This window comes from Bradyrhizobium betae (assembly GCF_008932115.1).
GTDB lineage: Bacteria > Pseudomonadota > Alphaproteobacteria > Rhizobiales > Xanthobacteraceae > Bradyrhizobium > Bradyrhizobium betae.
Map to the genome: position 1 here is coordinate 4,905,318 of NZ_CP044543.1, position 226,990 is coordinate 5,132,307.

Sequence of the window (226,990 nt, forward strand, 5' to 3'; positions counted from 1 at the left end):
GTCTGCTGGAGCTGCGGCACGACGGCGCGCGCGGCGGCGCCCAAAAGGCCGAAGGCCGCCTCGGATTCCACTGCGAGCTGAATGTCGGCGAGCCGCAACGTCTGCTGCGCCTGGTCGAGCATCGGCCGGCCCCAGATGTGCACGGTGGCCTCCGCGCCGAGACCGAGCCAGCTCTTCTTCTCCTTCGCGCGCACCAGCAGCGAGATCAGCAGCCGCTCGCCCGACGGGACCACGTTGACGCTCTTCACGGTGACGTCGACCGGGCCGGAGCCGTCCTCGGGATAGGTGTGGCCGACCATCTGTGCCGCGATCAGCTTGTTGATCTCGGTGAAGGGCACGTCGATCGGCACGCCGATGTTCACGCCGGTGCCGGTCGGCGGCACGATCGAGATTTTTTCGGGGAACGGACAGTCCGGCTTGGTCGGCGTCGAGGTCACGCGCGTCTCGAGCTCGAGTCCGAGCAGCAGCGTCACGTTCTGCGCGTCGACGCGCGGCTGCGCCGCGATGGCGCGGACCGGCTTCATCTCCAGCCAGAGCGGCGGCAGCGCGGCGGAGGCGCCGGAGCCCTGCAGCGGAATGGAGCGGCAGGCCTTGGCCCATTGCAGCTTTGCATTGTCGCGCAGCGAGGGATCGTTGCGGATGCGCTCGGAGACGACGTTGATCTGCTCGCCGACGTTCTTGTCGATCAGCGGCTTCACCTGCGCCGGCACGTTGACCTTGGCGCCGGCGACGTTGAGGTTGGTGTCGCCGAGATTGACCTGCGCCCCGAGATTGGGCTCGAGATGCCAGTTCGCCGCGAGCTTCGGGCGCGAGGTGACGATGACGTTGCCCCTGATCTCGGCGCTGGCGTTCAAATTCTTGATGTTGACCGCGCCGATCCGTTTCGCCGCGTCACCGCCGAGCACGCTGCCGAGGGCGTCGCCGAGCGCGCCGGTGGCTTTCGACGACAGCGAACCCGTCACGTTCAGCTTGCCGTTGAGCGGCGTCGAGATCGTCAGCACGTCCTTGTCGCCGGCGGCCGACATCGGCCCGCGCACGGCGGACCAGCCGATGTCGGCATTCTCCAGGATCTGCGAGATTGGATTATCGGCCTTGCCGGCGAAATTGCGCGGCGCGGCTTTCTCCGCCTGGTCGCGGATCGCCGACAGCGCAATCGCGACCGGCGCGACCACGATCGAGCTCTTCGCGACCGGGGGCAGTGGCGGCAATTGCGCGACCGGCGGCGCTGAATTCGTCGCGCGCGGCGACAGCCAGTCCATCGCCTTCAGGCTGACGAAAAACGACACCGCGAGCACCGCCACGGCGATCAGAACAGTCTTCAGATTCAACGCGAGTCGCATCACTCCCCCAGGCCGCCCCGGGCGAAGTCTACAGGGCAGGCAAGGAGGGCGCTAGAGCGCACCGATGGGGTAGAATTGCGGCGAACAGGTTAACGGCTGCGAACGCGCCGTTGCGGTGCGTTGGTTCGCGCGGGTCAGCCGCGCCGGGGACGGCGGACCGCTCTCACATTCCCGCGACTGCCGCCGCCGCAGAACAGGCGGTCACCGCCGTCGGATTCCAATCCTGAAACCATCGTGCCGGCGGGCAGGTCGAGTTGCTCGAGCACCTTGCCGGTCTCAGGATCGATCCGGCGCAGATCGCTTTCCTCGCCCTCCCAGGTGCCGTGCCAGAGCTCGCCGTCAACCCAGGTCACGCCGGTGACGAAGCGCTTGCTTTCGATGGTGCGGAGAACCCTTCCTGTTCCGGGATCGACCTGGTGGATCTTGCGCTCGCGATATTGGCCGACCCAGAGCGACCCCTCGGCCCAGGCCAGTCCGGAATCGCCGCCGCCGCCCGGCGCCGGAATCGTGGAGAGCACCTTGCCGGTCGCCGCATCGATCTTCTGGATGCGGTCCTCGGCGATCTGGAACAGGTGCCTGCCGTCGAACGCCGTTCCCGCATGCGCGGCAACGTCGATGGAGCGGTCGATCTTGCCGCTGTCCGGATCGACGGCGTTCAATCTATCTCCGGATGCGAACCAGACATGTGTGCCGTCATAGGTGACGCCATGCGCGGCCTCGACGCCCGCAAACGGCCCGTATTCCCTGACGATCTCGGCGGCTGAACGCTTCATGTGCCTGGTCCCTGTGATGTGCCCTACCTTACGTCTTCAGCAGCGGTCCGGGGAGTAACAAGCCTGTCGGGAAACCGGGGACGGGCGGGGTCATCCAGCGCCGCGCGCGGCCTTGTCCGAACGATTGCACCTTGTTCGCGCGTGCCAGCTCGTCGAGCGCCCGCTGCACCGTGCGCGCGCTGCTGCCGAGCGCCAGCGCGAGCGCCGAGCTCGACCACGGCTCGCCATCGGAGAGAAAGGCGAGGACGGTCGCGTGCTTCTCCTCGACCGGCCGTGCCAGCACGAACACCTCCTGCGTCCTCCGCGGTGCCAGCGCAAAGCCCTGCCTGGTCGCGCTGATCGCGGCGAGAGGCCTAAGCTTGGCGCGGAGGCGGCCGATCTCGACGCGCAAGCGGGCGCGATGCGATTCATCCACGTGCCTGGCCTGAAACGCCCCAGTGATCAGCGCCTCGCGCGAGACATCCGCCGGCCATGCCTGCGCGAGGATGCGGGCGAGCGCGAACAGCACCGGCCGCGTTCCGAGCGGGACGACCGTGATCCGTCTGCGAACGGCGTTGTGGAACGTGTCCACGACGAGCGCCCCGGAGGCCGCCAGCTCCTCGACCTCTTCGAGCCGCAGCGGCCGTGCCTCGCCGCGCGCGATCAAGCGTGCCGCGGGCGTGTCGAGAACGAGCCTCGTGCTTTCGACTTCGGCCGTGAGCGCGGCGATGCCGGCCTGCCGTGCGGCGCGCTCCGCGCGGCCGAGCGCCGCGCGCGCATCTTTCGTCGTGAGCCGCCTGATGGCGATGCCCGCGCGCACGAGCTCGCGGACGACTTGCGACGCCGGCGGAAGCGGGCAGGTGACCAGCTCGGCCAGCGTGCGCTCGGCCTCGTCGAGGCGCCCGATGAGGAGGAGACGGCGTGCCTCGATGTGGCCGGCATGAGCCGCATTGGCGAGGTCGCCGTGCTGGCCGAGCGTGGCTCGCGCCGCGGCGAGCGTCTTCGCCGGCCAGCTCAGGTCGCGCGAGACCAGCGCGATCTCGGCTTCGGCCACGACGCATCTGGCGCGCGCCACCGCCTCGCGCGGACCGAAGGCGCGCGCGGCGCTGCGCAGCAGCGTCTTCGCTTTCGGAAGATCGCCGAGCTGCGCCATCGCGATGCCGCGCAGCGCCAGCGACGGCGCGTCGTTGCGCAGCGCAACGCGGTTCAGCGCGCCGAGCGGATCGCCGGCCTCGAGCGCGCGCGCGGCGGCCGTGATCAGCGACTCCATGACAATCCCGCCACACTTGTTACTCCCACCGCGCAACCGCGCGGTGTCAGTAGTCGTTGGCAGGACGTCAGCCAAGAGGTTTGGAGAGCCATGATGACATCAGTTGAAAACGCAGGAACCAACGCCGCCATGCAAACACCGCCGGTGGTGTCGCCGCAGGACTGGGAGGCAGCCCGTCAGCAACTGCTCGTGAAGGAAAAGGCGCAGACCCGCGCCCGCGACGCGCTCGCCGCCGAGCGCCGGCGCATGCCATGGATGGCAGTCGCCAAAACCTATGCGTTCGAGGGGCCCGGCGGCAAGGTCGGTCTGGCCGATCTGTTCCAGGGCCGGCGGCAGCTGATCGTCTACCGTGCCTTCTTCGAGTCCGGCGTGTTCGGCTGGCCCGATCACGCCTGCCGCGGCTGCTCCATGGTGGCCGACCAGGTCGCCGATGTCGCTCACCTGAACGCGCGCGACACCACGCTGGTGTTCGCCTCGCGCGCGCCGCAGGCCGACATCATCAGGTTGAAGCAGCGGATGGGCTGGACCATGCCGTGGGTCACCATCACCGACAGTTTCGACGCCGATTTCGGTGTCGACGAATGGCACGGCACCAACGTGTTCTATCGCGACGGCACGGGCATTTTCCGTACCTATTTCGTCAAGAGCCGCGGCGACGAGCAGATGGGCGGCACCTGGAACTACCTCGACATCACGCCGCTCGGCCGGCAGGAAGTCTGGGAGGATTCGCCGAAAGGCTATCCGCAGACGCCGACCTATAAATGGTGGAACTGGCACGACAGCTACACGGACGGTGCAGCGCCCGACAAGAGATGGGTGGAGGTCACCGACGCCGGCGAGAAGGCGTTCCGCCAGGAGGCCGCGGAAGGACGTGACTAATCCCGCCAGCCTTGCCAGATGGCTCGGCCTCGCGGCCACGCCGACCTTTGCGATCATGGCCGTGCTGACGGCCGTGATCGGCAGCACTCCGACGGACATGCTGTGCGCCGCCGGGCGCGGGTTTTCGCTCGGCGGGATGGTGCCGATGTATCTGCTGATGAGTGCGTTTCATTCGGCGGCATGGTTGAGGTTGATTGCGGGGTGGAGAGGCGGGAGTGTCGGGTGAGGGGCTATCTCGTGCCCGCCTCGTCCCTTCGAGACGCGCGCCGGAGCGCGCTCCCCAGGATGAGGCTAACTGGCATCGGCGGCGTGGCGCAGGCGCTGCAGATATATTGGCAGCCGCACACGCCGCCCTCATCTTGAGGAGCCCGCCGCAGGCGGGTGTCGCGAAGGATGACCACGCGCAAGACGAAAACGGCCCCGATCTCGCCTGGACCGTTCGTATCTCAATCCTGTTCGTCGCGTTACCGCGTCGCGGCGCCGAGATCCGCTCTGCGCTCCGTCATCGGCAGCACGATCACCTTGGTGCCGACGTTGACGCGGGAGTAGAGGTCGGTGACGTCGTCGTTGGTGAGGCGGATGCAGCCGGACGAGACGTGCTTGCCGATCGTATCCGGCGCGTTGGTGCCGTGGATGCGGTAGATGGTGCCGCCGAGATACATGGCGCGGGCCCCTAACGGATTGCCGGGGCCGCCGGCCATGTGGCGCGGCAGATAGGGCTGGCGGGCGATCATTTCCGGCGGCGGCGTCCAATCCGGCCACTCGGCCTTCCTGGTGACCGACTGAGTGCCGGACCAAGTGAAGCCGTCGCGGCCGACGCCGATGCCATAGCGCACGGCCTGGCCGCCTCCGAGCACATAATAGAGATAGGTGTTGGGCGTATCGATGATGATGGTGCCGGGCGCCTCGCGCGTCGCGTAGCTCACGGTCTGGCGGCGGAAGCGGGCCGGCATCTCGACCGCATCCTGATCCTCGGACGGCGCGGCCTGATAAGGCGTCGCCTGATAGGGCTGGTAAGGCTGGATCGGCTGCGGCGCGGCCACCGGCGGCAGCGGCTGGAAGAACGGGAAGAGCTGAACGGGCGCGGCGTTCACCGGGCCGGCGAATGCGATCGCGGTGGCAGCAACTGCGCCCAAAGCAACGGCGCGCGAATAATTCCCGAACGTGCCCAGCTTGAACATTTGGTCGCCCCTGTTTGCGCGGTGTTTCTTGGTCACCCCGGCACCGTTTCGGTGCTCCGTTGCCTAGATCACTAACGGCAAAAAGTTTCGGGACGTTTGCGCGGAGAAGCGAAAACGGTTTCGTCGCGGAAAGGATTGTTTCATGACAGTTTCGTGGCCGCAGGGGTCCGTTAACGAACAAAACAACCGGCCGACACTTCTGTGACGTCACACGCCTGAAATATCCTTCGTTGATGGTCCTAAGCCGAGAATCATCAAACTCTCGGGATGTTCCGATGCGGGTATTAATCGCGACTGACGCCTGGCATCCGCAGGTCAACGGCGTGGTGCGGACGCTGACCTCGCTGGCGAACGCGGCCAAGGCCCTCGATGTCGAGATCGAATTTTTGACGCCGGAAGGCTTTCCGTCGTGGCCGCTGCCGACCTATCCGGGCCTGCGCATCGCGCTGCCGAGCGGAAAGGAGATCGCGCGGCGGATCGAGAAGGCCGCGCCGGACGCGCTGCACATTGCGACCGAGGGTCCGATCGGCTGGGCCGCGCGCGCCTATTGCCGTCGCAACCGGCTCGCCTTCACCACCTCCTATACGACGCGCTTTCCGGAATACGTCTCGGTGCGGACCGGCATCCCCGCAAGCGTCGGCTATGCCGTGCTGCGCCACTTCCACGATGCCGCTGCGATGACGATGGTGGCGACGCCCTCGCTGCGGCAGGAGCTGTCCGAGCGCGGCTTCAAGCGGCTCGGGTTCTGGACGCGCGGCGTCAACACCGAGCTGTTCCATCCCGATCATCCCGCCAAGCTCGACCTGCCGGGTCCGATCTTCATGACCATGGGCCGCGTGGCGGTGGAGAAGAATCTCGAAGCGTTCCTCTCGCTCGATCTGCCCGGCACCAAGGTCGTCGTCGGCGATGGTCCGCAGAAGGCCGCGCTCGAAAAGAAATATCCGGATGCCGTCTTCCTCGGCGAGAAGAAGGGCGCGGATCTCACGTCGCATCTCGCCGCCGCCGACGTCTTCGTCTTCCCGAGCCTGACCGACACGTTCGGCGTGGTGCAGCTCGAGGCGCTCGCCTGCGGCACGCCCGTTGCGGCGTTTCCGGTCACGGGACCCAAGGACGTCATCGCCGATCACCCGATCGGCGCGATCGACCATGATCTGCGCACGGCGTGCCTGCGCGCACTCACCATGTCGCGCGAGACCTGCCGCAACTTCGCGCTGGAACGGTCCTGGGAGAACAGCGCGCGCCAGTTCGTCGGCAACCTCACCTCACTCCAGCCCAGCCGCGTTCTGCGCGCCTCGCCCCGCATGGCGCGGCGGCCAGTGCGCGGTTGATCCCATACGTCTTGAACCACAGCGAGAACCACATCGATGGCTAAGATCATGAACCTTGACGGCACCCAGCAGCTCGACCTCACCCGCGGCACCGTCGAGCAGGCCTATGACCGCTGGGCGCCGGTCTACGACCTGGTGTTCGGCGGCGTGTTCGCCAAGGGCCGGCAGGCGGCGATCGCGGCCACCAACAAGATCGGCGGCCGCGTGCTCGAGGTCGGCGTCGGCACCGGCATCTCGCTGCCGCTCTACGCGCCGCATGTGCGCATCTTCGGCACCGACATCTCGGAAGCGATGCTGGACAAGGCGCGCCAGCGCGTCACCGAGGGCAAGCTGAAGAACGTCGAGGGCCTCGCGGTGATGGACGCCGAGAAGCTCGAATTCCCCGACAATTCCTTCGACGTCGTGATGGCGCAATATGTCGTCACCGCCGTACCGAATCCGGAAGTCGCGCTCGACGAATTCGCCCGCGTGCTGCGCCCCGGCGGCGAGCTGATCATCCTGACCCGCGTCAGTGCCGATGCCGGCGTCCGCCGCTTCATCGAGCAGAAGCTCCAGCCGGTGGTGCGTCCGCTCGGCTTCCGCACCGCCGAGTTCGCCTGGTCGCGTTATGCCAAGTGGCTCTCCGGTGCGAAGGGCATCGAGCTCGCCGAGCGCCGCCTGATTCCGCCGCTCGGCCATTTCTCGCTGGTGCGTTTCCGCAAGGTCGACGTCGCCAAGGCCGCGTGAGCGCTGTTTGCTCCTCATGGTGAGGAGGCGCGCAAGCGCCGTCTCGAACCATGAAGGCCCGCTGCTGCACCTCGGCCTTCATCCTTCGAGACGCGCGCAAGAGCGCGCTCCTCAGGATGAGGGGGAGAGAGTAACCCGTGCGTCATCGCGCCGCTGCACATTGTCATATGACAAAATGATGATGTCACACGGCCTACATCGAATCCCTGTAATCCCGTACCCGAAAGCATTTTGGGGGAGAGCATGATCAAGAATTATCTCGAGCAGCTGCGGATCCAGCGCTGGGACGACCATCGCTACTATCACCACAGCCGCATCAATCAGAGCCTGCACTTCATCAGCGCGCTGAGCTTCCTCTTCGCCTATGTCTGGCTGTTCATCGATCCGGTGGTCTCCGGACTGGTGGGCTGGCTGGTCTCGATGACCTCGCGCCAGGCCGGTCATTTCTTCTTCGAGCCGCACGGCTACGACCACGTCAACCAGGCCACGCACGAGCACAAGGAAGAGATCAAGGTCGGCTACAACCTTCAGCGCAAGGTCGTGCTGATGTCGATCTGGGCGCTGTCGCCGCTGGTGCTGTTCGTCGATCCCACGCTGTTCGGCCTGTTCACGCCCTGGGCGAGCGCGACCGATTTCATGCGGCAGGTCGCCAAGATCTGGCTCGTGGTGGGCGGCGGCGGTCTTCTGTTCCGCACCGTGCATCTGTTCTTCATCCGCGACGTCGAGACCGGCCTCGTCTGGATGACCAAGATCCTGACCGACCCCTTCCACGATCTGATGCTCTATCGCAATGCGCCGCTGGCGCTGATGCGCGGCGAGCTGATGGATCCCGGCCTGCATCTCAACCCCGAGCACACGCTGGGCTTCATCGACGAGCCCACGCTCGAGGAGCAGCACGCCTGAGCGCGCCGCGTACACGAAACACTCCGATGTCTGATGGTTGCGTCATGCCCGGCCTCGTGCCGGGCATCCACGTCTTGGGGGTTTTTCCTTCACCTCTCCCCGCGTGCGGGGAGAGGTCGAATTTGCGCTTGGCGCAAATTCGGGTGAGGGGGGCTCTCCGCGGGGGTGCTGTCAGCGGATCGTCCGCAAATTCTCACCGCGCGCGCGGAGAGTCCCCCTCACCCCAACCCTCTCCCCGCAAGCGGGGCGAGGGAGAAGGGCGGGCAGTGATCGGGGTTGAGAGTGAGAAAGCTTCAGCGCCCGAAGCGCTTGGCGAGCATCTCTTTCAGGATCTGCCGCTTGATTTGCTTGTTGGTGAGCACGCCGTCGTGCCACCAGAAGCCGTCGGCCTTCATCTTCCCGGCAGCGCGGACGAAACGCTCGGCGACTTCGGTGAAGTCGGCGTCGGTGTAGTTCAGGCTGAAGATCAGCCGGCCGGTGCCGACCCAGCTCAACGACAGGCCCTCGGCGCGCAGGTAATATTGCAGCATCCAGTTGTAGCGGGACGGCGTGTTGTATTTCACCGTCCAGATCGACGAGAAGTTCGCGAACCGCACCGGCAGGCCGGCGTCCGTCATCATCTGGTTGAGCTTTTGCGCGCGGCCGTTCCAGCTCGCGTCCAGCCCGTCATAGATGGCGCGGAAGTTCGGGCTGGCGAGCCGGCTCAGGAATTCGTCCATCGCCGTCATGACGTAGGGATGCGAGTTGAAGGTGCCGCGGGCGAAGCAGATGTCGGCGGGGCGGTCGTCATTGAAGCGGCGCATCAGTTCCTTCTTGCCGCAAACCACGCCGACCGGAAGGCCGCCGGCGAGGCTCTTGCCGTAGGTCACCATGTCGGCCTTGACGCCAAAGTATTCCTGGGCGCCACCGGCGGCGAGACGGAAGCCGACGAAGACCTCGTCGAAGATCAGCACGATGCCGCGCTCGGTGCAGACGTCGCGCAACTTCTTCAGCCAGTCGGTGTACGCCGCGCGATCGAAATTTCCGCCGCGGGAGCTGTCGACCAGCGAGGAATCGCCGGGGGCGTTGCCGTTGGGATGCAGGCCCTGCAGCGGATTGACCAGCACGCAGGCGATGTCCTTGCGCGTGCGCAGCACATGCAGGGTCTTCTCGGACATCTCGGCGAGGGTGTAGGTCTCGTGCGCAGGGATAGGATTGCCGACACCGGGCTGCACGTCGCCCCACCAGCCGTGATAGGCCCCGGCAAAGCGGACAAGATGCGAGCGCCTGGTGTGGTAGCGCGCGAGCCGCACGGCCTGCATCACGGCTTCGGTGCCGGACATGTGGAACGAGACCTCGTCGAGGCCCGAGATCTGGCAGAGCCGGGTCACGTTCTCGAGGATGGAGGGATGGTAAGGGCCGAGCACCGGGCCGAGCGCGTGCGCCCGCTTCTCGGCGCCCTCGATGCACTCCTTGTAGAAGTCATTGCCGAAGATGTTGACGCCGTAGGACCCCGTGAGATCGTAGGACGTGTTGCCGTCGACATCCGTGACGGTGACGCCGCTGGACGATTCCATGAAGGTCGAGGTGCCCAGATGCTCGCGGACGAGACGCGAGAACTGGAACGGCACGCGGTAGGTCTCGGTGAAGTGCAGGTCGGAGATCTTTTCCGCCGCTTCCTTCGTCATCGCGCGACCCTTGGGGTAGCGTTCGGCGTAGAGCTTGGCGAGGCGGAAGAAGCCGTCCTTGCGCTGCGCCGCGATGTTCGCAGGCGCGCCGTCGCAGGCGAAGTAGGCGTCGCCTTCGAACTCGTAGAACGGGAGCAGCTTGGCCACCCGGCGCGACATCTTGGAGTGTCCGGCGAGCGAGCGGTGCTTGGCGCGGGAGAGTGCGATGCGCGCTTTGATCTTCGGAAGGACGGCGGCAGCGGACGCTGCGGCGGCCACGGAAAATGAGAGAATCGGGAGTGTCGTTTCCATGACAACAAGCGCTAATACTGCGAGCTGACAGATTCATGACAGTCAAAGCCCTCATCGCCTCTTTCACCCAGCAGGAAGACCTCAACTTCCTGTTGACCAACCGCATCCCCCGCGCCGCGCTGACCCGCTTCATGGGCTGGTTCTCGAAGATCGAGAACCCGCTCATTCGGGACGGCTCGATCGCGCTGTGGAAGCTGTTCTCCGACCTCGATCTGTCGGAGGCGCGAAAGACCCATTTCAAGAGCCTGCACGACTGCTTCACCCGGGAGCTCAAGCCGGGCCTGCGGCCCTTTGATCCGGACCCTTCCGTCGTAGCCAGCCCCTCGGACGGCATCGTCGGCGCCCATGGCCGGATCGCGGACACCGAGTTGTTCCAGGTCAAGGGAGCGCCCTATTCGCTGCTCGACCTGCTCGGCGATTCCGCGCTGGTCGACCAGCATCGCAACGGAAGCTTCGTCACGCTGCGGCTGACCTCGAGCATGTATCACCGCTTCCATGCGCCCTTTGACGCGCATATCGAGCGCGTCACGCTGATCCATGGCGACGTCTGGAACGTCAACCCGATCGCGCTGAAGCGCGTCGAGCGCCTGTTCTGCAAGAACGAGCGCGCGGTCATCCGCGCGCATCTCAGTTCGGGTGAAGCCGTGACGCTGGTACCGGTCGCCGCGATCCTGGTCGCAAGCATCCGCCTGCACTTCCTCGACATGGTGCTGAACGCGCAGACGCGGGGGCCGGTCAACTTCCCGTGCGATGTCAGCGTGAGCAAGGGCGAGGAGCTCGGCTGGTTCGAGCACGGCTCCACCATCATCATCCTTGCGCCCGGCGATTTTTCGTTCTGCGACGGCATCGCCGAAGGCACCCGCATTCGGGCGGGTCAAGCGCTGCTCCGAAAAGACTAGCCTTCAATCCGCCGTCCCCGCCGCCTATATCGTCTGCGGGGACGAATTGACGATACGGATCTGGTGATGGCGCGGGCGCCGGTGATGGCGGCGGGTGGTATTGTGCTGCGGCGTGGCGAGCCGCCGCTGATCGCGGTGGTGCGCCAGCGCAAGCGCAACGAATGGGTCTTGCCCAAGGGCAAGCTCGACGACGGCGAGACGCCGAAGCAGGCCGCGCACCGCGAGGTGCTGGAAGAGACCGGCCACGAGGTCGCCATCCACGAATTCCTCGGCACGCTGGTCTACCAGTCGGGCGGGCGCTCCAAGGTCGTGCATTTCTGGCGGATGGAGGCCGATGGGGGCCCGGTCCGCAAGCTGATGAACGACATCAAGGCGGTGGACTGGCTGACGCTGGACGATGCGCTCGCGCGGCTGTCGCGCGAATACGAGCGCGCCTTCCTGACCCAGATCGGCCCGATCGCGCTTGCGGCGGCGGGGCTGGTGTCGTCGTCCGAGCCGACACCACCGCTCGCGGCCGACGACGTCGAGACCCTGACCCCGGCCGAAGCCGACTCCGTCGATGAGCTGCGGCATGGCCTGCTGCAGAAGGTGAAGGCCTGGTTGCGCGGCGAGGCGTGAGATTTTTTCGCGCCGCTCGTTGATGAGGGAGCATCCGCGAGTTGGTCCGTTGCGAGAGCGCATGCTCCCTCCAGATCGTCATTGCGAGCGCAGCGAAGCAATCCAGAATCTTCCCGCGGAGGGGCTCTGGATTGCTTCGTTGCGCTCGCAATGACGGAGGAGAGAGCGGTGCTTCTCCGGCGCTGCCGTGCGGACGCGTCGACAGTCAACGCCGCTCCTTCTCCTTCGGAGCGGGCGCCGGTTTGCGCGGGGCTGCGGGACGCTGCGCGGCAGGGAGGCGCTGCTGCAATCCGCCAGGGCGCTGTAGGCCGGGCGCTTGAGTCGCCGGCGGCTGGCCGGGCTGCATGCCGGTACGCGGCAGTTGCGGCTGCGGGCTGGGCTGCGGTGTCACGCCAGCTGGGGACGGCACGACGCCTCCAGGCTGAATCTGCCCACCGCGCTGCGGCTGGGCTTGCGGCGCGGCGTTCGGCAGGGTGCCTTGCCCGGGACGCGTTGGAGGTCCCGCACCTTGCTGCTGTCCCTGTTGCAGCTGGCCCTGACCCGCGCGCGGGCCACCCGGCTGCACCGCGCCGCCTTGTCCCTGGCCCTGCCGCTGCGGCGGCTGCGCGCCCTGGCGTCCCGGCGAGCCCGGCTGCTGCTGACCCGGACGGTTGTTCTGACCGGGCTGGCCGTTCGGCCGCGGCTGCTGCTGACCTGGCGATGCATTCGGCGGCAATTGTTGCTGCTGCGGCTGGAGCGGACGCGGGATGCGGCTGCTCGCGCCGGGATTGGCGCGGCGGAAGTCGCGCTGCTCGGTGACGATCTGCCGGCCCGTGGTCTGCGCCAGATGCACCTGGCTGACGAAGCCGCGGTCGCGCGCGATCTGCTGAGCGGGGATCGTGATCGGCACGGCCGCGAAGCGCATGCCGCCGCCGGGGCCGCCGGCGCCGGGCCGGATCGCAAAGCCGCTCGATGCCTGCGTCAGCGCGCCGAGCCGCGTGCCGCTGGTGCGCTCGTCGATGTCGATGTGACCGACCCGCCCGTCCGCGTCGGGGTAGAGCTTGATGTTGACGTTGCTGGTGCGGTTTGCGGCTGCGCCTTCCGGCACGTCGACGACGCCGGTGGTGCCGCGGATGCCGAGCGTTGCCGTCGGCGTGGTGATCTTCATGTTGCCGGTCCTGGCCACCGCCGCGGCGACGAACGCGACCGTGCCCTTGCCGATATCGAAGACGCCTGCGTTCTGCTTGCCGCCGTCCTCGTAGACGTAATTGTCGATGGTGATCTTCGAGCTGGCCGAGAGGTTGAATGTCGTCGCGTCGTTGAAGGTGATGCCGAGCGAGGAGTTCGACGAGGTCTGCACGACGTCGTTGAGATAGATGTCGTCGCGCACGCGCAGCGGATAGGAGTTCCTGTCGCGGATCACGGTCGCGATTCCGGCGACGGTCGCGACGTTGCCGATCGGCTCGACGGCGGCGGGTTGCGCGTCGGTGGCCGGTGCCGGCGAGGCCGATGGCGCCGGCGAGGGGGCGGGCGTCGGTTGTGCTTGCGGCTGGGCCTGAGCAAGCTCGATCGCATCGGCTGCGAGCGCCACGCGGGCGCCGGCCGGCGGCAATGCCAGCAGTACGAGCGCGAACACGAAGCGGCGCCAAGCCACCAATGAAGTCACGAGGATGTCCCGGTGAGAACGCGAGGCGAGATCCGCCGATATCAGCCGGGGTCAGCTGAATGGCGGATGAACATGTGTCGCACGGGAGGGGCGAACGTTCAAACGGCGCCAGGTGCTGGCTTCAGCCTGGTTTGTCTCCACGCCGTCATGGCCGGGCTTGACCCGGCCATCCACGTCTTGACGCGCGACATTAAGAACGTGGATGCCCGGGACAAGCCCGGGCATGACGATGAGTGTGCATATGTTGGGGATGACAGCTTCACTGTCAGCTGACGCGCTTCCAGATCTGGCCGCCGCAGAACATGCCGCCGAAGGCGCAGCCCTGCACACGCATCGCGTTCGCGCCCTTCATCGCGATCGTCGAGTCGTAGTTGCGGCCGGAGTCGGGATCGTGGATGCGGCCGCTCCACTTCGAGCCCTCGGGCTTCATGTTGATCAGGATACGTTCGTTGGTCTTCTCGGCATAGCCGCAAAGGTTGGCGCCGCACTGCTCGACGCGGACATTGCCCTTGTTCTCTTCGGTCGCCCAGATGCCGATCGGCGTATTGGCAACCGCCACGGGCGCGGCGGCAACCGGAGCCGGGGCCGGCGCGGGAGCAACCGCGACGGGAGCGGGCGCAGCCACGGGCGCGGGCTGTGTCGCCGCGTCAACGGACGGAGCGGCGGCAACCGTCGTCGCCGGAGCAGCGGGAGCAGCCGCAGGCGCGGTCGCCTGCACCGGAGCCTGCTGCACCGGCTGCTGCTGCACCGGAGCCGGCGCGGGTTGCGCGGTCGTGGTCGCCGGAGCCGGCGTCGTGTCGATGTCATCGTCCTTGGAGCCGCCAAGGCCCTTGAGGTTGATGTTGTTCAGCTTGATCGGCTTGTCGGACAGGCCCGGCGCGACGATGGTGACGCAATTGAGCGAAGCGCAGTTGCGCGGCGTCTCGATGCGGATGTGCTGGCCTTCGATCTGGAACGAGATCGTATTGCCGGCATGGGCTGCGGCGGTCGAAGCGAGGAAGAGCGCGGTGGCGGCGATGGTGAGCTTGTTCATGACAACCTCCGAAAATGGCGCGGGCCCGATATGGACTGGTGTCGCCGGTGGATGAAGCGTGGTTCGACCCTACGCCCGGCCGGTCAGGCCTTCCGTGATGGACGTCACGAGAGACTGTCGTCCTTGGGTGAGGCAGCGCACATTCGGCCGCCGTGCATCCCGCGTAGTCTCGTCGCGACACAGAGGGGAGGGGTCGATGACGCGGCTTGTGACTTCGCTTGGCATGGTGATCGCACTGATGGCGAGTGCGCCCGCGGCCCAGGCCGGTTCCTACGCCTTCTCGATCGGCGGCCACCGGTTCCATGTCGAGGCGCCGCGCAATTGCCGGTCCAGTTCCTGTGTTTCGATTTCCGGTCGCAGCCTGCGGACGACGGAAGATGTCGGGACGGCGCCGGCACTTGCGCCGGTCGTGCAGGCGCCGCAGCCGATCGCTCCGATCAGGCCGGCGCCAGTGGCTGTGGTTCCGCCACCGGCCCCGCCCGCGCCCGTTCTTGCCGCTACGACTTCGCAGCCCGTCGTGGCTCCGCCGGCGCCAAGACTCGAGGCACCGCAGACTGTTGCGCTCGCCCCGCCGCGTCTGGAGCCGCCGGTCGTTGCCCCGCAGCCCGAGATCAAGCAGGGCACGACGATCGCACAGCGCGGCGACGAGGAGCCGGCCTATTCTCCGCTCGGCGAATGGGAGAGCACCGGTGCCAAGGGCACGGTCCGCATCGAACGCTGTGGACCTGCGCTTTGCGGCTTCGTGCTCACCGAAGCATCGAACCGGGGCGAGAGCGTGCTCGTCAACATGAAGCCGAAGACGCACGACGTCTGGACCGGCAGCATCTATAGCCGCTCCAGCGGCAGTACCTATTACGGCAGGATGACGCTGACGGCCTCCGGCAAGCTCCGCGTCGAAGCCTGTGCGATCGGCTACTTCTGGTGCACCGGCAACGACTGGACGCGGGTCGAGGAGCACCGGGAGCAGTTGATCACGACCTCGCGGCAATGGAGTGGCGCGCGGTCGTAGGTCCGCGCAGCTTCCCTCTCCCCTTGTGGGAGAGGGTGGCTCGCCGCGATAGCGGCGAGACGGGTGAGGGGTCTCTCTCCTTACCAACAGTGATGCGAGTGGATAGAACCCCTCATCCGGCGCTTCGCGCCACCTTCTCCCACAAGGGGAGAAGGGAAGAGAACCCGCTAGACCATGCCGAGCACGATGGCGCCGACAAACGCCATGGCGAGGTACGCGGTGACAACGCTCAGTCTCCCGGCGAACGTCATGACGTTGCTCCTGGGGTGGCCCGCTCCACGCGCACCGCTTTGCGCGAGGCTTATGGTTAACAGAAAGTCTCGATCCGAAAAAGTCAGGCTTGCTGTCACTCAGCGCGGGCAGGGTTCGAGCGCGCGCGAGCCGGTATGGTTAAAGAACACTGAAATCAACCTGTTGAAGAGTCTTTAAGTAAATTCACCGAACGTGCGTGCATGACGCGCGGAGTTCGTTTGTATCTCGTCGGCTCCATCGTCCTTGTTTCGCTTGCGGGTTGCGGTCGCGGTTTTTTCCAGGCCGAGCGCGAACCGTGGCGGGCCGAGGCCGAAGCGGCGTGCCTGAAATCTGGCGCGGTCAAGGAAAGCCCTGATATCGTCCGCATCGAGCCGATCTCAGGTCCAGGCATGTGCGGCGCCGAGTATCCGCTGAAGGTCGCCGCCCTCGGCGAAGGCTCCAGCAGCTATGGCTTTGCCGACGAGGAGTTGCGCCCGCCCGGGAGCGTCGGCAACCAGCCGCGCTGGCCGGTGACGCAGCCGCGCTCGAACTATCCGCAGAGCCAGAATTATCCGCAACGCTCGAACTATCCCGAGAGCGCGGTGCGCCAGCCCTCCGGCTATGGCGCGCCATCCGGCCCGGTGTCGCTGAGCGCACCCGGCGTGGCGCCGCAGGAAGACGAGATCGACCTGCCGCCCGAGGGCACCGATGCCGCGGGCGCCGCGCGCTATATGAATTCGCCGAGCTATCCGGCGCGATCGGCGGCACCCTATTCGCAGCCGCCCGCGCAACAACCATTGCCGCGTCTCGGTCCCGCGCAGGGCAATCCCGTCGCCGCCGTCGGCCCGGTTGTGATCAAGCCGACCGCGACGCTGGCCTGTCCGATCGTATCCGAGCTCGACCGCTGGCTCGCCGACACCGTGCAGCCCTCGGCGATGCGCTGGTTCGGCGTCCGCGTCGCCGAGATCAAGCAGATCTCCGCCTATTCCTGCCGCGGCATGAACGGCAACTCGCACGCCCACATCTCCGAGCACGCCTTCGGCAATGCGCTCGACATCGCGGCCTTCGTGCTCGCCGACGGCCGCCGCGTCACCGTGAAGGATGGCTGGCGCGGCGTGCCGGAAGAGCAGGGATTCCTGCGCGACGTGCAGTCGGGCGCGTGCGTGCATTTCACCACGGTGCTGGCGCCGGGCTCCAACGTCTATCACTACGATCACATCCACGTCGATTTGATGCGCCGCGCCAGCCGCCGCCTGATCTGCCAGCCTGCCGCGGTCTCCGGCGAAGAGGTTGCCGGGCGGGCCCAGCAGCGCAATCCTTACGCGGGCCGTCGCGATCCCTATGTCACCGGCTCGCTCGGTTCGCGCAAGAGCACGACGCGCAAGCAGGAAGACGACGAATACAACGACGATTGAGATGACAACCGACATCGTCCGTTATCTCACCCACCCGCAGGTACAGATCGACCCGGATGTGCCCGTGCCGCAATGGGGCCTGAGCCCGGTCGGACGCGCGCGGACCGAGACGATGGCGCAGGCGCCCTGGCTTGCGAACACCACGCAGATCATCTCCAGCGGCGAGCGCAAGGCGATCGAGACCGCCGGGATCATCGCGGGCGCGCTGGGAATCATGATCGAAATCCGCGAGGCCATGCATGAGAACGACCGCTCGGCGACCGGCTTCCTGAAGCCGGTCGAATTCGAGCAGGTCGCCGACCGGTTCTTCGCACAGCCGCATCTCAGCGTCCGCGGCTGGGAGCGCGCGGTGGACGCGCAGGCGCGCATCGTGCGCGAGGCCGAGGCGGTGCTGGCGCGCAATCGTCCCGGCGATGTTCTCTTCGTCGGCCACGGTGCCGTCGGCACGCTGCTGTTCTGCCATGTTGCCGGGTATCCGATCGATCGCGTCCACGATCAGCCGGCTGGAGGCGGTCATTGCTTTGCGCTTGTAAGACAGGACAGGCGCATTCTGCATGCGTGGTGCAGAATGGAAGAGATCCCCTCCTGATATGACGGATGGCCCGGATTGCGAGGCTCAGCTGCGTTCACATCGCCTTGGCGAGTACGAACAGCCGGAAATCCTCGAGCGCCGCGTGCCGATGCGGGGCAACTTCGCGCCGGTAAGTCTCGGTGTCGACGATCGAGCGGAAGGTGGCGAAATCGCCGTATTCATTGATCGCCGCTTCGTCCCAGCGTTCGCCCGGCGAGCCGACGAGGCTCGTTACGACCGGCCCGGAAAATATCGGCGCGAGCGGCTTACCGGCCGCGAGACGCCGGAATGCCGGCCGATAGCGTTCGTGAAAGGCTTCGCGGCCCGAGCAGGGCGCAGCGTCGAATCCGTCCTCGTAACGCGCATGCGTGCGGTAGCGCAGCAGATTGAGCATATAAACCGGCTGGCCGGGTGGAATCGCGCGCTCGGCGGCGTCAAGGGCTTGCAGGGTGATTTCGATGAGGTTCATGGACTTCCCGCGTTTCTAGCGCCGCAGAACGCGCGCTGACGCTTCTTGTCTAGCCGTTCAGGAACGGCTCTTGTAGTGACCCTTTAGCCATGACTATGTGGACTGCATGTCCACAACGACTTTACCTCCCGACATCTCGCGTCTCCTCGCCTTCGTCCGTGTCGTCGAGGCGGGCTCCTTCGCCGAAGCCGCGCGGCGGGCGGGGACGACCACCTCGGCGATGTCCAAGGCGGTCGCCCGCTTCGAAAAGGCTCGCGGGTTGCGGCTTTTGCATCGCTCCACCCATTCGTTGGCGCTGACTGAAGAGGGCGACAGGCTGATGGCGGCGGGACGCGCGTTGGTCGAAAGTCTCGCCCGTGTCCAATCCGAGCTCGGCGAAGTCGCGCGCGACGATGGTGGACGGGTGCGCGTGACCGCCCCCGCCTCGTTCGCGCGTGCCTGCATCCTGCCGCGACTGCCCGCGTTCCTGAGGGAACGGCCGGAAATCGAGATCGAGGTCAAATTCCGCAACGAGATTCTCGATCTCGCGGCGGAAGGCGTCGACGTCGCGATCCGCTCAGGGCCCCTCGACCGCGCGCCCGGCCATCAGGCGCGGCGGCTTTGCACGTTTTCCTGGATCGCTTGCGCCTCGCCTGTCTATCTGAAGGCGCGCGGCGTGCCAGCGACTCCATACGAGCTTTCCGCGCACGACCACGTCGGCTTCCGGAATCCCGCGAGCGGTCAGATCCTGACCTGGCGCTTCGCCGACCCGCGTGGCAAGGCACCCGTTCGCGTCACGCCCAAGCCCAAGCACATTTGCGACGACGCGCACGCTTCGCTCGCTCTGATCGCGAATGGGTTTGGGATCGGCTGGGGACCAGCGTGGCTCGTCGACGAAGACCTTCGCAGCGGCAGGCTGGTCGAAGTGCTTGCGCCCTGGCGTGCGTCTCGGGAACCCCTATGGATGCTGCGCACCTCCGACCGCCGCCCGCCTCTGCGCACGCAGCGCGTCATGTCCTTCCTCACCACGCTTGCCGCCGCGTTCAGCGACAAGGCGGTGTGAAGCATCGGAAAGTCATGTCGAGGTCGGTTTCGCCGGTGCCGGGACCAGCCCCATGCAGCGCTGCACCTCGCCGGGGACGTTGTAGGTTCGCATGATGTGGCGGCTGTCGCGCAAGCCGGATGACTCCCGTTGCACCACGAACATCCAGAGCGCCTGGCCGGCTTCCATCACCAGCTTGCGCCTCGCCGGCTGCATCGAAGCAGGCAGCTCCGCGGCAGCGTGAACGGCGTCGAACTCGCGCAAGCGCGTCAGCGCCTGTTCGAGCGTGCGGCCCATCCGTCCAAGCGCGGAGGCCTGTTCCTGAACGATCTCGTAATGGAGGATATCGACCGGCGGGCGAAGATCACGGGACATGAGCCCAAATATAATGCTGAGACTTCTACAGGCGCAACTCGGCCGTCATTGCGAGGAGCAAGGCGACAAGCAATCCAGAGTCTTTCCGCGGAGGGATTCTGGAGTGCGTCGCTGCGCTCGCAATGACGGCGAGAGTTTATTCTGCGCGGCTACTTCGTCCGATACGCCGCCAGAAACATCCGCGTCGCGCTGTCGACCACCTCGGTCATGCGTTCTTCCGACGGGGCGGGCGCGGCCTGGAACACGAAGGGCAGGAAGAGCGAGGCCTTGCACAGTTCCATGAACTGCGAGGCGGCCAGATCGCAATCGTCGATGGTGAGATCGCCGGAGGCGACATGGGCTTTGAGATAGTCGGACAGACGGTTGATGGTCTTGTCCAGCACGCGTCCGTAATAGCGGCGGCCGACGTCGGGCATGCGCTCGGCGATCGCCATGACGGTACGGATCGCCGATCCGCCGCCGGGCCGGCAGAGCAGGTGGATGTAGGCCTGGCCAAAATCCGTCAGCGTCGTTTCGGCATCGCGGGCGTGGTCGAAATTGAACACGACCTGGCCGTAATCGAGCGCCTCCTGCTCGAGGATGGCTTCGAACAGCGCGCATTTGTCGGCGAAGTAAACGTAGAGCGTGCCCTTGGAGACGGCGGCCGCGCGCGCGATCTCGCCCATGCTGGCGCCGTCAAAACCGAGATCCATGAACACTTTGCGAGCCCCATCCAGGATCTGGCGGCGCTTGGAGCTGTCCTCCTCTTGGAGGACGTGCAGATGTTCGCGGCCGGCTACAACCATTGGTTCAGGGTCTCGGCAGGTTTTTGGGTCGGGGTCGGGAGCGTGAAACCTGAATAAAGGATTCGGCTCCTTAGGGTCCACGCGGGAATATTATCTATATTGACCGAACCGTTCGGTCAATGGTATTTGGGATCAGCGAGGGGGAATTGGCCGCAGGACGGCCGTCCTTGATCGCTCTTTATATTGGGGAGGCCTTTATGGCCGTATCGAGAGACCAGGCTGCGCGCGTCCTTCGCCAAGAAGCGGTGGAGACGACGCCCGAGCAGGCGGGCAGTGACGTGACGACCGAGAAATCTGCCGCCCTTGCCGAGCAGTTGCGCTCTCATGTGGCCGAGGAAACCAAGCGCCGCGGCGAGGCGCTGGAGAAGCCCGTGACCGACAAGCCGGCCCCCAATGCAGCCGCGCCCGGCGCGCCTGCCGCTGCAGCCGGCAAGTCCAGCAAGCGCAAATTCGTCATGATGGGCATCGGCCTCGTGCTGGCGCTCGCGGCAGCCGGCTATGCCGGCTACTACACGCTGGTCGGCCGCTTTTATGTCTCTACCGACGATGCCTATGTCCGCGCCAACAACACCATGCTCGGCGCGCGCGTCGCCGGCCACATCTCCTCGATCCTCGCCGGCGACAACACGACGGTGCGCGCGGGCGACATCGTCCTGCGCATCGACGACGGCGACTACAAGATCGCCGTCGATGCCGCCACGACGAAGATCGCGACCCAGCAGGCCACCATCGATCGCATCGGCCGACAGGTCGCCGCGCTCGACAGCCAGGTCGCGCAGGCCAAGGCGCAGCTCGTTTCGGCCGAGGCGGGCCTCAAGCGCGCCGATCTCGATTATGAGCGCCAGCAGGCGCTGAGCAACAAGGGTTTTGCCTCGCGCGCCGTGTTCGAAAGCTCGGAGGCCGGGCGCGACCAGGGCGCTGCCGCGGTCAAGGCCGCGCAGGCCGCCTATGACGTCGCCGTCAGCAATGTCGACGTCGCCAAGGCACAGCAGGCCGAAGCGCAGGCACAGCTCGCCGAGCTCAAGACCTCGCTCGCCAAGGCCGAGCGCGATCTTGCCTTCACCGCCGTGCGCGCGCCGGTCGACGGCGTCTTCTCCAACCGCCTCGTCAGTGCCGGCGACTTCGTCGCGGTCGGTCAGCGTCTCGGCAATGTCGTGCCGCTCGACAACGTCTATATCGACGCCAATTTCAAGGAAACGCAGCTCAAGCGCATCCGTCCCGGCCAGCCCGTGACGATCAAGGTCGATGCCTACGGCATGCGCAAGTTCTCCGGCGTCGTCGACAGCATCGCGGCGGGCTCGGGCTCGGTGTTCACGCTGCTGCCGCCCGACAACGCCACGGGCAACTTCACCAAGATCGTGCAGCGCGTGCCGGTCCGCATCCGCGTGCCGAAGTCGGTCGCCAGGCAGAACCTGCTGCGTGCGGGCATGTCGGTCTATGCGACGGTCGACACCAACAAGGGCGCGGCGGACGCCGACAGCGAGATCGATCTCGACGATCCCACCATGGTCCATCCTCAATAAGCGCGCTCTCGAGCGCCGCGAGGTCAGACCATGGCGAACGCCACCACCGCATCACCTGACATGATGGCGAACCCCGCTTCGGAGCGCATTGCGCCGAAGCGGCTGTTCGCCTTCATCATCATGGTGTTCGGGATGTTCATGTCGATCCTGGACATCCAGATCGTCTCGGCATCCCTCAGCGAAATCCAGGCCGGACTGTCGGCCAGCTCCAGCGAAGTCGCCTGGGTCCAGACCGCCTATCTGATCGCCGAAGTCATCGCGATCCCGCTGTCGGGGTTCCTGTCGCGCGCCTTCGGCACGCGGCTGCTGTTCGCGATCTCGGCGGCGGGCTTCACGGTTTCGAGCCTGCTTTGCGGCTTTGCCACCACCATCGAGGAGATGATCCTCTGGCGCGCGCTGCAGGGATTTCTGGGCGCCGGCATGATTCCGACGGTGTTCGCCTCGGCCTACACCGTGTTCCCGCGCTCCAAATTCCACATCGTCGGTCCCATCATCGGCCTCGTTGCGACCCTCGCGCCGACCATCGGGCCGACGGTCGGCGGCTACATCACCGACCTGATGTCGTGGAACTGGCTGTTCTTCATCAACGTCGTGCCCGGCATCGGCATCACCATCGGCGTGTGGGCTCTGGTCGATTTCGACGAGCCGCATTTCGAGCTGCTCGACCGTTTCGACTGGTGGGGCCTGACGTTCATGGCCGGCTTCCTCGGCACGCTGGAATATGTGCTGGAGGAAGGTCCGCTCCATGAATGGATGCAGGACACGTCCGTTGCGATCTGTGCGTGGATCTGCGCGATCTCTGCGATCGCCTTCTTCTGGCGCGTGTTCACGGCGGCCGAGCCGATCGTCAATTTGCGCACCTTCTCCAACCGCAATTTTGCGATCGGCTGCGTGCTGCAGTTCTGCATCGGCATCGGTCTCTACGGCCTGACCTACATCTATCCGCGCTACCTCGCCGAGGTGCGCGGCTACAGCGCGCTGATGATCGGCGAGACCATGTTCGTCTCGGGCATCACCATGTTCCTGGTCGCGCCGCTGGTCGGCCGGCTGATGGTCAAGGTCGACATGCGCTACATGATCGCGTTCGGTCTGATCGTGTTTGCTATCGGCTCCTACCAGATGACCTGGATCACCCGGGACTACGATTTCTACGAGCTGCTGATCCCGCAGATCCTGCGCGGCGTCGGCATGATGTTCGCGATGGTGCCGACCAACAACATCGCGCTCGGCACGCTGGCGCCTGACAGGGTGAAGAACGCGAGCGGCCTGTTCAATCTGATGCGCAATCTCGGCGGCGCCGTGGGTCTTGCCGTCATCAACACCGTGCTCAACGACCGTACTGATCTGCACATCACCCGCCTCCAGGAGCGCGTCACCTGGGGCAATGCGACCGCGACCGAAACCCTGACCATGCTGCAGCAGAAGTTCCAGGGGCTCGGCGATGCCTCGCTGATGGCAATGAAGCAGCTCAGCCAGATCGTGCACCGGCAGGCCGTGGTGATGGGCTTTGGCGATGCGTTCTTCGTGCTGACGGTGTTCTATCTCGGCCTCAACCTGCTGGTGACGCTGCTGAACAAGCCGGCCTCGCTGACCGGCGGCGGCGACGCGCACTAGCTCCACGATCGGTGTCGTCGCCCGCGAAAGCGGGCGATCCAGTATTCCAGAGGAGCTTGTTATTGAATCGAGAAGCCGCGGCGTACTGGATTCCCCGCCTTCGCGGGGAATGACAGTGGGGTGTGAGGCGGCGCACGTACCAAATTGCAACACTCGTCCGTGATCTCGCGGGAGCCCCGTTGCAAACCGAAAACGACACATCTATAAAGCGCACCTCATTCATTCGAACCGGGGAGAGATTTGCATGATTTCGTCGCATTCGCAGATCGTCCGCCCGCGCTCGATGATGTTCTGGCTCGGTATCTGCTCGACCTCCTAGAGGTCCACTCCGCCAGCTTCGATTGGGCTCCAAGTCCCGATCGCTCCGCTTCCCAAGCTAAAATCAGTCTCAAGTGACGCCGTTTCGGCCCTCGTGGCCGGCCTGCGTCCATCGTTGGAGCCGGCCCGCGCCAGAAGCGGCCGGATGATGCCATGACCGCTCTGTCAAAAAAGCCCGCGGCGATACGCGTGGTGCTTCCCTTCGCGTTCAGGCACTGGCTGAAGCAGCCGGGGCGGACGCTCGTCATCGTGGTCAGCCTGCTGGGCGCGACCGCCGCCGACCTGTTCATGCCGGTCTTCTCCGGACATCTGATCGACGCGCTGACGCGCGGGCCGTCCGATCCGGATGCGCGCCATGCGGCTCTGGTCGCGTTCGGCGCCATCGTGGCGCTGGGCGCGGCGTCGATGGTGCTGCGGCTCGCAGGACTGCAGGCGATCGTGCCGTTCACGCTGAAGATCATGGCGGAGGTCGCGCAGGACGCCTTCATGCGCGTGCAGCGCTTCTCGACCGACTGGCACGCCAATTCGTTCGCCGGCTCCACCGTGCGCAAGATCACGCGCGGCATGTGGGCGCTCGACCTGCTCAACGACACCATCCTGCTGGCGCTGCTGCCCTCGCTGGTCGTGCTGATCGGATCGGTGATCCTGCTCGGCGCGCATTGGGCCTCGCTCGGCGGCGTGATCGCGCTCGGCGCGCTCGCCTATGTCACGATGACGGTGCTGTTCTCGACGCGCTACATCGCGCCGGCCGCGCGAATCTCCAATGCCTGGGACACCAAGGTCGGCGGCACGCTGGCGGATGCGCTGACCTGCAACGCCGTGGTGAAATCCTTCGGCGCCGAAATGCGCGAGGATTCGCGGCTCGCGCGCGTCATCAATCGCTGGCGCGTGCGGGTGCGGCGGACGTGGTTTCGCTACAACTACACCGCCGTGGCGCAGCTCTCGATGCTGTTGTGCCTGCGGGGGTCCGTGATCGGTGGCGCGGTGCTGCTGTGGATGTCCGGGCACGCTTCGCCCGGCGACGTCACTTACGTGCTGACGAGCTATTACGTCATTCACGCCTATCTGCGCGACGTCGGCATGCACTTCAACAACCTCCAGCGCTCGGTCAACGACATGGAGGAACTGGTGGCGATCCATGACGAGCCGATCGGGATTGCCGATGCGGCTGGCGCGCGGCCGATCACCATCGAGGGCGGCCAGATCGTGTTCGACGACGTCACGTTCCATTATGGCGGCCACCGCGCGCCGCTCTACGATGGGCTCTCGCAGACGATCCGCGCCGGCGAACGGGTCGGCCTCGTCGGCCGCTCCGGCTCCGGCAAGACCACCTTCGTCAAGCTGGTGCAGCGGCTCTACGACGTCTCCGGCGGCCGCGTGCTGATCGACGGGCAGGACATCGCGCTGGCGACGCAGCAATCGCTGCGCAGCCAGATCGCGATCGTGCAGCAGGACCCGATCCTGTTTCACCGCACGCTTGCCGAGAACATCGCCTATGGCCGGCCTGGCGCTAGCCTGGAGGCCATCGAGCAGGCGGCGCGGCTGGCCAACGCGCACGACTTCATCCTGCGCCTGCCGAAGGGCTACGGCACCCTCGTCGGCGAGCGCGGCGTGAAATTGTCGGGCGGCGAACGGCAGCGCGTCGCGCTGGCGCGCGCCTTCCTAGCGGACACGCCTGTGCTGATCCTGGACGAGGCAACCTCGAGCCTCGATTCGGAATCGGAGGCGCTGATCCAGCAGGCGATGGAGCGGCTGATGAAGGGCCGCACCTCGATCGTGATCGCGCACCGGCTGTCAACGGTGCGCGGCCTCGACCGGATCCTGGTGTTCGACCGCGGCGAGATCGTCGAGCAAGGCACGCATGCCGTGCTCGCGGGCAGGCCCGGGGGAATCTATCGCAGCCTGTTCGAGCGCCAGGTCGTGGAGCTCGGACGCATCGCAGCGGCGGAATGAGGCGCGCGGCGGCGGGACGAAAGTCCCGTCGCTATCTCGCCGGAAATGGAATGAGATGAAGGACCTGACACGCGGCTCCATCGTGGGCCACATCCTGCAGATGTCGCCGCCGATCATGGCCGGCATGATCTCGATCATGATCTGCCAGCTGGTCGACCTCTACTTCGTTTCGGGGCTCGGCGATGCAGCCGTCGCAGGTGTCGCCGCGGCCGGCAATGCCGGCTTTCTCGTCAACGGACTGCTGCAGGTGCTCGGCGTCGGCACGGTGGCGCTGATGGCGCATGCCGTGGGACGCAAGGACCGCGGCGATGCCAATCTGGTCTTCAACCAGTCGGTCACGCTGTCGGTGCTGTTCGGTCTGCTGACCCTGGTCGCGGGAACGGCGCTGTCGCGCCCTTACATGCGTTCGGTCGCCGCGGACCAGGCGACGATCGAGGCGGGAACCACTTATCTGTTATGGTTCATGCCGGCGCTCGCGCTCGAATTCGTCATGCAGGTGACTGCATCCGCGCTGCGGGCGACCGGTATCGTGCGCCCCGCCATGCTGGTGCGGGTGCTGGCGGTCGTCATCAACATCGCGCTGGCGCCGGTGCTGATCTCGGGCTGGGGGACCGGCTACGCGCTGGGCATCGCCGGCGCGGGGCTGGCGAGCTCGATCGCGGTCGGCATCGGCACCCTGATGCTGCTCGGCTATTTCCGCAAGGTCGAGCGCTATGTCGCCTTCAATCCGGCGCAGTGGCGGCCGCAGCCGCGTCATCTGATGCGCATCCTCAATGTCGGCCTGCCGGCCGGCGGCGAGTTCGCGATGATGTTCATGTTCATGGCGGTGGTCTATTACGTGCTGAGCGATTTCGGCGCGGCGGCGCAGGCCGGGTTCGGCATCGGGCAACGGGTGCTCGGGTTGATCCATATGCCGGCGCTCGCGGTTGCGCTCGCGGCCGGGCCGATCGCCGGCCAGAATGTCGGCGCCGGCAACGGCACGCGGGTGCGCGACACCTTCGTCAAGACGGCGCTGATCACCACCGCCGTGATGATCGCGTTCATGATCCCGGCGCAGCTGAAGCCGGAACTGCTGCTCGCCGGGTTCTCGAACGACCAGGAGACGATGGCGATCGCCTACCTGTTCCTGCGGATCATCTCGCTCAACATGGTGGCGCAGGGCCTGATCTTCACCTGCTCCAGCATGTTCCAGGGCCTCGGCAACACCAGGCCGGTGCTGCTGAGCTCTGCAACCCGCGTGTTCACCTATTCGCTGCCGGCGATCTGGCTCTCGACGCGGCCGGGCTTCCGCATCGAGTATGTCTGGTATCTTTCGATCGCGGCGACCACGCTCCAGGCGGTGTTGAGCCTGTGGCTGCTGCGCCGCGAGTTCAGCAAGCGCCTCGGCGTGCCCAAGGCGAAGTCTGCGGAGCAAGCGAGCTCCGGGCCGATCGCCCGTGAACCTGCGTAACGACCCGCTTGTTCCATCCCTGCGGCTCCGGCTAACTTGCCGCGCCGTGGAGATGGGGTCGCGGAAGGACCGAATGACCGAAGTGACGAACGAGCAGCAGCCGCTGTCCTTGTTGCAGGCGATCTGGGAGGCGCGCTACCGCACGCCGGCCCGCTTCGTCGCGTTGATCGCGCTGTTGCTGCCGTGGACCACCACCGGGCTGACATTTGCGCTGATCCCCTGGCTGATCGCCTTTGCCTTTCTCGATCTGCGCGCGTTTCCGCGCTCGCTGCTGCGCCCGGTCTGCCTGCTGCCGATCGCGCTGGTCGTGCTCGCCGCTCTCGGGACGCTCTGGTCCGAGGCCCCCTGGCCGGAGCGAATCCATGCGATCGGGCCGGCGGCGAAGCTGTTGGTGATTCCGCTCCTGATCTACCAGTTCGAGCGCTGGCCCTACGGCAATTGGGTGTTTTCGGCGTTCCTGGCGTCCTGCGCGCTGCTGATGCTGTACTCCTTCGCCGTTGCGATCGACCCCGGCCTCTCGCTCAAACCCTATCTGTCGCGTGGGCCCTACAAGGTCGAGAGCGGGATCGCCGTGCGCAACTATATCGACCAGAGCCAGGAGTTCGCGCTGTGCGCGATCGCGCTGCTTTATCCGGCCGTGACGCTGTTTCGCCAAGGCCGCGTTCGGATCGCCGCGCTATTCGTGTTGCTTGCGATCGGCTTCCTCGCCAACATGATGTTCGTCGTGGTCTCGCGCACGGCCCTGGTGACGCTGCCGCTCCTGCTCGTGGTGTTCGCCCTGCTGCATCTGCGCCGGCGTGCGGCCCTGGTTGCCGTCGGCGCGATGGTGCTGGCGGCCGTCCTGCTCTGGACCGTCTCGCCGCATCTGCGCGCGACGATCGGCAAATTTCAGGGCGACTACGAGATGAGCGTGCAGGAGAAGAAGGTCAGCGGGATGGGCTCGCGGCTGGAGTACTGGCGCAAATCCCTGGGGTTCATCGCGGACGCGCCGCTGACCGGTCACGGCACCGGGGCGATCCGCGGCTTGTTCGCCAGCGTCGCCGTCGATGCGGAGGTCGATCCGCTGCGCGGCGAGATCGTCAGCAACCCGCACAACCAGACGCTCAGCGTTGCCGTGCAGTGGGGTGCCGTCGGCGTGCTGGTCCTCTACGCGTTGTGGTTCGCTCATCTTTTGATGTTTCGCGGCGAGGGACTGGCTTGCTGGATCGGCATGCTCGTCGTGGTGCAGAACATGCTGTCCTCGCTATTGAACACGCATTTGTTCGATTTCACCGCGGGCTGGATTTACGTGCTCGGTGTCGGTGTTGCCGGCGGCATGGCCCTTGGCGAAAAGCGCGGCCGGTCGGCCGCGACGACTGACGGCGTGCGTCTGCGCCAGACTCCCGGTGGCAGCCCGAAGTGACGCTTGAACGCCCGGCTGAACGCCGCCTCGGATTCGTAGCCGGTCTGACAGGCGATCGACTTGATCGGCGTCGTCCCTGACGTCAGGGCGTGGGCGGCCAGCCGCAGGCGCCAGTGCACGAGGTATTGCATCGGCGGCTGATCGAGAAAGTGCTTGAAGCGCTCGGCCAGCACGGTGCGCGAGACGCCGATGCGGCGTGCCAGGTTCTCGACGGTCCAGTCGTGGAACGGCATGGCATGCAAGTGCCTCAGGCCCGCGCCTGCGACCTGGTCGTTGATGGCGGCGAACCATCCGATTTCGTTCGCGGGCAGCCCCTGCATGTGCTTGCGCAGGATCTCGACGAACATCAACTCGGTCAGGCGATGCAATTGGCTGCGCGACCCCGGCCGCCGCGTGCTCGCTTCGCCTGCGGTGTGGCGGATGGTGCTGGCCAGCCATTCATCGGCAGGGCCTTCCGGACTGACCTGCAGCCATCTCGGCAGATGATGCAGCACGGGGTGGAACAGCAATTCGTCGCACTGAAGAAACCCGCAGATGATCCTGGTGCAGGGACCGGCGCCGCCATGCTCGAGGACGACAATGTCTGTCCAGGGCGGGCGCGGCAGCAGGCCGCCGACCTGCATGGGCACGATGGGCTCGCGTCCGCGCAGCCGATGACTGTCGCCATAGGGAAGCACGACGACATCGCCCTCGCGCAACTGCACCGATGCGTGCCCGTCCAGCTCCATCCAGCAGCTGCCCGATGCGATGATGTGGAAAGGGATGATCCGGTCGGTGCGCAGCGGCAAGAGCCTCGCAAGCTGGCCTGCTTCCGGCGTCGTGATCGCCCACGGCTCGCGAAACTCGGCGCGGAAAAGCACGGTGCCGGCAAGATGCATGCTGCCCAGCACCTCGGAGAGAAGGTCAGCCGGCGTTTCGGGCAAGACTTGCGGGGTCCTGGTCATGTTCGGCCGATCCACAGAGACATAGGATGAAACCTCGCAAAACAATTGAAGAGGTAAGCAACTTGAATAACGAGGCACGTGATCTGGTCGTCGTCATCACGCATGGCATCGACCACGAATTGTCGTCCGTTGGCGTGACCATCGCGCTCGGCGGGATGACGGCCGGCCTGAAGGTCTCGATCTTTCTGACCAGCGCCGGTGTCGACATCGTGCGGCACGGCGCCGCCGATCTCACGCAGGTCAAGCCGCTCGATGGCCTTGCCGCCATGCTGCGCGATTTCATGAACAGGGGCGGCAAGCTCTGGGCCTGCACGCCCTGCGTCAAGAGCCGCGGTTACGCACAAGAGGACCTGCTGGATGGCGTTGTCATTTCCGGTGCGAGCGTGATGCACGAACTGATCAAGGGCGGTGCCGCCACGCTGAGCTTCTGAGCCGGAATCAATAAGAATGTTTCCGGCTCGCCGCATCCTCCGATCGGGGGATGCGGCTCTGCCGGCGGCACCCGTCAGTGGGGCGCGAAACCGCTGAAACTGTTCCAGACCAGGCCGAGGCCCGACAGGAACAACAGGCCGAGCACGACATCGCCAAAATGCTTGTCGCTCAACGCATGATAGACGCGCGCGCCGGTCCACGCGCCGATTAGCGTGCCCGGAAAGGCGATCAGCGCGAGCCAGACCACCTTGAACGCGACGAGGCCCGACGCCGTCTGCACGATCAGCGCGGTCGCGAGCACCGTGAAATTGAACAGCTGGAAGATGCCGCGCCGCTCATGCTTGTTCCAGCCGCGGATGTTGGCCCAGAGGATCGGCAGCGGTCCCGAGAGTCCGGCAAGGCCGCCGAGAATGCCGCCGGCAAAGCCGATCGCGCCGTCCGCGATCCGGCCGCCGAACTTGATGGCGAGCGGCTTCTTGTTCAGATAGAGCGCGCTCGAAAAGATCAGCAGCAGGACGCCGACGCTCAGTTTGAACACCTTCGGATCGGCGGAGGCGACCATCATGGTCCCCAAGGGAACGCCGATCAGTCCTCCGATCAGGAACGGCCACACCAGCGAGAGATCGAAACTCTTCCACATCGACGGCAGCGTCGAGGTCTGCGCGATCACCGAGCAGATCAGCACCAGCGGCACCGCCAGCGACGGCGGCAGGACATAGAGCCAGATACCGAGCGCCATCAGCGCCGTGCCGAAGCCCGCCAGGCCCGAGACGAAGCCGCCGGCCAATGCGCCGAACAGCAGCAGCGCGTAGGTGCTCGTTTCCAACAGATCGTCCTTGTCGCAATGGGCGATCCCGAACTGTTGATCGCTACCGTCCGCATAGCACGGCTGCGACCCTGGAGGTCAATTTCAAAACCGCACGCAAGCGTGATCCCCCGAGGCGGGCGTTCGCGGAAGACGGGCCTACATGATGATCGTACTTCAAGCTGGGCCCGCCCGACGCCATCCTGCGTTCCGATTGGCCCGTCCCCGAACCAGACGATGGAGACCATCATGACCCGCACGAAGACCGCCGTCGCGGCTGCGCTGCTATCGGCGGCGGCGTTGATGCCGACAATGGCGCAGGCGCAGTTCTCCGAGCCTGCGGCCTATCAGGCCGCTCATCCCGACCGCGACGTGCTCAATGGCGGCCAGCTCACGCCTGCGGGACGCGCGGCTCGTGGCGAGACGGTGGCACCGAGCGAGGCCTATGCGGCCTATCCGTCAGCCGCTGCGCCGGTCGTGCGCTCCCGCCATCGCCGTCATCACCAGTGATCTAGACGATCTGCCTGGTGTCGACGGGCCTCTGCAGCGCGCCGACGAGGATGCGCAGGGCTTCGGTCAATTCGGCCCTGTTGCGCGCGGCGCCGAGCGAGACGCGCGCTGCATGCGGCGGCGTTCCGTCGACGGTGAACGCATCGCCGGCGACGACGGCCAGTCCATTCCGCAGCAGATGCGCCGCGACGTCGGGGCGCCCCTCCGGTAGCCGCAGCCATAAATGGTGAGCCGCAGGCTTGGCCAGGAACTGAAGGCCCTTCAGTGTGCGTTGCGCGAGCTGCTGGCGGCCAACAGCCTCGTTGCGAATGGCGGCGATGATGCGATCGGCGATGCCGATCTCGATCCAATGCGTGACCAGTGCGACCATCAGCGGCGCCGGCATCTGTACGGTCGCCTGCAGATAGCTGCGCATCTCCTGCTGCGCGGCGCTGTTGGGCGTCAGGAGATAGGCAACGCGCAGCGCAGGCGCGATGCATTTTGACAGCGTGGTCGCGAGATAGGACCGCTCCGGAATGAGATTGGCGATCGGTGAGGCCGAACGATCGAGCAGTCCGTAGGCGTCATCCTCGACCAGAATCGTATCGGCATCGCGGATGATCTTTGCGATCGCGCCGCGGCGCTCGGCGGACAGCGTCGCGGTGGTCGGATTGTGCAGCGTCGGAATCAGGTAGACGGCTTTCGGGCTATGCGTGCGGCACGCCCTCGCGAGCGCATCGGGCAGGATGCCGCCGTCGTCCATCGCGACGCCGACGAGCTTGACACCGAGCCGCGCGGCGGCGGCCTTGATGCCCGGGAAGGTCAGCGCTTCCGTCAGCACGATGTCGCCGGGCCGGGCGAGATCAGCGAGCAGGTTGAACAGGATCGTCTGCGTGCCGGGAAAGATCACGAGCTGGTCGGCATGTGCGTGCGGCACGCGGCCGCGCAGCCAGCGCGCCGCGACCTCGCGCTCGTGCGCGCTGCCGCCGGGCGGCTGGTAGTTGAGATGCGCCGTCAGGCCCGATTGCGCGCGGATGGCTTCCATCCCGGCGATGATGCGTTCGTCGAGCTGCGCCTCCAACGGATGCGGCGGCACGTTCATCGAGAGGTCGATCGCGACGGGATGCGGCAGGTCGACCGCGCGGCGTGCGCTGGTTTCCGACACGAACGAGCCCTGTCCGACGCGGGCCTCCAGAATGCCGCGGCGCCTCGCCTCGGTGTAGGCGCGCGTCACGGTGGTGAGGTCGATGCCGAGCACCTTGGCGAGCGCGCGCTGGGTCGGAAGTTGCTGGCCGCGCACCAGCCGGCCGGATGCGATGTCGGCTTCCATGGCATCGACGATGCGTTGGTAGCGCGGCCCTGATAGCTCCGAGATTGTAGGAATCCAGTCCATGCAATTTAGACCCATATCCTTTGAATGTATGGATACAAGATATTATTGTATGGATTGTCGAAAAGGAAGAGGTGCTGTGATGGCAACCGGTTCAGTCTCGCTCTCGAAGGCGATGTGGCGCGGCTTTTTGGGCAAGTGCCCGAATTGCGGCGAGGGACATATGTTCGGCCGCTTCCTGAAGGTGGCCGACGCTTGTGACCATTGCGGCGAGGAGCTTTTCCACCAGCGCGCCGATGACTTCCCGGCCTATCTCGTGATGGTCGTGGTCGGTCATCTCGTGGTGCCGGCGATCCTCGCGGTCGAGACGGCCTATGCGCCGGCAATCTGGCTGCAACTGGCGGTGTGGCTACCGGTGACGCTGTTCGCTTCGCTCGCGCTGCTGCAACCGACCAAAGGCGCCATCGTCGGCCTGCAATGGCAGATCGGCATGCACGGCTTCGAGGCGGCCAAGCTGCGGCGGGACGCCGGTCAGCTTGCACCGGTCTTCGTGAAGGCGGACACGCGCGCGGCCTGATTGGTAGCCGTCATTCCGGGGCTCGCGAAGCGAGAGCCCGGAATCCATCGCTCCACCGTCTCCGTCGCCCGATGGATTCTCAGATGCGCAATTGCGCATCATAGTTCGTGCTGCGCACGCCCCGGAATGACACCTGTGAAAATGGTGAGGGGTCCGATGCGGTCAGCATCGAACCCCTCGTCACTTTCTTAAGACGCGTTTTCTTCACGCGAACCGGAAGACCACTTCGCTCGAAAACGCTTTAGAATATCAGCCGGCCTGTAAGCCGGGTTCTGTAAGGCACCGTCCGCTTGCGCGCACGATACGTGACGGCCATTCCTCTGGGACCATGTTTGCACATGGCCTCGAGCAACCTACCCGGACGGCGGGCCTGACATCGCCCCGCGGCGTTATCGCTTTCGCGAACAGCCCGCTACGCCGTCCCTATTCGGTTTTGCTCCCGGTGGGGTTTACCATGCCGGTCCCGTTGCCGGAGCCGCGGTGCGCTCTTACCGCACCTTTTCACCCTTACTTCCTCCGAGGAGGGAGCGGTTCGTTCTCTGTGGCACTTTCCCTGGGGTTGCCCCCGCCGGACGTTATCCGGCACCGTATGTCAAGGGAGCCCGGACTTTCCTCCCCGGCGGCCTTTCGACCGTTGCCGGAGCGGCCGTCCGGCCGACTGACTGGTAACGCATGGGGCATTTGTGACGGTTTCGTCAAGTTGATATCGCCGCGCGCGCTTTGCCCGGAATAATTTATCCTGAAGATGTCGTTTGGAGGCGAGCTCGTTCGACTGGATGTTGGCGACACAACCGAACAACGGGAGTTAAGCGATGCAATATCTGCTGATGATCTACCAGAACGAGGTCGAGTACGCGAAGAACGACGCGGCGACCAGCCAGAAGATGCTGGCCGAATACCAGACCTTCACGCAAGGCATCGTCCAGAGCGGCAATTTCAAGGCCGGCGACCGCTTGCAGCCGACCACGACCGCGACGACCGTGCGCGTGCGCGACGGCAAGACGCTCACGACCGACGGCCCGTTCGCGGAGACGCGCGAGCAGCTCGGCGGCTATTATCTGGTCGAGGCCAAGGACCTGAACGCCGCGATCGAGATTGCCGCGCGCATTCCGAGTGCGCGCATCGGGTCGATCGAGGTGCGGCCGATCTGGGTCTACGACAAGTGACGGCCGAACCGTATATCGACGCATGAACCCGGGCGAGATCGACAACATATTCCGCGACGAGGCGGGGCGGGCGCTGGCCACGCTGATCCGCCTCGTCGGTGATTTCGATCTCGCCGAGGATGCGCTGCAGGACGCCTTTGCCGTTGCGCTGGAGCGCTGGACGGCGTGCGAACTGCCTGACAATCCGCGCGCCTGGCTGGTCAATGTCGCCAGGCACAAGGCGATCGATCGGGTTCGCCGCCAGACCGTCTTCCGCGGCAAGGCGCAGCAGCTCGTGCACGAGCTCGAGCTGAACGCGCAAGCCGCCGACGAGCCGCCGGCGATGCTCGACGACGACATGCTGCGCCTGATCTTCACCTGCTGCCATCCTGCGTTTTCGCCCGAGGTTCAGGTCGCACTGACGCTGCGCACCGTCTGCGGGCTCTCGACCGCGCAGGTCGCGCGCGCCTTCCTCGTCAGCGAGGAGGCGATGGCACAGCGCCTCGTTCGCGCCAAGCAGAAGATCAGGCTCGCCGGTATCCCCTATGAAGTGCCCGAACGCGACGCGCTGGCGCCGCGGCTCGATGGCGTGCTCGCCGTGGTCTATCTGGTCTTCACCGAAGGCTATGTCGCAACCTCGGGCGCGGATCTGATGCGGCCCGATCTCGCGGCCGAGGCGATCCGGCTCGGCCGCTTGCTCGACCTGCTGATGCCCGGTCGTGCCGGCATCAAGGGCCTGCTGGCCCTCATGCTGCTGCACGATGCGCGCCGCGCCGGGCGCGCGAATTCGGCCGGCGATATCGTGCTGCTCGAGGAACAGGACCGTACGCTCTGGGATCGGGCGCAAATCGAGGACGGCCTGCGTCTGGTCGATGATGCGCTTGGCACGTCCGGCCGGCCGCAAGTCTATGCCGTGCAGGCCGCGATCGCCGCGCTGCATGCGCGCGCGCCGAGCTTTGAGCAGACCGACTGGCCGCAGATCGCCGGGCTGTACGAAGTGCTGCTGCGCATCAACCCGTCGCCGGTGATCGAGCTCAATCACGCAGCGGCCGTCTCGATGGTCGACGGGCCTGCGCGCGCGCTCGACCTCGTCGATGCGATCACCGCGCGCGGCGGGCTGAATGGCTATGAGCTGCTGCCCGCAGTGCGTGCGGATCTGCTGCGGCGGCTGGGCCGGAAGCAGGACGCGCGCGAGGCATATGTCGCGGCGACGGAGGCGACGCAGCTGGAGCCGTTGCGGCGGCTGTATGCGCGAAGGATGCGGGAGATGGAGTAGGCCTCTCGTGCCCCGGACGCAGCGCAGCGCTTCTTCAGCGATGCGCTGCAGAGCCGGGGCCCATCTCACCGTCGCGGATCTTGTCGCCGACTGGGTCCCGGCTCGCGCTTCGCGCGTCCGGGACACGAGAATGGCGCAAGCCCCGGGATCACTTCGATGCGACGACGGTCCCCTCCGCCGGCAAGCTCGCCAGCAGCGCCTGCAATGTCGACAGCGTCGAATGATCCGCGACGCCGTCCAGCCGCGCGGGGCGGAAGTGCCGTTGAAATGCGGTGACAACTTCCATCGTCGCGGCGTCGTATTTGCCGGAGAGCGGCACGCCATATCCGTATCTGGCCAGCGCCTGCTGCAGGCTCAGCACCTCGTCGCTGATGGTGCCGAGCATCAGGCTCTCGCCGCGCACGACGGGCGCGGGCGTCACCCAGTGGCCGACGCCGGAATTCGCCAGCGAATGCCATGGGAATTTTTCGCCGGGGTCCTTCTTGCGCGCGGGTGCGACGTCGGAATGGCCGAGTACCCGGTGCGCCGGCACCTTGCGGCGAAGCATGATGCCGCGGCACAGCGCGATCACGGCGGCGATCTGGCGCAGCGGATATTCCGGATAGCCCCAATCATGGCCGCGATTGACGATCTCGATGCCGATCGAGCAGGAATTGATGTCGTCCTCGCCGGCCCAGGACGAGACGCCGGCGTGCCAGGCGCGCCTGGCCTCGGGCACGCATTGCACGATGCGGCCGTCCTCCAGCACGACGTAATGTGCCGACACTTCAGTGCCCGCCGTGCACAGCCGCGCCAGCGCGCCCTCGACGTCGGGCATGCCGGTGTAGTGCAGCACGATCATGTCCGCCTGCCGTCCCTTGTTGCGCTCGCCATGGTTGGGCGAGGGGATGATGTCGGAGACAATCGAGGAATCCGGTTCGAACGTCCGCATGTTCGCCGCGGCCTTGGGAACCGGGAGAACGCGTTGACGCTTCGAATCAGATCCAGACGGTGTGGACGAACCGGACGACATAGACAGCTCAAGTCGGAATGGGAGAGTGGGCCAAGCCCTTCTCTTTACTATTCCTTTACCCTCCCTTGGGCGCAATCGCGCGGCGCGGTTAACAGGTGCATTTTGAGCGGGTGTGTGGATGAGGCATCACCGCCGCCTTACCTTTTCGACTTGTAACCGGCCGATCAACGCTTTCTTAACGCTAAGGGCCGTTACTGAGGGATGAAGAGCCGACCCGCGTCCGGAGGCGGCCAAAGCGTATTTTGGCTCGAAATCCCATGGCTGCCCGACAAATTCCACTGGGAACACTGGGTTTGCCGCTCAGGGCGACCGGGCTCGGATACCGTGCTGCACAGGGGTTGGGTCGTGGAACCGCCGCGACGCGGAATTATTCGAGGCGTAATGGGCTCGCTCGCCCCAGATTTTGCATGGACGCTCGGCGGGCTTGGCGCATGAGCTCGGCTCCGCACATCCCCGTTCTCGGCCGCGAGGCGATCGACCATCTCGCGCCGCGCGAGGGCGGACTCTATATCGACGCCACCTTCGGCGCCGGCGGCTACAGCCGCGCCATTCTCGACGTGCCGGGAACCCGCGTGATCGCGATCGACCGCGATCGTACGGCGATCGCAGGCGGCGCCGAGCTGGTCGAGCGCTCCGCCGGCCGGCTGACGTTGGTCGAGGACCGCTTCTCCAATCTGGCCGAGGTCTGCGCGGCGCAGGGCGTCGAGGCCGTCGACGGCGTCGTGATGGATGTCGGGGTGTCCTCGATGCAGCTCGACCAGGCCGGTCGCGGCTTCTCGTTCCGCCTCGATGGTCCGCTCGACATGCGGATGGGGCAGACGGGACCGACCGCGGCCGACGTTGTCGCCCGCGCCTCCGAAGGCGATATTGCCGACATCATCTATCTCTTCGGCGAGGAACGGCATTCGCGCCGCATCGCTCGTGCCGTCGTCGCGGACCGGCAGGACACGCCGTTCACGACCACGCGCGCGCTCGCCGATCTCGTCGGCCGGGTGGTGCGCTCCAAGCCCGGCGACATTCATCCGGCGACGCGGACGTTCCAGGCCCTGCGCATCTTCGTCAACGAAGAGCTCGAAGAGCTTCAGGCCGCGCTGGCTGCCGCCGAGCGCGTGCTCAGGCCGGGTGGCCGGCTCGTCGTAGTCTCGTTCCATTCGCTGGAAGACCGCATCGTCAAGAATTTCCTCGCCGAGCGTAGCAAGACCGGCGGCGGCTCACGGCATCTGCCGGAAGTGGCGCAAACCGCGCCGAGCTTCCAGCTCCTGACGCGACGGCCGGTGGTCGCCGGCGAAGAGGAAGTCGCGCATAACCCGCGCGCGCGTTCGGCAAAGCTGCGCGCCGCCGAGCGTACCTCGGCGCCCGCGCATCACGATAGCGAGCAATCGTCCTGGCCGAAGCTCTCCGACGTGTTGAGGGGAGGCTAGCCCATGCGCTTCATCCACCTCCTCGTCATCGGCGCGCTGATCTTCGCGGCGGCCTATGTCTACCGGATCAAGATGGATTCGACGGCCCGCACCGAGAAGGTGCTGCGGCTGCATGCGGAGATTCGCGAGCAGCGCGATGCGATCGCGTCGCTGCGCTCGGAATGGGCCAAGCTCGATGCGCCGCTGCGCCTGCAAGGCCTGTCGGAGCGGCATCTGCCGCTCAAGCCGGTCAACGGCACGCAATATGACTCGCTGAAGAACCTGCCGGAGCGTCCGCCGCGGATGTTCAGGCCGGGCGAGCCCGACCCGATCGGGGCCATGCTCAGCACCATCGAAGCCGCGAGCGACCCTGACACCGTGACGGGCTCCGTACCTCAGCCCGAGGACAAGCAATGAGCGCCCCGACTCCGGCCAACCCGACTGGAAAGCCGACCGAACCCTGGGGGCAGCGGCTGATCCGCAGCCTGCTCTACGGGCGCAATGTCGACCGCGCGGCGAAGGCGCGGGCGCGCGTCGGGCTTGCGATGCTGGCCTTCACCTCGGTCTACGTCCTGATCGGGGGCCGGCTCGTGATGTTCGCGATCGGCGCCGACGCCCACAGCGCGCGGCGTGCCGCGGCGCAGGAAGTGGTCGCGACCGCGCGGCCCGACATCGTCGACCGCAACGGCGCGATCCTCGCCACCGACGTCAAGGCCGCGAGCCTGTTCGGCGAGCCGCGCCGCATCATCGACAAGGACGAGGCGATCGAGCTTCTCACCGCCACCGTGCCCGATCTGGACGAGGCCGAAGTGCGCGACCGCTTGAAGACGCGCAAGGGCTTCGTCTGGCTGAAGCGCGAGATCACGCCGAAGCAGCAGCAGGACATCCACAAGCTCGGCATTCCCGGCATCGGGTTCCTGCGCGAGAACAAGCGCGTCTACCCGACCGGCAACGAGGTCGCCCACCTCATCGGTCTGGTCAACATCGACAACCAGGGCATCGCCGGGATGGAGAAGTGGCTCGACAATCAAGGGCTCGCCGATCTCCATCGCGCCGGCTTCGCCACCGACCGGCTGCAGAAGCCGATCGAGCTGTCGGTCGATCTGCGCGTCGAGCACGCGCTGCGAGACGAGCTGCTGAAAGCCAAGGACAAGTTCCACGCCAAGGCGGCGTCCGGCATCGTCTCCAACGTCAAGACCGGCGAGATCGTGGCGATGGTCTCGCTTCCCGATTTCGATCCCAACAATCCGAAGGAAGCGCACGATCCCGATCGCATCAATCGCCTGACCACCGGCGTCTACGAGATGGGCTCGACCTTCAAGGCGTTCACGTTGGCGATGGCGCTCGATTCCGGAAAGATCAATCTGAATTCGTCGTGGGATGCGCGCGGAAACCTGCACTACGGCAAGTTCACCATTCACGACAGCCATCCGCTCGGACGTTTCATCAACACCAAGGAAGTGTTCACTTTCTCGTCCAACATCGGCGCGGCGCGGATCGCGCTCGGCCAGGGTGTCGAGGCGCACAAGGCGTTCCTCGCCAAGATGGGCCAGCTGACGCGGCTTCGCACCGAATTGCCGGAGAGCGCGGCGCCGCTGGTACCGCGGCGCTGGGGTGAGCTGAACACTGTGACCATCGCGTTCGGCCAGGGCATGTCGGTGGCGCCGCTCCAGGCGGTGATGGGCATCAACTCGCTGGTCAACGGCGGCTATCTGATTCCGCCGACCTTCATGAAGCGCACTGAAGCCGAAGCGGCGGCGATCGCCAAGCGCGTCATCAAGACGGAGACCAGCGACAAGATGCGGTTCCTGATGCGGCTCAATGCCGAAATCGGCACCGCCAAGACCGCCGACGTCAAGGGTTACTATGTCGGCGGCAAGACCGGCACGTCCGAGAAGGTCATCAACGGCCGCTATGCCAAGAAGCGGGTGCTCAACTCGTTCACGGCGATCATGCCCTGCGACGATCCGAAATATCAGATCCTGATCATGCTGGACGAGCCGCAGGCGACTCCCGAAACGCATGGTTTCATCACCTCGGGCTGGAACGCGGTGCCGACCGGCGGCAAGGTGATCGAGCGGATCGCGCCGCTTCTGGGCGTCGAGCCGCGGTTCGATTTGCCGCCGTCCGAGCGCCTTATTCTTGCAGCATCCAGGACAACCCAGTAATCAACTGGGTAAGCCGTTGCCGCCGATGAGTCGGGGCTTTTCCGAAGGTTCGGCTTTCCGGCACGGCATGTCGACTGGAAGACCATGAAGCTGCGCGACCTACTCAGCAAGGACGTTCTGGGCAATGATGCCGCGATCGAGCCCGCTGTCGCGGCGCTCGAGGTGACCGGCGTCGCGCTCGACAGCCGCGTGGTCAAGCCGGGCGATCTCTTCTTCGCGCTCGCGGGCAGCAAGACCGACGGTGCGCGCTTCATTGATGCCGCGGTTGCCGCAGGCGCGGTGGCGGTGGTCGGTGATCATGCGCCGGCGGCGAGCAAGGTGCCGTTCATCAAAGTGGCCAATCCGCGCCGCGCGCTGGCCCTGGCCGCAGCCAGATTCTTCCCCGCGCAGCCTTCGACCATTGCCGCGGTGACCGGCACCAGCGGCAAGACCTCGGTTGCCGCATTCACGCGCCAGATCTGGGAGCGCCTGGGGCATGCCTCCGCCAGTATCGGCACCATCGGTCTCGTTTCGCCGAAGCGCACGGTGTACGGCTCGCTGACGACGCCGGATCCGATCGCGCTGCACCGGCAGCTCGACGAGATCGCGCGCGAGGGCGTCACGCATCTTGCGTTCGAGGCGTCATCGCACGGGCTCGATCAGTACCGCCTCGACGGCGTGCGTGTCTCGGCCGGCGGCTTCACCAACCTCTCGCGCGACCACATGGACTACCACCCGACCGTCGCGCATTACCTTGCGGCGAAGCTTCGTCTGTTCCGCGAATTGGTTCAGCCCGGAGGCGCAGCGGTGATCTCGGCCGATCATGATTGCTCGGCGGAGGCGATCGAGGCGGCGACGTCGCGCGGCCTGCGCGTGATGGCGGTCGGCCGCAACGGCGACGGGGCCGGCGAGGGCATCCGCCTTGGCGGCGCCACGGTCGAAGGTTTTTCGCAAGTGCTTGCACTCGAGCATTGCGGCAGACGTCATGAGGTCCGGCTGCCGCTGGTCGGCGAATTCCAGATCGAGAACGCGCTGGTGTCGGCTGGGCTCGCCATCGGCACCGGCAGCGATGCGGCCGACGTGTTCGCGAGCCTCGAACACCTCGAAGGTGCCAAGGGCCGGCTCGAGCGAGTTGGCGAGCGCAACGGCGCGCCGATCTTTGTCGACTACGCGCACAAGCCCGATGCGCTGGCGAAGGCGTTGCAGGCGCTGCGGCCCTACGCCAGGCGCCGGCTGGTCGTCGTGTTCGGCGCCGGCGGCGATCGCGATGCCGGCAAGCGTCCGATCATGGGCGAGATCGCGGCGGAGAACGCCGACGGAATCATCGTCACCGACGACAATCCGCGCAGCGAGAAGCCGGACGTCATTCGTGCCGAGATCCTCGCGACAGCAAAGGGCGCCCGCGAGATCGGCGACCGTGCCGCGGCGATCCGCACCGCGATCGAGGAATTGCAAGACGGCGATGCGCTGCTGATCGCCGGCAAGGGCCACGAGACCGGGCAGATCGTGGGCGGCCAGGTGCTGCCTTTCAGTGATCACGAGGCGGTCGCCGCCGCATTAGCGACGAGGGTTGCATGAGCGGGCCACTATGGACGGTTGCCGAAGTGGCGCGCGCGCTGGGCGCTGCCGGATCATTCCCGGACACGCCGATCGACTTCGTCACCCAGGACAGCCGCCTGGTGAAGCCGGGCAGCCTGTTCGTCGCGCTGAGCGGGACGCCGAGCGGCGGCTTCATCTCGGCCTTCGCCAGCGCGCGTGACGGCTGGGAGTTTGCCGACAAGGCGGAAGCCTCCGGCGCGGTCGCGATGATCGTGCCGCACGAGATCGCTGGCATCCGGATCCCGCAGATCGTCGTCAAGGACACGCTGATCGACGGCCTCTGGGGCCTCGCGCGCGCGGCACGCGCACGCTTCCATGGACCGGTGATCGGCCTCACCGGCAGTGCCGGCAAGACCAGCACCAAGGAATTCCTCGCGGCCTATCCGGGCGCCTACGCCAGCCCGTCGAGCTTCAACAATTTCTGGGGCGTGCCGCTGACGCTGTGCAATGCGCGGCCGGACGCCAGCCTCTGGGTCGTCGAGATGGGCATGAACCAGCAGGGCGAGATCGCGCGGCTCAGCGAATTGACGCGGCCGACCGTCGCGCTCGTCGTCAACGTCCAGCCGGTGCATCTGGAAAAGCTCGGCTCGCTCGAAGCCATCCGCCGCGAGAAGGTGTCGATCGCGCTCGGCCTGCCCGAGGACGGCGTGCTGGTGTTGCCCGCCGGGCTCAAGGCGTCCGAATGGAAGGGCAAGGTGGTGCGCTTCGGCGAGCATGCCGAGGTGCATGAGGTCGCGCACGCGCCGCATGGCGAGAGCTGGCAGGTCGTGGCCATGATCGGCAAGAAGGAGATCGCCTTCAGCCTGACGCCGGGCGCACCGCACCGGGTGCAGAATGCGCTGGCCGCGCTTGCCTCGATCCGCGCCGCGCATCTTGACGCATCGACGCTCGCGATCAAGCTCGACCGGGTCGGCATCATGACCGGCCGCGGTGTCGAGCAGGCGGTCGGCGGCGTCACCGTGATCGACGACAGCTTCAACGGCAATCCTGCCAGCGTGGCGGCTGCGCTGCAGAGCCTGCAGGCGCGCAACGTCACCGGTGGCCGCCGCATTGCGGTGCTCGGCGACATGCTGGAACTGGGCGATGACGCACCAAGCTATCACACCGGCCTCGCCAGCCATCTCGACGGCATCGACGGCGTCTACTGCGTCGGCCCCCTGATGCGTCATCTCTACGACGTCCTGCCTGCGGGCAAAGGGCTGGGCTGGCACGACGATCCCGCGACGCTGAAGCCGGCCGAGGTGGCAAATCTGCTGAAGGCGGGCGATGTCGTGGTTGTCAAGGGCAGCAAGAAGATGTTCTGGGTCAACAAGTTTGTACCGGGGCTGGTGGCCGCCTTGCAGACAAAGGCGTAAACTGCTTGGAAGGCGCTGTTCCCGAATCCCTCCTTGCGGCGCGAAGCCGTCCGTTTTCCAAGGGTCGCCCGACCCCATGATGAAGACCCGCGAATGCGCATGAGGCACACCCGCGTGCAAAGGCGCCATAGGACCGTCTGAATGTTTTACTGGCTGATCGAGCTTTCCAATACATTTCCGGGCTTCGGTGCGGTTCGCACCTTCCTGAACGTCTTCCGCTACATCACCTTCCGCACCGGCGGCGCCGTCGTCACCGGGGCGCTGTTCGTGTTCCTGTTCGGGCCCTGGATCATCGACCATCTGCGCCTCCGCCAGGGCAAGGGCCAGCCGATCCGGGCCGACGGTCCGCAATCGCATCTCGCCAAGAAAGGCACGCCCACCATGGGTGGGCTGATGATCCTGTCCGGCCTCACGGTCGGCACGGTGCTGTGGGCCAATCCGCTCAACCCCTATGTCTGGATCGTGCTGGCGGTGACGCTCGGCTTCGGCTTTGTCGGCTTCTATGACGATTACCTCAAGGTGACCAAGCAGACCACGAGCGGGTTCGGCAGCAAGCTTCGCCTGCTGATCGAAGCCGCGATCGCGCTGGTGGCCTGCTATGCGCTGGTGCGCCTGAACCGCGACCCCGCGTCGACCGCGCTGACGATACCGTTCCTGAAGGACACGGTGCTGCATTTCGGCTGGTTCTTCGTCGTGTTCGGCGCTTTCGTCATCGTCGGCGCCGGCAACGCGGTGAACCTCACCGACGGCCTCGACGGCCTCGCCATCGTGCCCGTGATGATCGCGACCGCGAGCTTTGCGATGATCGCCTATCTCGCCGGCAACGCGGTGTTCGCCGACTATCTGCAGATCAAATATGTCGCCGGCACCGGCGAGCTCGCGGTGCTCTGCGGCGCGCTGCTCGGGGCCGGCCTCGGTTTTCTCTGGTTCAATGCCCCACCAGCTTCGATCTTCATGGGCGACACCGGCTCGCTCGCGCTGGGCGGCATGCTGGGTGCGATCGCGGTCGCGGTGAAGCACGAGATCGTGCTCGCGGTGATCGGCGGCCTGTTCGTGCTGGAGGCGGTTTCCGTCATCGTGCAGGTGGTGTCGTTCAAGCTCACGGGCAAGCGCATCTTCCGCATGGCGCCGATCCATCACCATTTCGAGCAGCTCGGCTGGACCGAGCCGCAGATCGTGATCCGCTTCTGGATCATCTCGGTGATGCTGGCGCTCGCCGGCCTCTCCACCCTGAAGCTGCGTTGACGGTCACGCCATGATTCCCGTCACCTCCTTCGGCGGCAAGACGGTCGCGGTGTTCGGCCTCGGCGGCTCGGGGCTCGCCTCGTGCCACGCGCTGAAGGCGGGCGGCGCCGAGGTGATCGCCGCCGACGACAATGCCGAGAACGTCGCCAAGGCGGCGCAGGCCGGTTTCATCACCGCGGATCTGCGCAACGTCTCCTGGACGAATTTCGCGGCGCTCGTGCTTGCGCCGGGCGTGCCGCTGACCCACCCGGTGCCGCACTGGAGCGTACTGAAGGCGCGTGAAGCCGGAGTCGAGGTGATCGGCGACATCGAGCTGTTCTGCCGCGAGCGTCGCCGCCATGCGCCGGACGCGCCGTTCGTCGCCATCACCGGCACCAACGGCAAGTCGACCACGACGGCGCTGATCGCGCACCTGACCAAGGTCGCCGGCTACGACACCCAGATGGGCGGCAATATCGGCACCGCGATCCTGTCGCTGGAGCCGCCGCGCATTGGCCGCGTCCATGTGATCGAGATGTCGTCGTACCAGATCGACCTCACGCCCTCGCTCGATCCGTCCGTCGGCATTTTGCTGAACGTCAGCGAAGACCACATCGACCGCCACGGCACCATCGCGCATTACGCCGCGGTGAAGGAGCGGCTTGTTGCGGGCGTGCAGGCTGGCGGCACCGCGATCGTCGGCGTCGATGATGGCTTTTGCCGCGACATCGCCGACCGGCTCGACCGTGCCGGCAAGAACGTCGTGCGCATCTCCGTGAAGAATCCGCTGGCGAGCGGCATCCATGTCGAGCACGGCACCATCGTGCGCACCGCGGGCGGCGCGCGCAGCGAGGTCGCAAAGCTTGGCGGCATCGGCTCGCTGCGCGGCCAGCATAACGCACAGAATGCGGCCTGCGCTGCCGCTGCCGCGCTGGCGATGGGCATCAGTCTGGATGTCCTGCAGAACGGCCTGCGCAGCTTTCCCGGCCTGGCGCACCGTATGGAGCAGGTCGGCCGCCGCGGCAACGTGCTGTTCGTGAACGACTCCAAGGGCACCAATGCGGATGCCACCGCGCATGCCCTGTCATCTTTCTCGGAAATCTTCTGGATCGCCGGCGGCAAGCCGAAGGCCGGCGGCATCACCAGCCTGACCGGCTTCTTTCCGCGCATCCGCAAGGCCTATCTGATCGGCGAGGCCGCGCCGGAGTTTTCGGGCACGCTCGGCACGCAGGCAGCACACGAGATCAGCCAGACGCTGGACGTCGCCGTCGAGCACGCCGCGCGTGATGCGGAAGCGTCGGGCTTGCAGGATGCGGTCGTACTGCTGTCGCCAGCCTGCGCCTCCTTCGACCAGTACCGCAACTTCGAGATCCGCGGCACCAGGTTCCGCGAGCTGGTGCAGGCGCTGCCGGGCGTGAAGCCGGTGGTGTGAGCGCGCGCCGCCACTCCTTGCTCCGCTGTCATCGCCCGACTTGATCGGGCGATCCAGTATTCCAGAGACGGCGCTTGAGCCGAAAGGCTGCGGCGTACTGGATGCCCCGGTCAAGCCGGGGCATGACAGCGTGTTTTGTGGACGCAGTGGAGATCATCTCCAAACATCCACCATTCCTTAACCCCCCGGTAACCAACCTCGGCGACCAATGGACCGACCTCTGTCCGAAAGCGGCCGCCCATGCTCTCCCGTGAAGAACGCACCCCCTTTTCCGAATGGTGGTGGACCGTCGACAAGCCGCTGATGGGCGCCATCCTGGCGCTGATGCTGACCGGGGTGATCCTGTCGCTGGCGGCGAGCCCGCCGGTCGCGACCCGCATCGGGCTCGATCCGTTCCACTTCTTCAGCCGCCACGTGATGTTCCTGGCGCCGTCCTGCCTGGTGCTGCTCGGGGTGTCCTTCCTGTCGCCGCGCGCGATCCGACGCTCGGCCCTGATCATCTTTGCGGCCAGCATCATCCTGATCGTGCTGACCCTCGCCATCGGCCCGGAGGTGAAGGGCTCGCGGCGCTGGATCACGCTGCTCGGCGTCAACATCCAGGCCTCCGAAATCGCAAAGCCGTCGTTCGTCGTGATCGCCGCCTGGCTGTTCGCGGAATCGACCAGGCGGCCGGAGATGCCGGCGACCTCGATGGCGCTGGTGCTGCTGTTGATGCTGGTCTCGCTGTTGGTGATGGAGCCGGATTTCGGCCAGACCATGCTGATCCTGATGGTGTGGGGCTCGCTGTTCTTCATCGCGGGCATGCGCATGATCTGGGTATTCGGGCTCGCCGGTCTCGGCGCCGCCGGACTGTTCAGCGCCTATCTGTTCGTTCCGCACGTTGCGGGCCGCATCAAGCGCTTCATGAATCCGGCCTCCGGCGACACCTTCCAGGTCGATACCGCGATGGAGGCCTTCTACAACGGCGGCTGGTTCGGGCTCGGACCGGGCGAGGGAATTGCAAAACGCAGCCTGCCGGACAGCCACACCGATTTCGTGTTCGCGGTCGCCGCCGAAGAGTTCGGGATCATCCTGTGCCTCGCCATGCTGGCGCTGTTCGCCTTCGTCGTCCTGCGCACGCTGTCGCGCGCCTATGCCAATGAAGACATGTTCTCGCGCTTCGCAGCTTCCGGTCTCGCGATCCTGTTCGGCGTGCAGGCCGCCATCAACATGTCGGTCAACCTCCAGCTCATTCCGGCCAAGGGCATGACGCTGCCGTTCATCTCCTATGGCGGCTCCTCGATCGTGTCGCTCGCATACGGCGTCGGCATGATGCTGGCGCTGACGCGGCTGCGCCCGCGCACCGAGGTCGAGGCCAGCGGCCACGCCGAGGCGATGCGGAGCTACGCGTAGCAGGTCCCGTGTTCCGGGCAAGCGAAGCGCAGATCCGGGACCCAGAATGCCGCAGGCATCTGCAGAAAGGATGGGCCCCGGTTCAGCAGCGCACCACGCCGCGAAGAGGCGGCGCGCTGCGCTGCGCCCGGCGCACGAGCACGGTGTCGCTTCGCTCGCAATGACGGGAAAGACCTTGTAAAAGGCCTCTCCATGAACACTTCCCCCCTGATTCTTCTCGCCGCGGGCGGCACCGGCGGCCATCTGTTTCCGGCCGAGGCGCTCGGCGTCGAGCTGATCCGGCGCGGCTTTCGCGTCCGCCTCGTCACCGACGAGCGCGCGCTGCGCTACAGCGGGCTGTTCACCAAGGACATGATCGACGTTGTCGCGAGCGAGACCGCGCGCGGCCGCAATCCGTTGCAGCTCGCTTATGCCGGCCTTACGCTCGCCACAGGCACGCTCGCTGCGTATCGCCTGATCAAGCGATTGAAGCCCGTCGCCGTCGTCGGCTTCGGCGGCTACCCAACGCTGCCGCCGCTGGTCGCGGCAAAATTCGCCGGTGTGCCGAGCATCATCCACGACGCCAACGCCGTGCTCGGCCGCGCCAACCGGTTTCTGTCGAGCCGCGTCCGCGCCATCGCGACATCGTTGCCCGGCGTGCTCGATCGCGATCCCGCGCTGTCAGGCAAGACCACGACGGTCGGCACGCCGATGCGGCCGGCGGTGCTTGCTGCAGCTGCCGTGCCCTATGCCGCGCCCGAGGTGAATGGGCCGCTGCGGCTGCTCGTCGTCGGCGGTAGCCAGGGCGCGCGCATCATGGCCGATATCGTCCCCGGCGCGATTGAGCGGCTGGAGTCGGCGCTGTGGAGCCGGCTGGTTCTGACCCAGCAGGTTCGTGACGAGGACATGAGCCGCGTGCGCGCGGTCTACGACAAGCTCAAGATCAATGCCGAGCTCGCGCCGTTCTTCACCGACCTGCCGGCGCGGCTTGCATCCAACCACCTGGTGGTGTCGCGTTCCGGCGCCGGCACGGTGGCCGAGCTCGCCGCGATCGGCCGGCCCTCGATCCTGGTGCCGCTACCCGGCGCGATCGACCAGGACCAGTTTGCCAATGCCGGCGTGCTGTCGCAGGTCAACGGCGCGATCCGCATCCCGCAGACCGAGTTCACCTCCGACCGGCTGGCCGCCGAGATTTCCGCCTTCGCCGCCGAGCCCGCGCGCCTCGCGGCCATGGCCGAGGCCGCCCGTGGCGCCGGCCGGCTCGATGCGGCCGAACGTCTGGCCGATCTGGTGGTCAAAGTCGCGGGAATCTGACGCGAAAAAGCCCTTGTCTTGGCCTTCCAAAGCGGGGCATCCAATAGGAAAGGTCCGCGGCTGATTTGGCCGTGACTTTCGCCAGATACCGCCGTTTCAGGCGGCGAGGTCAGGGAACAGAGCATGAGATTGCCGCGCGAGATCGGACCCATCCACTTCGTCGGGATCGGCGGGATCGGCATGAGCGGGATCGCCGAGGTGCTGGTCAATCTCGGCTATGCCGTGCAGGGCTCGGATGCCTCCGACAATTACAATCTCGACCGTCTGCGCAAGGCGGGCGCCAAGGTCTCGGTCGGCCACAAGGCCGAGAATGTCGACGGTGCCGAGGTCGTCGTGGTGTCCTCCGCGATCAAGCGCGACAATCCGGAACTGATGGCGGCGCGCGAACGGCGCATTCCCGTGGTACGCCGCGCCGAGATGCTGGCCGAGCTGATGCGGCTGAAGAGCTGCGTCGCGATCGCCGGCACGCACGGCAAGACCACGACGACCACGATGGTCGCAACGCTGCTCGATGCCGGCGACCTCGATCCCACCGTCATCAACGGTGGCATCATCAACGCCTATGGCTCGAACGCCCGCCTCGGCGCCGGTGAGTGGATGGTGGTCGAGGCCGACGAGAGCGACGGCACGTTCCTCAAGCTGCCGACAGATGTCGCGATCGTCACCAATGTCGACCCCGAGCATCTCGACCACTTCAAGACATTCGAGGCCGTGCAGGACGCGTTCCGCCACTTCGTCGAGAATTTGCCGTTCTACGGCTTTGCCGTGATGTGCATCGATCATCCCGTGGTGCAGAGCCTCGTCGGCAAGATCGAGGACCGCCGCATCATCACTTATGGCGAGAATCCGCAGGCCGATGCGCGGTTGGTCGATCTCACCCCGATGGGCGGCGGATCGAAGTTCAAGGTGGCGTTCCGCGATCGCAAGACCGGCGCCGTGCACGAGATTCCTGATCTGATGCTGCCGATGCCGGGCCGTCATAACGCCTCCAACGCGACGGCGGCAATCGCGGTCGCGCGCGAGCTCGGGGTCTCCGACGAGGCGATCCGCAAGGCGATCGCCGGTTTCGGCGGTGTCAAGCGCCGCTTCACCAAGACCGGCGAGTGGAACGGCGTCACCGTGATCGACGATTACGGCCATCACCCCGTCGAGATCGCGGCGGTGCTGAAGGCGGCGCGCGAATCCACCAACGGCAAGATCATCGCCGTGGTGCAGCCGCATCGCTACACCCGCCTGCAATCGCTGTTCGAGGAATTCTGCACCTGCTTCAACGATGCCGATGCGGTTGTTGTCGCCGACGTCTACGCCGCCGGCGAGACGCCGATCGACGGCGTCGATCGCGATCATTTCGTCGCGGGCTTGCGCGCGCACGGCCATCGTAATGTGATCCCGCTGCCCGCGGCGGCGGAGCTCGCGGGCATCGTCAAGGGATTGGCGAAGTCGGGGGATCTCGTCGTGTGCCTCGGTGCCGGCAACATCACGCAATGGGCGTATGCCTTGCCCGGCGAATTGAAGGCGCTGGGGTAGGGCGGTGAGCTTTCCCGACATCACACCTTCTCTCAAAGCTGCGATGCCTGATCTCCGCGGCCGGCTGCTCGCCAACCAGTCGCTCGCCGAGCTGACCTGGTTTCGCGTCGGCGGCCCCGCACAGGTGCTGTTCACGCCGGCGGACGAGGACGATCTCGCATATTTCCTCGCACACCTCGCGCACGACATCCCCGTTGATGTCGTCGGCGTCGGCTCCAATCTGATCGTGCGCGACGGCGGCATTGCGGGCGTGGTGATCCGCCTCGCCCCGCGCGCCTTTGGCGAGGCGAGCGCGAGCGGCGACATCGTCACTGCGGGGGCTGCCGCGCTCGACAAGCGCGTCGCGGAGGTCGCCGCATCCGCCAATATCGGCGGGCTCGAATTCTATTTCGGCATTCCCGGCACCATCGGCGGTGCGCTGCGCATGAATGCCGGTGCCAATGGCGGCGAGACCAGGGATGTGCTGGTCGAGGCGCGGGGCGTCGGGCGTGACGGTACGAAGCAAATCTTCTCCAACGCCGAGATGAAATTCGTCTACCGCAGCAGCGGCGTCGATCCCTCGATCATCTTCACGTCCGCGCGGCTTCGCGGCGAGATCAGGGATGCCGAGACGATCCGCGCGCGCATGGCGGAGGTGCAGGCCCATCGCGAAACCGCGCAGCCGATCCGCAAAAAGACCGGCGGCTCGACCTTCAAGAATCCGCCGGGCCATTCCGCCTGGAAGCTGGTCGACGCCGCCGGCTGCCGCGGCCTGCGCGTCGGCGGCGCGCAGGTCTCGGAGATGCACTGCAATTTCCTGATCAACACGGGCGAGGCCACCGCGCAGGATATCGAGACGCTCGGCGAGACCGTGCGCGAACGGGTGAAGGCAAATTCCGGAATTGAGCTACACTGGGAAATCAAGCGGATCGGGATATCATGATGGCCGTCATTCCGGGGCTCGCGAAGCGAGAGCCCGGAATCCATTGGGCCGCGGAGACGGTGGTGAAATAGATTCCGGGCTCGCGACTTCGTCGCGCCCCGGAATGACGAACTGAGAGATTACGGACCATGACCATGCGCATCACCATCCTCTTCGGCGGCACCAACCGCGAACGCCTGGTTTCGGTCGCCTCGGCCCAGGCGCTGCATCAGGCGCTGCCCGAGGCCGATCTGTGGTGGTGGGACGTCGAGGACAAGGTGCATGTGGTGCAGTCGAAGCAACTGCTCGACCATGCCCGCCCATTCGAGGACGAGTTCAAGCCGGGCACGTCGGGCATTCCGCTGGCGCAGGCGCTCGACCAGGCCAAGGCCGAAGGCCGCGTGCTGGTGCTCGGCCTGCATGGCGGTCGCGCGGAGAACGGCGAATTGCAGGTGATGTGCGAGATGCGCGGCGTGCCCTTCACCGGTTCGGGCTCGGCCTCCTCGCATCTTGCCTTCGACAAAGTCGCGGCCAAGCATTTCGCCGCGCTCGGCGGCGTGACGCCGCCCGCAAGCGTCGCGCTGGACGAGATCGACGAAGCCTTCGCCGAATATGGCCGGCTGATCGCAAAGCCGGCACGCGACGGGTCGAGCTACGGACTGATCTTCGTCAACGCCAGGCAGGACCTCGTCGCCGTCCGCAATGCGGCCAAGCACGAAGACTATGTGATCGAGCCCTACATCGCCGGCGTCGAGGCGACCTGCGGCGTGCTGGAGCGCACCGATGGGTCGATCATCTCGCTGCCGCCGATCGAGATCATTCCGGGCGAGGGCAATTTCGACTACGCGGCAAAATATCTCCTGAAGTCGACCCAGGAGATCTGCCCCGGCCGTTTCGCACCCGAGATCACCGCCGCGCTCAAGCAGCAGGCGATGCTGGCGCATCGCGCGATGTCCTGCACCGGCTATTCCCGCTCGGACTTCATCGTCTCGGACAAGAGGCTGGTCTATCTCGAGACCAACACGCTGCCCGGGCTCACCAAGTCCTCGCTCTACCCCAAGGCGCTGAAGGCCGAGGGCATCGAGTTCGTCGACTTCCTGCGCGGCCTGGTCGAGCTCGCCGAGCGGGGCGTGCGGAAATAATTAGGACTGGTTAACGGCGAAATGGGCAAAATCGCCCAATTTGGAACCAAATGCCGGTAAAATGCCGGACATCGCGGCATAAATACCTCACTGGCCTCGGCAAAACGCATCCCGCGTTAACGAACTTTACCTTTTGTTTACCAGGACATCCGAAGGTTAACGCTCGCGGCGCATATGGCGTTTTGGCTGCCGGCGCGTGAGCTGTTCTGGGTGATGTCACCTGCAGCGATCGCTTTGAACGGGAGAGGCTTCTTCTGCTGAAGACCAGTACCCGGCCCGGCAAGTTCGAGACGTCATGTTCGCCAGGATCCGCGCGGTGTCGCGGGGAAACTGTTGACGAGCTCGTGCAATGGATGGAGCAGGAAGCCTCACCCGGTCGTTTTTCAGATCGCTGAGGCCCCAAGCTGACCTGAAGGCGGCCGCTATCGGAGCGGTCGTGCTTCTGCGCGAGTGGGTGCAGGAGAAGCTTCACCAGAAGCGTGACGCGAAGCGCGCTGCCGCCCAAGCCAAGATCAGGTCCAGCACCAAAGCCAGGCCCGTGGTCGAGCGCGAGTCGCCGCCGCGGCTGGTCGCGCTGGTCGAGCGCTATGCGCCGCGCCGGGTCGGGATCACCATGACCGTGCTGCTGCTGCTCGGAAGCTGCGGCTTCGGCATCGTCAAGGGCGGTCATCTCCAGGATTTCATCACGGCGGTCAGCGATGCCCGCAACGCGATGGCCAATTCCGCGGGCTTCCGCATCACCTCCGTCGTGATCAACGGCCGCAAGCAGCTCAGCCAGGACGAGATCCTCGCGGTCGGCGGCGTCAGCGGCCGTTCCTCGCTGCTGTTCCTCGACGCCGACGCCGTGCGCGACAAGCTCAAGGCCAATCCCTGGATCGCGGATGCGACCGTGCTGAAGCTCTATCCGGGGCGGCTCATGATCGACATCACCGAGCGTCAGGCGTTCGCGCTGTGGCAGGAGGCCGGCCGGCTCTCCGTCATCGCCGATGACGGCGCCGTGCTCGAACCCTATGTGTCGCGCCGGTTCCTGTCGCTGCCGCTCGTGGTCGGCAAGGGAGCCGACACGCAGGCGCGCGATTTCCTGGCGCTGCTGGCGCGCTATCCGCAGGTCAATTCGGTGACCAAGGCCGCCATCCTGGTCGGCGAGCGGCGCTGGAACCTGAGGCTCAAGGACGGTCTCGACATCCGCCTGCCCGAGCAGGACGTCGGCAACGCGCTCGCGATGCTGTCCAGGCTCGACAAGGAGGACAGGCTGTTCTCGCGCGACATCGTCGCCGTCGACATGCGCCTGCCGGATCGCCTGGTGGTGCAGCTGTCCGAAGACGCCGCCAAGGCGCGCGAAGATCTGTTCAAGGACAAGAAGAAGAAAAAGGCCGGGGACGCTGCATGACCGGTCTTGATCGCACCCAGACGCCGAAGACACGCCAGATGCCGCACAAGCGCGGCGGCCTCGTCGCCTGTCTCGACATCGGCACCAGCAAGATCGCCTGCATGATCGCGCGGCTGAAGCCGTCGGCGCCGAACGACGCGTTGCGCGGCCGCACCCACGCGGTGGAGTTGATCGGCTACAGCCAGATCCAGTCGCGCGGCATGAAGGCCGGCGCGGTGGTGGATCTTGCCGAATGCGAGCAGGGGGTCCGCCAGGCCGTTGGACTTGCTGAGAAAATGGCCAAGGTGCGGGTCGATTCCGTGCTGCTGTCGGTGTCCGGAGGCCGGCTCTCCGGCCAGCTGGTCGAAGCCGCGGCCGACATCCGCGGCGGCGCCGTGACGCCGGCCGACGTCAGCCGCGTCACCTCCACCGGCATGCGCCACGCCACCGGCGAAGGCCGCACCGTGCTGCATGCACTGCCGGTCGGCTACACGCTCGATGGCGTCAAGGGCATCCGCGATCCCCGCGGCATGGTCGCCCACCAGTTCGGCGTCGACATGAACGTCGTCACCTGCGACGCCACCGTGGCGCGGAACCTGATGCTGGCGGTGGAACGCTGCCACATCAACGTCGAAGCCATGGCGGCGAGCCCCTATGTGGCCGGCCTGTCGGTGCTGACCGACGACGAGGCCGATCTCGGCGCTGCCGTCGTCGAGATGGGCGCGGGCACCACCACCATCGCAGTCTATGCCGGCGGCCGTTTCGTGCACGCGGCGGGGTTTGCGGTCGGCGGGCAACACATCACGATGGATCTTGCGCGCGGACTCTCCGCGACCATTGCCGATGCCGAGCGAATCAAGACGTTATACGGGACCGTCATCACCGGCGGATCGGACTCGCGTGAGCTGATGTCTGTACCGACAGCCGGTGACGAGCAGGATCTGCCGCAGATCGTCTCCCGCGCGACCATCGCCAACATCGTCAAGCACCGTGCCGAGGAAGTCTTCGAAATGGTTCGGGACAAGCTGAAGGATTCGCCCTTCGCCTCAGAGCCGAACGGCCGCGTCGTGCTCTCGGGCGGCGCCTCGCAGCTCACCGGCCTCGTCGAACTCGGCACGCAGATTCTCGGCCGGCCCGTGCGGGTCGGACGTCCGCTCGGTTTCGGCCGGCTGCCCAACGAGGCGAAGAACGCCGCGTTCGCGGTGCCGGCCGGCCTCCTCGTCTACCCGCAATATGTTCACCAGGAACATGTCGAACCGCGGCATACGCGGCAGCAGGTCAGGACAGGGACCGGCGGTTATTTCGGAAAGGTCGGACGATGGCTACGCGAGGGCTTCTGATGACCGATTTCCGCAATTCCCGACTTTCATCAACTCCCGCGGCCGCCGGCCGGGGCGAACCCACGCGCGCGTGATCGAGAGGCAAACATGACCATCAGCATCAATGTTCCTGATATTCACGAACTGAAGCCCCGGATCACCGTGTTCGGCGTCGGCGGCGCTGGCGGCAACGCCGTCAACAACATGATCACGGCGGGCCTCCAGGGCGTCGACTTCGTGGTCGCCAACACCGACGCGCAGGCGCTGACGATGTCGAAGGCGCAGCGCATCGTGCAGATGGGCACGGCGGCAACGCAGGGCCTGGGCGCAGGCTCGCAGCCGGTCGTCGGCGCGGCCGCGGCCGAAGAGGTGATGGACGAGCTCCGCGACCATCTCTCCGGCGCCAACATGGTGTTCGTCACCGCGGGCATGGGCGGCGGCACCGGCACGGGTGCTGCTCCCGTCATCGCCAAGATCGCGCGCGAGATGGGCATCCTCACCGTCGGTGTCGTGACCAAGCCGTTCCACTTCGAGGGCGGTCGCCGCATGCGCACCGCGGAAGCCGGCATCAACGAACTGCACAAGGTCGTCGATACGCTCCTGATCATCCCGAACCAGAACCTGTTCCGGGTCGCCAACGAGAAGACCACCTTCGCCGACGCCTTCGCGATGGCCGACCAGGTGCTCTACTCCGGCGTTGCCTGCATCACCGACCTGATGGTCAAGGAAGGCCTGATCAATCTCGACTTCGCCGACGTGAGAGCGGTGATGAAGGAGATGGGCAAGGCGATGATGGGGACGGGCGAAGCGTCCGGCGACAAGCGCGCGCTGACCGCCGCTGAAGCCGCGATCGCCAACCCGCTGATCGACGACAGCTCGATGAAGGGCGCCAAGGGCCTCCTCATCTCCATTACCGGCGGCAAGGACCTCACGCTGTTCGAGGTCGACGAAGCCGCGACCCGCATCCGCGAGGAAGTCGACCAGGACGCCAACATCATCGTCGGCGCAACCTTCGACGAAGCGCTCGACGGCCTGATCCGCGTCTCGGTCGTTGCCACCGGCATCGAGCAGGCCGCGATCGCCCGCAACAGCCAGGCCACCAGCGCTCCGGTCGCGAACGCGGCGGCGCCGCAGGTGCAGCAGGCTCCCGCAGCTCCGGCGGTTGCCGCCGAGAGCCGTCTCGCCGACCTGACCGCGCGGCTCCGCGCCGACAACCAGCGGCTGGCCGAGCGTGCCCAGAAGCTGGAATCGCAGATCCCCGCTGCGGCCCCGGTCGCTGCCGCGCCGATGGCGCCGCGCCCGAACGTCGAGCGCGCTGCGCTCGCCGCCATCGCGGCTGCCGTTGCGGACGTCCCGCACGCGCCTGCGCCGATGCAGACTTATGGCGACGTCACCGTGCGCCCGATTGCGCAGAAGCCGACGCTGTTCCCGGAGCCCGAGCAGGCGCCGATGGCCATGCATGAGCCGATGACGCCGGAAACCTTCATCCCGCCGCAGGCCGAGCGTGCGCCGATGCGTACGCCGCGGATGCCGCGGATCGAGGAACTGCCGATGCCGGCCCAGGCCGAGCTTCGTCAGGCCCGCGGCGAGGTTGAAGAAGAGACCCCGCAGAAGAGCCGCCTGTCGCTGCTCCAGCGCCTTGCCAATGTCGGCCTCGGCCGCCGCGACGAGGAGAGCGAGGCGCCGATCGCCGCCCGCACCGCCGGTCCCGCGATGCCGCCGCTGCCCGATCGCCGGCCGCAGAAGAGTGTGGCGCAGCAGATCGCGGCCACCGAGCCGGTATCAGAGTATGCCCGTCGTCCAGCGCCGCAGGGCCTGGACATGCATGGCCGCCCGGCGCCTGTTGCGCCGGCGCCACAGGGCGATGACCATCTTGATATCCCGGCCTTCCTGCGGCGTCAGGCGACCTGAGGATTGTTACAATAAGGCAGACGAAAAAAGGTCCCGGCGGGAAGCTTGCCGGGACCTTTCCTTTTGTCCCGCGCATATCCGGATTGCATGCTCAAGCAACTGATTTTAAATCATTAATTACTTGTTCGGTGGTTCAGTAAAGCTGCTGATATCGGCCCCGAAACTCGGCGCAATTTGGTTAAGCCTTGGCGCGAATACGGCAGGTTTGGGGTAACAATCGGTAAAAAAGCGTGAGTTGGCGCTGTTTGAGGCAGTGATTATGGTTTGCCGTGACTTGGGGATACGGAGATTCGGACGGTCGATCTCGATCGATCAGTCGGGTTCAGTATAAGTCGCAGTGGGTCGTAGTGGGGCGGGTTCCTGATGAAATTTAGCCGGCAAACAACGCTTCGTGCGCAAGCCACCGTGGCCGGCGTCGGCGTTCATTCCGGTCTTCCCGTCACCCTCACGTTGGGACCTGCGCCTGTCGACGCAGGTTTTATTTTTGTCCGCACGGGCCTTGAGGGAAGTGACCGCGAAGTCCAGGCGACCGCCGATCAGGTGATCGCGACCGATTTTGCCACCGTCCTCGGTGATCGCAGCGGTCCGCTGGTGTCCACCGCCGAGCATGTGCTCGCTGCGCTGCGTGGCATGGGCGTCGACAACGCCACCATCGAGATCGACGGTCCGGAAGTGCCGATCATGGACGGCAGCGCTGCGGCCTTTGTTGCGGCGATCGATCAGGCCGGCATCGTCAACCAGCCGGCGCAGCGCCGTTTCATTCAGGTTTTGAAGCCGGTCTCGGTCAAGATCGGCGACTCCTTCGGCGAGATCCGGCCTTATGCCAACGGGTTCCGCGCCGAGGTCGAGATCGACTTCACCAATCCCGTCATCGGCCAGCAGAGCTACGATATCGACCTGAGCCCGGAACGCTTCCGCCGCGAAGTCGGCCGCGCCCGGACTTTTGGCCTGATGTGCGACGTCGCGCGGCTGTGGAGCGCGGGTTACGCCCTTGGAGCGTCCTTCGACAACACCGTCGTGTTCGACGACGAGCGGCTGCTCAACGCCGAAGGCCTGCGCTACGCCGACGAATGCGTTCGCCACAAGGTGCTGGACGTGATCGGCGACCTCGCGCTGGCCGGCCTGCCGCTGCTTGGCGCCTACCGCTCGCGCCGTGGCGGCCACAAGCTCAACCATGCTGTGCTGACCGCGCTGCTCGCCGACCGTACCGCCTGGCGGGTGGTCGAGGGCGAGGCAGCCCGCCGCACCACGCGTCCCGTGGCCGAAACCGGTCGCAGCATCGTCGGCGGCCGGATCGCCGCGGCCTACGGCCCGGACGTGTCCTGACAGCTCTGCTGTCCCGGCATCCGCCGTCCCGGCATCCGCCGTCCTGGCATCCGCTGTCCCGGCATCGGCTGCGGAATTACCCCGGGAAACTCCTGGTAACAATGATCGGCTAGGATTGCGGCGCGTTCGCCTTAATCCGGGCGAAATGCCTGCCTATCCGGTTGGTTAGAGATCGTTTTTCGGTTACAGCAGCGTGGTCGCATGGCGGGCACCACGGTCACATTTCGCGCCCATGACGGGGTCATGGGCAGGCGGGCACCGCACCACAGGGCGTCAGGGCTTAAACTCATGTCGGCACAGCGTATGACGCGCGGATATCTCTCGGTCTCCTCGCGAGCCCGTGGGCTGCTTCAGGCCGCCATCTTTGTCGTGCTCGCGCTGCCGCTGGCCGGCTGCGGCACCGGCTCGCTCTGGGACAAGTTCACCGCTAAGGACGACACCTTCGTCGAGGAGCCCGCCGACAAGATCTACAATGAGGGCCTGTACCTCATGAACGAGAAGAAGGACATGAAGGCGGCGAACAAGAAGTTCGAAGAGGTCGACCGCCAGCATCCTTATTCCGACTGGGCCCGCAAATCGCTGCTGATGTCGGCCTACGCGTCCTATCAGGGCGGCGACTACGACGGATGCATCGGCGCTGCCACCCGCTACGTCACGCTGCATCCCGGCAGCCCGGACGCGGCCTATGCGCAATATTTGATCGCGGCCTCGCATTACGACCAGATCCCGGACATCAGCCGCGACCAGGCCCGCACCGAGAAGGCGATCGCCGCGCTGGAAGAGGTGGTGCGCAAATATCCGACGTCCGAATATGCGACCTCGGCCAAGGCCAAGATCGAGGGCGCGCGCGACCAGCTCGCCGGTAAGGAAATGAACGTCGGCCGCTATTACATGCAGAAGCGCGACTACACGGCGGCGATCAACCGCTACAAGGCGGTTGTGACGCAGTACCAGACCACCCGGCACGTCGAGGAGGCGCTGTACCGTCTCACCGAGGCCTATATGGCGATCGGCATCGTCGGCGAGGCGCAGACCGCGGCCGCCGTGCTCGGGCACAATTTTCCTGACAGCCGCTGGTACAAGGACGCCTATAATCTTGTTAAAAACGGCGGTCTCGAACCGAGCGAGAATCAGGGGTCCTGGATGAGCAGGGCCTTCAAGAAGGTTGGTCTCGGCTAGGAAATTTGGTTCCATGCTGGCGCGTCTGTCGATCCGTGACATCGTCCTGATCGAACGGCTCGATATCGAATTCGCCACCGGACTTGCGGTTTTGACCGGCGAGACCGGTGCGGGCAAATCCATCCTGCTCGATGCCTTTGCGCTGGCGCTCGGCGGCCGCGGCGACGCCGGCCTCGTGCGCCACGGCGCGGAGCAGGGGCAGGTCACTGCCGTATTCGATATCCCCAAGAATCACCCCGCGACGAAGATTCTGGCCGAGAACGGCCTGGATGACACCGGTGAGATGATTCTCCGCCGGGTGCAGCTGGCCGACGGCCGCACCCGCGCCTTCATCAACGACCAGTCGATCAGCGTGCAGACGCTGAAGGCGGTCGGTGCCGCCCTGGTCGAGATCCACGGCCAGCATGACGAGCGCGCACTGGTGGATGCCGCCACCCACCGCCAGCTGCTCGATGCCTTCGCCGGGCTCGAAAAGGATGTCGCGGCCGTCGAATCGCTTTGGGATGCGCGCCGCACCGCCAACACCGCGCTGGAAGAGCATCGCGCCGGCATGGAGCGCGCCGCGCGCGAGGCCGACTATCTGCGCCACGCGTCCGACGAACTCAAGCAGCTCGCGCCCAAGGACGGTGAGGAGACCTCGCTGGCGTCCCGCCGCACCACCATGATGCAGGGCGAGAAGATCGCCTCCGACCTCCGCGAGGCACAGGAAGTCGTCGGTGGTCACAACTCGCCGGTTGCGGCCCTCGCGGCCGCCGTGCGCCGGCTGGAGCGCCGCGGCGTCAACTCGCCGGCGCTGGTCGAGCCCGCAGTGAAGGCGATCGACATCGCGATCAACGCATTGGAGGAGGCCGACCAGCATCTCCAGGCCGCGCTCGCCGCGACCGATTTCGATCCGTCCGAGCTCGAGCGCATCGAGGAGCGCCTGTTCGCGCTGCGCGCGGCCTCCCGCAAATATTCGACGCCGGTCGACGGGCTCGCCGCGCTTGCCGCCAAATACGCCGCCGATGTCGTGCTGATCGATGCCGGCGCCTCGCGGTTGAAGAAGCTGGAGCAGGCCGCGATCGAGGCAGATAGCCGCTACGCGGCGGCTGCCAAGAAGCTGTCGCTGGTGCGCCAGAAGTCGGCCGAGAAGCTCAACAAGGCCGTCAACGCCGAGCTCGCCCCGCTCAAGCTCGACCGCGCCAAGTTCATGACACAGGTCGCGACCGACGAGGCGGCACCGGGCCCGCAAGGCTTCGACCGCGTCGAGTTCTGGGTGCAGACCAATCCGGGCACCAAGCCGGGTCCGATGATGAAGGTCGCCTCCGGCGGCGAGCTCTCGCGCTTCCTGCTGGCGCTCAAGGTCGTGTTGTCCGACCGCGGCTCGGCGCCGACGCTCGTCTTCGACGAAATCGACACCGGCGTCGGCGGCGCGGTCGCGGATGCCATCGGCGCACGGCTGGCGCGGCTTGCCGGCAAGGTGCAGGTGATGGCCGTCACCCATGCCCCGCAGGTTGCCGCCCGCGCCGACCAGCACCTGCTGATCTCGAAGGACGCGCTGGACAAGGGCAAGCGCGTCGCCACCCGCGTCAACACACTGGCCGCCGACCACCGCCGCGAAGAGATCGCCCGCATGCTCGCCGGCGCCGAGATCACGGCCGAGGCGAGGGCAGCCGCGGACCGGCTGCTCAAGGCGGCGAGTTAGATTTCGTGTCCCGGACGCGCAAGCGCGCCGGGACCCAGACTTTTCGCCCAATGGGCCCCGGCTCTGCAGCGCACCGCTCCGCGCTGCGCTGCGTCCGGGGCACGAAACTGTAGCCGTCTTTACCCTCCCGCCCGCTCCATCGTATCCAAGCACAATGGCAAGAGCAGCAAAATCCAAACCGCTTCGCGACGTCGCCGACCTCACCAAGGCGCAAGCCAAGGTCGAGCACATGCGGCTGGCGATCGAGATCGAGGGCCACAACGAACGCTATTATCAGGACGACGCGCCCACCGTCACCGACGCCGAATACGATGCGTTGCGCCAGCGCTTCAACGCGATCGAAAAGCGCTTTCCGGAATTCATCAGCGCGGAATCACCCTCGCAGAAGGTCGGCGCGGCACCGTCGGGGCGTTTCAGGAAGGTGCGGCATTCCGTTCCCATGCTGTCGCTCGACAATGCCTTTGCCGAGGAGGACGTGCGCGACTTCGTCGGGCGCATCGTGCGCTTCCTGAAGCTCGACGACGACAAGGTCGACTTCTCCGCGGAGCCGAAGATCGACGGCCTCTCGATGTCGCTGCGCTACGAAGGCGGCGAACTCGTCACCGCAGCGACGCGCGGCGACGGTTCGGAGGGCGAGGACGTCACCGCCAACATTCGGACGCTCGAAGACGTGCCGCAGAAGCTGAAGGGGCGCAACGTCCCCAATGTCTGCGAGGTCCGAGGCGAGGTCTACATGACCAAAAAGGCGTTCCTGGCGCTCAACGAGCGACAGAAGGCCGAAGGCAGCACCATCTTTGCCAATCCGCGCAACTCGGCGGCGGGCTCGCTGCGGCAGAAGGAGCCGACCATCACCGCCTCGCGTCCGCTCGGCTTCTTCGCCTACGCCTGGGGCGAGATGAGCGCGATGCCGGAGGAGACGCAGAGCGGCATGATCGGCTGGTTCGAGCGCTGCGGCTTCAAGACCAATCCGCTGACGAAGCTGTGCCATTCGGTCGAGGAGCTGATTGCGTTCCATCAGGGCATCGAGGAAGAGCGTGCAAAGCTCGACTACGACATCGACGGCGTCGTCTACAAGGTCGACCGCATCGACTGGCAGGAGCGGCTTGGTTTCGTCTCGCGCACGCCGCGCTGGGGCATCGCGCATAAATTCGCGGCCGAGCGCGCCATGACCGTGCTGCGCGACATCGAGATCCAGGTCGGCCGCACCGGCTCGTTCACACCGGTCGGCAAGCTCGAGCCGGTCGGCGTCGGCGGCGTGATCGTGCAGAACGTCACGCTGCACAACGAGGACTACATCAAGGGCGTCGGCAGCAAGGGCGAAATGTTGCGCGAGGGGCGCGACATCCGGATCGGCGACACCGTCGTGATCCAGCGCGCCGGCGACGTGATCCCGCAAATCGTCGATGTCGTCCTCGACAAGCGGCCGAAAAGCGCCAAAGAATATCACTTTCCGAAGAAGTGCCCGTGCCCGCTGCACACCGACGTCGTGCGCGGCGAGACGGCCGCCGGCGAGGAAGAATCCCGCGCCCGCTGCACCGGCGAGTTCGCCTGCCCGTATCAGAAGATCGAGCATCTCAAGCTGTTCGTGTCGCGGCGCGCCTTCGACATCGATGGTCTCGGCGAGAAGCAGCTGCAGTATTTCTTCGACGAAGGATGGGTCAAGGAGCCCGCCGACATCTTCACGCTGGAGAAGCGCAATTTCAAGCTCAAGCTCGAGGAGATCGAGGGCTATGGCGAGACCTCGGTGCGCAACCTGTTCGGCGCCATCGCGAGCCGCCGCAGGATCGCGCTGGAGCGCTTCGTCTACGCCCTCGGCATGCGCCATGTCGGAGAAACCACGGCGCTGGCGCTGGCGCGCGGCTACGGCTCCTGGAATGCCTTCCACGACGCCTGCCTCAAGGTCGCCAAGGGCGACGAGGAGGCGAAGGCGGAGATGGACGCGCTCGACCAGATCGGCGAGACCGTGATCAAGAGCATCGCGGACTATTTCGGCGAGAGCCACAACCGCGGCATCGTCGAGCGGCTGACCAAAGAGGTCGAGATCGTCGACGCCGAGAAGCCGAAGAGCAACTCGGCCGTCGCCGGCAAGACCGTGGTGTTCACCGGCTCGCTGGAAAAGATGACGCGCGACGAGGCCAAGGCGACCGCGGAGCGGCTCGGCGCGAAAGTCTCTGGCTCGGTGTCGAAGAAGACCGATCTCGTCGTCGCAGGACCTGGTGCAGGTTCGAAGCTCGCGGAGGCCAATAAGCACGGCGTCAAGGTGCTGACCGAGGACGAGTGGCTGACGCTGATCGGGGAGTGAGGTCTACGAACTGATACGTCTGGCTCCGCTGTCATTCCCCGCGAAGGCGGGGAATCCAGTATTCCAGAGACAGTGCGAAGATACGGAGAAGCCGCGGCGTACTGGATCCCCCGCCTTCGCGGGGGATGACACCGAGGGTGTGGCGACGGCCGCCGCCCCCTCACATCATCCCGCCCTCTTCCTCTTCCGCCCGTTCGATCAATTCCTCGCTTACCACCATCTCCCGCCGCGGCACGACGAAGATCATCATGCAGGCGCAGAGCAGCGAGATCGCCAGCACCGCGGACGTCAGCGGCAGCGTCGTGACGGAGTGGCCGCCGAGATAGGCGCCGAATTGCGACATCAGCGCGCCGATGCCCTGCTGGAGAAAGCCCATCGCACCTGACGCGGTGCCGGCGGCTTCGGGGCGGATGCTGATGGCGCCGGCGGCGGAGTTCGCCATCACGAAGGCATTGCCGGCCATCACGATCATCTGCGTACCGAACAGCCAGGCCGGCGCCTCGTTCCACCCAGTAAAGCTCCAGAGCAGGTTCAACAGGCTGCCGCAGAGTTGCAGGCCGAGCCCGAGCCATATCAGCTTTTCAAGCGAGTGCCGGGGCGCGAAGCGCACGCAGAGCAGATTGCCGATGAGATAGGCGAAACCGGTCGTCGCGAACCAGGCGCCGTATTCGGCGCTGGTGCGGCCCATCTGCGTCACCACGATGTAGGGACCGCCGCCGGCAAAGGTGAAGATGATCTGCGAGGCCAGCACCTGGCACATCACATAGCCGACGAAGGCGCGGTTGCGGATCAGCATGCCGACGTCGCCGCGAAAGCCGCTGCCGGCCGCGCGGGTGCGGCGCGTCTCCGGCAGCGCGACCGCGATGCCGATGGCGACAATGATCGCGGCGATGGTGATGGCGTAGAAGATCGCGCGCCAGCCGAATGCGGTCTCGATCAGGCCGCCGGTGAGCGGGGAGACCATCTGCCCGATCATCAGCGCCGCAACCACGAGGCTGATCATCGAGGCGACGCGGTCGCGCTCGTAGATGTCGCGGATGATCGCGCGGCTCACCACCATGCCGGCGGCGCCGCCCAGTGCCTGGAAGAAGCGCGCGGCGATCAGTTGCGGCAGGGTTTGGGCGAAGATGCAGCCGATGCTGGCCGCCACCATCAGTGCGAGTCCAGCCAGCAGCACCGGGCGCCGTCCGAACCTGTCCGACAGAGGGCCCATGATCAGCTGCGACAGCGCGATGCCCACCATGTAGAGCGACACGGTCATCTGCGCGATCGAGATGTCGCTGCCGAAATTGGTCGCCAGCACCGGCAGCGCCGGAACCAGCATGTAGAGCGAAATCGGCGCGATGCCGGTCATGACGACCAGCAGCAGCAACACCACGCGCGAGGTCGCGATGTTTTTCGTTGCCGCGTCCGGCGGCCTGCTGATCATGCCGTGCATGCGTGTCCGTCTCGTCGAAATCCGAATCGGACTGTAGCGTGCTCGCGCAAGACGGATATCGGCGTTTCGGAATGCGGCTATACGGATTCCGGGACGGTTATGATGAGGGCAGGATGGCGACCGATTGGGCGCGGTGTTCGTGCGATAACGACGGTGTCATTCCCCGCGAAGGCGGGGAATCCAGTATTCCAGAGACGATAGTGATTGAATCGAGAGGCTGCGGCGTACTGGATGCCCCGCCTTCGCGGGCATGACAGTTGTGTCGGAGGAAACAGCCTTGCGCAGATCGCGTAGCGCCATGCGCGCTACGGCTTCAGCTCCGCCGTCGCCTGATCGAGCCAGGCCCTGGTCGCCTCGTCCAGCGCAGGACGCACCTCGGCCCGCACGCGGGCGTGGTAGGCGTTCAGCCAGTCGAGCTCGTCCTTGCCAAGCATCGCGACATCGATCAGCCGGCGGTCGATCGGCGCCAGGGTCAGCGTCTCGAACGCGTTCATCGGCTTCTCGGCGCCCTTGATGCTCGCTTCGACCACCAGCTCGAGGTTCTCGATGCGGATGCCGAAACCGTCGGTCTTGTAATAGCCGGGCTCGTTGGAGAGGATCATGCCGCGCTTCAGCGGCGTGGTGCCGAGCTTCGAGATCCGCGCCGGCCCCTCGTGCACTGAGAGATAGCTGCCGACGCCGTGGCCGGTGCCGTGCTCGAAATCGATGCCGGCAGCCCACAGATATTGCCGCGCCAGCGTATCGAGCTGCGCGCCGGTGGTGCCGTCGGGGAAGATTGCGCGCGCGATCGCGATGTGGCCGCGCAGCACGCGGGTGAAACGGTCGCGCATCTCGGCCGTCGGCTCGCCCACCGCCATGGTGCGGGTGACGTCGGTGGTGCCGTCTTCATACTGCGCGCCGGAATCGATCAACAGCAAATCGCCGGGCACGATCCGCCGGTTGCTCTTGCGGGTGACGCGGTAGTGCACGATGGCGCCGTTCGGGCCGGTGCCTGAGATGGTCGGGAACGACACGTCCTTCAGTGCGCCGGTGTCGCGGCGGAACGTCTCCAGCGCCTCCACCGCGTCGATCTCGGTCAGCTTGCCGCTTGCCGCCTCGCGGTCGATGAAGGCGAGGAAGCGCGCCAGCGCCACGGCATCGCGCACATGCGCCGTCTTTGTGCCCTTGATCTCGGTCGCGTTCTTGACGGCCTTGAGCAGCGCGATCGGATCGCTGCCCCGCACCGGCTTGCCGCCGGCGCCCGCGATCAGCCGGCTGAGGGCGTCGGCCGCGGTGGCATTGTCGAGCGCGATCGCCGCGCCGCTCTTGGCCAGCGCCATCAGCGTCGGCGCCATCGCATCGGGCTCGCGCACGTCGGCGGACTGTTCGAGATGGTCGCGGGTCAGGTTCGAGAGCTTGCGGTGGTCGATGAAGATGGTCGGACGGCCGTCCTTGGGCACCAGCGCGTAAGACAGTGGCAGCGGCGTGTGCGCGACGTCGGCGCCGCGGATGTTGAAGGTCCAGGCCACCGCGTGGCTGTCCGAGAGCACCAGCGCATCGACGCCGAGCTTGACGATCTCGCTTCGGATCTGGGTGAGCTTCTCAGCCTCGGCGAGGCCGGCATTTTGCAGGCTATGCACGGCGACGGGGGCGAGCGGCGGCTGCGGCCGATCCTGCCAGATCGCGTCGACCGGATTGCTGTCGACGGCGACCAGCTCGGCGCCGGCCTTGGCGCAGGCGGCGGACAGGCGCTCGGCTGCCGCAAAAGTGTGCAGCCATGGATCAAATCCGAGGCGGTTACCGGCCTTCAGGTGCGCCGTAACCCAGCTTTCCGGCGGCGGTTCGATCAGCGATTCCACCGTCCAGGCCTTTGCATCGACCTGCTTGGCCGCCTGAATCGTATAGCGGCCGTCGACGAAGACCGCGGCTTCATGGGTCAGCACCACCGCCAATCCCGCCGAGCCGGTAAAACCGGTCAGCCAGGCCAGCCGCTCTTCCGAGGGCGGCACATATTCGTTCTGCTGCTGGTCGGCGCGCGGAATGACGAAGCCGGTCAGCTTGCGGCGGGCGAGTTCTTCGCGAAGTGCGGACAGGCGCGCCGTCAGTGCGACGCCGGCCTCGGGCTCCTCGAAAGTCTGGAAGTGCGCTTCGAACATGATGGGCTCAGTCTAGGATCATGGGGATCAGTCCGCAATGTAGACGCAATTGAGGTCGTATCTGGCACGGACTGTGCTTGAAAAAGTTCCATTCGAATTGAGTGGAGTACAGGATGCAGCAGTTGCGCTTCGTCCGGATAACAGGGAAATTCGAGCAAGTGGTTCATCTCAACGGCGAGGGGACACACGATGCCAGCGTTCACGTTTGAGAAGATTTCGCCGCCGGTCCGCCGCGCACCGGCCGCCACGACACCGAAGAAGCCGCGCGGCCTCATCAGCCAGGTGATCGACCGTTTCGCCGAGCGCCGCGCCAGGCGCGCGTTGCAAGGCGAGCGCGCGGTGCAACGGGACGACAAGCCGGCGGAGTAGGGTTACCCTACCTTCCTCAGCAACAGACTGCTCCATCCCTCGATCCGCAGGTGCCGTAGCGGCACGAGACCGCGTGCGCGGTAGGCGGCGATCACGGCGGGGGCCTGGTGGGTCAAGAGGCCGGAGAGGATGACGCGGGCGCCGGGGGCGAGGTGCTTGGCCATCGGGCCTGCCAATTGCCGTAACGGATTGGCAAGGATGTTGGCCAGCACCAGGTCGAACGGGCCGCACCTGGCAAAATCCGGCGCGGCGAAGCCGGTGGCGCGGATCACCCGGACCAGATGGCCAGCTTCGTTCAGCACCGCGTTCTCGGCCGCCACCCGTACCGAAGGCGGGTCGATGTCGGAGGCGAGCACGGCGCGATGCAGCGCCTTCGCCGCCGCTATTCCCAGCACGCCTGTCCCGGTGCCGAGGTCGAGCACGCGGGCCGGCCGGGCGCTTTTCAGGACATGGTCAAGCAACAGTAAACAGCCGCGGGTGGTGCCGTGGTGGCCGGTGCCGAAGGCGAGCGCCGCTTCGATCTCGATGGCGAGCTTGTTCGGCGCCACGCGGTCGCGATCGTGGCTGCCGTGCACGACGAAGCGCCCCGCCGGCACCGGGACAAGGTCTTCGAGGCTCGCCTTGACCCAGTCCTTGGCCTCGACGGTGTCGAACAAAAGCGTCTCGGCGATGTCGTTTCCTGCCGAAGTTGCAATGAGTTCGCGCAGCAACACCTGATCCGGCGCTTCGGCGAAATGCAGCGTGACGTCCCATCGTCCGTCCGGCTGCTCGAACGCGGCAACCGCCGCGTCGCCCTCGAAAAAGACCTCGGTGAGCACGTCGACGACGCGCTTGGCCGCGGCCTCGGTGCCGATTGAAAAGCTGGCGCGATGGGTTGGCGAAGGCTGCATTCAGAATTCCGTTGATCTCAATTTTTGGAACTTTTGTATCCAAGTTTCCGTATAACTTGTGGTTCCCGGGTTAACCTGACCGTAGGTTGTGCTCCGTAAATTTTCGGCTGTTGGATCCAGCCAACACGGCTTGAAAATTGAAATGGAGGCGAGTCTTGAAGCGCATGGTTCAGAAGTTCTGGTCGGACGAGTCCGGTGCAACCGCGATCGAATACGGCCTGATCGCAGCCGGTATCGCGCTGGCGATCATCACCGTGGTGAACAGCCTGGGCACCACCATGAACGAGAAGTTCGGTTCGATTAGCAGCTCCTTGAAGTAATTGCCGCTCCCATTTCCCGGCGCGGGCTTTTTTCTTCAGAGGCTGTTTCCTGATCAGCGCCCGCGAGGGGAAATGCCCCCTGGCGGGCGAGGTCGTCTTTGGGGGGCAATCGCCCACAGGTTGTCCGCCCGTTTTCCGCGCGCTGTCCACAGTCTTATCCCGCCGCTCATCCCCAGCTTTTCCACTACCTTGTGCCTGGCTTGGCCACGCCCGCCACGCGCAGGCTCCACCGCTTTCCCACAACCCTGCCAATAGCCTGTCCACAGTCAATCCACAGACCTATCCACGGCTTCCGAACAGCGAGCGGTGATCCCTCAAGATCGCCTGTGCCGCGTTGTGGCCGGGGGCGCCGGTGACGCCGCCGCCGGGGTGGGCGCCGGAGCCGCAATGGTAAAGGCCCTTCAGGGGCCCGCGATAATCGGCATGGCCCAGCATCGGCCGCGCCGAGAACAGCTGGTTCAGCGACAGCGCGCCGTGGAAGATGTCGCCGCCCAGCAGCCCGAACTGCCGTTCGAGATCGAGCGGCGATAGGATCTGGCGGCCGAGCACGCTGCCCGCGAAACCCGGCGCGTATTTGTCCACCGTCGCGATCATGAGATCGGCGACCTCGTCGCGATGATCGTCCCAGGACTTGCCGTCCGGCAGTTCGGGCGCGACATGCTGGCAGAACAGGCTCGCGACATGTCTGCCTTCGGGCGCCAGCGTATTGTCGAGCGTCGAGGGGATCAGCATCTCCACGACCGGCTCACGGCTCCAGCCCCGCGCCCGCGCGTCGAGCCAGGCGCGGTCCATGTAGCCGAGATCAGGGGCCAGGATGATGCCGGAGGAGAGATGATCGCCGTCGCCTGGTAGCGCCGTGAAGGAGGGCAGGCGGTCCAGCGCCACGTTCATGCGGAACGTGCCGGAGCCGTTCTTCCAATTGCGGATGCGGGCGAAGAAGTCGGCGGGTAGCGCGTCGGCCGCGATCAGCCGCGTATAAAGCAGCTTTGGATTGACGTTGGCCGCAACATATCTGGCGCGGACCGTCTCGCCGTTCTCCAGGACGACGCCCACGGCGCGGTCGCGCTCGACGATCACCTCGCGCACGCCGGCACCGGTGTCGATCACGACGCCACGCTCGCCTGCGGCGCGTGCCATCGCCTGCGTGATAGCACCCATGCCGCCGATGGCGTGGCCCCAGACGCCCTTCTTGCCGTTCACTTCGCCGAAGGCGTGATGCAGCATCACATAGGCCGAGCCGGCGGCGTAGGGGCTGGCGTAATTGCCGACGATGGCATCGAAACCGAACAGCGCCTTGACCAGATCGTGCTCGAAGCGCTCGTCCAGCATCTCGCCGGCCGAGCGGGTGAAGAGGTCGAGCAGGCTGCGACTCTGCTCCAGCGTCAGGGTGCGCAGGATGTTGGCCGTCTTCCACGCGTTGACGCCCTCGCGGATCGCGGCCGTGCCGAAGCCGTCGACGAGGTTTGGCGGCGCCCGCAGCACGAACTGCCGCAGCACATCGGCGATGTCTTCCAGCTCGCGCGAGAAGCCGTCGAGCGCAGCGGCGTCATGCGCGCTCAGCCGCGCGACGGACTCCCTGGTCCGCCCCTCGCCGGTGAGGAGATAGCTGCCGTCGGGGGCGGGCAGGAAATTCTGCGCGCGCCGCTCGACGATTCGCAGGCCCTGCTCGGCCAGCCTGAGGTCGCGGATCACCTGCGGATTGAGCAGGCTCACGGTGTAGGCCGCGACCGAGTTGCGGAAGCCCGGATGAAACTCCTCTGTCACGGCGGCCCCGCCGACCACCTTGCGGCGCTCGACCACGCGCACGCGCAGGCCTGCCATGGCGAGATAGGCCGCGCAGGTGAGGCCGTTGTGGCCGGCCCCGATGATGACGACGTCGGTTTCGCTCATGATATCCCTGGCGTCATTCCGGGGCGATGCGAAGCATCGAACCCGGAATCTCGAGATTCCCCGGTGCGCAATTGCGCACCTGCGGTCTGGTCCTTCGGACCATCCCGGAATGACATCTCTATATCAAGCAATCGTCGCTGCAACATCACGAGACCCTTTATTGCCCGTTCAGGCGCCTTGTGCTCCATTGCGCGCGTCCGGCGCCCGCCGGGGATTGTTTGCCGGAGCTTCCATGGATTCGATCGTGCAACCCGCCGCCACGGAGCAGCCTTCGTCGTCGCGCAACCGGCTGCTGCTGACGGTCTACACCGCTGCGATCTTCGTCAGCGCGCTGCTGCTGTTCTCGGTGCAGCCGCTGTTCACGAAGATGGTGCTGCCGCGGCTCGGTGGCTCTCCGGCGGTGTGGTCGGTGGCGATGGTGTTCTTCCAGTCGCTGCTGCTGGCCGGCTATGCCTATGCGCATCTGCTGATGCAGGTCAGGAATCGCATCATCCCGGTGGTGGTGCATCTCCTGCTGCTGGTGCTGGCCTTCGTGACGCTGCCGCTCGGCATCGCCTCCGCTTATGGCGAGCCGCCGGCGTCGGGTTATGCGTTCTGGCTGCTCGGACTGTTCGTGGTCTCGATCGGACTGCCGTTCTTCGCGCTCGCCGCCAACAATCCGCTGCTGCAGGCCTGGTTCGTCCGCACCGGCCATCCCGCCGGGCACGATCCCTATTTCCTTTATGCCTCCTCCAATATCGGCAGCTTCCTCGCGCTGCTGTCCTATCCGTTCCTGCTGGAGCCGATCTTCACGCTGCACGCGCAGAACCGGCTCTGGACCGGCGGCTATGGACTGCTGATCCTCCTGATCGCCGCCTGCGGCGCGCTGCTGCTGCGCTCGCCGAAGCTCGCGCTCGTCGATGCGCAGACCGAGGACGTCAATGCTCCGGCGCCAAGCATGGTGACGCGGCTGCGCTGGATTTTCCTGGCCGCGGTGCCGTCCGGCCTGCTCATCGCCGTGACCGCGCACATCTCGACCGACGTCGCGGCCGCGCCGCTGCTGTGGGTGCTGCCGCTGTCGCTGTATCTGTTGACATGGGTGGTGGTGTTCCAGTCGCGGCCGCTGTTGCCGCACAAATGGATGCTGATGCTGCAGCCGGTCGCGATCGCGGGCGTCGTTGTCCTGTTGGCGTTCGGCGGCGAGCAGAACCTCCTGCTGACGCTCGGCGGTCATCAGCTCTGCTTCTTCGTCATCGCCATGGCCTGCCATGGCGAATTGGCACGGACCCGGCCGGCCGCCAGATATCTCACCGGCTTCTACGTCGCGCTGTCGTTCGGCGGCATGGTCGGCGGGCTGTTCGCGGGGCTCGTTGCACCTTTCACGTTCTCATGGATCGCCGAATATCCGATCCTGGTCGCGTCCGCCGCGCTGTGTCGGCCGCCCGCGAGCGAGCGGCTGGCGGGCATCGTCAAATGGTACTGGCTGGCGCTCGTCGCGCTCGCGGTGGTGCTCGTCGTGCCGTCCACCATGACGGGCGGCCTCTCGACCTGGTTCGAGGATCACCGCGTCTGGGTGGCCGGTGCCGTCGGTGTGCTCGCTGCGCTGCTCGCTCTCGGGCTCAATGCCGGTCGCTGGAAGATATTCGCCACCGTGGCGCTCGCGCTGGCGTTGATCCGGATTTATCCCGCGGACGAAGGCCGCGTCACGACGGTGCGCAGCTTCTTCGGCGTGCACAAGATCGTGGTCACGCCCGGCGGCTATTTCCACGTGCTGATGCACGGCACCACCATTCACGGCGCCGAGCGCTTCCGCAACAATGACGGCACGCCTGTGACCGGCCGGCCCGAGCCGATCACCTACTATCACAAGGACGGCGGCATCGGGCAGGCCATCACGGCCATCCGCGAGCGCAAGGGCGCACCGCTGAAGGTGGCCGCGATCGGCGTCGGCTCCGGCACGCTCGCGTGCGCGGCCGAGCCCGGTGAGGACTGGAAATTCTTCGAGATCGACCAGTCCATGGTCGACGCGGCGAGTGACCCGAAGAACTTCCGCTACATCTCGAGTTGCATGCCGGGCCTGAAGCCGGTGATTGGCGATGCCCGTCTCACCTTCGCGAAGGAGCCCGACGGTGTCTATGACCTGATCATCGTCGATGCCTATTCGTCGGATGCGATCCCGATTCATCTCGCCACCGAAGAGGCTATGAAGATCTACAAGGACAAGCTCGCCCCGCACGGCGCCGTGGTGATGCACGTCTCCAACCGGCACCTCGATCTCGAGACCGTCGTGGTCGGCATCGCCGACGCCAACGATCTGAAGAGCTGGGTCTTCAACGAGGATTCCGGGCGCGATTCCGATTACATCTTCTCGACCGACGTCGTCATCTCGGCGCGCGAAGAGGAAGATGTCGGCAAGCTCGTTTCATCCAAATCATGGGAGCTGACCGAAGCCGACGACAGGGTGCGAGTCTGGACCGACGATTATTCCAACATTCTTGGCGCGCTTTACCGGCGCCTGCGGGACGGGGAGTAGGGTCTCGTGCCCCGGACGCAGCGCAGCGCTTCTTCAGCGGTGCGCTGCAGAGCCGGGGCCCATGTCGCGGCTTTTTGGGTCCCGGCTCTGCGGAGCAGCGTTGCACGCTGCACCGCGTCCGGGACACGAGACCGAGGCTTACGGCTCCACCGGCGTCCCCGCCGGCAATGCAATGCCCTTCTCGCCCGCAACCTCTCGCAACAGATCCGGCCGGTCCGAGATGATGCCGTCGACGCCGAGGTCGATCATGCGCGCCATGTCGTCGCGCTTGTTCACGGTCCACACCACGACGCGCAGTCCGAGCCCGTGGGCCTCGGTGATCAGCGCCTCCGTGACGTCGCCGAAATAGGGCGACCAGATCGCGCCGCCCGCGGCCTTGATGGTCCGCGGCAGCGAGCCGCCGTGATCGGCCGGACTGAAGCCCGCCGTCCAGTTGGTAGACTTGTCGAGCGCGATGGTCGGCGCTGAGCCGCGCTGGAGCGTCAGGTACACGGTCGGAATCTTGGGCGCCTGCTGCTGGACCAGACGCAGAGTCCGCCAGTCGAACGACTGGATCATGACGCGATCGGAAAACCTCTCGGCTTCGATCAGCCCGAGCAGCTTTGCGACAAAAACCTGCGGCTCGAGCGTCTCGTCCGGATGGTTCGGATCGATCTTGGTCTCGATGTTGAAGCGCACGCGGGTGTTGCCGGACTTGCGCACCAGCGCGAACAACTCGCCGAGGGTGGGAATGCGCGTTCCCGGCACGGCCCGCTGCTCCGGGAATTGCTTCGCGTAAGGGCTGTCCGGCCGGATCTGGCCGACGTCATAGGTCCTGACGTCTTCGAGCCGAAGTTTTACGAATGGCGTCCCGGGCGGGGCGATATAGGCGCCAATCCGATCCCGCGCGAGATCAGGATTGAGACCGCGCTCGTGCGACACGATCACCTCGCCGTCGGCGGTGATGCCGACGTCGAGCTCCAGCGTGTCCACGCCCATCGTCAGCGCGTTGGCAAAGGCCGGCAGGGCATTTTCCGGCAACAGCGCGCGTCCGCCGCGGTGCGACTCGAGGTCAAAGGCCATTGCGCTGCCCGCAGCCACAATCGAGATCACAGTCAAGACGATCGCAACACGTGATGGCATGACGATTCTGACGGCATTCGTTGAAGCGACGCGGACAATCGTCGAGCGCGGCAGTGCTGCGTTCAGATAGCGTCAATTCTGGTAGTAATAGCCGCGCGGCTGATAAACCTGCCGGGGCTGCGGCTGATAGTACGAGCCCTGCTGGCCGTAGCCCTGATTGTAATATTGCTGCTGCGGCTGTTGCTGCTGTTGATAGACCTGCGCGTCATAGAGCGGGCGGTTGCCGCGCGGCGCGGGATAGCGCGCGCCGGTGTCGCTACCGTCGGCCGGATAGATGTAGTTGTCGTCCTGCGGCATGTAGCGGCGGGCGGGCTGCGCCGGCGGTGCCAGGTTCACGGGATCGGTCGTGGTGGCGTACTGCTCTTCGGCCGGTTGCGGGGCGCGGGCGACCGCGTTGTTGGTTCGGCCGCGCGGATTTCGGGCCAGCGCCACCTGCGACGAGCCGGTCAGCGTCACCGTGGTGTTGAGCACGCCCTGCTGCTGCACCAGCGCATAGAGCGTCGAGGCATTCTGGCGCGACAGCCGCACGCAGCCGTGCGAGGCGGGTGAGCCGAGCCGGCCGACCGAGTCGGTGCCGTGGATGGCGTGCCCGACCTTGGTGAAGAAGATCGCGTGCGGCATCGGCGCGTCGTCGAATTCCTTGGAGTAGTGATCCTCTTCCATGCGGAAGGTTCGGAACGCGCCGTTCGGCGTTTCGCGCGAGGGGATGCCGGTTGACACCGGCCAGTGATAGCGCGCGACGCCGTCGACGGCGACGGTCATCTGCTGATTGTCCTTGTCGACGGTGATCTCGACCTTGGCCTGCGCGGTGCCGGCGCTCAGAAGCATCAATGAGGCAAAAGCGATGAAATAGGAACGCATCTGGAAACGCATTTTAGTTCGGCCTCCGGCCTGTTCACGTTCGGCGCCGCGGCTCTCCGTCCCCCGGCGTGCAATATGCCTGCAATCCGGCATTCGTTCCAGCAGCCTGCCCAGCCATCGTTAACGTGATGCCGGGCGTAAGCAAGGCCGCTTTGTGCCGCGCAGGCCGTGGCCGTGCTGACATTTTCGCGAGCGGGTGCGTTCATGATGGCGCCAATTTGTCATGAAGACGCAACCAATTGGCCGCATCGGCGTTAGTTCGGCGCTGATCTCTCGGCCAGCGGTCATCGCGGCCGGCTCACCCTTAGGAAATGTAATGAACAGAGTTCGTGTCGCCGCCGCTTCGTTGCCGGCCGGTCGTTCTGCCCGCCGGCTGTTCGCAGGCGCCGCTATCCTCCTCGGCCTTTCGTGCCTGCCTCAGCCCGGCCACGCCCAGGGCATCGTCCGCGGCGCTCAGGAGGGCTCCTATGAAGGCAATCGGATCGCCGGCCCGGTGGGTGGTGCGGTCGGAGGCGTCGTCGGTGCTGGTGTGGGCGGTGCCGTGGGCGCGGTCGAAGGCGTATTCGGCATTCCCCATCGCGGCCATCGCCGCTGCCGCGGCTATTATGACGGCTACAACCGCTTCCACTGCTATCGATAAGTCCACCGTCGTGATTCCGGGGCGCCCGACGGGCGAGCCCGGAATCCATCGTGCGGCGGGAGTTAGTGGATGAATGGATTCCGGGCTCGCGCTACGCGCGCCCCGGAATGACAGCTCAATTCTTCAGCCGATACCCGGTCCTAAAAATCCACCAGATCACGGCGAGGCAGATCAGCAGGAACGCCAGCGTCATGCCGATGCTGACGGCGAAGCTGACATCCGCGATCTCGTAGAAGCTCCAGCGGAAGCCGGAGATCAGATAGACGACCGGGTTGAGCAGCGCCACCGTGCGCCAGGTCGGCGGCAGCATGTCGATGGAATAGAAGCTGCCGCCGAGGAACGTCAGCGGCGTCACCACCAGCATCGGGATCATCTGGAGCTTTTCGAACCCGTCGGCCCAGATGCCGATGACGAAGCCGAACAGGCTGAACGTCACCGCCGTCAGCACCAGGAAGGTCAGCATCCAGACCGGGTGATGGATGTGCAGCGGCACGAACAGGCCGGCCGTTGCCAGGATGATGAGGCCCAGAATGATCGACTTGGTCGCGGCGGCGCCGACATAGCCCAGCACGATCTCGACATAGGAGATCGGCGCGGAGAGAATCTCGTAGATCGTACCGGTGAACTTCGGAAAGTAGATGCCGAACGACGCGTTGGCGATGCTCTGCGTCAGCACCGAGAGCATGATCAGCCCCGGCACGATGAAGGTGCCGTAGCTGACGCCCTCGACCTGGCTGATGCGCGAGCCGATCGCGGCGCCGAACACCACGAAATAGAGCGAGGTCGAGACGACCGGCGAGACGATGCTTTGCAGCACCGTGCGCCAGGTGCGTGCCATTTCGAACAGATAGATGGCGCGGACAGCGCGATAGTTCATGACGTCCTCACGAGGTCGACGAAGATGTCCTCGAGCGACGATTGGGTCGTGTCGAGATCGTTGAAGCGGATGCCGGCGTTGCGCAGGTCGCTGAGCAGGCTGGTGATGCCGGTGCGATCGCCCTTGGTGTCGTAGTCGTAGACCAGCGTCGCGCCATTCTCGGAGAGGTCGAGCTCGTAATGGGCGAGGTCGGCGGGGAGCGAGGTGATCTTGTTCTGCAAGTGCAGCGTCAGCCGCTTCTTGCCGAGCTTCTGCATCAAGGTCGCCTTGTCCTCGACCAGCACGATCTCGCCCTTGTTGATGATGCCGATGCGGTCGGCCATCTCCTCGGCTTCCTCGATGTAGTGTGTGGTGAGGATGATGGTGACGCCGGATTGCTGCAGCGTGCGCACCACCTCCCACATGCCCTTGCGCAGCTCGACGTCGACGCCGGCGGTCGGCTCGTCCAGGAACAGGATCTGCGGCTCGTGCGACAGCGCTTTGGCGATCATCACGCGGCGCTTCATGCCGCCGGAAAGCGTGATGATCTTGTTGTCCTTCTTGTCCCAGAGCGAGAGGTCCTTGAGTACCTTCTCGATGTGAGCTGGGTTCTTCGGCTTGCCGAACAGGCCGCGGGAGAAGCTCACGGTCGCCCACACGCTCTCGAAGGCGTCGGTGTGCAATTCCTGCGGCACCAGCCCGATCAGCGACCGCGCCTTGCGGTAGGAGGTCTGGATGTCCTCGCCGCTGACGAGGACACGGCCCTCGCTCGGATTGGCGATACCACAGATGATCGAGATCAGCGTGGTCTTGCCGGCGCCGTTCGGGCCGAGCAGCGCAAAGATCTCGCCGCGCTTGATATCGAGATTGACGTTTTTGAGCGCCTTGAAGCCGGACCCATAGGTCTTCGACAGATTGGCGACGGAAATGATGGAGGACATGATGGCCGCAGGGCTGAGGGGCAAAGGCTTGGGAGGGGGAGGCTGGAACCCACCTGTGGGCGGGTCAGCGGAGCCCTGAAATAGGAAGGCGGTTGCCCGGCCGCAATTGGCGGGAGAAAAATGGTCTCAAAACAGGCCCTTCGGTGGCAGGTTTCAGGCAAGTGTTGCTTGATGGTCACGGCCTGCTGCTAAGATTGCGGGTTCACGCGGCTCTTTGTTGCGTCTGCGAGCAGGCCATGGCTACGATTCCGGCCAATCGCAAAGCGTAGTGTCCCCAGGGAAAAGATCGATGAGACCGAACGGCCGTCACACCGCCGGCGCCAGCCAATTGTCCGCTATCCGCGTGTGGGCGATCTGCCTGCTGCTGCTGTCAGCTGTTGCCATCAACCCGACCCCGGCCAGGGCCGCGCCCAGCCAGGCCACCGCCACGACGCATGTCTACCTGCTCCGCGGCGTGCTCAACATCTTCTCGCTCGGGCTCGACACGATCGGCTCCCGCCTCGAGGCGCAGGGTATCCCGGTAACCGTCGCGAACTTCGTGTCGTGGTCCTCGCTCGCCAATGAAGCCGCGGCCGCCTACAAGGCCGGCCGCATCAAGACCATCGTCCTGGTCGGCCATTCCTCGGGCGCGACGGCGCTGCCGGACATGATCGCCAAGCTCAACCAGCTCGGCGTTCCCGTGAAGCTCGCGATCGGCCTCGATTCCGTTTTCAAGACCAAGCTCACGACGGGTGCCGAGCGCTACATCAACATCTATATCGGTGACGGCCCGGGCGAGCCGGTGAAGCGCGCCGATGGTTTCCGCGGCAAGCTCGACAATGTCGACGTGCGCGGCACCGGCGTCGGCCACATCTCGATCGACAAGAACGAGGCGATTCAGCGCCGCGTCATCGCCGAGATCGACGCCGCGATCATGCGCTCGCGCGCACCGGCAGCCCCTGTCGCCGAACCCCGCGCGCCGCGCCAGGCGCGGTCGGCCGCGGCGACGGCGCCGGCCAGGAACTGAGGCACCAGCCTGCAATATCCAATCTGGTCACGACGCCGCCGACTTCATGGTCGGCGGCGTCGTTGTCTTGTCGGTCGTGAAGACGTTACCGCCAAATGTGCGAAGGGCCCGCCGCGTTAGCGGCGAGCCCCTCAAATGCCGGCCTGGACGGCCTTACTTCTTCTCGGGCACCCAGGTCGTGCTCGCCTTGTCGTACTTGAAGCCGGGGGCCTCCTTGAGCGTGTCCTTGGTCTCGTCGATCGTCAGCCACCATTTGTCGTTCTTCTTGGCGGTCTTGACCGCGCTGAAGGGAATGATGACGTCCTTTTCACCGGCGCCGAGAAAACCTCCGACGCCGAGGACCAGCCCGGTGATCTTGCCGGACTTGTCGACCAGCACGTCGTCGATGTCGCCGATCTTGCTTTCCTTGGGATCGTAGACGGCCTGCTTGTAGTAGTTGGTCACCGTCCAGCTTTCCGCCGGCGCCGATTTCACCGTGGTGGTTGCTGCATGCGCGGCGGTAGCGGCGGCAATCGCGAGAGTACATGCCAATGCCAGTTTCTTCATCTTGGTCCTCCTCAACTATTGATCGCGGTGCCAACGGGACAAATTGGCAAAGGTTCCCTGGGCGAGCCCGGCGGAACCTGGCGTTCGATCCGGTGTTGTTGCATCATGGCTCAGAAACGAAATGCCGGACCGATGTCGGTTCAGCCCGAGCGATGCTGGTCTGCCGTGCCGGTCGGCGAGACTGCGCCGGCCAACAAGCCACGCTTGCGACTGAAGCGTTTGAGCGCGAAACGAGCCGGCCTGTTGAGGCAGCAGGCACTGCGGATGCAGCGCGCGTTACTCGCCGGCAAGAGCGACGGTCGCAAGTTTTCGCCGAAGTGACGAGCCGGTTTTCCGGCGTGCCGTATGTTTGGGACCAGAGCACGTGAAGCTATTCCAATGTCCGTCGTGCCGGCAGCCAGTCTCGTTCGAGCACACCGCGTGCGCGAACTGCGGCACCCAGTTGGTGTTCGATCCGTCGTGCATCAACCTGACCAAACTCGCATTCAATCAGTCGTGCCGTAACCGCGAGATCATCGGCTGCAATTGGTGTGTCAAGGGCGCGGATTGGTACTGCGACTCCTGTCGCCTCACGCGCACCATCCCGCATCTCGGCAGCACCAGGAATATCATGCTCTGGCGGCGAGTGGAGGAAGCCAAGCGCCGTCTTCTCTATGATCTTCGTCGCCTCGGACTGCCGCTCGTATCCCGCGGCGGTGACCGTGTGGCATTCGACATTCTCTCCGACGAGGTCAATCCGATCCTGACGGGGCATCTGTCGGGCGTCATCACGCTCAACCTCGCGGAAGCGGACGATGTCGAGCGCGAGGCCCGCCGTATGGCGTTCCGGGAGCCGTACCGCACCCTGCTCGGGCATTTCCGACACGAGATCGGCCACTTCTACTGGGACCTGCTGGTCAACAGCACGACATTCCAGGCGCCGTTCAAGCTGATCTTCGGCGACGAGACGCAGAACTATCAAGCGGCGATCAGCAGCTATTACGGCCGCACCGATCGTTCATACGACCGGAGCGGCTTCATCAGCGAATATGCCACCGCCCACCCCTGGGAGGATTGGGCGGAAACGTTTGCGCATTTTCTCCACATCCTGTCGACGCTGGACTCGCTGGCGGGTCTGCCGTTGTCCCTCGATGAACGCGCCCGGCAGACCCTGACGGATCCCTATCTGAAGAGCGACTTCGAGGCGCTGCTGGCGTTGTGGAGCCCGCTCTCACGCGGCCTCAACGAGCTCAACCGCTCGCTCGGGATGAACGATGCCTATCCGTTCGACATATCGCCGGCGGTGAAGGGCAAGCTGCACCTCGTGCACATGGCGATCGTCGCGTTCCGCGAGCAGCAGAAGCTGGCGGCGTAACGTCGCTCTTCAATGCGCCTGCGGTGGAAACATCCGCTGTCCGCCATTCCGACCACGGACCGGGATCGTATTTCGTCTGCCTAAGGCAGCGCGGTCCGTCAGCGGGCCGACGCACCGCCTATTCGGTGTTTTTCGACGATGACAGCTACAAGGGAATTCAGAGTTCTGTGATGTCCGATTCTTGCGAAGCCGAGCCATGGGCGCCCTTCAATTGACTAGTTCCCTTCAATTGATGCCACGGTGCCGGCGCGATCAGCATGAATCCTCCTGCCCGCGGGCGTCACGAACCCGGTTCCGTGCCCCAAATTCCACCCAATCGGTGGTCATTAAGCGCCGGGGGAGGCCTCTGCCTCCCGTGGTGGGACTGCTGGGCTGATGCTTGATCCAAGGCGAATTGTCGTGCTGGCAGCGGTTGCGCTGCTTGCCCTGGGCACCGGCTCGGCCGATGCTTCACCCGCCAAGTCGAAGCGCGCAGCGTTGGCGACCATCGCGCCGCCGCCTCCCGCTCCCGTCGAGCCCCTGCCGCCACCGAAAATCTACCTGTTCCGCGGCGCCATGGGGCCGATCTTCTCGACCGGCATGGACCGGCTGGAAGAGAAGCTGACGCAGGCCGGCTTCTCGGCCAACGTCTACGAATTCACCATCTGCCGATGGATCGGCGATCGTGCCATCGCGAGCTACAAGGAAACACCGGCACCGATCGTACTGATCGGCCATTCCATGGGCGGTCTGTGCTCGATCGTGATCTCCGAGATGGCGGCCAAGGAGAACGTCCCGATCAGCCTCGTCATCGCCATCGATCCCGCGCATGCGACCGGCGACGTACCGCTCAATGTCGAGCGCTTCATCAACATCTTCCTGTCCGACAGCGTGCTCGGCGGCGGCGACGTCGTGGCCGTGCCCGGCTTTCGCGGCCATTACGCGAGCTACGACCTCAAGGAAAACAGCCGCGTCTCGCACATCAACATCGAGAAGTCCGACGATATCCATCGCCAGATCGTCGACATGGTGACCCAGTTGCCGCGCATTCCCGTGCAGACCCAGGCCGATGCGGTGCCGCTGCGCTACCTCGTGCCCGGAAATACGCTGGTCGAGCTGTGGGACAGCGGCGTGCGGCTGCCCGTGCGCACCGGCGACACCATGGCGAGCATCGCCGCCGCCAATCGCGTGCCGCTGTGGACGCTCGCGCAGAGCAATTCACTGGCGGAGGATGCGCCACTCACCCCCGGCCAGACTATCATCGTCCCGCGCCATCTGACGCCGCCCGAGCCGGTGGCTGCGATGGCGGCGCCCGCGCCTCAGGGGCGGCGGTAAGACCGCTCCCGTCTCGATGCAGATGTCCCCGAGGTCGATCGAGCCAAGCCGGAAGCTTGGCCCGCCGGTCGATAGGGCGCAGCGAGAAGTGTCAGAAACAATGCCCTTGCAGCGGCATATTTGGCTGCGGGGCGGCTGGTTTCGGACCCGTGCGTGACGAGGCGTCCTTCCGTCGTGCAAACACGCCACCGCCACGTCCTTCGGCCGCACCTTTTCAAGAACATTTCGAATGTCGGGAAGATGTCGGACATCTCAGTCAGCCATGGCCGCTTGCTGTCAGAAGCGTGGTTGCGTTCTCGATCGCCCTGTTTGGAGTCTTGAAGGCGAGCGGGAAGGTGGACGCTGAGAGTCTTTCGATCGCGCAACGCTCTTCCGACAGGCGCCGCTCAATGAACCGCCGCTCGAATTCGGTCAGCTTGGTCTTGAGTAAACGCTGGTAGCGGCCGATGTTATTGCGGTGCGCGCGCAGCAAGGCCAGCTTGTCATCCATCATCGTCGTTCTCCCGGAGCGCGTGTTCCCTAGGCTGCGAGGCCGGTTCGCAAGACGGATCTCGTTCGGGCCGGCTTGCCACCCGGAGGCCCCTTCGGATGGTGATCGAGGGTCGCGAGTGCTTCGAGAATCTCGTCAATGGTGACGGCTCTGCCCGAGCCGGCCAATTCTCTCAGCGCCGGGTTCGAGGCGACGCTGGCGGCGTCCGAGGCCCAGGATGCCAGGATCGCCCGCTTCTCTCCGATCGACAAAGCCGGATCCGCGACGACGTCGCGGGGATGATCGTAGACAGAGCCGGGGTGCAATAGCGCTTTCAGGTCGATGATGTTGTCAGCATGATCGATCATGAGAGATCCTCCTTCTCCTTTCGCTAAAACCTCTGGTCTGCATTGGGTGTGCAAGCGAAGGCCATGGCCGATCCCGCCCGACCAACGGGCGGGATCACCAAGCCTCCGACAAACGAAATTCAGGCAGCCTTGCCCTCGAGTTGATGCACGGTGCCGGACGGCGCGCCATTGATGGCAATTCGCCGCGGTTTCATGGCTTCAGGGATTTCCCGGATCAGTTCGATCTTGAGCAGACCGTTCTCGAACGTGGCACTCCGCACCTGAACATAGTCGGCCAGGTTGAACTGCCGCTTGAAGGGCCGCGCGGAGATGCCCCGGTAGAGATATTCGCGTTCGGCCTTTTCCGCCCTGTGGCCCTCGACGATCACCGCGTTCTGCTCGGCCGTCACCGAGACCTCGTCGGGTGAAAAGCCCGCGATCGCGAGCGAAATCTGGTAGCGATCCTCGCTGACGCGTTCGATGTTGTAGGGGGGATAATTGTCCTCGCCGGCACGCTGTGCCGTCTCCGCGAGGTCGAACAGGCGATCGAAACCAATGGTCGAACGCCAAAGGGGAGAAAAGTCGTAAGTGCGCATAGCCAGATCCTCCAGGGAGCAAAATGGATACGAGCGGCACCGGACACGACCGGTGCCCGTCTCAGTCGTTCCCGACCCGTCAGGCGCCGGGAACGCCACCTCTCGGCGGCAACGCAAAAAATAAAAAAACACCGTTTTGGTTTCAAGAGGGAGGCCAAAAAATTTTGGAGACCCTGCGCATCCCGGAGACAGGTAGAAAATAGCTCCCGGTCCGGACCTTTGATGGAAGTCAAAGACGGGTCGCCCATGCCGGCGCAGCGTGGCTCCGTTTCAGGTCTTACCCTAGAGGAGAAAGATCATGGCCAATGAAACCAAACTCCCCGTCACCAGGAAAACGCTCGAACCGGTTTCAGCGCAGGACGCCTGGAGGCCGCTTGAGGCACTGCGCAAGGAAGTCGACCGGCTGTTTGAGGATTTCTCCGGCGATGATTTCTGGCGCCGGCCCTTCCGCTCGCTCGCCGGGATCGAGAGGAAATTGACGAAGCAATTTTCGGCAGCGCCGGCGGTCGACGTGTCCGAGAGCGACAAGGCCTATGAGATCACGGTCGAACTGCCCGGCATGGACGAAAAGGACATCGAGGTGAATGTCGCCAACGGCGCACTGACCATCAAAGGCGAAAAGAAGGAAGAGAAGGAGGAGAAACAAAAGGACTATTACGTCTCCGAGCGCCGCTATGGTTCGTTCGAACGCTATTTCGGGCTGCCCGATGGCGTCGATGCCGGCAAGATCGAAGCCGCGTTCAAGAACGGTGTGCTCAAGGTGACGTTGCCGAAGACGGCGGAAGCGCAGAAGCCCGCCAAGAAGATCGAAGTGAAGGCGGCCTGAAGGACGATGCCAGCTGTCGAAGGCTGCCGCTTCGCGGCGGTCTTCGATCGGGTCCTGCCGATATGACGGGACGCAGAGGAGCTGCGTTCAAGCATCTTCCTCTGCCGACATCACAGCGCGTCCGCGAACGCGGCGCCTTCTTCGCTCTGCGGCTCAGACGTTAGATCCCTGGATCGCGTCGACCACGGCATCCGTCACTTCCTTCGTCGTCGCCTTGCCGCCGACATCGGGCGTCAGCACGCCGGCCGCGCAGACGCGCTCGACCGCTGCCATCAGCCGCGCTGCGGCATCCTTCTCGCCGAGATGCTCGAGCATCTGCGCGCCGGTCCAGAACGTTGCGACCGGGTTGGCGATGCCCTTGCCGGTGATGTCGAAGGCCGAGCCGTGGATCGGCTCGAACATCGAGGGGAAGCGGCGTTCTGGATCGATGTTGCCGGTCGGGGCGACGCCGAGGCTTCCCGCCAGCGCGCCGGCGAGATCGGAGAGGATGTCGGCGTGGAGGTTGGTCGCGACGATGGTGTCGAGGCTCTTCGGATGCAGTGTCATGCGCACGGTCATGGCGTCGACCAGCATCTTGTCCCAGGTCACGTCAGGGAATTCGGCCGCGACCTCGGCGGCGATCTCGTCCCACATCACCATGCCATGGCGCTGCGCGTTCGACTTGGTCACCACGGTGAGGAACTTGCGCGGACGCGATTGCGCGAGCTTGAACGCATAGCGCATGATCCGCGTGACGCCGACGCGGGTAAACACCGCGACCTCGGTGCCGACCTCCTCGGGGAGGCCCCTGTGTGCCCGGCCGCCCATGCCGGCATATTCGCCCTCCGAGTTCTCGCGCACGATCACCCAGTCGAGGTCACCGACGCCGACGTTGCGCAGCGGCGAGGCGACGCCGGGCAGGATCTTGGTCGGCCGCACATTGGCGTATTGGTCAAAGCCCTGGCAGATCGGCAGGCGCAGGCCCCACAGCGTGATGTGGTCGGGGACATCAGGGGCGCCGACCGCGCCGAAATAGATCGCGTCGAACTTCTTCAATTCCGCGAGACCGTCCGCCGGCATCATCACGCCGTGCTTCTTGTAATAGTCTGATCCCCAGTCGAACGTCTTGATGGTGAAGGAAAGGTCGCCGCTGCGCTTTGCCAGCGCCTCCAGCACGCGCACGCCGGCCGAAATGACTTCGGGCCCGATGCCGTCGGCGGGGATCGCTGCGATCGAATGGGTGCGCATGGGAGTGCTCCGTGAGAGATGTCAGTGGGGCTGCGGGACGGGTTCGGCCGGCGCGGTCTGCGCGCGCGACAATAGCAGGGTTAGGACTGCCGAGAGAACGAGCAGGCCGGCGACGAAGTAGAGCCCGCCGACGAAACTGCCGGTCTGGTCCTTGATCCATCCGATTATGGCGGGCCCGACGAAGCCGCCGAGATTGCCGATCGAGTTGATGGTGGCGATGCCGGCCGCCGCCGCGGGGCCGGACAGAAACAGCGTCGGCATGCTCCACAGCGGCGGCTTGGCGGAGGAGATGCCGATGTTCACCAGCGCCAGCGCAACCAGCACGGCGACGACGCCGGTCGCGAGTCCGGCATAGGCGAGGCCCGCGGCGGCGATCAGGCAGGCCCAGACCACATGCCAGGTCCGCTCGCCAGTGCGGTCCGAGTGCCGCGCCCACAGGATCATGGCGACGACGGCGGCGGTGGCCGGCAGCGCATTGAGGAAGCCGACCTGGAGCGAGGACAGGCCGAACTGCTTGATGATCTGCGGCGCCCAGACGCCGAGCGTATAGAGGCCGGCCGAGGTGCCGAAATAGATCAGCGACAGCGCCAGCACGCGCGGATCGGCGAGCCCGCGCCAGATGCTGTGGCTGGCGGTCGCGGCCTTGCTGGTGGTCTCGACATTCATGGTCTCGACCAGCCAGCGGCGCTCGTCCTCCGCGAGCCATTTCGCCTTCTCTGGGCGGTCGGTCAGGAAGCCCAGCACGACGAAGCCGAGCAGCACGGCGGGCAGCGCCTCCAGCACGAACAGCCATTGCCAGCCCTTGAAGCCGAACAGGCCTTCCATCTCCAGCAGCGCGCCCGAAATCGGCGACCCGAGCACGGTCGACAGCGGAGCGGCCGCCATGAATAGCGCGGTCACGACGGCGCGCTGGCGGGCCGGGAACCAGTAGGAGAGGTACAGGATGATGCCGGGAAAGAATCCGGCTTCGGCGACGCCGAGCAGGAAGCGCAGGATGTAGAAGCTGGTCGCACCCTGCACGAAGGCCATCGCGGCGGAGACGAGACCCCAGGTGATCATCACCCGGGCGATCCAGATCCGCGCGCCGATCTTGTGCAGGATGATGTTCGAGGGCACCTCGAACAGGAAATAGCCCCAGAAGAAGATGCCGGCGCCGAACCCGTAAACGGTCGACGACAGGCCGATGTCCTTGTTCATCGTCAGCGAGGCGAAGCCGATATTGACGCGGTCGATGAAGGCCACGAAGTACAGCAGCATGATGAAGGGAACGATGCGCCAGGTGATCTTGCGCAGCACGCGCGCCTGAATCCCGCTCGTCATCCTGGCCTCCCTGAATCCCGGTTCTGGTTGTGTGGCGGCGAGCCTAGGCGGAGTTGCGAGGCGGACTCAATTGGCGCTGGTTTATACAAAAAAATGATATAATCCTTGCCAAGCTGTCGCGTGTCAGCGTTGGACGCACTCAAGCTCCCACAGTGTCAGCCCGGCCATGACGACCTCGTGCAACGCGATTGCCTAAGGCGAGAAGAGAGGGCCCGGAATGGAATTGCATCAGCTCAGATGCTTCGTGGCGGCGGCCGAGCAGTTGCATTTCGGCCATGCGGCGCAGCAGCTCAAGATGCTGCCCTCCGCGCTCGGGCGCCAGATCAGGCTGCTCGAGGAAGATCTGGGCACGAGGCTGTTTGCGCGGACGACGCGGGCGGTGTCGCTCACCGAAGACGGCACGACGCTGCTGCGCGATGCACGCGCCATCCTCGCCAAGGTCGAGGCCGTCGAGAGCAATCTGCGCAATCGCTCGCGCGCAGGCGCGGCGCGACGGCTGCGGATCGGCGCCATCGACAGCGCGGCAGCCGGCCTGTTGCCGCCATTGCTGCGCGATTTCCGCGACAGCCATCCCGAGATCGCGGTGCAGCTCCTCGAAGACAAGACTGTCCGGCTGCTGCCGAAGATCCTGACCGGCGCGCTCGATCTCGCTTTCGTCCGCCCGCCCGACAGCGCGGACAAGCGGCTCGAATTCCGCGATCTGCTCCGGGAGACCGCGATCGTGGCGTTCCCGCAGCGGCACGCGCTCGCCGCACGCAAGTCGGTCACGCTGGCGCAGATCGCCGAGGAGGCGATGCTGGTGCCCGATCGCCGCTCGCGGCCGCACAGCCACGACCTCACCGTCAAATTGTTCGAGCAGGCCGGCCTCACGCCCCGCATCGTGCAGGTCGCCGACGAGAAGCAGACCATCATTCACCTGGTGGCAACGAACCTCGGCGTCGCGATCGTGCCGCGCTGGACGACGCGGATGGCGGTGCCGGGCGTGCGCTTCGTGCCGCTCCGGCCGAAGCAGAGCGGTCCCGTCGGACGGTTGCCGCTTGCGGCGGCCTGGCTGCGCGGCTCGCGCGATCCGGCTCGCGACGCGATCCTGGCGGTGCTCGAAGCGCGCCTGCGCAGCTATGCGCGCGAGGCCTGAGAGGGTATGAAATTGGTTTTGACAGAAGGTGGAAGGCGATGACGGATCGGAAAGCTTCGAGCGAATTGCGGGTGGCTATCGCGGGACTGGGCTCGATCGGCACAAAGGTCGCGACCGCGCTCGATCAGGGCATCGAAGGGCTGACGCTGTCGGCTGTCGCCGTGCGCGATCCCGCAAAGCATCAGGCTTTCCTCGAGAGCCTTAGCCGCCCGCCGCAGATCCTGCCGATCGACCAGCTTGGCGAGGCCGCCGACATCGTGGTCGAGTGCGCGCCGAGCAGTCAGCTCCGCGCGATCGTCGAGCCGGCGGTGAAACGCGGCAGGGCCGCGGTCGTCGTCAGCGTCGGCGGACTGCTCGACAATTTCGATCTCGTCGATCTCGCCCGCGCCAATGGCGGCCGCATCATCGTGCCGACCGGTGCGCTGATCGGGCTTGACGCGGTCAACGCCGCCGCCGTCGGCACCATTCATTCCGTCAACATGATCACGCGCAAGCCGATCGACGGCCTGAAGGGTGCACCGTTCATCGTCGAGAACAAGATCGACATCGACAATCTGCGCGAGCCTCTGAAACTGTTCGAGGGCAGCGCGCGCGAGGCGGCGAAGGGCTTTCCGGCCAACGTCAATGTCGCTGTTGCGCTGTCGCTGGCTGGCATCGGGCCCGATCGCACCCGGATTCAGGTTTGGGCCGACCCGACCGTGACGCGCAACGTTCACCGCATCGAGGTCGAGGCGGATTCGGCGCGCTTCTCGATGGGCATCGAGAACATCCCGTCCGAAAATCCCAAGACCGGGATCATCACCGCGCTGTCCGTGATCGCGCTGCTGCGTAAGCAGCGCGCCACGCTGTGCGTCGGGACGTAGCTGGCGTGAGACTTGATTAGCCCAACACGGTGGCGCGCTTTATCACCGTCATCCTTCGAGGCTCCGCTTGCGACGCTATCGCACCGCAAGCGTCGCACCTCAGGATGACGGAATACATATGCGATCGCCCGTGGCGCCTATCTCGACTTACGCGCCCGTGACGCGCCAGATCACGTTGCCGACGTCGTCGGCCATCAGCAGCGACTTCTTGTCCGGGCCTATTACGACGCCGACCGGACGGCCGTAGGATTCCTTCTCGTCCGGCGCGAGGAAGCCCGACAGGATGTCCCGACCGGGACCGGCGGGCTTGCCGTTTTCGAACGGGATGAACACCAGCTTGTAGCCTGACAATGTGCTGCGATTCCACGAGCCGTGCTGACCGATCACCATGCCGTCGGGGAAGCCGGGGAGGGTGCCGGCCGGCATCCAGCACAGGCCGAGCGACGCAGTGTGGCCGCCGAGCGCGTAATCCGGTTGAAGCGCCTTGGCGACCATCGCCGGGTCCTGCGGCACGCGGTCGTCGACGGTCTTGCCCCAGTAGCAATAGGGCCAGCCATAGAAGCCGCCGTCGCGTACCGAGGTGAGATAGTCCGGCGGCGTCTCGTCGCCGAGGCCATCGCGCTCGTTGACGACGGTCCAGAGCACGTTCGTATTCGGCTCCCACGCCAGGCCGACGGGATTGCGCAGGCCGGCACCGAAGATGCGATGTGTGCCGGCGACGAGGTCGAGCTCGTAGACCGCGGCGCGGCCTTCCTCGACCTCCATGCCCATCTCGGCGATGTTGCTGAGCGAGCCGACGCCGGCATAGAGCTTCTTGCCGTCGGGGCTCGCGAGCAGGCTGCGCGTCCAGTGACCGCTCGGCTTGAAGGTAGTGAGCCGCTTGCCTGGCGCGGTGATGCGGTCGGCATTGGCGACATAGGGAAAGGCCATCACGCCGTCGGTGTTGCCGACGTAGAAGGTGTCGCCGACCAAGGCCATGCCGAACGGCTGGCTGAGATTTTCCATGAAGGCGCCGCGATGCTCGGCGACGCCGTCGCCGTCCTTGTCGCGCAGCAGCGTGATGCGGTTGGCGGACACGCCGAGAGCCGCGGCGCGCCGCATCGTCGCCTGCATCGCGTAATGAAACACCGACCTCGGCGGGCCGGCGATCTGCGTCGCCTCGGCGATCAGCACGTCGCCATTGGGCAGCACCTCGATCCAGCGCGGATGGTCGAGGCCGGTTGCGAACGCATTGACCTTGAGCCCGGGCGCGGTCGTCGGCTTCTGTCCCTCGCTCCAGCCCCGTGCCGTCGGCATCTTCAAGGTCGGCAGCGCGCCTTGCGGCTTCGCCTGGGGAATCGCGGGGGCCTGGCCCCATGCGGGCGCAGGCGCGGTGCCTGAGAGCTTCCGCCATTGCAGCGCGATGCCGCCGACGAAGGCGACGAACTGCGCAAAGATGCTGGAAAAATTCATCAAAATCCCCTGTTGAACGTGCGGCACAGTCCAACGACGGATCGTCCGGGATTGGCCCGAAGCCCCGCGCGGGCTCAGGCCTGATCGTCGACCTCTCCAGATCCACGATTAACGTGTCGTCGTGCCTCGTTGCGGGCGCATCCAACTGGGTAGCGGTAAAAAGGTCAACCAGCACCGGCCCGCATCGGGCCGTTTATGGCCCGCGCAATGGCGGCACGCCGAATTTGCATGGCAAGGAGGCAAGTCTATCCCCGTCGTCCTGAGGTACGAGCCATGGGGCGCAACGCGCGCCATGGGGAGCCTCGAAGGATGACGGGACCAGCTGTGACGTTGTGCGGAGAGCGCGGCAGGGAAGGCGTGTGCCCGTCACCGCGGCGACAGGAACGGGATGATCATCGGCACGCGGCGGCAATAGGCGCCGTAGGCGTCTTCGCCGAGCTCCTTGGACAGGAACACCTCTTCCATCCGGCCCTTCTGCCACATGCCGAGCGAGATCAGGATCGCGCCGAGGATTGTCGTGACCATGCCGATCGCGATCCCGGTGACGAGCATGCCGAAGATCAGCCCGGTGTAGATCGGGTGACGCACGATGCCGTAGGGGCCGGTGTCGATGACGCGGTGGTCTTCCTTGTGGGTGATGGTGTTGGACCAGAACTTTCCGAGATGCAGCCGGCCCCACCAGGCGAAGGCGATGCCGGCGATCGAGAGCACCGCGGCGACATAGATGCCGCTGTTGCCGAGCACCCAGAGCGGCTTCCAGCCCAGCAGCTCCGCAACCCACGGCGTGAACAGGATGCCGCCGACTAGGATCGGCAGGCTGTAGCGCTGCGACTCCAGCGTCATGACCTGCTTCTTGGTCTGGCCCTGCCAGAACGAGGCGCCGATCCAGCTGAGGAGAAAGGCGAGCCAGATCAGTGCGAGGAGTTCGGTCGGCCAGCTCGTGGTCCAGCCACCCCAGGCCACGGAGAGAAGCTTGCTGAAATCGAAGGACATGCCGAAATGTTCTTTGCTTTGGGCGGAGCGGTCAGCTCGCGCGCGAGGACAGCGCGTGATGCTCGATGGCGCCGGAGGGGACTTCGCCGCCGCGGGCGAGCAGATGGGTGATGGTTTCGCGCAGCACCGGCTCGATCGGGCGCGGCGCGTAGCCGAGCTCGTTGCGGGCCTTGTCGATCGACAGATCGCTCGCGGCCAGCGCGATGCGCACGCCCTCGGCGGTGCCGTTGGGCGGGCGGCGCGTGATGCGATCGGAGATGGATTCCAGCATGATCGCGGAGAGCTCGGCGATCTTGCCGGGCACGACGACCGGATACTGCCGCCGTCCGCTCATCGCCGACATCATCCGCAGGATGTTGCCGAGCGGGACGCAGTCACCGCCGAGGATATAGCGCTGGCCGATGCGGCCGCGTTCCATCGTCAGCACGAGGCCCATCGCGACATCGCGGACATCGACGAGGTTGACCAGGAAGTTGAGATGCGGCTGCACCTTCTTCTGGAGGAAGTACCAGAGCATCGCGGTCGGCGGCGTCAGATTGTGGTCGGCGGCGCCGATCGGCATGGTCGGCGTGCCGATCACGAGCGGGAAGCCGGCGGCCGCGGCCTTCGCGGCGCAATGCTCGGCGAGCGACTTCGAGCGCGTATAGGCGCCCGGCATCGCGTCGGCCGGCTGCAGCGCCTCTTCGGCGGGAACGCCCTTGAGGTCGCAATAGGGGAACAGGATCGATTCCGTCGAGCAATGCAGGAAGCGCGACACGCCGCGCTTCATCGCCGCCGCGAGCACGGTCTCGGTTCCGCGGCAATTGACGTCGTGAAAGTCCTGCTTGTTGGCGACCCACATGCCCGGCAGGCCGGCGAGGTGATAGACCTGATCGACGCCAGCGATCGCAGCATCCACCGCGGCACCATCCAGCACCGAGCCTTGGACATGTTCAACGTCCGTGTTTGCCGCGGCCGGGGGCCGGACATCGAGAACGCGCACCCGCTGCCCACGGGCGCGGAGCGCTTCGACGAGGTGATGTCCGATGAAACCACTGCCACCGGTAACCAGTACGAGAGCCATGCAGAAGGTTGCTGTTTCGCTTCTAGAATTATCGGGTTGAAAGGGAATTGGTCGGAAGAGGCGCCAGAATCGCGGCAAGGTCACGGCGGAAACCCAGCGCAATGAACAATTTCGCCATGACAAACATCGGCCCAAGCAACAGATGCGACGGAAAAGTGAACAACGAGGCTTCGCGCCCCTCAAAAACCTTGTGGCCGATGGTCTGCGCGGTAACGCCGAGTCCGACCAGCGCAGCGAAAATTGCCCACATCATTGCGGTGCTGGCCTGCGCCGAAATGGTCGTCGCGATCGAAAACAGCACGACGGAGACGGCCAGAATGCCGACCCCCAACGCTACGTCCAGCAGCAGCCAGTAGACGAGAACTGGCAGCGCCAGGATCACCGCCAGACTGACCTCGAATCCGGCCACCGGCACCTTCACAAGCGTTAGCGGCAGCACAGCGCCAGTGAAGAGCAGGAGGATACCGATCACATGCATCGCCGTGTTCCGGGGATCGCGATGGTATTCAACATAAACAGCAAGTTGGCGCTGAAAATAGCCACCCATCTCGGTCTCGTGCATTGCGGTCGGGGACAACGAAGAAAGCCTATAGCACCGGACCGGGCAGTGCACAAACCGGCGCTATTGTCGCGCAAGACCGTGGTCTCGCGCTGTGAGACAGGTCACAAAACGGAAGAACTTCAAGGGGTTCCGTCAGCCCAGGCCGCGCTCGCTCAGTGCTTCTTGGCGGGCTTTTTCGCCGCAGGCGCAGGCGCCGCAGCCGGATGCGCAGGTGCCTCCTCCGGCACCTTGGCATAGGTTGCGATTTGCAACTGGCTGTTGGCGGCCGAGGTCGGCTTGGCCCTGTCGAGAAACTGCTCCTCGCCGAGGCCGATCGGATGCAGCCGCTTCGTCGAGATCTTGAACGTGTTCACCAGGACGTCGCGGATCGCATCGGCGCGGCGCTGGCTCAGGATCGCATTGGCCTCGCGCGTCTTGGCATTGGATTCGACGTGGCCGACGATCAGGAACGTGTAGGGCAGCAGCGAGGAGTGGACCAGCGCGTCCGCGATGCGGCCGACGGTCTGGTACGAGGCCGGCTGGATGATCGGCGTGTCGGGGTCGAACTGGATCTGCGCCGTGAAGGTGGGCAGCTTGGCCAGATCAGGCGCGATCAGCGGCCGGTTGACCGGACCCGGATCATTCTTGATCCTGGCCTTGGCGCGCTCCATCACCTGCAGCTTCAGCGCGGGGAGGTCGACTTCGGCGGCTTCCTCGAAATGGTTGAGCTTGCCGATGATGTCGTCGCGGGTCGGCGCCGCCGTCTGCGCGCTGGCTGTTCCCGGGAGCAAGGCGAGGCCAAGACTGATACCAAGACTGATACCAAGCGCGATGGCGGTTCCGGTGCTGAAGAGGCTGCTGGCGCGCATCACCGATACCCCGCGTCGTCGACGGCCTTCAGGCAGTTGTTGCTGATGCCCTTGGGGGTCGAGATCAGGCAGGGGATCGACTTGCTGGTCTCCTTGGTCGAACCGTTGCAGACCTTGACGATCTCGCGCTGGCAGGCGTTCGCGACCGTGACACGGGCGGCGACGCGCTTCTGGATGGCGTCGAAGGCGCCGAGATAGTCGCTCTGGCATTGCTGGGACAGCACGTCCCGGTTGCGGGACAGGCACTCCTTCAGGCGGGTCGAATCCGGATTGACGCCGCGGCAATTGGCGACGATTTCCGCACCGCAGCTCTTCGCCAGCAGCCCGATCGAATCGCCAAAGCTCATGGTCTCCGCCGCGCTCAGCGACGGCATCCCCAATGCCAGCAAGATCAGTGTGATGGAGCCCCGGACCATAGGCGCATCTGATACGGGGAAGTTCGCGGTGGTCAAGGGCTGTTCGGGCGAGAACTGTCGACAGTTCGGCCAGTGCGGCGAACAGTCCTCACTCGGCGTCGGCGAGGGGCGGCCATTCGATCAGGGCGAAGGTGTGTCTCGCCAAATCCTCGGCCACGGCAGGGTCGGCCTTGAGTTCGTCCAGCGTCCGCGGCTGGGGAAGCTGGCGGCCGTCCGCGGCCAACTCCTGGGCGTAGAATTCGAGCGCGTCGGGCGCACTCTCCAGCGCGTCGTCGATGTCGTCACCGCCGGAAATGCAGCCGGGCAGGTCCGGAAACCACAGGCTGACGGCATCCGGCTCTGTCTCCTCGATGATGGCGACGTACTGAGGCATGGCAGACCGATAGTCCAAGAGTTGTGCCGGGAGGTTTGATTTCGATTATGAGTACCTCATCTGCGGAGGTAAGCAATTGAGTGGATTGACGTTAGCGGAAGGCGCCGGGTCGTTCCTGTTTCATGATGTTGGTGCCGTCCCCGGGCCACGTACGATGCGGGTCTTCTCGTTTTGCCCCGGATCGAGCACGCGGCACACGCGCATCATCATGGCGATGCATGGCGTCGATCGCGCCGCTGCGGAGTTTCGCGATCTTCTCGCCCCGCAAGCCGAACGTAATGGGCAGATCGTGCTGGTGCCGGAGTTCGATCCGGATCAGTTCCCGGGCGTCCATGCGTACAATTTCGGCGGCGTGCGACGGCCCCCGCCCGACAACACGGTCTTGCCGCGCGATCATTGGAATTTCGGGGTGATCGACCGGCTGTTTCACCATGTTCGACAGGCGATCGGATCCAGCCGGGAAACCTTCGGTCTGTTCGGCAATTCAGCGGGCGCCCAATTTGTCCTGCGTTATCTCGCACTCAACGAGGCTGCGTCCGTTGATCTCGCCGTGGCCGCCAACTGCGGGTGCTACATGCTGCCCAGCCTCACCAAGGACTATCCGGACGGCATGGGCGGGATTGGCCTCGACGAGAGTTATCTGCGGAGGTATTTGGCGCGCCCTTTGGTCATTCTGCTGGGCGACGCCGACAACGACCCGAACGATCCCCATTTGCCCCGCTGGGACGAGGCGATGGCGCAAGGGCCTCATCGCCTCGCGCGCGGACTCTGGCATTTCGATCACTGCAAGGAGCTGGCCAGGGGTCTCGGTGTCGCGCTGGGCTGGAGACTCGAGATCGCGCCCGGTGCCGGGCATGTCGACCAGCTGATTTACGACCAGGGAGCCGACATCTTGATCGGCTGAGCAGAGGCGAAGCTCACGCCCGCTGCACGAAGCTGTCCACGACCTTCTTCTCGCCGGCCTTGTCGAAGGCGATGGTGAGCTTGTTGCCGTCGATCCTGGTGACGCGGCCGTAGCCGAACTTCTGGTGGAAGACGCGGTCGGCAAGCGAGAATTCCGAGGTCGTGCCGGTCGATTTGGCGACCAGCTCACCCTCGATCGTCATCGGCCCGCGCCGGCGCGAGGAGAAGCTGCCGAAATCGGGGCCGGGCGATGAAGCGGACGAGAACGACGAGGTCTGTTCCTCGAAACCGCCGCTTCCGCCGCCGCCATTGCGGCCGCCACCCCGGTTGCGGTTGGCTTGTGCCCGCTGCCAGCCCGGGGTCGAATAGGTCGAGCCGAACGCCTCCATGTCGTCGAAGCGCGAGGCGCCGTAGCCGCCGGTGCCGCCCCAGGCCGAGCCGCCCTTGGACTCCGTGATCTCGACATTGGCCGCCGGCAGTTCGTCGAGGAAGCGCGACGGGATCGTGGTCGACCAGGTGCCGTGGATGCGCCGGTTGGTCGCGAAATAGATCATGGCGCGGCGGCGGGCGCGGGTGATGCCGACATGGCCGAGACGGCGTTCTTCCTCGAGGCCGGCGCGGCCCTGTTCGTCCAGCGTGCGCTGGCTCGGGAACAGGCCTTCCTCCCAGCCGGGCAGGAACACGTTGTCGAATTCGAGGCCCTTGGCCGAGTGCAGCGTCATCAGCGACACCGCGTCCTCGTCGGCGCCGCTGTCGCGGTCCATCACCAGCGAAATGTGCTCCAAAAACCCTTGCAGGTTCTCGAACTCCTCCATCGAGCGCACGAGTTCTTTCAAATTCTCCAGCCGGCCCGCGGCGTCCGCCGAGCGGTCCTTCTGCCACATCTCGGTGTAGCCGCTCTCGTCGAGCACGATCTGGGCGAGATCGGTGTGAGCGGTGACCTCGCGCTGGGCACGCCAGCGGTCGAAACTGGCAACGACATCGCGCAAGCTGCCGCGCGCTTTCGGCTTCAACTCGTCGGTCTCGACCACCGCGCGCGCCGCCTCGAACAGCGGGATGCGGCGCTTGCGGGCGTGATCGTGCAACATCTGCACGGTGGCATCGCCAAGGCCGCGCTTGGGTGTGTTGACGATGCGCTCGAAGGCGAGATCGTCGGCCGGCGAATTGATGACGCGTAAGTAAGCCAGCGCGTCGCGGATCTCGGCGCGCTCGTAGAAGCGCGGGCCGCCGATGACGCGATAAGGCAGGCCGAGCGTGACGAAACGGTCTTCGAACTCGCGCATCTGGTAGGAGGCGCGCACGAGAATGGCGATCTCGTTCAGCTTCTCGCCCTTGCGCTGGATCTGCTCGATCTCCTCGCCGATGCCGCGGGCTTCCTCTTCGGAATCCCAGGAGCCCGTGACCGTGACCTTCTCGCCGTCCTGGTCCTCGGTGCGCAGCGTCTTGCCGAGCCGGCCTTCGTTGTGCGCGATCAGATGCGAGGCGGCGGCGAGGATGTGGCCGGTCGAGCGGTAGTTGCGCTCGAGGCGGATCACCTTGGCGCCGGGGAAATCGTGGTCGAAACGCAGGATGTTGTCGACCTCCGCGCCGCGCCAGCCATAGATCGACTGGTCGTCGTCGCCGACGCAGCAGATGTTCTTGATGTGGGGTGTCTTCTCCTTCTCCCCACTTGCGGGATCGCGACGAGCTTCGCTCGCGCTGAGAAGGTCGGGATGAGGGGGAGTCTCCACGAGCGCGGTGCTGGGAGAGTCCCCCTCATTCGCATCGCTTTGCGATGCGGCCTCTCCCCGCATGCGGGGAGAGGCGCAAGAAGACGGCGCCTGCGACAGCAGCCGCAGCCACAGATATTGCGCGACGTTCGTGTCCTGATACTCGTCGACCAGGATGTATTTGAAGCGCTGCTGGTACTGCCTGAGGATATCCGGGTGCTCGCGGAAGATGCGGATGTCTTCGAGCAGCAGGTCGCCGAAATCGGCGGCGTTCAAGATCTTCAGGCGCTCCTGGTAGCTCGCATAGAGCTTGCCGCCCTTGCCGTTGGCGAAGACCGCGGCTTCGCCTGGGGGCACCTGCGACGGCGTCAGGCCGCGGTTCTTCCAGCCGTCGATCAGGCCGGCCAGCATGCGCGCGGGCCAGCGCTTGTCGTCGATGTTGTCGGCCTGCAGGAGCTGCTTCAGCAGCCGCACCTGGTCGTCGGTGTCGAGCACGGTGAAGTTCGACTTGAGCTGCGCCAGCTCGGCATGGGTGCGCAGGATGCGGCCGCCGATGGAATGGAAAGTGCCGAGCCACGGCATGCCTTCGACGGCGTGGCCGAGCATCTGGCCGAGCCGGTGCTTCATCTCGCGCGCGGCCTTGTTGGTGAAGGTCACCGACAGGATCTCGGCGGGGCGGGCGCGGCCCTGGCTCAGGATGTGGGCGATGCGCGTGGTCAGCACGCGGGTCTTGCCGGTGCCGGCACCGGCCAGCACCAGGACCGGGCCGTCCAGCGTCTCCACGGCGTCGCGCTGCTCCGGATTGAGCCCCGCCAGATATTTCGGGCCCACCGAGGCGCGCGCACGCGCGGCGATGCCGCCGGCCGCAGGCTGGTGGTCGGGGACGCTCTCGGAGGTGATCTTGCTTGGCTCGGTCATGCGAATCATTGGCCCCACGATGGCACCGCGGGGTTGCGGAAGGGAGCCTTCATAACAGGGATTGGTGCCTATATGGGGCGCCGCGAGGGGGTTTTCCACGTGCGCGGCCGGGCGATTTTGTTCCTGCGGGCCGGGCGAATTTCCGGCGGGAACGGGCCGGAACCAATGTTCCGCTCTGGAGATTGTTTGGGCAAGTGAGGCGCGTCAGCCGCGCCGATCGCAGACAGTCATCGAAACAGAGGTTCTGCCATGCTGAGCTGGGTTGTGACGTTTCTGGTTATCGCACTGATCGCCGGTATTCTGGGCTTTGGCGGCATCGCCGGCGCATCGATCGAAATCGCCAAGATCATCTTCTTCATCGCGATTGTCCTGTTCCTGGTCTCGGCCGTGGTGGGCCTGGCCCGCGGCCGCAGCAGGGTCTAGCGGCGTTATGACTGAAGCATGATCTGCACTACCGCTTCGAGGGCATCGCCACGTTTCGGCCGATGCCCTCGGGGCGCGGCACCGTGCTGTGGGCCGCGACGACAGCCCGGATGCGTTCGCTGATATCTGGCGGAAACGGCGCCACTTTGCGCGAGCCCATGTCGATGTGGAGCGACATGTTTTCCGAGGTGGCCGACAGCCAGCCCTCGTTCGCGTGCCGCAACTCCTGGAATGTGTGCAGCCGCTTGTCGTCGGCCTCCAGCAGCCAGACCGAAACCTGCACGGGATCGCCGAGATGGATCTCGCGCAAATACCGCACGTGGCATTCGGCGGTGAAGGTCGAGCCGCCTCGCTCCTTCATGTAGGTGGGCCCGATGCCGAGCTGTAGCCACATCTGGTCGATCGCCCGGTCGAACATCACATTGTAATAGGCCATGTTGAGATGGCCGTTATAGTCGATCCATTGCGGCTCGATCTGCATGATCGAGGCGCGGAACGGCTCGGCTGTTGGCGTTGTGACTGTCACCGGCATGTTTCCTTCCAGCTATGCGTCCGGTCGCTTGACTTGACCGGTTTTATGTCCTTTGCCACGGTTCTTCTGTCGGAGGAATTTCCGTGGGTACCACCATCACCAATAATCCGCCGCGGCCGGAGCCGAAAGCCCTCGCTAGCGCGCTGGAGCAGCTTGCCGCACGCTTCGGCAACCGCCTGATCACCTCGCAGGCCGTCCGCGAGCAGCACGGCCATACCACCACATGGATCGTCAACCAGCCGCCGGATGGCGTGGTGATGGCGCAGGAGACCGCCGACATCCAGGACGTGGTGCGGATCTGCGCCAGGAACGGTGTGCCGGTCATTGCCTTCGGCACCGGCACCTCGCTGGAGGGCCAGGTCAACGCGCCGGCCGGCGGCATCTCGATCGACCTGCGCGACATGAACAAGGTGCTCGCCGTGCACGCCGAGGACCTCGACTGCGTGATCCAGCCCGGTGTCACCCGCAAGGCGCTCAATGAGCATCTGCGCGACCAGGGCCTGTTCTTCCCGATCGATCCCGGCGCGGATGCTTCGCTCGGCGGCATGGCCTCGACCCGCGCCTCCGGCACCAATGCGGTGCGCTACGGCACCATGCGCGACAGCGTGCTGGCGCTCAAGGTCGTGCGCGGCGACGGCGAGATCATCACGACTGGCACGCGTGCCAAGAAATCCTCCGCCGGTTACGACCTGACGCATCTGTTCGTCGGCGCCGAAGGCACGCTCGGCATCATCTCGGAGCTGACCATCCGCCTGCGCGGCATCCCCGAGACGATTGCTGCCGGCGCGGTGTCGTTCGAGACCGTGCACGGGGCGTGTCAGGCCGTGATCCTGGCGATCCAGACCGGCATTCCCGTGGCGCGCATCGAGCTGCTCAACGCCGCGCAGGTCAAGGCCTGCAACGCCTATTCGAAGCTGACGCTGCCGGAGACGCCGTTGCTCCTGATGGAATTCCACGGCAGCGAGATCGAGGTCGCCGAACAGTCCAAGGCCTTCGGCGAGATCGCAAAGGACTGCGGCGGCGGGGATTTCTCCTGGACCACCAAGCCCGAGGACCGCACCAAGCTGTGGCAGGCGCGGCACGACGCCTACTGGTCCGTGAAGGCGCTCCGCCCCGGCGACAGCATCGGCGTGGTCGCAACCGACGTCTGCGTGCCGATCTCGCGCCTTGCCGAATGCGTCGGCGAGACCGAGGAAGACCTGAAGCGCCTCAATCTGTTGTCGCCGATCGTCGGCCATGTCGGCGACGGCAATTTCCACTGTTCGCTGGTCTGCGACACCAACGATGCCGACGAGATGGCGCGCGGCGAGGAGTTCATGCATCGGCTGGTCGAGCGCGCGCAGGCGATGGACGGCACCTGCACCGGCGAACACGGCATCGGTCAGGGCAAGCAGAAATACCTCAAGGCCGAACTGGGCCCCGAGGCGCTGGACGCGATGCGGGCGCTGAAGAAGGCGCTCGATCCACAGAACATCTTCAACCCCGGCAAGATCGTGCCGGAGGCGTAGCGCGCAGGCTGACCGCCGTTTATGCTCGCTCCATCATACGGAGCGGGCAATGCGCTGGTTCGCGCGAAAGACGCGACAAGACATCTGGGATGAGGCGATCGAAGGCTCGCTCGGCGACATCGAGGCCGCCGAGCGCATCCGCGCGATCTGTGACGCTGCCGCTGCGAGCGCGGCAGGCTCTGGGCGCAACGACAGGCGCGACAGCGAGCGCTACGAGCGCGCCGCCAAGGTCGCGATGGAAATCGCAATGAAGATGTCGGATGGATTGATGCGCGACGACGCGGTGCGCCGCATCGTCGATCTCTGCATGACGGCGAACGACCTCAAGACCGCCCAGATCCTGTTCCGCGCGATCCATGCCAGCTGGATCCGCGAGACGGTGCAGCGGGATCATCCGACGCTGGTGCAGTGATCATTCGTTGCTGTCGCATTGCGACGACATGCCAATCCATCACCGTCACCCTGAGGTGCGAGCCATGGGGCGCAAAGCGCCGCATGGGGAGCCTCGAAGGACGACGGCCCGGCTGCATCGTGGCCGTATCATCCTTCGAGGCTCCGCTTGCGACGCGTTTGCGCCTCAAGCGGCGCACCTCAGGATGACGGAGTGAATATGTGATCGCCCTTCGCCAGCTTGTGCACGGCCTCGTCCACGCTGTGGAAGACGTGCTCGCGGGGCAGGGCGTCGAACAATCTGAAGCGTTCGAACGCGCTCTGCGCGCGCACCGATTCCAGCCGCGCCAGCGCCACCGTGACGCCCTGTTCGCTGCACGCCTTGAAGACGTCGAGCAGGATCTGCGCGGCGGTGAAGTCGATCTCGACCATGCCGCTGGCCTCGAGCACCAGCAGTTGCGGCGTGGATGTCGTGAGAACCTTGTCCACGTCGCTGCGGAAGCCGGGCGCGTTGAGGAACGAGAGCGGCGCCTGCAGCCCGATCACGGCAACGCCTGCGATGCGCTCGCCGGTGATGTGCGGATGCGCCGGCCACCAGATCGTGGTGCCCGGCACGCGCTCGAACTCGATGAGCCGCGCGCGCGTCGTGCTCCAGATGCCGTGCAGCAGCGACAGCATGATGCCGAGGAACGCGCCCTGCTGGATCGGCAGGATGATGATCAGCGCGGCGGTGGCGACGATCAGCAGGAATTCGCTCGGGGATTGCCGATAGATCGTGACGATCTGCCCGACGCGGATGATCCGCAGCGCCACGAACAGCAGGATGCCGCCGAGCGCCGCGTCAGGGACGTGCTGCAGCAGCCCGGTTCCGAACGCGAGCAGCGCCAGCACGATTGCCGCCGCCGCAAGGCCCGCGAGTTGCGATTGTCCCCCGGTCTCGGCGACGATCCCCGTCCGCGGCGGGCTGGCATTGACCGGAAACGCGCCGAACAGGCCTGAGAGCACGCTGCCGGCCCCCGCACCGAGGAAATCGCGGTCGACATCGGCGGGCGTGTCGGGATCGGACGGGAACGACCGCGTCGTGGCCGCGGTCTGCACCATCACCACGACGGTGATCACGAAGGCGAGCGGCACCAGGCGCCCCCATTGTTCCGGCGCGAGGTCGGGCAGGGTCGGCCGCGGCAGCGTGCCCGGCACCGCACCGACGACGCTGACGCCCTTGCTCTCGAGGCCAAGTGCGATCGCGGCCAGCGTCGCGGCCACGAGCCCGATCAGCGCGCCGGGAATCTTGGCGCTGATCGTCTCGGAGACGAAGACCACGGCCAGCACGCCGAAACCGATGCTCAGCGTGAACGGATTGGCACGGCCGAGTTGGCCAGCGAGCACGCCGATGCGATCGAGCGTCGGTCCGCCCGGCGATTGAAGCCCGAGCACGCTCGGCAATTGCGAGACGATGATGTGGACGGAGATGCCGGCGAGGAAGCCGACCATGACCGGTACCGACAACAGGTTGGCGATGCCGCCGAGGCGGAAGGCGCCGCCGGCCAGCATCATCGCGCCGACCATCAGCGCCAGCGCGATCGCAAGGCCCTGATAGTCCGGCGAGCCGGTCGCGGCGAGCGCTGCAAGCCCGCCGGCAAAGATCGGCGTGATCGTGGAATCGGCGCCGCAGGACAGGAAGCGGTTGCCGCCGAGCAGCGCAAAGCCGAGCGAGCCCGCCATGAAGGCGAAGAAGCCGATCTGCGGCGCGAAGCCGCCGAGCCGCGCGGTGGCCATCTGCTCCGGAATCGCGATCGCCGCCAGCGTCAGCCCCGCCATGAGATCGCCCGGCAGGGAAAAGGACGCGAGCGAGCGGAAGAGCGGCCATGATTGCTTGGCGTGAGAATCGTGCGGCATCGAGGTCCCCGGAAAGCGTGTCTCGGCCGATCAGACTACAGCATTTCCGGATTCGTGGGCGATAGACCAGGAACATCCGCAACTCCTATGTCCCGGACGCGCTGCAACGCGTAGCGTTGCTGCGCAGAGCCGGGACTCAGAAAGCCGCAATCAAATCAAGAATGGGCCCCGGCTCTGCAGCGCACCGCTATGCGCTGCGCTGCGTCCGGGGCACGGAAGGCGAACTCAATACCGGCTGCGATAATTGTCGCCGCGTGCCGGGGCGCCGTAGCCGCCTCCGCCGTAGCCGCCACGGCCGCCCATGCCCATGCCGATACCGATGCCAATTCCGACACCCACGGCTTCGGGCGGCGGGCCGGGGGCGGGGCGCGCTCGTAGATCACTTCGTCGGGCGGCGGCCGGCGCGGCTTCGGCGGTGTCTCGACCACCTTGCGCTTGGGCGGCGTGTCGTCGACGCGCTTCTTGATGACGGGCGCCACTGCCGGGTTCACCGGCGTTGCTGGAGGCGTGGGCGTCGAGCACGGGCAGGTCGGCGCCATCGCGACCGCGACCGGGGCGGGCGTCGCAGCGGCTGCAACCGGCACGGCATAGTTGCGGTTCTGCACGCGGAGCAGCAGCCTGCGCGCGGTCGCAGCCAAATCGCTGTTGTCCCAGTTGTTGAGATAAGCCTCGAACGAGGCGCGGGTGTTGATCGCGGTGGCGCGCTCCCACGCCAGCATCTGGCGCCGGCGCTCCAGGATCGTGCGCAGGCGCGGCGTGAACGAGGCCTGTGCGTAAAGCTCGACATAGGCCTGATACGCCTCGATCGTGTCCTCGGTGATCACGAGCTCATAGGCGGCCTTGGCGTCCTTGCCCTGCAGGTCCTTGCGCCAGTCCGCGACGCTGCGCGTGCCGCCGGCGAGCGCCATCGACGAGGCGCCCGGAACAGCGGGTGTCCCGCCGCTGCTTTCGCCGAAGAACTTGAAGTCGGTGGTCAGCGAGGAGCTTTCCCAGGGGATTTGCCGGCCGTCGGTCGATTGCGCCACGGCGACGCGGATGCGCTTGAACACTTCCTCGATCGGCAGGTTCGGTTGCCGCGCGACCGAAAGCGCCGCGGTGGTGTAGGGGCTGTCGGCGCCGGAGCCGTCCTCGGCTTCGGCACCGGGCGAGGTCGAATAGGAGATGAACGAGCCGGGTGCGCCGGCCTTGGTATCGACGATCGCAAGCCCGTGGCCTGCGCCGCTGAGCGCCGGGAACGGATTGTTGCGGCAGGCATCGAGCATGAAGATGCGCGCCCGCGTCGGCAACGCGCCGAGCGTGTTGAGCAGATCGTTCAGGCGCACACCCTGGAGCGGAATGTCGGCCTCGCGCTTGGGATCGAGATCGACCGGAACCAGATAGTTCTCGCCGTCGATCTGCAGGCCGTGGCCGGCATAGAACACCAGCGCCACGGTGTCGGCGCCGCTGGCGCTGACCTTGCCGGCGAAATCGGAGATGGCCTGGCGCATGTCGTTCTGCACCAGATTGGATGCGGTCGTAACGGTGAAGCCGGCATTGCCGAGCAGCTCGGTCATGCCCTTGGCGTCGTTGGCGGCGTTGGGCAGCTCCGGAACGGTGCGATACGCGGATTGGCCGATCACGAGCGCGAGCCGGGCTTCGGCTGCGGCCTCCGTCGGCGTCATCAATTGCGTGAGAGCAAGCAGGCCTGATGCGAGGAATAGATTACTGAGAACTGGATGGCGCATGGTGTCACCTCCATCGGCAATGGGCGCGATGATGGCACCCTTTCTAGGTGGCGGCCACGATTCTGTCTGTGCGCTATCTCACGCTGGGTGTGCGGCAAAATGGGGCAGATGCACTGCCATGCGCGTCAGAATAGTCCGCGGTCCCAGGGCGGTTCGGGTGCAAAGCGCGCGGCGAGAAAGTCGATGAAGGCGCGCACCTTGGCTGGTGGGCGGCGGTCGGGCAGATAGACCGCATGCACCGCGGAGGTCTGAATCTCCGGCTGGTCGAGCGGAAGCGCGACCAGCGTGCCGGCGCGCAGATCCTCGGCGATGATGAAGGTGGGCTGCCGCGCCAGGCCCAGGCCGGCCAGCGTCGCCGCGCGCAACGCATCGCCATTGTTGGCGCGCAAGGTGCCGCTGACCTGGACACGGATCTCGCCGTTGACGCCGAACAGCCATTCCGTCGCGCTCGACTGCTGCGAGAGCGTGTAGCCAAGACAATTATGAGTGGCGAGGTCGGCCACCCTGCACGGCGTGCCGTGCCTGGCAAGATAGGATGGCGCGGCGCAGACGACCATGCGGTTCGGCGCGAGCCGCCGCGCCACCATGCTGGACTCGCGCAGCTTGCCGATGCGGATCGCGAGGTCCCAGCCCTCTTCGGCAAGGTCGACGACGCGGTCGTTGAGACCGAGCTCGACCGTGACCTCGGCGTGGCGTTCGCTGAATTCGGCGATGAGCGGCGCGATCTGCCGCGTGCCGAACACCACGGGCACGTTGACCCGCAGCAGCCCGCGCGGCTCGACGCGCTCGCGCGCGACCGCGGCATCGGCGGCTTCCATGTCGGTCAGGATACGCTCGGAGGATTCGAGATAGAGGCGGCCGGCCTCGGTGATCGACAGTCGCCGTGTGGTGCGGTGGAACAGCTTGATGCCGAGCCGCGCCTCCAGCGATGCCACATGCTTGGTGACCATGGTCTGCGACAGGCCCAGGGCCCGGGCCGCGCCGGACAGGCTGCCGATCGCCGCGACCTTGGCGAAGACTTCCAGGCCGGTCAGCTGGTCGAGCATCGATCTCACTCTATAGGTGTGAAGTATCTTTCCGGATTAGCAGATTATCGTCCGATTGAGAATAGATCATATTGCGCTGCAAAGGAGACCACCATGATCGATTCCCGTACCGCTCCCTACGCCGCGCTGGTGCTGCGCGTGACCTTGGGCGCGCTGTTCCTCGCCCATGCCGGCCTGAAGCTTTTCGTTTTCACCCCGGCCGGCACCGCAAAATTCTTCGGCAGCCTCGGCTTCCCGGCCGAGCTCGCCTATGTCGTGATGACGGTTGAAGTGCTGAGCGGCGTCGCGCTGATCCTCGGCGTCTGGACCCGCTACGCCGCCTTGGTGGGCATCCCGATCCTGCTCGGTGCGATCTTCACGGTGCACGGTGCAGCCGGCTTCTTCTTCACCAACCCGAGGGGCGGCTGGGAATATCCCGCCTTCTGGGCGATCGCGCTGGTGGCGCAGGCCCTGCTCGGCGACGGCGCCTACGCGCTGCTGCCCTCGCGCGATGTCGGGGCGGCGAGCGGCCAGTTGAGCGGTGCGCATTCGCGCTGAGATCGAGACAATTTCGAATGCGGAAGGCTGCGGGATTTCGGTCCCGCAGCTTTTTTGCGCGCTCGCGCAAGCGGCGCAGTCCAGCGCCGATCAATCTGTGTTCGGCATTGATCCATACCTGAATTGGATCGATCCATTTCGATCCTGCCCCGTGCGGCCTTCGGCCGTCATGCAACATGATCGGAATCAGCAGCAAACATAGGCGTTCCGCGGCGGGGCCTGCCGAGGCGCCTGCCGCTCTCGCTGCCGCAAGCGGCCTCGACCCCAACCCTTGCCTGCGCCGACGCTTTGGCCATACAGTCGAGCTAACACGCCGCGACAACGATCGCGGCGGCAAAAAAACAATTGGGGAGAGACCGCGCCATGACCATCGTGCCCGTCAACCGTCGCACGTTCATCAAGTCGTCGACGGCGGTGACCGCCGGCCTCGTGCTCTCTCCCGCCATCATCGGCCGCGCTGAAGCCGCGACGCTGAAGCTGAAATGCTCCTCCTCGCTGCCGAACGATCCCAAATTCGCCAACGGCCGCGTCTACTACGACAACCTCGTCAAGAATCTGAAGGGCAACGGGCTCGGCGAGCAGGTCGAGGTGGCCTTCTTCCCGGACAACCAGCTCGGCCAGGAAATCGACGTCATCAATTCGGTGAAGCTCGGCGTCATCGATCTCATGGTGTCGGGCTCGTCGATCTCGGCCAATCTGACGCCGCTGGTCGGCACCTTCGACCTCGGCTTCCTGTTCTCGAGCTTCCCGCAGCAGACCAAGGCGTTCGAGTCCGGCGCCGCCAAGCCGATCGAGGACGCGCTGCTCAAGGGCAGCAACATCCGCATCATCGCCTGGGCCTATAATTTCGGCTCGCGTAGCGTGTTCGCGAAGAAACCCGTGAAGACGCCGGAAGATCTCGCCGGCCTCAAGATCCGCACTCTGCCCAATCCGGTCATCACCGAATGCCTGCGGCTGATGGGCGCCGCCGCGACGCCGCTGGCGTTCGGCGAGATCTACACGGCGCTGCAGGCCGGCGTGCTCGATGGCCTGGAGCACGATCCGCCGACCATCCTCGCCAGCAAGTTCTTCGAGACCGCAAAGTTCTACGCGCTGACGCAGCACAATTTCTCGCCGCTCGCGATCTACTTCAGCGACATGACCTACAACCGCATGGACCCGAAGCTGCGTGACGGCTTTCTCGATGCCGCGAAGAAGGCCGCGGCCGACACGCGCGCCCACGGGCTTGCGGTCGAGAAGGAAGCACTGGCGGCCCTGACCGAGAAGGGCGTGACGGTCGCCGAATGCGACCGCGAGGCGTTCAAGAAGCGCGTCGCGCCGCAGCACGAGAATTTCATCAAGGCGCGGCCGGAATCCAAGGCCGTCATCGACATCATCCGCGCGACGCAAGCCTGATGACGATGACAGCCGCCGTGCCCCTCTCGGGCGGCCGCCACGGGAGCATCACCCTGCTGCTTCGCCTCAGCGACGGAATCGCGGCCATTCTCCTGGCCGCCGATCTCGTGGTCGTCTGCGGCTCCGTGCTGCTGCGCTTCTTCTTCAACGCGCCGGTCGAATGGTCCGATGACGTCGCGCGCGGTCTGATGGTCGGCTCGGCCTTCTTCGGCGCGGCCAGCGCGCTCGCGCGCGGCGAGAATGTCGGCGTCTCGTTCTTTCGCGACCTGCTGCCGCTGCGCTTCCGGACGCTGGTCGATGCCGCGAGCGCGGTGCTGGTCGTGCTGATCTCGGGCTATGTCGCCTTTAACGCCATCAAGCTGGGTTCGCTGACCGCAGGCCAGACCACCGGCTCCGGTCTGCCGCTCGAGCTGACCTTCTACCCGATGGGCGCCGGCGCGCTGTTCATGACGGTGTTCGCGATCGACCAGCTCTACGCAAGGCCGCTGCCTGACATCGTCAGGGGGCTCATCGCCGTCGTCATCGTCGCCGGTCTCTATCTCGCCTGGGATTATCTGTCGCCGTCCTCGGTGCCGTCGGCGGGCACGCTGATGCTGATCGGCTTCTTCGCGACCCTGTTCGGCGGGCTGCCGATCGGTTTTGCGCTGGCGCTGGCCGCGCTGATCTTCATCTGGGTCGAGGGCGCGCTGCCCGGCGTCATCTTTGCCCAGCAGATGGCGCGCGGCATCGACAATTTCGTGCTGCTCGCGATCCCCTTCTTCATCCTCGTCGGCTACCTCATGGAAGCCAACGGCATGTCGGTGCGCCTGATCGAGCTGCTGCAACGCGGGGTCGGCCGCATGCGCGGCGGACTCAACGTCGTGATGGTCGCCTCGATGGTGCTGTTCTCGGGCATATCAGGCTCGAAGATGGCCGATGTCGCCGCGGTGGGCTCCGTGCTGATTCCGGCCGCGCGCCGCTCCAGGCAGAACCCGGGCAGCGCGGTGGCGCTGCTCGCGGCATCCGCGGTGATGGCGGAAACCATCCCGCCCTGCATCAACCTGATCATCCTCGGCTTTGTCGCGAACCTGTCGATCGGCGGCCTGTTCGTCGCCGGCCTGCTGCCGGCGGCGTTGATGGCGGCCGTGCTGATCGCGGTATCGATCATCTTCGGCAAGCGGCCGGCGGAGGCCGAGGACGTCGCGCCGCAGATGCCGGTGTCGGGTCTGTGGAGCGGTGCGATCGCCTCGTTTGGCCTGATCTTCATGATCTTCTTCGGCTTCAAGAGCGGTTTTGCCACCGCGACCGAGATCTCCGCCTTCGCCGTGGCCTATGCATTGATCGTCGGCAGCGTGGTGTTCCGCGAACTGGGCTTCAAGTCGGCAGCACACAGTTTCGTGCAGGCGGCGACACGCTCCGGGCTCGTGCTGTTCATTGTCGCCGCAGCCCAATCGCTGGCGTTCACGCTGACCTTGCAGCAGGTGCCGCACGCGGTCGGCGACTTCATGCTCGGGCTGTCCAAGACCTCGGGCGTCTGGCTGTTCATCCTGCTCGCGATCGCCGTTCTGATCGTGATGGGCTCGGTGCTGGAAGGCGCCGCCGCGCTGATCATCTTCGGGCCGCTGCTGCTGCCGGTCGCGGTACAGCTCGGCGTCGATCCCCTGCATTTCGGCGTCGTGCTGGTCATCGCGATGGGCATCGGCCTGTTTGCCCCGCCGCTCGGGCTCGGGCTCTATGGCGCCTGCCTGATCGGCAATGTGCCGATCGAGCAGACGGTGAAGCCGATCATGGGCTATCTCGGCCTGTTGTTCCTCTGCCTGCTGGTCATTGCCTTCGTGCCGTGGCTCTCGACCGCGCTGCCGCGGGCCTTCGGCTACTAAGGGAGTCTCGTCTTGAAAGTGTTGCTCGCCCATACGCCGGAGATGCGGCGCAACTACTACGGCGATCGCAGCCTGAACGGCCTGCGCGCGGTCGCCGAGGTGGTCCTGCACGAGAGCGACGACACGCTGGATGCTGCCAGCCTCGTGCGCGCTGCCAAAGACGTCGACATCATCGTCGCCGATCGCATGACCGAGGGCCGCGGCGAGATCTTCGCGCAGCTGCCGCGCCTGCGCGCTTTCGTCCGCTGCGCCGTCGATATCCGCAACGTCGATGTCGATGCCGCCTCGAATGCCGGCGTGCTCGTGACCCGCGCCGGTCCCGGCTTCGTGCAGGCCGTTGCCGAGCTCGCGGTCGGCTTCATGGTCGATCTCTCCCGCGGTGTCTCGCGGGCGACGGCTGACTACCAGGCCGGCCGCAAGCCCGAGGCGCGGATGGGCCGCCAGCTTGCCGGCAGCCGGATCGGCATCATCGGCTATGGCAGCATCGGGCGCTATCTCGCCGAGATCGCCAAGGTGATGCGCATGGAGGTGCTGGTCTGCGATCCCTTCGCCGATGTCAGCGACGGCGCCATGAGGCAGGTCGGTCTCGACGAGCTCCTCGCTGCGTCCGACTATGTCGTCTGCCTCGCCATTGCCAACGAGCAGACCGAGAATCTGATCGGAGAAACGGCGTTGGCGCGCATGCAGGCGCATGCCGTGTTCATCAATCTCTCGCGCGGCAATCTGGTCGACGAGGCCGCGTTGGCGCGCGCGCTGCGCGAAGGCCGCATCGCAGGTGCCGCGATGGATGTCGGCCGCGCACCCGACCAGATGCCGAGCCCGGAGCTGGCGAAGCTGCCGGGCGTTGTCGCCACGCCGCATGTCGGCGGTCTGACGCCGCAGGCGATCGAATACCAGTCGCTGGAAACGGTGCGGCAGGTCGAGGCGATCGTCAAAGGCGGCGTTCCGCAGGGCGCTGTCAACGCGGAGCGCTGGACGCGGCGGCCCTGACGACGCAGGCCGGTTTGAACCTCGTCACGGTGACCGACGTCAAAGTTCCGAATCCATCGGAATGGTTGGTTGAGCTCCTGAGGTTGAGCAGATGAAAGTCCTGACCGCTGCTGTGTGGGCTGTCCTGATCGGTGTGCTCCTGAGTGCTTGCGCCAGCCTCACCTTCGATCCCGACAACAAGCCTCCCTACGGCCAGTCGAATGGCAAGAAGTCCGATCGCTGAGGATCGCGGCTGTCGGGGCTGGAAATACGGAGAGGGCTGAGCCGGCGCTTCGCGTGCCGTCCTACAACCGATCGACGGCCTTGAACGTCCCGTCCTTCTGGATCACCGTCAGGAACACTTTCGGCGGCGCGTCGATCGCACGAAAGCCGACGGTGAAGATGCTGCCGCTGATGTCGAAGCGGCCGACATCGTTGATGGTGCGCAAGAGGCTTGCCCGTGTCGGTTTCGGTCCGGTCTTTTCCAGCGCAGACGCCGCGAGGCGGCCGGAGAGATAGCCCTCGAGCGACACGAAGTCCGGTTTCAGCGTCGGGTCGAATGCCTTCTGCGCCGCCTGGTAGTCGGCGACGAGTTTGAGCGAGCGATCCCAGGGAAACGGCACGACCTGCGAGACGATGACGCCTTCGCCGTCGGGGCCGAGCTCTGTGGCCAGTGCATTGGCGCCGACGAAGGAGATGTTGACGAAGGTCGGATAGAAGCCGCTGCGGTGCGCGAGCTTGATGAACTCCGCGCAGGGACCGTAGGTCCCGACCATGACGATGGCTTCGGGCTCCGCGCGCTTGATCATGCGCCAGGCCGAGCCGACCGCCCGGGTATTGCGCTCGAAGGTGCCTTCGGCGGCAAGCTCGAGGCCGCGCTGCGCGAGCGCACGCTTCACGCCGGCGAGGCCGTCGCGGCCGAAGGAATCATCCTGGTAGAAGATGCCGATGCGGGTGAACTTGCGATCCTCGGTGAGGTGCTTGACCCATGCCTCGGCCTCCGCGCTGTAGCTCGCGCGGATGTTCACGACGTTCGGCAGCTCGAGGTCGCGCAGGAATTCGGCGCCGCTGAACGGGCCGATGAAAGGGACGTTCCTCGCGCTGGTGATCGGAATCGTCGCCATCGCTGTCGGGGTGCCGACCGCGCCGATCAGCGCGAACACCTTGTCCTCGTCGATCAGCCGCAGCGTCTGCGCCACCGAGCGGTCGGGGTCGTAGCCGTCGTCGCGGCTGATCAGTTGCAGCCTGCGGCCGTGGACGCCGCCCCTGGCGTTGATCTCGGTGAAGGCCGTGACGATGCCTTGCCGCAGGCGCTGCCCGAGCACCGCGGAGGGGCCTTCGAGGGCGGCGGCCTGGCCGAACAGGATCGCGTCGTCGCTGACGCCGGCCTCGTCGCTTTTCGCGGAGAGCGTCGTCAGGGCGAGCAGTGCGAGGAGCAGGGCGAGGTAGGTCGCGGGTCGCGATCGTGTCATGAGGGCGCTGGCCGGATGCGGGGCGAGTTGGGGAAAGGATAGCTCTGCGCGCTGAACAGGCCGCTAATCCGCCCTGCAACGATGGCCCGTAAGACGCCGGGGAAGACCGGCAAGTTGCTGTCAGACTGACGCAACTTGCGGGTCAATCGTTAACTAAGCCGCGCATTGTGAAGCGGCCCGGTTCCGAAATTTTGCAGTTCTTAACCCCGATCCTTGTCCGATAGCAGTTCCGGTAGCTCAACCAGAAGTTCGGCCGCCGAGCCGAGGGGGACGTGCGGATCAAGATGGGCGATCACGATCAGAACGATCAGGATCGGAAGCGGGTAGCGGCCTGGTGGCGTGCCTCGCCGCTGCTCGGACTCTATCGCCCTGCGCTCGTCGCGGCCGGCGTCGGCCTGCTGTTCTCGATCGTGGGCGCGGCCGCCGTGGCGCGATGGGAAGACCGCGTCAACAAGATCGAGTTCGAGAACGCGGCCGAAACCGAAGCGATCGTCATGCAGAACGGCATGAGCGAGTACATCAGCAGGCTCGTCGCGCTGCGCACGCTGTTCGAATCGACCAACGAGGAAATCACCCGCAGCGAATTCGAGACCTTCAGCACGCGCCTGTTCGAGCGCCATCCCGGCATGCTGCGCGTCGCCTGGCTGCCGCGCGTCAACCGCAAGGAGCGCGCCGAATACGAGGCCGCCGCGATCGCGGACGGGGTGTCCGGCTATCGCATCAAGTCGCTGCAAGGCGACGGCTTTGCGCCGGCGCCGCAGGGCGACGAATATTTCCCGATCTTCTACTCGACGCAGCCGAAGACCTCTCCGGTCTACGGCATGGACTATGCGAGTGTTCCCGAGCGCGGCGTGGCACTCGAGCGCGCCCGCGACAACGACCGGATTACCGCAATCCGTGCGCGACTCTACGAGCCGCGCGAAAGCAGCCGCTTGCCCGACGTCATCGTCGCCGTCCCCGTCTACGCCAAGGGAACCTCGCGCGAGACTGTCGCGGACCGGCGCCGCAATCTCGCGGGCTACATCGCCGGGGTGTTCGACCTGCCGCTGCTGATGCAATCCATTCGCGCGACGACGGGAGCAAGCCCCGCGGTCAGCGTGAACATCTATCCGCCTTTCACCGGGCGGATCGTCAGCATGGCGCATGCGCTGCCGGATTTCGCGTCCTCGGCCGCCGCGCCCCAGTCGATGCGCGATGTCGCGCAAGGCCGGCACTGGTCTGGCATTCTCAGGATCGGTGATGCCGACTGGCAGGTGCGCGCAGTGCCGACGGCCGGCGGTTCGCTGGAGACGGCCTACGACCGCGCCGTCGCCGTCATCATCGTCGGTATGCTGCTGACGTTGTCGCTTGCAACCTATCTCATGCTGGCAAGCCGCAATTCGCGGCGCCTGTCGCTGGCGAACCGGCGCGTGCTCGAGCTGGCGCAGACCGACATCCTGACCGGGTTGCCGAACCGTGCCTTCTTCCTCGCCCGGCTCGACATGATGAACAGCCAGTTGAGCGTGAGGGGTCTGCCGTTCTCGATCCTGATGCTCGATCTCGACCGCTTCAAGAACGTCAACGACTCCCTCGGTCACGGCGCCGGCGATGCGCTGCTGCGCCAGGTGGCGTTGCGGCTGAAATCTGCGCTGCGCGCCACCGACGTGCTGGCGCGGCTCGGCGGCGACGAGTTCGCCATCATCCAGGAGGCCTGCGACAATCAGCGCGGCAGCGCGACCGAGCTCGCGGCGCGGATCGCCAAGCTGGTGGCCGAGCCGTTCCTGCTGCCCGGCCATCGCGTCGAGATCGGCACCAGCATCGGCATCGCGATCGCGCCGGACCACGGCAGCGACCAGGAGCAATTGCTGAAGAAGGCGGACCTTGCGCTCTATCGCTCGAAATCGGCCGGCCGCAACTGTTTCACCGTCTACGACGAGGCGATGTCGGCCGAGCTCGAGGCGCGCAACACGTTGGAAGGGGATCTGCGCGACGCCATCGCGCTGTGCCAGCTGGAGGTGCACTATCAGCCGTTCGTGGACGTCGCCAGCGGCGGTCGTCGCGGCTTCGAGGCGCTGGTGCGCTGGCGGCATCCGAGCCGTGGCCTGATCCCGCCGGACCAGTTCATCGCGCTTGCGGAGGAGACCGGGCTGATCGTGCCGCTCGGCGAGTTCGTGCTGCGACGCGCCTGCGCGGACGCCGCCGCCTGGCCGTCCGATCTGATGGTCGCCGTGAACCTGTCACCGATCCAGTTCAAGGAAGCCGAGCTGTTCGAGACGATCTGCGCCGCGCTGGCCGATTCCGGCCTGCCGCCGCAGCGGCTGGAGATCGAGATCACGGAATCGGTGCTGCTGGAACGCGGCGTCGAGAATCACGCCTTCATGGAGCGGCTGAAGCAGCTCGGCATCGAGCTTGCGCTCGACGATTTCGGCACCGGCTATTCGTCGCTGAGCTATCTCACCGCGTTCCCGTTCGACAAGATCAAGATCGACAAGTCGTTCATCCGCAATCTCACGCATCAGCCGCGCAGCTCCGCCATCATTTCCTCGATCGTGACGCTGGCGCGCGGGCTGGACATGTCGGTGACCGCCGAAGGCGTCGAGACGGCCGAGGAGTTCGAGCGGCTGACGGCGCTCGGCGTCAATTTCGCGCAAGGCTATCTGTTCGGGCGTCCGCAGCCGGTCGACCAGATCACGTTCGACGCTCCCGTCCAGCGATCGCGGCGCGACGCGGCCTGAGCATCCCGCACAAGCGCGCGGCCACGAAAATCACTTGACCCGGGCGGCCCCGGATGGTCGGTAGCACCATCTAGGGATGAAACAAGCACATCATGCGTCTTCCGTTCTTCTACGGCTGGGTCGTGGTCGCCGTGACGTTCGTCACCATGGCTATCGGCGTCAACGCGCGCACCGCCTTTTCATTGTTCTTTCCTCCCATCATCTCCGAATTCGGCTGGGAGCGCGGCGTCACCGCGGGCGCCTTCTCCTTCGGTTTCGTGGTGTCGGGCATCGTCAGCCCGTTGATCGGCCGCCTGATGGACCGCGCCGGGCCGCGTGCGGTGATGGAGCTCGGCGTCGTGCTGATGGGCGGTGGTTTGCTGCTGGCGCCGCTCACGAGCCAGCCCTGGCATCTCTATGTGACCATCGGCGTCATGGTCGGCGCGGGCAGCGTTTGTCTCGGCTATTCCGGCCAGTCGCTGTTCCTGCCGAACTGGTTCATCCGCAAGCGCGGCTTTGCCATCGGCATCGCCTTTGCCGGCGTCGGCATCGGCTCGGTGACGCTGCTGCCATGGGTGCAGCACATGATCGAGCAGACCGGTTGGCGCACCGCCTGCACCGCGATGGGCCTGCTCATCCTGGTCGTACTGGCGCCGATCAATCTGCTCCTGCACAGGCGGCCCGAGGACATCGGCCTTCAACCCGATGGTGACGCCGCGCTGGCCGCGGGCGCCGCAATGCCAATCTCCAACATCGTCGATCCCGCCTGGGTCGGCACCGACTGGACGCTCCGGCGGGCGGTTGCGACGGCGCGGTTCTGGTGGATCGCGCTCGGTTATTTCTGCGGCCTGTACATCTGGTACGCGGTGCAGGTGCACCAGACCAAATTCTTGCTCGACATCGGCTTTAGCCCGAATGTCGCGGTGTGGGCGCTCGGCACCGTCAGCCTGCTCGGCATTCCCGGCCAGATCGTGCTGGGCCATGTCTCCGACCGGATCGGACGGGAGTGGGTGTGGGCGATCAGCTGCGCGGGTTTCGTCATCTGCTTCGCGGCGCTGATGGCGCTGAAATTCCAGCCGTCGCTGTGGCTCGTCTATCTCATGGTGCTCACGCAGGGCGCGCTCGGCTACGGGCTCACTTCGATCATGGGCGCGGTGGTGTTCGAGATCTTTCAGGGCAAGCACCAGGGCAGCATCTTCGGCACGATCATGCTGGCGGCACTGGCTGGCGGCGCGGCCGGACCCTGGCTGACCGGCTTCCTCTATGATCGCACCGGCGATTACACGCTCGCCTTCGCCATCGCGATGGTCGTGAGCGGCTTGTCGGCGCTGTCGATCTGGCGGGCCTCGCCGGGCAAGGTGCGGGCCGTTGCCGGCCGGCTGCACGCGCTCAAGGCCGGAGCGGACTAGGTTTCGCGCGCACCAAGATACCTTCGCCTCTTTCGCGGAATGTTAAGCATGCCGCGTCTTGGCCGGGCTCAATCCTGCTGCAAAAACGTCTTGGACACCATCGGACCGCTAGCGTCGGAGCGATTGCCGTTTCTTCCCGATGCTGCCGGGTCTATCGATGTCTGCTTCCGATCACCCAGTGACCGAAATTCCGGATGTGCTGCGCGCTGCGCTCGAATGCGCCGACGATGGTATCGTCGTCGTCGACGACGCACACCGCATCACGCATTTCAATGCGAGCGCCGAGCGGATCTGGAAGCTTGCGCGCGCCGAGGTGCTCGGCCGCGATGCAGGCGTCCTCGGCCTGGCATTCCTTCAGGCCGATCCGGTTGCGGATTTCCGCGACGAGATCAGCCTCGTGCGGCCCGACGGCAGCCGGATCAGGGCGCTGGTGTCGCTGTCCTCCACGACCGTCGGCGAGGCGACCCATCACATCGTGTTCGCGCGCGACGTCACCAGTGAAGCCGAGCGCCGCGTCAGGATCGGGCTTCTCAACGCGGTCTCGGACCAGACCAACCGCGCGGTGATCATCACCGATACCGAGCAGAATATCCGCTACGTCAATGCGTCCTTTACCGCGCTGTTCGGCTACACCAGCGAGGAAGCCGAGGGGCGGCGTGCGGGAGAGCTCATCGCCGGGTGCCATACCAACCGCACGGCCATCGCGAAGCTCTTCAAGCGCCTGATGGACGGCGGTCGCCGCGGCAAGGTGGAGACGCTGGTCTACAACAAGGACGGCGATGAGATCTGGGTCTGCGCCAGGATCGACGCCTTCCGCGACAAGAAGGGCCGCGCCAAATACATCTTCGCGCTGATCGAGGACATCACCGAGACGCGGCAATTGCATTCGCTCCAGCAGCTCATCATGAGCGCGCTCGCCGACGAAATTCCGATCACCGAGATCGCCGACCGGCTGTGCCGCAGGGTCGAGGAGATCGCGCCCGACGTCGTCAGCTCGCTGCTCCATATCGACTCCGCAGGGTTGATCCATCCGCTCGGCGGCCCCAGCCTGCCCGAGGACTATTCCCGCGCCCTGGACGGCGTTGCGATCGGCCCCAATGTCGGCTCCTGCGGCACCGCGGCCTTCTACGGCGAGCCGGTGCTGGTGACCGATCTTGCCACCGATCCGCGCTGGCTGGCCTACAATGCGCGGCCGCTCGAAGTCGGCTTGCGCGCCTGCTGGTCGACGCCGATCAAGGCCAAGGACGGCCGCGTCATCGCCACCTTCGCCTTCTATTTTCGTGAGCCGCGCGCGCCGAGCAACTGGCATCGGCGCATCGTCGAGGCCTGCGTCAACCTCGGCGCCCTCGCGATCGAGCGCAAGGAGGCCCGCGCCGAGATCGCGCGGCTCGCCTATCACGACATCCTCACTGGCCTGCCGAACCGCGCGCAGCTGCGGAACCTGATCACCACGGCGATCGATGCCTGCCCGAACGGCAGCCATGTCGCGCTGGCTTTCCTCGACGTCGACCATTTCAAGGACGTCAACGACACGCTCGGTCACGCCGCCGGCGACGAGTTGCTGGTCCAGCTCGCGCAGCGCCTGCGTGAGCATATCGGGCCGGAGGACATGCTGGGCCGGCTCGGCGGCGACGAATTCGTCATCCTGCTGCCGCAGCGTAACGCCGAGAGCGCCGAGCGCGTCGCGGCCGGGATCATGGAGGCGCTCGCCGCACCTTTACGGCTCGGATCGAAGCTGATGCCGATGTCGGCCAGCATCGGCATCAGCCTCTATCCGGATCATGCCACCGACATCGACACGCTGATGCAGCAGGCCGATGCTGCCATGTACATGGCCAAGCAGGCGGGGCGTTCGACCCATCGCATCTTCAGCGCCGAGATGAACGGGCTCGCCGAGCAACGCCTGGCGCTGATCGCCGCGCTCCGCCGCGCCATCGCCGAGGGCGCACTGACGCTGAGCTACCAGCCGCAGATCCGCAGCTGCGACGGCGCGATACACGGCGTCGAGGCGCTGGCGCGCTGGCACGATGCCGCGCTCGGTGACGTCTCGCCGGCAAGATTCATCCCGCTCGCCGAGGAGTGTGGCCTGATCGAGCAGATCGGCCTGTGGTCGGTGCGCGAGGCCTGCCGCCAGATGGCGAACTGGCGCTCCGCCGGGCTCAACATCCCCAGCGTGTCGGTGAACCTGTCGCCGATCAATTTCCGCAACGTCACGCTCGCCGCGCGGCTCAAGGACATCCTCGCCGAAAACGCGCTGCCGCCGGACGCGCTGATGCTCGAGATCACCGAGGGCACCTTCATGCAGGACGGCGCCGCCGCGCTGGAGACGATGCATGCGATCCGCGCGCTCGGCGTCGGCCTCTCCGTTGACGATTTCGGCACCGGCTATTCCAGCCTCAGCCGGCTCGCCCATTTGCCGATCCGCGAGCTCAAGATCGACCGCAGTTTCATGCGCGACATCGAGCGTGACGCCGGCGCCGTTGCAATCGCGACCGCCGTGGTGCGCGTCGGGCAGGGTCTCGGCATGACCGTCGTCGCCGAAGGCGTTGAGACGGAAGGCCAGCGCAAGGTGCTGGCCGAGCTCGGCTGCGATGTCGTCCAGGGCTTCCTCTACGCACCCGCGCTCCCGCCCGTCGCGTTCGAGCGTTGGCTGATCGAGCATTGCGCCGAGCAGGCGAGGGCGATGCTGGAGCGGCTGAATATGGGGACGGCGGAGCGCGACGAGGTGAAGCGGTCGGCGTAGTTTCACTCCCCCGCCAGCCCCGTCCTCCGCCGCAAATCCGTGATCGCGCGCAGAAAACTGTCCGCCGGCGTCGTCTCCGGATCGATCAGCCGGTGCAGGCGAAAGCCGTCTTCCAGCGCCAGCACGACGGAGGCCATCCAGGGCGGGTTCAACGAGCCGTTCTTGCCGTTGCCTTTCAACGTCGCCTCGACGATGTCGGCGATCAGCTTGCGCCGGGCGCGCAGGCGTTTTGCAAGTTCGGGGCGGCGCTTCTCGGCGCGCGCGACGAACAGGATCATCTCCATGTGGAGCAGGGGCGAGCGGCCGAGCGGGTCCTGCCTGGTTCGGTCCATCGCCTTCAGCGCCGCGATGAAATCGTCGAGATTGTCGTGCTCGGCGAGGATGTCCATGTTGCGCCGGATCGATTGCTCGACATGATCCTCGAGCATGGCGATGATCAGCTCGTCCTTGCTCTTGAAGTTCGAATAGAACGCGCCGCGGGTGAAGCCCGCGGCGGCCGCGATCGCCTCGATGCTGGCACCGCCGATGCCGTCCGCCTCGAACACGCGCGCGGCCGCCTCGAACAGTCTGTCGCGCGTGTCGTCCCGTGTCGGTCTGGTTCTCACCCTTGACATCGGCGCAGGCTAGGGCAGAATGCAACTCGATACAACAATGTATCGAGTTGATAATTTCAGGGATGGTTACGCCGCGCATCGGGGCTGCCGGCGTATTCGTGTCATGCGGCAACCGACGTGAGGTCACCATGAACGAGCAAGTGCAACCAGCCGGCGGCGATCCGCTGTTCAACCCGCTGGCGCCGGATTTCATCCGCGATCCCTATCCGCACTATGACCGGCTGCGCACGCTCGATCCGATCCATGTGACGCCGTTCGGCCAGTTCGTCGCCAGCCGCCATGCCGATGTCAGCCTCGTGATGCGCGACAAGCGTTTCGGCAAGGACTTTGTCGAGCGCTCCAAACGCCGCTACAGCCCGGCCATCATGGACGAGCCGGTGTTTCGCAGCATGAGCCACTGGATGCTGCAGGCCGATCCGCCCGACCACACCCGCCTCCGCGGCCTCGTCGTCAAGGCTTTCACCGCGCGCCGGGTCGAGGACATGCGGCCGCGCATCCAGGAGATCGTCGACCAGGCCATCGATGCCGTGATCGATCGCGGCCACATGGACCTGATCGAGGATTTTGCCTTCCGCCTGCCCGTGACCATCATCTGCGACATGCTCGGCATCCCCGAGGACCATCGCGAGGTCTTTTACAAGAGCTCGCGCGACGGCGGCCGGCTGCTCGATCCCGTGCCGCTCTCGAAGGAGGAGATCGCCAAGGGCAACGCCGGCAACATGATGGCGCAGATGTACTTTCAGCAGCTGTTCGAGCTGCGCCGCAAAACTCCCGGGGACGACCTCATCACCCAACTGGTGCAGGCCGAGGAGGACGGCAACAAGCTCAGCAACGAAGAACTGACCGCCAACATCATCCTGCTGTTCGGCGCCGGCCACGAGACCACCGTCAACCTGATCGGCAACGGCCTGCTGGCCTTGCATCGCAATCCGGACCAGCTCGCGCTGCTGAAGGCGCGGCCGGACCTGATGGTGGGCGCGATCGAGGAATTTCTGCGTTACGATTCCTCGGTGCAGATGACCGGCCGCGTCGCGCTGGAGGACATCGAGGATCTCGGCGGCAAGCAGATTCCCAAGGGGGAGACCGTGCTCTGCCTGCTCGGCTCGGCCAACCGCGACCCGGCGGTCTATCCCGACCGGCCGGACCGCCTCGATATTACCCGTCCCAACGTCAGGCCGCTGTCGTTCGGCGGCGGCATCCATTTCTGCCTGGGTGCCCAATTGGCGCGCATCGAGGCCGAGATCGCCATTGCGACGCTGCTGCGGCGGCTGCCCGATCTGCGCATCGACGACGTCGAGAACCCCAAATGGCGGTCGACCTTCGTGCTGCGCGGCCTGACGGAGCTCCCCGCCAGTTGGTAAGCCCGGGGGTGTTAACCGCCGCGCGCAACAGTCGCTGTGACTTCGCCACACTTCCCCCTATATAAGGGGCTGTTCCGGCGCGCCTGAAACCTTCCAGGTCAAGGTTTGGCCCGGGTCACGGTTTGGCCGAGGGGAGACCCGTGCAGACGACGCTGCTCGGATTGGCGATTGCCTTCATCTTAGCGCTGCTGGCCGCGCTGATCGGGCCTTACTTCATCGACTGGAACCAGTTCAGGCCCCAGTTCGAGGCGGAGGCCGGCCGGATCATCGGCGTGCCGGTGCGGGTGGCGGGCGAGCTGGACGCGCGGCTGTTGCCGGCGCCGACCTTGCGGCTGCGCGCGGTCACCTTCGGCGGCAACAACGATCTCGGCCGCCTGCGCGCCGACAAGCTCGACGTCGAGTTCAGCCTGAGCTCCCTGATGCGCGGCGAATGGCGCGCCACCGAGCTGACGGTAGGCGGCATGGCGGTGGATCTCGGCCTCGACGCCAGGGGGCGGGTCGATCTGCCGTCCACCGCGAGCGGCACCTTCAATCTGGCCTCGCTGGCCATCGAGCGGGTCAACCTCACCGGCCGCATCGCCCTGCACGACGCCGCCAGCCGCTCGACGCTGGAGCTCAACGACATCGCCTTCTCCGGAGACGTGCGCTCGCTCGCGGGCTCGGTGCGCGGCGACGGTCGATTCACCGCCGCCGGAGTGCGCTACCCGTTCCGCGTCTCTTCCGGCCCGAGCGCCGACGGCAGCGCCACCCGCCTCCACCTCAACATCGATCCCGGCGAGCGCGCCATCCTCGCCGATCTCGAAGGCGTGCTCGCCTTCGACAACCGCCTGCCGAAATTCGACGGTGCGCTGACGTTGGCTGTGCCGGCGACGAAGAAGGCAGGCGAGGCAGGGCCGACGCCATGGAAGCTCACGACGAAGCTCAAGGCCGATCCGGCAGGGGCCAAATTCGATCAGGTCGATGTCAGCGTCGGCGCCGATGACAACGCGTTGAAAGTCGGCGGCGTCGGCGATCTCAGGTTCGGCGCCTCGCCGCTGCTACGGGCGGTGCTGTCGGCGCGCCAGGTCGATGCCGACAAGCTCGTCGGCAAGGACGATGCCGAGCCGCTGCGCGTTCTGCCGGCGCTGCGCGCGGGCCTCGCCGCGATCCCGCAGGCGCCGATCCCGGCGCAGATCGAGTTCAACTCCGACCAGATCATGCTCGGTGGCCGCCCGCTCCAGAACATCACGACGGAGCTTCAGACCGACGGCCGGTCCTGGACCTTCCAGCGGCTCGAGCTGCGCGCGCCCGGCATGACGCAGCTGTCGCTCAACGGGGCCACGCCCGGCGCCGACAGCTTTAGCGGCCGTCTCAGCGTGGAGTCGGCCGACCCGGATACGCTGGTGGCGTGGCTCCAGGGCCGCAGCGAGGTCAACCGCCGCAGCACGCGGCCGCTGCGGCTTGCCGGCGACGTGACGATTGCCGCCAACCATTTCGCCATCGACAAGCTGAAGGCCGATATTGAAGGCGGCGCGGTCGAGGGCCGTATTGCCTTCGTCCAGACCGGCGCGAGCAGGGGCTCGCGGATCGACGCCGAGCTCAAGGCCGACCGTCTCGATCTCGACGCCGCCGCGAGCTTCGTCCGCGCGCTCGGCGGCCCACAGGGCGAATGGCCGGAGGAAGCCAAATTGTCGCTCGATGTCGGCCGCGCGATCTCCGCGGGCCAGGAGCTGCGGCCGTTCACGGCAAAGCTCGGCTACGGGCCGGCGGCGCTGTCGCTGGAGCAGTTGCGCTTCGGCCAGGCCAGCGGCGTGACCACGGAGGCGAGCGGCGGCTTCGACCGCGTCAAGGCCACCGGCAAGCTCGCGCTGAAATCTGCCGCCAGTTCGATGCGCGAGCTCACCGCGTTGCTCGAGCCGTTTGCGCCTGCAGTGCGCGCACGCTTCGACGCTCTCCCTCCGCTGCCAGGCGCGACCCGCCTGAAGCTCGACCTCAGCCTCGACAGGAATGCCGAGCATGCCGATCGCAGCGACGCTCGCGCCGTGCTCGACCTCGACGCGCCGCAGCTCAAGGCCACCGCGACGCTTGTCGCGCAGACGCCGGCCGCTTCCGTCGACGGCATCGATATCGACCGCTTGCGCAACAGCGACTTCACGCTGGAGTCGAAAGCCTCGACGCCGCAGGCCGGTGCATTGCTGGCGCTGCTCGGGCTCGATCGCGTGATGGCCGCGGGCGAGGGCGCCTCGCAGTTCGAAGGCAAGGTGACCGGCGCCTGGCGCCGGCCGATGCAATTGACCGCGAAGCTCGGCGGCGGCGGCCTGGACGCGGATGCGCAGGGCAGCGTCGATCTGTCCGCGCAGGAGCCAAAGGCCAGTGTGAACCTGCGCGTGCGCAACGCCAATCTGGCGCCGCTGTTCGGCACCAGTCCGACCGATACATCGACCCGGAATGTCAGCCTGTCCTCGCGCGTCGGGCTGTCAGGCAATCGCCTGACCTTCGACGATCTCGACAGCAGCGCGGCCGGCTCGCATCTGCGCGGCCATCTGTCGGTGACGCTGGATCAGGAGAAGAGCGTCGATGGCGAAGTCGGCCTCGACTCGCTCGACCTGATGCCGGCGCTCGCGATGGCGATCGGCGCTGCCGGACATGATGCCGGCGAGCCGCTGAGCTCCGGGCTTCTCGGCGGCTGGCGCGGCCGCGTCGCTTTCCAGGCGCTGCGCGGCACGCTGCCCGGCGGCATCGAGCTGCGTCCCGTCGGCGGCACGATCAGGAGCGACGGCCAGTCGCTCGCGCTCGATGCGCTGAAGGGCGGCGTCGGCGGCGGCGAGATGTCGGCGAGCCTCGACGCGAGGAATGGCGCCAACGGTCTGACGCTGAATGCACGCATCGATCTTGGCAATGTCGATGCGACGGCGCTGCGTTACCGCGATCTCGCGTTGCCCAAGGGGCGTGCGTCGATCCAGATGGCGTTGACGAGCCAGGGCCGCAGCGTCGCGGCCTTGACCGGCGCGCTCGCCGGCAACGGCACGGTGACGCTGGAGTCCGCCGAGATCGCCGGCCTCAATCCGCGAGCCTTCGAGATCGCCATCCGCGCCAGCGACGGCGGCCAGGTCGCCGACGATGTCAGGCTGCGGCAACTGGTCGAGCCCGCGCTTGCCGCCGCGCCGATCGCGGTCGCCTCGGCACAGATCCCGTTCACGATCCGCGACGGACGCCTGCGCGTCGGTGCGACGCCGCTCGAGGCGAAGAACGCCCGCGCCATCGTGTCCGGCGGCTACGACATTCCCGCCGACCAGGCCGACATCCGTGCCAGCCTGACGCCGATCATGACCGGGCTGTCCGGCGCCCCGCCGGAGATCCAGCTGTTCGCGGCGGGTCCCCCCGACAGGCTGAACCGCACCGTCGATCTGGCGCCGCTGTCGTCATGGCTTGCGGTGCGCACCATCGATCGGGAGACCCGCCGGCTCGATGCGATCGAGCGCGGCGAGCCGCCGCCGGCGACCGCCGCGCTGCCGACGCTGGTGTCGCCGGACCCTGCGCCGGAGCCGTCGCTGACCGACGTGCCGATGCCCGGCCGCGACCCGCGCCGTGCGCCGCCGAAGCCCAAAGCCGCGCCGACGCCGAAGGCGCCGCAGGCCGCACCTGCCGCGCCAAGCCCATCAATTGCAAGTCCTCCACTCATGAGTCCTCCGATCACAAGCCAGGTCGCACCGCTGCCGCCGCCGATCGAGGTAAGACCCGCCCCGGGCCCGCCGCCGGCAAAGCCCAAGCCGAAACCGCCGCTGGTCCTGACGCCGTCGAATCCGTAAGGCGATTAGGTCGTCATGCCCGGGCTTGTCCCGGGCATCCACGGTCTTGGGCGCGTGCGGTGAGGCGTGGATGGCCGGGACGCGCCCGGCCATGACGCCGGGGAGGCATCAGTGCCTCCAGCTTCATCGGCAAGCGGGAGAGGGAGCCAAACTTCCCGCCTTACCCGCCGGTAAACCCATTCCCTCGCATTTGAATGAATTCTCGTCAGCAAAACTGATCTGCCGACTTTACCGGATTCCAGCGTTTGTTCCCTAATGTCTGTTCCCAGAGGAATTCGGCATCCTGCCAGCACAAGCAGGATGGGCTCGCCAAGAACTGGGAAGAATTGGGGTGATCGATATGAATGGGGCGAAATCGCTTCTACAGGATCTGGACGACGCAATCGCGCGCGGCTCCGATGAAAGCCGGGCCAAGGCATTGTGGCATGCGACCGACATCCTGATCACCGGCCGCTACAGCGAAAACGAGATCAGCACGTTCGGCGAGGTCATCGGCCGGCTTGCTGACGAGATCGAGGTTGCCGCGCGGGCGCAGCTCTCCGAACTGATGGCGGGCTGCGATCACGCCCCGCTCAACGTCATCGCCAAGCTCGCCCTCGATGACGAGATCGATGTCGCCGGTCCCGTGCTGCGCGACTCCACGCGGATCGACGAAAAGATGCTGGTCGAGAGCGCCCTGACCAAGGGCCAGTCGCACCTGCTGGCGATCGCCCAGCGCAAGTCGATCGGCGAGGCCGTCACCGACGTGCTGGTCAAGCGCGGCGACCAGGAGGTCGTGACCTCCGTCGCCAGGAACGAGGGCGCACGCTTTTCAGGCTCGGGCCTGCTTCACATGGTCAGACGTGCCGAGGGCGATTCGATCCTCGCCGAGCAGCTCGGCCTGCGCAAGGACGTGCCGCGCCACATCTTCCAGCAGCTGATCTCGAAGGCGTCGGAAGACGTCCGCCGCCGGCTCGAGAGCGAGCGCCCCGAGATGATGTCGCAGATCCAGAGCTCGGTGACCGAGGTTACCGGCGATCTGCAATCCAAGTTCGGTCCGTCCTCGCGCAGCTATTTCGTCGCCAAGCGCGTGGTGACGACGCAGTACCGGCAGGGCAACCTCAACCAGGACTCGATCTCGAACTATGCGCGCCAGCACCGTTTCGACGAGGTGCAGATCGGCCTGTCGCTGCTGTCGTCGCTGCCGGTCGACGTGATCGAGCGCGCGATGATGGACCGCAACCGCGAGATGATCCTGGTGCTGTGCAAGGCGCTTGATTTTTCTTGGGATACGACGATGTCGCTGCTGTTCCTCGGCGCCAAGGATCATCTGATCACGGCGCGCGAGCTCCACGATAGCGAGCGGGAGTTCGGCCGGCTCAAGATCGAGACCTCGCGCAGCGTCCTGAAATTCTACCAGTCCCGCAAGACGGCGGGTGCCGACGCGGGCCGTCAGCCCGAGCTCCAACAGGTGCACTGAGCATCATCCCGGAATTCGAAGGGGAGTATCTGCAATGTTGCCTCAATTCGGCACCGCGGTTCGCAAGACCAAAAGCCTCACCGCCGAGACGAGCGGGTCGGCTCCGGAGAAGGCCACGGTCGATGTCGCCTGGCTCGTGCTGGAAGCCGCCAACGATCTCGGCGACCACGCCGCGATCGAAGCCTGTCGCCGCGTCATCGACGCCGAGCTGAACGGCACCGTCGCCGGCAGTTCGGATACCGATCTCGTGCTGGGCTATTTCAGGTAAGCCATCTTGCGAGCTACGAGCTGACGCTCGCGGGCGAAGCCGCGTTGCGCAGACGTCCGAGCCAGATGGTCAGCCGCCCGCATTCGGGGTCTTCGACCGCATGATCGACGACGTCAAAGCCGCTATCGTCGAGCAATTGGCGGTACTCGGTCGCGTCAAGACTTGCATGATAGAGCGGCTCGCCCTCAAAGCTCCCGATGGCTTCCCCAAATGATGGGCCGCTGGTGAACATCAGCGCCGCTCCGCCGGCGGCATGCCGCCGAAAGACCGGAAACATCCGGCGCTGGTCCTCAGGGTTCAGATGGAAGAAGCTGTTCCAGGCGAGCAAGCCATCGAACGTCGCGTTCAAGGTCAATGAGCGCATGTCCGAAACGAGCCAGGTCGCGTCGGGAAGACTGCCCTTTGCGATGTCGATCATTTCCGGAGCGGCGTCGATCCCCGTGACGACACACCCCGTTTCGAGCAAATAGCGCGCGATCGGCTCGCCGGGGCCGCAACCGATATCGAGCACTTTAGGCTTTGCGGGCAGGAGCGCGACAAACCGGTCGAGCCACTTGCGCTCCGTCAGTTCGCGTCCTCGCTGACGTAACCATGCCGCTGCATGGCGGCGGTACAATCCGACGATGTTGTCCGCGTCAGAATTCATTCGACGTCGATCCAGTCTGTAGGATGGGTAGAGCGCAGCGAAACCCATCATTGCTGCTGAGCGTGCTGAGGCGCGATGGGTTCCGCTGCGCTCTACCCATCCTACGAGCTACGAGCCCGCCTTTCATCGCCGCATGCGGTAGATCACCACGTCCTCGCCATGACGCACGGTGTTCTTCTCGAGAACGTAATTCGCCTTCTCCAGCACGCGGCGGGACGCGCCGTTATCGACATAGACGAGGCCGATGAGGGAGGGCAGTTCGTGGTGCGACAGCCCGATGTCCGTCAGCGCGATTGCGACCTCGCTCGCTAACCCCTGGCCCCAGAACTCGCGCTTGAAGGCATAGGCGATCTCGATCTCGTCGATGTCGTCCACGAGGAGATGCCGGATGCCGGCCCGTCCGGCGAAAGCGCCGTCTTTCGTTCGCAGCACCCACAGCCCGAAACCATGCTGATCCCAATGCGCCATGTTGGTCGCGAGATAGGTCGCCGTGACCTCGGGTGCACGCACGCCGCCGAGATAGCGGGACACTTCCGGATCGAGATGGAGCGCGGCGAGATCGGCGAGGTGGCTTTCGTTCAGTCTCTCGGCGGTCAGGCTCTTCGTGCTGAAGTGATCCATGGAAGCAGGCAGTCGCTTTGGTGCAATCTTGAAGACGCTGAAGCCGATGGTGCGATTGTGCCGGTGTTTTGCCCGAGGGGTCAACGGGCGCGCAGCCGTACGTCCGGTGGCTCCTCATGAGTTCTAACACAACCTAACGAGCAATTTGCGCGGCGTCCGCTAAATGTCGCGACATGAAAGCGGCCGCGATTTCCAAAAAAGCACGATATCAACGGGAGATGATATGACCTCCAAGGCGCCAATCGAATTGTTGCCGCGGCCTGCGAATCTGTCGCGCCGCGGCTTCGTGGGAAGCCTCTCGGCGGGCATTCTTGGCGCGGTTGCGACCGAGGCAGCCGGCGCCGAGACGTTGGCCGATGTTCCCGATCGCGCGCCCGGCGCCGATCTCAGTGCACACAGCGAACGTTCCCGTTTCGCCAGGATCGACCGGATTCCCGAGGCCACCCCGGGCAAGCGCAACGTCGATCCCGGCGATGCCATCAATTCCAAGACCCCGCACCAGAAGCTGGTGGGCAACATCACCCCGACCGATCTGCATTACGAGCGCAGCCATTCCGGCGTGCCTGATATCGATCCCGCGCAACACCGGCTTCTCATCCATGGCATGGTGGGCAAGCCGCAGGTCTTCAGCGTGGACGATCTCAAGCGCATGCCGTCGATCACGCGCGTGGTCTTCATCGAATGCACCGGTAACGGATGGGAGAACTGGAAAAAGGCCGATCCAGATCTCACGGTGCAGAACACGCATGGCCACGTCAGCACCAATGAATGGACCGGCGTGCCGCTCAAATTCCTGATCGAGCTCGTCAGCAAGGACCAGGGCTCGAACTGGATGCTGGCGGAAGGTGGCGACGGCGCGGGCGTCGATCGCAGCATTCCCCTCACAGACGAGATCATGAACGAGGCCTTCGTCGCTTATGGGCAGAACGGTGAGCCGCTGCGGCCGGCGCACGGCTTTCCGATGCGGCTGGTGATGCCGGGCTTCGAGGGCAACCTCAACATCAAGTGGCTGCGCCGCCTCAAGTTCGGCAACGCGCCCTGGATGACGCGCTGGGAGACGGCGCGCTACACGCAACTGCTCGCGGACGGCAAGGCCCGGCAGTTCCAGCTGCGGATGGAGACCAACTCCGTCATCACCCAGCCCTCGGGCATGATGCAGATAAAGCCGGGCGACAACCGCATCTCCGGTCTGGCCTGGAGCGGCCATGGCAGGATCGCCAAGGTCGAGATTTCGACCGACGGCGCCAGGACATGGAAGCAAGCACAACTGAGCCAGCCGGTGCTGTCCAAGGCGCAGGTGCGCTTTCAGATGGATTGGGTCTGGGACGGCAAGCCGACCAGGATCGTAAGCCGCTCGACGGACGACCAGGGTAACGCTCAGCCGGACCGGCAGTCCTTCATCGCCGCGATGGGGACCAATGCGCTGTTCCACTACAACGCCCAGCAGACCTGGAGCATCGACGAGGCCGGGAGGGTCCGCAATGTCCTCGCATAGCAAGTTGTTCCTCACTGTTTTGGTCTCCATCGGGCTGCTCGCGGCGCCTGCATTGGCTTTCGATTTCGGGCGACCGGCGACGCCGGAGGAGATCAAGCTGTGGGACATCGACGTCGGGCCTGACGGCAAGGGCCTGCCTGACGGCAGCGGTACGGCTGCGCGGGGGAAGCAGGTCTTCTCCGACAATTGCGCGGTCTGTCACGGCGAGAACGGCCAGGGCGGCATCAAGGATCGTCTCGCCGGTGGTCAGGGCACGCTCGCGTCCAGCGTGCCGGTCAAGACTGTCGGCAGTTTCTGGCCCTATGCGACGACGTTGTACGACTACATTCATCGCGCGATGCCGTATTCGACACCGGGCTCGCTCAGCGTCGACGAGACCTATGCCGTCACCGCCTACATCCTCAGCCTCAACGGCATCGTTGCCGCCGACGGCAAGGTCGACAGGGAGTCCTTGCCGAAAATCAGGATGCCCAATCGCGACGGCTTCATTCCGGAGCCGGAATTCGACCCGGCAAAGCTGTTCCGCAAGAAGTGAGCGAGCGGCGGATGAAGCTTTCGGCGCTGATCAAGATCCTCGCTGTAATTGCAGCGACATGTTCATGGGGGACACCGGCGATGGCCGCAGACGGACTCATCACCATCAAGAGCAGTTTCGGGCCGGCAGATACGATGAAGCGGCTGGAAGCCGAAGTGAAGGCCAAGGGCCTCACCGTGTTTGCCCATGTCGATCATGCGGCGGGTGCCAGCGCTGTCGGCCTGAACTTGCGGCCGACCGATCTCATCATCTTCGGCAACGCCAAGGGCGGCACGCCGTTGATGCAGCAAGCGCAGACTGTCGGCATCGATTTGCCGCTGAAGGCGCTGGTCTGGCAGGACGAGCAGGGCGTAACCTGGCTCAGTTACAACGATCCCGCCTATCTCGCCGGGCGTCATGGTGTCGGTGAGCCTGCCAAGGCTGCCGTGACTGCGATGACCGGGGCCCTGCATGCGATCGCGACCAAGGCCACCGCACCGTAAGCGTGGCGCGACGGCCGCGTGAGGAGAGCTTCATGAACAGCACTGACGGACAACCCGCATCATCCCTTCCGCAAGGCGGCAGGCTCGCCAGATGGACTGTCATCGCAGTGCTCTGCGCGATGCTCGTCGCCGCGTGCGTTCTCGGCTATCTCGGCTGGATCAGCACCGATACCAGCGTGCCGGCGTCGGGCTATGTCGCGCTGGTACTCGGCGTCGTGTTCTCGCTGGTCGTCGGCGTCGGCTTGATGGCGCTGGTATTTTACAGCAGCCGCAAAGGCTATGACGAACCCGCCGTGCTGATCCCGGAGGCGGAAACCGATCCGGACGATGCACAGGGCAGCCAGCGCTGAGGGGCAACGCAGCGGATCAATGCTGCCATCGCGCTCCCGTTTCGCCCCGACCGGTCAGCCGGCGCATCAGCCATAGCCTGGATTTTCACACCTCTGCCCAGCCTTCGCGTCGACGGCAACGGCAGCGCCGGAGCTGTGAATCGGCTTGCCGATCCCAACGGCGCCGAAGTGAGCCCGCTGGCCTGCGCAGCTGCGACAGGTCGTCGCTCAAAAAAATTAGACGAAATATATTTACACGTCTAATTTATGAACTATAACTCAAATACATCTAATAAATGGATGATCCATTGTGAGTTGTTCAGGAAAACAGAGCTCGCGGAACTCGAATCCGGCCCATGGGCTGGACCAAAGAGCTTCGGCGGCGATCCCCGATCAGGGCGGAGCAATCAGCCTCCGGATTCCAACGCATCTCACCATCGCTTCGAGCCGTGCCCGCCGGGGCAGATACGCGCGCGGATATTTCGTCACGAGGCGGGCCGGGAATTTCGGCTGCGCCGATCGCGGTTTCACAAGGGGGTAAGCAATGTCTCAGTCCAAGCATCACGCTTCGCGCCGAACGGTTCTCGGCCTTCTCGCAGCGGCGCCGGCGGTTCTTTCATCTCGCACGGCATTCGCCGACGAGCCGATCAAGATCGGCGGCATCTTCCCGCTGACAGGCGGCAATTCCGTCTTCGGCAACCAGAATTTTCAAGGGGTCGAAGTGGCCATCGACCTGATGAACGGTCGCGGCGGCATCAAGGGCCGCAAGATCCAGCTGTTCAAGGGCGATGGAAACAGCCCGCAGGCCGCCATCAGCGAGACCAATCGCCTTGCATCGCGGGAAGGCGTGCGCATTTTCACCGGCAGTTCGACGAGCGCCGTCGGCATGGTGGCGAGCCAGGAGGCGGAACGCAACGGCGCCTTCTACTGGGAAGGCATGGCGGTCGCCAACAACTACACGGAGCGTGATTTCAAGAACGTGTTCCGCATGGGCCTCAGCGCGGCCGGACTCGGACAACCTGCTCCGATCTACACCGCCGAAGTGATCGCGCCGATGCTGAAGATCGAGCCGAAGAACCTCAAGGTCGCCGTCATTGCCGAGGATTCGGCGTTCGGTGTCGATGTCTCCAAGGCCGCCATCGAACAGGCCGAAAAGCTCGGCATCAAGATCGGACTGCGCGAGCTCTATTCCGCCAAGACCACCGACCTGTCGCCGCTGGTGCTGAAGCTGCGCTCGTTCGACCCGGACGTGATCATCGCGACCCAGTTCATCAACGACGCCATCCTTCTGCAGCGCCAGATGAAGGAGATGAACTACAGCCCGAGGGCGTTCGTGGGTACCAGCGCCGGCCACTCCACCCTGTCGCTGGCAGAGGCGATCGGCAAGGACGTCAACGGTATCTTCTCGTCGTCGTTCCCGCTCGAAGCCAACGTCAATTCTCTCTCGGCCGAGGCACGCGCGGACCGCGATGAATTCGTCAAGCGCTACGAGGCCAAATTCAAGGTGGCGCCCGCGGTCCAGGAATCGCTGGGGTTCGTCGTCGGCATCGCGCTCGCACGGGATATTCTCGCCAAGGCGGCCTCCGACAATGCCGCCGATCTCCGCGAAGCCTCGCTCAAAGCCGACGTTCCCGTCGGCTCGTACATCAACGGCTGGGGTTTGAAGTTCGACGACAAGGGCCAGAACCAGCGCGCCGTTGGCAGCGTCATCCAGTGGCAGGGCGAGAAGATGATCTCGGTCTATCCGCAGGCCAACAAGGTCCGCGACGCCATCATGGTGCCGCTGCCTGCCTGGAACGCACGGTAAGGCGAGCCGGGTCGGGGCGGACGAGAACCATGGACATCGCTATCCAGCTCGCGCTGTCGGGCTTGTTCATCGGCGGAGTGTACGCGTTGATCAGCGTCGGCTTGACGCTGGTCTTCGGCGTCCTGCGCGTCGTGAACTTCGCACATGGCGAGTATCTGACGATCGCGATGTACATGACCTATTTCATGTTCCAGCGCGTCGGGGTCGATCCGTTCGTCGCAAGCATCGCGGTCGTACCGCTGATGTTCGGCCTCGGTCTTCTCACCGAGCGCTTGCTGATCCGTCCGACGCTCGAAGCCCCCATGTGGTGCAGGTGTTCGTGACATTCGCGCTATCCCTGTTCCTGCAAAATCTCCTGCTGTCGCTGTTCACGTCCGACTTCCGCACGGTCAGGACACCTTACGCGACGGTGGCCTTTCAGATCGGTCCCTTGTATGTGTCCTGGCTGCGCGTCGCAGTCTTCGTCGTGGCGCTGGCGCTGGCGGGCGGCTTGGCGGCGTTCCTGAAATATACCTATGTCGGAACTGCGATCCGAGCGACGGCCCAGGATCGCCGGTCGGCCCGTTTGGTCGGCATCAATGTCGACCGGGTCTATGCAGTGACCTTCGCGCTCGGCTGTGCGCTGGTGGGGGCGGCGGGCATTCTCCTCTCGCCGCTGTTTCCGGTGAATCCCTACACCGGCGCCGACATGATCCTCATCTCTTTCGTCATCGTCGTCCTCGGCGGCATGGGCAGCATCGCCGGCGCGGTGATTGCGGGCCTGCTGATCGGTTTGGTGGAGTCCTTTACCGGATATTTCGCCGGCGGAGAGATGAAGCAGCTCGTCTATTTCGTGCTGTTCATGATCGTCCTCGCCGTGCGTCCCAACGGTCTCCTCGGTCGGAAGGGCGCAGAAGTGATGGACGTCACCTGATGAAAAAGTCTCCTGCGTTTCGTTTTGGGTTGCCGATCGCCGGGTTTGTCATCCTGGCCGCGCTGCCGCTGATCTTTTCCGATGCGTTCGTCGTCGCGGCCGTCACGCTCGCGTTCCTCGGCGCCGCGGCATCGCTGGCCTGGAATTTAAGCGGTGGCTATGCGGGACAGCTCTCGCTTGGTCATGCGGCCTTCTACGGAATCGGCGCCTATGTCTCGACCATCCTGTTCCTGAAAGCCGGCATCAGTCCGCTCATCGGAATGTGGCTCGGCGCCATCCTCAGCGGAATACTTGCCGTGCTGCTGGGCGCCGTCACGATGCGGCTGAAAGGCTCGTTCTTCGTGATGTCGACGCTGGCCTTCGGCGCCGTCGTCCATATCAGCGCCATCAACCTCCGGGACTTCACTGGTGGATCGTCGGGCCTCGCGATTCCGCTGCGGCCCAGTCCCGAGAATCTGATTTTCGCGAAGAAACTGATCTACACCTATCTCGCGCTGGGCCTCGTGGTTATTTTCTACGTCATCACGCGGATCATTGCCGCCAGCAAGGTCGGTTACGCACTGGTGGCCTTCCGGGAGAACCACGACGCTGCGCGTGCGCTGGGCATTCGTACCTTGCCGTTGCGCATCGGGGTCTTCGCGCTGTCCGCCGGCCTCATCAGCATCTGCGGAACGCTGCACGCGCAGTATTATCTCTACATCGATCCCGATAGCGTAATGGGCCTGAACCTGTCGCTCAATTTCGCCTTGATGGCGATCCTCGGCGGACTCGGCACGGCCTATGGTCCCATTGTCGGCGCGCTGCTGGTGTCGGTCGTGTCCGTCGTCATGCAGGTCTATCTCGGCGACCAGATTTCCGGCCTCACGCAACTCGCCTACGCCGCCATCGTGATTCTGGTGCTGCTTGCCGCTCCGATGGGCATTGGACCTTCGGCCCACGCATTCCTGAAGCGGAGGCTGGCGTGGCGGTCCTGACAGCGACGGGCCTGACCAAGCGTTTCGGCGGCTTGACGGCGGTCAAGAACGTCAGCTTCACGGCGCGCCCGGGCGAGATATTATCGATCATCGGCCCGAACGGCGCTGGCAAGACCACGGTTTTCAACCTGTTGACCGGATTCATCAAGCCGGACGCCGGGTCGGTGTCGTTGGACGACGGCGATCTGGGTGGGTTGTCCCCCGAGCGCAGGTGCCGGGCCGGTCTGGCGCGAACGTTTCAGATCGTGCAACCCTTTCGCGGCCTGAGCGTGCTCGATAATGTCGTGATGGGTGCCATGCTTCGAGCGCGATCGATCGAGATGGCTCGCGACATTGCCCGCCAGGTACTGAGAGACCTTGATATGTCCGCCCTCTGCGACGTCTCCGCCGGACAGCTGCCGATCGGCGATCGCAAGCGCCTGGAGATGGCCAAGGTGCTCGCAACGGGGCCTCGTGCGCTCCTGCTCGACGAGGTCATGGGTGGTCTCATCCCGATCGAGGTGAAGCGGATGATCGGCTTCATCCAGAGGCTCAAGGAGCGGGGAATTGCCCTGGTGGTCATCGAGCATCACATGAGCGCAGTCATGCAGCTTTCGGATCATATCCTGGTTCTCCAGAACGGCGAGCCGATCGCAACGGGCGCGCCGGAAGAGGTCACGCGCAATCCGGTCGTCCTGTCGGCGTATCTCGGCGCCAATTTCGCTGCTTCGGGGAGCTGACCGATGCTGCGTGTCCGTGATCTCAGTGTTCGCTTCGGAGACGTTCAGGCAGTCGAGCAGCTCTCGTTCGACGTCGGCGAGAAGCAGATCGTCGGGTTGGTGGGCAGCAATGGCGCCGGCAAGACCACGACGCTATCGGCGCTATCCGCGCTGGTGAAGAACCGGAGCGGGCGCATCGAGCTCGACGGCAAGGACATTTCGCGGTTGACGCCGCACAAGGTCGTTGAACTCGGTCTCATTCACGTGCCGGAGGGTCGGCGGCTATTTCCCTTCATGAGCGTGCTGGAGAATCTGGAGATCGGCGCTTATGGCAAGGCGGCGCGCGGACGACGGAGGCAGCAGCTCGAATTCATCTTCGATCTTCTGCCGCGCCTGGCCGAACGCCGCGACCAGCTCGCCGGAACCCTGTCGGGCGGCGAGCAGCAGATGTGTGCGATCGGACGCGGCCTGATGTCCTGTCCGCGCCTGCTGATGCTGGACGAACCGACGCTCGGTCTCGCGCCGATGCTGGTCGAGGAAGTCTTCAGGCTGGTGAAAACGATCCGCGACCAGGGCGTTCCGATCCTGATCGTGGAGCAACAGGTCGTCCACGCGCTCGAGACGGCCGACTACGCTTACGTGCTGGAAAGCGGGAGAGGCGCCATGCATGGGCTCGGCGCCACCCTTCTGCGGGATGATGGATTGAGGCGTGCCTATCTTGGAATCTGACGACAAACACGATCCTGAAGCGGTCAAGGAGCGGCGTCGCTCGAAGCGCATCGTGCGCCGGCGTGCCGAGATCCTCGACGCAGCGAAAACAATCTTTCTCGCCGGCGATTACGCGTCGGTGACGATCGACGACATTGCTGATGTCGCGGGCATCTCCCGGGCAACGATCTATCTGTACTTCAAGAGCAAGCAGGAAGTGTACGAGGAATTGCTGTTCCGCGACCTCGACGAGATGATCACCGTGCTGACGACGTCCTTCGACCGTAACGACTCGGTCCGCAACAATCTGTTTCGGATGGCCACGGGCTATATGAACTTCTTCCGTGTCCATCCCGAATATTTCACGACGCTGTCGTTCTTCTTTATGCCTGGCCGCAAGGAAACGCTGCCCGCCGAGGCCGCCGCAAAGATCAGCGCGCGGCTGAATGACGGCATTCTCGCGATCGAGGAAGCAATCAAGCTCGGAATCGCGCGCGGGGAGGCAAGGCCCGTCGATGCGCGGGCGGCGACGCTGTCCCTGTGGGGGCAATGGATGGGCAACGCCTACCTTGCCGTGGCCGGGCGGACGACGTTCTACGAACGCACGATCGAACAGGTCTACGCCGACGGTATCGATATCTTTCTCGACGGTCTCACGATGCGCAATCCCGCCTGAAGGACGGGATCGGTCCCTTTCGAAACGGGATGCGGTCGCGCCCGTCGATACAGCAATTCATTTGCCGCAAGGCGTGCCGAACGGCGCGCGAATGCTCTGGGAGAATTCACCTATGAACATCGAAACACATGTGCTGAAAGGCAACGGGCGCATTCCGAATTCGCGCCTGCCGGTCCTGATTTATCGCCAGGCCTTCGACATGCGGCCGCTGGATATCGAGGATCTGTTCCGGAGGAACGAATGGCCGACGGACTGGCACAGTTCGTTCGGCATGTATCCGCGGCATCATTTTCACAGCGACACCCATGAATTGATCGCGGTCACCCGTGGCACGCTGGTCGGCCGTTTCGGCGGTCCCGAGGGCGTGAGCGTCACGATGACGAAGGGCGACTTCGTCGTGATCCCTGCAGGTGTCGGGCATTTCGGAGAGTCGATCACAGAAGATTTGCGCCTGACGGGTGCGTTTCCGCTCGGCCACGCCATCCACGATTTCAGGCTCGGCTATGTCGAGGAATATGCACGGATGGTCGAACGCAGCAGGCGCGTCGCGGTTCCGGTGTTCGATCCGCTCGAAGGCGCGTCGGGTTCGCTCCCGCAGATCTGGCACGATGCGCTCGGGGGATGCACTGATGCCCTCGGCTGAGATCGTAGGTGGCGGCATCGCGGGCCTTGTCGCGAGCATCAAGCTTGCTCGGAGCGGCTGGTCGGTCAGGCTGCACGAACGAAGCGATGCCTTGCGTGCAGGTGGCAATGGTCTGCCGATCTTCGAGAATGGACTGCGCATTCTCGAGGCCCTGGGACTCCATGACGTCATCGAGACGCGCGGACATCAACTCAACAGGTGGATCATCCGCCTGAGTTCCGGCCAGACGACGCATGAGTACGAGCCGTTTTCCGCAACGGGCGGTCGCATCGTGATGTTCCAGCGGCAGGCGCTGGTCGATCCGCTGGCCGAAGCGGCAGCCAAAGCGGGCGTGAGCATCGAGGTCGGCTCGCGGGTTATCGGCGCCGAGCGTGATGGCGTACTTCATCTGGAAGGCGGGCGCCGGCTCGAGGCCGACCTCGTCGTTGCGGCCGACGGCATCCAGTCGGTGGTGAGAAAATCGGTCGCGGGCGCGCTTCCCCTCGGCACGCATCGAAAGGGTGCGATCCGCCTATTGATCCCGATCCATCCGGGCGATTTCCCCGATGGCAACGACCGTGTTGCCATTGAGTACAACGATCCCGGCGGACGCCGCATCGGGCTTCTGCCGTGCTCGTCGCAGACCATGTACATGATCCTGGTGGCGTTGCTCTCGGATTCCGAAGCACTGCAGATGCCGATCAAACCGGAACTCTGGAAGGAGACCTTTCCAACGCTGGGCCGCTATATCGACCGTGTCGGTACAGCCGGTCACTACGATGAATATCATTCCGTCTTCCCGCCGGCCTGGCACTACGGCAAATGCGTCCTGATCGGCGACGCAGCACACGGCATGACGCCGGCGCTGGGGCAGGGTGCGAACTCCGCGATGATGACGGCCTATTCCCTCGGCGCGAGCGATCTGCTGAAGGGATCATTGTCGGACGCGCTCACGGCGTGGGAAGCGAAGATCCGCCCCCTCGTGCACTTCACCCAGAAGTTCGCCGAAGGCATCACCGAGGGACGGCTCGACCCCAAGAACGATATCTTCTTCAGCGATCCCGCGCTCCGCCCCTTGCTGAGCGCCGACATTCCCAACATGCGCTTCGACATGCCGGACATGAACGCAGTGAACGGTCCGCTGCCCAGCCTCGCCTGACGCCATCCAATCTTGCCAAAAGGGTTACCCATGTTTCAGAAACCGCCTGCCCCCGAACAATACGACACGCTGGCAGATACGTCCGGCTACGCCAAACCGACCGAGGATTTCGGCGAAGTGACGATCGGCGATCCGCTCGAGAACCTGCAAAAATTGCGGCAGATGCTGATCGACAAGCGCCGCTATCTGGCGCAGGACGCGATGATCTATCCCGTCGTCTTCCTCGGCCGCGCTCAGGACATCGCCGACGTGCAGAACTTGCTCAACTCGCTGGAGCAGGCCATCACGCACGAGCAGGCCTTGCGGAGCTCGTGAGCGTGCCGAGGCAGCCCTGTCAATTTCGGGATGATGCCATCATGCTCCTGTTTTGCCCGACGGGTCAACGGATTTTCCGAAGGCGTGCCGGATGGGCGCACAAGGAAGGCTCTGCTCATCCCACGAGCTGCGGGGTGAGATACCGGATTTCGCGGCGCTCCATCCGTGCTACGGCCGGAAGATTTTTTGCAGCCGCGTAACCCGTTGATCTCACAGCGTCGGTCTACTGTGCATGGGGTTGTTTTGGAGGTCTTTGGTTCGGAGGAGCTTTACCCCGCCCCGAGCGCCACTGCGACATTGTACGTCAGAAGGCTCGCCGCATAAGCCAGCACCAGCATGTAGCTGAACGTCACCGCCATCCAGGTCCAGCTTCCGGTCTCGCGCCGGATCACGGCGAGCGTCGAGGCGCATTGCGGGGCGAAGATGTACCAGGCCAGCATCGACAGCGCGGTGGCGAGCGACCATTTCGTCGCCAGCACCTGGCCGATCTGCTCGGCCGCTTCCTTGCCGCCCTCGATCGCATAGACGGTGCCGAGCGCCGCGACCGCGACCTCGCGCGCCGCCATGCCCGGGATCAGCGCCACCGCGATCTGCCAGTTGAAGCCGACCGGGGCGAGCAGCGGCTCGATCGCCTTGCCGATGATCGCGGCGAGGCTGAAGTCGATGGCGGGCTCGGTGCTGCCCGCCGGCGGCTGCGGGAACGAGGCCAGGAACCAGATCAGCACCATCATCGAGAAGATCGTGGTGCCGGCGCGGTAGAGGAACATCTTGGCCCGCGTGGTGACGCCGATCGCGATCGATTTCAGCCGCGGCATCTTGTAGTCCGGCAGCTCCAGCATGAACGGCGCCGGCGCATAGTCGCGCAGCATGAAGAACTTGATCAGGAACGAGACGGCAAGCGCGCTGGTGATGCCCGCGGCGTAGAGGCCGAACATCACGAGGCCCTGGAGGTTGATGAAGCCCCAGATCTCCTTGGCTGGAATGAAGGCGGAGATGATCAGCGTGTAGACCGGAATGCGCGCCGAGCAGGTCATCAGCGGCGCGATCAGGATCGTGGTCAGCCGGTCGCGCTTGTTGTCGATCACGCGCGTCGCCATGATGCCGGGGATGGCGCAGGCAAAGCTCGACAGCAGCGGGATGAAGGCGCGGCCGTGCAGGCCGGCGCCGCCCATGATGCGGTCCATCAGGAACGCGGCGCGCGCCATGTAGCCGAAATCTTCCAGCAGCAGGATGAACAGGAAGATGATGATGATCTGCGGCAGGAACACGATGACGCTGCCGACGCCCGAGATGACGCCGTTCTGGAGGAAGCTCTGCAGCAGGCCGGCGGGCAGGGTGGCGTGCACCAATTCGCCGAGCGCGTCGAAGCCTGAGTTGAGCAGCTCCATCAGCGGCTGCGCCCAGGCGAACACCGCCTGGAACATCACGAACAGGATCAGCGCCAGCACGATGAGCCCGCCGACGGGGTGCAGCACCACGGCGTCGATCCGCGCGGTCCAGGTGTCGGGCCGGCTTGGCAGGCTGACGCAATCGGTGATGATGCGGTCGGCCTCGCGCTGGGTGGCGCGCAATTCGGCGACGCTGAGCGCGCGCCAGCTGTTCTCCTGCGGCTCGGCGGCGAGCCTTGCCGAGATCTCGTCGGTCAGCGCGAGCAGGTCGGCCGTGCCGCCCTTGCGCACCGCGATCGAGGTGACCACGGGCACGCCGAGTTCCCCGGCGAGCCGCTCGACATCGACCGTGATACCGCGCCGGGTAGCGATGTCGAACATGTTGAGCACCAGGATCATCGGCCGGCCGGTGCGCTTGAGCTCCAGCAGCAGGCGGATGGTCAGGCGCAGATTGGTGGAGTCGGCCACGCACAGCACGAGGTCGGGCACCGTCTCGCCGCTGGCCTTGCCGAGCACGAAGTCGCGGGTGATCTCCTCGTCCGGGCTGCGGCCGCGCAGCGAATAGGTGCCGGGCAGGTCGACCACGGAGACCTGGCGTCCGAGCGGCGTGACGAAGAAGCCTTCCTTGCGCTCGACGGTGACGCCCGGATAGTTCGCGACCTTCTGCCGGCTGCCGGTCAGGGCATTGAACAGCGAGGTCTTGCCGCTGTTTGGCGTGCCGACCAGGGCGAGATGCAGGAGGGGCAGTTCCATGGAATCAAATATCCGGTCGCGTCAGGCGACGATGATGGCCATGGCTTCACGACGGCGGACCGCGATCGTGATGTTGTCGACCCGCACGGCAATCGGGTCGCGCCCGACCAGCCCCTCGTGCAGGACCTCGACCCGGGCCCCCTCGACGAAGCCGAGCTCGATCAGGCGGCTTTCCAGCTCGATGTCGGAGAGAGCCGAACCCGCATCCCCAGCGGAGAGGTGCTGAATGACGCCGGTATAGCCGCGCTGGGCCAGGCCCAGCGGCATTTGCGAACGCGTATCATTGTTGTCGGTCATGCCCTGTATTTTCAACGCAGGGCATTGAGGTCAAGCTCGCTTCGCGCGCCGAAGCCGCACCTTAGAGTGATTTTAAAGTGCAGACGGCGGGGCGCTGCGGGAAAGCGCCCCGGCCGCTACTGGGCCGGGACCTTTTCCGGCTGGATGGCGGCCATGGCGCGGCTCTTGAAGTAGTCGAGGACGAACAGGCGGATCGCCGAGGACAGATTGCCCTGCTGGCGGTTGCCGTCGATTTCGCCGACGAGCTCGGACAGCGTCATGTTGCGCAGGCCCGAGATCTCCTTCATGCCGTTCCAGAATGCCTCTTCCAGGCTCACGCTGGTCTTGTGGCCTGCGACGACGATCGATCGTTTCACGACGGGCGACTTCATGACTGATCCTCGCGATCGATCTGATGCTGGTCCAGGTGCCCCTTCGCCTTGTCCGCGCGCGTCTCCTCCACCGACCGCTCCGCCTTGGTGCGGCCGAACTTCGCCCGATTGGCGTCCGCCTGCTTCGCCGAGGTTTCCCGTTCGGCGCGCTTCCTGAAACGATTCAGGTTGATGACGTTCCCCATGCCGCGTCTCCATCATCCGCTCCTCTTCAGGCAGGATGAAACTTCCAGAAACAAGGCGCCGCGTTGCGCCCTACAAGACTTGATCGCCATTCGCTCGTCCTCGTCAATCGGCCTCTCGGGCCATCAAACGATGAATTTCGCCCCGTCAAGGGCGGATGGACCTGCGTAGCACGCCGTCCCGCCGCGACATTGACGGTAATCAAATCCTACCCCCCAGGCGTCATATTTGTGTGCCCCGGGCCTCCGTATCATTACGGATGGCTATCGGAATTCGGAGTTCAGCCGGGCCGCGTCATTTTTTCCGGCTGCACCAGGCGGTCGAACTCGTCCGCGGAGACCAAGCCGAGGCGGAGCGCCTCCTCCTTCAGCGTGGTGCCGTTGGCATGCGCGGTCTTGGCCACCTTGGCGGCGTTGTCGTAGCCGATCTTCGGGGCGAGCGCCGTCACCAGCATCAGCGAGCGCTGCATCAGCTCCTTGATGCGCTTCTCGTCGGCTCGGATGCCGCTGACGCAATGCTCGGTGAAGGAGCGCGCGGCATCGGCCATCAGGCGGATCGAGTGCAGCATGTTGTAGGCCAGCACGGGCTTGTAGACGTTGAGCTCGAAATGGCCCTGGCTGCCGGCGACCGTGATGGCGGTGTGGTTGCCGAACACCTGGCAGCACACCATGGTCATCGCCTCGCACTGCGTCGGATTGACCTTGCCCGGCATGATCGAGGAGCCCGGCTCGTTCTCCGGCAGGATCAGCTCGCCGAGGCCCGAACGCGGGCCCGACCCGAGCAGGCGGATGTCGTTGGCGATCTTGAACAGGCCTGTCGCGACCGAGTTGATGGCGCCGTGCGCCAGCACATACGCGTCGTTCGAGGCCAGCGCCTCGAATTTGTTGGCGGCGCTGGTGAAGGGGAGCTTCGTGATCCCGGCAGCGCGCTTTGCGAACAGTTTTGCAAAGCGAGGGCTCGAATTGAGGCCGGTGCCGACGGCGGTGCCGCCCTGCGCCAGCGGATAGAGCTCCTTCACCGCGACTTTCAGCCGGGCGATGCCGCTTTCGACCTGCGCGGCATAGCCGGAGAATTCCTGGCCGAGCGTCAGGGGCGTCGCGTCCTGGGTGTGGGTGCGGCCGATCTTGACGATCTTGGCGAACTCTTTTTCCTTCTTGCGCAGCGCGCGGAGAAGCTCGCCGAGGGCAGGGACGAGATCGGCGTGGATGCGGCTTGCGGCCGCGATATGCATGGCGGTCGGGAACGAGTCGTTGGACGACTGGCTCATGTTGACGTGATCGTTGGGATGCACCGGCTTCTTGGCGCCGAGCTCGCCGCCGAGCAGCTCGTTGGCGCGGTTGGCGATCACCTCGTTGAGGTTCATGTTGCTCTGGGTGCCGGAGCCCGTCTGCCACACCACGAGCGGAAAATGGTCGTCCAGCTTGCCCTCGATCACCTCGCGGGCGGCGCGGATAATTGCGTTGGCGCGGCGCTGGTCGAGCAGGCCGAGCTCCTGGTTGGACTGTGCGGCGGCGAGCTTGACGATGCCGAGCGCATGCACGAGCGAGATCGGCATGCGGTCGATGCCGATGCGGAAATTCTGGCGCGAGCGCTCGGTCTGAGCCCCCCAATAGCGATCGGCGGGGACCTCGATCGGACCGAAGCTGTCGGTCTCGATGCGGGTGGCGGGAGACATAGTCTTCGGGCGGGCAGCTTTGGCCATGAGCACATCCATTCTGCCGCGCGAAACGTCGCGCAGCCTGTTCATGTGCTCTTCTATATAGGCAGTTTGGGCGGGCGCGATGGCTTCGCGCCCAACCTAGATCATTTCTTGCGGAAACGATCGAGCCGAACGACTTCGGCGCCGCCCTGGCTCGGGGCCGACGGCGCTTCCGTGCTGTCCGCAGTCTCGGCGGCAGGCGCGGGCACAGCGACCGCCGACGGCGCGGGAGCTGCCGCCAACGTCTCGGACGCCACCTCGGCGACGTCGGAGGTGTCGAACTGGAGGCCGAATTTCACGGACGGATCGAGGAAGCTCTTGATGGCGCTGAACGGCACGATCAGCCGCTCCGGAATGCCGCCGAAGGACAGGCCGACCTCGAAGCGGTCCTCGAGCACGGTCAGATCCCAGAACTGGTGCTGGAGAATGATCGTCATCTCCTCCGGGTATTGTGCGAGCAGCCGCGGCGAGATCTTCACGCCATCGGCCTTCGATACGAAGGTGATGAAGAAATGATGCTCGCCCGGAAGTCCATGGGCCGCGGCATCGGTCAGTACCTTCCGCAGCACGCCGCGCAGCGCGTCGCGGGCCAGCACATCGTATCGGATATGATCGGTCGCCATGGTGGTCCTGTTGCATTCCAGGAGCTGGGCCCTGCCGGCCCGACTCGCCAAGCCGCAATAGTACCGCGCCTGACGGGTCAGCAGGAGTCCCCGCCGGGAATGAATTAAAAGGTAAGTGGAGGCTTCTGTTGCCAGGTGCCTCCGAACCCCGCCTAACGGAGCTTAACCCGTTAGGACTTCAGAATGGTCTTTCAAACTGCGTTACGCAGCCTGAGCAACCGGAGCAAAGTTGTCGTTGGCAACTATTGCATAGCCCGATAACGGCGGAACAATACCGGGAAAAAGTTCGCCCTTTACGCCCTCGTCGATCCTATTTCGCCCCCGCCGAAGCTCACCTGCGAGTGGGCCAAGCCCGCCGAACGATGAGCTTTGGTGGAGGCGCCGGGTACCGCCCCCGGGTCCGAATGGTTTATTGCGACGACCGTTTATTTCCATAGCCGGCGAACCGGCACCCCCAATATAGGGGGCAAAGGTTTCAAATGACAGGTGTTTCGAGCGGCCCGGGCGAGGTTCCCTTTGGATAGGTTCCGGGCGGTCTTGGGTCTGATCTTGGCTCTGCAGCCGTCTGCGTTCTAAGCTCCTGACATGTCCACGGATTCAGCACCGGCCGCTCAAGAGCCGGGTATCCCCGCCACCCCAGCCGCTCCACCTGGTTTGCCGGCACTGTTCCTGGCCTTTGCCCGGATGTCGCTGGCCGGTTTCGGCGGGGTCCTGGTGTTTGCCCGGCACGCCATTGTCGATCAGCATCGCTGGATGACGGCGGACGAGTTCAACGAGACCTTTGCGCTCTGCCATTTCCTGCCCGGGCCCAATATCGTCAATCTGTCGATGGTGTTCGGGTCGCGGCTGCGCGGGATTGCCGGCGGGGGTGCCGCCTTTACCGGGCTGTTGCTGCCGCCGACGCTGATCATGATCGTGTTCGCCATCGTCTATGCCCGGTTCGGCGAAGTGGAGGTGCTGCGCCGTATCCTCGCGGGCATCTCCTGCGCGGCGGTCGGCCTCTTGATCGCGGTGGTGTTCCGCATGATGACGCCGCTGTTCAAGCGAATGGATGTCGTCGCGCTGATCCTGATGCTCGGCGTATTCGCCGCCATCGGCGTGCTCCGCCTGCCGCTCCAGGCGGTGCTGCTGGTTGCGATCCCCATCAGCATCGGCGTGACCTTCCTGATGCGGCGGAAGGTAGCAGCATGAACAACCAGAATCCGATCTGGGCGCTGATCACCACCTTTGGTTTGATGTCGCTGTTCGCGGTCGGCGGCGCCGCGGCGGCCGTGCCCGAGATGCATCGCATCGCGGTCGACGTGCATCACTGGATGACCGACAAGCAGTTCGCCGACGCCTACGCGATCGCGCAACTCTCTCCAGGTCCAAACGTGCTTATCGTTACGTTAATCGGCTATGCCGTCGCCGGCATCCCCGGTGCGCTGGCGGCAACGCTGGCGATGTGCCTGCCGACGGCGCTGCTTGCCTATTATGTCAGCCGTCTCCTGAACCGGCCGAGCCGATCGCGCTGGCCCGGCCTGATTCAGGCTGCACTGGTTCCGCTCTCGATCGGATTGATGGCAGCGAGCGCCCTGATCCTTGCCCAGTCGACCGATCGCACCATTGCTGCACTGCTTCTGACCGCGACGGTTGCAGTGATAGCCTCGGTCTCGCGCATCAATCCACTATGGCTTTTGCTCGCCGGGGGCCTGTTGGGTTTTGCTGGCATTGTGTGATGAAAATCGCTAGGCAGTGGTGCGGGCGAGGGGATCAACTTCCAAGCCGATTAGAACAACAGTGCTCGTGACTTAAGAGTCGCGGAGGAGACATGCATGGCCGATACAATGGGCCACTCAGCGACAGCCACCCGAAACACGTCGGTGGTGATCGGCTTTTGTCTGCTGGCCGTAGCGCCGCAGATTTTCGAATTCATTTGGTCAATCGGGACGATTTTTGGGTGGGGCGCGGGACGCGGTCCGGCCACCGTCCTGATCAGCCACGCCACCGCGCTGGTCGCGGGCGCGCCCGGGGCGCTGATCGGATCTATCGGCGGTGACACCAAGAAGGCGTCATCCGATGTGCTGCTGGCGCTGATCTATTCCTACCCGGTATTTGCGGCGGCGATCCTCACGCTGTTCATGACAATCCGGTCGGCGCAGGACTATGTCGGCGGGATCGCTCTGATGGCGCTCGCCTTGTTCGCGCTGTGGGCCTCCAGCGATTTGCAGGGAATGCGCGGCTTCTCTTTCGGGGCGGGCACGGCCCCCCGGATGTTCGGCGGGCTGCTCGTGGCTCTCGGCGCCGCCATCGCGTTGACGGGACTGCTGACCGACGGACCGTCGATGGCGCATTACTCCTGGCGCGGACCGCTGTTCGTGATGGCCTCGATCGTCTTCTTTGCCCTGGCGATCCGTCCGCTTGGTGTTGTGGTCTCGGCGTTTACGAGCTTCCTGATCGCGGCGATGGGCACGCATGAGACGCGCTGGGTCGAAACGATCATCGTCGGCGCCTGCCTGACACTCGGCTGCGCGCTGCTATTCCCTTACGTGCTCGGTCTGCCGATGCCGATGTTCCCGCGTTTCCTGGTCCAGTGAGGGCGTAATGGATCTCTTTGCCAACCTCGCTCACGGCTTCGCCGTCGCGTTCTCCCCGATCAACCTCCTGATGTGCCTGATCGGTGCCCTCGTCGGTACGCTGGTCGGCGTTCTCCCGGGCATCGGCACCATCGCGACGGTCGCGATGCTGCTCCCGATCACGTTTGGTCTGCCGCCGGTCGGTGCGCTGATCATGCTCGCCGGCATCTATTACGGCGCCCAGTATGGCGGCTCGACCACGTCGATCCTCGTCAACATACCAGGCGAGGCGACATCGGTCGTCACCGCCATCGATGGTCACCAGATGGCCAAGCAGGGCCGTGCCGGTCCGGCACTGGCGATTGCGGCGATCGGCTCGTTCTTCGCCGGCTGCGTCGCGACCGTGCTCATCGCCGTTCTCGGCGCGCCGCTCACCAAGCTGGCGCTGGCGTTCGGTCCGGCCGAATATTTCTCGCTGATGGTGCTTGGCCTGATCTTCGCGGTCGTGCTGGCCAAGGGCTCGGTGCTGAAAGCGATCGCGATGATCGTGTTCGGCCTGTTGCTCTCGATGGTCGGCTCGGACATCGAGACCGGTGCTTCGCGCATGGCCTTCAATATTCCGGAGCTTGCCGACGGTCTCGGCTTCGCGACGGTGGCGATGGGCGTGTTCGGCTTTGCCGAGATCATCCGCAACCTCGATGCCGGCGCCGAGATGAATCGCGATCTCGTGCAGCAGAAAATCACCGGCCTGATGCCGACCAGGAAAGATCTGGTCGACTCGACGCCCGCGATCCTGCGCGGCACCGCGCTCGGCTCGATCCTCGGCATTCTGCCGGGCGGCGGCGCGGTGATCGCGTCGTTTGCGGCCTACACGCTCGAGAAGAAGCTTGCCCGGGACCCGTCGCGGTTCGGTCGCGGCGCAATCGAGGGCGTGGCGGGGCCGGAAAGCGCCAACAACGCAGCGGCGCAGACGTCCTTCATTCCGCTGCTGACGCTCGGCATCCCGCCGAACGCGGTGATGGCGCTGATGGTCGGTGCGATGACCATTCACGGCATCGTGCCGGGCCCGCAGGTGATGCAGAAGCAGCCCGACCTCGTCTGGGGCATGATCGCCTCGATGTGGATCGGCAATTTGATGCTGATCATCATCAACCTGCCGCTGGTCGGCATCTGGGTGCGACTGTTGCGCGTGCCTTACCGGCTGATGTTCCCCTCGATCGTGATCTTCTGCGCGATCGGCATCTACTCGGTGAACAACGCGCCGGTGGACGTCATTCTCGCAGGTGTGTTCGGTCTGGTCGGCTACTGGCTGATCAAGCACGATTTCGAGCCGGCTCCGCTGCTGCTCGGCATGGTGCTCGGACCGCTGATGGAAGAGAATCTGCGCCGCGCGCTGCTGATCTCGCGCGGTGACTGGAGCGTGTTCCTGACGCGTCCGCTGTCGGCGGTGCTGCTGGGGATCGCGGCCTTCCTTCTGGTGCTCACGGTGCTGCCCGCGTTGCGTTCCAAGCGCGACGAGGTGTTCACCGAATCCGAGAACTGAGCGGGCCTGCGTCGGCGCGCCGCATTCGGAAGTCGAATCGACTTGTGTGACCTCTTCGTGAAATGAAAATGCCGGCCTTTTTGGCCGGCATTTTTTTTCGTGTCCGGGGGGATCGAGATGACTTCCATTCGCACGTTTGCTGCGGGCGCATATGCCGCCGTGCTGGCATCGCTGTGCTCCTTTGTCGCACCGGCACAGGCGCAGACCTATCCGACGCGCGGCATCACCATGATCGTGCCGTTCGCGGCCGGCGGTCCGACCGACGTGATCTCGCGGATCGTCACCTCGCATATGGCGCAGACGCTCGGGCAGAGCATCATCATCGAGAACGTGGTCGGCGCAGGCGGCACGACCGCGACCACGCGCGCCGCGCGCGCGGCCAATGACGGCTATACGCTCATCACCGGGCATATGGGGACGCACGCTGCATCGGTGCCGCTCTATCCCAAGCTCGCCTATCATCCCGAAAAGGACTTTGAGCCGATCGCGCTGCTCGCGGGCACGCCGATCCTGATCCTGGCGCGCAAGGACTTTCCGCCGAAGGACCTCAAGGAGTTCGTGGCTTACGTGAAGGCGAACGCCGAAAAGGTGAATGCGGCGCATGCCGGAATCGGCTCGGTCTCGCACGTGTCCTGCGAGCTCCTGCATTCCATCCTCGACATCAAGCCGGTCGGCGTACCCTTCAACGGCACGGGCCCTGCGATGAACGCGCTGGTCGCCGGGCAGGTCGACTACATGTGCGACCAGATCGTCAACGCGGTGCCGCAGATCAACGCCGGCACCATCAAGGCCTATGCGATCGCAACGGCGGAGCGCAATCCGTCGCTGCCGAACGTTCCGACTACGGCGGAAGCCGGCCTGCCGGCATTCCAGGCCCAGGCCTGGAATGCGATGTTCGCGCCGAAGGGAACTTCACCCGCGATCGTGGCGAGCCTGAACGCCGCCGCCATCAAGGCGCTCGACGACGAGACCGTGAAGAAGCGCCTGCTCGAGCTCGGCAGCGTCATTCCGGCTCCCGCGGAGCGGACGCCGGAGGCGCTGGCCACCCTCGTCAAGAACGAGATCGCGAAGTGGACCCCGGTGCTCAAGCCGGCAAGTTAGCAAGCAGGATCAAGCCGATAGTCGAGGGGCGGGACGTCAGTTCCGCCCCTTGTCGTTTGCGCCGGGAACGCTCATTTTTCGGGGTATAATCGGTGGAGGCAGCGAATCGCCGCTGTCGCGGCACGGGGGTGGCCGGTAAGTTCGCCGCCTCCCCAAAGGCTCTATGGCACATGCACCAGTATCAGGACTTGCTCGAGCGGATTCTATCAGACGGCGCCGAGAAGACCGACCGGACCGGGACCGGGACGCTGTCGATATTCGGCCATCAGATGCGCTTCAATCTGTCCGCCGGCTTCCCGATGCTGACCACCAAGCGGCTGCCGTTGAAGGCGATCGTGCATGAGCTGTTGTGGTTCCTGAAGGGTGACACCAACATCAAATATCTGCGCGACAACGGCGTCACCATCTGGGACGAGTGGGCGGACGCCAACGGCGATCTTGGCCCGGTCTATGGCCATCAATGGCGCTCCTGGCCCGCGCCGGATGGCCGCAGCATCGACCAGATCGCGAACGTGGTCGACATGATCAAGCGCAACCCGGACTCGCGCCGCCTGATCGTCTCGGCCTGGAATCCGGCCGAAGTCGACAAGATGGCGCTGCCGCCGTGCCACTGCCTGTTCCAGTTCTACGTCGCCAACGGCAAGCTGTCGTGCCAGCTCTACCAGCGCTCCGCCGACGTCTTCCTCGGCGTGCCCTTCAACATCGCCTCCTATGCACTGCTCACCATGATGGTGGCGCAGGTGACGGGCCTGAAGCCCGGCGACTTCGTGCATTCGTTCGGCGACACCCATCTGTATTCCAACCATCTGGAGCAGGCGAAGCTCCAGCTCACCCGCGCGCCGCGTGCGCTGCCGGTGATGCGGATCAACCCCGACGTGAAGGACATCTTCTCCTTCCGTTTTGAGGATTTTGAGCTCGTCGGCTACGATCCGCATCCGCACATCAAGGCGGAAGTCGCGGTCTGACGCAGATGTCGCTCAATATCCGCCGCGCGCGTCCCGGCGAAGCCGGGCTCGTTCTCGCCTTCATCCGCGAGCTCGCCGAATACGAAAAGCTCTCGCACGAGGTTGATGCGACCGAGGCGCTGATCGGCGATGCGCTGTTCGGCGAGAGACCGCAACTCCATTGCGCCATCGCCGAGTGGAACGGCGAGCCGGTCGGCTTTGCTGTCTGGTTTGTCAATTTCTCCACCTTCAGCGGTCGCCACGGCATCTATCTCGAAGATCTCTACGTGCGGCCGTCCCACCGGGGCAGGGGGCTCGGCAAGGAGCTGCTGGTTTATCTCGCGAAGGAATGCGTCGACAACGGCTGGTCGCGTTTGCAATGGGCGGTGCTCGACTGGAACGCGCCGTCGATCGCGTTCTACAAATCGCTCGGCGCTGTCATGATGGACGACTGGACGCTGTGCCGGGTCACCGGTCCTGCGCTGACGCGCCTCGCCGGGAGCGCGACCTGATGGAGATCGTCTTCGTGGTGGCCATCGCGGAGAACGGCATCATCGGCGCCGGCAACGCAATGCCATGGCGACTGAAATCAGACCTGGCGCGCTTCAAGGCGTTGACGATCGGCAAGCCCCTGATCATGGGGCGCAAGACGTTCGAATCCCTGCCCCGTCCGCTCCCGGGTCGCACCAACATCGTCATCACGCGCGATGCGGCTTATCGCGCCGCCGGTGCCATCGTCACGACCTCGGCCGCCGACGCAGGCGCGGTCGCGCTTGGCGATGCCCTGCGGCGTTCGGTCGCCGAGATCGCGGTGATTGGCGGTGCCGAGATCTTCCGGCAATGGCTCGATCGCGCGGACCGCCTCGAAATTACCGAAGTGCATGCGCGGCCCGACGGCGACACGCATTTCGACATCGACAGGGCCGATTGGGATGAGGTCGCGCGCATCCGTCATCCCGCCGGCCCCAACGACAGCGCCGACTACTCCTATGTGACATATCGTCGAAGGCGCGGCCATTAACCGCTTTTGCCAATGTTAACATTGACTTTTCCGGCCCCGAGCTTAGCTCGGAGGACGGCGAGGGCTGCGTTGTAAGGGACCTGCCGGTCCCCTATAAAGCCGGACCGGACAATGCGGGCCGGGTTAGTTCTAGTCCCGGTCTGCCGAGGAGAACGTCGAATGCCGTGGAAGAATCAGGGCGGTGGCCCATGGGGCTCGGGTCCGAAGGGACCATGGGGCACAGGCCCGCAACCGGTCGGGCCGAGGCCGCCGGATCTGGAAGACCTTCTGCGGCGCAGCCAGGATCGCCTCCAGCAGATCATGCCGGGCGGCTATTTCTCCGGCATCGGCATCACGCTGATCATCCTGCTCATCATCGCGTTCTGGCTGCTGTCGGGCTTCTTCCGGGTGCAGTCCGAAGAACTCGGCGTCGTGTTGCGCTTCGGCAAACATGTCCGCACCGTGCAGCCCGGCCTGAACTATCATCTGCCCTATCCGATCGAGACCGTGCTGCTGCCGAAGGCGCTGCGCGTCTCCACCATCTCGATCGGCATGACGCTGATCGACGATCCGGCGCGGCGCGGCCGTTCCATTCGTGACGTGCCGGAAGAGAGCCTGATGCTGACCGGCGACGAGAACATCGTCGATGTCGACTTCACCGTGCTCTGGCGCATCAAGCCGGACGGCGTCGGCGACTTCCTCTTCAACATCCAGAATCCCGAAGGCACCGTGAAAGCGGTCGCCGAGAGCGCGATGCGCGAAGTGATCGGCCGTTCGCAGATCCAGCCGATCCTGACCGGCGCGCGCAACGTCACCGAACAGGGCGTGCAGGAGTTGATCCAGAAGACTCTGGACAGCTACGGCGCCGGCATCGTCATCAGCCAGGTGCAGATGCAGAAGGTCGACCCACCGGCGCAGGTGATCGACGCGTTCCGCGACGTCCAGGCGGCGCGCGCCAATCTCGAGCAGTTGCAGAACGAGGCGCAGACCTACGCCAACCAGGTGGTGCCGCAGGCACGCGGACGTGCAGCGCAGATCCTGCAGGCCGCCGAAGGCTACAGGGAGCAGACAGTCGCCGAGGCCAAGGGCCAGAGCTCGCGCTTCCTGAAGGTTTACGAGGAATACAAGAAGGCGCCCGACGTGACGCGTGAACGGATCTATCTGGAGACGATGGAGCGCGTGCTCGGCGGCGCGGACAAGCTCGTCTATGACGGCGGCCCCTCGGGCCAGGGCGTCGTGCCCTATCTGCCGCTGGGCGAACTGACGGCCAAGCGGCCGCCTACCACCGGTCAGCAATCGAGCGGAGGCACCCGATGAGGTCTCCGGTCACAGGTATGGTCACGCTGCTCGGGCTCCTGCTCGTCGTGATCGTCGGCTACATGTCGCTGTTCACGGTGCAGCAGACCGAGCAGACCATCGTGCTGCAGTTCGGCCGCCCCGTCGACGTCGTCACTGACCCCGGCCTGCATTTCAAGGCGCCGTGGAATTCGGTGATCAACATCGACAAGCGGATTCTCGATCTGGAAAATCCGTCGCAGGAAGCGATCGCGTCCGACCAGAAGCGGCTCGTGGTCGATGCCTTTGCGCGCTACCGCATCAAGGACGCGTTGCGCTTCTACCAGAGCATCGGTTCGATCCAGGCCGCCAACATCCAGCTCACCACGCTCCTGAACGCGGCGCTGCGCCGCGTCCTTGGTGAAGTCACCTTCATCAACGTGGTCCGCGACGACCGCGAGAAGCTGATGCAGCGCATCCGCGATCAGCTCGATCGCGAAGCCGGCGGCTACGGCATCCAGGTCGTCGACGTCCGGATCCGCCGTGCCGACCTGCCGGAACAGAACAGCCAGGCGGTCTATCAGCGCATGAAGACGGAACGCGAGCGGGAAGCCGCCGAGTTCCGCGCGGAGGGCGGCCAGAAGGCACAGGAGATCCGCTCCAAGGCCGACCGCGAGGCGACCGTGATCGAGGCTGAAGCAAGGTCCCAGGCCGAGCAGACTCGCGGTGTCGGCGATGCCGAGCGCAACCGCCTGTTTGCGGAAGCCTACGGCAAGGACGCCGACTTCTTTGCCTTCTACCGGTCGATGACGGCCTATGAGACTGGGTTGAAATCGAGCGATACTCGCTTCCTGCTCCGTCCGGACTCGGATTTCTTCCGGTTCTTTGGTAACCCGTCCGGCAGGATGCCCGTCGCGGCGCCGGCCAAGCCATAAGCGACAAGGGGCGGCAGGTCTGCCGCCCCTTCGTCCAGACAAGAACAGCACAACGGGAGGTTCCCATCCGATGAGGTCCATTGCGTTCGCCGACTTCCTCATCGGCCTAGGCATCCTGTTCGTGCTCGAAGGCTTGATGTTTGCGGCCAGTCCCAACTGGATGCGCAAGGCCATGAAGAGCGCCATCGCCACGCCGGACAATATCCTGCGGGCGGTCGGGATCGGTTCGGCCGTTGCCGGCCTGGTCCTGATCTGGGTGATGCGACGCCCGATTTAGCCGTCATGCCAACGCCAAAGTGAAGGCGAGAGGCGGGTTTTCGCCGTATTGTCCGGGCCTTGAGGCCCGTTAAGCTCCGTGCTTGCGCCGTCCCCCGGTTCGAGCGCAGTCTTGGAGTGGAAGGCTTGGAGCCGAATCCTTGTTCTCTGGAGATACCTATGACCGCTGCCACCATTGCCCCGACCCGCTTGCGCTTAGGGCTGGCCGCGCTCGTCGTCAGTGCATTCAGCGCGTTCGGTACGCCGGCTCAGGCGCGCGGACCTGAGGGCATCGCCGACGTCGCCGAGAAGGTGATCGACGCGGTCGTCAACATCTCGACCTCGCAGACCGTCGAGGCCAAGGGCGGCGGCAGCAACAGCATGCCGCAGCTGCCGCCCGGCTCGCCCTTCGAGGAATTCTTCGACGACTTCTTCAAGAACCGCAAGGGACCCGGCGGCGGCAAAGGCGGCGACGGCGGCCCGCCGAAGAAGACCAACTCGCTGGGAAGCGGCTTCATCATCGACACATCAGGCGTCGTCGTCACCAACAACCACGTCATCGCGGATGCCGATGAGATCAACGTCATCCTCAATGACGGCACCAAGATCAAGGCCGAGCTGGTCGGCGTCGACAAGAAGACCGACCTTGCGGTGCTGAAGTTCAAGCCGACCAAGCCGCTCGTTGCGGTGAAGTTCGGCGACTCCGACAAGCTGCGTCTCGGCGACTGGGTGGTCGCGATCGGCAATCCGTTCAGCCTCGGCGGCACCGTGACCGCCGGCATCGTTTCGGCCAAGAACCGCGACATCTCGTCGGGCCCTTATGACAGCTACATCCAGACCGATGCCGCCATCAATCGCGGCAACTCCGGCGGTCCGCTGTTCAACCTCGATGGCGACGTCATCGGCGTCAACACGCTGATCATCTCGCCCTCCGGCGGCTCGATCGGCATTGGCTTTGCCGTGCCGTCGAAGACGGTCGCGGGTGTCGTCGACCAGCTCCGTCAGTTCGGCGAGCTGCGCCGCGGCTGGCTGGGCGTGCGCATCCAGAGCGTCACCGACGAGATCGCCGAGAGCCTCAACATCAAGCCGCCGCGCGGCGCGCTGGTTGCCGGCGTGGACGACAAGGGCCCGGCCAAGCCCGCCGGCATCGAGCCCGGCGACGTCGTCGTCAAGTTCGACGGCAAGGACGTCAAGGACCCGAAGGACCTTTCCCGCGTCGTCGCCGACACCGCGGTCGGCAAGGAGGTCGACGTCATCGTCATCCGCAAGGGCCAGGAGGAGACCAAGAAGGTCACGCTCGGCCGCTTGCAGGATCCCGACAAGGTGCAGGCCGCGGTGAAGACCGACGAGCCCGCGCCCGAGAAGCCGGTGACGCAGAAGGCGCTCGGCCTCGATCTGGCGGCGTTGAACAAGGATCTGCGCACGCGCTACAAGATCAAGGACAGCGTCAAGGGCGTGGTCGTCACGAGCGTCGACGCCAATTCCGACGCCGCCGAGAAGCGCCTTTCCGCCGGCGACGTCATCGTCGAGGTGGCGCAGGAAGCGGTCTCGAGCGGTGCCGACATCCAGAAGCGCGTCGACCAGCTCAAGAAGGACGGCAAGAAGTCGGTGCTGCTGCTGGTTTCGAATGCCGACGGCGAGCTGCGCTTCGTGGCGCTGAGCGTGCAGTAACTTCATCCGTCATTCCGGGCGATGCGGAGCATCAGACCTCAGGTGCGCGATTGCGCACCTGAGAATCTCGAGGTTCCCCGTTGCGCAATTGCGCACCTGAGGTCTGGTGCTTCGCGCCATCCCGGAACGACGAATGAGTCAGTCCCCCACGAACTCATCCCGCCGATATCCCTGCGCATACAATAGCGCGGTGAGATCGCCATGATCGATCCGCGCAGCCGCGGCAGCCGCCACCGCCGGCTTGGCGTGATACGCCACGCCGAGCCCCGCGGCCTGGATCATCGCAAGATCATTGGCGCCGTCGCCGACGACGACGGAGTCGACGTCGTCCAGATCGAACGATTCCATCAAATCCACCAGCGTCGCCAGCTTGGCCGCGCGGCCCAGGATCGGCTCCTTCACTTCGCCGGTGAACTTGCCGTCGCGCACGACGAGCTCGTTGGCGCGGTTCTCCTGAAACCCGATCCTCGCGGCAATTGCGGTCGTGAACAGCGTGAAGCCGCCGGAGACGAGGCAGGTATAGGCGCCGTGGGCGCGCATGGTCGCAACCAGTTCGCGGCCGCCCGGCGTCAGCGTGATGCGTTCGGCCAGCACCTTGTCGACGACGCTGGCGGGAAGGTCCTTCAGCAGCGCGACGCGTTCGCGTAGCGCCGGCTCGAACTCGATCTCGCCGCGCATCGCGCGTTCGGTGATGGCGGCGACATGCGCCTTCAGCCCGGCAAAATCGGCGAGCTCGTCGATGCATTCCTGGCCGATCATGGTGGAATCCATGTCGGCGAGAAAAAGCTTCTTGCGCCGGAAGCCGACTGGTTGCACCACGATGTCGATCGGCAGGTCGCCGCGAAGCTCGCGGAGCCGCTGTTCGATGGCGTGACGGTCGCCTTCGAGGTTACTGTCGGCGCCGAAGGGGATGTCGACCGCAACCCCGTCGAACAGCCAGTGCGCAGGTAGCGCCTGGGGCAGCACGGTGCGGGCGCCGTCGACGATGGTAGAGTCGAGCGCAGGATTATCGGGGTTGCAGATCAGCGTGGCGACGAGGGACATTTGAGGTTTTCGTGAGCGAGGGGCAAGTCGGCAGAAGGCCTATTGGCAAGGCCGTGCTTATCGCAGGCCCGACCGCCAGCGGCAAGTCGGCGCTGGCGCTCGAGCTTGCCCTCAGCGCGGGCGGCGTCGTGATCAATGCCGATTCCATGCAGGTCTATCGCGACCTCCGCGTCATCACGGCGCGTCCCACGCGGGCCGACGAGGCGCTCGTGCCCCATCATCTCTATGGCCATGTCGATGCGGCGGTGAACTTCTCGGCCGGCGCCTGGGTGAGCGATGCGGCGAAGGCGCTCGAAGCGGCGCAAGCCGAAGGCCGGCTGCCGATCTTCATCGGCGGCACCGGGCTCTATTTCAAGGCGCTGACGGCGGGGCTCTCCGTGGTGCCGCCAATCCCAGCGGAAGTACGCGAGGACGTTCGGGCGCGGCTGGAGCGGAGCGGCGTCGAAGCGCTACATGCGGAACTCGCGGCTCGCGACCCACGGGCGGCCGCGCGATTGAATCTGCGGGACCGCACGCGCATAGCGCGCGCGCTCGAGGTGATCGAAGCGACCGGCCGCTCGCTGCTCGACTGGCACCTAGAGGGCCAGCCGCCGCTGTTGCCCAAGGACAGCTTTCGCGCCGTTTTCCTGGCGCCCGAGCGCGACGAGCTCTATGCCCGCATCGATGCCCGCTTCGACGCCATGCTGGGTGCGGGCGCGCTGAATGAGGTCGAACGGCTTGCCGCCCGGCATCTCGATCCTCTGCTGCCGGCCATGAAGGCCCATGGCGTGCCGGCCCTGATCCGACATCTGCGCGGGGAGATCAGCCTGGCGGACGCCGCCACGATCGGCCGGGCCGACACCCGCCACTATGCCAAGCGGCAATTCACCTGGTTCCGGCACCAACTGCCCGAATTCGAATGGGTGAAGCCGGAGGAGGCGAGAGGGTGGCTAGCAGCAGATGTGGGCGCTACCCGGGATCCCGGTTGAGGTGCTTTTGTGCCGGGGTTCCTGCATTTACCTCTCGCCGAAGCCTGGGAACACCGCTAGACTGCCAAAATCGCGCGGGAACGGCCGCATCGCCTTGACATCCGGGCTTTGGCCGCTATGTTTCGCGCAACCTTTGGGAAGTCGAGCGCCTGCCATGCGTAATATTATTACCAAGCTCCTTATCGCCGTCGTACCCAGGCACACCGCCGGGGGTGGCTAGCTGCCATCCACATGACAGGCGGTGTGCAGGGTCCCTCTTCGGGGCCTTTTTTATTTCCTGAACCCGACACGAACGAAGCCGCTGACAACAGCGCATCCGGAGCAAGCCAATGAGCGACAAGAGCCACGATCCGAACCAGATGACCGGCGCCGCGATGATCGTCCGCGCGCTCATCGATCATGGTGTGACCGACATTTTCGGCTATCCCGGCGGCGCGGTGCTTCCGATCTACGACGAGATCTTCCAACAGAGCGAGGTTCAGCACATCCTGGTTCGCCACGAGCAGGGCGCGGGCCACGCCGCCGAGGGCTATGCGCGCTCGACCGGCAAGCCGGGCGTTGCGCTGGTGACCTCCGGCCCGGGCGCCACCAACATGGTGACGCCGCTCACCGACGCGCTGATGGATTCGATCCCGCTGGTCTGCATCTCCGGCCAGGTGCCGACGCATCTGATCGGCAATGACGCGTTCCAGGAATGCGACACGGTCGGCATCACGCGCCCCTGCACCAAGCACAATTGGCTGGTGCGCGACGTCAACGATCTCGCCAAGGTCCTGCACGAGGCCTTTTACGTTGCGACCACGGGCCGTCCGGGTCCGGTGCTGGTCGACGTGCCGAAGGACGTGCAGTTCGCGACCGGCACTTATCATCCGCCGCGCAAGTCCGACGTGCACCGCTCCTACGCCCCGCGCGTGAAGGGCGATGCGACGCAGATCCGCAAGGCGGTCTCGCTGCTCGCCAATGCAAAACGTCCCGTGATCTACAGCGGCGGCGGCGTGATCAATTCCGGCCCCGAAGCGACCAAGCTGCTGCGCGAGCTGGTCGAGGTTACCGGCTTCCCGATCACCTCGACGCTGATGGGTCTGGGCGCGTATCCCGCGTCGGGCAAGAACTGGCTCGGCATGCTCGGCATGCACGGCACCTACGAAGCCAACATGACCATGCATGATTGCGACGTCATGCTGTGCGTCGGCGCGCGCTTCGACGACCGCATCACCGGCCGTGTCGATGCGTTCTCGCCGAACTCGAAGAAGATCCACATCGATATCGATCCGTCCTCGATCAACAAGAACATCCGCGTCGACGTGCCGATCATCGGCGACTGCGGCAACATCCTCGGCGACATCCTCCAGGTGTTCAAGGCGGAGGCGAAGAAGCCCGACATCAAGGCATGGTGGCAGCAGATCGCGCAGTGGCGCGCCCGCAACTCGCTCTATTACAAGAAGAGCAACGACGTCATCCTGCCGCAGCACGCGATCCAGAGCCTGTTCGAGGCGACGCGGGGCAAGGATACCTACATCACGACCGAGGTCGGTCAGCACCAGATGTGGGCGGCGCAGTTCTTCGGTTTCGAGGAGCCGCATCGCTGGATGACATCCGGCGGTCTCGGCACCATGGGCTACGGCCTGCCGGCCGCGGTCGGCGTGCAGGTGGCCCATCCGGACAGCCTCGTCATCGACATCGCGGGCGATGCCTCGGTGCAGATGACGATCCAGGAGATGTCGACGGCGGTTCAGTACGAGCTGCCGATCAAGATCTTCATCCTGAACAACCAGTACATGGGCATGGTGCGGCAGTGGCAGCAATTGCTCCACGGCAACCGCCTGTCGCATTCCTACTCGGAGGCGCTGCCGGATTTCGTCAAGCTCGCGGAGGCCTATGGCGGCGTCGGCTTCCAGGTGCACAAGCCCTCGGATCTCGACGGCGCGATCCAGGAGATGATCTCGGTCAAGCGTCCGGTGCTGTTCGACTGCCGTGTCGCCGCGCTCGAAAATTGCTTCCCGATGATCCCCTCCGGCAAGGCGCACAACGAGATGCTGTTGCCGGAGCAGGCCAACGACGAGGCCACAGCGAAGGCGTTCGCCGGCGGCAAGGCGCTGGTGTGACGTCATGTTCGACCTGACGGAGCTCGAGCGCGCACATGCGATCGTGGGGCAGGCGGTCCCGGCGACGCCGGCGCGCGGCTGGCCGCTGCTCGCTGAACGCCTCGGCACCGAGGTCGTCGTCAAGCACGAGAACCACACGCCGATCGGCGCCTTCAAGGTGCGCGGTGGCCTCGTCTACCTCGAACGGCTGAAGCGCGAGCGGCCGAACGTCCCGGGCATCATCTCGGCGACCCGCGGCAATCACGGTCAGAGCCTGGCCTTTGCGGCGAGCCGTCACGGCGTGCCTGCGGTGATTTACGTACCGCGCGGCAATTCGGTCGAGAAGAACCGCGCGATGAAGGCCTTCGGCGCCGAGCTGGTTGAGCACGGCGAGGATTTTCAGGCCGCGCGCGAAGAAGCCGGGCGTCACGCACAGTTCGCGGGGCTCCACATGGTGCCGTCTTTCCATCCGGATCTTGTGCTCGGCGTTGCGACCTACGCGCTCGAGCTGTTCAGGGCTGCGTCAGACCTCGATATTCTCTACGTGCCGATCGGACAGGGCTCCGGCATCTGCGGCTGCATCATGGCGCGCGACCTGCTTGGCCTGAAGACCGAGATCGTCGGCGTGCAGTCGACCGAGGCGCCGTCCTATGCGCTGTCGTTCGCGGCAGGCCGCGTCGTGACGACCGAGACCAGCAACACGCTCGCCGACGGCATGGCGACGCGCATCCCCGACGCCGAAGCGTTCGCGCTGATCCACAAGGGTGCTTCCCGCATCGTTGAGGTCACCGACGACGAGGTCGCCGCGGCGATCCGCGCCTACTGGACCGATACGCATAATCTCGCCGAAGGCGCCGGCGCCGCCGCGCTCGCCGCGGCGCTCCAGGAAAAGGCAAAACTGTCGGGCAAACGCGTCGGTCTGGTGCTGTCCGGTGGCAATATCGATTTCGATCTTTTCAAGCAATGGGTGGTCGCACCATGACGCGACCGCTCACCAAATACACCGCTGTCATCGTCCGGCTTGACCGGACGATCCAGTACGCCGCGGCCGTCGTGGGAATCTCGGCGCTGGTGATTACTGGATGCCCCGCCTTCGCGGGGCATGACAAGAAAGAATAGAGGGGACGACAATGAACCAGCCCGCATCCGCCTACTTCATCGAAGAGCGCCACGATCCCAACGAGACGCACACGCTTTCGGTGCTCGTGCAGAACGAGCCGGGCGTGCTCGCGCGCGTCATTGGCCTGTTCTCGGGACGCGGCTACAACATCGAGAGTCTCACGGTCTCCGAGACCGAGAGCCAGAAACATCTGTCGCGCATCACCATCGTCACCACGGGCACGCCGATGGTGATCGAGCAGATCAAGCATCAGCTCGATCGCATGATCCCGGTCTACCGCGTCGTCGACATGACGTTGACCAAGCGCTCGATCGAGCGTGAGCTGGCGATGGTGAAGGTGCGCGGGCAGGGCGAGCACCGCGTCGAGGCGCTCAGGCTGGGGGACGCGTTCCGCGCCCGCGTGATCGACGCCACTACCGAAAGCTTCGTGTTCGAGATCACAGGCAATACCGACAAGATCAACCAGTTTATCGACCTGATGCGTCCGCTCGGCCTTGTCGAAGTGTCGCGCACCGGCGTGGCCGCGATCGGTCGCGGGCCTGAAGGGATGTGAACCATGCTGGCGCGCGACTGGTACTACAATGAGCGGAACCGGATGGGCATCGGGCCCACGGTGGCGTCGATTTACGACTCCCACGACGATGCCGATCTGCGTGCGCGCGCCGCGCTGAAAATGTTGGGCGTCCAGCGGGGCTGGCGGATCGCCGATATAGGCTGCGGCAACGGCGTGCTGGCGACCGAAGCGTCGCTGATGGGTGCGCAGGTCGACGCCATCGACATCTCGCCGGCGATGCTGGCGCTGGCGGAAATCTACGCGCGGGACCGCAAGGCCAAGGTCGCGACGCAGTCGGCTGGCTTGCTGAGCTTCGCCTACCAGCCGGAATCCTACGATCTGATCGTCAGCGAGTTCACGCTGCATCACCTGCCGGATTTCTGGAAGGCGGTGGCGATGTCGCGGATCTATCGCGCGCTGAAGCCGGGTGCGACCTTCTATCTTCGCGACATCGTCTACGCCTCGATGCCGGATGCGGTCGAACGCGACGTCGAGCAATGGGCCGACTGCCAGATCAAGAACCACGATTTCTCGCGCGAGAGCGTTGTGACGCATATGCGTGACGAATATTCCACCTTCGGCTGGGTGATGGAGCGGATGCTGACCGACGTCGGCTTCACGCTGGTCTCGGCCGATTACCACGCGCCGATGCACGGCACTTATCTGCTGCGGAAACCGAAAGCCGGGGAGCAGGGCTGAAGTCGTGAGAGAAAACCGCAACTACGACGCAGCTGCGCTCCCTCCCCCGCTCGCAGGGGAGGGCTGGGCAGAGGGTATCTCCACGATCGAGAACCCTGGTCAGCCTGCTGCTCGCCTCCCTCTACCCCGTCCTCATGGATGCATGATGCCGCAGTTTTCCATGCAGAAACGGGTTTCCCAGGGGGCTGAAAATGCTCTAGACAGCCCCCGAAATCCGCAAATTTCACCGTCCGAGACTTGACCAACGGCCGATTCTGGCCATCTGAACGAGGAAACGACCATGCGTGTTTATTACGATCGCGACGCCGACCTGAACCTGATCAAGGGCAAGAAGGTCGTCATCGTCGGCTACGGCAGCCAGGGCCACGCCCATGCGCTCAACCTGAAGGACTCCGGCGTCAAGGACGTGGCCATCGCGCTGCGCAAGGATTCGGGCTCGGTCAAGAAGGCGGAAGCCGCCGGCTTCAAGGTGATGGAAGTCGCCGAAGCCGCCAAATGGGGCGACCTCGTCATGATGCTGACCCCGGACGAGCTCCAGGGCGACATCTATCGTGAGCACCTGCACGACAACATGAAGAAGGGCGCAGCGCTCGTCTTCGCGCACGGTCTCAACGTCCACTTCAACCTGCTCGATCCCCGCGCCGACCTCGACGTGCTGATGATCGCGCCGAAGGGCCCCGGACACACCGTGCGTTCGGAGTATCAGCGCGGCGGCGGCGTGCCCTGCCTGATCGCGATCGCCAAGGACGTCTCGGGCAACGCCCATGACCTCGGCCTGTCCTATGCTTCCGCCGTCGGCGGCGGCCGCGCCGGCATCATCGAGACCACCTTCAAGGAAGAGTGCGAGACCGATCTGTTCGGTGAGCAGGTCGTGCTCTGCGGCGGCCTGGTCGAGCTGATCAAGGGCGGCTACGAGACCCTGGTCGAAGCCGGCTACGCGCCGGAGATGGCCTATTTCGAGTGCCTGCACGAGGTGAAGCTGATCGTCGACCTGATCTATGAAGGCGGCATCGCCAACATGAACTACTCGATCTCGAACACCGCCGAGTATGGCGAATACGTCACCGGCCCGCGCATTGTCACTGCCGAGACCAAGGCCGAGATGAAGCGCGTTCTCGCCGACATCCAGGGCGGCAAGTTCGCCCGCGACTGGATGCTGGAGAACAAGGTCAACCAGACCTCGTTCAAGGCGACCCGCGCCAAGCTCGCCGCGCACCCGATCGAGGAAGTCGGCGCCAAGCTGCGCGACATGATGCCCTGGATCAAGAAGGGCGCGCTGGTCGACAAGAGCAAGAACTGAGGCTTGCTTGCCCCGGATGCAGTGCAGCGCGTAAGCGGTGCGCTGCTGATCCGGGGCCCATCGCGGCTTCTGGGTCCCGGCTCTGCGCTTCGCTTCGCTGTGCTTGTCCGGGACACGAGAGCGAAAACACAAGCTTCGCTCGCCAAACCAAATCTTAAACCTTCGCGACTATATCTGAGCGGGATCGCAAACAGCGGTCTCGCTCTTTTCATCTCGCGCGAAGCATTGCTGCTTCATTCAAGTTCTTCGCGAGTTGAAGTGCTCTCCGAGCAGCAAGAACTGACGCTTAAACCACATTCTTGACCTCGCGTCGTTTCTCGGAATTTCCCGCAAGCTTCCAGACTCCGAAATGTCAGCGTCTTCAGAGTCGAAGCCTGGGCTCTTCATCCGCGTTCTCAGCGCGCGAACGGTCTGGTCGTGCGAGGTTCGCGTGCCGCTTTATCCTAAGAATCAACACCTGCTTGCTGCCTCCCGCGGCAGACCGCCAGGCAAAATATGGCGTCGGTGCGCAGCCTGAGAACCGGTTGGCATTGCACGTCATGACGTCCCTCCTACATGATCCCCCGGGGGAACCTGAGGGGGAAACGAACATGCGATCTGTCGTCGTCACCGGCGCGTCCACCGGCATTGGCTGGGCCATCGCGAAATTTCTGATCGGGCGCGGCTATCGCGTCTTCGGCAGTGTCCGCAAGCCGGCCGATGCCGACCGGCTCAAGGGTGAGTTCGGTACGGATTTCACGCCGCTGCTGTTCGACGTTACCGATGAGGCCGCCGTGCTGGCGGCGGCGCGCGAGGTCCGCGCTGCGCTGGGCGGCGAGACGCTGGCGGGTCTCGTCAACAATGCCGGCATCGCGGTCGCCGGTCCCGTGCTCGAATTGTCGGCGGATGATTTCCGCCGACAGATGGACATCAACGTCATTGGCCCTGTGATCGCCACGCAGGCCTTCGGGCCGCTGCTTGGCGCGGACCCGTCGCTGAAAGGGCCGAAGGGCCGGATCGTGATGATCAGCTCCGTCGCGGGCAGGAACGGCAATCCGCTGTCGGCGCCTTACTGCACCTCCAAGCACGCCATCGAGGGGCTGTCGGAAAGCCTGCGCCGCGAGCTGATGCTGTTCGGCATCGACGTCATCATCGTCGCCCCCGGCGCGGTGAGGACGCCGATCTGGAGCAAGGCCGAACAGATCGATCTCTCCGTCTACCAGAACTCGCCCTATCTGCCGGCGCTCAACAAGGTCATGGCGTTCATGATGGAGCTCGGTGCGAAGGGCCTGCCGGCCGAGCGCATCGCCGAAATCGTGTTCGAGGCGCTGACCAGCCCAAATCCCAAGGTCCGCTACCAGATCACGCCCGATCGCATGCGCCATCTGATTGGTGCCGTGCTGCCGAAGCGGACGCTCGACCGCATCATCGCCAAGCGGCTGGGGCTGCTGCCGCAGGGTTAATCGAAGTTAGTGCGCCACGGCCGTTCGCCCACGGGGATGGGCGGCCATCGCGACCGGCCCGGCGCCACCTCGGGGGAAGCCAGATCGCCGGCCACCGAGGCTGCCCGGTGCCGTACGGCCTTTCGCCACCTACTAACATTAAGCGAAGGTCGGACTGCGACGCGCGTTGCTTGTCGGTGACGGTTCAATTACAGTTTTATGACACGGTGCAGGCTTCCGGATGCACCGAACGCCGCAGGCCTGCCGACGGCTCGGCATCACCGCGCCGGACCAGCTGTTGCGTGTCGTCGATGGCGTCCGCGCCCAATCCAGGTCCTTCTGCTGCCACCGCCGTGCTGGCGAGCGTCGCCGCGCTCGGAATCTGGCGGCTGCTTGCGGTTGCCGCACCGCATCTGGCGGCGCTCGGCCTGATGTACGAGACCGAGACGGACTTCGGCTCGCGGCTGTCCTTCGCGCTCGCCTGGGGCATCCTCAATTTCCTCTGGATCACGCTGCTGCGGCGGCCCGCATTGTCGGGCGCGCTGTCGCTGACCATGGTCGTGGTGCTGGTGCTGCTGTCGCGGCTCAAGCACGACGTCGTGCAGATGACGGTCAACTTCATCGATCTGATGATGATCGACCGCGACACTGTCGCGTTCCTGTTCACGATCTTCCCGAATCTGCGCTGGTCGGTGATCCTGGCCGGCCTCGTCACGCTGCCGTTGATGTATGCGCTGTGGTGGCTCGATCCGTTCCGCATCCGCAGGCTGCCGGCGCTCGCCTGCAAGCTCGCCTGTCTTGCCGCACTGGTCGGCTATTCGCTTTACCACCCCGACGAGGCCTGGCGCGGCTATTACGACGACGGCTATCTCTCGAAATTCTTCCGCTCCGGCGTCAGCGCGGTCTCCGACTTTGCGCAATACGGCTTCATGGAATCGGCCGCCGCGTCCAACGAGCGCCTCAACATGCCGCTGGTCGATGCCTGCCATCCCGCCGGCCGCCGGCCGAACATCATCATGATCCATGATGAATCCAGCTTCGACATCCGCGCCGCCCAGGGCATCAAGGTGCCCCAGGGATATGGCAGCCATTTCAAATCCTGGGACGGCAAGCAGCGCGCGTTCCTGGCCGAGAGCAATGGTGGCCCGAGCTGGTTCACCGAATACAACGTGCTTGCCGGGCTTTCGTCGCGCTCGTTCGGCCGCTTCGCCTATTTCGTGACGCGTATCGCCTCAAACCGCGTCGAACGCGGGCTACCGCTGGCGCTGCGCCGCTGCGGCTACGACACCCTGTCGCTCTATCCCGCCTATGGCGGCTTCATGGCTGCGCGCAGCTTTCAGATGACGACCGGCGTCGAACGTTTTCTCGACTCCAAGGATCTTGGCGCCAAGGATGTCGAGCCCGACAGCTTCTTCTACGACAAGGCCCTCAAGCTGATGGGTCAGCAGCCGCCGAACAAGCCGCTGTTCACCTTCGTCTATCTCGGAGCCAATCATTTCCCCTGGGAGACGCGCTTCCGCCCGGACCTGCTGCCGAACTGGCGCGCGCCGGGCAACGTGCCGTCGATCGACGAATATCTGCGCCGGCAGGCGATGAGCGCCGAGCAGTACAAGGCCTTCCTGGCCGGCCTGAAGAAGAATTTTCCGGGAGAACCCTTCCTGATCGTGCGCTATGGCGATCATCAGCCGGAGTTCGCGCCGGCGATCCTCGAGCCCGGGCTCGACGAGGGCGCTCTCGGCAAGAAGCTCGATGCTTACGATCCGCGCCTCTATGCGACCTACTACGCGATCGACGCCGTCAACTTCGAGCCGGTGAAGAGCGAGGCCGTGATGGACACGGTCGACGGCCCCTATCTGCCGCTGGTGATCCAGGAAGCCGCCGGCATTCCGCTCGATCCGTCCTTTGCCGAGCAGAAGGAGATCATGCTCCGCTGCAAGGGCATCTTCTATGGCTGCAAGGACGGCGCCGAGGCGCGGCGGCTGAACCGGCTGCTGATCAATGCAGGGATGATCCGGGGGCTGTAGGGCTAGGTTTTGGCCGTCAGCGATGCTCTTGACCGTCAGCCTGAGGTGCGCGCCCTGCGGCGTAGTCGCAGGGCAAGCCTCGAAGGGCGACAGCCCGGCTGCACCTCGGCCGTCCATCCTTCGAGGCTCCGCGCGCACAGCTTCGCAGTGCACGCCTCGCACCTCAGGATGACGGGGTGGGCAGCGGACCGATTACTTGCTCACCTTCTCCCACAGCCACTTCGCCACCGCATCCGGTGAGGAATTCGCATCGTTGCCGGCGGCACGCAAATTGGCTTCGCGCATCGTGGCGATGTCGATCTTGCCGAGCAGCGGATTGAGCGCCGTCTTGAGCCGTTCGTCGCCGGCACGTTTCGGCGCCAGCAGCAGGATGGCATCGTAGGGCGGGATCGCGTGCCTGGGATCGTCGAGCGCCGTGAGATCGTATTTCGCGATCAGGCCGTCACTGGTGTAGCCCGCGATCACGTCGACCTCGCCGCTGGCGACTGCCGCATACATGAAGTCCGGCTGCATCTGGCGCTGGGCGCGGAACGAAAGGCCATAGGTCTTTTGCAGCGCCGCCCATTCGGGGCGCGAGAAGAACTCGTAGTCGCCGGCAATCGACAGCTTCGGAGCATGCGCCGCGAGATCGGCGATGGACCGGATGCCAAGCGCCTCGGCGCGCACCTTCGGCATCACCAGCGCATAGGCATTCTCGAAGCCGAGCTCGCCGAGCAGGGTGACGTTGTCCTTGGCGAGCGCCGTCTTCAGCTCCGCCAATAATTCCGCACGCGGCTTGATGTCGGTGCGGTGAAGCTGATTGGCCCAGAGCGTGCCGGAATAGTCGACATAGAGGTCGATATCTCCTGCCTTCAACGCCTCGAAGATCACGCTCGAGCCGAGACCTGATCGCGCGGTGGAGGGCAGGCCGCCCGCCTGGAGACGATCCCGGAGCAGCGCCGAGAGCACATATTGCTCGGCGAAGGTCTTGGCGCCGACCACGTAACCCTGCGACGTGCGGCCCATCGAGGGCACCAGGGTCGCTGCGACCAGCGCCGCGATCCCGGCGGCGCCGAGCCCGGTGCGTAGGCGGCTGCGCCGGCGCAGGCCGCTCTCGATCAGTCCAAGCAGTTGATCTACGGCGAGCGCGAGCAGGGCCGATGCAAAGCAGCCGAACAGCACGAACACCCAGTTCTGGGTCTGCAATCCCGCAAAGATGTAGTTGCCGAGGCTGGTTTGCCCGATCGGCGTCGACAACGTTGCGGTGCCGATTACCCACACCGCGGCGGTGCGGATGCCCGCCATCATCACCGGCAGCGCCAGCGGCAGCTCGACCATCACGAGCGACTGCCGCGAGGTCATGCCGACTCCCTCCGCGGCTTCGATCAACGCGGGATCGATGCCGTTCAGTCCGGTGATGCCGTTGCGCAGCACCGGCAGCATCGAATAGAGCGCCAGCGCCAGCACCGCCGGCAGGAAACCGAAGGCGGAGAAGGAGACACCGAACCAGGCCAGTGTCAGCGACGCCGCCGCGAGCAGCAGCGGATAGAACAGCGCGAGCAGCGCCAGCCCGGGCACCGTCTGCACGATGCTCGCAAAAGCAAGCAGGATGCTCCGCGGCGCCGGACGATTGCGGGTCAGGATCGCCAGCGGCAGGCTGACGGCGAGACCCAGCGCCAGCGCGGCGAGGCTCACCCGCACATGGTTGCCGAGATAGTCGGGCAAATGCGACAGCGCCTCGCCCCAGCGCGGATCGGAGAGGAGGCTCATGCCGCACCGCCCTGCGGCAGCAGCGCGTTCAGCCGCTCGACCTGGCGCCGCGGCGTGCGCAACAGCTCCAGCACATAGTTGTCGCTGCTCCCGGACAGCTGCGCCGGCGTGCCCTGCGCCAGCAGCTTTCCGCCGCGCATCACCGCGATGCGGTCGGCGAGCAGGATCGCCTCCGTCATGTCATGCGTGATCATCACCGTGGTCAGCCCGAGGCTGCGGTGGAGCGCACGATAGTCGTCGCCCAGCGCATCACGGGTGAGGGGATCGAGCGCGCCGAACGGCTCGTCCATCAGCACGATGCGTGGTTTTGCCGCGAGCGCCCGTGCCACGCCGACGCGCTGCCGCTGGCCGCCCGAGAGTGCTTCGGGCAGCCGGTCGCGATGGGCGGTCCGGTCGAGTTGCACGAGCTCAAGCAGCTCGTCGACACGCGTTGCAATCGCCGTTGCCGGTTCGCCCAGCAGCTTTGGCGTGATCCCGATATTGTCCGCAACGCTCAAATGCGGGAACAGTCCACCGCTCTGGAAGACGTAGCCAATTCGCCGCCGCAGCGCGACAGGATCGACATTCCGCACGTCCTTGCCCTCGACCGTGATCGTGCCGCCATCGGCCTCGATCAGCCGGTTGGCGAGCCGCAGCAATGTGGTCTTGCCAGATCCCGAGCCGCCGACGATGGCCAGAAACTCGCCCTCGGCGATGTCGAGCGACGCATCGTCGACAGCCTTGAGGTGACCGAAGCTCTTGCTGACATGGGAGTAGCCAATCATCGTCCTGGACGGCATCGGGCGGGGGCTCACTTCGCTGACCCGCCCACCGAGGGAGGGGATGACGAGGCCCATGCGTAGCACGCTTGGCGGCTTGATTGAACTTGGCCGCGCGAGCGGCTAAGGCATCGGGCCAAGTTCGGAGGGAACACATGACAACGCCGACAGCGGTGGCGCTGGAAGATGCCAAGGTCGCGTTCCGGCTCGGGGACGGACGGGTCTATACGGCGGTGGAGAAGGCGCATCTGGCGGTCGCCCAGGGCGAGTTCGTCGCCATTGTCGGCCCGACCGGATGCGGAAAATCCACGCTGCTCAACGTCGCGGCCGGACTGCTGAAGCCGGCGGCGGGCAGCGTCAGGATATTCGACCGGCCGCTCGCGGGGCTGAACCGGGATGCCGGCTACCTGTTCCAGGCCGATGCCTTGTTCCCCTGGAAGACCGCGCTCGACAATGTCGCCATTGGGCTCGACATCATGGGGGCGCCGCGTGCCGAGGCGGTGCAGCGCGCGCAGAAATGGCTCACGGCCGTCGGCCTCGGCGCATTCGCCAATCGTTATCCGCACATGCTCTCCGGCGGCCAGCGCAAGCGCGTGGCGCTGGCGCAGGTCCTGATCCGCGATCCCAAAATCCTCCTGATGGACGAGCCGTTCGGGCCGCTCGATGCGCAGACCCGCCAGGTGATGGGCAATCTGCTGCTCGACCTCTGGAATGCCGACCGCAAGGCGGTGCTGTTCGTCACCCACGATCTCGAAGAGGCGATCGCGCTCGCCGATCGCGTCGTGATCATGTCGGCCGGGCCGTCCTCGCGCATCATCGGCGACTGGCGCGTCGGCTTGCAGCGCCCGCGCGACATTTTCGAGGTGCGGCTTGACAAGGAGTTCCACGCGCTCCACCGCGAGATCTGGAACGTGCTCAAGGACGAGGTGATGAAGGGCTACGCGCAATCCACCCAAGCGGCGGAGGCGGTCTGATGTCGCGCGTCACGCTGCTTGCGCTGCAAGTCCTTGTCGCCGTGGTTTGCGTCGCGCTGTGGCAGTTGCTGTCGACCGTGCCGGTGTTCGGCAAGATCCTGCTGCCGCCGTTCTTCTTCTCCAATCCGGTCGACGTCCTCGCCCAGATCGTCAAATGGTTTTCGTCCGGCGTGATCTGGAAGCATCTCGGCATCACGCTGACGGAATCAATCCTGGCCTTCGTGATCGGATCGGCCGGCGGTGTGCTGGTCGGGTTCTGGTTCGCGCGCCAGCCGCTCGTCGCCGCGGTGTTCGACCCTTACGTCAAGATGGTGAACGCGTTGCCGCGCGTCGTGCTGGCGCCGATCTTCGCGCTGTGGCTCGGCCTCGGCATCTGGTCAAAGGTCGCGCTCGGCGTGACGCTGGTGTTCTTCATCGTGTTCTTCAACGTCTATCAGGGTGTGAAAGAGGTCAGTCGCACCGTGCTCGACAACGGCCGTATGCTCGGCATGAGTGAGCGGCAGTTGATGCGGCACGTCTATTGGCCGTCGGCGCTGTCCTGGATGTTCTCCTCGCTGCATACGTCGGTCGGCTTCGCCGTGGTCGGCGCGGTCGTCGGCGAATATCTGGGATCGGCGGCCGGGCTCGGCTACCTCATTCAGCAGGCCGAAGGTGTGTTCGACGTCGCTGGCGTGTTCGCCGGCATGTTCGTGCTGTCGGCCTTTGTCATCCTGATCGATTATGGGGTTACGCTGGTGGAGCGACGCCTGCTGGTGTGGCGGCCGACCGTGGACGGGCGCGGCTAGGCCGCCGCGCCCGTCCGCTGACGTTTATGTGATCGACCGGCTGGAATAGAACGCGCGCCCACGCGTCAAACCCCCATGCAACCACCTGCATGGGAGTTCAGGATGCCCCCCTCACAGTTTCGCCGCGCGGTAGCGGCGCTCGCAGGCAGATGTCGATGCCCGAGGCCTGGCCTCGGCACGGCGCTGATCTGCGCGCGGGTTCTCGTCGCATTCGCACTTCCTCCACTTGTATTCGCACATGAATCTCATCCGGTCGCTCCGCCGGTTGCGCTCAGTTCCGAGGAGAGCGTCTTCCTGCAAGAGAACGATGCCGCCATGACCAGGATGATGAACGACATGGCGGCCAAGCCGACCGGTGACATCGATCGCGACTTTGTCGCGATGATGAGCCCGCATCATCAGGGCGCCATCGACATGGCGGTGATCGAGTTGCGATACGGCAAGAACGAGCAACTGCGCCGCATCGCCCAGGAAATCATCGTCGACCAGATGCAGGAGATCGCCGCCATGAAGCTCGCCATCGGCGAGCCGGCGACCGACACCACGCCTGCTCCGACCCAGCCGCAATCCGTTCCCATCGCAACCGTTCATCATCATCAGGGAATGCAGATGGACATGTCCCCTGGAATGAAGAAGTAGGAGCCGCAGATGACCACGTTACGAAGCCATACGATGAAGAGCATTTTCCTGGCGGCCACGATGCTGGCGACGGGTTCGGCCGCATGGGCAGGACAGGCGCCGGGCGCGCTGTCCGCCCTCGACATTCCGATCAGTCATCACGATCGCGTCTACGCGGCGGAGCAGTTCTCGAATACGGTTTCGGTCACCGACCCCGTCGACAACAAGCTGCTTGGCGTGATCCGGCTTGGCGACCCGCAGCCCGGCAATTTCAGCCCGCTCTACAAGGGCCAGGTGCTCGTCCACGGCATGGGGTTCTCGCCCGATCACAAGACGCTCGCCGTCGTCTCGATAGGCTCGAATTCGGTGAGCTTCATCGACACCGCAACCAACGCGGTCAAGCACGTGACCTATGTCGGGCGGTCGCCACACGAGGCGTTCTTTACACCTGATGGCAAGGAGGTCTGGGTCACCGTCCGCGGCGAAAACTACATTTCCGTCATCGACCCGATCAGCTTCAAGGAGACAACCCGCATCACGACGCCGAACGGCCCGGGCATGCAGATTTTCTCGCCCGACGGCAAGTACGGCTACATCTGCTCGTCCTTCAATCCCGAGACCGACGTCGTCTCGGTGGCCGAGCACAGGATCATCGCCACTGTGAAGCAGGAGAGCCCGTTCTGTCCGAACATCGCGGCGACGCCGGATGGAAACCAGGTGTGGTTCACACTGAAGGACGTCGGCCGGACACAGGTGTTCAACGCGAGACCTCCGTTCAACGCGATCAGGACGATCGACACCGGGCCGATTACCAATCACGTCAACTTCGCGCACACCGCCAAGGGAACATTCGCCTATGTCACCATCGGTGGTCTGAACGAGGTGAAGGTGTTCCGCACCGACGACTTCTCGCAGGTCGCCACGATCCCCGTCGGCAATCTGCCGCACGGCGTGTGGCCGTCCGGTGACGGCACCCGCATCTATGTGGGGCTGGAAAACGCCGACGCGCTTGCGGCGATCGATACGGCGACCAACAAGGTGATCGGGAACGTTCCGATCGGCCAGGCGCCGCAGGCGATCGTCTATGTTCCGAATGCTGCGCCTGACCCGGATGACCGCCAGAACCTGCAGGTGCTCGGCGTGGCCGGCCAGGTCGCTCATCTGGCGCTCGCGTCGAAAGACGGCACAAAGCTCGGCAAGACGCCGACCAGCGTCTCACTGTTCGATCAGGGCCTGATCCAGATCTTGCAGGCTTCGGTGACGGGACTTCAGCCCAAGCAGAAATATGTGTTGGCGTTTGCGGAACGCAGTGACGGGAGCGGCCCGTTGCAGCCGCTGGCAGCCTTCATGACGAACCCGGCCGGATCCGCTATCGTCAACGCGGCTGGTCCGATCCGGCAGATCGTCGACCAGTCTGCCGCAGCTGCAAGGCGCTATCTGGTGATAGCGTCCGGCGACGCGGCGATGCCGGGCGAGGCGGTCCAGATCGAGGCTCAATGACGGCGGTTCGAACGGCAATGGAGAGGTGGCGGAGCGCTTCATGAAGGACATGCTGGTTCAGGTCGAGCCGCTGATCCCCGCGCTTCGCCGCTATGCGCGCGCGCTCATGCGCGAACGCGCGGCCGCCGACGATCTGGTTCAGGATTGCCTGGAGCGCGCCGTCAGCCGCTGGCACCAGCGGCGCGACGGCAGCGTGCGCGCCTGGCTGTTCGCCATCCTTCACAACCTGGCGGTCACTCAATTTCGCCAGGCGGCAACGCGGGGCAGGCATATGCCGATCGACGATGCAGGCGACCAGGAGCTTGTCAGCGCGGCGGAGCAGGAGCACAGGCTGATCTACCAGGACGTCCTGGGCAAGCTTGCGAAACTCCCGGAGGAGCAGCGGGCGGTGTTGTTGCTGGTCGCAGTCGAGGATCTCTCTTACGCGGATGCCGCGGAGGTGCTGAACATCCCGATCGGGACCGTGATGTCGCGCCTGTCGCGTGCGCGGGAGAGACTGCAGCAGGAGATGGACGGCGTTGCGGCGGGAAATGTCGTGGCTTTGCGGAGTGTGAAATGAATCAGCGGACGATCACCGAGGATGATCTCCACGCCTATGTGGACCAGGCCCTCGAGCCGGAGCGTCGCGCGGAGGTCGCATCCTATCTGGACGATCATCCGGATGCCGCCGCGCGTGTTGCGGGCTTCGTTGCCCAGCGTGAGCAGTTGCGCGGCGCGCTTGCGTCGATTGCCAATGAGCCGTTGCCGGCAGAATTGAACTTGTCGCACATCATCGAGAGCCGAAAACGGCGTCCCCTGCGAACGTGGGGAGCGATCGCTGCGATGTTGCTCCTCGGTATCGGCGGTCTCGGCGGGTGGACCATGCGCAGCGTGTTGCAGGAAGGCTCGAACGGACTCTCTGCGCTGGCGCAGGAGGCGGCCTATTCCTATGGCGTCTACGCACCGGACCGCGTGCGGCCGGTCGAGATACGCGCCTCCGAGAGTGCGGAGCTCACACGATGGGTCTCCAGCCGGCTGAAACAGCCGGTGAAGGTGCCCGATCTCTCTGTCTCGGGCTACAGGCTGATGGGGGGGCGCCTGGTTGCGACGTCCCATGGCCCGGCCGCGATGTTCATGTACGACGACGATCGCGGCGACCGCCTCGTCGTGCTGACGCGTCCGATGAGCAACCGCAATCTGGATACGCCGATGATGCCGCAATCGACCGGCGATGTCGCGGGCTTCGTGTGGGCGGATGGCGGCATGGGTTACACGCTCGTCGGCCAGCTTCCGGGGGAGACCCTCAAGCCGATCGCAAACGAAATCCGGAAGCAGGCGCGCCCGATCTAGCGCCGGAATTCACCAAGCGGGCCCGCGCAGCGGCGCGAGCCCGAACGCTCGCCCCGCCTTGACGCAGTGAGTCTCAATCCAGCAGCTTGGTATCATCCGGTGCCTGCGGCGGCGTCTTGATCGCGATGGCCTTGACCTGGCCGCTGATCGGCTTGGTGCCGCCATGCGGGGTGCCCTTCGGGATGATGACGAGGTCGCCCGGTTTCACCGCCACTTCCTTGTCGCCGAGCCAGATCGTGCCGGTTCCGTCGAGGATGTACTGGATCTCGTTGGTGTTGGGATGCATGTGCTTGGGCACGTTGCCGACCTGGATCGAGATGGTGGCGCCGTCGGCGCTCGCGAACATTTTCGAGCGATAGCCGACGTTGTTGGCGGGCCCGAGCGCATCGCCCTCCATCTCGCCGGTGTGGATGAGCTGCGCCGTGACGTTCTCGGCGGCGAGGGCCGGCCGGAGCAGCTGGTTGGCGCCGCATCCGGCGGCAAAGGCGGCGGCGATCGACAGCCCGATTGCAAGGCGATTCATGGATGTTCTCCCCATCAAGAATTGTTGTTGTGGGCTCATGCTATTGCGCCGAAAGGCCGATGACCAGTGCATTTAGGCAGCGCTTCTCAAGCCGGTCCGGCTGCTCTATGGTGCCGCCAGCCGAACGGAGGAAACCAATGAAGAACACGATTGCCAGGCTCGCCGGCGCGCTGATTGCGCTGACGCTCACCACCGGATTTGCCGCGGCGCAAAGCAAGGTCACGATTGCAATCGGCGGCGGCTCCTGCCTGTGCTATCTGCCGACGGTGCTGGCCAAGCAGCTCGGCGAATACGACAAGGCCGGCCTCAATGTCGAGCTGGTGGACCTCAAGGGCGGCTCGGACGCGCTGAAGGCCGTGCTCGGCGGCAGCGCCGACGTGGTCTCCGGCTATTTCGACCATTGCGTCAATCTCGCCGCCAAGAAGCAGGAGCTTCAGGCCTTCGTGGTCTATGACCGCTATCCCGGCCTCGTGCTGGTGGTCTCGCCCGCGCACACCAGCGAAATCAAATCGATCAAGGATCTCGCTGGCAAGAAGGTCGGCGTCAGTGCGCCCGGCTCCTCGACCGATTTCTTCCTCAAGTACCAGCTGAAGAAGAACGGGCTCGATCCCGCCGGCACCGCCGTGATCGGCGTCGGCTTGGGTGCCACGGCGGTCGCCGCGATGGAGCAGGGCCAGATCGATGCGGCCGTGATGCTCGATCCCTCGGTCACCGTGCTCCAGGGCAGCCACAAGGATTTGCGCATCCTCAGCGACACCCGCACCCAGAAGGACACGCTCGAGACGTTCGGCGGCGAATATCCGGGCGGCGCGCTGTATTCGACCGCGGCATGGGTTGCCAAGCACGAGAAGGAGACGCAGGCGCTCACTGACGCGATCCTTGCCACGCTCGCCTGGATTCACTCGCACTCGCCCGAGGAGATCATGGCGAAGATGCCGGAGGAGACGGTCGGCAAGAACAAGGATCTCTATCTCGCTGCGCTGAAGAACACGATCCCGATGTTCTCCGAGACCGGCAAGATGGACCCGAAGGGCGCGGATGCCGTGCTCGCGGTGTTCAGCGTCGGCTCGCCGGAGGTGGCCAACGCCAAGATCGACGTCAGCAAGACCTTTACCAACAAGTACGTCGAGCAGGCCAAGAAGACCACCGGGAGCGCCAAATAGCCGACGCGAATGCGGGGGCAACGGGCGCCATGACGTCACCTGTCATCCATCGCGTCACGACGCTTGATTTTGCGGTGCGCCCGATGGCGTGGCCGTTCGCCGAGGAGCGGCGCGCCGAGATCGCCGCGCATTTCGCCGAGAAGCAGCGCGAGCGGCCGAAGCTCTGGAACGGCCGCATCCTGCTTGGGCGTGATCCCGTGTTCAGCAGCGGGCGTTTCACCGCGACCTATTTCGAGACGGATTTTGCGAGCTTTCTCGCCTGGCGCGATTGGGGCTTTCCCGACAAGGCGGTGTTCAACGGCTTCGGCATGGGCGCGTTGCGTGCCTCCGACGGCGCGTTCATCATGGGCGAGATGGCGCAGCACACCGCCACTGCCGGGCGGATCTATTTTCCTTCCGGCACGCCCGACCTCGATGATGTCAGGGACGGCGTGCTCGACATTCCCGGCAGCGTCGTGCGCGAGCTCGCCGAGGAGACCGGATTGACTTCGGTCGACTACGTGGCCGAGCCTGACTGGCACTGTGTCGTCACCGGCCCGTCGATTGCAATGATGCAGGTCCTCAACCTGGATATGCCCGGCGAAGCCGCCCGTGCCCGGATCGAGACCAATCTCGCGCGCGAGGCCGAGCCCGAGCTGTCGGCCATTTATCTCGTGCGCGGGATGAGCGATCTCACGCCGACCATGCCGCGATTTGTCACGGCCTTTATCGAGCAGCAGTTCGCGTCGCGCTGACGCGCGAGGCTTGACATCGCTGCGCTCAGCCCATGTGATGGGCGAAAAGCAAAAGCAAAAAGAATGCAATGCACAATCGTCCAGGGAGGTTTTGATGCGTCTGCGCATGGCTGCCCGCTTGGTACGTGGGCTGTTGGTCGCGCTTGCCGCGACGGGCTTGATGGCTTCGGCCGAGGCTCAGGAGAAGAAGATCAAGATCGGCGTTGTTTTCGACCTGACCGGGCCTCTCGCGGGCGGCGGCTCTGAGCTCGGCTATATCGGCGCAAAAATCATCCTCGACCATTTCGCCAAGACCGGCGTCGAGGGCTACAAGATCGAAGCGGTCTACGCCGACGCGCAGAGCAAGCCCGACATCGCCATCAACGAATCCGTTCGCTTGCTCGAGCAGGAGAAGGTCGACATGGTGCTCGGCTTCTTCTCTTCGGCACAATGCGTTCCGGTGGCCGCCCGCGTTGAGCAGCTCAAGAAGTTCATGTGGATGACGACCTGCATCTCGTCGGCCGTGTTCAACGACAAGGGCTACAAATACGTCTTCCGCCCGCAGGCGAGCGGCGACCAGTTCGGCATGATGACGATGGATTTCATCGCGCAGAACGCCAAGGCGAAGTTCGACAAGGAGCCGAAGGATCTGCGCGTCGCGATCATCCACGAGGACGGCGCCTATGGCGTCGACGTCTCCAGGGGCAACGAGGCCGGGGCGAAGAAGGCCGGCTTCAATGTCGTGATGAAGGAAGGCTATTCGGCCACCGCGCCGGATCTGTCGGCGCTGGTGACCAAGCTGAAGCGCGCAAAACCCGATGTCATTTTCCACACCGGCTACAACCCTGACATCACGCTGCTGCTGCGCCAGGCCCGCGAGCAAGGCCTCAAGTTCGGCGCGCTGATGGGGCATGGCGCGGGCTACGGCGTTTATGAGAAGCTGAAGGAGGGCATGGGCGCTGACGCCACCTACATCTTCAACACCGACCCGATCTCGATCTGGCTCGCCAACCAGAAGACCATGGATCCGAAGCTGCCGCCGGTGATCAAGATGGTCGGCGAGGAGTTCGACAAGATCAGGCCGGGCGTCGCCATCCGCTCGGCCCATGTCGGTATCGGGGCGTCCAACACCTATGTGTTCATGGCCGACGTGCTGCCGCGCGCAATCAAGAAGTATGGCGGCGTCGATCCCGATGCGCTGCGCAAGGCTGCGCTCGACACCGACATCCCCGAAGGCGGCACCATGCTTGGCTTCGGCGTCAAATTCTACGGTGAGGGCACGCCGATGGCCGGGCAGAACGAGCGGTCATTCCCGGTCGTGATCCAGTACATCGACGACAAGTCCTCCGTGGTGTGGCCCAAGAGTCAGGCGCAGCGCGAGGCCATGCTGCCGCTGCCGAAGGGCACCACCTACAGCAACCAGTAGCGGCGGAGAGCGGCGGTGCTGGAAGTCAGCGGGCTGGTGAAGCGCTTCGGGGGCTTCACCGCCGTCAACAGCGTGTCGTTCAAAGTCGATCAGGGCGAGATCCTCGGCCTGATCGGTCCCAACGGCTCGGGCAAGAGCACGATCTTCAACATGCTCTCCGGCACGCTGGCGCCGACCGCAGGCTCGATCCTGTTTGACGGACGTGAGATCGCAGGTCTTGCGCCGCACCGGATCATCAACAGCGGTGTCGGACGTACTTTCCAGATTCCGCGGCCGTTCCGCCGTCTGACTATCTTCGAGAATGTCGCGCTCGCCGGCTTCTACGGCCAGGGCCGCCACAGCCGCGCCAGGGCCGAGGAGGCGGCCGAACGGTCGCTGGCGATGGTGGGCCTGCCGACCGATCGCCATGCCAGCGTCGATGGGCTGGGTGCCGCCGGACTGAAGAAGCTCGAACTCGCCAAGGCGCTCGCCACAGCGCCGAAGCTGCTGCTCGCCGACGAAAGCCTCGGCGGACTCGACGAGGCCGAGATGGGGCAGGCCGCCGACATGCTGCGCAACATTCGCGACGAGCTCGGCATCACCATCATCTGGGTCGAGCACATCATGGGCGTGCTGATGCGCGTGGTCGATCGCGTCATGGTGCTCGATCACGGCGAGAAGATCTCGGAGGGATTGCCGAGCGCGGTCGCGGGCGATCCGCGCGTGATCGAGGTCTATCTCGGCACCGATGCCGAGACCACGCAGGCCGCCGCGGCCGCAGCGCGGCGTCGCGCGGGAGTGCAGTGATGCTGGAGCTCCGCGGCGTCAATGCCGGCTATGGCACGTTTCAGGCGCTGTTCGACGTCAGTCTCGACGTCAGGGCAGGCGAAGCCGTCGGCGTCATCGGTCCCAATGGCGCCGGCAAGACCACCTTGATGCGTGTCATTTCCGGCCTGATCCGGCCCTCGCGCGGGTCGATCCTGATGGAGGGCGTCGACGTCGTGGCGACGCCGCCGCACAAGATCGTCAGTCTCGGCATCGCGCATGTGCCGGAGAACCGGCGGCTGTTTCCGCAGCTCTCGGTCGACGACAATCTCAAGATGGGCGCCTTCATGAAGGAGGCGCGCGGCCACTACGCGGAGCGGCTGGACGTCGTGTTCGACCTGTTTCCGCGCCTGAAGGAGCGCCGCCACCAGATGGCCGGTACCATGTCCGGCGGCGAGCAGCAGATGTGCGCGATCGGCCGCGCGCTGATGTCCAATCCGAAACTCCTGCTGCTCGACGAGCCGTCGGCCGGACTTGCGCCGGTCGTGGTGCAGCAGGTGTTCGAACTGGTGAAGCGGATTCGCGCCAGAGGCCTCACCGTGCTGATCGTGGAGCAGAACGTGCAGCAGGTGCTGAAGGTGGTCGACCGCGCCTATCTGATCGAGGCCGGCACGATCAGGGCGTCCGGCACGTCGGCCGAGATGCTGGCGAGCGACACGGTCAAGGAAGCGTATCTCGGGGTGTGAGGTTCATGCAGGCGATCCTGGACATATTCGACATCTACCTGCTGGAGGCCGTGATCAACGGCATCCTGCTCGGCGGGGTGCTGGCGCTGCTTGCGCTCGGACTGAACCTGATCTTCGGCGTCATCGACGTGACCTGGATCTGCTACGCCGAGCTCGTGATGATCGGCATGTACGCCATGTATTTCCTGGTGCAGTATTACGGCATCAGCTATTTCGTCGCCGCGCCACTCACGATTCTGCTGATCGCGATCCTCGGCGCGGCGCTGCACTATCTCGTGATCGCACCGCTGCTCACCGCTCCGCCGATCAACCAGCTGCTTGCGACGGGCGGCGTGCTGTTCGTGCTCCAGAGCTTTGCCACCGTCGCCTTCGGCATCGACTTTCGCAATCTCGGCATCCGCCTGCCGGTGCTCGCCTTCGGCGAGATGAATTTCAGTTACGCGCGGCTGTTGTCGTTCCTGGCGGCGCTGGTCGGCATGGTCGCCGTCTACCTGTTCATGACGCGCACCTTCACCGGCACCGCGATCCGCGCCATCTCGCAGGACCGGCAGATCATGGCGCTGATGGGCGTCGACACCAGGCGCATCTATCTCATCACCTCCGCGATCGGCGGTGGGCTGGCCGGGCTCGCCGCCTGCCTGCTCGTGCTGCAATACGACGTGCATCCCTTCGTCGGCCTGTCGTTCGGACCGATCACCTTCCTGATCTGCGTGCTCGGGGGCTTGGGCAATTTCATCGGCGGCTTCATCGCCGCCTTCGTCTTTGCCGAGATCATCTCGCTCGGCGGCCTGTTCTCCGATCTCGAATGGGGCTATGTGCTGGCCTTCGCCTTCTTCATCGTCATGATGTTCATCCGGCCCGCGGGCCTGCTTGCGAGGCGGCGATGAAGGGGCAGGGGCGGCTTGCAGCTTGGGCGGTGGGGCTGGCGGCGCTGGTTGCGCTGCCGTTCGTCTACCGCGATCCCTATCATCTGCACATGCTGGTGCTGATCCTGATCTGGTCGTTCGCCTATACGTCGTGGTCGATGATGGGGCGGTTCGGCCTGGTCTCGCTCGGCCATGGCGGCTTCATGGGGATCGGCGCCTACGTCACCGCGCTGCTGTGGAATCATCTCGGCTGGTCGCCCTGGATCGGCATTCCCATCGGCATGGTCGCGGCCGGCGTGCTGGCGCTGATCGTCGGTTATCCCTGCTTCCGCTTTCGCATCACCGGGCATTATTTCGTGCTGGTGACGCTGGCGCTGTCCGGCATCGTGCTCCAGGTCATCACGGCGACGCGCGACTACACGGGCGGCTCGCTCGGCTATACGCCGAACCGCGCCTCGGGGAACAAGCTGCTGGCGCTGCAATTCGACGACAAGATCACCTGGTACCTGATCGCGCTCGGGGTCTGGCTGCTTGGCATCGTGGTCTGGCACTGGGTCGATCGCAGCATGGCGCGCTACGCGCTGGAGGCGATCTCGGAGGACGAGGACGCCGCGGCCGCCGCTGGCGTCGATGTCACGGCGGAGAAGCTGAAGATCACGCTGCTCAGCGCGGTGATGACGGCGCTGGCGGGCGCGGTCTATTGCCAGTACCAGATGTTCATCACGCCCGACACGGTCAGCGGGATCGCGGTGTCGCTCCAGATGGTGTTCGCTGCGATCGTCGGCGGCCTGTTCGTGTCGCTCGGCCCGACCTTCGGCGCCGTCATCACCATCCTGCTGGCGGAAACCCTGCGGATCGGCTTCGGCACCAGGGCGGTCGGCTGGGACAACCTCGTCTACGGCGTGCTGCTGGTCCTTTTCATCATATTCCTTCCCAAGGGTATCCTTGGTAGCTTGCTCGACCGACTGAAGCCGCAACGCAAGGTGCCCCGCACTCATGAGCAAGAAGCCGTCCAAATCGCTCGCCCAGGAACTTGACCGCTACATCACGCCGTTCCGCTACGATGGATCCGGCAAGTTCCACCTGAAAGAGCACAAGACCAATGCGAAGGGCGACCTCGACAAGGAGAAGGCGCAGGACATACTCGACGCCAACAAGGGATGCCTCGCCGATTTCCAGGAGAAACTCTATGCCCAGGACCGCTGGTCGCTGCTGCTGATCTTCCAGGGCATGGATGCCGCCGGCAAGGACAGCGCCATCAAGGCGATCTTCGATGGCATCAATCCGCAAGGCTGCGACGTCCATGCGTTCAAGCAGCCGACCAGCCACGAGCTCGATCATGACTTTCTCTGGCGTCACGTGGTTGCGCTGCCCGCGCGCGGCCATATCGGCATCTTCAATCGCTCGCACTATGAGGAATGCCTGGTCACGCGCGTGCATCCGGACATCCTTGCCAAGGAGCAGCTGCCGCCCAAGCTCATCACCAAGAACATCTGGCGGGAGCGATTCGAGGACATCACGGCTTTCGAGCGTTACCTGGCGCGCAACGGGACCATCGTCCTGAAGTTCTTCCTCAACGTCTCCAGGGAGGAACAGCGGCGGCGCTTTCTCGAACGGCTGGAGGTTCCTGCCAAGCAATGGAAGTTCTCCATGGGCGACATCAAGGAGCGCGCGCTGTGGCCGCGCTACCAGGCGGTCTATCAGGACATCGTCCGCCACACCGCGACGTCCCATGCGCCCTGGTATGTCGTGCCCGCCGATCACAAATGGTTCGCGCGTGTGGTGATCGGCTCTGCGATCGTCGCGGCGCTCGACAAGCTCGACCTGCGCTTCCCCCGCGCCGACAAGTCCTCGCTGGAAGAGTTCAAGGAAATCCGCAAGGCGCTGGAAAAGGAGGAGGGGACGAAGCGGGCAAAATGAACAAAAGCGAAAACAACCCCATGCACAGTAGCCGGTGATAATGAAATCAAGGGCTTGGCTGCTATCGCGGACGGAATTTCGGATTTTTGAAATTCTGTTTGACTCGTCGGGCAAAACAGGGGTATGGTGCCATCATCGACTGGTGGCCCTCAGGAGCGGCCAGGTCTCGAATCCCGTAGGGTGGGCAAAGGCGCGTTAGCGCCGTGCCCACCGCTTTTCCGGGGATGAGATTGGTGGGCACGCTTTCGTTTTGCCCACCCTACGACTTCAGCGCAAGCCGACCCTCAGTATCCGCGGCCCCACCAGTAGCAGAAGCGCTCGACATTGGCGGGAAGGCTGGCCTCGTAGTTCGCCCACTTTTCGTATTTCGGCAGCTTCACTTCCTTCATCGCGGTGTCGAAGCACTTGCCGGCATCGGCCGCCTTCTTCACCTCGGTGGAGAGTTCCTCCATGTAGGCGATGTCGTCCTCGATGTCCTTCTTGGTGCCGAAGCGGCCGCCGGCATAGGGATGGCCGGGGATCATCCGCTCCCAGTCGAGCGAGGCGAGCTTCTTCAGCGAGGCGATGTATTCCAGCGGCGAGGCGTTGTCGGGGATGTTGCGGAACTGCACGGATTCGATCGGCGCGAAGTCGACGACGAAGACGATCTTCTCCTTCGGCAGCCGCATCACCAGCGAATTGTCGGAATGGTTGCGGCCGACATAGTTCAGCTCCAGCGTGGTGCCGCCGAGCGTGATGGCCTTCTTGTCGTCGACCACCTGGTCCGGCATCACGACGTCGGCCAGCAGCGAATTCTGCTTCTTCAATTCGAGCAGGCGTTCCTTGGTCCGCCGGTGGGCGACGAAGGTCGCGCCGAGATCCTTGAACGGCTGGCCGCCGGCGATGTGGTCGTAATGATGATGGCTGTAGATCACGTATTTGATCGGCTTGTCGGTGACGGCCTTGATCGCGTCGATATAGGGCTTGGCGGGACGCAAATACGAGATCGGATCGGTCGCGATCACGCCCTGCGGCGTCACGACGAACATCGACTGGTGGCCGCCATAGCGGAAGACGTAGACGTTCTCGGTGCCGTCGACCTTCCTGGTCGAGGTTTGCGGCGGGGTTTGTGCCGCGGCGGATCCAAGTCCGGCGACGAGCGCGGCGAGCGTAGCGAGGCAAATGGATTTCTTCATGTCTGGCTTTCTGGAAAAGATCGAGAGCGGGAGAGGCGGATATCCTTGCCATCACAAACGCTGCCGGGAAGAGTTTATTCCGCTGCATTGAGTTGCAGGGCGCGTCGCGGCGGGATAATTCATGCTGCTGTGCGTAGCCACGGAGGACTCGTGCATCCAAATGTGATCCCTGAGGCGTCGATCCCGCTTGACAGTTTTGTGTCACAGGAGGACCATCAGCTTGGTCGCGAATACGCGACGCGCAACGTCCACATCCAGAGCAAGGGGAGGTCTATGACTCCACCTCCGCAAATCCAGCCGCGTTGAGTGCGATGGAGCTCGTTCGGACTATCGCATAGCGGCAGAAACCGCGAACGGCACGCCGGGTAAAGGTCTAGTGGGCTGCATCAGTGTGGCATAGCCCCTACCTGCCCGGCGCTGTGCGTTTTGCTGCCCGCTGATCGCGTCGGGCGCCCTGACGGACCCGCCGCGTATGTCCTGATATCCGCTTCTCTCCTCCTCCTCACCGTCATTCCGGGGCCGAGCCCCGGAATGACGCGAGAGATTCTTGCGCGCGCCGCATTTCAACACGCGGGCATCGTCGCCGAAGCTATGGTTCCCGATCCTGCGGTGCGGCAAATGCCAAGAGATGGTCGCCTCAGCAGCAAACTTCCGACACAGGGCGCGGGCGAATAGCGTCCATCCGACATGACGCATGCGCTTCGGCGGTGACGATTCCGCCGTGGCGCATCTATTGTTTCAGGGAATCCTCGTGTCGCTTAATCTCGTCTCCGCGCTTTTCGCCGCGCTCTTCCTCGCCATCTCGTCGCTCTCTCCGGCTCGTGCCGAGCCGCGTGCGCCGGCCGTCAATACACCGGCCGCACTGTCGCCCGACGAAGCCAGGCGGGCGCTGGAGACGCTTCAGGACGACAAGAAGCGCGCGCAAATGATCGACACCTTGCGCGCGATCGCGACTGCGTCTGGTCCTCAGCAGCCCGCGCCTGAGCCGAAATCGCCAATTCCGCTCGCGGCCGACGGCCTCGGTGCGCAGCTCTTGCTCACCGTGTCGGAGGAAATCGGAGAGATTTCGCGGGAGGTCGCGGATGTCGCGCGCACGCTGACGCATTTTCCGGCGTTCTATTACTGGATCGTCCGCACCGCCAACGATCCGGCCGCCTACAATCTCCTGATCGAGATCTCCTGGAAGCTCGCGCTGGTGTTCGGCTGCGCCCTCGCGGCGGAGTGGGTGATCTTCCGGCTGATCCGTCGACCTGTCATATTCCTCGAAGCGCGCGTGCCGCAGACCGTGCACGTACCAGTGCAGCCGCTCGCCGTCGGCGACCCGCCGGCATCCGCGTCCGGCGTCGCCGCCCAGCCCGAACAGCACCGGCGCCGCGTCAGCCTGGCGCGCGCGTGGCAGCTACTGTTGCGGTTGCCCTTCGTGCTCGGCCGGCTCGTGCTCGAACTGCTTCCCGTGCTCGTCTTCGTCGGCGTGGCCACGGCGCTGCTTGGAACGGAGATCGGCGATGCCGGCATCGTCCGCCTCGTGATCCTCGCAGTCGTCAACGCCTATGCGTTCTCGCGCGGGCTCATCTGTATCGTCCGTGCGCTGGCCGGACCTTACGGCCTGTTTCCGGTTCGTCCGGAAACGGCGGCCTATATCGAGATCTGGGCGCGCCGCATCGTCGGCGTCGGCGTCTCCGGCATTGCGTTTGCCAATGTGGCGCTGCTGCTCGGCCTGCACCGCGCCGGTTACGCTGCGCTGCTGCGCATGGTGATGCTGGTGGTGCATCTGTTCATCGTCGTCATCATCCTGCAATGCCGCCGTCAGGTCGCCGAGGCGATCCGCGCGCCGGCCGACCGGCAGGGCATTACGGCCCGGTTGCGCAATCGCATCGCGGCCGGCTGGCACTATCCCGCCATCGCGCTCGACATCGCGCTGTGGGCGGTCTGGGCGCTCAACATCCGCAATGGCTATTCGCTGCTGCTGCAATATTTCGTCGGCACCGTCGCGGTCGCGCTGATCACCCGCGTGGCCATCATGGTGACGCTGAGCTTGATCGATCGCGGCTTCCGCATCAAGCCGGAGATACTGCAGCGTTTTCCGGGCCTCGAGGTCCGCGCCAACCGCTATTTGCCGCTGCTCCGCAGGATCGTCTCCGGCGTGATCGCCTTCATCGGCTTCGTGGCGGTGCTCGAGGTCTGGGGTGTCGACGCCATCGTCTGGTTCTATGGCGGTCAGATCGGCAGCCGGCTGATCTCGGCCGTGGCGACCATCGGCATCGCCGTGTTCATCGCCGCGGCGATCTGGGAGGCCAGCAACGCGCTGCTGGACCGCCAGATCAATACGCTGTCGCGGGACGGCCACTATGCCCGCGCCGCGCGCCTGCGCACGTTCCAGCCGATGCTGCGGACGGCGCTGCTGTGCCTGATTGCCACCGTGGTCGGCCTGACCGCGCTGAGCGAGATCGGGGTCAATGTCGCCCCGCTGCTGGCGGGCGCCGGCATCGTCGGCATCGCCATCGGCTTCGGTTCGCAGAAACTGGTGCAGGATCTCATCACCGGCCTGTTCCTGCTGCTGGAGAACACGGTGCAGGTCGGGGACAACGTCAGCGTCTCGGGGCTGTCAGGCGTCGTCGAGAATGTTTCGATCCGCACCATCCGCCTGCGCGCGGGCGACGGCGCCGTGCACATCGTGCCGTTCAGCGCGGTCACGACCATCACCAACGCCAGCCGCGGTGCCGGCAACGCGTCCGTCAGCGTCAACGTCGCCTACAAGGAGGATACCGACCGCGCCGGCCAGATCCTCAAGGACATCGTCGAGGAGATGCGCCGCGAGCCGGAATTCCGCAGCCTCATCCGCGGCGATCTCGATCTGTGGGGCATCGACAAGGTCGACGGCGCGATGGTGTCGATCGTCGGTCAGATCCGCTGCACCGAGGCCGGCCGCTGGCCGGTCCAGCGCGAATTCAACCGCCGCATGAAGCTGCGCTTCCAGCAGAGCGGCATCGAGGTCGCATCTCCGGTCCAGACCATCTTGATGCAGATCGCGCCGCCGGCTGATAGCGCCGTAAATCTGACGCCGCGACGGGCGGTTGGATAGCCGCCCGCCGAAATTTCCAGCTTGCCTCGGCTCACACGGCATCGTTCACTCCGGCTCCAGCCTGCTGACGACAAGCGGGCGACAAAAAGGGGTGGGGAGAGACGAATGCGGGGGCTGTGGGCCGGATTGTGCGGTCATGTGATCGTCGTTTGCGCGTTGCTCGGATGGGTGTGGACCGCACCCGGCAGCGCTCAGCCGTTTCCGTCGCGTCCCATCACTCTCATCGTGCCGTTTTCGGCGGGTGGGCCCACGGATACGTTGGCTCGGATTCTGTCCGAGCGGATCGCTGCCGAATTGCACACCACCATCGTGGTTGAGAACGTGGCCGGTGCCTCCGGCACCATCGCCGGCGCCCGCGTCGCGCGTGCGACACCTGACGGCACCACGATCACGATCGGCCATTGGGGTACGCATGTGCTGAACGGCGCGATCTTCAAGCTGCCTTATGACGTGCTGGCCGATTTCGAGCCGGTCGCGATGATCGCGATGGGCACGCAACTCATCGTCGGCCGGAAGTCGCTCGAGGCCAACAATCTGAAAGAGATGATCGCCTGGCTGAAGGCCAACCCCGGCAAGGCGACCGCCGGCACGGCCGGCGCCGGCACCGGCGCGCATGTCGCCGGCGTCTTCTTCAAGGAGAAGACCGGCACCGATTTCCAGTTCGTGCCGTATCGCGGCGCGGGGCCCGCCATGATCGATCTCGTCGCCGGCCAGATCGACATCATGTTCGACCAGGCCTCGAACTCGCTGCCGCAGTACAAGAACGGCGCGATCAAGGCGTTCGCGGTGACGTCGCCGACACGGCTTGCCTCCGCGCCCGACGTGCCGACCGTGGACGAGGCGGGCCTGCCGGGTCTCTATATCTCCTACTGGCACGGCATCTGGGCACCGAAGAACACGCCGAAGGAGATCGTTACGAAGCTCAACGCGGCGATCGTCGCCGTGCTCGCCGATCCCACCGTCAAGGCGCGTTTTGGCGAACTGGGCCAGGAGATTCCGCCGGTGGATCAGCAAACGCCCGCGGCGCTCGCAGCTTTCCAGAAGGCCGAGACTGAAAAGTGGTGGCCGATCGTGAAGGCTGCGGATATCAAGCCGGAATAGGGCTGTCGCACGACACTCTCTCATGCCCGCAGAGTGTGAAGCTCTCTCGTCATTCCGGGGCGCGACTTCGTCGCGCCCCGGAATGACGAGGAGAGAGCGGACGCTGCTCTCGCCCTCTCACCATGGGGAGCCAGCGATTTCGCCGTTAACCTTTTCTCGCGGGCCAATCTCGCTGCGGTGCGAGATCACAATCAATGCCCGAGAGGCTGCATCCTTGATATAAGGGGACCACTGGCCGACAATGCCTTTGGTTCAATGAGAAACTCCCTGGGGGAATTCGTGAATAGACCTGCTCGGGTCAGCGCCCATTCGACATCATCCGACACCGCGCACGGCATGGCGCTGCTGCGCGATCCCCTGCTCAACAAGGGCACCGCCTTCACGGAGGCGGAACGCGACACGCTGGGCCTGCGCGGCCTGCTGCCGCCCTGCGTGCTGACGATGGAGACGCAGGTCGAGCGCGTGCTGACCAACCTGCGCATGCTGCCGACCGATCTGGAAAAATTCGTCGCGCTGAACGCGCTGCATGACCGCAACGAGGCGCTGTTCTTCCGCGTCGTCGTCGACAATATCGACGAGATCCAGCCGATCATCTACACGCCGACGGTCGGGCTCGCCTGCCAGAAATTCGGCCTGATCTACCAGCGGCCGCGCGGCATGTTCATCTCCTCGCGCGATCGCGGCCAGATCGCGGACATTCTGAAGAACTGGCCCAATCCCGCAAAGCTCATCGTCGTCACCGACGGCGAGCGCATCCTTGGGCTTGGCGATCTCGGCGCCAACGGCATGGGCATTCCGGTCGGAAAGCTCTCGCTCTATTCGGCTTGCGCCGGCGTGCATCCCGAGCAATGCCTGCCGATCGTGCTCGACGTCGGCACCAACAACGAAGAGCTGCTGAGCGATCCCTACTATCTCGGCTTGCGGCAGCGGCGGCTCACCGGCGAGGCCTATGACAGCTTCGTCGACGAATTCATGGTGGCCGCGCGAAAGACGTTCCCGGGCGTGCTGATCCAGTTCGAGGATTTCGCCAATCATTCGGCATTCAAGCTGCTGCACAAATACCGCGACGATGCCTGCGTCTTCAACGACGATATCCAGGGCACCGCGGCGGTGGCGCTGGCCGGCCTGTTCTCGGCGCTGCGCGTCAACGGCGGCAAGCTGAAGGACCAGCGCATCCTGTTCCTCGGCGCCGGCGAGGCCGCGACCGGCATCGCCGATCTCGTCGTGTCCGCCATGATGGCCGAGGGGATTTCCGAGGCGGAAGCGCTCCGGCGCAACTGGCTGGTGGACTCCCGCGGCCTGGTCGTCAGCGGTCGGGATGGTCTGTCCGGTCACAAGCTCCGCTACGCTCATTCCGACCAGGCGCCGATCGCCGACTTCCTCACCGCGATCAAGACGCTGAAGCCGACGGCGATCATCGGCGTCGCCGCGGTCGGCGGCGCCTTCACGCCCGAGGTGCTGAAGACGATGGCTGCGCTCAACGAGCAGCCGATCGTGTTCGCGCTCTCCAACCCGACCTCGAAGGCCGAATGCTCGGCGGAGGATGCCTACCGCTACACCGAGGGCCGCGCGCTGTTCGCCTGCGGCAGCCCCTATGACCCCGTCAAGCTCAACGGCCGCACCTTCGTGCCGCGCCAGGGCAACAACTCCTACATCTTCCCAGGCGTCGGCCTCGGCGTCATCGCCAGCCGCTCGCGGCTGGTGACGGACGAGATGTTCATGGCCGCCGCCCATACGCTCGCCGATTGCGTCGGCAAGGAGGATCTCGTCCAGGGAAGCCTCTATCCGGCGCTCCCGCGCATCCGCGAGGTTTCGGTCCGCATCGCCGCCGCCGTCGCAGACGTGGCATTCCAGCGCGGGCTCGCGGACGGACCCGCGCCGAACGATGTGAAGGGCCTGGTCCAGTCGCAGATGTACGAGCCGAAGTACTGAGGGCTCGTCAGGCACACCGTCGGCCACCTGTCTCGATTCAGGACACGCCACTGTGGTGGAATCGTCACAGGCGGCGCGAAACGGTCCTGGCTCTGGCCTTGGCCTCAGCCCTGCTGTTCTTCAGCCAAGGTTCTGCCCTGATTGCCCACCGAAACTTGAGGCGTGTTCGGAGGGCGTATCATGTCTCGCTTTGCACGTGCCGAAACGGCCCGGAGTTCGCTGGCAACGTCATGCCGGTTGCTGTTCGCCATCACCGCTGCGGCGTCGCTCGCCGCCTGTGCGCAATCGCCGGTCGGCCGCCAGAAGGCCGATCTTGGCAGCGCCAACCGTCAGGCCGCCGTCGAGCGGCCGCACCGGGTGGCGGCGCTGCAGCCGCGGCCGATCAGCCGGGTGCGCGTCCCTGATGGTGACGCCAAGCAAAGCGCCTCGCACGGCGTCGCCAGCTTCTATTCGGACACGGAGACTGCAAGCGGCGAGAGGTTCGACAAGAACGAATTGACCGCCGCGCACCCGACCCTGCCGTTCGGCACGAAGCTGCGCGTGACCGATGTCTCCTCCGGCCGTTTCGTGACCGTCAGGGTCAACGATCGCGGACCCTTTGTTCGCGGACGCGTCGTCGACATCTCACCGTCCGCCGCCGAGGCGCTCGGCATGATGGACAAGGGCGTCACCAACGTCCGGCTCGACGTCGTGCAATAGACTTCGATTCATCGACGCCAGGACGCCATGCTTAACCGGCTGTTAGCCGGTCTGTCGCACGATAGGTCCCCACACAAATTGGGCTCTTGGGGGAGGCGGCGTTTGAACACGATCCAGTATCTCGAAGATCAGGCCGCACGCGCCGAGCGGCTCGCCAAACGGATCACGGATACGCTGACGATCGAGAGACTCCTGAGCTTCGCCGGCGAGCGCCGCCGCGAGATCGAGCTCATCGCCGGCAGTCCCCGGCGCGCCTGACTTCCATAAACCATGCTCTGAACGCATGCGCGCCCGCTTCGAGGCGCGGAACTTCTTCTCGCCTGCGGCGTCATGTCAATGATGAATGTGGAGGAGGAAGTCATGGGTTTTGGACGAGGTGCTCTGCTTTGGATGCTTGGTGTGCCGCTGCCGATCGTTCTGCTGCTGGCATTGTTCTGGCATCACTGAGGTTGCCACACGAAAAGCGCCGCGGAAGCGGCGCTTTTTTGTTGCCTGCGGTTTGTGGCGAACGACGCGCGATCAGGTGTGGCTCTGGACGAAATCGCTGAGATAGTCGGGCAGTCGGACACCGTCGATGTCGCAACGCGCCCGGATCTCGCCGGCGACATCTTTCGAGATGTCCTTGGTCCAGTGCTCGAGCGTGTTGAACGAGATCACCTTGATCGGATCGTTGAAGCAGCCGCCGACGAGCTCGCCGATCGTGGCTTCGAGATCGCTGCGCTCGATGCGGATTTCATTGGCCTTGCCGAGGCGATCGATCACCACGAACAGGGTCTGGTCTGCGCCATAGGGCACGACCGGGGAAGGCACGCCAGCTCCAAGCATCTCAGACACTCACGCTTTGGCTTCCGATCCCCGTTAACGGAAACAACCGGACGAAGGTTCCAGCCGAAGTCGGAAAGCAGGTGCGCAGCTTGTCGCGTGCGTGCACCCCGCTGTCAGAGAAATTCTCTCAAGCGCGATAGCTCGGTGACGTGCTCGGATGAGAGGATGTCGGTGACCAGCGGCGGCTGCGCCGCGGTGTGGATCTCATAGAGATGCCTTGCCGTCGCCGGCTTCTCCATGAAGGCCGAGATGCATTGGTCGAGCGTGCCCTGGCTGACCTGGTAGGGCTCCCGGTCCGGCCGGCGCTGGTTCGCGAGTGACGGCCATTTATGCAGGGCCGCGAACGCACCGAAATCAACCTTTGAATCCGCAACCACGTCACCCATCCCAACGCCTCACGCAAAAAGAACCCCAGCAAACAACCTAGCGTGCCGGGGCCCATACCCATCGCTGCATCTCAATGCCAACCGCCCAACGCGGCGGCCGGGAAAAAGTTCCCGGCCGCCCGGCGGGTCCTCAGCTCGCGGCCGCCGCGATTCTGTGCCCGGGGCTGGATTGACCCTGGCTGTGCTCGTCGTCGCGACTGATCTGCGGTGGAAGCCCGGCGAAGCGCCGCAAGGCCTTGGCCATCTGTACTCGGCCCGGCACGCCGGTGATCACCACGTCGACCATGGCGAAGGACGAGTGGAAATGACCGCCCGCCTTGAGCTGCTCGACCGGGACGCCCGCGGCGGCCATGGCCTCGGCATAGGCGATACCCTCGTCGCGCAGCGGATCGAACTCGCTGGTGACCACGAAGGCCGGCGGCAGCCCTGAGACCTTGCCGCGCAGCGGCGAGGCGCGCGGATCGGTGCGGTCGGCCGGCGAGCAGTAGAGATCCCAGAACCAGTACATCAGCGAACGCGTCAGGAAATAGCCGGTCGCATTGTCGTTGTAGGAGGGACGATCGAAGGTGCAGTCGGTGACAGGGCACACCAGTAACTGGCCCGCGATCTGCGGCCCGCCACGGTCGCGCGCGAGCTGGCAGGTGACGGCGGCGATGTTGCCGCCCGCGCTCCAGCCGGCGACCAGCACCGGGCCCGGCTTGCCACCAAGCTCGGTGGCATGCTCGGCGATCCAGCGCGTCGCCGCATAGCCGTCCTCGGCCGCCGTCGGGAAACGGTGCTCCGGCGCATGGCGATAGCCGACGCTGACGAACATCATGCCGGTCCGCCGCACCATGTCGCGGCAGAACGGCTCGTCCGACTGCTCGTCGCCGAGCACCCAGCCGCCGCCGTGGAAATAAACCACGACCGGATGCGGCCCGGGCGCTGCCGGCTTGTAGACGCGATAGGGCAGCGGACCGTCGGTGCCCGGCAGCGTGCCGTCGACGATCTCGCCGATCGGCCGTCCGGCGGGACGGCCCTTGTTGAACTCATTGACGAAGGCACACGCGCCTTGCGCGCCCATCGACTCGATCGGCGGCAGGTTCAGCGACGCGAGCAGGTTCAGCACCAGCCGCACGTCCGGCTGCAGGCGCACGACTTCGCCGTCATTGCATTGCGCGGCGACGTTCGGGCCTGTCAGCTTGAAGCCGAGCATGCCGTGGCTGGTGACCTCGTCGCAGATGCTGCGATAGGGACCGACGCCGCCAGTGTAGGGCATCAGGCCCTGCACCTTGCCGGGCACGTTGGCGCCCGTGTACCAGGTGTTGGCGAGCCGGTGCAGCGTCACCATCGAGCAGTCGGCCATGTGCCTGTTCCAGCCGGCCTGCGCCGTCGCGGTCGGCTCGATCGTGGTGAAGCCGGCGTCGCGCAATGCGGCAAGGCGATCGACGACCCAGTCGACATGCTGCTCGATCGACACCGCCATGTTCGACAGCACCGACGGGCTGCCGGGGCCGGTGATCATGAAGAAGTTCGGGAAGCCTTCGACCGCGAGCCCGAGATAGGTCTGCGGCCCCTGCGCCCAGACGTCGGTGAGCGACTTGCCGCCGCGTCCCGTGATCGGATGCACGGCGCGGATCGCACCGGTCATGGCATCGAAGCCGGTGGCGAACACGATGACGTCGACGTCGACATTGCGCCTGGCCGTCGTGATGCCGCTCGCGGTGATCGCCTTGATCGGCTCCTGCCGCAGATTGACAAGCGTGACGTTAGGCCGGTTGTAGGTGGCGTAGTAGTTGGTGTCGAGACAAGGGCGCTTGGCGCCGAACGGATGGTCGTCCGGCATCAGCGCCGCAGCGGTCTCGGGGTCCTTGACGGCAGCGCGGATCTTCTCGCGGATCAGGTCCTGGACGATCCTGTTGCCGTCGACATCGACCGCCTGGTCGGCCCAGAGCTGCGTCAGGATGTGGACGAGGTCGCCGGCGGCCCAGGCGCGTTCAAACCGCGCGCGGCGCTCGGCATCGCTCAATTGCCAGCTCACGACCGTCTGCTGCGGGTAGGGCACGCCGGCCATCGATTGTCGCGCCTGCTCGCGATAGGCGGCGCGGTCGCTCTCGAACAGCTCCTTGCGATCGGCAGGCGGCGGGCCGTTATGCGCGGGCAGCGCAAAATTCGGCGTGCGCTGGAACACGGTGAGATGCGCGGCCTGCTCGGCGATCAGCGGGATCGACTGGATCGCCGACGAGCCCGTGCCGATCACGGCGACGCGCTTGCCCGCGAGCTTCACCTCGTCATGCGGCCAGCGCCCGGTGAAATAGACCTCGCCCTTGAAATCCTTGACGCCGTCGATCTCCGGCGGCTTCGGCGCGGAGAGGCAGCCCGTGGCCATGATGTAGTGGCGGCAGGAGACCGGCGCGCCGTTGTCGGTGGTGAGCTGCCAGCGCTCGGCCTTCTCGTCCCATCTGGCTTCGGTCACCTTGGTCTTGAAGCGGATATCGCGGCGCAAATCATAGCGGTCGGCGACGAAGCCGAGATAGCGCAGGATCTCGGGCTGGGCCGCGTATTTCTCCGACCAGGTCCATGCCGTGTCGAGTTCCGGATCGAAAGTGTAGCTGTAGTCGATGGTCTGGATATCGCAGCGCGCGCCCGGATAGCGGTTCCAGTACCAGGTGCCGCCGACATCATCGGCCTCTTCGAGCGCGACCGTCGTGAACCCGGCCTTGCGCAGGCGATGCAGAAGGTAGAGACCAGAAAATCCGGCGCCGACCACGGCGACGTCAACTTGTTGGGCTGTTCCACTCGCCGCCTTGGACTCACGTGCGGCGACCATTGCGTCAGACATGGCATTCCTCCCGTGCTTTTGTTTTGCCGGCAGGCTAGCGCTGCAGGCTCGGCTTGTCATCAGAACAAGTGCAATCTTCGGTAGTCGTTTGCGGCGCGATCGTGACCGCGCGAAGGTTGTGGCGATACACGCAGTGCGATGCACAATCGCCGTGATAGTCCGGTCTAATCAGACCACATCGTTCTGTGTATGCTTGCGGCTACAAGCCACGCGAGCCCAAGGCGTCATGACAGAGTTGAGTGAGCGAACCAAAGCGAACCTGGACGTCGTCCTGGAGGAGACGTGCCGCCAGCTGCCGCACGGCGGCGATCACGACAGCCGCAGACTCGTTGCCGAGCGGCTGATCAAGGCGGCGCAGTCCGGTCGCGCGACCCTCGGTGAACTCGGTATCGTCGCGCGCCGCGCGCTGGCGGAGATCATCGCCAAGGGCGGCTAGGTCCGCCGCAGCGCTTGCCTTGCCTCGAGCCGCGGACGTAACCTCCCGGGAATCCTTATCCGCGCATGGGGATCCCCAGGATGCGGTCGCTGTTTGCGTTCCTCGTGGCCTCTTCGCTGCTCTGCGGCGCCGGTGCGGCCGTCGCGCAGGCGGTCGGGCAGTTTCCATTCGCGTTGACGCGTGAAGGCCAGATGCTCGGCGCCGTCGAGGGCGAGGTGGCGTCTTTCAAGGGACTGGCCTACGCAGCTCCGCCGGTCGGCGCGTTGCGCTGGCGTCCGCCGCAGGCGACGGCCGCGAACCCGGAGATGCGTACCGCCTACGAGTTTGGCGCGCCGTGCCTGCAGCCGTCGCTGCCGGGCGCGAGCGAGGATTGTCTTGCGCTCAACGTGTTTCGTCCCTTCGGCGTCGACGGCCCGCTGCCGGTGATGGTGTTCATCCACGGCGGCGCCTTCGTCAGCGGCACTGCGAACGATCCGGCGTTCGACGGCGCCAAGCTGGCGCAGGCCGGCCTCATCGTGGTCACCATGAACTATCGCCTCGGCGTGCTGGGCTGGCTTGCCCATCCGGCGCTGTCGGATGGCGGCTCCGGCAATTACGGCCTGATGGACCAGATCGCGGCGCTACAATGGGTGCGCGACAACATCGCGGCCTTTGGCGGCGATCCTGCCAACGTCACCCTGTTCGGCAATGGTACGGGCGCGACGTCGATCGCGCTTCTGATGCTGTGCGCGCAGTCGCGCGATCTGTTTCAGAAAGCCATCATGCAATCGATACCCGGTCGCGCGCGGCTGCGCTCGGCGCAGGAGGCGGCGGCTATGGGGCGGCAATTCATCGCCATGCTCGGGGAGCCTGCCGACTTGCGCGCCGTCGAGGCGTCGCGGCTCCTTGCCGCCGAAAACCGTCTGCTCGACGAATCCCCGCGCAGCTTCGCTCCGGCGATCGATGGACGTCTGGTGAACGGGGACGTTGTCTCAGGGTTCGCGGCCGGACACGAAAGCCGGATTCCGGTGATCATCGGCTCGAACGACGATGAGACGGGCTTTGACGGCGAGCTCGACATCAAGGCGGCGCCGGCGTCTTCGGGCGAGAGTATCGACGAGCTGCGCAAGCTCTATCGCGGTCTTGCCAGTCCTTCGGACCTGGCGGCAAGGCTCTACACGGACAAGGTGTTCTCGGAGCCGGTGCGACTGCTGGCTCGCCTGCATGCCGCAACCGGCGCAGCCGTCTTTCGCTATCGCTTCGCCTATGTGCCCGAGGCGCGGCGCGCAAATCCCGACGAAGGGCACGGGCGCGAGCTGCAGTTCATCTTTGGCGTGGAAGGCGTGCCCGGTGCTGGAATTCTCTCGCGAGGCGATCGCGAGGTCGCAAGCCGCATGCGCGCCTACTGGACCAATTTCGCGCGGACAGGCGATCCCAACGGACCGGACCTGCCGCGTTGGGACGTGGCTGCTGGCGATCGGTTGCTGCTGATCGCGAACGATGGCATCGCGAGCAGCGCCGACTCCTGGTCGGAGCGTCTGGATCGGCTCGCGCGCTAGCGCAGGATGAGTTGGGCTTAGGCCGCGAGCTCGACGCGCGGCGCCGGGCTCAGCCGGTCCTCTTCCAGATAGTCCATCGCGCCGTCCTTCTCGACGGCATAGAACTGCTGGCCTTCCCGGGACCTGTAGGCGGCGCGAACGACGCCACGGCGGCCCTTGTCACTGTTGACGACGTCCCCCAGCGCAAACTTCTTCATCTCACGTCTCGCTTGTCTTCAGGCCGACTCCTTCGGCCATGGCTGGATTGTGGGCGGCAAATCGTTAACGACTTGCTAACCATGCCGGGTTGCCTATGCTTCGGCCGATCGCGTGGTTGCACCACGCGCATGTCGTCCTTGAAGCGAGCCCGCAGCCATGACCCGATTACCGACTCTCTTCCTGTCGCATGGCGGCGGTCCCTGGCCGTTCATGGAGGACCGGCGGGTGCAATATGCCAGGACCGCCGCGGAGTTCGGCCGGCTGCCGCAGCTTCTCCCCGAGAAGCCCAAGGCTGTGCTCGTCATCACCGGCCATTGGGAGGCCGAGGCCTTCACGGTGTCGACCTCGGCGCATCCGCCGATGGTGTACGACTATTACGGTTTCCCAGAGCATACCTACCACCTCAAATATCCGGCGCCGGGCAGGCCCGAGCTCGCAGCTACGGTGAAGGCGCTGCTCATGGGTGCGGGCCTCGATTGCCGCGAGGATCCCAACCAGGGTTTCGATCACGGCACCTTCGTGCCGCTCGGCCTGATGTATCCGAACGCCGACATGCCGATCGTGCTGCTGTCGCTGAAGTCGAGTTACGATGCGGCCGAGCACATCAAGGTCGGGCAGGCAATCGCATCGCTGCGCGACGACGGCATCCTGATCGTCGGCAGCGGGCTCACCTATCACAACATGCGCGGCTTCGGACGGGCGGAGTCCAGGTCTGTCTCGTATGATTTCGAAGCCTATCTGAACGAGGCGATCAGCAATCCGGATGCGGCGCAGCGCAACGCGATGCTGGTCGACTGGGAGAACGCACCGAGCGCGCGCCTTGCGCATCCGCGCGAGGACCATCTGCTACCGCTGATGGTGGCGGCGGGCGCTGCCGGCAGCGACATCGGCAAGCGCGTCTTTGTCGACGAGGTCGCAAGCGTCGCGATGGCGTCGTATGTGTTTGGCGGCTGACTCTTCCTTCTCCCCTTGTGGGAGAAGGTGGCGCAAAGCGCCGGATGAGGGGTATCTTTCCGCGCATTCAAACGAGAATGGGACTCGCGGAGAGAGACCCCTCACCCGTCTCAATCGCGCAAAGCGCGATTGATCCACCCTCTCCCACAAGGGGAGAGGGTTCAATCTCACCCGTATTTCAGCTTCATGAACAGGATCCCGCCGGCGAGCAGAATGGTGATGGCGTTGGCGGCGACCAGCGGCGCGTCGCCGCTGAGCAGGCCGTAGATCAGCCACAGCGTCAGGCCCAGCACCATGATCAGGAACATGCCGAGCGAGATGTCGCGCGCCGAGCGGGTCTTCCACACCTTGATGGCCTGCGGCGCGTAGGCGATGGTGGTGCAGGTGGCTGCGGCAAAGCCGATCAGCTTGATCGCGAATGGGTCCATGCCCGCTCTATAGCATGGATTCGACGGCGCCTCCGCCTCAGGCGCGCCGCGCCACGAGATCGCGATAGAGCGCAGCATAGTCGCCGGCGCGGTTGCGCCAGGAGACGTCGGTCGCAAGGCCGCTCAATTGCAGCCGGCGCCAGATCCCCTTGTCGTGGAACGCGGTGTTGGTCTTGCGCAGCGCGCCGGCGAGGGCATCCGCGTTGACGGGTGCGAACTTGAAGCCGGTGGCATCCCGGTCCGACGCGTCAGCCTCGCCGATATCTAGGATGGTGTCTTCGAGACCGCCGACGCGGGAGACGATCGGCACGGCGCCATAGCGTAGCGCGCAGAGCTGGGTCAGGCCGCACGGCTCGAAACGCGACGGTACGACCAGCGCGTCCGAGCCGGCCTGTATCAGATGCGCCAGGATCTCGTCATAGCCGATCACGACTCCGATCCGCCCTGGGTTGGCACGGGCGGCGGCCTGATAGCGATCCTGCAGATCGCGGTCGCCGCTGCCGAGCAGGGCGAGCTGCATGCCTTCTGCCAGGATGGTGGGAATGGTCTCGAGCAGAAGGTCCAGACCCTTCTGCCAGGACAGGCGGCTGATGACGCCGAGCAGCGGCGCCTCGTCCGAGGAATCGAGATTGAATTGCTGCTGAAGCACGGCCTTGTTCGCGGCCCTGAACGTCAGGTCGTGCGCGCCGAAGCGGTAGGCGATGTGCGGATCGGTCTGGGGATTCCACACCTCGGTGTCGATGCCGTTGAGGATGCCACTCAGCACACCGGCGCGCTCGCGCAGCAGGCCGCCGAGCCCCATGCCGCCTTCGTCGCTCTGGATCTCCCGTGCGTAGGTTGGCGACACCGTGGTGATGCGATCGGCAAATTGCAGGCCGGCCTTGAGAAAGCTGATGCCGCCGAAATATTCGAGGCCGTGGACATCGAACGTGGCGTCCCGGGGCAGGCCGATCGCGCTTGCCAGATCGCGGTCGAACTTGCCCTGATAGGCCATGTTGTGAATGGTCATCACGGTGCCGGGCCGCGGGCGACCGTCATAGTGCAGATAGGCCGGTGCGAGCCCGGCCTGCCAGTCGTGGGCGTGCACGACATCGGGCACGAACGCCGGCACGAGGCCGTGGCCGATATCGGCCGCGATCCGCGACAGCGCGGCGAAGCGCAGGCCGTTGTCGGGCCAGTCGACGCCCTCCGTGGTGACGTAGGGGTTGCCCGGCCGCGCGTAGAGATGCGGCACATCGAGCACGAACAGATCGAGCCCGTCATGCGAGCCGGCGAGCAGGCGTCCAGGTCCGTCGAAATAATCCGGCCAGCGCTGGATTTCATCGGCCCCCGCGAGCAGCCGCATCACGTCGGGATAGCCAGGCATCAGCGTGCGCATTTCGACGCCGTGCGCCTTCAGCGCAAGCGGCAGCGCGCCGGCGACATCCGCGAGGCCGCCGGTCTTGACGATCGGATAGACTTCGGAGGCGACCGCGAGGACGCGAACAGGCGTCATGTATTGAGCCTGTCGATCATCGGCTGGGTGATGAGCGAAATACCCTGCTCGGTGGTGCGGAAGCGCTTGGCGTCGAATTCAGGATCCTCGCCGACGACGAGCCCCTCGGGAATCTCGACGCCGCGGTCGATCACGACGTTCTTCAGCCGCGCACCGCGGCCGACATTGACGTAGGGCATGAGCACCGCGTTCTCGACATTTCCGTAGGAGTTGATGCGCACGCCGGTGAACAGCAGCGAGCGGCGCAGCGACGCGCCGGAAATGATGCAGCCGCCGGAGACCAGCGAGCTCACGGCGTGGCCGCGACGGCTCTCCTCGTCATGGACGAATTTGGCTGGCGGCGTGATCTCCGAATAGGACCAGATCGGCCAGGCGCGGTCGAACAGGTCGAGTTCCGGAACGACGTCGGTGAGGTCGATATTGGCGGCCCAGTAGGCGTCGACCGTTCCGACGTCGCGCCAGTAGGAGCGCGCTTCGGTCCCGGTCCGCACGCAGGAGGTGGAGAACTGGTGCGCGATGGCGCGGCCGTTCTTGACGACGTAGGGAATGATGTCCCTGCCGAAATCGTGGTTCGAGTTCGGATCCCCGGCGTCGCGCTTGAGCTGGTCGAACAGGAATTTCGAGTCGAATACGTAGATGCCCATGCTGGCGAGCGAGACGTCCGGCTTGCCCGGCATCGGCGGCGGGTCGGCGGGCTTCTCCAGGAACTGCTGGATCCAGCCGTTCTCGTCGATATGCATGATGCCGAAACCCGAGGATTCCGCGCGCGGCATTTCGAGGCAGCCGACCGTGACGTCGGCGCCGCTGTCGACATGCTGCCGCAGCATCACTTCGTAGTCCATCTTGTAGATGTGGTCGCCGGCGAGCACCACGATGAAGCGGCAGGCGTGCGCCTCGATGATATCGATGTTCTGGTAGATGGCGTCAGCCGTGCCGACATACCACATGTTCTCCGACACGCGCTGGCTCGCCGGCAGGATGTCGAAGCTCTCGTTGCGCTCGGGACGGAAGAAGTTCCAGCCCATCTGAAGGTGGCGGATCAGGCTGTGCGCCTTGTACTGCGTCGCGACCGCGATACGGCGGATGCCTGAGTTCACTGCGTTCGACAGCGCGAAATCGATGATGCGGGACTTGCCGCCGAAATAGACCGCGGGCTTGGCGCGCCGATCGGTCAGTTCCAGCAGCCGGCTGCCGCGCCCGCCTGCCAGGACGAATGCCAGCGCCTGGCGGGCAAGCGGCTCATTTCCGGCGGCACTCATGTCATCCTCCCACACTCTGGCGCAAACCAAGGCCTTCGCGAGGCGCCCTTCGGCCGCGCACCATTGGAACCGATAGTAACGGTACGAAGAGTAAATCGGGAAGGTGCTTGTTGGTTGCGAACGCGCGGGAAGCTTAATGCTTTGCCGTGGTCCTGCGGCCTCCGGCTTTGTCGTGCCGGTGTCATATCCGGGCGGCGCGAAAGCCGAGGCCTGACCACAATTGAGGCATGTTTGAGCACGGCAGACGTGGCTCTCTTGTGCGCCGCACGCAACCGGAGGCTTTGACTTTCGGAGACTTTGATTTGGCGCAAGGATGGCTGATCATGGTCTTGCGATCCTTTTCCAAGCGAAACGTGAGATAGGGAGCAAGACGATGAGGTTCTGGAAAACGGCAATTGCCTGTTCGCTGGCGGGTGCGGTGATGGCCGGCCAAATCGAGCAGGCGGCGGCGGCCCCGCTGCCGACCAACGTCGCGACCATGAAGGCCGCCGTCGGTGACGATGTCACGCAGGTGCATTGGCGCGGCGGAGGCTTGGGATGGGGCATCGGCGGGTTCGCCGCCGGCGCGATCATCGGCGGTGCCATCGCCAGCGGCGCGCCTTACGGCTATTACGGCGGCGGCCCGTATTACGGCGGTTATGGATATCCGGGACCAGGCTACGGCTACGGCTATGGTTATGGTTATGCGCCGGCCTATTACGGCTATGGCTACGGACCGTACTACGCGCCGCGTCCCCGATACTACGGCTACAGGGTCTACCGTCCGTATTACGGCCCTCGTTACGGCTACTACCGGCCATACCGGGTCTACCACCGTCACTATCACCGCGGATATTGGTAGTCGCGCGCGGTCAGAGCGAGAGCCACACGATCAGGCTCATGCAGGCGAGGTGCAAGAGCACGATCGCGGCGAGATGCAACGGGCCGGCCTTGAGGCGAGGCCTGGGCATCCCGCCGCTCCCCGCCTAGATTCGTTTCCGTTCCGATGAATCGGAACGGAGCTCCAGATGGTTGTTTTGACGCGTTTTCCTCACGCGAACCGGTCTCCACTTCGCTCGAAAACGCCCTAATTCGAGCCCGCAGCCGCGGCGGTGAAGCTGCGGTCGACGGCCTTGCTGACGTCGAGCGTCTTCGGCAGGATGCCGTAACGCGTCGCGCGGTCGGACGCTTCCTGCACTTCCTTCACGACCTTCTCGTCGATCACGATCGGGCTGGTGCGCTGTGCGGTGTAGGCCGACAGCAGCACGTCCTCCGGCAGCTTGGTCAGCTCGGCCGTGCTCCTGGCTTATTCACTGATGTGATCGAGCGACCACAGCCGTGCCTTGTTCAGCCTCTGCAACAAATCTTGCACCGCCGCGCGCTTGGTGGCGATGGCGTTGTCGGTCGCGACGATGAAGGTGATGGTCGGCGTCAGGCCTTCGCCGTCCGCGATCACGCGGGCCCTGTCCTTCAGCGTCGCGAACGAGATGTAGGGCTCCCACACCGCCCAGGCGTCGATCGAGCCGGCCACCAGCGCGACCTTGGCATCGACCGGGCCGAGCGGCGCGAAGGGTCGCGTCTTCCAGCCTGATCTGCGCCTTCTCCAGCGTCGCGTCGATCAGGAACTGGCCCCAGCCGCCGCGCGTGCCGGCGAGACGCTTGCCCTTGAGATCGGCGGCCGACTTGATCGGCGAATCCTGGCGCACGAGAATCGCCTGCGTCTTCGCGTCCGACTTGGTGCCGCCGATCGCCTTGATCGGCGCGCCGGCCGCATAGACCGAGAGGAAGGAGAGATCGCCGGTATAGCCGACGTCGAGCGCACCGGCGTTGAGCGCTTCGAGGATCGGCGCTGCGGCTGGGAATTCCGACCATTCGATCCTGTAGGGCAGGTCCTTCGCGTAGCCGGAGATTTCGAGCAGCGAACGGTTGCCGCCCTTCTGGTCACCGACGCGCAGCACGATCGCGTCGGCGGCGAAGGAAGCGGCCGCGGTCGACAGCGTGATCGCGGCGGCGAGCAGCGATGCGGCGAGCCGGCGGGCGATGGGATGGTCGTGGGAGTTGATGCTCATGTGATCTGTCTTGTTGCCGGCTTGTAACTTTGGCTCACGACGCGTGAGCGAACGATGCAGTGGGACGATCAAGTCTATGATCGCGAGCTTTGCAGTCAATGAAATGCCCGACCTTATTGCGCGCGCGATCGGCAAGGACGTTTCAGCAATTCCGCAACTGACGGCCGCACACGGCCTTCGTCGATCCGACCACGCCGGCGGACGCGGCGCCGCGCGAGAGCATCGAGATCCGCACCCTGGTCTTTCACAAAGAGTAACAATGTGTGATGGCACTGCCGGGCGTTGCCCGGCAGTGTTCCCGGAACCAAGGGGAACAAGGCGACGTTTGCAGCGCGGGGCAGGGCAACCGGGAGCGGTGCCGTGCGAGCGCAGACGACCTTATTGCTTTGTGCTTCGATTTCTTCTCTGGCCCTGATCTCCGTTGCGCATGCCGAGAGCGGGCTTGCCTCCTATTACGGATACGGAAAAGCGGGCAAGGGCGGCGAGCTGACTTGTGCCCATCGGACGCGCCCCTTTGGCAGCGTGCTCCGGGTATCGTATGGCAGCCGATCCATTCAATGCCGCGTCAACGATCGCGGTCCCTTCATTCGAGGTCGCATCGTCGATCTGTCCGTGCCGGCCGCCCGCGCGCTCGGCATGATGAGTGCCGGCGTGGTGCGGGTCTCGGTGGAATAGAACTGCCGGCGCGCTATAGTGCCGCCCAAAGCATGGGTGAGGGGCGCTATGGCCAGGATTCGGGTGGGACTCGTCGGCTGCGGTTTCGTGTCGGAGCTGCACATGTATGCGTTCCGGCGCGTCTATGGTGTGGACGTCGAAGTCGCGGCGGTCGCCGCGCGCGGCGACAAGGTCGTCGAATTCGCAAGAAACCATGGCGTTCCGCGGGTCTATCGCAGCTTCACTGATCTGATCGCGGACCGCGAGCTCGATGTCATCGACATCTGCACGCCACCCAACCTCCACGCCGAGATGATCGTCGCGGCCATGCAGGCCGGCAAGCATGTGATCTGCGAGAAGCCCTTTGCCGGCTATTTCGGCCGCGAGGGCGACCAGCAGCCGATCGGCAAGCATGTGCCGAAGGCGCTGATGTACGAGCGTGTGCTCGAAGAGATGGACGCCACGCGCGCCGCGATCGAGCGCACCGGACGCCTCTTCATGTATGCCGAGGACTGGATCTACGCACCCGCGGTGACCAAGACCGCGGAGATCATCAAGGCGACGAAAGACAAGATCCTGTTCATGAAGGGCGAGGAGAGCCATTCCGGTTCGCACGCGGCACACGCCGCGCAATGGGCGATGACCGGCGGCGGCTCGCTGATCCGCATGGGCTGCCATCCGCTCTCGGCGGTGCTCTATCTCAAGCAAGTCGAGGCGAAGGCGCGCGGCGAGACCATCCGCGTTGCCAGCGTTACCGGGGATGTCGGAAACGTCACCGCCTGCCTGAAGCCTGACGAGCGCAGCTACATCAAGGCCAATCCGCTCGACGTCGAGGATTGGGGCACGCTCACCGCGACTTTCTCGGACGGCACCAAGGCGACCGTGTTTTCCGGCGACATGATCATGGGCGGCGTCCGCAATCTGATCGAGACCTATACGAGCGGCGGCTCGCTGTTCGCCAACATCACCCCGAACAATCATCTGATGAGCTACCAGACCAGCGAGGAGAATCTCGCCAGCGTCTACATCACCGAGAAGGTCGACCGCAAAACCGGCTGGCAATATGTCTGCCTCGAGGAGGAATGGACGCGCGGCTATTTGCAGGAAATCCAGGATTTCATGGAATGCGCCGCGACCGGACGGCAGCCGCTGTCCGACCTCGCGCTGGCCTATGAGACGATCAAGGTGAACTACGCCGGCTATTGGGCGGCAGAGGAGGGACGACGGGTGGTGCTGTAGCGGCCTTCTCGTCGCGGGCGTTGCCTACCACGCTCCGGCGACGATCATCAGGGCAATCGTCATGCACGAGAGACAGGCAATCGATGCGGTATAGAATTCGGGCGTGTTCAATGTCGTCTCCTGAAAAGTCTTCGTCCTGAAATAATGCTGCAGCGACAGGCGCCACTCATTTCCCTGAACGCTTCGAATCTGCTTCGTCGCCGGCATTGGTATCGCCGGCGCCATCCGGATCGGAGCCATCGTCAGCCGGCTGGAAAATCTCAGGATGCTTGCCCGTCAGCAGAAGCTGCTTGCGCATCTCAGCGAGGCGGGCGCGGCAAAATTCCTTGTAGAGCAATTCGAGTATGGCGGGCATTGTCACCCCCATCGCTGGGATTCATTTTCTCAAAATGTCTGATTCCACTGGCGTGGCTCGCAATGTGAGCCGTTTTGCCTGTCATGCCGACCCAAATGGGATTGGCTGATCTGCTTCTACGCCGGAAAATGAAGCCGAACTCATTATCCAGATCACACAATCTAGAAGGCTTTTGTTTCAAAACGACTTCGTCCCACAACCTGCGCGCGCTCCCTCGTGGTCGAAAATCCAACCACAGCGTGAAAAAGATTACCGGAGGATGCAAGCACATCCGGCTGCAACGCGCTTGGCACCGTCGGCGCAGCGCGGCGACTTACCCTCCAGGGGAGGGTAAGCAGACCGCCGTGACGCGTTCGGTCATCACGCCCCGTAAGTCGATCCCTTCGGCAGCGGAAACACCGGGTCCTGGGTGCGGATGTTGGTCGGCCACACCACCGAGATGTGCTCGCCGGCGTTCTGCATCACCACCGGGGTCGAGCGTTCGTTCTGGCCTGACATCGGCGTGCCCGGTGGGAAAAACTTGACGCCATAGCCCTGGATGGTGCCGCCGGCGGGAATGTCGACGTCGAGTGCGGCCTTGCGAATGGCCTCGGGCTCGAAGCTGCCGTACTTCTCCCTGGCGACCGGCAGCACGTTGTTGAGCAGCACCCAGGTCTGGTTGAACCCCATCGAGCAGTGCGGCGGCACGTCGGTCGCGCCGGTCTTGGCCTGGTAGCGAGAGACCATGGTCTTGGTGAGGTCGCCGATACCCGGCGCGAGCTTGGCGGGATCGAGCAGCTGCGCCGGCACCGGATCGATGTTGCAGAAATTGTCGATGTCGGGGCCGAAGGTGGCGCGCAGCTTGTCGAGCTGGCTGTAGCCGGCGCCGGCGCCGAACAGCATCTTGAAGCGCAATCCGCTCTCTCGCGCCTGGCGCAGGAACAGGGTGATGTCGGGGTTGTAGCCGGCATGCGAGATCACATCGACCTTGGCCCGCTTGAGCTTGGTCACGAGTACCGAGAGGTCGGGCGCGGAAGCCGAATAACCCTCGCGCATCACCACCTGGATGCCGGCCTGTTTGGAATAGGCCTCGTCGGCGGCGGCGACGCCGACGCCATAGGGGCCGTCCTCGTGGATCAGCGCGACCTTGACCTCGCCGGGCTCCATGCCGAGTTTTGTCTTTGCGTGCTCGGCGATGAAGCCGGCAAAGGCCTGGCCATATTGGTCGGAATGGATCTGCGCGCGAAACACGTATTGCAGGTTCTTGTCCTTGAACACGGCGGTCGAGACCGCGGTCGTGATCCAGAGGATCTTCTTCTGCTGCTCGACTTTCGCCGCCATCGGCACCGCATGCGCGCTGGAATAGACGCCGTTGATGATGTCGATCTTTTCCTGGCTGATCAGCCGTTCGGCCTCGTTGATGGCGACGTCGGCCTTGCTCTGGGAGTCCGCGGCGACAGGGACAATTTTGGTCTTGCCGCCGATGCCGCCCTTCTCGTTGACGAGGTCGATGGCGATCTGCGCGCCGACCGAGGAGGCGACCGAGCCGCCGGCGGCGAAGGGGCCGGTGAGGTCGTAGATCAGGCCGATGCGTAATGTCTCGGCTTGCGCCTGGGCCCGTGTCCAATCGAGGCTGAGTGCGGCGGCGGCAGCCGCCGAACTCTTCAGCAGCTGCCTGCGTGAAGTCGGCATCCTATCCTCCCTCAAAGCCGTCTGTTGATCGTGCCGGTTATTTTTTTGCGAAGTATGGGGAGCGGGCCGGCGGAAAGTCAACATCGCTAAAGTCTGGCTCTGTCCTCCCGGTACAGAACGCAATTGCGAGATGGAGTTATGAAGCAGCGCGCGGTTACTGTTTCAAGCGGCGAGCAAGATAGCCCGCGGTCTTCCCGCCGGCTCGAGCGACTTGACGCGGCGTTCCCGATGCGACGATACGGCCACCCTCGTCGCCGGCGCCGGGGCCGAGATCGATGATCCAGTCGCTGTGAGAGACGACGTCCATGTCATGCTCGACCACGACGACGCTGTTGCCGGCGTCCACGATCCGCTCGAGCTGCGCGATCAGCCGCTCGACATCGCGCGGATGAAGACCGGTGGTCGGCTCGTCCAGGACATAGAGCGTGTGGCCGCGCTGCGGTCGCATCAGCTCGGTCGCCAGCTTGATCCGCTGGGCCTCGCCGCCGGACAGCTCGGTGGCGGATTGACCGAGGCGGATGTAACCGAGGCCGACTTCACGGACGACCGAGAGCGACCGGTTCAGCGCGGTATCGTCGCGGAAGAACTCGAAGGCCTCGTCAACCCGCATGGACAGCACGTCCGCGATCGATCGGCCGCGGATCTTCACGTCGAGCGTCTTGTCGTTGTAGCGCGCACCCTTGCAGGTCGGGCAGGGCGCATAGACGCTCGGCAGGAACAGAAGCTCGACGCTGACGAATCCCTCGCCCTCGCAGGTGCTGCAGCGGCCTTTTGCGACATTGAACGAGAAGCGTCCGGCATCGTAGCGGCGGGACTTCGCCTGCGGCGTTGCTGCGAACAGCTTGCGCACATGGTCGAACAGGCCGGTGTAGGTCGCAAGGTTGGATCGCGGGGTTCGGCCGATCGCCTTCTGATCCACCACGACGAGGCGATCGACCTGGTCGAGGCCGGCGACGATCTTGCCACCCAATGTCTCGATCGTGGGCGTAAGGTTGTCGTCGTCGGTATCAGCGGCGAGCGTGTGGCCGAGATGGCCGGCCACGGCATCGACGAGGAATTGGCTGATCAGGCTCGACTTGCCGGAGCCCGACACGCCGGTGATGCTGGCGAGGACGCCCAGCGGGATGTCGACATCGAGACCGCGAAGATTGTTGCGGGTCACACCCCTGACCTTCAGATGCCCCTTTTGCTCGCGGTGGGTCGTCGGCAACGGCTTTCTTGGATGTGAGAGATAGCGGGCGGTTCGCGATTGCTCGATCTCGCCGAGCCCCGCGGGCGGCCCGCTATAGAGAACGAGTCCGCCGCCTTCGCCGGCGTCGGGCCCGACGTCGACGAGCCAGTCGGCATGCCTGATGACCTCGATCTCGTGTTCGACCACGAAGATCGAATTGCCCGCGTGCTTCAACCGGTCCAGCGCCCGCAGCAGCGCTTCGGTGTCGGCCGGATGCAGGCCGGCGGAGGGCTCGTCGAGCACGTAGACCACGCCGAACAGGTTCGAGCGGACCTGCGTCGCCAGACGCAAGCGCTGCAACTCGCCCGGTGACAGCGTCGGCGTGCTGCGCTCGCAGGCGAGATAGCCGAGGCCAAGGTCGAGCAGGACGGCGAGGCGCGCGGACAGATCCTCGCAGATGCGCTTGGCGACGACAGTCTTCTCCGACCTGTCTGCTGAGGCTCTTGCGAACGGCTGGATCAGTTCCTGCAATTGCTTGAGCGGCAGGTGGGACATCTCGGCGATATTGAGCCCGGCGAACTTCACCTTGAGCGCCTCCGGCTTCAGCCGTGTGCCGTGACAGGTCGGGCAGTCCCGGATGATCATGAATTGCGCGACGCGGCGCTTCATCATCGCACTCTCGGACTTGGCGTAGGTCTGCATCACGTAGCGCTTTGCGCCGGTGAACGTGCCCTGGTAGCTCGGCTCCTCCTTGCGGCGCAGCGCCCGTTTGACTTCTGCTGCGTCGTAGCCGGCATAGACCGGAACGGTCGGCTGCTCCTCCGTGAACAGGATCCAGTCGCGATCTTTCTTGGGAAGCTCGCGCCAGGGCTTGTCGACGTCGTAGCCCAGCGTCGTCAGGACGTCCCGGAGGTTCTGTCCCTGCCAGGCACTCGGCCAGGCCGCGACGGCGCGCTCGCGGATCGTTCTGGTGTCGTCCGGCACCATGGATTTCTCAGTGACGTCGAGCATCCTGCCGATGCCGTGGCAGGTCGGGCAGGCGCCTTCCGGAGTGTTGGGAGAAAACGATTTCGCATAGAGCATCGGCTGCCCACGCGGATAGTCTCCGGCCCGGGAATAGAGCATCCTGAGCAGGTTCGAGATGGTTGTCACGCTGCCGACGGACGACCGCGTGGTCGGCGCGCCGCGCTGCTGCTGGAGCGCAACGGCGGGTGGCAAGCCTTCGATGTCGTCGACTTCGGGGATCTGCATCTGGTGGAAGAGACGCCGCGCGTAGGGTGACACCGATTCCAGATATCGTCGTTGCGCCTCGGCGTAGATCGTTCCAAAGGCGAGCGAGGATTTTCCGGAGCCCGACACGCCCGTGAACACGACGAGGGCGTTGCGTGGAATCTTGACATCGACGTTCTTGAGATTGTGCTCACGCGCGCCTCGCACCCGAACGAAGCCGTCGTCTCGTGTCAGCCCATCCGGCCGGGTCGGTCGATCGTCCATCTCGCTCCTCCAGGACCGCATGCGGCCGGCTCCGCTTGGCGCCGGTCGCGATTGGAGACTAACGGAAAGATCGTATGATGGGTCCCCCGATGCCAGCATGCCAATTGTGTTCGGCACAAAGCGAAGGCCCGTCGCGGCATGGCGACGGGCCTTGCAGGCATCGTTGGGTTGCCGGTACCAGGTGCGGCGCCGGTGTTACTGCGACAGCTTTACGAAGCTCGGAAACTTCAGCTTGCCTTCGGCAATCTTCTCGGGCCAAACCACGACCTGCTTGGAGTCCTGCCACTGGAACACCAGGCCTGAAACGGTCGCGGGGCCGGACTTGATGCCGTGGGTGAACTCGTCGTCCTTGCCGTAGAACTGGATCTTGCCGATCGTGCCTTCGAAGTCGGTCTTCTCGAGTTCGGTGACCATCTTGTCGGGATCGGTCGAGCCGGCGCGCTTGATGGCGTCGGTGATGATGTAGACCTCGTCATAGGCGGTGTAGCCGGTATAGGCCGGCGGCATGCCGAACTTGGCCTTGAAGGCGGCCGCGAACGGCTTTGTCTTGGAGGTTACCGCGACGTCGGGCGTTGCAACCGCCAGCGACGGCACGCCGTCGGCGGCGCCATTGGTGTCCTTCCAAAAGCTCGGGCTCAACGCCTGCGCGCTGATGCCGAACATCGGGATCGGCACCTGCTGGTTCTTCCACTGCACCGTCGGCTGCACGCCGACATGCGAGATGCCGGTGACGATCACGTCCGGCTTCTTGGCCTCCATGTTGTTGAAGATCGGCGTGAAGTCGGTGGTATCGGGCGAGAAGCGCACATGCTCGACGACCTTCAGGCCGGCCTTGGGCAGGCAGGCCTCATAGCCGATGTCGAGCGGCTTGGTCCAGGCGGCGTCCTCGCTCATGATCGCGACGGTCTTCATGTGCATCTTGTCGACCAGGAGATCCTTGGCCGCGTCGCAGACGATCTGGGCTTGCGCGGCCGAGGTCAGATAGCCGTGGAAGGTATACTTGTTCTTCTCGTAGTCGTTGTGGATCGCCTTGGTGATCTCGTTCGAGGCGGCACCCGGCGTGATCAGCGGCATCTTCAGCCGCGCCGCCCAGGGCTCGAGCGCCAGCACGACTTCGGAGATGTAGCTCGCGATCACGGCGGAGACCTTGTCCTCGCTCACTGCGCGCTGGAAGGCGCGCACGGAGTCGGCCGAGGAGCTCTTGTTGTCATAGGTGACGATCTCGACCTTGCGGCCGAGGATGCCGCCCTTGGCGTTGATCTCGTCGGCGGCGATCTGCGCGCCGCCCGGGGTCGCAGCGCCTGCGATCGACTGCACCTCGGCGATGACGCCGATCTTGATCGGATCGTTCGACTGCGCGTAGGCGGGCGCGGCGAGGCACAGCGCCAGCGCTGAGGTGAGGAGGCTGCTCGCCAAAATCGTCGATGATCGCATGGTCGTTTCCCTTCGTTGTTTTATTGTTGATAGGCGACTTAGAGAAAATCGGCCCCGGCCTCGGCGGCGAAACGGCCGGGATCGCCCTCCCAGACGATCCTGGCGTGTTCCAGCACATAGACGCGGTCGGCATGTGGCAGCGCGAAGGTCACGTTCTGCTCGCCGAGCAGCACCGTGATCGACGTGGTTTGCCGCAGCTTCGTGAGTGCCTTGGACAACAGCTCGAGAATGACGGGGGCAAGGCCCAGCGTCGGCTCGTCCAGGATCAGGATCTGCGGCTGCATCATCAGCGCGCGGCCGATCGCCAGCATCTGCTGCTCGCCGCCCGACAGCGTCTGGGCCAGCTGGCCCTGCCGCTCCTTCAGGATCGGGAACAGCTCGAACAGCCAGGCGAGCTGCGTCGCGCGCTTGTCGTCGGAGAGATGCTGGCCGCCGAGATCGAGATTTTCCCGCACGCTCATCTCGCCGAACAGCTCGCGCGATTCCGGGCATTGCACGAGACCGCTGCGGGCGATCTTGGCCGGGCTGGTGCCGCGCAGCTTTTCGCCGCCGCGCACGATTTCACCGGTGTAGGGCAGGAAACCGGAGATGGTGTTGAACAGCGTGGTCTTGCCGGCGCCGTTGAGGCCGACAACGGAGACGAACTCGCCCTCGTGGATGTGGATCGAGACATTCTCCAGCGCCTGCGCCTTGCCGTAATGGACGCTGACGTTCTCGACCTGGAGCAGAGGCACCTTGTCCTTGAAGCTGGTCTCCGGCCGCGCATGGGTCTCGATCGCGCCGCCGAGATAGACCCGGCGCACGGTCTCGTTCTTCATGACGTCCTCGGCCTTGCCGGTGACGATCTCCTCGCCGAGATACATCGCGAGCACGCGGTCGACCAGAGCTGCGACGCTCTTGACGTTGTGGTCGACCAGCATGACGGCGCGGCCGTCGTCGCGAAAGCTGCGGATCAGGTCGGAGAACACGTCGACCTCGGCGCGCGTGAGGCCGGCGAACGGCTCGTCGACCAGCACGACCTTGGGATCGCGCGCGATCGCCTTGGCAAGCTCGAGCCGCCTCAAATCGGCAAACGGCAGCGTCGGCGGTCGGCGATTCATCACCGAGCCCAAGCCCACGCGGTCGGCGATCCATTTGGCGCGCTCGACCAATGCCTTGTCCGGGAACAGCATGAACAGGCTGTCCGGCAGCAGCGCGACCATGATATTTTCCAGCACGGTCTGGCGGTTCAGCGGCCGCGAGTGCTGGAACACCATGCCGAAGCCCTTGCGCGCGATCTTGTGCGCGGGCAGGCCGGCGACATTCTCGCCCTCGAAGATCACGTCGCCGGCGGTCGGGCGCTCGATTCCCATCACGCTCTTCATCGCGGTGGATTTGCCTGAGCCGTTCGGCCCGATCAGGCCAAAGATTTCACCGCTATTGACCTCGAAGCCGAGGTTCTTCACCGCCGTCAATCCGCCGAAACGTTTGGTCAGGCCGCGAACTTCGAGCACGGGCCGGTTTGTCTTCATGTCCATTACGAGCGAGCCTCGCGCGAGAGGGCCGCTCCGAGGAAGCCGCCGGGGAAGAACAGAACGACCAGCAGCGCGACTGCCGAGACGATGAAGGTGGCGAGTTCGCCGGTCGGGCGCAGGAATTCGCCGGCGACGATCAGGAAGATCGCACCCAGCGCAGCCCCAAGCACCGTGCGCCTTCCGCCAAGAACGGCGGAGACGATCACGTTGACGCCGACCGCGACGTCGACGACGGTGCCGACCGAAGCGGTGCCGAAATAGAACACCAGCAGCGCGCCTGACAGGCCTGAGAAGAATGCGCTGACGATGAAGGCCGCGAGCTTGTGCTTGACGATGTTGAAGCCGAGTGCGCCGGCCTGCACCGGGTCCTGGCCGCTGGCTTGCAGCACGAGGCCAACAGGAGATTGCGACAGGCCGTAGAGGATCGCCGCCGAGATCGTCATGAAGCCGAGCGCGATCCAGTAGTTCGCGCCGGCATTGATGGTGATGACATCGGGAATGGTCAGGCCGATCTCGCCCCCGGTGAGGTCCGCGAACACCACGATAAAGTTCTGCAGCATCAACACCGCGACCAGCGTGGTCAGGCCGAAATACGGTCCGCGCACGCGAAGGGCCGGCAGCGCCAGCACGAGGCCGGCGAGGACGGACGCGCTCGCACCGAGCACGATGCAGAGATAGACGGACCAGCCGAACTGGGCATTGAGGATGCCGGCGGTGTAGGCGCCGACGCCGATCAGGAAGGTCGGTCCGAAATTCACTTCGCCGGCGAAGCCGAACAGCAGATCCCAGGCCATCGCGAACACGCCAAAATAGAACGCGACGGTGAGCAGCCCGAGCACATAGCCGGAGACATAAAGCGGCAGCGTCGCCGCGATGATCACGAGCGCGAGCGAGATGAAGAACAGGCGTGAGGTGAAAAAGCTCGCCATCTCAGCGCCTCCCTAGAAGGCCCTGGGGCCGGATATACATCACGAACACGAGCAGCAGCAGCGCCGGAATGGTGCGATAGGCCGGCGAGACCAGATAGGCCGTCAGCGTTTCGAGATAGCCGACCACGAAAGCGGCGATCAGCGAGCCGGAGACGCTGCCGAGGCCGCCGAGCACCACGATCGAGAACGCGCTCGCGGTGAGCGGGCCCACGCTGTAGGAGCTGACGCCCAGGAACATCCCGAGCAGCACGCCGGCGATACCGGCGAGGATGCCGTAGATACCCCACACCACGATGTAGATGTTGGTGAGCTCGAGCCCGAGCAGGGTGACGCCGCGCGGGTTCATCGAGGCCGCCAGCACCGCCTTGCCGGTGCGGGTGCGGTTCACCAGCAGCCACAGCAGTCCGATCACGAGGCAGCACACGATCGCGGTGAAGATCTCGTTCTTCGGCGTGCGGACGCCGAGCACGTCGACGACGCCCTCGACGATCGGTAGCACCGTCTTGGCGTTGTTGGTGAAGAAATACGCGATCAGCTCCTGGATCATGATGCCCCAGAGCAGCGTCCCCGTGAGGACGAAGATCTCCTTCTCCTCATTGGGGATGCGCCGGGAGTCCTGGATCGGCTTCACCACCGCAAAGTAGGTGGCAAACGCCGTGAGGAGGGCGACCCCGACCCCGATCAGCGCGCCGGCATAGGTGCCGACGTTGAGCACGCTGGCGGCGGCCCAGGCGGCCACCGCTGCCGCCACCATGATGGCACCGTGGGAGAGGTTGAGCACGCCGGAGACGCCGAAGATCAACGTGAAGCCGGTGGCGCCGAGAGCGTAGAGAGCGCTGATGGCAAAGCCATCGATCAGAATCTGGAAAGCTCGCATCTATGATTGGCAATCTATGGCTGGCAGCCGGGCTGCCGCTTTGAGGAAAGGTGCCGTTGGGGCGCGCAAGTGGAAGCTCCCGGGAGGTGGTCCCGGGAGCATGTCCTGCCGATCAGTTGCTGAGCTTGATGAAGCTCGGGAACTTGATGTCGACCTTGGCGACGTCCTTCGGCCAGACCGCGCTCTGCTTGCCGTCCTGCCATTGCAGCATCAGCCCGGTGATCAGGCCCTTGCCGTATTTGATCGAGTGCGTGAACGGATCGTCCTTGTTGTAAAACTGGACGCGGCCGATCGTGCCTTCCCAGTCGGTCTTCTCCAGCGCATCGACCAGCTTGTCAGCGTCGGTCGAGCCGGCGCGCTTCACGGCGTCGGCGATGTAATAGACCTCGTCATAGGAGGTGTAGCCGGCATAGGACGGGTAGTTGCCGAACTTCTTCTTGAAGTTCTCCGCGAACGGCACCGACTTCGGCGTCACCGCGACGCCAGGGCCGGAGACGCCCTGGTAGAGCACGCCTTCGGCCGCCTGGTTGGTGTCCTTGCCAAAGGTTTCGTTGGTGGCCTGCGAGGAGATGCCGAACATCGGGATCGGCACCTGCTGGTTCTTCCACTGCACCGTCGGCTGCACGCCGACATGGGAGATGCCGGTGATGATGACGTCCGGCTTGGAACCTTCGATCTTGTTGAAGATCGGGGTGAAGTCGGTGGTGTCGGGAGAGAAGCGGATGTGGTCGAGCACCTTCAGCCCGATCTTGGGCAGGCATTCTTCGTAGCCGACATCGAGCGGCTTGGTCCAGGCGGCGTCCTCGCTCATGATGACGGCCGTCTTCATGTGCAGCTTGTCGACGAGCAGATCCTTGGCGCCGTCGCAGACCGAAAGCGCAAGCGCCGCCGAGGTCAGATAGCCGTGAAAAGTGTACTTGTTCTTCTCGTAGTCGGCGTGAACGCTCTTGCTGATCTCGTTGGAGGCAGCACCGGGCGTCACGAACGGCGTCTTCAGGCGCGAGGCCCAGGGTTCCAGCGCCAGCACCACTTCGCTGATATAGCTGGCGATGACCGCGTTGACCTTGTCCTCGTTCACCGCGCGCTGGAACGCGCGCACCGAATCTGCCGAGGAGGAGTGGTTGTCGTAGCCGATGATCTCGATCTTGCGGCCGTCGACGCCGCCCGCGGCATTGATCTCGTCGGCGGCAAGCTGGGCCGCTTGCGGGATCGATGCGCCGGCAATCGCCTGCGCTTCCGCGATCACGCCGATCCTGATCGGATCGGCCGCAAATGCCGCGCTCGACGCGACCAACACCGCGCCTGTCGCGGCCGCACCAAGCGCACTTCGCAATGCACAAGAGAGTGCTTTATTCATATTGTTTTCTCCCTTTGGACCAAGCTTCTTTGAGCCATTATGTCGCAACTATAACGGCGAGCGTATTCTCGGCAAGTGAAACTGTATTCAGGATTGTACGATGAGGACTAAAGTCTAGCGGCTGCGTAAATTGCAGGCAGAACGCGGGCGAGACTCGGCGTCATGATCAGGCATGTAAATTTCGTCGGCCGGCATGCCGATGCGTTGGACACATGAAACTGCTGCAGACGAGCCGCGATCGCTTAACCTGCGTAGCCTCGTCCCAGCGACTGGCGTTGTCGGTGCCGATCCAGCGCCGTGTCGACCAGGCGCGTCAGCAACTCTTTATACGGCACGCCCGAGGCTTCCATCATCTTCGGGTACATGCTGATCGACGTGAAACCGGGCAGGGTGTTGATCTCGTTGAAACAGAAATCGCCGGTGTTCCGGTCGAGGAAGAAATCGACGCGCGCAAGATCGCTGCATTCGAGCGCGGCGAAGACCTGTACTGCGAGCGCGCGCACGCGCTCCATCTGGCTGGCGTCGAGCTTCGCCGGGAGATCGACCCGCGCGCCGTCGGGATCGAGATATTTGGCCTCGTACGAATAGAACTCGTGATGGGCGTTGGGATTGAGCTCGCTGGCGACGCTTGCAAACAGCGTCTCGCCCTCGAGCACCGCGACCTCGATTTCGCGCGCGTCGATACCCTGTTCGACCAGAACCTTGACGTCGTAACGAAACGCATCGTCGAGCGCAGCGCCAAGTGCATCCCAGATCTTGACCTTGTGAATGCCGACGCTGGAGCCCATGTTGCACGGCTTGACGAACACCGGGAGCGTCAGGCCCTCGATCGCTTTCGCGAGGGATGCGATGCGATCCTGAGCGTAGGCCTTGCGGGTGAGCACGCGATAGGGCGCGATCGGAACGCCGGCGAATTGCGCGAGCCGCTTGGCGACGTCCTTGTCCATGCTGACGGCGGAGGCGAGAACGCCCGAGCCGACATAGGGGACTTCGGCAAGCTCCAGCAAACCTTGCACGGTGCCGTCCTCGCAGAGGGGCCCGTGCATGACCGGAAAGACGACGTCGATCTCGATCGGGCGTGCAGCGCTCTCGGAAATCGGCTTGAGAACGCCGCGTCCATCGGGGCCTCTGGCGAGCCGCATCTCGGGGGCATCAGGCAGGATCGGCAAGACCGCCTGCGCCGGGTCGATGGTGGCAAGATCGTTCCACTGCCACCGACCCGTCTTGTCGATGGAGACCGGGATCACCTCGAAGCGTTCGCGGTCGAGATGCCGGAACACGGAAGCCGCAGATTTCAGCGAGACCTCATGCTCACCGGACCGGCCACCATAGAGAACCACGACGCGAATTTTGTTTGCCATGGTTCAGTTATCACGCGCCAGGCGCCAAAGTCACCTCTCTTGCCTCGATGTTGGCGTATCGATGAGGCTCTTCGCGACAATGCGGCGCCGGACAGGTCCACCGGCGCCGCATCGCGTTTCGACTCGCTCCGGCTCAGCCCGGTCCCGCGCCTTGCGTTGCCGTGTACACGGCATAGAGCGACTGGCTCGCCGCCATGAACAGGCGGTTGCGTTTCGGTCCGCCGAAGCAGATGTTGCCGCAGACTTCGGGCAGGCGAATGCGGCCGAGCAGCTTGCCGTCCGGCGACCACGTCGTCGCGCCGTTATAGCCGACCGCGCGGCCGGCATTGCTGGAGGCCCAGACGTTGCCGTTGACGTCGCAGCGCACGCCGTCCGGTCCGCATTTCACGCCGTCGATCACGCAGTCTGAAAAGAGCTTCTGGTTGGACAGCTTGTTGTCGCTGCCGACGTCGAACACGAAGATCTCGCCCTTGCCGCCCGCGCCGGTGTCGCCCGGTCCCTTGCCGGTGGAGACCACGTACAGCTTCTTGAAGTCGGGCGAGAAACAAAGGCCGTTCGGATCAGGCACCTGCTCCTCGGTGACGACGAGATCGACGCGACCGCTGGGATCGATGCGATAGCAGTTGGTCGGCAGCTCGCGCTTGCCGGCTGCGAAACCGGCTGGCTGTCCGATCCGCGGATTGAGCTTGCCGGCGGCGTTGCTCGGTCCGCCCGGGGCGTCCGGTTCGCCCTCGTAGAGCTGGCCGCCATAGGGCGGATCGGTGAACCAGTAGCTGCCGTCGGGATGGGCGACGACGTCGTTCGGCGAGTTCAGCTTCTTGCCGTTATAGTTGTCGCAGAGGATCGTGGCAGTGCCGTCGTTCTCGTAGCGCGTCACGCGCCGAGTCAGATGCTCGCAGGAGAGTTGGCGGCCCTGGTAGTCGAACGAGTTGCCGTTGCTGTAGTTTGAGGGCGTGCGAAACACGCTGACATGACCGTCATCCTCGCTCCAGCGCATCTGCCGGTTGTTGGGAATGTCGCTCCAGAGGAGGTAACGGCCCTGCGCGCTCCAGGCCGGGCCCTCGGCCCATAGCACGCCGGTGTAGAGACGCTTGATCGCGGTGTTGGGCTGCGCCAGATCGTTGAAGGACGGATCGACCGCGATGATGTCAGGGTCCCAGAAATAGGTGGTCGGTGCGCCGCCCGGACCGAAATCGCGCGGCGGCGTGGTGATCGTCGTCGGCGGGGCGGCAGGTCCGGTCTGGGCGAGCGCGGGGCCGGCCATCGTGGCGGCGGCGCCGAGCGCAAGTCCCCGGACAAGTGTTCGTCGTGAAAGCGCAGCATCCTGGTCACGCTGCTCGTCGTCACGAGCCTTTTGGCGTGTCATCGCGTCCTCCCGGTCATGTTCGGCTAGCCGGTTGATCCGGCCGAGCGGTGCGAAGGTTAGTCCGGTCCGCGCCCGGTTGCGAGAGGCAGGTTCGCATCCTCTGCGCGATGGCAGGCTCGCAAAGGCTGGAACGCGGCGGCATTGCGGCGAGGCGAGGGCGGAAGCGACAATTCGTCCCGGCCTCGTCGTTCGGAGCCTGCCGTCGAGCCTTTGCGGTTGACCGGACGGTTTTTAGGGCGTGTCAAGCCTTGACCTCACGCGCGATGATGGCAGAACGTTTCCGGAGCATTAGCCGGAGTTCATCGTGTTAGCCGTTGTTGCATTGGTCATAGCGCTCGCCATCGCGTTCGCCGCCGGCTATGTCACCCGCGATCTCGTCTCCCGCAAACGACGCGCGGAGGCGCGCCGCTGGCGCGAATATACCGAGCCGGGCTGGCTCCGCGCCGCTGTGCCCGCCAACACCAACGAGGCTGCGGCCGTCAATCAGATGACACAGCCCGCTCCGGCCAATGGCGAACTCGGCAAGATGCTGGATCGCTGGGAGAGCCGGGCGCGCGCCCGCCGCGCGGGGTAGTTTCGGGTTCTCGGGGTCGTCGCGTTCAGATATTCCATTTCACCGAAATTCGGAATCATCGTATGTGACGCCTGCTCGGATCGAAGCCGGCCTTGCCCGGTCGTGCTCTCGTGGTCGCGCCTGCCACCCGCGCGTTCGGCGCGCACCGTGCAACCAGGTCAGTTCCACTGACCATCTTTTGGCGTTGCAGTTGCTGCCATTTCTCGTCTAGAAACAGCGCGTCGAGCCTCCCGGCAACCAACCGTCAACGGTTTTGACCGAGGATTTGAGGGCTCAAAAGGGTCTGGCAATGCTGATTCGCGGCCAAATCGATGGGATTTCGGGGGAGGTGGCTCTGGCCGCCGCCACGATCCCGGCCGCGCTGCTGTCCACCCTCCTGATTGGCGGGCTTCTTCTTAGCTGCCCCTGAGGGCCGGCTGGGCGCGACGCGCCTGGGCGCTCAGGGGTTGGTCGAGATCACCGGACACCTCAAGCGCCCAGACCAATGAACGGCGCGAAAGCTCAAAAGGAAATTTGACAATGGCCACCGTGAACAAGTCCGAGAAGGACCGCGTCATCATTTTCGACACCACGCTGCGCGACGGCGAGCAGTGCCCCGGCGCCACCATGACCTTCGAGGAGAAGCTCGAGGTCGCCGAGATGCTGGACGACATGGGCGTCGACGTCATCGAAGCCGGCTTCCCGATCACCTCCGAAGGCGACTTCCAGGCGGTCAGCGAGATCGCCCGCCGCTCCAAGAACGCCGTCATCGCAGGCCTGTCGCGCGCGCACCCGGCCGATATCGACCGCTGCGCCGAGGCGGTGAAATTTGCCAAGCGCGGCCGCGTCCACACCGTGATCGCGACCTCGCCGCTGCACATGCGGGTGAAGCTGAACAAGACCCCGGAGCAGGTGCTCGAGACCTCGGTCGCGATGGTTGCGCGCGCCCGCAACCAGATCGACGACGTCGAATGGTCGGCCGAGGACGGCACCCGCAGCGAGATGGATTATCTGTGCCGCATCGTCGAAGCCGTCATCAAGGCCGGCGCCACCACGGTGAACATTCCGGACACCGTCGGCTACACCACGCCCGACGAATACACCCACTTCATGAAGACGCTGATCGAGCGGGTGCCGAACTCGGACAAGGCGGTGTTCTCCGTGCATTGCCACAACGACCTCGGCATGGCCGTGGCGAACTCGCTGGCCGGCATCATCGGCGGCGCGCGCCAGGTCGAGTGCACCATCAACGGCATCGGCGAGCGCGCCGGCAATGCCGCGCTGGAAGAGATCGTGATGGCGATCAACGTGCGCAACGACAAATTCCCCTTCTGGAACAAAATCGATACCACGCAGCTCACCCGCGCCTCCAAGGTCGTGTCGGCGGCGACCTCGTTCCCGGTGCAGTACAACAAGGCCATCGTCGGCCGGAACGCGTTCGCGCATGAGAGCGGCATCCACCAGGACGGCGTGCTGAAGGACGCCTCCACCTACGAGATCATGCGGCCCGAAATGGTCGGCCTGAAGCAGTCCTCGCTGGTGCTGGGCAAGCATTCCGGCCGCCACGCCTTCGTGCACAAGCTGGAGGAGATGGGCTACAAGCTCGGCCCGAACCAGCTGGAAGATGCGTTCACGCGGATGAAGGCGCTCGCCGACCGCAAGAAGGACATCTACGACGAGGACATCGAGGCGCTGGTCGACGAGGAGATGGCGGCGTCCCACGACCGCATCAAGCTGACCTCGCTGACCGTGATCGCCGGCACCCATGGCCCGCAGCGCGCGACCATGAAGCTCGACGTCGACGGCCAGATCAAGATCGAGGAGGCCGAGGGCAACGGTCCGGTCGACGCGGTGTTCAACTGCATCAAGCGCCTGGTGCCGCACGAAGCCAAGCTCGAACTGTACCAGGTCCACGCCGTGACCGAAGGCACCGACGCGCAGGCCGAAGTCTCGGTCCGGTTGTCGCATGAGGGACGCGCGATGACCGCGCGCGCGGCGGATCCGGATACGCTGGTGGCCTCCGCCAAGGCCTATCTCGGCGCGCTCAACAAGATCGTCATGAAGCGCCAGCGCGATACGGTGACGACGGCGGCGGCGAGCTGACGCGCGCGATCTCACGGCTCATCGGTCGAACGCGGCGCCTTTGGCGCCGCGTTTTTCGTTGGTGCGTCCTTGCGTTATGTGATGTGTATCGCAACAAATATGTTATTAACATGTCACGTTAACCCCTCACTAACCGGCAGCGTCGCGCGCCTTGTCCGCTGCTGGAGAATTTGGAATGCCCCTTTCTGCTGGTTCGATCGCCTTCACCGGGTTCAACGGCGACGGCAACGACAATTTGTCCTTTGTCGTCCTGACCGACATCCCGCAGGGCACCGTCATCAATTTCACCGACAACAACTGGAACGGCACCAGCTTCGCCACCGGCAGCAGCGCCGAGAGCACGATCGCCTGGACTGCGACGAGCGCGATCGCCGCCGGCACCGTCATCGACATCGACAACATCGGCAAGGGCGCCTTCGGCACCAGCGCCGGCTCGGCGAGCTTCACCAACGCCAACAACACCGGCCTGTCCAACGACAGCGAGGTCGTCTACGCCTATGTCGGCTCCTCGACCGCGCCGACCTTCCTGGCCGCCATCTCCAACGTGGGTTATGCGACAGCCGACGGCACGCTGACCGGCACCGGTCTCGTCGCCGGCCAGACCGCCGTCAGCTTCACCGGCGGGCTCGACATCGTCGGCTATAACGGCCCGCGTTCCGGCTTTGCCAGCTTCGCCGACTACCTCGCCGCGATCGGCAACACCGCCAATTGGGCCACCCAGAACGGCAGCGGCGACCAGAGCACCGACGGCATCACACCCGATGCGCCGTTCCCGACCACCGCTTTCACCGTAGCGGCTGCCGCCACGCAGACGATCTCGTTCTCGCCGGCGAGCGTGCTGGTCACCGAGGGGGACAGCGGCGCCAAGACCATGACGTTCACGGTCGTGCGCACCGGCGGCACCGTCGGCGCGGTCAGCTTCTCCGGCAGCTTCGCCGCCGGCACCACCGATGCCGCGGATTTCGGCGGCACGCTGCCGGGCTCGAGCTTCAGCGGCAGCTTCGCCGACGGCGCGTCCTCGGCGACCGTCACCATCACGATCTCCGGTGACGCCACCGCGGAGCCCGACGAGAGCTTCACGCTGACGCTCACCAGCGCCAGCAATCCGGGCGCGACGGTCACGATCGGCACCGCGACGGCGACCGGCACCATCGCCAATGACGACGGCACCCTGGTCTCCGGCAATTCGTCGAACCCAATCACGCTCGCCAACAACGATCATCTGACCGTTCTCGCCGGCATATCGCTGTCAGGCTCGACCCCGGTCACCTGGATCGGCGGCAGCACCTCGCCCGGCGCGCTGGTCGACAATTCCGGCACCATCACCGGCACCAGCCGCGCCGTCTATACCAGCGGATCGACCAGCGGCAGCTTCACCATCAACAACAAGACCGGCGCGACCATCACAGCGACCAAGGACGCGGTGAAGATCTCGAACCTCGTCTCGGGCACCAGCGGCACCTTCACCGTCAACAACGAGGGCACGATCGCCTCGACCGGAACCGGCAGCAATGCTGGCCAGGCGCTCGATCTGGACGACGTCAATTCGAGCGGCGTGCACAGCGTCATCAACAACGCGGCCACCGGCGTGATCTCGGCGGCCGATGCCGACGCGCTCCGGCCCGGCGCCAACGCCACTATCAACAATTACGGCCAGATCGTCAGCCACAACGCCTCGGCGGCCTCGAGCGGCAACGACGCGATCGACTTCCAGTCGGTCAACACCGGCGGCGTGGTCAACAATTTCGCAGGCGGCCTTATCGACGGCGCGCGCCACGGCATCACCGGTGACCAGCCGATCACCGTCACCAACGACGGCACGATCATCGGCCGGAGTGGCTCCGGCATCAACATGGACAGCGCCGCCGACACGACGACGACCGTCACCAACCGCGGCACCATCACCGGCACGTCGGTCGGCGGCGCCGATGCCGACGGCGTCGATGTCGACGGCCTGGTCTCGATCGACAATTTCGGCACGATCAAGGCTGTCGGCCTGGTCAGCGCCGCCAACGGCCTCAACGAGGCGCTCGCGATCGGCGGCGGCTTCGTCCACAACGAGGTGGGCGGCCTGATCATCAGCGATCAGCGCGCGATCACGGTCGACGACAGCAACGACGGCAGCGCCTTCGCCGCCATGATCATCGTCAATGACGGCACGATCCGCGGCAACAATGGCGAGGCGATCTCGATCGTCGGCACGTTCGGCGACACCGTCACCAACACAGGCAGCATTTTCGGCAGCGTCGCCACGGACGGCGGCAACGATACGCTCGTCAACAGCGGCTCCATCACCGGCGACGTGCTGCTGGGCGCGGGCGATGACGGCATCACTCTGGTCACCGGCTCGATCGTCACCGGCACCATCGATGGCGGTGACGGCGTGGACGCTCTCGTGCTGTCGGGCAATGGCACCGGAACGCTGCTCGGTACAGTCGTCCATGTCGAGAAGCTCGATGTCCAGAGCGGCATCTGGCGGATCAAGGACGCCGCCGGCTATTCCGAGATCAAGGTCGAGAGCGGTGCGGGTGTCGTGCTCGAAGGCTCGGCCAACGGAATGGTCGTGGCGACCGGCGCGGCGCAATCGGTGTATGGCTCGGCCTCGAACTCGGTGATTTCAGGCACGCAATACATCCAGATCGGCGGCTCAGCCGACGGTACGACGATCAAGACCGGCGGTGAGCAGGACATCTATGGCGGCGGCATCGCGACCAATACCGTCATGGACGGCGGTACCCAGGCGGTGTTCGGCGTGGCGATCGGAACCACGATCGCCAATGGCGGGCTTCAGCATATCCACAACAACGCCTTCTCGACGACCGTCAATTCCGGCGGCGAGCAGAACGTCTATATCGACGGCAGCGCGACCGGAACCAGCATCAACGCCGGCGGCCTCCAGATCGATTGGGGTTTTACGATCATCACGACGATCAACGGCGGCAATCAGCACGTGTTCGGCTCGGCGAGCCTGACGACGATCAATTCGGGCGTGCAGACCGTCGAAGCCGGTGGCACGGCCAGCGACACGACGATCCATGGCGGCGGGCAGGACGTTTATTCGGGCGCGACCGCGATCAACACCACCATGGATGGCGGCAACCAGAACGTCTACGGCACGGTGGTGCAGACCACGATCGCCAACGGTGCCGTCCAGTACCTGCATGGCAGCGCTTCGGTGACGACGGTCAACGCCGGCAGCCAGCAGAACGTCTACGCTGATGGCTTTGCCACTGGCACCACGATCAATGCCGGCGGCTTTCAGCTCGACTGGGGGTCGGCCAGCGCCACCATCGTCAACGGCGGCGCGCAATATGTGTACGGCAGCGCGGCAGGCACGACGGTACTGGCCGGCGCGCAGCACGTGCAGTCCGGCGGCAGCGCGGCCGACACCACGATCGGTGCGGGCGCGCTCGCCTATGTCCACGGCGGCGGCACGATCGGCGATGTGATCTTCGCCGGAGCCAACGCCGCCCTGGTGCTCGACCAGGCTTCAAGCTTCACCGGAACGATCTCCGGCTGGCAGGACCATGACAGCATCGATCTCGGCGACATCCTGTTCAGCGACGGCGTGACCTCGCTCGCCTATGCCCAGAACGGCGACAACAGCGGCGGCACGCTGACCGTTTCGGACGGTACCCACACCGCGTCGCTGAGCCTGCTTGGCCAGTACAGCGCCGCCGATTTCGCGCTGTCCTCGGATGGCCATGGCGGCACGCTGATCACCGATCCGGCGGTCGCGCAGCAGGCCCAGCTCGCTCCGGCGCTGCACGGGTGAGGTTGCGAAAGACGATAATGGCGATGGCGGGTTTCCACTTGCCGTCGCCCCTGCCGGCGCTCTGATACCGCATTTTTGCAACGAGACCCCTGCTAAGGGGCAATGGCGCCTCGGCCTGCTTCCCTATAAAGCTGCCTTCAAGTCTTGACATAAAGTCTTGAATTAAAGTCTTGAATTGAAGTCTTGGGGGCCGGCGGTCCGGCTTCATAGGGACGTGCGGGAGGAAGCATGCGGAAACTCATTTTGGCTGCGGCATCGGTTGCGACTCTGGCATTGACCGGGCCGGCATCGGCCCAGGCGCCGATCATCATCAAATTCAGCCATGTGGTGGCCACCGACACGCCGAAGGGCAAGGCGTCGGAAAAGTTCAAGGAGCTCGCCGAGAAGTACACCGGCGGGAAGGTCAAGATCGAGGTCTATCCGAACTCGTCGCTCTACAAGGACAAGGAAGAGCTTGAGGCGCTCCAGCTCGGCAGCGTGCAGATGCTGGCGCCGTCCAACTCCAAGTTCGGCCCGCTCGGCATCCGCGAATTCGAGGTGTTCGATCTGCCTTATATCCTTCCCGACCTGAAGACGCTGCGGAAGGTGACGGAAGGCCCGCTCGGCCTCCGGCTGCTCAAGCTGCTGGACTCCAAGGGCATCACCGGCCTTGCCTATTGGGACAACGGCTTCAAGCAGATGAGCGCCAACAAGAAGCTGGTCGCGCCCGCCGACTACCAGGGCGTCAAGTTCCGCATCCAGTCCTCGCGCGTGCTTCAGGCCCAGTTCAAGGCGCTCGGCTCGCTGCCGCAGGTGATGGCGTTCTCGGAAGTCTACCAGGCGCTGCAGACCGGCGTGGTCGACGGCCAGGAGAACACCTGGTCGAACATCTATACCCAGAAGATGCACGAGGTGCAGAAGTACATCTCCGAGACCAACCACGGCTACATCGGCTACGTCGTGATCGTGAACAAGAAGTTCTGGGACGATCTGCCGGCCGACATCCGCGACCAGCTGTCGAAGGCGATGAAGGAAGCGACCGACTTCAACAACACGCAGTCGCAAAAGGAAAACGACGACGCGCTCGCCGAGATCAGGAAGAGCGGCAAGAGCGAGATCATCAAGCTCACGCCGGAGCAGGACGAGGCGATGCGCAAGGCCATGGAGCCGGTCTACAAGGACGCCGCAGGCCGCGTCGGCCAGTCGCTGATCGACGAGTTCCAGAAGGAAGCCAAGAGCACCAATTGAGAGCAGGGCCAGCTGGGAGCGCGGTCAGCCGATCTCAACGAGCGATGAAGGAAGGGCTTCCGTGCCGGGCGCGGAAGCCCTTTTTGTTGCGAGTGATTTCTGATTGCGACTGGAGGTAAATCAGAGGTTACATCTTGGTAAGGATGCTCTCTCTGTCCAAGTTGTAAGTTGCGCGTCAGCCGTGCGGCGCCCATCTTCGGGTCACCTTTCCAGAGGAGAGTTCGCATGAGGAAGTTCACCATCGCCGCCATCGCCGTGCTCAGCATCGCCGGCTCGGGCGCGGTCTATGCCCAGTACCATCGCCCGTGGATGCACGAGCACATGCGCCACATGCGGATGAACCCGGAAGATCGCGCCGCCTTCGTCGACGCGCGGATCGCCGCCGTCCACGCCGGCCTGAAGCTCAATGCCGATCAGGAGAAGCTGTGGCCGCCGGTCGAGGCTGCCGTGCGCGACTTCGCCAAGCTGCGCATCGACCGCGCCAACGCGCGGATGAATGCCGGCCCCGGTGATGCCGGCAAGGATATTGGCAAGGATGCCGACAAGCCGGAGGATCCGGTCGCCCGCCTGCGCCAGCGCGCCGAGGACATGGGCACCACCTCCACGGCCCTGAAGAAGATCGCCGATGCCGCCGATCCCCTCTACAAGACGCTGGATGACGGCCAGAAGCGGCGCCTCGCCGCGCTGACCCGCCACCGCGGCCCGTTCGGCGGCGGCGAGGACGGCCCGCCCCGCCACTTCATGGAACGGGGCATGGATCGCATGATGGAGCGCGGCATGGACCACTTCCATGGCGATCGCTTCGACCGGGACGGCGGTCCGGACCGGGACCGCGAGGGCCGGCTCTGAGCCTTCGGGGATTTTGCGGGGATCAACCGCTGAATTAACCTTGGCGAAGCCGCTGGAATCCAGCGGCTTTTCGCTTTTTGGGGACTTTGGAAAAACCTTCACCGCATCGCTTGCCATCCCCGGATCGCTTTGCTAAACGACCGACCTCGCAAGGCATTGACCGCCTTTCGGGCGCATAGCTCAGTTGGTAGAGCAGCTGACTCTTAATCAGCGGGTCCCAGGTTCGAGCCCTGGTGCGCCCACCAAGCGAAAGTCCTTATTTATAAGACTTTCGCGAGACGGTGGCCGAGAACAAATCGGGCCTCGTGCGACGTTTTCCCCGGCCAGATGGCTGCGCGAGTTTTCCTTTGTTTATGTGTCTCCGCCCTGTTCGATACTGCCCGCAGATCCGAGGGTGCAGGTCGAGTACGTGCTCATAGTAGAATGGATGCCAGGGCGAACAAACGGACGATCGCGTTTGCTGTCCATGGTGGCGAGGGCAAGCACGGCGGCGACGAGAACTAGAAGGTTCGGGGCACCACTGCCTGTCACGCGGTCATGCGCTAGTCAACGCCTACGGTCGCTAACATTAAAAGTCTCGTTTAATCTAGACGAGGGCGCTGTCAGGCTCATCTCGCCAGCATTCTCTTGGCAATGTCGACAACGCCGGGGGATCATGCGGCGAACTAGCGAGCAATGCCTACGGCAAAACCGGAGAGCGCGCCATAAGCCGTCAACCCACCGCGCTGGGAACGCCCAGTGATTGGCTACACCTGTATGCTGCTGTGCGGTTTCCTTGCGCCATCTTTCGCTCAGCGGCCCGCACGGTTGCCAGCAGGCACTCGGCCTTCCATGCGCCCTCCCCGACAAGGGTGGAGAGATCAAGCTCGGGCGAAATGCGCCGCGAGAGGGCTTCGCGTCTCTGTGTGTTGAACGCGCTTGGCCTACGCTGTCGGCGTCGCATTGTTGAGAAGATTTGCGAGCGCGGTGAGAAGTTGCGCCGGTGCAAACGGCTTGGACAGCATGACGCTGTTGGGAACGCCTTTTGAGGTCCAGTCCGCGGCGGAGGCCCCGCTCATATAGACGATGGGAAATTCCGGCTGGATCTCCCTGGCGTGCTGGGCGACCTCCCAGCCGTCCATCTTGCCTTTCAGGTCGATGTCGGTCACCAGCGCGCGATATTGGCCGTTATCGGCTTGCAGCAAAGTCACCGCCTCTTCTCCGGACGATGCGACGATCGCCTCGAAGCCGCCGTCATGCAGCGCGTCTGCAATGAAACTCTGGAGCAACTCCTCGTCTTCGACGACAAGGACGACAGGCATTTCCATGTCCGGCACGTCGACATTCCCCGCTGCAGCCCGAAACATAAGTTACAAAGTGAACATAAGTTCCCGGCGCGCGCGGCTCTCGTCGTGCCATCGCGCTCCAGATTTCGTTCAGCGCGGGATCTTCCCGGAACGCGGCTGCACTGTTCTTCCGATCGTGCGCTAGTGGCCCAGGGCGGACGCGAGCGCCCCGCCATCAGGATCGCTCGGCGGTATTGCCTCGATCTTCGCCCGCACCTGCAGTAGCGCGCGCCGCAGCCATGTCCTGATGGTGTTGACGGGGACGCCATATTGCTCGGC

General features: G+C 65.1%; 205 protein-coding genes, 1 tRNA gene, 2 other RNA genes and 3 pseudogenes (2 of these 211 only partly in view). 134 read left to right on the plus strand and 77 right to left on the minus strand.

Annotated elements, in window-relative coordinates:
* From F8237_RS23515 to F8237_RS23525, 3 genes are all read right to left on the minus strand, one after another.
* Positions 1–1,340, minus strand: partial view of a DUF4403 family protein gene (locus F8237_RS23515; protein WP_151648338.1) — the 5' portion only. The gene continues 229 nt to the left of window position 1, outside the view; the window shows 1,340 of its 1,569 coding nt (coding positions 1–1,340); it begins with the start codon at positions 1,338–1,340; the stop codon falls past the left edge of the window.
* 134 nt (positions 1,341–1,474) lie between these two features.
* Complete coding sequence (locus F8237_RS23520; RefSeq protein WP_151648340.1) at positions 1,475–2,113, minus strand: Vgb family protein; 639 nt, start codon at positions 2,111–2,113, stop codon at positions 1,475–1,477.
* 28 nt (positions 2,114–2,141) lie between these two features.
* Complete coding sequence (locus F8237_RS23525) at positions 2,142–3,362, minus strand: helix-turn-helix domain-containing protein (protein ID WP_151648342.1); 1,221 nt, start codon at positions 3,360–3,362, stop codon at positions 2,142–2,144.
* 90 nt (positions 3,363–3,452) lie between these two features.
* On the opposite strand from F8237_RS23525, the gene F8237_RS23530 reads away from it, so the two are divergent.
* Positions 3,453–4,241, plus strand: a complete 789-nt coding sequence (locus tag F8237_RS23530) for a DUF899 domain-containing protein (protein WP_151648344.1) — start codon at positions 3,453–3,455, stop codon at positions 4,239–4,241.
* The gene (locus F8237_RS23535; protein WP_151648346.1) at positions 4,234–4,467 is read left to right on the plus strand and encodes a hypothetical protein; all 234 of its coding nucleotides are present in this window, start codon (positions 4,234–4,236) and stop codon (positions 4,465–4,467) included. Before F8237_RS23530 ends, F8237_RS23535 begins: the two co-directional genes overlap by 8 nt.
* A gap of 238 nt (positions 4,468–4,705) precedes the next feature.
* On the opposite strand, the gene F8237_RS23540 is transcribed toward F8237_RS23535, so the two are convergent.
* Positions 4,706–5,422, minus strand: a complete 717-nt coding sequence (locus F8237_RS23540; protein WP_151648348.1) for a L,D-transpeptidase — start codon at positions 5,420–5,422, stop codon at positions 4,706–4,708.
* A gap of 275 nt (positions 5,423–5,697) precedes the next feature.
* On the opposite strand from F8237_RS23540, the gene F8237_RS23545 reads away from it, so the two are divergent.
* From F8237_RS23545 to F8237_RS23555, 3 genes are all read left to right on the plus strand, one after another.
* Positions 5,698–6,750 carry a glycosyltransferase family 4 protein gene (locus tag F8237_RS23545; protein ID WP_151648351.1) on the plus strand — a complete coding sequence of 351 codons (1,053 nt, stop codon included), beginning with the start codon at positions 5,698–5,700 and terminating at the stop codon, positions 6,748–6,750.
* Positions 6,751–6,786: 36 nt separating this feature from the next.
* Positions 6,787–7,476, plus strand: coding sequence for a class I SAM-dependent methyltransferase (locus F8237_RS23550; protein ID WP_151648353.1), 690 nt, complete (start codon positions 6,787–6,789; stop codon positions 7,474–7,476).
* 243 nt (positions 7,477–7,719) lie between these two features.
* Positions 7,720–8,379 carry a hypothetical protein gene (locus F8237_RS23555; protein ID WP_151648355.1) on the plus strand — a complete coding sequence of 220 codons (660 nt, stop codon included), beginning with the start codon at positions 7,720–7,722 and terminating at the stop codon, positions 8,377–8,379.
* A 293-nt stretch (positions 8,380–8,672) separates the two neighbouring features.
* On the opposite strand, the gene F8237_RS23560 is transcribed toward F8237_RS23555, so the two are convergent.
* Positions 8,673–10,337 (minus strand): aminotransferase class III-fold pyridoxal phosphate-dependent enzyme, encoded by a 1,665-nt coding sequence (locus F8237_RS23560; protein WP_151648357.1) that lies wholly within the window; start codon positions 10,335–10,337, stop codon positions 8,673–8,675.
* A 35-nt stretch (positions 10,338–10,372) separates the two neighbouring features.
* Here F8237_RS23560 and asd point away from each other — a divergent pair, with 35 nt between their 5' ends.
* Together asd and F8237_RS23570 are read left to right on the plus strand one after the other, a co-directional pair.
* Positions 10,373–11,236: an archaetidylserine decarboxylase gene (gene asd / locus F8237_RS23565; protein ID WP_151648359.1), complete on the plus strand. Its 864-nt coding sequence runs from the start codon at positions 10,373–10,375 to the stop codon at positions 11,234–11,236.
* Positions 11,237–11,302: 66 nt separating this feature from the next.
* Complete coding sequence (locus tag F8237_RS23570) at positions 11,303–11,854, plus strand: NUDIX hydrolase (protein WP_151648361.1); 552 nt, start codon at positions 11,303–11,305, stop codon at positions 11,852–11,854.
* 205 nt (positions 11,855–12,059) lie between these two features.
* On the opposite strand, the gene F8237_RS23575 is transcribed toward F8237_RS23570, so the two are convergent.
* Together F8237_RS23575 and F8237_RS23580 are read right to left on the minus strand one after the other, a co-directional pair.
* Entirely contained in the window at positions 12,060–13,490 is a 1,431-nt protein-coding gene (locus F8237_RS23575; protein WP_167527521.1) for a FecR family protein, read from the minus strand.
* A 274-nt stretch (positions 13,491–13,764) separates the two neighbouring features.
* A complete protein-coding gene (locus F8237_RS23580; RefSeq protein WP_151648365.1) occupies positions 13,765–14,532 on the minus strand; it encodes a DUF2147 domain-containing protein in 768 nt (255 codons plus the stop codon).
* Between the two features lie 196 nt (positions 14,533–14,728).
* Here F8237_RS23580 and F8237_RS23585 point away from each other — a divergent pair, with 196 nt between their 5' ends.
* From F8237_RS23585 to F8237_RS23600, 3 genes are all read left to right on the plus strand, one after another.
* Positions 14,729–15,541 (plus strand): DUF2147 domain-containing protein, encoded by an 813-nt coding sequence (locus F8237_RS23585; RefSeq protein WP_151648366.1) that lies wholly within the window; start codon positions 14,729–14,731, stop codon positions 15,539–15,541.
* Positions 15,542–15,993: 452 nt separating this feature from the next.
* Positions 15,994–17,187, plus strand: coding sequence for an extensin-like domain-containing protein (locus F8237_RS23595; RefSeq protein WP_151648371.1), 1,194 nt, complete (start codon positions 15,994–15,996; stop codon positions 17,185–17,187).
* A gap of 1 nt (position 17,188) precedes the next feature.
* Positions 17,189–17,776 (plus strand): histidine phosphatase family protein, encoded by a 588-nt coding sequence (locus tag F8237_RS23600; protein ID WP_151648373.1) that lies wholly within the window; start codon positions 17,189–17,191, stop codon positions 17,774–17,776.
* A gap of 37 nt (positions 17,777–17,813) precedes the next feature.
* Here the strand turns inward: F8237_RS23600 and F8237_RS23605 are convergent, their stop codons facing one another.
* Positions 17,814–18,227 carry a hypothetical protein gene (locus tag F8237_RS23605; protein WP_151648375.1) on the minus strand — a complete coding sequence of 138 codons (414 nt, stop codon included), beginning with the start codon at positions 18,225–18,227 and terminating at the stop codon, positions 17,814–17,816.
* Positions 18,228–18,333: 106 nt separating this feature from the next.
* On the opposite strand from F8237_RS23605, the gene F8237_RS23610 reads away from it, so the two are divergent.
* Positions 18,334–19,269 (plus strand): LysR family transcriptional regulator, encoded by a 936-nt coding sequence (locus F8237_RS23610; protein WP_151648377.1) that lies wholly within the window; start codon positions 18,334–18,336, stop codon positions 19,267–19,269.
* Between the two features lie 12 nt (positions 19,270–19,281).
* Here the strand turns inward: F8237_RS23610 and F8237_RS23615 are convergent, their stop codons facing one another.
* Both F8237_RS23615 and F8237_RS23620 read right to left on the minus strand, forming a co-directional pair.
* Positions 19,282–19,623 carry a DUF6665 family protein gene (locus tag F8237_RS23615; RefSeq protein WP_151648379.1) on the minus strand — a complete coding sequence of 114 codons (342 nt, stop codon included), beginning with the start codon at positions 19,621–19,623 and terminating at the stop codon, positions 19,282–19,284.
* Positions 19,624–19,772: 149 nt separating this feature from the next.
* Positions 19,773–20,408, minus strand: coding sequence for a TetR/AcrR family transcriptional regulator (locus tag F8237_RS23620; protein ID WP_151648381.1), 636 nt, complete (start codon positions 20,406–20,408; stop codon positions 19,773–19,775).
* Positions 20,409–20,605: 197 nt separating this feature from the next.
* Between F8237_RS23620 and F8237_RS23625 the strand changes: the two genes are divergently transcribed.
* From F8237_RS23625 to F8237_RS23645, 5 genes are all read left to right on the plus strand, one after another.
* Complete coding sequence (locus F8237_RS23625; protein WP_151648383.1) at positions 20,606–21,931, plus strand: HlyD family secretion protein; 1,326 nt, start codon at positions 20,606–20,608, stop codon at positions 21,929–21,931.
* Between the two features lie 30 nt (positions 21,932–21,961).
* A complete protein-coding gene (locus tag F8237_RS23630) occupies positions 21,962–23,545 on the plus strand; it encodes a DHA2 family efflux MFS transporter permease subunit (RefSeq protein WP_151648385.1) in 1,584 nt (527 codons plus the stop codon).
* 471 nt (positions 23,546–24,016) lie between these two features.
* The gene (locus tag F8237_RS23635; RefSeq protein WP_162006184.1) at positions 24,017–25,816 is read left to right on the plus strand and encodes an ABC transporter ATP-binding protein; all 1,800 of its coding nucleotides are present in this window, start codon (positions 24,017–24,019) and stop codon (positions 25,814–25,816) included.
* A gap of 55 nt (positions 25,817–25,871) precedes the next feature.
* On the plus strand, positions 25,872–27,266 hold the full coding sequence (locus F8237_RS23640; RefSeq protein WP_151648389.1) for an MATE family efflux transporter: 1,395 nt from the start codon (positions 25,872–25,874) through the stop codon (positions 27,264–27,266).
* A gap of 73 nt (positions 27,267–27,339) precedes the next feature.
* Positions 27,340–28,668, plus strand: coding sequence for an O-antigen ligase family protein (locus tag F8237_RS23645; RefSeq protein ID WP_151648391.1), 1,329 nt, complete (start codon positions 27,340–27,342; stop codon positions 28,666–28,668).
* Here the strand turns inward: F8237_RS23645 and F8237_RS23650 are convergent.
* Positions 28,551–29,591 carry an AraC family transcriptional regulator gene (locus F8237_RS23650; protein WP_201280144.1) on the minus strand — a complete coding sequence of 347 codons (1,041 nt, stop codon included), beginning with the start codon at positions 29,589–29,591 and terminating at the stop codon, positions 28,551–28,553. The two genes, F8237_RS23645 and F8237_RS23650, sit on opposite strands and share 118 nt — an antisense overlap.
* An 83-nt stretch (positions 29,592–29,674) precedes the next feature.
* Between F8237_RS23650 and F8237_RS23655 the strand changes: the two genes are divergently transcribed.
* A complete protein-coding gene (locus F8237_RS23655; protein ID WP_244623742.1) occupies positions 29,675–30,043 on the plus strand; it encodes a DsrE family protein in 369 nt (122 codons plus the stop codon).
* A gap of 74 nt (positions 30,044–30,117) precedes the next feature.
* On the opposite strand, the gene F8237_RS23660 is transcribed toward F8237_RS23655, so the two are convergent.
* Positions 30,118–30,870: a sulfite exporter TauE/SafE family protein gene (locus tag F8237_RS23660; protein WP_151648397.1), complete on the minus strand. Its 753-nt coding sequence runs from the start codon at positions 30,868–30,870 to the stop codon at positions 30,118–30,120.
* Between the two features lie 228 nt (positions 30,871–31,098).
* Here F8237_RS23660 and F8237_RS23665 point away from each other — a divergent pair, with 228 nt between their 5' ends.
* Positions 31,099–31,359: a hypothetical protein gene (locus tag F8237_RS23665; RefSeq protein ID WP_151648399.1), complete on the plus strand. Its 261-nt coding sequence runs from the start codon at positions 31,099–31,101 to the stop codon at positions 31,357–31,359.
* A gap of 1 nt (position 31,360) precedes the next feature.
* Here the strand turns inward: F8237_RS23665 and F8237_RS23670 are convergent, their stop codons facing one another.
* Positions 31,361–32,731: an aminotransferase-like domain-containing protein gene (locus F8237_RS23670; RefSeq protein WP_162006185.1), complete on the minus strand. Its 1,371-nt coding sequence runs from the start codon at positions 32,729–32,731 to the stop codon at positions 31,361–31,363.
* A gap of 49 nt (positions 32,732–32,780) precedes the next feature.
* On the opposite strand from F8237_RS23670, the gene F8237_RS23675 reads away from it, so the two are divergent.
* Entirely contained in the window at positions 32,781–33,245 is a 465-nt protein-coding gene (locus F8237_RS23675; RefSeq protein WP_162006186.1) for a DUF983 domain-containing protein, read from the plus strand.
* 245 nt (positions 33,246–33,490) lie between these two features.
* Here F8237_RS23675 and rnpB read toward each other — a convergent pair.
* An RNA gene (gene rnpB / locus F8237_RS23680) (RNase P RNA component class A) lies at positions 33,491–33,907 on the minus strand.
* A gap of 150 nt (positions 33,908–34,057) precedes the next feature.
* On the opposite strand from rnpB, the gene F8237_RS23685 reads away from it, so the two are divergent.
* Together F8237_RS23685 and F8237_RS23690 are read left to right on the plus strand one after the other, a co-directional pair.
* Positions 34,058–34,411, plus strand: a complete 354-nt coding sequence (locus tag F8237_RS23685) for a YciI family protein (protein ID WP_151648405.1) — start codon at positions 34,058–34,060, stop codon at positions 34,409–34,411.
* Between the two features lie 22 nt (positions 34,412–34,433).
* Complete coding sequence (locus F8237_RS23690; RefSeq protein ID WP_151648407.1) at positions 34,434–35,666, plus strand: RNA polymerase sigma factor; 1,233 nt, start codon at positions 34,434–34,436, stop codon at positions 35,664–35,666.
* 148 nt (positions 35,667–35,814) lie between these two features.
* Here the strand turns inward: F8237_RS23690 and F8237_RS23700 are convergent, their stop codons facing one another.
* Positions 35,815–36,597 (minus strand): N-acetylmuramoyl-L-alanine amidase, encoded by a 783-nt coding sequence (locus F8237_RS23700; protein ID WP_151648409.1) that lies wholly within the window; start codon positions 36,595–36,597, stop codon positions 35,815–35,817.
* 512 nt (positions 36,598–37,109) lie between these two features.
* Between F8237_RS23700 and rsmH the strand changes: the two genes are divergently transcribed.
* From rsmH to ligA, 19 genes are all read left to right on the plus strand, one after another.
* Positions 37,110–38,099 (plus strand): 16S rRNA (cytosine(1402)-N(4))-methyltransferase RsmH, encoded by a 990-nt coding sequence (gene rsmH, locus F8237_RS23705; protein WP_162006187.1) that lies wholly within the window; start codon positions 37,110–37,112, stop codon positions 38,097–38,099.
* A gap of 3 nt (positions 38,100–38,102) precedes the next feature.
* Positions 38,103–38,495 (plus strand): cell division protein FtsL, encoded by a 393-nt coding sequence (gene ftsL, locus F8237_RS23710; protein WP_151648413.1) that lies wholly within the window; start codon positions 38,103–38,105, stop codon positions 38,493–38,495.
* Positions 38,492–40,246, plus strand: a complete 1,755-nt coding sequence (locus F8237_RS23715; protein WP_151648415.1) for a peptidoglycan D,D-transpeptidase FtsI family protein — start codon at positions 38,492–38,494, stop codon at positions 40,244–40,246. Before ftsL ends, F8237_RS23715 begins: the two co-directional genes overlap by 4 nt.
* 84 nt (positions 40,247–40,330) lie before the next feature.
* Entirely contained in the window at positions 40,331–41,803 is a 1,473-nt protein-coding gene (locus tag F8237_RS23720) for a UDP-N-acetylmuramoyl-L-alanyl-D-glutamate--2,6-diaminopimelate ligase (RefSeq protein ID WP_151648417.1), read from the plus strand.
* Positions 41,800–43,179, plus strand: coding sequence for a UDP-N-acetylmuramoyl-tripeptide--D-alanyl-D-alanine ligase (locus F8237_RS23725; protein WP_151648419.1), 1,380 nt, complete (start codon positions 41,800–41,802; stop codon positions 43,177–43,179). Before F8237_RS23720 ends, F8237_RS23725 begins: the two co-directional genes overlap by 4 nt.
* 141 nt (positions 43,180–43,320) lie before the next feature.
* On the plus strand, positions 43,321–44,424 hold the full coding sequence (mraY, locus tag F8237_RS23730) for a phospho-N-acetylmuramoyl-pentapeptide-transferase (protein ID WP_015684264.1): 1,104 nt from the start codon (positions 43,321–43,323) through the stop codon (positions 44,422–44,424).
* Between the two features lie 10 nt (positions 44,425–44,434).
* Positions 44,435–45,835: a UDP-N-acetylmuramoyl-L-alanine--D-glutamate ligase gene (murD, locus tag F8237_RS23735; protein ID WP_151648421.1), complete on the plus strand. Its 1,401-nt coding sequence runs from the start codon at positions 44,435–44,437 to the stop codon at positions 45,833–45,835.
* Between the two features lie 240 nt (positions 45,836–46,075).
* Positions 46,076–47,227 (plus strand): putative lipid II flippase FtsW, encoded by a 1,152-nt coding sequence (gene ftsW / locus F8237_RS23740; RefSeq protein ID WP_151648423.1) that lies wholly within the window; start codon positions 46,076–46,078, stop codon positions 47,225–47,227.
* 192 nt (positions 47,228–47,419) lie between these two features.
* Positions 47,420–48,520, plus strand: a complete 1,101-nt coding sequence (murG, locus tag F8237_RS23745) for an undecaprenyldiphospho-muramoylpentapeptide beta-N-acetylglucosaminyltransferase (RefSeq protein ID WP_151648425.1) — start codon at positions 47,420–47,422, stop codon at positions 48,518–48,520.
* Between the two features lie 123 nt (positions 48,521–48,643).
* On the plus strand, positions 48,644–50,047 hold the full coding sequence (murC, locus tag F8237_RS23750; RefSeq protein WP_151648427.1) for a UDP-N-acetylmuramate--L-alanine ligase: 1,404 nt from the start codon (positions 48,644–48,646) through the stop codon (positions 50,045–50,047).
* 4 nt (positions 50,048–50,051) lie between these two features.
* Positions 50,052–50,969, plus strand: a complete 918-nt coding sequence (gene murB, locus F8237_RS23755) for a UDP-N-acetylmuramate dehydrogenase (protein ID WP_151648429.1) — start codon at positions 50,052–50,054, stop codon at positions 50,967–50,969.
* 134 nt (positions 50,970–51,103) lie between these two features.
* A complete protein-coding gene (locus F8237_RS23760; protein ID WP_162006400.1) occupies positions 51,104–52,090 on the plus strand; it encodes a D-alanine--D-alanine ligase family protein in 987 nt (328 codons plus the stop codon).
* A 349-nt stretch (positions 52,091–52,439) separates the two neighbouring features.
* Positions 52,440–53,480, plus strand: a complete 1,041-nt coding sequence (locus F8237_RS23765) for a cell division protein FtsQ/DivIB (RefSeq protein WP_151648433.1) — start codon at positions 52,440–52,442, stop codon at positions 53,478–53,480.
* Positions 53,477–54,799 carry a cell division protein FtsA gene (ftsA, locus tag F8237_RS23770; protein ID WP_151648435.1) on the plus strand — a complete coding sequence of 441 codons (1,323 nt, stop codon included), beginning with the start codon at positions 53,477–53,479 and terminating at the stop codon, positions 54,797–54,799. Before F8237_RS23765 ends, ftsA begins: the two co-directional genes overlap by 4 nt.
* 87 nt (positions 54,800–54,886) lie before the next feature.
* The gene (ftsZ, locus tag F8237_RS23775; RefSeq protein ID WP_151648437.1) at positions 54,887–56,689 is read left to right on the plus strand and encodes a cell division protein FtsZ; all 1,803 of its coding nucleotides are present in this window, start codon (positions 54,887–54,889) and stop codon (positions 56,687–56,689) included.
* Positions 56,690–57,052: 363 nt separating this feature from the next.
* Positions 57,053–58,015 carry a UDP-3-O-acyl-N-acetylglucosamine deacetylase gene (lpxC, locus tag F8237_RS23780; RefSeq protein WP_151648439.1) on the plus strand — a complete coding sequence of 321 codons (963 nt, stop codon included), beginning with the start codon at positions 57,053–57,055 and terminating at the stop codon, positions 58,013–58,015.
* Positions 58,016–58,303: 288 nt separating this feature from the next.
* Complete coding sequence (locus tag F8237_RS23785; RefSeq protein WP_151648441.1) at positions 58,304–59,194, plus strand: outer membrane protein assembly factor BamD; 891 nt, start codon at positions 58,304–58,306, stop codon at positions 59,192–59,194.
* A 13-nt stretch (positions 59,195–59,207) separates the two neighbouring features.
* On the plus strand, positions 59,208–60,878 hold the full coding sequence (recN, locus tag F8237_RS23790; RefSeq protein ID WP_151648443.1) for a DNA repair protein RecN: 1,671 nt from the start codon (positions 59,208–59,210) through the stop codon (positions 60,876–60,878).
* Between the two features lie 154 nt (positions 60,879–61,032).
* Complete coding sequence (ligA, locus tag F8237_RS23795; RefSeq protein WP_151648445.1) at positions 61,033–63,180, plus strand: NAD-dependent DNA ligase LigA; 2,148 nt, start codon at positions 61,033–61,035, stop codon at positions 63,178–63,180.
* A 160-nt stretch (positions 63,181–63,340) separates the two neighbouring features.
* On the opposite strand, the gene F8237_RS23800 is transcribed toward ligA, so the two are convergent.
* Entirely contained in the window at positions 63,341–64,618 is a 1,278-nt protein-coding gene (locus tag F8237_RS23800) for a multidrug effflux MFS transporter (RefSeq protein WP_151648447.1), read from the minus strand.
* 305 nt (positions 64,619–64,923) lie between these two features.
* Positions 64,924–66,753: an aminopeptidase P family protein gene (locus F8237_RS23805; protein WP_151648449.1), complete on the minus strand. Its 1,830-nt coding sequence runs from the start codon at positions 66,751–66,753 to the stop codon at positions 64,924–64,926.
* 189 nt (positions 66,754–66,942) lie between these two features.
* Between F8237_RS23805 and F8237_RS23810 the strand changes: the two genes are divergently transcribed.
* The gene (locus F8237_RS23810; RefSeq protein ID WP_143841307.1) at positions 66,943–67,122 is read left to right on the plus strand and encodes a hypothetical protein; all 180 of its coding nucleotides are present in this window, start codon (positions 66,943–66,945) and stop codon (positions 67,120–67,122) included.
* Between the two features lie 2 nt (positions 67,123–67,124).
* Here the strand turns inward: F8237_RS23810 and F8237_RS23815 are convergent, their stop codons facing one another.
* Positions 67,125–68,012, minus strand: coding sequence for a 50S ribosomal protein L11 methyltransferase (locus tag F8237_RS23815; protein ID WP_151648451.1), 888 nt, complete (start codon positions 68,010–68,012; stop codon positions 67,125–67,127).
* 164 nt (positions 68,013–68,176) lie between these two features.
* Between F8237_RS23815 and F8237_RS23820 the strand changes: the two genes are divergently transcribed.
* Complete coding sequence (locus F8237_RS23820; RefSeq protein WP_143198713.1) at positions 68,177–68,332, plus strand: Flp family type IVb pilin; 156 nt, start codon at positions 68,177–68,179, stop codon at positions 68,330–68,332.
* A 279-nt stretch (positions 68,333–68,611) separates the two neighbouring features.
* On the opposite strand, the gene F8237_RS23825 is transcribed toward F8237_RS23820, so the two are convergent.
* Positions 68,612–70,222, minus strand: a complete 1,611-nt coding sequence (locus tag F8237_RS23825; RefSeq protein WP_151648453.1) for a phytoene desaturase family protein — start codon at positions 70,220–70,222, stop codon at positions 68,612–68,614.
* A 232-nt stretch (positions 70,223–70,454) separates the two neighbouring features.
* Between F8237_RS23825 and F8237_RS23835 the strand changes: the two genes are divergently transcribed.
* Positions 70,455–72,734 carry a spermidine synthase gene (locus F8237_RS23835; RefSeq protein ID WP_151648455.1) on the plus strand — a complete coding sequence of 760 codons (2,280 nt, stop codon included), beginning with the start codon at positions 70,455–70,457 and terminating at the stop codon, positions 72,732–72,734.
* 138 nt (positions 72,735–72,872) lie between these two features.
* Here the strand turns inward: F8237_RS23835 and F8237_RS23840 are convergent, their stop codons facing one another.
* Together F8237_RS23840 and F8237_RS23845 are read right to left on the minus strand one after the other, a co-directional pair.
* Complete coding sequence (locus F8237_RS23840; protein WP_151648457.1) at positions 72,873–73,856, minus strand: glycerophosphodiester phosphodiesterase; 984 nt, start codon at positions 73,854–73,856, stop codon at positions 72,873–72,875.
* 72 nt (positions 73,857–73,928) lie between these two features.
* Positions 73,929–74,729, minus strand: a complete 801-nt coding sequence (locus F8237_RS23845; RefSeq protein WP_151648459.1) for a L,D-transpeptidase — start codon at positions 74,727–74,729, stop codon at positions 73,929–73,931.
* Positions 74,730–75,033: 304 nt separating this feature from the next.
* On the opposite strand from F8237_RS23845, the gene F8237_RS23855 reads away from it, so the two are divergent.
* A complete protein-coding gene (locus tag F8237_RS23855; RefSeq protein ID WP_151648461.1) occupies positions 75,034–75,357 on the plus strand; it encodes a hypothetical protein in 324 nt (107 codons plus the stop codon).
* 115 nt (positions 75,358–75,472) lie between these two features.
* Here F8237_RS23855 and F8237_RS23860 read toward each other — a convergent pair whose 3' ends face one another.
* Both F8237_RS23860 and F8237_RS23865 read right to left on the minus strand, forming a co-directional pair.
* The gene (locus F8237_RS23860) at positions 75,473–76,234 is read right to left on the minus strand and encodes an ABC transporter permease (RefSeq protein WP_151648463.1); all 762 of its coding nucleotides are present in this window, start codon (positions 76,232–76,234) and stop codon (positions 75,473–75,475) included.
* Entirely contained in the window at positions 76,231–77,154 is a 924-nt protein-coding gene (locus F8237_RS23865) for an ABC transporter ATP-binding protein (RefSeq protein WP_151648465.1), read from the minus strand. Before F8237_RS23865 ends, F8237_RS23860 begins: the two co-directional genes overlap by 4 nt.
* A gap of 289 nt (positions 77,155–77,443) precedes the next feature.
* On the opposite strand from F8237_RS23865, the gene F8237_RS23870 reads away from it, so the two are divergent.
* Positions 77,444–78,160 carry a hypothetical protein gene (locus F8237_RS23870; RefSeq protein ID WP_151648467.1) on the plus strand — a complete coding sequence of 239 codons (717 nt, stop codon included), beginning with the start codon at positions 77,444–77,446 and terminating at the stop codon, positions 78,158–78,160.
* A 153-nt stretch (positions 78,161–78,313) separates the two neighbouring features.
* On the opposite strand, the gene F8237_RS23875 is transcribed toward F8237_RS23870, so the two are convergent.
* On the minus strand, positions 78,314–78,706 hold the full coding sequence (locus F8237_RS23875; RefSeq protein ID WP_151648469.1) for a PRC-barrel domain-containing protein: 393 nt from the start codon (positions 78,704–78,706) through the stop codon (positions 78,314–78,316).
* 105 nt (positions 78,707–78,811) lie between these two features.
* Between F8237_RS23875 and F8237_RS23880 the strand changes: the two genes are divergently transcribed.
* The 3 genes from F8237_RS23880 to F8237_RS23895 all read left to right on the plus strand — a co-directional run bounded on the left by F8237_RS23880 (position 78,812) and on the right by F8237_RS23895 (position 81,374).
* Positions 78,812–79,027, plus strand: coding sequence for a hypothetical protein (locus tag F8237_RS23880; RefSeq protein ID WP_151648471.1), 216 nt, complete (start codon positions 78,812–78,814; stop codon positions 79,025–79,027).
* A 43-nt stretch (positions 79,028–79,070) separates the two neighbouring features.
* Positions 79,071–80,060, plus strand: coding sequence for a zinc-binding metallopeptidase family protein (locus F8237_RS23885; protein ID WP_151648473.1), 990 nt, complete (start codon positions 79,071–79,073; stop codon positions 80,058–80,060).
* 375 nt (positions 80,061–80,435) lie between these two features.
* Entirely contained in the window at positions 80,436–81,374 is a 939-nt protein-coding gene (locus F8237_RS23895; RefSeq protein WP_151648475.1) for a LysM peptidoglycan-binding domain-containing protein, read from the plus strand.
* 256 nt (positions 81,375–81,630) lie between these two features.
* On the opposite strand, the gene F8237_RS23905 is transcribed toward F8237_RS23895, so the two are convergent.
* The 3 genes from F8237_RS23905 to F8237_RS23915 all read right to left on the minus strand — a co-directional run bounded on the left by F8237_RS23905 (position 81,631) and on the right by F8237_RS23915 (position 82,786).
* Positions 81,631–81,867, minus strand: coding sequence for a hypothetical protein (locus tag F8237_RS23905; RefSeq protein WP_151648479.1), 237 nt, complete (start codon positions 81,865–81,867; stop codon positions 81,631–81,633).
* 26 nt (positions 81,868–81,893) lie between these two features.
* A complete protein-coding gene (locus F8237_RS23910; protein ID WP_151648481.1) occupies positions 81,894–82,211 on the minus strand; it encodes a hypothetical protein in 318 nt (105 codons plus the stop codon).
* Between the two features lie 119 nt (positions 82,212–82,330).
* Positions 82,331–82,786, minus strand: coding sequence for an Hsp20 family protein (locus F8237_RS23915; RefSeq protein WP_151648483.1), 456 nt, complete (start codon positions 82,784–82,786; stop codon positions 82,331–82,333).
* Between the two features lie 298 nt (positions 82,787–83,084).
* Here F8237_RS23915 and F8237_RS23920 point away from each other — a divergent pair, with 298 nt between their 5' ends.
* Positions 83,085–83,612 (plus strand): Hsp20/alpha crystallin family protein, encoded by a 528-nt coding sequence (locus tag F8237_RS23920; RefSeq protein WP_151648485.1) that lies wholly within the window; start codon positions 83,085–83,087, stop codon positions 83,610–83,612.
* A 153-nt stretch (positions 83,613–83,765) separates the two neighbouring features.
* Here the strand turns inward: F8237_RS23920 and F8237_RS23925 are convergent, their stop codons facing one another.
* Complete coding sequence (locus F8237_RS23925) at positions 83,766–84,839, minus strand: tartrate dehydrogenase (protein WP_151648487.1); 1,074 nt, start codon at positions 84,837–84,839, stop codon at positions 83,766–83,768.
* Between the two features lie 21 nt (positions 84,840–84,860).
* On the minus strand, positions 84,861–86,159 hold the full coding sequence (locus F8237_RS23930) for an MFS transporter (RefSeq protein ID WP_151648489.1): 1,299 nt from the start codon (positions 86,157–86,159) through the stop codon (positions 84,861–84,863).
* Between the two features lie 217 nt (positions 86,160–86,376).
* On the opposite strand from F8237_RS23930, the gene F8237_RS23935 reads away from it, so the two are divergent.
* Both F8237_RS23935 and F8237_RS23940 read left to right on the plus strand, forming a co-directional pair.
* Positions 86,377–87,294, plus strand: a complete 918-nt coding sequence (locus tag F8237_RS23935; protein WP_151648491.1) for a LysR family transcriptional regulator — start codon at positions 86,377–86,379, stop codon at positions 87,292–87,294.
* 38 nt (positions 87,295–87,332) lie between these two features.
* A complete protein-coding gene (locus F8237_RS23940) occupies positions 87,333–88,157 on the plus strand; it encodes an aspartate dehydrogenase (RefSeq protein ID WP_151648493.1) in 825 nt (274 codons plus the stop codon).
* 147 nt (positions 88,158–88,304) lie between these two features.
* On the opposite strand, the gene F8237_RS23945 is transcribed toward F8237_RS23940, so the two are convergent.
* The 7 genes from F8237_RS23945 to F8237_RS23970 all read right to left on the minus strand — a co-directional run bounded on the left by F8237_RS23945 (position 88,305) and on the right by F8237_RS23970 (position 93,864).
* Entirely contained in the window at positions 88,305–89,609 is a 1,305-nt protein-coding gene (locus F8237_RS23945) for a PQQ-dependent sugar dehydrogenase (RefSeq protein ID WP_162006189.1), read from the minus strand.
* Positions 89,610–89,975: 366 nt separating this feature from the next.
* Positions 89,976–90,602, minus strand: a complete 627-nt coding sequence (locus tag F8237_RS23950; protein ID WP_151648497.1) for a methyltransferase family protein — start codon at positions 90,600–90,602, stop codon at positions 89,976–89,978.
* A gap of 31 nt (positions 90,603–90,633) precedes the next feature.
* A complete protein-coding gene (locus tag F8237_RS23955; RefSeq protein WP_151648499.1) occupies positions 90,634–91,665 on the minus strand; it encodes an NAD-dependent epimerase/dehydratase family protein in 1,032 nt (343 codons plus the stop codon).
* Between the two features lie 28 nt (positions 91,666–91,693).
* On the minus strand, positions 91,694–92,212 hold the full coding sequence (locus tag F8237_RS23960) for an Mpo1 family 2-hydroxy fatty acid dioxygenase (RefSeq protein WP_151648501.1): 519 nt from the start codon (positions 92,210–92,212) through the stop codon (positions 91,694–91,696).
* A 167-nt stretch (positions 92,213–92,379) separates the two neighbouring features.
* A complete protein-coding gene (locus F8237_RS36115; protein WP_162006190.1) occupies positions 92,380–93,075 on the minus strand; it encodes an OmpA family protein in 696 nt (231 codons plus the stop codon).
* Positions 93,075–93,491 carry a hypothetical protein gene (locus F8237_RS36120; protein ID WP_162006191.1) on the minus strand — a complete coding sequence of 139 codons (417 nt, stop codon included), beginning with the start codon at positions 93,489–93,491 and terminating at the stop codon, positions 93,075–93,077. Before F8237_RS36120 ends, F8237_RS36115 begins: the two co-directional genes overlap by 1 nt.
* An 88-nt stretch (positions 93,492–93,579) precedes the next feature.
* The gene (locus tag F8237_RS23970) at positions 93,580–93,864 is read right to left on the minus strand and encodes a type II toxin-antitoxin system HicB family antitoxin (protein ID WP_151648505.1); all 285 of its coding nucleotides are present in this window, start codon (positions 93,862–93,864) and stop codon (positions 93,580–93,582) included.
* Positions 93,865–93,940: 76 nt separating this feature from the next.
* Here F8237_RS23970 and F8237_RS23975 point away from each other — a divergent pair, with 76 nt between their 5' ends.
* On the plus strand, positions 93,941–94,768 hold the full coding sequence (locus F8237_RS23975; protein ID WP_151648507.1) for a hypothetical protein: 828 nt from the start codon (positions 93,941–93,943) through the stop codon (positions 94,766–94,768).
* Between the two features lie 13 nt (positions 94,769–94,781).
* On the opposite strand, the gene F8237_RS23980 is transcribed toward F8237_RS23975, so the two are convergent.
* Complete coding sequence (locus F8237_RS23980) at positions 94,782–97,403, minus strand: ATP-dependent helicase (RefSeq protein WP_151648509.1); 2,622 nt, start codon at positions 97,401–97,403, stop codon at positions 94,782–94,784.
* A 240-nt stretch (positions 97,404–97,643) separates the two neighbouring features.
* On the opposite strand from F8237_RS23980, the gene F8237_RS23985 reads away from it, so the two are divergent.
* The gene (locus F8237_RS23985; protein ID WP_151648511.1) at positions 97,644–97,817 is read left to right on the plus strand and encodes a DUF1328 domain-containing protein; all 174 of its coding nucleotides are present in this window, start codon (positions 97,644–97,646) and stop codon (positions 97,815–97,817) included.
* A 28-nt stretch (positions 97,818–97,845) separates the two neighbouring features.
* Here the strand turns inward: F8237_RS23985 and F8237_RS23990 are convergent, their stop codons facing one another.
* Positions 97,846–98,349 (minus strand): thioesterase family protein, encoded by a 504-nt coding sequence (locus F8237_RS23990; protein ID WP_151648513.1) that lies wholly within the window; start codon positions 98,347–98,349, stop codon positions 97,846–97,848.
* 83 nt (positions 98,350–98,432) lie between these two features.
* Between F8237_RS23990 and F8237_RS23995 the strand changes: the two genes are divergently transcribed.
* Positions 98,433–99,857 carry an FAD-binding oxidoreductase gene (locus F8237_RS23995; protein WP_151648515.1) on the plus strand — a complete coding sequence of 475 codons (1,425 nt, stop codon included), beginning with the start codon at positions 98,433–98,435 and terminating at the stop codon, positions 99,855–99,857.
* 49 nt (positions 99,858–99,906) lie between these two features.
* A complete protein-coding gene (locus tag F8237_RS24000; RefSeq protein ID WP_151648517.1) occupies positions 99,907–100,269 on the plus strand; it encodes a hypothetical protein in 363 nt (120 codons plus the stop codon).
* Positions 100,270–100,448: 179 nt separating this feature from the next.
* Here the strand turns inward: F8237_RS24000 and F8237_RS24005 are convergent, their stop codons facing one another.
* The 3 genes and pseudogenes from F8237_RS24005 to F8237_RS24015 form a co-directional block, all read right to left on the minus strand.
* The gene (locus tag F8237_RS24005) at positions 100,449–102,143 is read right to left on the minus strand and encodes a SulP family inorganic anion transporter (RefSeq protein WP_151648519.1); all 1,695 of its coding nucleotides are present in this window, start codon (positions 102,141–102,143) and stop codon (positions 100,449–100,451) included.
* A gap of 225 nt (positions 102,144–102,368) precedes the next feature.
* Positions 102,369–103,867, minus strand: a pseudogene (locus F8237_RS24010) (caspase family protein).
* A 125-nt stretch (positions 103,868–103,992) separates the two neighbouring features.
* Positions 103,993–104,913, minus strand: a complete 921-nt coding sequence (locus tag F8237_RS24015) for a LysR family transcriptional regulator (RefSeq protein WP_151648521.1) — start codon at positions 104,911–104,913, stop codon at positions 103,993–103,995.
* 93 nt (positions 104,914–105,006) lie between these two features.
* Between F8237_RS24015 and F8237_RS24020 the strand changes: the two genes are divergently transcribed.
* From F8237_RS24020 to F8237_RS37250, 5 genes are all read left to right on the plus strand, one after another.
* Positions 105,007–105,450, plus strand: a complete 444-nt coding sequence (locus F8237_RS24020) for a DoxX family protein (RefSeq protein WP_151648523.1) — start codon at positions 105,007–105,009, stop codon at positions 105,448–105,450.
* A 363-nt stretch (positions 105,451–105,813) separates the two neighbouring features.
* Positions 105,814–106,845 (plus strand): TRAP transporter substrate-binding protein, encoded by a 1,032-nt coding sequence (locus F8237_RS24025; protein WP_151648525.1) that lies wholly within the window; start codon positions 105,814–105,816, stop codon positions 106,843–106,845.
* Positions 106,846–106,850: 5 nt separating this feature from the next.
* A complete protein-coding gene (locus tag F8237_RS24030) occupies positions 106,851–108,704 on the plus strand; it encodes a TRAP transporter large permease (RefSeq protein WP_162006402.1) in 1,854 nt (617 codons plus the stop codon).
* Between the two features lie 12 nt (positions 108,705–108,716).
* Positions 108,717–109,694, plus strand: coding sequence for a hydroxyacid dehydrogenase (locus tag F8237_RS24035; RefSeq protein ID WP_151648528.1), 978 nt, complete (start codon positions 108,717–108,719; stop codon positions 109,692–109,694).
* A gap of 91 nt (positions 109,695–109,785) precedes the next feature.
* Positions 109,786–109,917 (plus strand): hypothetical protein, encoded by a 132-nt coding sequence (locus F8237_RS37250; protein WP_259172484.1) that lies wholly within the window; start codon positions 109,786–109,788, stop codon positions 109,915–109,917.
* Positions 109,918–109,978: 61 nt separating this feature from the next.
* Here F8237_RS37250 and F8237_RS24040 read toward each other — a convergent pair whose 3' ends face one another.
* Positions 109,979–111,145 carry an ABC transporter substrate-binding protein gene (locus tag F8237_RS24040; protein ID WP_151648530.1) on the minus strand — a complete coding sequence of 389 codons (1,167 nt, stop codon included), beginning with the start codon at positions 111,143–111,145 and terminating at the stop codon, positions 109,979–109,981.
* 284 nt (positions 111,146–111,429) lie between these two features.
* Between F8237_RS24040 and F8237_RS24045 the strand changes: the two genes are divergently transcribed.
* The 3 genes from F8237_RS24045 (at position 111,430) to F8237_RS24055 (ending at position 117,990) form a co-directional block, all read left to right on the plus strand.
* On the plus strand, positions 111,430–113,859 hold the full coding sequence (locus tag F8237_RS24045; protein ID WP_151650643.1) for a bifunctional diguanylate cyclase/phosphodiesterase: 2,430 nt from the start codon (positions 111,430–111,432) through the stop codon (positions 113,857–113,859).
* A gap of 92 nt (positions 113,860–113,951) precedes the next feature.
* Positions 113,952–115,247, plus strand: coding sequence for an MFS transporter (locus tag F8237_RS24050; protein ID WP_151648532.1), 1,296 nt, complete (start codon positions 113,952–113,954; stop codon positions 115,245–115,247).
* Between the two features lie 157 nt (positions 115,248–115,404).
* Positions 115,405–117,990 carry an EAL domain-containing protein gene (locus tag F8237_RS24055; RefSeq protein WP_151648534.1) on the plus strand — a complete coding sequence of 862 codons (2,586 nt, stop codon included), beginning with the start codon at positions 115,405–115,407 and terminating at the stop codon, positions 117,988–117,990.
* A 2-nt stretch (positions 117,991–117,992) separates the two neighbouring features.
* Here the strand turns inward: F8237_RS24055 and F8237_RS24060 are convergent, their stop codons facing one another.
* A complete protein-coding gene (locus F8237_RS24060) occupies positions 117,993–118,604 on the minus strand; it encodes a TetR/AcrR family transcriptional regulator (protein ID WP_151648536.1) in 612 nt (203 codons plus the stop codon).
* Positions 118,605–118,732: 128 nt separating this feature from the next.
* Between F8237_RS24060 and F8237_RS24065 the strand changes: the two genes are divergently transcribed.
* From F8237_RS24065 to F8237_RS24080, 4 genes are all read left to right on the plus strand, one after another.
* Positions 118,733–119,965, plus strand: a complete 1,233-nt coding sequence (locus F8237_RS24065; RefSeq protein ID WP_162006192.1) for a cytochrome P450 — start codon at positions 118,733–118,735, stop codon at positions 119,963–119,965.
* Positions 119,966–120,105: 140 nt separating this feature from the next.
* Positions 120,106–123,753, plus strand: coding sequence for an AsmA family protein (locus F8237_RS24070; protein ID WP_151648540.1), 3,648 nt, complete (start codon positions 120,106–120,108; stop codon positions 123,751–123,753).
* A 340-nt stretch (positions 123,754–124,093) separates the two neighbouring features.
* Positions 124,094–125,212, plus strand: coding sequence for a DUF2336 domain-containing protein (locus tag F8237_RS24075; protein WP_162006403.1), 1,119 nt, complete (start codon positions 124,094–124,096; stop codon positions 125,210–125,212).
* Positions 125,213–125,246: 34 nt separating this feature from the next.
* Positions 125,247–125,480 carry a hypothetical protein gene (locus F8237_RS24080; RefSeq protein WP_151648544.1) on the plus strand — a complete coding sequence of 78 codons (234 nt, stop codon included), beginning with the start codon at positions 125,247–125,249 and terminating at the stop codon, positions 125,478–125,480.
* 13 nt (positions 125,481–125,493) lie between these two features.
* Here the strand turns inward: F8237_RS24080 and F8237_RS24085 are convergent, their stop codons facing one another.
* Both F8237_RS24085 and F8237_RS24090 read right to left on the minus strand, forming a co-directional pair.
* The gene (locus F8237_RS24085) at positions 125,494–126,177 is read right to left on the minus strand and encodes a class I SAM-dependent methyltransferase (protein ID WP_310473023.1); all 684 of its coding nucleotides are present in this window, start codon (positions 126,175–126,177) and stop codon (positions 125,494–125,496) included.
* A 72-nt stretch (positions 126,178–126,249) separates the two neighbouring features.
* Positions 126,250–126,747 (minus strand): GNAT family N-acetyltransferase, encoded by a 498-nt coding sequence (locus F8237_RS24090; protein WP_162006193.1) that lies wholly within the window; start codon positions 126,745–126,747, stop codon positions 126,250–126,252.
* Positions 126,748–126,970: 223 nt separating this feature from the next.
* Here F8237_RS24090 and soxC point away from each other — a divergent pair, with 223 nt between their 5' ends.
* The 14 genes from soxC (at position 126,971) to F8237_RS24160 (ending at position 137,460) form a co-directional block, all read left to right on the plus strand.
* Positions 126,971–128,242 carry a sulfite dehydrogenase gene (gene soxC / locus F8237_RS24095; RefSeq protein ID WP_151648546.1) on the plus strand — a complete coding sequence of 424 codons (1,272 nt, stop codon included), beginning with the start codon at positions 126,971–126,973 and terminating at the stop codon, positions 128,240–128,242.
* Positions 128,229–128,777, plus strand: coding sequence for a c-type cytochrome (locus F8237_RS24100; protein WP_151648548.1), 549 nt, complete (start codon positions 128,229–128,231; stop codon positions 128,775–128,777). Before soxC ends, F8237_RS24100 begins: the two co-directional genes overlap by 14 nt.
* Before the next feature lie 11 nt (positions 128,778–128,788).
* A complete protein-coding gene (locus F8237_RS24105; protein WP_151648550.1) occupies positions 128,789–129,259 on the plus strand; it encodes a DUF302 domain-containing protein in 471 nt (156 codons plus the stop codon).
* 32 nt (positions 129,260–129,291) lie between these two features.
* Entirely contained in the window at positions 129,292–129,609 is a 318-nt protein-coding gene (locus F8237_RS24110; RefSeq protein WP_151648552.1) for a hypothetical protein, read from the plus strand.
* Between the two features lie 523 nt (positions 129,610–130,132).
* Entirely contained in the window at positions 130,133–131,395 is a 1,263-nt protein-coding gene (locus F8237_RS24115; RefSeq protein WP_151648554.1) for an ABC transporter substrate-binding protein, read from the plus strand.
* A gap of 29 nt (positions 131,396–131,424) precedes the next feature.
* Complete coding sequence (locus F8237_RS37255) at positions 131,425–131,718, plus strand: ABC transporter permease subunit (protein WP_151648556.1); 294 nt, start codon at positions 131,425–131,427, stop codon at positions 131,716–131,718.
* A complete protein-coding gene (locus F8237_RS24125; RefSeq protein ID WP_162006194.1) occupies positions 131,709–132,308 on the plus strand; it encodes a branched-chain amino acid ABC transporter permease in 600 nt (199 codons plus the stop codon). The genes F8237_RS37255 and F8237_RS24125 overlap by 10 nt, the downstream gene beginning before the upstream one ends.
* Positions 132,308–133,282, plus strand: coding sequence for a branched-chain amino acid ABC transporter permease (locus F8237_RS24130; protein ID WP_151648560.1), 975 nt, complete (start codon positions 132,308–132,310; stop codon positions 133,280–133,282). Before F8237_RS24125 ends, F8237_RS24130 begins: the two co-directional genes overlap by 1 nt.
* Before the next feature lie 32 nt (positions 133,283–133,314).
* Complete coding sequence (locus tag F8237_RS24135) at positions 133,315–134,001, plus strand: ABC transporter ATP-binding protein (protein ID WP_244625956.1); 687 nt, start codon at positions 133,315–133,317, stop codon at positions 133,999–134,001.
* 3 nt (positions 134,002–134,004) lie between these two features.
* Positions 134,005–134,709, plus strand: a complete 705-nt coding sequence (locus F8237_RS24140; RefSeq protein WP_151648564.1) for an ABC transporter ATP-binding protein — start codon at positions 134,005–134,007, stop codon at positions 134,707–134,709.
* Positions 134,699–135,364 (plus strand): TetR/AcrR family transcriptional regulator, encoded by a 666-nt coding sequence (locus F8237_RS24145; protein ID WP_162006195.1) that lies wholly within the window; start codon positions 134,699–134,701, stop codon positions 135,362–135,364. The genes F8237_RS24140 and F8237_RS24145 overlap by 11 nt, the downstream gene beginning before the upstream one ends.
* A 112-nt stretch (positions 135,365–135,476) precedes the next feature.
* The gene (locus F8237_RS24150; protein ID WP_162006196.1) at positions 135,477–136,007 is read left to right on the plus strand and encodes a cupin domain-containing protein; all 531 of its coding nucleotides are present in this window, start codon (positions 135,477–135,479) and stop codon (positions 136,005–136,007) included.
* Positions 135,994–137,145, plus strand: a complete 1,152-nt coding sequence (locus F8237_RS24155; RefSeq protein ID WP_162006197.1) for an FAD-dependent oxidoreductase — start codon at positions 135,994–135,996, stop codon at positions 137,143–137,145. Before F8237_RS24150 ends, F8237_RS24155 begins: the two co-directional genes overlap by 14 nt.
* Positions 137,146–137,175: 30 nt before the next feature.
* Positions 137,176–137,460: a hypothetical protein gene (locus tag F8237_RS24160; protein ID WP_151648572.1), complete on the plus strand. Its 285-nt coding sequence runs from the start codon at positions 137,176–137,178 to the stop codon at positions 137,458–137,460.
* 269 nt (positions 137,461–137,729) lie between these two features.
* Here the strand turns inward: F8237_RS24160 and feoB are convergent, their stop codons facing one another.
* From feoB to ssrA, 7 genes are all read right to left on the minus strand, one after another.
* The gene (feoB, locus tag F8237_RS24165; RefSeq protein WP_151648574.1) at positions 137,730–139,601 is read right to left on the minus strand and encodes a ferrous iron transporter B; all 1,872 of its coding nucleotides are present in this window, start codon (positions 139,599–139,601) and stop codon (positions 137,730–137,732) included.
* Positions 139,602–139,622: 21 nt separating this feature from the next.
* The gene (locus tag F8237_RS24170) at positions 139,623–139,898 is read right to left on the minus strand and encodes a FeoA family protein (protein WP_151648576.1); all 276 of its coding nucleotides are present in this window, start codon (positions 139,896–139,898) and stop codon (positions 139,623–139,625) included.
* 116 nt (positions 139,899–140,014) lie between these two features.
* Positions 140,015–140,269 carry a ribbon-helix-helix domain-containing protein gene (locus F8237_RS24175; RefSeq protein ID WP_014493044.1) on the minus strand — a complete coding sequence of 85 codons (255 nt, stop codon included), beginning with the start codon at positions 140,267–140,269 and terminating at the stop codon, positions 140,015–140,017.
* Positions 140,266–140,454 (minus strand): DUF4169 family protein, encoded by a 189-nt coding sequence (locus F8237_RS24180; protein ID WP_151648578.1) that lies wholly within the window; start codon positions 140,452–140,454, stop codon positions 140,266–140,268. Before F8237_RS24180 ends, F8237_RS24175 begins: the two co-directional genes overlap by 4 nt.
* 278 nt (positions 140,455–140,732) lie before the next feature.
* The gene (fumC, locus tag F8237_RS24185) at positions 140,733–142,166 is read right to left on the minus strand and encodes a class II fumarate hydratase (protein ID WP_151650646.1); all 1,434 of its coding nucleotides are present in this window, start codon (positions 142,164–142,166) and stop codon (positions 140,733–140,735) included.
* Positions 142,167–142,255: 89 nt separating this feature from the next.
* Positions 142,256–142,774: an SspB family protein gene (locus tag F8237_RS24190; protein ID WP_151648580.1), complete on the minus strand. Its 519-nt coding sequence runs from the start codon at positions 142,772–142,774 to the stop codon at positions 142,256–142,258.
* A 114-nt stretch (positions 142,775–142,888) separates the two neighbouring features.
* Positions 142,889–143,263: a transfer-messenger RNA gene (gene ssrA / locus F8237_RS24195) on the minus strand.
* 96 nt (positions 143,264–143,359) lie between these two features.
* Between ssrA and F8237_RS24200 the strand changes: the two genes are divergently transcribed.
* The 12 genes from F8237_RS24200 (at position 143,360) to F8237_RS24255 (ending at position 154,053) form a co-directional block, all read left to right on the plus strand.
* Positions 143,360–143,965 carry a chromate transporter gene (locus F8237_RS24200; RefSeq protein WP_151648582.1) on the plus strand — a complete coding sequence of 202 codons (606 nt, stop codon included), beginning with the start codon at positions 143,360–143,362 and terminating at the stop codon, positions 143,963–143,965.
* On the plus strand, positions 143,962–144,492 hold the full coding sequence (locus tag F8237_RS24205; protein ID WP_151648584.1) for a chromate transporter: 531 nt from the start codon (positions 143,962–143,964) through the stop codon (positions 144,490–144,492). Before F8237_RS24200 ends, F8237_RS24205 begins: the two co-directional genes overlap by 4 nt.
* Positions 144,493–144,588: 96 nt before the next feature.
* Entirely contained in the window at positions 144,589–145,350 is a 762-nt protein-coding gene (locus F8237_RS24210) for a tripartite tricarboxylate transporter TctB family protein (protein ID WP_151648586.1), read from the plus strand.
* 7 nt (positions 145,351–145,357) lie between these two features.
* On the plus strand, positions 145,358–146,872 hold the full coding sequence (locus F8237_RS24215; RefSeq protein ID WP_151648588.1) for a tripartite tricarboxylate transporter permease: 1,515 nt from the start codon (positions 145,358–145,360) through the stop codon (positions 146,870–146,872).
* 117 nt (positions 146,873–146,989) lie between these two features.
* Entirely contained in the window at positions 146,990–147,973 is a 984-nt protein-coding gene (locus F8237_RS24220) for a tripartite tricarboxylate transporter substrate binding protein BugD (RefSeq protein ID WP_151648589.1), read from the plus strand.
* Between the two features lie 170 nt (positions 147,974–148,143).
* Positions 148,144–148,938, plus strand: coding sequence for a thymidylate synthase (locus tag F8237_RS24225; protein WP_151648591.1), 795 nt, complete (start codon positions 148,144–148,146; stop codon positions 148,936–148,938).
* 5 nt (positions 148,939–148,943) lie between these two features.
* Positions 148,944–149,429 (plus strand): GNAT family N-acetyltransferase, encoded by a 486-nt coding sequence (locus tag F8237_RS24230; protein WP_151648593.1) that lies wholly within the window; start codon positions 148,944–148,946, stop codon positions 149,427–149,429.
* Positions 149,429–149,938, plus strand: coding sequence for a dihydrofolate reductase (locus tag F8237_RS24235; protein ID WP_151648595.1), 510 nt, complete (start codon positions 149,429–149,431; stop codon positions 149,936–149,938). The genes F8237_RS24230 and F8237_RS24235 overlap by 1 nt, the downstream gene beginning before the upstream one ends.
* Before the next feature lie 159 nt (positions 149,939–150,097).
* Complete coding sequence (hflK, locus tag F8237_RS24240) at positions 150,098–151,234, plus strand: FtsH protease activity modulator HflK (protein WP_151648597.1); 1,137 nt, start codon at positions 150,098–150,100, stop codon at positions 151,232–151,234.
* On the plus strand, positions 151,231–152,127 hold the full coding sequence (hflC, locus tag F8237_RS24245) for a protease modulator HflC (protein ID WP_151648599.1): 897 nt from the start codon (positions 151,231–151,233) through the stop codon (positions 152,125–152,127). Before hflK ends, hflC begins: the two co-directional genes overlap by 4 nt.
* A gap of 70 nt (positions 152,128–152,197) precedes the next feature.
* The gene (locus F8237_RS24250; protein ID WP_025038031.1) at positions 152,198–152,404 is read left to right on the plus strand and encodes a DUF2065 domain-containing protein; all 207 of its coding nucleotides are present in this window, start codon (positions 152,198–152,200) and stop codon (positions 152,402–152,404) included.
* A 158-nt stretch (positions 152,405–152,562) separates the two neighbouring features.
* Positions 152,563–154,053, plus strand: coding sequence for a Do family serine endopeptidase (locus F8237_RS24255; RefSeq protein WP_151648601.1), 1,491 nt, complete (start codon positions 152,563–152,565; stop codon positions 154,051–154,053).
* A 138-nt stretch (positions 154,054–154,191) separates the two neighbouring features.
* Here the strand turns inward: F8237_RS24255 and serB are convergent, their stop codons facing one another.
* Entirely contained in the window at positions 154,192–155,097 is a 906-nt protein-coding gene (gene serB, locus F8237_RS24265) for a phosphoserine phosphatase SerB (RefSeq protein WP_151648603.1), read from the minus strand.
* An 11-nt stretch (positions 155,098–155,108) separates the two neighbouring features.
* Between serB and miaA the strand changes: the two genes are divergently transcribed.
* From miaA to F8237_RS24305, 9 genes are all read left to right on the plus strand, one after another.
* Positions 155,109–156,065 (plus strand): tRNA (adenosine(37)-N6)-dimethylallyltransferase MiaA, encoded by a 957-nt coding sequence (gene miaA, locus F8237_RS24270; RefSeq protein WP_151648605.1) that lies wholly within the window; start codon positions 155,109–155,111, stop codon positions 156,063–156,065.
* Positions 156,066–156,394: 329 nt separating this feature from the next.
* Complete coding sequence (locus F8237_RS24275) at positions 156,395–158,170, plus strand: acetolactate synthase 3 large subunit (RefSeq protein ID WP_151648607.1); 1,776 nt, start codon at positions 156,395–156,397, stop codon at positions 158,168–158,170.
* A gap of 4 nt (positions 158,171–158,174) precedes the next feature.
* A complete protein-coding gene (locus F8237_RS24280) occupies positions 158,175–159,131 on the plus strand; it encodes a threonine dehydratase (RefSeq protein ID WP_151648608.1) in 957 nt (318 codons plus the stop codon).
* The gene (locus tag F8237_RS35965; RefSeq protein WP_154696370.1) at positions 159,128–159,268 is read left to right on the plus strand and encodes a hypothetical protein; all 141 of its coding nucleotides are present in this window, start codon (positions 159,128–159,130) and stop codon (positions 159,266–159,268) included. Before F8237_RS24280 ends, F8237_RS35965 begins: the two co-directional genes overlap by 4 nt.
* A gap of 11 nt (positions 159,269–159,279) precedes the next feature.
* A complete protein-coding gene (gene ilvN / locus F8237_RS24285; RefSeq protein WP_015684382.1) occupies positions 159,280–159,822 on the plus strand; it encodes an acetolactate synthase small subunit in 543 nt (180 codons plus the stop codon).
* Between the two features lie 3 nt (positions 159,823–159,825).
* The gene (locus F8237_RS24290) at positions 159,826–160,521 is read left to right on the plus strand and encodes a class I SAM-dependent methyltransferase (RefSeq protein WP_151648610.1); all 696 of its coding nucleotides are present in this window, start codon (positions 159,826–159,828) and stop codon (positions 160,519–160,521) included.
* A 280-nt stretch (positions 160,522–160,801) separates the two neighbouring features.
* Positions 160,802–161,821: a ketol-acid reductoisomerase gene (ilvC, locus tag F8237_RS24295; protein WP_015684386.1), complete on the plus strand. Its 1,020-nt coding sequence runs from the start codon at positions 160,802–160,804 to the stop codon at positions 161,819–161,821.
* Between the two features lie 590 nt (positions 161,822–162,411).
* Entirely contained in the window at positions 162,412–163,263 is an 852-nt protein-coding gene (locus F8237_RS24300) for an SDR family oxidoreductase (RefSeq protein ID WP_151648612.1), read from the plus strand.
* 290 nt (positions 163,264–163,553) lie between these two features.
* On the plus strand, positions 163,554–165,266 hold the full coding sequence (locus tag F8237_RS24305; protein ID WP_151648614.1) for a sulfatase-like hydrolase/transferase: 1,713 nt from the start codon (positions 163,554–163,556) through the stop codon (positions 165,264–165,266).
* A gap of 192 nt (positions 165,267–165,458) precedes the next feature.
* Here F8237_RS24305 and F8237_RS24310 read toward each other — a convergent pair whose 3' ends face one another.
* On the minus strand, positions 165,459–167,015 hold the full coding sequence (locus F8237_RS24310) for a glycine betaine ABC transporter substrate-binding protein (protein WP_151648616.1): 1,557 nt from the start codon (positions 167,013–167,015) through the stop codon (positions 165,459–165,461).
* Positions 167,012–167,794 carry an ATP-binding cassette domain-containing protein gene (locus F8237_RS24315; protein ID WP_162006198.1) on the minus strand — a complete coding sequence of 261 codons (783 nt, stop codon included), beginning with the start codon at positions 167,792–167,794 and terminating at the stop codon, positions 167,012–167,014. The genes F8237_RS24310 and F8237_RS24315 overlap by 4 nt, the downstream gene beginning before the upstream one ends.
* A gap of 134 nt (positions 167,795–167,928) precedes the next feature.
* Here F8237_RS24315 and F8237_RS24320 point away from each other — a divergent pair, with 134 nt between their 5' ends.
* The 6 genes from F8237_RS24320 to F8237_RS24345 all read left to right on the plus strand — a co-directional run bounded on the left by F8237_RS24320 (position 167,929) and on the right by F8237_RS24345 (position 172,979).
* Positions 167,929–168,747 carry an ABC transporter ATP-binding protein gene (locus tag F8237_RS24320; RefSeq protein WP_151648618.1) on the plus strand — a complete coding sequence of 273 codons (819 nt, stop codon included), beginning with the start codon at positions 167,929–167,931 and terminating at the stop codon, positions 168,745–168,747.
* A complete protein-coding gene (locus tag F8237_RS24325; RefSeq protein WP_151648620.1) occupies positions 168,747–169,532 on the plus strand; it encodes an ABC transporter permease in 786 nt (261 codons plus the stop codon). The genes F8237_RS24320 and F8237_RS24325 overlap by 1 nt, the downstream gene beginning before the upstream one ends.
* Before the next feature lie 102 nt (positions 169,533–169,634).
* Complete coding sequence (locus tag F8237_RS24330) at positions 169,635–170,171, plus strand: DUF305 domain-containing protein (RefSeq protein WP_162006199.1); 537 nt, start codon at positions 169,635–169,637, stop codon at positions 170,169–170,171.
* 9 nt (positions 170,172–170,180) lie between these two features.
* Entirely contained in the window at positions 170,181–171,650 is a 1,470-nt protein-coding gene (locus F8237_RS24335) for a YncE family protein (protein WP_151648624.1), read from the plus strand.
* A gap of 40 nt (positions 171,651–171,690) precedes the next feature.
* Complete coding sequence (locus F8237_RS24340) at positions 171,691–172,209, plus strand: sigma-70 family RNA polymerase sigma factor (protein WP_151648626.1); 519 nt, start codon at positions 171,691–171,693, stop codon at positions 172,207–172,209.
* Entirely contained in the window at positions 172,206–172,979 is a 774-nt protein-coding gene (locus F8237_RS24345) for an anti-sigma factor family protein (RefSeq protein ID WP_151648627.1), read from the plus strand. Before F8237_RS24340 ends, F8237_RS24345 begins: the two co-directional genes overlap by 4 nt.
* Positions 172,980–173,052: 73 nt before the next feature.
* Here the strand turns inward: F8237_RS24345 and F8237_RS24350 are convergent, their stop codons facing one another.
* Positions 173,053–173,502 carry a cupin domain-containing protein gene (locus F8237_RS24350; RefSeq protein ID WP_151648629.1) on the minus strand — a complete coding sequence of 150 codons (450 nt, stop codon included), beginning with the start codon at positions 173,500–173,502 and terminating at the stop codon, positions 173,053–173,055.
* A 137-nt stretch (positions 173,503–173,639) separates the two neighbouring features.
* Here F8237_RS24350 and F8237_RS24355 point away from each other — a divergent pair, with 137 nt between their 5' ends.
* From F8237_RS24355 to F8237_RS24390, 8 genes are all read left to right on the plus strand, one after another.
* Complete coding sequence (locus tag F8237_RS24355; protein ID WP_162006200.1) at positions 173,640–174,665, plus strand: ABC transporter substrate-binding protein; 1,026 nt, start codon at positions 173,640–173,642, stop codon at positions 174,663–174,665.
* A 29-nt stretch (positions 174,666–174,694) separates the two neighbouring features.
* The gene (locus tag F8237_RS24360; protein ID WP_151648631.1) at positions 174,695–175,399 is read left to right on the plus strand and encodes an NUDIX hydrolase; all 705 of its coding nucleotides are present in this window, start codon (positions 174,695–174,697) and stop codon (positions 175,397–175,399) included.
* Positions 175,400–175,493: 94 nt separating this feature from the next.
* Positions 175,494–176,804, plus strand: coding sequence for an ABC transporter substrate-binding protein (locus F8237_RS24365; protein WP_151648633.1), 1,311 nt, complete (start codon positions 175,494–175,496; stop codon positions 176,802–176,804).
* A gap of 15 nt (positions 176,805–176,819) precedes the next feature.
* Positions 176,820–177,590, plus strand: a complete 771-nt coding sequence (locus F8237_RS24370) for an ABC transporter ATP-binding protein (RefSeq protein WP_151648635.1) — start codon at positions 176,820–176,822, stop codon at positions 177,588–177,590.
* On the plus strand, positions 177,590–178,294 hold the full coding sequence (locus F8237_RS24375) for an ABC transporter ATP-binding protein (RefSeq protein ID WP_151648637.1): 705 nt from the start codon (positions 177,590–177,592) through the stop codon (positions 178,292–178,294). The genes F8237_RS24370 and F8237_RS24375 overlap by 1 nt, the downstream gene beginning before the upstream one ends.
* 5 nt (positions 178,295–178,299) lie before the next feature.
* Positions 178,300–179,181, plus strand: coding sequence for a branched-chain amino acid ABC transporter permease (locus F8237_RS24380; protein WP_151648639.1), 882 nt, complete (start codon positions 178,300–178,302; stop codon positions 179,179–179,181).
* Positions 179,178–180,197 (plus strand): branched-chain amino acid ABC transporter permease, encoded by a 1,020-nt coding sequence (locus tag F8237_RS24385; RefSeq protein ID WP_151648641.1) that lies wholly within the window; start codon positions 179,178–179,180, stop codon positions 180,195–180,197. Before F8237_RS24380 ends, F8237_RS24385 begins: the two co-directional genes overlap by 4 nt.
* Positions 180,157–181,080, plus strand: a complete 924-nt coding sequence (locus F8237_RS24390; protein WP_151648643.1) for a polyphosphate kinase 2 family protein — start codon at positions 180,157–180,159, stop codon at positions 181,078–181,080. The genes F8237_RS24385 and F8237_RS24390 overlap by 41 nt, the downstream gene beginning before the upstream one ends.
* A 284-nt stretch (positions 181,081–181,364) precedes the next feature.
* On the opposite strand, the gene F8237_RS24395 is transcribed toward F8237_RS24390, so the two are convergent.
* Positions 181,365–182,255 carry an MBL fold metallo-hydrolase gene (locus F8237_RS24395; RefSeq protein WP_151648645.1) on the minus strand — a complete coding sequence of 297 codons (891 nt, stop codon included), beginning with the start codon at positions 182,253–182,255 and terminating at the stop codon, positions 181,365–181,367.
* Between the two features lie 694 nt (positions 182,256–182,949).
* On the opposite strand from F8237_RS24395, the gene F8237_RS24400 reads away from it, so the two are divergent.
* From F8237_RS24400 to F8237_RS36440, 5 genes are all read left to right on the plus strand, one after another.
* Entirely contained in the window at positions 182,950–185,337 is a 2,388-nt protein-coding gene (locus F8237_RS24400; protein WP_151648647.1) for a mechanosensitive ion channel domain-containing protein, read from the plus strand.
* A 105-nt stretch (positions 185,338–185,442) separates the two neighbouring features.
* Positions 185,443–186,438, plus strand: a complete 996-nt coding sequence (locus tag F8237_RS24405) for a tripartite tricarboxylate transporter substrate-binding protein (protein WP_151648649.1) — start codon at positions 185,443–185,445, stop codon at positions 186,436–186,438.
* A 279-nt stretch (positions 186,439–186,717) separates the two neighbouring features.
* Positions 186,718–188,370, plus strand: a complete 1,653-nt coding sequence (locus F8237_RS24410) for an NAD-dependent malic enzyme (RefSeq protein ID WP_259172468.1) — start codon at positions 186,718–186,720, stop codon at positions 188,368–188,370.
* Positions 188,371–188,550: 180 nt separating this feature from the next.
* Complete coding sequence (locus tag F8237_RS24415) at positions 188,551–189,069, plus strand: septal ring lytic transglycosylase RlpA family protein (protein ID WP_151648653.1); 519 nt, start codon at positions 188,551–188,553, stop codon at positions 189,067–189,069.
* Positions 189,070–189,171: 102 nt separating this feature from the next.
* A complete protein-coding gene (locus tag F8237_RS36440) occupies positions 189,172–189,327 on the plus strand; it encodes a hypothetical protein (protein WP_015684411.1) in 156 nt (51 codons plus the stop codon).
* 261 nt (positions 189,328–189,588) lie between these two features.
* Here F8237_RS36440 and F8237_RS24420 read toward each other — a convergent pair whose 3' ends face one another.
* The 3 genes from F8237_RS24420 to F8237_RS24430 form a co-directional block, all read right to left on the minus strand.
* Positions 189,589–189,894 (minus strand): hypothetical protein, encoded by a 306-nt coding sequence (locus F8237_RS24420; RefSeq protein WP_151648655.1) that lies wholly within the window; start codon positions 189,892–189,894, stop codon positions 189,589–189,591.
* Positions 189,895–190,007: 113 nt separating this feature from the next.
* Positions 190,008–190,280 carry a hypothetical protein gene (locus F8237_RS24425; RefSeq protein WP_151648657.1) on the minus strand — a complete coding sequence of 91 codons (273 nt, stop codon included), beginning with the start codon at positions 190,278–190,280 and terminating at the stop codon, positions 190,008–190,010.
* Positions 190,281–190,410: 130 nt separating this feature from the next.
* Complete coding sequence (locus F8237_RS24430) at positions 190,411–193,101, minus strand: flavin-containing monooxygenase (protein WP_151648659.1); 2,691 nt, start codon at positions 193,099–193,101, stop codon at positions 190,411–190,413.
* 226 nt (positions 193,102–193,327) lie between these two features.
* Here F8237_RS24430 and F8237_RS24435 point away from each other — a divergent pair, with 226 nt between their 5' ends.
* Complete coding sequence (locus tag F8237_RS24435) at positions 193,328–193,537, plus strand: hypothetical protein (protein ID WP_151648661.1); 210 nt, start codon at positions 193,328–193,330, stop codon at positions 193,535–193,537.
* Positions 193,538–193,617: 80 nt separating this feature from the next.
* Positions 193,618–195,075: a carboxylesterase/lipase family protein gene (locus tag F8237_RS24440; RefSeq protein WP_151648663.1), complete on the plus strand. Its 1,458-nt coding sequence runs from the start codon at positions 193,618–193,620 to the stop codon at positions 195,073–195,075.
* 17 nt (positions 195,076–195,092) lie between these two features.
* Here F8237_RS24440 and F8237_RS24445 read toward each other — a convergent pair whose 3' ends face one another.
* Complete coding sequence (locus F8237_RS24445) at positions 195,093–195,272, minus strand: hypothetical protein (protein WP_151648664.1); 180 nt, start codon at positions 195,270–195,272, stop codon at positions 195,093–195,095.
* Between the two features lie 157 nt (positions 195,273–195,429).
* On the opposite strand from F8237_RS24445, the gene F8237_RS24450 reads away from it, so the two are divergent.
* Positions 195,430–196,227: a DODA-type extradiol aromatic ring-opening family dioxygenase gene (locus F8237_RS24450; RefSeq protein ID WP_151648666.1), complete on the plus strand. Its 798-nt coding sequence runs from the start codon at positions 195,430–195,432 to the stop codon at positions 196,225–196,227.
* Between the two features lie 167 nt (positions 196,228–196,394).
* Here the strand turns inward: F8237_RS24450 and F8237_RS24455 are convergent, their stop codons facing one another.
* The 3 genes from F8237_RS24455 to glgC are packed head-to-tail and all read right to left on the minus strand — an operon-like array spanning position 196,395 to position 199,409.
* Positions 196,395–196,655, minus strand: coding sequence for a SemiSWEET transporter (locus F8237_RS24455; protein ID WP_151648668.1), 261 nt, complete (start codon positions 196,653–196,655; stop codon positions 196,395–196,397).
* A gap of 37 nt (positions 196,656–196,692) precedes the next feature.
* The gene (gene glgA, locus F8237_RS24460) at positions 196,693–198,150 is read right to left on the minus strand and encodes a glycogen synthase GlgA (RefSeq protein WP_151648670.1); all 1,458 of its coding nucleotides are present in this window, start codon (positions 198,148–198,150) and stop codon (positions 196,693–196,695) included.
* Positions 198,147–199,409, minus strand: a complete 1,263-nt coding sequence (gene glgC, locus F8237_RS24465) for a glucose-1-phosphate adenylyltransferase (RefSeq protein ID WP_151648672.1) — start codon at positions 199,407–199,409, stop codon at positions 198,147–198,149. Before glgC ends, glgA begins: the two co-directional genes overlap by 4 nt.
* A 373-nt stretch (positions 199,410–199,782) precedes the next feature.
* Here glgC and F8237_RS24470 point away from each other — a divergent pair, with 373 nt between their 5' ends.
* Positions 199,783–200,250: a hypothetical protein gene (locus F8237_RS24470; protein WP_151648673.1), complete on the plus strand. Its 468-nt coding sequence runs from the start codon at positions 199,783–199,785 to the stop codon at positions 200,248–200,250.
* A 225-nt stretch (positions 200,251–200,475) separates the two neighbouring features.
* On the opposite strand, the pseudogene F8237_RS24475 reads toward F8237_RS24470, so the two are convergent.
* Positions 200,476–201,457, minus strand: a pseudogene (locus F8237_RS24475) (ABC transporter substrate-binding protein).
* A 164-nt stretch (positions 201,458–201,621) separates the two neighbouring features.
* Here F8237_RS24475 and F8237_RS36975 point away from each other — a divergent pair.
* The 3 genes and pseudogenes from F8237_RS36975 to F8237_RS24490 form a co-directional block, all read left to right on the plus strand.
* Positions 201,622–201,714: pseudogene (locus tag F8237_RS36975) on the plus strand (CmcJ/NvfI family oxidoreductase); the annotation flags it as partial.
* A 103-nt stretch (positions 201,715–201,817) separates the two neighbouring features.
* Positions 201,818–202,132: a septal ring lytic transglycosylase RlpA family protein gene (locus F8237_RS24485; RefSeq protein WP_151648675.1), complete on the plus strand. Its 315-nt coding sequence runs from the start codon at positions 201,818–201,820 to the stop codon at positions 202,130–202,132.
* A 48-nt stretch (positions 202,133–202,180) separates the two neighbouring features.
* Complete coding sequence (locus F8237_RS24490) at positions 202,181–203,350, plus strand: Gfo/Idh/MocA family protein (RefSeq protein ID WP_151648677.1); 1,170 nt, start codon at positions 202,181–202,183, stop codon at positions 203,348–203,350.
* Positions 203,351–203,516: 166 nt separating this feature from the next.
* Here F8237_RS24490 and F8237_RS36445 read toward each other — a convergent pair whose 3' ends face one another.
* The 10 genes from F8237_RS36445 to F8237_RS24540 form a co-directional block, all read right to left on the minus strand.
* On the minus strand, positions 203,517–203,705 hold the full coding sequence (locus F8237_RS36445; protein WP_167527450.1) for a hypothetical protein: 189 nt from the start codon (positions 203,703–203,705) through the stop codon (positions 203,517–203,519).
* 360 nt (positions 203,706–204,065) lie between these two features.
* Complete coding sequence (locus F8237_RS24500; protein WP_151648681.1) at positions 204,066–205,376, minus strand: ABC transporter substrate-binding protein; 1,311 nt, start codon at positions 205,374–205,376, stop codon at positions 204,066–204,068.
* 154 nt (positions 205,377–205,530) lie between these two features.
* Positions 205,531–208,041 (minus strand): excinuclease ABC subunit UvrA, encoded by a 2,511-nt coding sequence (gene uvrA / locus F8237_RS24505; RefSeq protein WP_151648683.1) that lies wholly within the window; start codon positions 208,039–208,041, stop codon positions 205,531–205,533.
* Between the two features lie 195 nt (positions 208,042–208,236).
* Positions 208,237–209,475 carry an ABC transporter substrate-binding protein gene (locus F8237_RS24510; protein ID WP_151648685.1) on the minus strand — a complete coding sequence of 413 codons (1,239 nt, stop codon included), beginning with the start codon at positions 209,473–209,475 and terminating at the stop codon, positions 208,237–208,239.
* Positions 209,476–209,513: 38 nt separating this feature from the next.
* Positions 209,514–210,992, minus strand: coding sequence for an ATP-binding cassette domain-containing protein (locus F8237_RS24515; RefSeq protein ID WP_151648686.1), 1,479 nt, complete (start codon positions 210,990–210,992; stop codon positions 209,514–209,516).
* Positions 210,992–211,918 carry a branched-chain amino acid ABC transporter permease gene (locus F8237_RS24520; protein ID WP_151648688.1) on the minus strand — a complete coding sequence of 309 codons (927 nt, stop codon included), beginning with the start codon at positions 211,916–211,918 and terminating at the stop codon, positions 210,992–210,994. Before F8237_RS24520 ends, F8237_RS24515 begins: the two co-directional genes overlap by 1 nt.
* Before the next feature lies 1 nt (position 211,919).
* Positions 211,920–212,795, minus strand: a complete 876-nt coding sequence (locus F8237_RS24525) for a branched-chain amino acid ABC transporter permease (protein WP_151648690.1) — start codon at positions 212,793–212,795, stop codon at positions 211,920–211,922.
* Between the two features lie 112 nt (positions 212,796–212,907).
* The gene (locus F8237_RS24530; protein WP_151648692.1) at positions 212,908–214,152 is read right to left on the minus strand and encodes an ABC transporter substrate-binding protein; all 1,245 of its coding nucleotides are present in this window, start codon (positions 214,150–214,152) and stop codon (positions 212,908–212,910) included.
* Positions 214,153–214,394: 242 nt separating this feature from the next.
* Positions 214,395–215,513 carry a D-alanine--D-alanine ligase family protein gene (locus F8237_RS24535; RefSeq protein ID WP_151648694.1) on the minus strand — a complete coding sequence of 373 codons (1,119 nt, stop codon included), beginning with the start codon at positions 215,511–215,513 and terminating at the stop codon, positions 214,395–214,397.
* A gap of 133 nt (positions 215,514–215,646) precedes the next feature.
* Positions 215,647–216,879 (minus strand): SMP-30/gluconolactonase/LRE family protein, encoded by a 1,233-nt coding sequence (locus F8237_RS24540; RefSeq protein WP_162006201.1) that lies wholly within the window; start codon positions 216,877–216,879, stop codon positions 215,647–215,649.
* 304 nt (positions 216,880–217,183) lie between these two features.
* Between F8237_RS24540 and F8237_RS24545 the strand changes: the two genes are divergently transcribed.
* From F8237_RS24545 to F8237_RS24570, 6 genes are all read left to right on the plus strand, one after another.
* Complete coding sequence (locus F8237_RS24545) at positions 217,184–217,453, plus strand: hypothetical protein (protein ID WP_151648698.1); 270 nt, start codon at positions 217,184–217,186, stop codon at positions 217,451–217,453.
* A 519-nt stretch (positions 217,454–217,972) separates the two neighbouring features.
* Positions 217,973–219,535, plus strand: a complete 1,563-nt coding sequence (locus tag F8237_RS24550) for a 2-isopropylmalate synthase (protein WP_151648700.1) — start codon at positions 217,973–217,975, stop codon at positions 219,533–219,535.
* Between the two features lie 175 nt (positions 219,536–219,710).
* Positions 219,711–223,310 carry a beta strand repeat-containing protein gene (locus F8237_RS24555; RefSeq protein ID WP_151648702.1) on the plus strand — a complete coding sequence of 1,200 codons (3,600 nt, stop codon included), beginning with the start codon at positions 219,711–219,713 and terminating at the stop codon, positions 223,308–223,310.
* 228 nt (positions 223,311–223,538) lie between these two features.
* On the plus strand, positions 223,539–224,537 hold the full coding sequence (locus tag F8237_RS24560) for a TRAP transporter substrate-binding protein (RefSeq protein ID WP_151648704.1): 999 nt from the start codon (positions 223,539–223,541) through the stop codon (positions 224,535–224,537).
* 225 nt (positions 224,538–224,762) lie between these two features.
* On the plus strand, positions 224,763–225,386 hold the full coding sequence (locus F8237_RS24565; RefSeq protein ID WP_151648705.1) for a Spy/CpxP family protein refolding chaperone: 624 nt from the start codon (positions 224,763–224,765) through the stop codon (positions 225,384–225,386).
* Positions 225,387–225,555: 169 nt separating this feature from the next.
* A tRNA-Lys gene (locus tag F8237_RS24570) sits at positions 225,556–225,631 on the plus strand.
* Positions 225,632–226,309: 678 nt separating this feature from the next.
* On the opposite strand, the gene F8237_RS24580 is transcribed toward F8237_RS24570, so the two are convergent.
* Positions 226,310–226,687, minus strand: a complete 378-nt coding sequence (locus tag F8237_RS24580; protein ID WP_151648707.1) for a response regulator — start codon at positions 226,685–226,687, stop codon at positions 226,310–226,312.
* A gap of 165 nt (positions 226,688–226,852) precedes the next feature.
* Positions 226,853–226,990, minus strand: the final stretch of a protein-coding gene (locus F8237_RS24585) for a sigma-70 family RNA polymerase sigma factor (RefSeq protein WP_151648709.1). 513 nt of this gene lie beyond the right edge of the window; only the last 138 of its 651 coding nucleotides appear in the window; its start codon lies off the right edge, out of view; it ends in the stop codon at positions 226,853–226,855.

What these genes read in the sequence shown, in the direction of transcription:
- F8237_RS23520 (WP_151648340.1), bottom strand. Translation starts at nt 2,113, where the DNA reads ATGAAGCGTTCAGCCGCCGAGATCGTCAGGGAATACGGGCCGTTTGCG.
- F8237_RS23525 (WP_151648342.1), bottom strand. Translation starts at nt 3,362, where the DNA reads ATGGAGTCGCTGATCACGGCCGCCGCGCGCGCGCTCGAGGCCGGCGAT.
- F8237_RS23530 (WP_151648344.1), top strand. Translation starts at nt 3,453, where the DNA reads ATGATGACATCAGTTGAAAACGCAGGAACCAACGCCGCCATGCAAACA.
- F8237_RS23540 (WP_151648348.1), bottom strand. Translation starts at nt 5,422, where the DNA reads ATGTTCAAGCTGGGCACGTTCGGGAATTATTCGCGCGCCGTTGCTTTG.
- F8237_RS23545 (WP_151648351.1), top strand. Translation starts at nt 5,698, where the DNA reads ATGCGGGTATTAATCGCGACTGACGCCTGGCATCCGCAGGTCAACGGC.
- F8237_RS23550 (WP_151648353.1), top strand. Translation starts at nt 6,787, where the DNA reads ATGGCTAAGATCATGAACCTTGACGGCACCCAGCAGCTCGACCTCACC.
- F8237_RS23555 (WP_151648355.1), top strand. Translation starts at nt 7,720, where the DNA reads ATGATCAAGAATTATCTCGAGCAGCTGCGGATCCAGCGCTGGGACGAC.
- F8237_RS23560 (WP_151648357.1), bottom strand. Translation starts at nt 10,337, where the DNA reads ATGGAAACGACACTCCCGATTCTCTCATTTTCCGTGGCCGCCGCAGCG.
- asd (WP_151648359.1), top strand. Translation starts at nt 10,373, where the DNA reads ATGACAGTCAAAGCCCTCATCGCCTCTTTCACCCAGCAGGAAGACCTC.
- F8237_RS23570 (WP_151648361.1), top strand. Translation starts at nt 11,303, where the DNA reads ATGGCGCGGGCGCCGGTGATGGCGGCGGGTGGTATTGTGCTGCGGCGT.
- F8237_RS23580 (WP_151648365.1), bottom strand. Translation starts at nt 14,532, where the DNA reads ATGAACAAGCTCACCATCGCCGCCACCGCGCTCTTCCTCGCTTCGACC.
- F8237_RS23585 (WP_151648366.1), top strand. Translation starts at nt 14,729, where the DNA reads ATGACGCGGCTTGTGACTTCGCTTGGCATGGTGATCGCACTGATGGCG.
- F8237_RS23595 (WP_151648371.1), top strand. Translation starts at nt 15,994, where the DNA reads ATGACGCGCGGAGTTCGTTTGTATCTCGTCGGCTCCATCGTCCTTGTT.
- F8237_RS23600 (WP_151648373.1), top strand. Translation starts at nt 17,189, where the DNA reads ATGACAACCGACATCGTCCGTTATCTCACCCACCCGCAGGTACAGATC.
- F8237_RS23605 (WP_151648375.1), bottom strand. Translation starts at nt 18,227, where the DNA reads ATGAACCTCATCGAAATCACCCTGCAAGCCCTTGACGCCGCCGAGCGC.
- F8237_RS23610 (WP_151648377.1), top strand. Translation starts at nt 18,334, where the DNA reads ATGTCCACAACGACTTTACCTCCCGACATCTCGCGTCTCCTCGCCTTC.
- F8237_RS23615 (WP_151648379.1), bottom strand. Translation starts at nt 19,623, where the DNA reads ATGTCCCGTGATCTTCGCCCGCCGGTCGATATCCTCCATTACGAGATC.
- F8237_RS23620 (WP_151648381.1), bottom strand. Translation starts at nt 20,408, where the DNA reads ATGGTTGTAGCCGGCCGCGAACATCTGCACGTCCTCCAAGAGGAGGAC.
- F8237_RS23625 (WP_151648383.1), top strand. Translation starts at nt 20,606, where the DNA reads ATGGCCGTATCGAGAGACCAGGCTGCGCGCGTCCTTCGCCAAGAAGCG.
- F8237_RS23630 (WP_151648385.1), top strand. Translation starts at nt 21,962, where the DNA reads ATGGCGAACGCCACCACCGCATCACCTGACATGATGGCGAACCCCGCT.
- F8237_RS23635 (WP_162006184.1), top strand. Translation starts at nt 24,017, where the DNA reads ATGACCGCTCTGTCAAAAAAGCCCGCGGCGATACGCGTGGTGCTTCCC.
- F8237_RS23640 (WP_151648389.1), top strand. Translation starts at nt 25,872, where the DNA reads ATGAAGGACCTGACACGCGGCTCCATCGTGGGCCACATCCTGCAGATG.
- F8237_RS23645 (WP_151648391.1), top strand. Translation starts at nt 27,340, where the DNA reads ATGACCGAAGTGACGAACGAGCAGCAGCCGCTGTCCTTGTTGCAGGCG.
- F8237_RS23665 (WP_151648399.1), top strand. Translation starts at nt 31,099, where the DNA reads ATGACCCGCACGAAGACCGCCGTCGCGGCTGCGCTGCTATCGGCGGCG.
- F8237_RS23670 (WP_162006185.1), bottom strand. Translation starts at nt 32,731, where the DNA reads ATGGACTGGATTCCTACAATCTCGGAGCTATCAGGGCCGCGCTACCAA.
- F8237_RS23675 (WP_162006186.1), top strand. Translation starts at nt 32,781, where the DNA reads ATGGATTGTCGAAAAGGAAGAGGTGCTGTGATGGCAACCGGTTCAGTC.
- F8237_RS23685 (WP_151648405.1), top strand. Translation starts at nt 34,058, where the DNA reads ATGCAATATCTGCTGATGATCTACCAGAACGAGGTCGAGTACGCGAAG.
- F8237_RS23690 (WP_151648407.1), top strand. Translation starts at nt 34,434, where the DNA reads ATGAACCCGGGCGAGATCGACAACATATTCCGCGACGAGGCGGGGCGG.
- F8237_RS23700 (WP_151648409.1), bottom strand. Translation starts at nt 36,597, where the DNA reads ATGCGGACGTTCGAACCGGATTCCTCGATTGTCTCCGACATCATCCCC.
- rsmH (WP_162006187.1), top strand. Translation starts at nt 37,110, where the DNA reads ATGAGCTCGGCTCCGCACATCCCCGTTCTCGGCCGCGAGGCGATCGAC.
- ftsL (WP_151648413.1), top strand. Translation starts at nt 38,103, where the DNA reads ATGCGCTTCATCCACCTCCTCGTCATCGGCGCGCTGATCTTCGCGGCG.
- F8237_RS23715 (WP_151648415.1), top strand. Translation starts at nt 38,492, where the DNA reads ATGAGCGCCCCGACTCCGGCCAACCCGACTGGAAAGCCGACCGAACCC.
- F8237_RS23720 (WP_151648417.1), top strand. Translation starts at nt 40,331, where the DNA reads ATGAAGCTGCGCGACCTACTCAGCAAGGACGTTCTGGGCAATGATGCC.
- F8237_RS23725 (WP_151648419.1), top strand. Translation starts at nt 41,800, where the DNA reads ATGAGCGGGCCACTATGGACGGTTGCCGAAGTGGCGCGCGCGCTGGGC.
- mraY (WP_015684264.1), top strand. Translation starts at nt 43,321, where the DNA reads ATGTTTTACTGGCTGATCGAGCTTTCCAATACATTTCCGGGCTTCGGT.
- murD (WP_151648421.1), top strand. Translation starts at nt 44,435, where the DNA reads ATGATTCCCGTCACCTCCTTCGGCGGCAAGACGGTCGCGGTGTTCGGC.
- ftsW (WP_151648423.1), top strand. Translation starts at nt 46,076, where the DNA reads ATGCTCTCCCGTGAAGAACGCACCCCCTTTTCCGAATGGTGGTGGACC.
- murG (WP_151648425.1), top strand. Translation starts at nt 47,420, where the DNA reads ATGAACACTTCCCCCCTGATTCTTCTCGCCGCGGGCGGCACCGGCGGC.
- murC (WP_151648427.1), top strand. Translation starts at nt 48,644, where the DNA reads ATGAGATTGCCGCGCGAGATCGGACCCATCCACTTCGTCGGGATCGGC.
- F8237_RS23760 (WP_162006400.1), top strand. Translation starts at nt 51,104, where the DNA reads ATGCGCATCACCATCCTCTTCGGCGGCACCAACCGCGAACGCCTGGTT.
- F8237_RS23765 (WP_151648433.1), top strand. Translation starts at nt 52,440, where the DNA reads ATGGATGGAGCAGGAAGCCTCACCCGGTCGTTTTTCAGATCGCTGAGG.
- ftsA (WP_151648435.1), top strand. Translation starts at nt 53,477, where the DNA reads ATGACCGGTCTTGATCGCACCCAGACGCCGAAGACACGCCAGATGCCG.
- ftsZ (WP_151648437.1), top strand. Translation starts at nt 54,887, where the DNA reads ATGACCATCAGCATCAATGTTCCTGATATTCACGAACTGAAGCCCCGG.
- lpxC (WP_151648439.1), top strand. Translation starts at nt 57,053, where the DNA reads ATGAAATTTAGCCGGCAAACAACGCTTCGTGCGCAAGCCACCGTGGCC.
- F8237_RS23785 (WP_151648441.1), top strand. Translation starts at nt 58,304, where the DNA reads ATGTCGGCACAGCGTATGACGCGCGGATATCTCTCGGTCTCCTCGCGA.
- recN (WP_151648443.1), top strand. Translation starts at nt 59,208, where the DNA reads ATGCTGGCGCGTCTGTCGATCCGTGACATCGTCCTGATCGAACGGCTC.
- ligA (WP_151648445.1), top strand. Translation starts at nt 61,033, where the DNA reads ATGGCAAGAGCAGCAAAATCCAAACCGCTTCGCGACGTCGCCGACCTC.
- F8237_RS23800 (WP_151648447.1), bottom strand. Translation starts at nt 64,618, where the DNA reads ATGCACGGCATGATCAGCAGGCCGCCGGACGCGGCAACGAAAAACATC.
- F8237_RS23805 (WP_151648449.1), bottom strand. Translation starts at nt 66,753, where the DNA reads ATGTTCGAAGCGCACTTCCAGACTTTCGAGGAGCCCGAGGCCGGCGTC.
- F8237_RS23810 (WP_143841307.1), top strand. Translation starts at nt 66,943, where the DNA reads ATGCCAGCGTTCACGTTTGAGAAGATTTCGCCGCCGGTCCGCCGCGCA.
- F8237_RS23815 (WP_151648451.1), bottom strand. Translation starts at nt 68,012, where the DNA reads ATGCAGCCTTCGCCAACCCATCGCGCCAGCTTTTCAATCGGCACCGAG.
- F8237_RS23820 (WP_143198713.1), top strand. Translation starts at nt 68,177, where the DNA reads ATGGTTCAGAAGTTCTGGTCGGACGAGTCCGGTGCAACCGCGATCGAA.
- F8237_RS23825 (WP_151648453.1), bottom strand. Translation starts at nt 70,222, where the DNA reads ATGAGCGAAACCGACGTCGTCATCATCGGGGCCGGCCACAACGGCCTC.
- F8237_RS23835 (WP_151648455.1), top strand. Translation starts at nt 70,455, where the DNA reads ATGGATTCGATCGTGCAACCCGCCGCCACGGAGCAGCCTTCGTCGTCG.
- F8237_RS23840 (WP_151648457.1), bottom strand. Translation starts at nt 73,856, where the DNA reads ATGCCATCACGTGTTGCGATCGTCTTGACTGTGATCTCGATTGTGGCT.
- F8237_RS23845 (WP_151648459.1), bottom strand. Translation starts at nt 74,729, where the DNA reads ATGCGTTTCCAGATGCGTTCCTATTTCATCGCTTTTGCCTCATTGATG.
- F8237_RS23855 (WP_151648461.1), top strand. Translation starts at nt 75,034, where the DNA reads ATGAACAGAGTTCGTGTCGCCGCCGCTTCGTTGCCGGCCGGTCGTTCT.
- F8237_RS23860 (WP_151648463.1), bottom strand. Translation starts at nt 76,234, where the DNA reads ATGAACTATCGCGCTGTCCGCGCCATCTATCTGTTCGAAATGGCACGC.
- F8237_RS23865 (WP_151648465.1), bottom strand. Translation starts at nt 77,154, where the DNA reads ATGTCCTCCATCATTTCCGTCGCCAATCTGTCGAAGACCTATGGGTCC.
- F8237_RS23870 (WP_151648467.1), top strand. Translation starts at nt 77,444, where the DNA reads ATGAGACCGAACGGCCGTCACACCGCCGGCGCCAGCCAATTGTCCGCT.
- F8237_RS23875 (WP_151648469.1), bottom strand. Translation starts at nt 78,706, where the DNA reads ATGAAGAAACTGGCATTGGCATGTACTCTCGCGATTGCCGCCGCTACC.
- F8237_RS23880 (WP_151648471.1), top strand. Translation starts at nt 78,812, where the DNA reads ATGGCTCAGAAACGAAATGCCGGACCGATGTCGGTTCAGCCCGAGCGA.
- F8237_RS23895 (WP_151648475.1), top strand. Translation starts at nt 80,436, where the DNA reads ATGCTTGATCCAAGGCGAATTGTCGTGCTGGCAGCGGTTGCGCTGCTT.
- F8237_RS23905 (WP_151648479.1), bottom strand. Translation starts at nt 81,867, where the DNA reads ATGATGGATGACAAGCTGGCCTTGCTGCGCGCGCACCGCAATAACATC.
- F8237_RS23910 (WP_151648481.1), bottom strand. Translation starts at nt 82,211, where the DNA reads ATGATCGATCATGCTGACAACATCATCGACCTGAAAGCGCTATTGCAC.
- F8237_RS23915 (WP_151648483.1), bottom strand. Translation starts at nt 82,786, where the DNA reads ATGCGCACTTACGACTTTTCTCCCCTTTGGCGTTCGACCATTGGTTTC.
- F8237_RS23920 (WP_151648485.1), top strand. Translation starts at nt 83,085, where the DNA reads ATGGCCAATGAAACCAAACTCCCCGTCACCAGGAAAACGCTCGAACCG.
- F8237_RS23925 (WP_151648487.1), bottom strand. Translation starts at nt 84,839, where the DNA reads ATGCGCACCCATTCGATCGCAGCGATCCCCGCCGACGGCATCGGGCCC.
- F8237_RS23930 (WP_151648489.1), bottom strand. Translation starts at nt 86,159, where the DNA reads ATGACGAGCGGGATTCAGGCGCGCGTGCTGCGCAAGATCACCTGGCGC.
- F8237_RS23935 (WP_151648491.1), top strand. Translation starts at nt 86,377, where the DNA reads ATGGAATTGCATCAGCTCAGATGCTTCGTGGCGGCGGCCGAGCAGTTG.
- F8237_RS23940 (WP_151648493.1), top strand. Translation starts at nt 87,333, where the DNA reads ATGACGGATCGGAAAGCTTCGAGCGAATTGCGGGTGGCTATCGCGGGA.
- F8237_RS23945 (WP_162006189.1), bottom strand. Translation starts at nt 89,609, where the DNA reads ATGAATTTTTCCAGCATCTTTGCGCAGTTCGTCGCCTTCGTCGGCGGC.
- F8237_RS23950 (WP_151648497.1), bottom strand. Translation starts at nt 90,602, where the DNA reads ATGTCCTTCGATTTCAGCAAGCTTCTCTCCGTGGCCTGGGGTGGCTGG.
- F8237_RS23955 (WP_151648499.1), bottom strand. Translation starts at nt 91,665, where the DNA reads ATGGCTCTCGTACTGGTTACCGGTGGCAGTGGTTTCATCGGACATCAC.
- F8237_RS23960 (WP_151648501.1), bottom strand. Translation starts at nt 92,212, where the DNA reads ATGGGTGGCTATTTTCAGCGCCAACTTGCTGTTTATGTTGAATACCAT.
- F8237_RS36115 (WP_162006190.1), bottom strand. Translation starts at nt 93,075, where the DNA reads ATGCGCGCCAGCAGCCTCTTCAGCACCGGAACCGCCATCGCGCTTGGT.
- F8237_RS36120 (WP_162006191.1), bottom strand. Translation starts at nt 93,491, where the DNA reads ATGGTCCGGGGCTCCATCACACTGATCTTGCTGGCATTGGGGATGCCG.
- F8237_RS23970 (WP_151648505.1), bottom strand. Translation starts at nt 93,864, where the DNA reads ATGCCTCAGTACGTCGCCATCATCGAGGAGACAGAGCCGGATGCCGTC.
- F8237_RS23980 (WP_151648509.1), bottom strand. Translation starts at nt 97,403, where the DNA reads ATGATTCGCATGACCGAGCCAAGCAAGATCACCTCCGAGAGCGTCCCC.
- F8237_RS23985 (WP_151648511.1), top strand. Translation starts at nt 97,644, where the DNA reads ATGCTGAGCTGGGTTGTGACGTTTCTGGTTATCGCACTGATCGCCGGT.
- F8237_RS23990 (WP_151648513.1), bottom strand. Translation starts at nt 98,349, where the DNA reads ATGCCGGTGACAGTCACAACGCCAACAGCCGAGCCGTTCCGCGCCTCG.
- F8237_RS24000 (WP_151648517.1), top strand. Translation starts at nt 99,907, where the DNA reads ATGCGCTGGTTCGCGCGAAAGACGCGACAAGACATCTGGGATGAGGCG.
- F8237_RS24005 (WP_151648519.1), bottom strand. Translation starts at nt 102,143, where the DNA reads ATGCCGCACGATTCTCACGCCAAGCAATCATGGCCGCTCTTCCGCTCG.
- F8237_RS24015 (WP_151648521.1), bottom strand. Translation starts at nt 104,913, where the DNA reads ATGCTCGACCAGCTGACCGGCCTGGAAGTCTTCGCCAAGGTCGCGGCG.
- F8237_RS24020 (WP_151648523.1), top strand. Translation starts at nt 105,007, where the DNA reads ATGATCGATTCCCGTACCGCTCCCTACGCCGCGCTGGTGCTGCGCGTG.
- F8237_RS24025 (WP_151648525.1), top strand. Translation starts at nt 105,814, where the DNA reads ATGACCATCGTGCCCGTCAACCGTCGCACGTTCATCAAGTCGTCGACG.
- F8237_RS24030 (WP_162006402.1), top strand. Translation starts at nt 106,851, where the DNA reads ATGACAGCCGCCGTGCCCCTCTCGGGCGGCCGCCACGGGAGCATCACC.
- F8237_RS37250 (WP_259172484.1), top strand. Translation starts at nt 109,786, where the DNA reads ATGAAAGTCCTGACCGCTGCTGTGTGGGCTGTCCTGATCGGTGTGCTC.
- F8237_RS24040 (WP_151648530.1), bottom strand. Translation starts at nt 111,145, where the DNA reads ATGACACGATCGCGACCCGCGACCTACCTCGCCCTGCTCCTCGCACTG.
- F8237_RS24045 (WP_151650643.1), top strand. Translation starts at nt 111,430, where the DNA reads ATGGGCGATCACGATCAGAACGATCAGGATCGGAAGCGGGTAGCGGCC.
- F8237_RS24050 (WP_151648532.1), top strand. Translation starts at nt 113,952, where the DNA reads ATGCGTCTTCCGTTCTTCTACGGCTGGGTCGTGGTCGCCGTGACGTTC.
- F8237_RS24055 (WP_151648534.1), top strand. Translation starts at nt 115,405, where the DNA reads ATGTCTGCTTCCGATCACCCAGTGACCGAAATTCCGGATGTGCTGCGC.
- F8237_RS24060 (WP_151648536.1), bottom strand. Translation starts at nt 118,604, where the DNA reads ATGTCAAGGGTGAGAACCAGACCGACACGGGACGACACGCGCGACAGA.
- F8237_RS24065 (WP_162006192.1), top strand. Translation starts at nt 118,733, where the DNA reads ATGAACGAGCAAGTGCAACCAGCCGGCGGCGATCCGCTGTTCAACCCG.
- F8237_RS24075 (WP_162006403.1), top strand. Translation starts at nt 124,094, where the DNA reads ATGAATGGGGCGAAATCGCTTCTACAGGATCTGGACGACGCAATCGCG.
- F8237_RS24080 (WP_151648544.1), top strand. Translation starts at nt 125,247, where the DNA reads ATGTTGCCTCAATTCGGCACCGCGGTTCGCAAGACCAAAAGCCTCACC.
- F8237_RS24085 (WP_310473023.1), bottom strand. Translation starts at nt 126,177, where the DNA reads ATGATGGGTTTCGCTGCGCTCTACCCATCCTACAGACTGGATCGACGT.
- F8237_RS24090 (WP_162006193.1), bottom strand. Translation starts at nt 126,747, where the DNA reads ATGGATCACTTCAGCACGAAGAGCCTGACCGCCGAGAGACTGAACGAA.
- soxC (WP_151648546.1), top strand. Translation starts at nt 126,971, where the DNA reads ATGACCTCCAAGGCGCCAATCGAATTGTTGCCGCGGCCTGCGAATCTG.
- F8237_RS24100 (WP_151648548.1), top strand. Translation starts at nt 128,229, where the DNA reads ATGTCCTCGCATAGCAAGTTGTTCCTCACTGTTTTGGTCTCCATCGGG.
- F8237_RS24105 (WP_151648550.1), top strand. Translation starts at nt 128,789, where the DNA reads ATGAAGCTTTCGGCGCTGATCAAGATCCTCGCTGTAATTGCAGCGACA.
- F8237_RS24110 (WP_151648552.1), top strand. Translation starts at nt 129,292, where the DNA reads ATGAACAGCACTGACGGACAACCCGCATCATCCCTTCCGCAAGGCGGC.
- F8237_RS24115 (WP_151648554.1), top strand. Translation starts at nt 130,133, where the DNA reads ATGTCTCAGTCCAAGCATCACGCTTCGCGCCGAACGGTTCTCGGCCTT.
- F8237_RS37255 (WP_151648556.1), top strand. Translation starts at nt 131,425, where the DNA reads ATGGACATCGCTATCCAGCTCGCGCTGTCGGGCTTGTTCATCGGCGGA.
- F8237_RS24130 (WP_151648560.1), top strand. Translation starts at nt 132,308, where the DNA reads ATGAAAAAGTCTCCTGCGTTTCGTTTTGGGTTGCCGATCGCCGGGTTT.
- F8237_RS24140 (WP_151648564.1), top strand. Translation starts at nt 134,005, where the DNA reads ATGCTGCGTGTCCGTGATCTCAGTGTTCGCTTCGGAGACGTTCAGGCA.
- F8237_RS24150 (WP_162006196.1), top strand. Translation starts at nt 135,477, where the DNA reads ATGAACATCGAAACACATGTGCTGAAAGGCAACGGGCGCATTCCGAAT.
- F8237_RS24155 (WP_162006197.1), top strand. Translation starts at nt 135,994, where the DNA reads ATGCCCTCGGCTGAGATCGTAGGTGGCGGCATCGCGGGCCTTGTCGCG.
- F8237_RS24160 (WP_151648572.1), top strand. Translation starts at nt 137,176, where the DNA reads ATGTTTCAGAAACCGCCTGCCCCCGAACAATACGACACGCTGGCAGAT.
- feoB (WP_151648574.1), bottom strand. Translation starts at nt 139,601, where the DNA reads ATGGAACTGCCCCTCCTGCATCTCGCCCTGGTCGGCACGCCAAACAGC.
- F8237_RS24170 (WP_151648576.1), bottom strand. Translation starts at nt 139,898, where the DNA reads ATGACCGACAACAATGATACGCGTTCGCAAATGCCGCTGGGCCTGGCC.
- F8237_RS24175 (WP_014493044.1), bottom strand. Translation starts at nt 140,269, where the DNA reads ATGAAGTCGCCCGTCGTGAAACGATCGATCGTCGTCGCAGGCCACAAG.
- F8237_RS24180 (WP_151648578.1), bottom strand. Translation starts at nt 140,454, where the DNA reads ATGGGGAACGTCATCAACCTGAATCGTTTCAGGAAGCGCGCCGAACGG.
- fumC (WP_151650646.1), bottom strand. Translation starts at nt 142,166, where the DNA reads ATGGATGTGCTCATGGCCAAAGCTGCCCGCCCGAAGACTATGTCTCCC.
- F8237_RS24190 (WP_151648580.1), bottom strand. Translation starts at nt 142,774, where the DNA reads ATGGCGACCGATCATATCCGATACGATGTGCTGGCCCGCGACGCGCTG.
- F8237_RS24200 (WP_151648582.1), top strand. Translation starts at nt 143,360, where the DNA reads ATGTCCACGGATTCAGCACCGGCCGCTCAAGAGCCGGGTATCCCCGCC.
- F8237_RS24205 (WP_151648584.1), top strand. Translation starts at nt 143,962, where the DNA reads ATGAACAACCAGAATCCGATCTGGGCGCTGATCACCACCTTTGGTTTG.
- F8237_RS24210 (WP_151648586.1), top strand. Translation starts at nt 144,589, where the DNA reads ATGGCCGATACAATGGGCCACTCAGCGACAGCCACCCGAAACACGTCG.
- F8237_RS24215 (WP_151648588.1), top strand. Translation starts at nt 145,358, where the DNA reads ATGGATCTCTTTGCCAACCTCGCTCACGGCTTCGCCGTCGCGTTCTCC.
- F8237_RS24220 (WP_151648589.1), top strand. Translation starts at nt 146,990, where the DNA reads ATGACTTCCATTCGCACGTTTGCTGCGGGCGCATATGCCGCCGTGCTG.
- F8237_RS24225 (WP_151648591.1), top strand. Translation starts at nt 148,144, where the DNA reads ATGCACCAGTATCAGGACTTGCTCGAGCGGATTCTATCAGACGGCGCC.
- F8237_RS24230 (WP_151648593.1), top strand. Translation starts at nt 148,944, where the DNA reads ATGTCGCTCAATATCCGCCGCGCGCGTCCCGGCGAAGCCGGGCTCGTT.
- F8237_RS24235 (WP_151648595.1), top strand. Translation starts at nt 149,429, where the DNA reads ATGGAGATCGTCTTCGTGGTGGCCATCGCGGAGAACGGCATCATCGGC.
- hflK (WP_151648597.1), top strand. Translation starts at nt 150,098, where the DNA reads ATGCCGTGGAAGAATCAGGGCGGTGGCCCATGGGGCTCGGGTCCGAAG.
- hflC (WP_151648599.1), top strand. Translation starts at nt 151,231, where the DNA reads ATGAGGTCTCCGGTCACAGGTATGGTCACGCTGCTCGGGCTCCTGCTC.
- F8237_RS24250 (WP_025038031.1), top strand. Translation starts at nt 152,198, where the DNA reads ATGAGGTCCATTGCGTTCGCCGACTTCCTCATCGGCCTAGGCATCCTG.
- F8237_RS24255 (WP_151648601.1), top strand. Translation starts at nt 152,563, where the DNA reads ATGACCGCTGCCACCATTGCCCCGACCCGCTTGCGCTTAGGGCTGGCC.
- serB (WP_151648603.1), bottom strand. Translation starts at nt 155,097, where the DNA reads ATGTCCCTCGTCGCCACGCTGATCTGCAACCCCGATAATCCTGCGCTC.
- F8237_RS24275 (WP_151648607.1), top strand. Translation starts at nt 156,395, where the DNA reads ATGAGCGACAAGAGCCACGATCCGAACCAGATGACCGGCGCCGCGATG.
- F8237_RS24280 (WP_151648608.1), top strand. Translation starts at nt 158,175, where the DNA reads ATGTTCGACCTGACGGAGCTCGAGCGCGCACATGCGATCGTGGGGCAG.
- F8237_RS35965 (WP_154696370.1), top strand. Translation starts at nt 159,128, where the DNA reads ATGACGCGACCGCTCACCAAATACACCGCTGTCATCGTCCGGCTTGAC.
- ilvN (WP_015684382.1), top strand. Translation starts at nt 159,280, where the DNA reads ATGAACCAGCCCGCATCCGCCTACTTCATCGAAGAGCGCCACGATCCC.
- F8237_RS24290 (WP_151648610.1), top strand. Translation starts at nt 159,826, where the DNA reads ATGCTGGCGCGCGACTGGTACTACAATGAGCGGAACCGGATGGGCATC.
- ilvC (WP_015684386.1), top strand. Translation starts at nt 160,802, where the DNA reads ATGCGTGTTTATTACGATCGCGACGCCGACCTGAACCTGATCAAGGGC.
- F8237_RS24300 (WP_151648612.1), top strand. Translation starts at nt 162,412, where the DNA reads ATGCGATCTGTCGTCGTCACCGGCGCGTCCACCGGCATTGGCTGGGCC.
- F8237_RS24305 (WP_151648614.1), top strand. Translation starts at nt 163,554, where the DNA reads ATGGCGTCCGCGCCCAATCCAGGTCCTTCTGCTGCCACCGCCGTGCTG.
- F8237_RS24310 (WP_151648616.1), bottom strand. Translation starts at nt 167,015, where the DNA reads ATGAGCCTCCTCTCCGATCCGCGCTGGGGCGAGGCGCTGTCGCATTTG.
- F8237_RS24315 (WP_162006198.1), bottom strand. Translation starts at nt 167,794, where the DNA reads ATGCCGTCCAGGACGATGATTGGCTACTCCCATGTCAGCAAGAGCTTC.
- F8237_RS24320 (WP_151648618.1), top strand. Translation starts at nt 167,929, where the DNA reads ATGACAACGCCGACAGCGGTGGCGCTGGAAGATGCCAAGGTCGCGTTC.
- F8237_RS24325 (WP_151648620.1), top strand. Translation starts at nt 168,747, where the DNA reads ATGTCGCGCGTCACGCTGCTTGCGCTGCAAGTCCTTGTCGCCGTGGTT.
- F8237_RS24330 (WP_162006199.1), top strand. Translation starts at nt 169,635, where the DNA reads ATGCCCCCCTCACAGTTTCGCCGCGCGGTAGCGGCGCTCGCAGGCAGA.
- F8237_RS24335 (WP_151648624.1), top strand. Translation starts at nt 170,181, where the DNA reads ATGACCACGTTACGAAGCCATACGATGAAGAGCATTTTCCTGGCGGCC.
- F8237_RS24340 (WP_151648626.1), top strand. Translation starts at nt 171,691, where the DNA reads ATGAAGGACATGCTGGTTCAGGTCGAGCCGCTGATCCCCGCGCTTCGC.
- F8237_RS24345 (WP_151648627.1), top strand. Translation starts at nt 172,206, where the DNA reads ATGAATCAGCGGACGATCACCGAGGATGATCTCCACGCCTATGTGGAC.
- F8237_RS24350 (WP_151648629.1), bottom strand. Translation starts at nt 173,502, where the DNA reads ATGAATCGCCTTGCAATCGGGCTGTCGATCGCCGCCGCCTTTGCCGCC.
- F8237_RS24355 (WP_162006200.1), top strand. Translation starts at nt 173,640, where the DNA reads ATGAAGAACACGATTGCCAGGCTCGCCGGCGCGCTGATTGCGCTGACG.
- F8237_RS24360 (WP_151648631.1), top strand. Translation starts at nt 174,695, where the DNA reads ATGACGTCACCTGTCATCCATCGCGTCACGACGCTTGATTTTGCGGTG.
- F8237_RS24365 (WP_151648633.1), top strand. Translation starts at nt 175,494, where the DNA reads ATGCGTCTGCGCATGGCTGCCCGCTTGGTACGTGGGCTGTTGGTCGCG.
- F8237_RS24375 (WP_151648637.1), top strand. Translation starts at nt 177,590, where the DNA reads ATGCTGGAGCTCCGCGGCGTCAATGCCGGCTATGGCACGTTTCAGGCG.
- F8237_RS24380 (WP_151648639.1), top strand. Translation starts at nt 178,300, where the DNA reads ATGCAGGCGATCCTGGACATATTCGACATCTACCTGCTGGAGGCCGTG.
- F8237_RS24385 (WP_151648641.1), top strand. Translation starts at nt 179,178, where the DNA reads ATGAAGGGGCAGGGGCGGCTTGCAGCTTGGGCGGTGGGGCTGGCGGCG.
- F8237_RS24390 (WP_151648643.1), top strand. Translation starts at nt 180,157, where the DNA reads ATGAGCAAGAAGCCGTCCAAATCGCTCGCCCAGGAACTTGACCGCTAC.
- F8237_RS24395 (WP_151648645.1), bottom strand. Translation starts at nt 182,255, where the DNA reads ATGAAGAAATCCATTTGCCTCGCTACGCTCGCCGCGCTCGTCGCCGGA.
- F8237_RS24400 (WP_151648647.1), top strand. Translation starts at nt 182,950, where the DNA reads ATGCGCTTCGGCGGTGACGATTCCGCCGTGGCGCATCTATTGTTTCAG.
- F8237_RS24405 (WP_151648649.1), top strand. Translation starts at nt 185,443, where the DNA reads ATGCGGGGGCTGTGGGCCGGATTGTGCGGTCATGTGATCGTCGTTTGC.
- F8237_RS24415 (WP_151648653.1), top strand. Translation starts at nt 188,551, where the DNA reads ATGTCTCGCTTTGCACGTGCCGAAACGGCCCGGAGTTCGCTGGCAACG.
- F8237_RS24420 (WP_151648655.1), bottom strand. Translation starts at nt 189,894, where the DNA reads ATGCTTGGAGCTGGCGTGCCTTCCCCGGTCGTGCCCTATGGCGCAGAC.
- F8237_RS24425 (WP_151648657.1), bottom strand. Translation starts at nt 190,280, where the DNA reads ATGGGTGACGTGGTTGCGGATTCAAAGGTTGATTTCGGTGCGTTCGCG.
- F8237_RS24430 (WP_151648659.1), bottom strand. Translation starts at nt 193,101, where the DNA reads ATGTCTGACGCAATGGTCGCCGCACGTGAGTCCAAGGCGGCGAGTGGA.
- F8237_RS24435 (WP_151648661.1), top strand. Translation starts at nt 193,328, where the DNA reads ATGACAGAGTTGAGTGAGCGAACCAAAGCGAACCTGGACGTCGTCCTG.
- F8237_RS24440 (WP_151648663.1), top strand. Translation starts at nt 193,618, where the DNA reads ATGCGGTCGCTGTTTGCGTTCCTCGTGGCCTCTTCGCTGCTCTGCGGC.
- F8237_RS24445 (WP_151648664.1), bottom strand. Translation starts at nt 195,272, where the DNA reads ATGAAGAAGTTTGCGCTGGGGGACGTCGTCAACAGTGACAAGGGCCGC.
- F8237_RS24450 (WP_151648666.1), top strand. Translation starts at nt 195,430, where the DNA reads ATGACCCGATTACCGACTCTCTTCCTGTCGCATGGCGGCGGTCCCTGG.
- F8237_RS24455 (WP_151648668.1), bottom strand. Translation starts at nt 196,655, where the DNA reads ATGGACCCATTCGCGATCAAGCTGATCGGCTTTGCCGCAGCCACCTGC.
- glgA (WP_151648670.1), bottom strand. Translation starts at nt 198,150, where the DNA reads ATGACGCCTGTTCGCGTCCTCGCGGTCGCCTCCGAAGTCTATCCGATC.
- glgC (WP_151648672.1), bottom strand. Translation starts at nt 199,409, where the DNA reads ATGAGTGCCGCCGGAAATGAGCCGCTTGCCCGCCAGGCGCTGGCATTC.
- F8237_RS24470 (WP_151648673.1), top strand. Translation starts at nt 199,783, where the DNA reads ATGAGGTTCTGGAAAACGGCAATTGCCTGTTCGCTGGCGGGTGCGGTG.
- F8237_RS24490 (WP_151648677.1), top strand. Translation starts at nt 202,181, where the DNA reads ATGGCCAGGATTCGGGTGGGACTCGTCGGCTGCGGTTTCGTGTCGGAG.
- F8237_RS36445 (WP_167527450.1), bottom strand. Translation starts at nt 203,705, where the DNA reads ATGCCCGCCATACTCGAATTGCTCTACAAGGAATTTTGCCGCGCCCGC.
- F8237_RS24500 (WP_151648681.1), bottom strand. Translation starts at nt 205,376, where the DNA reads ATGCCGACTTCACGCAGGCAGCTGCTGAAGAGTTCGGCGGCTGCCGCC.
- uvrA (WP_151648683.1), bottom strand. Translation starts at nt 208,041, where the DNA reads ATGGACGATCGACCGACCCGGCCGGATGGGCTGACACGAGACGACGGC.
- F8237_RS24510 (WP_151648685.1), bottom strand. Translation starts at nt 209,475, where the DNA reads ATGCGATCATCGACGATTTTGGCGAGCAGCCTCCTCACCTCAGCGCTG.
- F8237_RS24515 (WP_151648686.1), bottom strand. Translation starts at nt 210,992, where the DNA reads ATGGACATGAAGACAAACCGGCCCGTGCTCGAAGTTCGCGGCCTGACC.
- F8237_RS24520 (WP_151648688.1), bottom strand. Translation starts at nt 211,918, where the DNA reads ATGGCGAGCTTTTTCACCTCACGCCTGTTCTTCATCTCGCTCGCGCTC.
- F8237_RS24525 (WP_151648690.1), bottom strand. Translation starts at nt 212,795, where the DNA reads ATGCGAGCTTTCCAGATTCTGATCGATGGCTTTGCCATCAGCGCTCTC.
- F8237_RS24530 (WP_151648692.1), bottom strand. Translation starts at nt 214,152, where the DNA reads ATGAATAAAGCACTCTCTTGTGCATTGCGAAGTGCGCTTGGTGCGGCC.
- F8237_RS24535 (WP_151648694.1), bottom strand. Translation starts at nt 215,513, where the DNA reads ATGGCAAACAAAATTCGCGTCGTGGTTCTCTATGGTGGCCGGTCCGGT.
- F8237_RS24540 (WP_162006201.1), bottom strand. Translation starts at nt 216,879, where the DNA reads ATGACACGCCAAAAGGCTCGTGACGACGAGCAGCGTGACCAGGATGCT.
- F8237_RS24550 (WP_151648700.1), top strand. Translation starts at nt 217,973, where the DNA reads ATGGCCACCGTGAACAAGTCCGAGAAGGACCGCGTCATCATTTTCGAC.
- F8237_RS24555 (WP_151648702.1), top strand. Translation starts at nt 219,711, where the DNA reads ATGCCCCTTTCTGCTGGTTCGATCGCCTTCACCGGGTTCAACGGCGAC.
- F8237_RS24560 (WP_151648704.1), top strand. Translation starts at nt 223,539, where the DNA reads ATGCGGAAACTCATTTTGGCTGCGGCATCGGTTGCGACTCTGGCATTG.
- F8237_RS24565 (WP_151648705.1), top strand. Translation starts at nt 224,763, where the DNA reads ATGAGGAAGTTCACCATCGCCGCCATCGCCGTGCTCAGCATCGCCGGC.
- F8237_RS24580 (WP_151648707.1), bottom strand. Translation starts at nt 226,687, where the DNA reads ATGCCTGTCGTCCTTGTCGTCGAAGACGAGGAGTTGCTCCAGAGTTTC.